The organism is Pseudomonas baetica, from assembly GCF_051216495.1.
Lineage (GTDB): Bacteria > Pseudomonadota > Gammaproteobacteria > Pseudomonadales > Pseudomonadaceae > Aquipseudomonas > Aquipseudomonas baetica_B.
The window spans coordinates 1-228,696 of sequence record NZ_JBPKAM010000001.1 but is presented as its reverse complement, the minus strand read 5'-3'; the positions used below and the strand labels follow the sequence as shown (position 1 = coordinate 228,696).

The following is a 228,696-nucleotide window of genomic DNA, read 5'->3' as shown; positions in this document are numbered from 1 at the left end:
GTGTCCCGGTCATTGGCAAAAGAGCCGGAACTCGACGTCGCTGCGGCCGTTCATGCGATCAAACGCATGAATGCTCTAGGTGTCACCGGGCTTCAGGATGCTCTCACCGCGCGGATGATGATGGACGCGATCAAGACTGTTGCTGATCGCGGACAATTGACCGCCTGGGTTGTCGGCTCCATGCCTGTACTGGAAGGAGGACCTCTTGCCACCGAACAGTGGGGAAAGGAGTTGTTTGAACTGCGCGACCATTACCGAAGCGAATACTTCCGTCCTGAATTCGGCAAGATCTTCCTCGATGGCGTGCCCACCACCCGTACTGCATCGATGTTGGAGCCTTATCTGCCGGATACTTTGCACGGCTGCTGCTTCCGCGGTGCGACCTTCCTGACAGTGCCACAGTTAGCGCGAGTAATAGCTGAATGCGAACAGGCTGATGTCAGCCTGAAGATCCATTGCACCGGTGATGGTTCGGTACGCGTAGCACTTGATGCCTTTGAAGTGGTGCGCACCTTCAACGGTGGCAATCGCCAGCATCAGATCGCCCATGCTGGTTACTTGCACGACAGTGACATCGCGCGCTTCAAAGAGCTGAACATCGTTGCTGATCTTTCGCCGATTCTCTGGTGCCCTGGGGTGATTGTTGACCAACTCAACGCGGTATTGCCCGAAGAGCGCGTCACGCGGTCTTATCCGAATCGGTCCATGGAGGAAGCCGGGGTTTTACTCGCTGTTGGCTCGGATTGGCCGGTGGTGCCTGATCCTAGCCCGTGGATCAGCCTGCAAGCCATCATCACTCGACGTGATCCAAGTGGAGCGTTCCCTGGAGAAATGTGGCCCGAGCAGGGGCTGGACCTGGCCACCGCGCTGCGTGCATATACGATCGGTCCAGCGACGGCGATGGGCCTGAACAAGGAAACCGGCTCGCTCGAAGCCGGTAAATCCGCAGATTTCATTGTGCTCGATCGTAACTTGTTCCAGACCCCGCTTGACCAATTGGCACAGACCCAAGTCCTGCAGACATATTTCGCCGGCAATCGGGTGTATGAGGCTCAAGTATGAACGATGTGGGCGATACCCGGCTGCCGGTCACACTTTTAACCGGATTTCTTGGCAGTGGAAAAACTACCACGCTGAATCGTTTGCTGGAATTGCCTGAGCTCGCCGACACGGCGGTAATCATTAATGAGTTTGGAGAAATTGGAATTGATCATCTCCTTGTCGAACAGGTGAGTGAGAACCTGCGATTGCTGCAGAGCGGATGCGTGTGCTGCACCGTTCGCGGGGATCTGGTTGACACATTGGTAGATCTGCACCGTCGGCTGGAGAACGGAGAACTTTCGTCATTTAGCCGTGTAGTCATTGAAACCACGGGGCTCGCGGATCCGGTACCGGTGTTGCAGACCTTTATGATCGATCCCGAGATCATTCAGCGTTATCGCCTCCAACAGGTTGTCACTACAGTGGATGCGGTTAATGGTGCAAGTACCCTTGATCGGCACGTTGAGGCTGTCGCGCAGGTAACTCTGGCGGATCGGTTGCTGTTGACAAAAACCGATCTGGCGTCTGATCAAGCTATTGCAGCACTGGAGGCCAGGTTGCGGGGCATAAATCCTGCGGCTGATTTCAAGCGGGTTATCAATGGGCATGTAGATGCGGCGGATGTACTAGGGCACGAAGACGGCACTACACGGCACGACGTGCTCGACGTTGACGCTTACATGGAGCAAGCCCAGAGGCGAGGCGGTGAGAGCTACCACGAAGGCAAGGTTCAGTCTCACTTCCTGATTCTGGATCAGCCAGTTGAACAGGAACGCCTCGCCTATTGGTTGGAACTCATTGCGTCGGTGAGGGGGGAAAGTCTGCTGCGAGTGAAGGGAATAGTGCAGGTGGCCGAACATCCTGATCAGCCCATGGTTGTTCATGGTGTACAGCAAATCTTCCATCCATTGAAACGGCTTTCAATGTGGCCATCGACGGATCGCCGCTCGCGAATCGTGCTCATCGTTCAAGAGATTGAATATGCTGAGATCGTTCGAACTTTCGAGAAGTTTGTCGGGGTGAGCCTTCCTGCATTTAAACCAATGTCCCAAGTCAAGCCTGATCGAGAGCGAAGTGTAACGGTATTTCATGGATAGGGCTGAGCAGGCCTGAAATATTTTAAAAAGAGGAGTCTTGTAACTGTGTGTTCACCATAGCCTCTGTGATGAATATAAATAATGAACTAGATACGTTTGTCTATTGATGTCTCGGCAGGTACTTTTCTGCAGAGAAAGTATCTGCCTCAAAGAAAAGTTGGGCTTCTTGATGATGGCCATTTGTATGGGCGTTGTTATTGTTCAAGGCTCAATGATATCGACTACCCAGGGAGTGGGGGTCGGTAGTGTGGGACTCATCGCTGCTTTGTGCGTAGCTTTCCTGCTGGTGCAGTTCAAAATCATGTCTTTTGCTGAGCTGTCTTTGATGTTTCCTAATGCAGGGGCGCTAGGCACCTATACTCAAAAACCTATCGGTCACGTTCCTGCAATCGTCGCGGGATTCGCAGATTTCGTAGTGACGGCGATGCTGGCGCTACCGGACGAGATGTTTCTTGTTGATGCAGTGATCGCCGAGCTCGCTCCCGGTGTTTTCCGGAAAGAGCTATCTCGTTGGCGATTCTGTTATCACTGACAGTGACCAACCTGGTGGGTGCTGATGTTTTTGCCAAAATGACAAAATCTCTTGGCATTTATTCTTGTTACTGTGTTGGTACTGCTAAGTCTATGTGCCTTGACAGAGATGGCGCAGCCAGTTCCGTCGATCATTAGCACAGCTGTGGAATGGAACTTTTCATCAAGACAAGACGGTGGCTTCCTGGGCCTTATCGTGCTTGCGATGTAGCTGATGGTAGGCTCAGAGTACATCCGCCCGACGATCAATGAGGTGCATAGACCAGAACGCAATATCCCGCGAGTAATGAGTTTGTCCCTATTGGCAATGCTGGTGATCTTTTTAGCCTTCGCAATCGGTGCCGGCCATTATTTGAGCGTAGAGACGTTGACCAATTCACCGTTCCCATACGCCGATTATGCAAGTGCCGTTTTTGGTAAGGGGGGGCTTTTGATTGCCGCAGTCATGGGCGTCACGGCGACTTGCAGTACGCTTAATACAGTACTGGTGGCAACACCCCGGATGTTGCAGGGAATGGCTGAAACGGTCAGGTATTTTCGCAGTTAAAGCTCAAGAACAAGCGCAACGATACCCCTTGGGGCGCTATTCTTTCATTTCGGGCATCGTCCTATTTAGACTCGCTGATTACGCTCGTCATCGCAGCCTCCACCAATTGGTTATTGGCCTATGTGGTCGCCCACATCAACGTCATTGTTCTGCGTCACGGTTATCCTGATTTTCATCGTCCGTACCGGGCACCTTTCTACCCCATGCTGCAAATCATTGGGGTCGTGGGTAGGGGGTATATCGTCCTACACAATTCCCCCTCACCGGATATGACTGCAATGGTCTACTAAATCACCGGAAGCATACTGTTACTCGTCAGTGCCATTGCCGCTGTGTGGGTTAAATGCTTCATGAAGCGAGGGCTATTTGAGGCTGATCTCATTTGATGAGTTAAAGGATCATATTATTTTTCGAGAGTTCTGCTGAAAGGTGTTGAACCTGTGACTCCGATGTGTGTACAAAAGAGGGGCGGGTTCATTCATATCCCGCGCGAAGCAATCCGTTGGCTCGTACCAAGAGTTCAGCGCGCAAAGATTCGACAAACTCGGGCGCAAAAAACAGTTGGATTTACATCGGAGAATGATTGATCGGCGAGGCCTACAGCGGCGGGTCCAGGTCCAATCCTCCAAGCGGAGCGGCGACACCGGTGCCGGTGCCTGCCGCAATTTGGCTCAAAGAGGGTCGATCGGCGTTAGTCGGCCTGCACTTGCTTCAATGATCTGCGCAGCGTCAAACAGGTCGCACTCGCGATAGCGTCGACCAAGCAATTGCACACCGCAGGGTAGCCCGTTCTCAATACCGACAGGGACAGACATGGCTGGAAAGCCCAGATTGGCGATCCCCATCATCGACCAGTTGGCTTTCATTACTCGACGCATGCTCTCGACATTTTCGATGTCGGCGTTCTGCGTGAATGCCTGTTCGGCAGAGACGGGAAGCAATACGACTGGATAGGTTTCCAGCAATGTTTGCAGTTGAGTTATCAGGCTTCCACGTCTTGCGTAGCCGTGCATGTAGTCGCTCAATGTGGGTTGAGTGCCCCACCAATCACCTGCAACTTTAAAGAAGTACTTTATCGCTGTTAACGCGCCTTGGTCTCCCGCTTGCTCCATGAGTGGAAGCATTTCACGAAACTCCTCTAACGCAAGCAAATACCAAAGGCGGTAGGCTTCCTCCAGGAAGGGCAGTTCGATTTCTTCGACGATATAGCCCGCGTCAGAGAGATAATCTGCTGCTCGGTCTAGCGCCGCAGAGACCTCCGGTGTGATTGTTACTTCAGCGGACTTACGCAGTAATCCAACTCGCTTCAAGCTCTGCGAGTGTTGTGTGTTGTAAGACAAAGGCAGCGATAACAAATCCTTTGGATCAAAACCACTCATAGCCGAAAGTGCGAGCCGCAGATCTGCGACGCTACGTGCAATGGGTCCGTCGGTCGCCATGACTTGCACACAAAAGGGCTGATCGAGATTTTTAGGGCCAAACCAACGAGGAACGCGTCCAACCGTCGGTCTGATTCCTGTCACGCCACAGCAGTAGGCGGGGTGCCGGATTGAGCCGCCAAGGTCGTTACCGATCGCAATTGGCATCATGCCGGCTGCAACGGCTGCAGCAGCACCGCCACTTGAACCGCCAGGAGTATGGCCTTTGTTCCAAGGATTCAGGGTGTCTCCATGCAAGTTGTTATTGGAGAACCAGCGTAGCGAGAAGGCGGGTACATTGCTTCGTGCGGTGAGTATGGCGCCGGCTTGACGCACCTTAGCAATTGATGGGGAGTCTTCGGTGGCGATGTTGCCAGCAAATAGAGTGACCCCGTTGGTAGTAGCGTGGCCACGCTGATCAATATTGACTTTGGTCGAAAGCGGAACGCCATGCAGCGGCCCAAGCACATCTCCGGAGGCAACGGCGCGATCGGCCTCATCTGCCGCAGCTAAAGCTTGTTCGTGATTGACCTCGGTGAAGGCGTTGATGATGGGGTTTATCGCGTCGATACGCTCAAGACAGCTCTCAACAACCTCACGGGACGATAGTTGTCGAGTTCTGATCCCCTTGGCCAGATCTACTGCGCTCCACGACCAAAGGGCGTTTGAGGTGTGCTGAGTATCGTTAGTCATCGATTCTACCTTTTGTGTGATCGAATGCGTCATGCCTGAATGTCGTCTGGCAGATGGTCGCGACTCACTACATCTCGGTGTAGTCGCCAGACACCATTGAGACGTTTCCAGGTAACCAGATAACGTCCCGCTACAGCCGTGACGCGCTGACCTTGGGGTGTTTGCGCAAATAATTCGAAAGCACCTATTTCTGTTGCCGCATGCTCATCGCCGTCGACATCCAGGGTTGTGAAGGCCCCACCTATGATTCCGTTGGCGAAAAGCCCTTCGAAGAATTCAGCAATGGCAGATTGGCCTACAAGAGTGGGTGCGCCATCAGGAAGAAAGCACGCATCGCTCGTGTACAGTGCGGCTACGTTCTGGCTGTTCTGACTAGCTACTGCAGTGGCTAATTCATGTTCGGCGTTCTGGATCTGCTCTTTAAGGTTCATAGTGTTCTCTCTATATCCATTAGTGGCCCAATGGCCTGCCTGGGTGAAAATTTTTCGCTAGAAAAATGGTTTGCTTAAACTTTTGGCATTTTTTAATGCTATATAGTTTTTACCTTTACTTAGAAATTTTGCGAAACGCGCACGCCGAAGGTATAAACTTCGGCGCGATTCCGTGCATCGAACTCTTTATAAATGTGCGCTGAGACAGGGGGTAATCCAGGTTTAAAGAAGACCGCCGCTGGACCTAGTGGCGAGACCGCTGCGCGGTTTCCGGTGGTTAGATGGGGAGCGTCATCGTCGCTAATTTGACGGTAATAGAAACCTCCCAGACCGACTGTCCAGGGGCCAATATGCTGTCCGACCGCAAATTCGTGGCGATATTCGACGCCATTTTTGTAATCATTGGCTTTATTTCGGCTGCTGACATCCACCTGAAAATTCGATGAGACTTCAAAGCCGCTATCTGTAATGTAGGTGGCGCTCAGCCCTGGTGAATAGGACCAGTGATTTTGGCCCGGTGACACCAGGCGTTTTTTATCGTAATCACCCGTGGGTGCGGTGATGGCAAAATAGGTGTTCACAAATAAACTGGGCGACAAGTTCCATTGAAGTATCAATGGAACAAAAAACGCGTCCGACATGCAAAACGCACTGGCTTCAAATTTTCTGGGACCGGCAGGCGTCTGAACCTTGAACTCGGCATCCATTTTGAATAAGGGTAAAAGTATGCCGAAACCGTAATTGGCACCAAGCAGGGTATGTTCCGTCATTCGTATGTAGAAGGGTACGATGCTTACCAAATCATGGTCGACATCGTTGTCGGCGCGCTTGCCTTGTTTGTCTTTGACTATCCTGGCGGAGTAGCAGCCAGTGCGTAGGCTTAGCGTTCCATTCGCGGTGGGCGAGGGGGGGATGCTGGCCCCGAAATCACTGACGTCGAAAGTCGTGCTCACCACGCCGTTCTCGACGGCCTCTGCCGATGTCCAGACACCCAGCGGGCTGAGCGTCAGCGTCATGGCTTGTCCTAGGAGGCTATTATTTTTTTTATTCAGGGGGAAGTCCTCATTCGGGGTGGTGAAGAGAGGACATGATGTGATGCGTCTTTTTTTTTATATATCCGATTTCAGCACAGATTCAGCATGCCAAGATTTGCGATGGGCGTTCGCCTGCATGGAGTGGTAATCGACGGAGAAACGAGGCATTTATCAGAAGCCCTGGCGCTCGTTCAGGTTGTTCATTAGGTTCCGTGTGAAAAGTCGCGCTCAGATACACCCGTCCATCGCTGATGTATCTGAGCCATTTCCTATCTAGCGAGGGTTGATGGGGGTTAAATAGCCCGCGCGAGCTTCGATGACTTCGGCGGCTTCGAGCAGATCTTCATCACGGAAGCGCCGACCTAGCAGTTGCACACTGCAGGGCAGGCCTCCTGCAACGCCGACCGGTACCGACATTGCCGGAAATCCCAAGTTCGCAATCGCCATCATCGACCAGTTGGCTTCGATTGCCCGGCGCATGCCGTTAATATTTGCGATGTCGAGGTCCTGTGGGAACGCCTGCTCGGCACTGACCGGCAAAAGCAGAATTGGATAGGTCTCTAAAAACGCTTGCAACTGCGCAATCAGGGTGCCGCGGCGCGCGTAACCGTGCATGAAGTCAGTCAGGCTCGGTTCGGCACCCCACCAGTCTTTAGCGACCTCGCAGGTATATTGCATGGACTGCAGAGCCCCTTGGTCACCTGATTGTTCGATCAGTGGGGTGACTTCCTGCAGCTCCCGCAAGGCCAGCAGATACCAGAGGCGGTACGCCTCTTCTAGAATGGGTAGCTCGACCGGTTCTACGCTGTAACCTGCATCGGCTAGATAGCGTTCAGCGTCCTTGAGCGCTGCTTCGATTGCCGCCGTAGGGCGTGTGCCTGTATTGCGCAACACGCCAACACGGATAGGCCGTTGGGCTGACTCGAGGGTATAAGGCAGCGGTAAGGACAGAGGGTCGCGAGGATCGAAACCGCTCATGACGGAGAGTGCTAGGCGCAGATCGCCAACACTGCGAGCGATTGGCCCATCCGTGGCCATGGTTTGTACGCAGAGCGGCTGATCCATGTTAGTTGGGCCGAATCGGCGAGGTATGCGTCCTACGGTTGGGCGAATACCCGTCACACCGCAACAATGTGAAGGATGACGAATCGAGCCGCCAATATCATTGCCAATGGCCAGTGGCATCATGCCGGTTGCCACCGCCGCGGCGGCACCGCCGCTCGAACCGCCAGGTGTGTAGTCCTTGTTCCAAGGGTTGAGGGTGACACCATGCAGCAGGTTGCTGGAGAACCATCGCATCGAGAATGCTGGCACATTACTGCGGGCGGTCAGTATCGCACCGGCCTGGCGCACACGAGCCACCGACGGTGAGTCCTCACTGGCGACATTGTTGGCGAACAAGGTCACCCCGTTGGTTGTTGCGCGGCCACGCTGATCGATGTTGACCTTAGTTGACAAGGGTACGCCGTGCAGTGGGCCGAGTGGTTCTCCTGCGGCCAGGGCGCGGTCGGCGGCATCTGCCGAAGCCAGCGCATCCTCGTGGTTGACTTCAGTAAAAGCGTTTATCTGCGGGTTGATCGCATCAATACGAGCCAGGCAGCTTTGCACTGCCTCACGGGAAGAGATTTTCCGTGTTCTGATTGCTTTGGCCAGGTCTACGGCGCTCCAGGCCCAAGGATCGTTGGATGAAAGAGGCGTATTCGTGTTGCCGGCTGATGTGTTTTTCATTCGGGGCGTACTCTCTACCAAAAAGATTGCTTATGCGTATGAGCGAATTGCTCGCTGTATTAACCATTCATACTGTCGCGGCTAATTACATCCAAGTGCAGTCACCACTGATTGTCGATTCGTTTCAAGTGACTCGATAGCGCGACACTGTTGCGGTCAAGCGTTTATCGTTTGCCGTTGGAGTTTGAAGATAAGGGCGACTTTTTAGTGTTAGAAACTTTGTGAGATGCGCACGGCGAAGGTATAACCTTCCCCACGATTCCGTGCATCGAACTCTTTATAAATGTGCGCTGAGACGGGGGGTAATCCAGGTTTGAAGAAGGCCACAGCTGGACCTAGTGCCGTGACCGCTGCGCGGTTTCCGGTTGTCAGATTAGGAGCGTTATCGTCACTAATCTGACGGTAGTAGAAACCGCCCAGACCGACCGTCCAGGGTCCCATGTGTTGCCCGACCGCAAATTCGTGGCGATATTCGACGCCATTTTTGTAATTGGTGGCTTGGTTTCGGCTGCTGAAGTCCACCTGAAAATTCGATGAAACCTCGAAGCCACTGTCGGTGATATAGGTAGCGCTCAGACCAGGTGAATAGACCCAGTGGTTAGTGCCCGGCGACACCAGACGTTTCTTGTCGTAATCACCCGTGGGTGCAGTGACACCAAAATAGCTATTGACGAAAAAGTTGGGTGATACATTCCATTGAAGTATCAATGGAATAAAAAACGTATCCGCCATGCGAAACGGATCGGCTTCAAGTTTCATGGGGCCGGCAGGTGTTTGAACCTTGAGTTCGGCATCCATTTTGAAGAAGGGTAAAACTATACCAAAGCCGTAATTGGCGCCAAACAGGGTATGTTCTGTCATCCGTATATAGGAAGCTGCGATGCTCAACAGATCAAGGTCGACATCATTGTCGGAGTGATTGCCTTGGTTGTCCTTCACGATCCTGGAGGAATAGAAGCCGGTGCGTAGGCTTAGCGTACCGTTCTCAGTGGGCGGCGGGGTGATACCGGCCCCAAAATCATAAACACCGAAGGTCGTGGTTGGGACACCGTTCTCGGTGGCTTCTGCTGACGTCCAAGCACCCAGCAGGCTGAGTGTGAGTGCCATGAAGTGTTTTCCGCAGTAATTATTTTTGTTGTTCAAGGAGGAGTCCTCATTCGAATTGACGAAGAGAGGACATGATGTGGCGCGTCTGTTTTTTTATATATCCGATTTCAGCACAGATTAACGACCCAAGGTTTTCGAAGGTCGTTCGCCGAACATGGAGTGATAATCGGCGGAGAAGCGCCCCATATGCCAGAAGCCCCAACGTTCCGCTACCGCTTGTATTGCCTGTGTCGTGTTGCTTTCTCGAAGTTCGCGCCGCACTGAATTCAGGCGTAAAGCTCGAAGATAAGCAACGGCATTGATGCCTAGGGCGTTCTGGAAGCAATACTGTAGCTTTCGTCGGCTTGCACCGATGCTGTTGCACAGATCAAGGATCGAGAAGGGTTCGTTCAGGTGGCTCATGGCGTATTCGCAGGCTCGATCGACTGTATGCTTGCGTGCTGTTGGCTTGAGTGAGAGTGTCTCATCGCTGGTGACCAGATCGATCAGGTGCATGATGACTGTGTCGCTGATGTCGCTGCGAATGGTTTTCTGCTGAAATTCATCGCCGCCTGGTGAGGCGTCTGCCAGTTCAGTGATCAACCATTTCAGCTCATGCCAAGCGGGCGTGCCGCCAGTTGGGTAACACTTGGGAAAATCGGTAATTCGAAAATTGCTACCCTGGCACTCAAGTGTGTGTTGTAGCGAGCCCTGATCGATCGCGACCAGAAGGATGTCGACAATTTCGGGGACCTTGAGTTCGGGCATGTTGTCGCTATGCGCCACCATCACATAGGGCTCGCAGATCTGATGTCCTGAGCAGTACACATTATCGTGTTTCCTCAGGGGGACGCAGAAGGCAATCGTACCTTCCGCCGCCGCGCCTTTCTTCTTCATAGCCTGATTAGAGCGGTCGCGGACCATCTGAATCTTGTCCGAACGAAACTCGTCGAGTTCGCCTTCGAAACGACCATGGCTCAACTGGTCATAGCTAAGGCGCCAGCCACTCAGACGATGAGCGTGCTCGTCGGGGTCGTAGGTCTGTATGCGGCTCAAGTAAGGTGGCTGTGCACTAGCCTTTTGGGCCTGGGTGTTGTTGTTCATGTTGCGGCACCATTGGATGATCGCTAATTACGAGGCAAGTTTTATTCCTCTCCCCGATACCTCTCTGAAATTGTGCCGAAAATGGATAGTGTGTTTTCGGTTCAATCAAGGTCGAGGAGCTAATCTGGTTAAAAGGGTTCACTGAGAGGTGCCTGCGGATCGTTCAGCCAATGTTGGTATTTGGTGAGCGGAAGGGCGAGATGGTGGTGTAGCTCTGAAAGATGAGATGTTGAGGTGGCACGATTAGCGCCCATGGCAGCCTCTGCGGTGCGCATTCGTGGGAGGTGGAGGGCTGGAAGCCCAGAAAGGTGCATGGGAGCTCAGTTGCAGGGTCTTCTGAAAGCTTCGTGTTCATGGGAAGCACTATTATGTGTCTTTCTGGTAAGTGTCGCCTTGAATTGGTGCGCCGCGTTTTTTGATTCCGGCTGCCGAAATCGTCTCGTGTCCTAGTATGGCGCGGAGCGCGAACGTAATATGACGCTGCTAAACACCTCATGGTCGATGGATTTCTCTTCTGGAAGGCATGGTTTCTTGGAAATATGCTGAAAACGGATATCGCTGTCGTCTGCTTGTGCTTTAGGATTCTGCCGATGATAGAGTTGAGGTGGATTAATTAAGTCGATCTGTGAGTTCTCACGAAAAAAGTGATTATTATTGATCGATATAAATAATTTTTCCTGCTGTCATTAAGCTTGGCTGTCTCATTCGAAAAACTTCAAGCTTATTCTAATTGTAGTTTGCTCGCTCGGTGTTGTTGCGAAATATCACTTATCCATGAAGTTGTGTCAAAATAAAAAAATAAACATGTTCGGTATGATGGTGTGTCGATCTCCATAGATGATGCTATAATTATTCGGACGTATGGGTGGCGATCATTGATGTCACCGGCAGATGAAAATGTGCTCTCTTATTTAGCCTCATGCTCACAAAAGTTTGAAAACTGCATTAGTGCGTATTGCGCTGCACTAGCTTTCTAAAAATATCGTATTTTCCGCGCTCTTTGAGTAGTGCCAATTTTGTGGCTACTCATTTGCGTGCTGCTCGAACAAGGATATAGCCCATGTCATGGTTTCTCAATGCTAAGCTTGCAACCAAGTTGTTGATCGCATTCTTTCTCTGTGCCCTGATAACTCTTATGGTCGGATTGCTTGGCAATCGCGGAATAACTCGGTTGTCGGCAAGCCTTGAGCACGTTTTTTCCCATAGCTTGGTTTCCGTGGTGAAGATCGCAGAGTCTCGCTCCGCTACGATTAGTCAGAATCGCGACCTGTATCTTATGTTGCTGTTGTTGGCCACTAACTCAAGCACAGCCGACAAGAGCATGATTTTAGATCGATTGAAACATACTCGAGCTGAAGCCGAACAGGCATTTGCCGGTTACAAAAAAACTGCCACCTCAGAGGAAGAGCGTAAGGCAATTGAGCAGGGGGAAAAGGAGTGGGCTGCATATCAGAGTAGTGTGGATCGCGTGCTGCTTCAGATTGAGCGTGGTGATCTCCAAGCCACGCGAGACATTATGCTCAATGAGGTCTTGCCTAGTTATGAGCGTATTTTGGCTGGTTTCGAAACCATGATCGGTTCCATCCACAGGCAAATCGGTGAAGGTTCTATCGCCGCGAAAGAGGATGCGGCAACGGCAAATTTTTTGCTTTACTCCGGAATCGTCATTGCTTTTTTTGCGGCTCTTGCTCTAGGCATGTTTATCACTCGCATCATCTCTCGCCCTATTGCTCTTGCTGTGTCCAGTGCGCAGCGGGTCGCCAATGGTGATTTGACGGAAACCATCCGTGTCACCCGTCGTGATGAAGCGGGTCAGTTATTGGGCGCCTTGGCCGCCATGCAGTCCAGTCTCAAGGGGACGATCCAGCACATTGCTGGGGCTTCTGGTCAGCTGGCTTACGCTGCTGATGAGCTGAGCGCGGTGACTGAGGAGAGTCGCGGCGGTCTTGCCCGGCAAAGCGATGAAATCCATCTGGTCGCGACGGCTGTGACCCAAATGACAGCAGCGGTTGAGGAAGTTGCCAGCAATGCAGTCTCTACCTCCAGCGCTTCTCAGGTCGCCAGCGAGGAGGCGCAGAAAGGTCGTGAGCAAGCCCAGAGTGCGATCGTTGCGATTAACAACATGACGGAAGAGTTAGATGCGTCGGCTGCTCAAGTCGAGAAGCTTGCGAAGAACACACGTGAAATCGGCAAAGTTCTCGATGTGATCCAGTCCATTGCCGAACAGACGAACCTGTTGGCCTTGAACGCTGCCATTGAGGCTGCTCGTGCTGGTGAGCTGGGCCGAGGTTTTGCTGTGGTTGCCGACGAGGTTCGAGCTCTCGCGCACCGCACTCAGGTATCCACCGGCGAGATCGAAAATATGATTGGTGCTGTGCGCGCTAGCGCGGATCAGTCCGTGCTAGCAATGACCAAGAGTCAGGGATTAGCCAGTAATACCCAGGATTTGGTTCAGGCTGCCGGTCGTATGCTCGAGAACATTGCGGATAGAGTTCGGGAAATCAACGACCGGAATATACAGATTGCAAGTGCGGCGGAAGAACAGACCCAGGTCGCTCGGGAGGTGGATCGCAGTCTGATCAAGATTCAAAATGCGTCAGCCGAATCTACCGCAGGTGCTGAAAAGAGCAATGCATCGAGTCAGGAGCTTTCCAAACTGGCCGTTTCCTTTAACCAGAGGGTGGCTCAATTTCGTCTGTGATTGCGCTACGACGATCAAACCAAGTCACTATTTTTGCACTGTTTCAGATACTCAATACTGGCATCCAGTCCCGGCTGTTCAAATAGAGAGCAGCCGGTCTTCTCGACAGTTTGACCAGCATGCTTTTAATTCGATACAGGAACACGCATCGAAGTCTTTAGGCCTCAGACGCGAAACTGCTGCATCGATCCTTGCTGATAGTTGGCCAGTTCATTGAGCTGGCGACTGACTTGGGCCGACTGCTCGGTTTGGCCCGACAACGATTCGGTCGCGTCGCGGATGGCCTCGACGTTGCGATTGATTTCGTCTGCAACGCTGCTTTGCTCTTCGGCGGCACTGGCGATCTGCAGATTTATTTCAGTGATTACGTCGACGCCCTCGCCAATGCGTTCCAGGGCGGCCACCGCCTGCTGCACATGGCTGACGTTTTCCAGCGCTAGGCCGTGGCTGCTCTGCATGGCCTGGGTCACATCGTGGGTGCCATTCTGCAGGTTGTCGATCACATGACGGATTTCCTCTACCGAAGCCTGTGTGCGGTGCGCCAGTCCGCGCACCTCGTCTGCTGCCACGGCAAAGCCGCGTCCGGCGTCACCGGCACGGGCAGCCTCGATGGCGGCGTTAAGGGCCAGCAGGTTGGTCTGCTCTGCGATGGAATGGATTACTTCCAGCACCGAGCCGATCTGCTCGCTGCTTTGCGCCAGGGTCTGGAACTGAGCCATGTGGCTTCGTTCATGTCATGTGCCTGGGTATGGATGGCGTTAGTGGTGCGGGTGATCACTTCCAGTCCTTCGCGGTTGACCTGGTTGGCATGACGTGCGGCATCGGCGGCCTGAGCCGCGCACTGGGCTGAAGCATTGGCTGTGGCAGACATCTCGTGCAGGGGGGTGGAAACTTGCTCGATCTCGCGGAGCTGCTGTTGCATGCCTTCGCTGGTCTGGCGGGCGATCAGTGTCGATTGGTCGGCAGTGTCACGAGCATCACTCACCGAACCCTGGACCTTGGCGATCACCGGTTGCAGCTTATCGAGGAAGCGATTGAAGGCGAGCGTCAGGCGGCCCAGCTCGTCGCGGCGGGTGTAGGTAAGGCTACGGGTGAGGTCACCTTAGCCTTCGGCGATGTCTTCCAGCATAGCGGCCAACCGCAGCAGCGGCCGGGTCACACCACGAGCTGCCAGCCAGATCAGTACGATACCGAGCAAGGCGGCGATCGACCCCAGACCGAACTCCAACGCTGAACGCCGTAGGCGCTCATCGTCCATCTGCTTCTTCAGGGCTTCAGCTGGCGCCTGCAGGATTTGCTGCGGTACACCCAGCAGCACTCCCCAGGGCTTGGCGCCGGGGAGGGGAGCGAGCGGCTCAGGCACGCTGATCTGCCTCTTGTCGATGAACGTGCGGGGCTCACTACGACCCAGGAAGTCGAGGATTTCGGTGGCTTGACCCGACCGCACTGCCTGCAGGTTTTTGTCAAGCTGGCTGGCGTCCTGGCTATGACCGGCGACCACCTTGGACGGGCTGATGATGCTGATACTTCCGTTTTCCTTGTACAGCTCGCGACCACCGGCCACGGCGTCCTGTTGCAGATTGTTGAGGCTGATGTCAAAACCGATCACTGCCACCACCATGCCCTTCTCGAGCAAGGGGAAGGCGATACTGGTGACCAGTTTTCGACTGCCTGAGGAATCGTCGAAGTAGGGCTCCAGTAGGTACAGCCTTGCGTTGTCACGTGGGCAAGTGAAGAAGGCGTTGAAGGGGGGCGCCGCTGGGGCCGGGAGAGGTATCGGCGAGCAGCTTCTCGTCGTCCGGCACCGTCTGTAGCTCACCCGGTTTAGACCGAGAAGCGTCCGGCGTCGTTGCTGCCAAGGTCGTTGCGGCCACGGAAACCGCTGTCTCGCCCGCCGAGGGTATCGGGCTGGAATACCAAGTATAGGCCTAGCAGATCGGGGCTCTGTTCCAAAGCCTTGCGCAATTCACTGGTCAGTTCGGCCCGCAGGGATTCTGCGTTCAGCTCACCATGGTTGGCACGCTCTCGCAGGTAGAGCAGGTGATTCGCCAAGCCCTGGCCGTATTCATGGGTGCGAGTGAAGCTGCGCTGGATCTGCAGTGCTTGTGCCTTGCTCTGGGACTGTAGAGTGAGGCGCGCCGCTTCGGCCAGCATGTGTGCACTAGCCTCCTTGATTCGCTCGTTACTGGTGCGGGTCTGGTTGAGCGATAAGCCGACGAGCAGGGCCACCACCAAGATCAGGCCGATGCTCGTCAGTAGGGTAATCTTGGTTTGGATGCTTTGGTTGAAAATTTTCATGGGGTAAGTCGCTTCGACAGAGAAGTGCACCATTAGCGCCAGCACTTTTTCAAGGCTGGCGCCCGGTCTTTTGATAGACCAGCTTTGAACATTGCGTTCTTGTTTGGGGGTGCGAAAGCGGGCTTTACCGTTTGGTTTTTTTGAGGCGAATTACTCCTCGCGTTTCACCACCAAAGTCAAAATGTCATAGCTGGCCACCAGTTCACCCAACTGGTTGATGACTTCCACATCCCACGCCACCACCCCTTGCGGGATGCCTTGCGGGCTTTTCTTGCCCTGGTCGATCTTGCGCTTGCAGGTCAGTCGCGCCTGGATGGTGTCGCCGATGCCCACCGGGTTGATGAAGCGCAGGGTGTCCAGGCCATAGTTGGCCAGTACCGGGCCGGGGGCTGGCGACACAAACAGGCCGGCCGCTGCCGACAACACGAAGTAACCGTGGGCGATGCGCTTGCCGAATTGCGATTCCTTGGCGGCGATGTCGTCGAAGTGCATGTAGAAGTGGTCGCCCGACAGGCAACCGAAGTTCACCAGATCCGCCTCGGTGACGGTGCGACGGTGAGTCAGCAACGACTCGCCGATCTGCAGGTCCTGGAAGTAGCGACGGAACGGATGAATCTCGGTTTCGATAACCTTGGCGCCGCGCACGTATTCGCCGGTGACTGCTGCCAGCATGGTCGGCGAACCTTGCACCGCCGCGCGTTGCAGGTAGTGTTTCACCGCACGCAAACCGCCGAGCTCTTCACCGCCGCCGGCACGGCCCGGGCCGCCGTGCTTGAGTTGTGGCAGTGGCGAGCCGTGGCCGGTGGATTCGCCGGCGCAGTGGCGGTCCAGCACCAGCAGTCGGCCGTGCAAGGCAGCTGCGACCGGAACGGCTTTGGCAGCAATTTGTGGATCCTTGGTCACCAGGCTGGCCACCAGGCTGCCTTTGCCGCGTGCGGCCAGGGCCAGTGCTTCGTCTAGATCGTCGTAGGCCATCAGGGTGCTGACCGGGCCGAAGGCTTCGATGTCGTGTGCACCACCTTCAGCGTGCGGGTCGCGAGCCTGCAACAGGGTCGGGGCGAAGAACGCGCCCTTGTCGACATTTGCACCACGCGGTTCGAAACCGTCACGGGCGCCGAACAGCACGTCGCTGCTCTGCAACAGCATTTCCAGACGCTCGGCCACGTCTTTCTGCTGGTCGTGGGACGCCAGCGCACCCATGCGCACGCCTTCCACCGACGGGTCGCCGACCACGACTTTGGCCAGGCGATCACGCAGGCGCGTGGCCACGGCATCGATGTGTTTGGCCGGCACGATGGCGCGGCGGATGGCGGTGCATTTCTGCCCGGCCTTGGTGGTCATTTCCCGGGCGACTTCCTTGATGAACAGCCCGAACTCTTCATCGTCCGGGGTCACGTCCGGGGCGAGGATCGCGCAGTTCAGCGAGTCGGCTTCGGCGGTGAACGGCACCGAGTTGCGGATCAGGTTCGGGTTGACTCGCAGCTTGGCCGCGGTGTCGGCGGAACCGGTGAAGGTCACCACGTCCTGGCCTTGCAGGCGGTCGAGCAGGTCGCCGGTGCCGCCGATGATCAGTTGCAGGCTGCCCGCTGGCAACAGGCCGGACTCGTCCATCAGGCGCACCACGGCTTCGGTCAGGTAGCTGGTGGCGCTGGCCGGTTTGACGATGCACGGCATGCCCGCGAGGAAGCTCGGGGCGAATTTTTCCAGCATGCCCCAGATCGGGAAGTTGAACGCATTAATATGCACTGCCACGCCACCGCGCGGCACCAGGATGTGGGTGCCGGCGAAGGAGCCCATTTTGCTCAGTTGCAGCGCAGGGCCTTCGTGGACGACGTTGCCCGACGGTAGTTCACGCGAGCCGAGGCTGGCGTAGGTGAACAGCGTGCTGTTGCCGCCTTCGATATCGATCCAGCTGTCGGCACGGGTCGCGCCGCTGTGGTGGGAAATCGCGTAGAGCTGTTCCTTGCGCTCGCTCAGGTACAGGGCCAGGGCCTTGAGACGCTGGGCACGTTGCTGGAAGTCCAGGGCCATCAGGCCGCTGACGCCTTGGCGGCGACCGTGTTCGATGGCCTCGGCGAAGTCCGGGCGCTCTTCATGGGTGTAAGCAATATCGTGTCCGTCGATAGCGCTGCGCAGGATTTGCGCGCCGTGTTGGCCGATCCAGCGACCGGCGATGAAACTTTGCAGGGTGGGGGCATGCAGTGCAGGTGAAGAGGGCATCACGATTGCTCCTGATTATGAAGGGTTGTGGCGCGACCGTGACCGCGCCCTTTCGGAATTACCAAAGCGCCACGGTGTAACCGACGATCAGCCGGTTCTCATCGAGGGCGGTAGTCAGGCCATTGCCGGAACGGAAGGTCACGTTGCGCCAGCGCAGGCTGACGTTCTTGAACACACCGCTCTGGATGACGTAGCTGATATCGGTGTCGCGCTCCCATTCGCGCCCGTTGTCGACGCTGCCCGCCTTGACGTGGCGGCCATCGGTGTAGCGGGTCATGAAGGTCAGGCCGGGAATGCCTTGCGCCGCGAAGTCATAGTCGTAACGCAGTTGCCAGGAATCCTCGCCGGCACGGGTAAAGGTGTTGAAAGTCACCAGGTTGACCACGTACGGATCACCGCCGTTGAGGAACGGAAAGGCGCTGTCGCCGGACAATTGCTGGTAGGCGGCACTGACCTTGTGGGCACCGTGGGACACCGTGAACATGCCGTTGAAATTACGGTTGTCGATGCGCCCGGCCCGCTCGGCGCCGTCACCGCGGCTGTCGAAATAACGCAGGTCGCTGCGCAGGTTGAAGCCATTGCCCAGCGGTTGCGTATGCACCAGTCCGGCGAATTGCTGGCGATAGATCTGGTCGAGCTTGCCGTAGTAGTAGCTCAGGTTCAGTTGTGGGCTGAACGTGTAGCTGCCGCCGCCGAAATCGAAGCTATCGCTGGTGGCGGTGCCGAAGCCGATATCATCGTTGCTGGAGGAGTCCCGCAGGTTGGCCTTGGTCAGGCGTCCGGCATTCACCGTCAGGCCGTCGATTTCCTGGCTGGTCAGCAAGCCACCTTCAAAGGTCGAACCCAACAGGCGTGTGTCGTTGTAAGTCGCCACTGGCAACAAGGGCTGCAGGGTGCCGAGTTTCAACACGCTTTTGGATACCCGCAATTTTCCGGTCAGGCCCAGCTCGCTGTACTCGTCGTCCGGCTCATGGCTCTGCGGGCCAAACGGCAGCAGCCCGGTGCCACGACGGTCGGGACTGGAGTCGAGCTTGATCCCCAGTTCGCCCAGTGCGTCGAGACCGAAACCGAAGGTGCCGTCGGTGAACCCGGACTCGATGCGCGCAGTGAATCCCTGGGCCCATTCTTCGGCCTTGGATTGCGGCGCGTTGTCCTGACGGAAGTCGCGGTTGATGTAGTGGTTGCGCATATCAATGCGGGCCTTGCTGTCGCCGATGAAGTCGGCCATGGCGCTGGGGGCGATCATGGGCAGACTCAATGCGGCGGCCAGCGAAAACAGTGATTTGCGGGGTACAGTACACGCGGGTGTCATTATTTTTTATTTCCTGCCATCAGATCGATCGTTGTTTAGTGTTTGCTGGCGCCGGTGGCACCGATGCCGGTCATTGAGCGGATGAACTGCGCCAGATAACGGCCACGCTCAAGGGCTGCACGGGGCGAGGTGTCGGTGACGGAAAACAGCCATGCACTCAAGAACGCCAGGCTCATGGAAAACAGCGCCGGGTTGGAGTACGGGAACAGCGCCTTGTCGTGATGCATCACGTTGACCCACACCGCCGGGCTCAGCACCAGCAACACAATCGCCGAGACCAGTCCGGACAGACTGCCGAGGACAGCGCCACGGGTGGTCAGGCCTTTCCAGTACATCGAGAGGAACAGCACCGGGAAATTCACCGATGCGGCGATGGCCAGCACCAGACCGGACAGGAACGCAATGTTCTGCGATTCGAACAGCAGGCCGAGGATGATCGCCAGCACACCGATGCACAGGGTGGCGATGCGCGACACGCGCATCTCCTGCTGTTCGCTGGCCTGGCCCTTGCGCATCACGCAGGCATACAGGTCGTGGGACACCGCCGAGGCGCCGGACAGCGCCAGCCCCGCGACCACCGCCAGAATGGTGGCGAAGGCCACCGCCGAGATGAAGCCGAGGAACAGGTTGCCGCCTACCGCGTGGGCCAGGTGCACGGCGACCATGTTGCCACCGCCGATAATCGCGCCGCTGGCGTCACGGAACGCCGGATCGGTGCCGACCATGACGATGGCGCCGAAGCCGACGATGATCAGCAGCAGGTAGAAGTAGCCGATGAAACCGGTGGCGTAGAACACGCTTTTACGCGCTTCCTTGGCATCGCTGACGGTGAAGAAACGCATCAGGATATGCGGCAGACCGGCGGTGCCGAACATCATGCCCAGCCCCAGGGAAATCGCGTCGATCGGGTTGGACAGCAAGCCGCCGGGGGCCATGATCGCGTTGCCTTTGGCATGCACGGCGGTGGCACCGGCAAACATCGCCTCAGTGCTGAAGCCGAAGTGCTTGAGCACCATGAACGCCATGAAACTGGTGCCGAACAGCAGCATCACCGCTTTGATGATCTGCACCCAGGTAGTGGCGAGCATGCCGCCGAAGGTTACGTAGAACACCATCAACACGCCGACCAGCATGACGGCGTAGAGGTAGTCGATGCCGAACAGCAATTCGATCAGCTTGCCGGCGCCGACCATCTGCGCCACCAGGTACATCAGGGCCACGGTCAGGGTGCCGAAGGCCGAGGTCAGGCGCACTGGCGTCTGTTCCAGGCGATAGGAAACCACGTCGGCGAAGGTGTACTTACCGAGGTTGCGCAAGCGTTCGGCGATCAGGAACAGGATGATCGGCCAGCCGGCCAATACGCCCAAGGCGTAGAGCAAACCGTCGTAGCCGTTGAGGAACATCATCGCGGAAATGCCGAGGAAGGACGCCGCCGAGATCATGTCGCCGGCAATCGCCAGGCCGTTCTGGAAGCCTGTCATGCCGCCGCCGGCGGTGTAGAAATCACTGGCCGAGCGGGTGCGAAGTGCCGCCCAGCGGGTCACGCCAAGGGTGAACAGCACGAACACCAGGAACATGCCGATGGCGTTCCAGTTCAGTGGGCGGGCTGCGCCGTCGGCGGCCATCGCAAAATCAGTGACAGCCGCCAGCGGCAGCAGGAACAACGCGAGAAGGCGGCTCATCGTGCGCACTCCTGCTTGAGTTTTTCATTCAGCGGGTCGATCACGTTGTTGGCGCGATAGACATAGAAACCGGTCAGCGCAAACGCCAGCCCGACGATGACGACACCCACCAGCATGCCCACGGTGGTCACGCCGCCGCTCAGGGATTGGCCGAGGGTAGAAGGGGAGAAAGCCACCAGCAGCACGAAGCCGAAATAGATCACCAGCATGGTCAGGCTCAGCGACCAGTACAGCTTCTGTTTGCGACGAACCAGCTGGATGAAGTCGGGGTGCTGGTGGATGAGTTCTACTTCCTGGGGTGTCATGACGCGCGCTCCTTTGTTGTTTTTGTTTTGGGTGAAACGGTGTATTCGGGTCGATCACCGCACCCTTGTGGGAGCGAGCTTGCTCGCGATGAGGGCATGACAGTCACTGGCTGTGCTGACTGACCCGACGCTATCGCGAGCAAGCTCGCTCCCACAGGTTTTGGTGTGAATCGGATATCAGAGCTGGTCGAAATCCAGCACCACCTTGTCGCTGATCGGGAAGGCCTGGCACGACAGCACATAGCCGGCGGCCACTTCGTAGTCTTCCAGGGCGTGGTTGCTGTCCATTTCCACTTCGCCTTCGATGACCTTGCACTTGCAGGTCGAGCACACGCCGGCCTTGCACGAGTAGGGCAGCTCCGCGCCTTGCTCGTTACCCGCATCGAGGATGCTCTGGCTGTTGCGCGGCAGGTCGAAGGCCAGGGCACGGCCGTCGCTGATCACGGTGATCTGGCTGACCGCCGCATCGACCTGGCGGGCGGCTTCGCGGGCGGCACGCTTTTGCTCGCTGCCGGCGGCGGCGAACAGTTCGAAATGGATTCGCTCAGGCCGCATGCCCTTGGCCTTGAGGCTGTCGCGCACGGTCTCGGTCATTTCCTGCGGGCCACAGATGAAGGCGGCGTCGAGGGCTTTGACGTCGAGCCAGCGGCTGAACAGCTGCTCGCATTTCTCGGCGTTGATCCGACCGTTGTACAGGTCGACATCCTGCTGCTCGCGGCTGAACACGAAAATCAGGTTCAGGCGCTGCAGGTAACGGTTCTTCAAGTCCTCAAGCTGTTCGCGGAACAGCGCACCGGAGCTGGAGCGGTTGCCGTACAGCAGAGTCACGCGGCTGTTGGGCTCGGTTTCCAGGGTGGTCTTGATGATCGACAGGATCGGCGTGATGCCGCTGCCCGCCGCCACAGCCAGGTAGTTGCCATGGCGCGCCGGGTCGAGCTCTACGCTGAAATGCCCGGCGGGCGGCATGACTTCCAGGCTGTGTCCGGCCTTCAATTGCTCGTTGGCAAACGCGGAGAAACGACCGCCGGCCACACGCTTGATCGCCACGCGCAGTTCACCGTCGTTGACCCCGGTGCAGATCGAGTACGAGCGGCGTACTTCTTCGCCGTCCAGTTGCGTGCGCATCACCAGGTGCTGGCCCTGGGTGAAGTGGAAGCTGTCTTGCAGGTCCTGCGGAATCTCGAAGGCGATGGACACCGCGTCACGGGTTTCGGCGCGCACGTCCTTGATGGTCAGGCTGTGAAATTTGCTCATTGTTGTTCTCCAGCTGGGACGGCCGATTCGCCGCTCAGATGCACTTGAAATAGTCGAACGGTTCCCGGCAATCGACGCAGCGGTACAGGGCCTTGCACGCAGTGGAACCGAATTCGCTGAGCACCTCGGTGTGGGCGCTGCCGCATTGCGGACAGACGATCAGCGGGCTTTCGCCGAGCAGGCTGCGTTTGCTGGTGCTGCCCTCGGGCGGTGCGATGCCGTAGGCACGCAGGCGTTCACGGCCGCTGTCGCTGATCCAGTCGGTGGTCCAGGCCGGGGTCAATTTGCGCTCCAGGTGCGGGGCGCTGAAACCGGCCTGTTCCAGGGCGGCACGGATGTCGCCCTCGATCACTTCGGTGGCGGGGCAGCCGGAGTAGGTCGGCGTAACCACCACATGAAGGTGGCCGGCCTGCCAGTCCAGATCCCGGACGATGCCCAGGTCGACCACGCTGACCACCGGCACTTCCGGGTCCATGACCTCTGCCAAAATCGCCCATGCGGCGGCCAGGTCGGTCGGTTGTGCCGGCCGGGCGCCGAGGTCGCTGGCGATCAGCTCACCAGGTTGCATCGGGGTACGCTCGTGGCAGGAACTGCATTTCGGCCAGCAGAATCCCTAAGTGTTCGGTGTGCAGGCCCTTGCGTGCATTCAGGTAGAAATAGCTCGGCGCGGCCGGCACGGGCAGGGTGGCGCTGGCGAAGATCTGCTCGACTTTGGCTTGCCACTGCGCAGCTACGGCGGCGATGTCCGGAGTGATACCGGCTGCGCACAGGCGCTGTTCGCTGTCATCGGCGGCGATCAGTTCCACGGTGAAGCGCCAGACCTCGGGGATCGCCGCGAGCATGCGCTTGTGGCTCTCCTCGGTGCCGTCACCCAGACGCTCGACCCACTCGCCGGAGCGGCGCAGGTGATAGGTCACTTCCTTCACCGCTTTGGCGGCGATCCCGGCGATGCGTTCATCGCTGGACTGGCTCAGGCCCTGCAACACCGGCAGGTGCCAGGCGTCATACAGGAACTGCTTGAGGATGGTCACCGCGTAATCGCCGTTGGGTTGTTCCACCAGCAGCAGGTTGCGGTAGGCGCGCTCGTCGCGGCGGAACGCCAGATGATCGGCATCGCGGCCGTCGTCCAGCAGTTCGGCGGCGTACTCCAGCCAGTTGCGCGCCTGGCCCACCAGGTCCAGGCCGACGTTCATCAGCGCCAGTTCTTCTTCCAGTGCCGGTGCCTTGCCGCACCACTGGCACAGGCGCTGGCCCTGGATCAGGGCGCTGTCACCGAGGCGCAGCAGGTATTCGATCAGATCAGTCTTGTTGTCCATGGTCGACCTCACATGTGCCCGACTTCGGCCGGCAGCTCGTAGAAGCTGGCGTGGCGGTAGACCTTGTCGTCCGACGGGTCGAACAGCGGGTCTTTCTCATCCGGCGACGAGGCGGTGATCAGTGCCGACGGCACCACCCACAGGCTCACGCCTTCGCTGCGGCGGGTATAGAGCTCGCGGGCGTTCTCGATGGCCATGGTGGTGTCGGCGGCGTGCACGCTGCCGACGTGCTTGTGGTTCAGGCCGTGCTTGCTGCGCACGAAGACTTCGAAGAGGGTCCACTCGGACATTTCAGTTACTCCACATCAGGTGGCCGGATCAGGCGGCGTTCTTGTTTTGTTTTTTGCGGGCGTGGGCGACGGCGGCTTCACGAACCCAGGCACCGTCTTCAATCGCCTTGCGGCGAGTGGCGACGCGTTCCTGGTTGCACGGGCCGTTGCCCTTGAGCACTTCGTAGAATTCGTTCCACTGGATCTCGCCGAAATCGTAGTGGCCGCGCTCGGCGTTCCACTTCAGGTCCGGATCGGGGCAGGTGCAGCCCAGCAGCTCCAGTTGCGGGATGGTCTGGTCGATGAAGCGCTGGCGCAGTTCGTCGTTGCTCTGGCGCTTGATTTTCCAGGCCATGGATTGCGCGCTGTTCGGCGAGTGTTCGTCGCTCGGGCCGAACATCATCAGCGACGGCCACCACAGGCGGTTGATCGCGTCCTGGACCATGTCTTTTTGCGCCTGATTGCCGTGGCGCATCATGGTCAGGAGGATTTCGTAGCCTTGGCGCTGGTGGAAGCTCTCTTCCTTGCAGATGCGGATCATCGCCCGTGAATACGGGCCGTAGGAGGTGCGCTGCAGCACCACCTGGTTGACGATCGCCGCGCCATCCACCAGCCAGCCCACCGCGCCCATGTCGGCCCAGTTCAGCGTCGGGTAATTGAAGATGCTCGAGTACTTGGCCTTGCCGCTGTGCAGCTTGTCGATCTCTTCATCGCGGTCGGCGCCCAGGGTTTCCATGGCGCTGTACAGGTACAGGCCGTGGCCGGCTTCGTCCTGGATCTTGGCCATCAGTTGCAGTTTGCGTTTGAGGCTTGGCGCGCGGGTGACCCAGTTGCCTTCGGGCAGCATGCCGACGATTTCGGAGTGGGCGTGCTGGGAAATCTGCCGGATCAGGGTCTGGCGGTAGGCATCTGGCATCCAGTTCTTGGCTTCGATCTTGATTTCTGAATCGATTTTTTCCTGGAAGGCGCGTTCCTGTTCGGACATTTCCGAGAGGTCTTTTATGCGCTTGACGCCGGTTTCTACGAGCTGTGCGTACATTTTTGGTCTCCCGCCTTGAATCTGTTCTGAGGCATGGAGAACTTTATAAGCGATACATAAATTAATATCAAACACAAAATGACGTGTCGTATTTGTTTTTTGTATCGCTTTGCGCCAAACGGTCTTTTTGCAGGCAAAAAAAACCCCGCCGAAGCGGGGCTGTAAGGTGCAGCAGTCATCCTTTTGGGCGATTGTCTATGACGTGACAGGCTTTGCCCTCTGAACGCTTGATCGAGTGGAAAGGCTGCAAAACGATCCGCGAACTGATCCCGATATACGTCTTGATGTGCTTGCTCAACTCGCCACAAATAGCCTTCTGCTGTTCGTCGCTCAGGTGCTGGTGCTCAGCCTTGAGTTCGACATGCACGTCAACGCTGTCCAGGTTGCCATTGCGATACAGGTGAATCTCGTAGGACTCTGCGAGCTGTTTTGTTTTCAGCACCTGTTCCTCGATTTGCGTCGGGAACACGTTGACCCCGCGGATGATCAGCATGTCATCGCTGCGCCCGGTGATCTTGTCGATGCGTCGCATGGGACGCGCGGTGCCCGGCAGCAGACGCGTCAGGTCGCGGGTGCGGTAGCGGATCATCGGCAGGGCTTCTTTGCTCAGGGAGGTGAACACCAGTTCACCCATCTGCCCGTCCGGCAGTACTTCGCCGGTCACCGGGTCGATGATTTCCGGGTAGAAGTGGTCTTCCCAGATGGTCGGGCCGTCCTTGGTTTCGGCGCATTCCATGGCCACGCCCGGGCCCATGATTTCCGAGAGGCCGTAGATGTCCAGGGCGGTGATGCCCATGCGTGCCTCAATGGCGCTGCGCAGTTCGGCGGTCCACGGTTCGGCACCGAAGATGCCCAGGCGCAGGGCCAGTTTGTGCGGGTCGATGCCCTGGCGCTCGATTTCGTCGGCGATGTTGAGCATGTAGGACGGCGTGACCATGATGATGTCCGGCTGGAAATCCTTGATCAGTTGCACTTGTTTTTCAGTCTGGCCGCCGGACATCGGGATCACCGTGCAGCCCAGGCGTTCGGCACCGTAATGCGCGCCGAGGCCGCCGGTGAACAGGCCGTAGCCGTAGGAAATGTGCACTTTGTCGCCACGACGGCCGCCAGCGGCGCGGATCGAGCGGGCCACCACATTGGCCCAGGTGTCGATGTCGTTCTGGGTGTAGCCGACCACGGTCGGTTTGCCGGTGGTGCCGCTGGATGCATGCAGGCGCACCACGTCGCTCATCGGTACGGCAAACATGCCGTAGGGGTAGTTGTCCCGCAGGTCGGACTTGGTGGTGAAAGGGAATTTCGCCAGGTCCTCGAGGGACTTGAGGTCATCGGGGTGCACGCCCAGTGCATCGAAGCGCTGACGGTACAGCGGCACGTTGTTGTAGGCGTGGTTCAGGCTCCAGCGCAGGCGCTCCAGCTGATGCTGGCGCAGTTCGTCGATGCTGGCGGTTTCCATTGGGTCCAGCTGTGGATTAGACACGGCTTTGGCAATTGGCATGTTCATGTGTTCACTCGAGTTGTTTTTGTGTTACAGCCCCTGCGCGCAGGGGCTTTGAGTGCATGCCCCAAGGATACCTCTCGGCTCCCCGGGAATCGCGATTCTTTAGTGGGATAGACGCTCGATGATCAGCGCGATCCCCTGGCCGACGCCGATGCACATGGTGCACAGGGCGTAACGGCCGTTACGTTCTTCCAGCTCATGCAGGGCGGTGGTGACCAGTCGCGCGCCGCTCATGCCCAGCGGATGGCCAAGGGCGATGGCGCCGCCGTTGGGGTTGACCCGTGGATCGGTGTCGCTCAGGCCCAGTTCGCGCAGCACCGCCAGACCTTGTGCGGCGAAGGCTTCGTTGAGCTCGATCACGTCCATGTCCGCCAGGCTCAGGTTGGCCTGTTCCAGCACCTTGCGCGTTGCCGGCACCGGGCCGATGCCCATGATCCGGGGTTCGACGCCGGCAGTGGCCATCGCCACGACCCGGCCGCGGGCGGTCAGGCCGTGGCGCTTGGCGACTTCCGGGCTGGCCAGCAACAGGGCGCAGGCACCGTCGTTGACCCCGGAGGCGTTGCCGGCGGTGACGCTGCCGCCTTCGCGGAACGGCGTCCCCAGTTTGGCAAGCTGCTCAAGGGTGGTGTCGCCGCGTGGATGTTCGTCGTGCTCGACCACCTTGGCCGGGCCTTTGCGCTGGGGGATCTCCACGGCGACGATCTCTTTGGCCAGGCGCCCGTTGGCCTGGGCAGCGGCAGCGCGTTGCTGGCTGCGCAGGGCGAAGGCGTCCTGGTCGGCCCGGGAGATGTTGAACTGTTCGGCGACGTTCTCTGCCGTTTCCGGCATGGAGTCGATTCCGTAGGCCTTTTTCATCAACGGATTGACGAAGCGCCAGCCGATGGTGGTATCGAAGATCTCGGCCGCACGGGAAAACGCCTGCTCGGCCTTGCCCATCACCAGTGGTGCGCGGGACATGGATTCAACGCCACCGACCAGCATCAACCCGGTTTCGCCGCTGCGAATCGCCCGGGCGGCGGTGCCTATGGCATCCAGGCCGGAGCCGCACAGGCGATTGAGGGTGGTGCCCGGCACGCTGACCGGCAACCCGGCCAGCAACGCCGACATGCGCGCGACGTTGCGGTTGTCTTCGCCGGCCTGGTTGGCGCAGCCGTAGATCACGTCGTCGACCGTGTTCCAGTCGACTTGCGGGTGGCGGCGCAGCAGTTCGCGCAACGGCACCGCGCCGAGGTCGTCGGCGCGCACGCCGCTCAGGACGCCAGCGTAACGGCCGATGGGGGTGCGTACCGCGTCGATGATCAGGGCGTCATTCATTCGGGTTCTCCTGCGTCAGCACCGGGCCGCGCACTTTGTAGGATTGGCCATGGAACAGGGCTATTAGATGGCCCACTTGGTTTTCAATACGTACGGCATAGTTGTCGGTGCGGCCGGAGGGGCTTTGCTCAATGCAGTCTGCTGTCAAGGTATCGCCCAGACGGGCCGGGGCGATGTAGTGGATGCTGCAACCGAGGATCACCGTGGCTTCGTTGTAACTGTTGCAGGCAAAGGCGAACGCCGCGTCGGCGAGGGTAAACAGGTAGCCGCCGTGGCTGGTACCGTGGTCCTGGAGCATGTCGGCGCGCACGGTCATGTCGACCCGGGCGCAACCGGGACCGGTGGACAGCAGGCGCATGCCCATGGCCTGGCTGGCGGTGTCGCGCTGGAACAACGCTTGCGCGCAGTCGCTGGCGAGGTTCATCGCTTCGCGGTTAGTCATGGAAGGTTCTCCCTTCGGCGACCCGGCGTCGCAGCAGCAGCGATGGGCGATAGCGTTCTTCGCCGTAGGCGGCTTGCAGGTTGTCCAGCACGGTCAGGATGTGGGGAAGACCGATGGTGTCGGCCCAGGCCAGCGGGCCCTGTGGATAATTGACCCCGGCGCGCATGGCCAGATCGATGTCGGCGGCCGAGGCCACGCCTTGCAGCAGGGCGTCGGCGGCTTCGTTGGCGAGCATCGCCACGGTGCGCAAGACCGCGAGGGCCGGGCTGTCGCTGAGCAGGCTGATCTTGAGGCCGGCCCGTTGCAGCAGGGCCACGCCCTGTTCGAGCGCCAGTGGATCAATGCCGTTCGAGTAGCTGATGGCGATGCGCTGGGCCTTGGCGTAATCGTGGACCAGATCCAGCAGTATCAGATTGCGCAACCCATCTTCCTGGGCACGCTGGCAGGCCATGCGGCCATCGCTCAAGGCCAGCACCGCGTCACCCACTCGCAGCAACCCGCGGCCGTCGCGCCGGATGACTTCGACACCTTGCTCGCTCAAGCGCTCCAGCAAACCCTGGGCGATGCCAAGGTCACCTTCGGCGATACAAGTCTCGACGCTCGCGCTGCTGCTGATTTCAGCGGCTTGCGGACGTTCGGCACCTTGGGTGTAGCTGTAGAAACCCTGGCCGCTTTTGCGCCCCAGACGCCCGCCGTCCACCAGTTCCTTCTGGATCAGCGACGGCAGGAAGCGGGTGTCCTGGTAATAGGCGTCAAACACCGAGCAGGTCACGGCGTAGTTGACGTCGTGGCCGATCAGGTCGGTCAGTTCGAACGCGCCCATGGCAAATCTGCCGGCTTCGCGCATCAGCGCATCCAGCGTCGGGCAATCGGCAGCGCCTTCCTGAAGCATCCGCAGGCTCTCGGCGTAGAACGGCCGGGCCACGCGGTTGACGATGAAACCCGGCGTGGAGCGGGTGTGCACCGGTTTTTTGCCCCAGGCCCTGGCAGTGTCGTACAGGCATTCAGCCAATGCCGGATCGCTGGCCAGGCCGGAGACGACTTCTACCAGCGCCATCACTGGCGCCGGGTTGAAGAAGTGCAGGCCAAGCAAGCGCTGCGGATGATCAAGCTGCGCGGCGATGCTGGTGATCGACAGCGACGAGGTGTTGCTGGCCAGGATGCAGTGCTCGCCGCAGATGCCTTCGAGCTGGCGAAACAGTGTGCGCTTGACCTCGAGGTTCTCGACGATGGCCTCGATGATCAGGTCGCGGTCGGCCAGGGCTTCGATGGCTTCCACCGCTTGCAGGTTGGCGATGGTGGCGCTGCGCGCTGCGGCGGACAGCTTGCCGTTTTCGACCCGTTTGCCCAGTTGCCGATCAATGCCTTCGATGGCCTGCGCCGCCGCGCCGGGGCGGTTGTCCAGCAGCAATACCGGATGACCGGCTTGTGCCGCCACCTGAGCGATACCGGCACCCATGGCCCCGGCGCCGATCACCGCGATGCGTGCAGTCGTATTCAGTGCGGTCATGTCTCAGCGTCCCTTGAAACTTGGGGTGCGTTTTTCCATGAAGGCGCCGACGCCTTCGCGGTAATCCTCGCTACGCCCGGCCAGGCGCTGCAGGTCGCGCTCCAGGTCCAGCTGCTCGTCGAAGCTGTTGCTCAGGCTGGCGTTCAGGCTGCGCTTGATCAGCGCCAGACCGTAGGTCGGTTGCGTGGCGAGGTGGCGGGCCAGTTTCAGCGCTTCATCGCGCAGCTCGGCGTCTTCCACGCAGCGGTAGATCAGGCCCCATTGCTCGGCCTGTTCGGCGCTCAGGCGATTGCCGAGCAGGGCCAGGGCCTTGGCGCGGGCCATGCCGACCAGGCGCGGCAAGGTCCAGGTGCCACCGGAATCCGGGATCAGGCCGATCTTGCAGAACGCCTGGATGAAGCTGGCCGAGCGCGCGGCCAATACCAGGTCGCAGGCCAGCGGAATGTTGGCGCCGGCACCGGCCGCCACGCCGTTGACCGCGCAGATCACCGGCAGCGGCAGGTCGCGCAACTGACGGATCAGCGGGTTGTAGAACTTCTCGATGGACTCGCCCAGATCCGGCACCGCGCTGCCCGGCGCGACGTTGCGGTCGCTCAGGTCCTGCCCGGCGCAGAAACCGCGACCCTCACCGGTCAGCAGCAGTACGCGCACGTCCGGGTTCTGCCGAATCTGTTTCAGCGCTTCCTTCACTTCGCCATGCATCTGGGTGTTGAAGCTGTTGAGCTGGTCCGGCCGGTTGAGGCTGAGCAGGGCGACGCCGGCCTCGATGGAAAACAGGATGTGTTCGAAGTTCATGGTCTTGGCGCTCTCTTGGAGGTCATTCGAGTTCGGATTTCTGTGGCCGCTTTATTGCCCAGTGAAAGTCGGGCTGCGCTTTTCCTGGAAGGCGGCAATGCCTTCATCGCGGTCGCGGGTGCCGGCCAGCACGGTGAAGGCGTGGCGCTCGAAGCGCAGGCCGCTGGCCAGGTCGGTGTCCATGGCCTTGAGCAGCGCTTCCTTGGCCAGGCGCACGGCCAGTGGCGCCTTGACCGCGATGCTGCGGGCGATGTGCAGGGCGCGGTCGACGGTAAATTCCGGTTGCGTCACTTCGCTGACCAGGCCGGCGCGTTGGGCCTGGCGGGCGTCGATCGGCTCGCCAGTCAGCACCATCTGCATGGCCATGGATTTGCCGACGGCGCGCAGCAGGCGTTGGGTGCCACCGGCGCCGGGCATGATCCCGAGGTTGATTTCCGGTTGGCCGAAGCGGGCGTCCTCGCCGGCAATGATGATGTCGGCATGCATGGCCAGTTCGCAGCCACCGCCGAGGGCGAAGCCGTTGACCGCGGCGATCAGCGGTTTGCTGAAGCGGGTGATGGTTTGCCACGACGCCTGGCGCGGATCGTCGAGGATGCCGACCAGGTTGCGCTCGGCCATTTCCTTGATGTCGGCGCCAGCGGCGAAGGCCTTGCGGCTGCCGGTGAGGACCACGGCGCGGGTGTCCGGGTCTGCTTGCGCGGCATTCAGTTCGTCGGCCAGTTCGCCCAGCAACTCGGTGGTCAGGGCGTTCAGGGCTTGCGGGCGTTGCAGGGTAATCAGGCGGACGCCGGGCTCGATCAGTTCGACGGCAAGGGTTAGAGGCATGGCGGATGCCCTCACGGTGCACGCTCGGCTTTAATGCCGGCTCATTTTTGGGGCGGCGCGGTAGGCCGGGCTACCCGAGTATACCTTCAATGCGATACAGAAATGCAACATTAAAATTTGTTTTATGTGTCTCAAGTGTCAGGGTGTTGTGGGGTATCCTTGGCCTATAAAAGTAAAATGCCGTCAATTTTTCTATGTTTAATGGTTTTTATGACCATTTTAGCGGCAGATATGGCAGGCATAAAAAGAGGAGTTAAAAGCGATACGGTTTTGTGTTGTTTATGGTGGTAAATAAAATGTGATACAAGGTATTCCCATGTCAGCATAGCTTTGCGCTATCTGCTCTTGGAGGAAACGCGCCATGACCTGCTACAGCCTCGATGGTCTGACCCCGGTGGTCGACCCCAGTGCCTATATTCATCCGTCAGCGGTGCTGATCGGTGACGTGATTGTTGGCCCCCATTGCTACATCGGGCCGCTGGCCAGTCTGCGCGGGGACTTTGGCCGGATTGTGCTGGAGGAGGGTGCCAACCTACAGGACACGTGCGTGATGCATGGTTTCCCGGACAGCGACACGGTGGTCGAGCGTAACGGCCATATCGGCCATGGCGCGGTATTGCATGGCTGCCGGATTGGCGCCGATGCTTTGGTGGGCATGAATGCCGTGGTAATGGACAATGCGCGCATCGGTCCTCGCTCATTTGTCTCCGCGGCGGCTTTTGTCAAAGCCGGATTTGAATGCCCGGAGCAGTCTCTGGTTATGGGTGCACCGGCCAGCGTCAAGCGCAGTCTCAGTGATGAGGAGGTATCGTGGAAGCAGGCGGGGACTCGCGAGTATCAGCAACTGGCCAAACGTTGTCTTGAGCAGATGCAGGTCTGCGAGCCGCTGAGTGAGCCGGAGCCTGATCGCCCACGCATCAGCGACAGAGGCTTACGGCCCAAGGGAACGGTGGCGCGATGAGCGGGCGGCGCAACAGCGCGATGGTCACGAGGCCCGCTCGCCGGGTATATTTCAGCCTTTTTCCTATCCGGTACGCCCATGTCGTCCCTTGCTCCGTTGAATACTCTTATCACACGCTTTCAGGAACAGACGCCGATCCGCGCCAGTTCATTGATCATCACCCTGTATGGGGATGCGATCGAACCGCACGGCGGTACAGTGTGGCTGGGCAGCCTTATCCAGTTGCTCGAACCCATAGGTATCAATGAAAGGCTGATCCGTACGTCGATTTTTCGACTGACCAAGGAAGGCTGGCTGACCGCCGAAAAAGTGGGTCGCCGTAGCTATTACAGCCTGACAGGTACAGGTCGGCGGCGTTTCGATAAGGCCTTCAAGCGGGTCTACAATTCAGCCGTACCGGCCTGGGACGGTTCCTGGTGCTTGGTGATGCTCTCGCAGCTGACGCAGGACAAGCGCAAGCAGGTGCGTGAAGAGCTGGAGTGGCAAGGTTTTGGTGCGATCTCGCCCACGGTATTGGCCTGTCCACGCAGCGATCGGGCCGATGTCAATGCGACCCTGATCGACCTTGGTGCCCAAGAAGAAACCATCGTCTTCGAAACTGCTGTCCAGGATGTGTTGGCCTCCAAGGCGCTGCGCCTGCAAGTGCGCGAGAGCTGGAGCATCGAAGAACTGGCGGCCCATTACAGCGAATTCATTCAGCTGTTCCGACCGCTCTGGCAAGCACTGCGCGAGCAAGAGAACTTGCAGCCGTCCGATTGTTTTCTGACTCGGGTTCTGCTTGTTCATGAATATCGTAAATTGCTGTTGCGCGACCCGCAGTTACCGGATGAGTTGTTACCCGGTGACTGGGAGGGTCGCGCAGCCCGACAGTTGTGCCGCAACATTTACCGATTGATCTTCGCCAAGGCGGAGGAGTGGTTGAACGGTGCGCTGGAGACTGCCGATGGCCCGTTACCGGATGTCGGCGAAAGTTTTTATCGCCGTTTTGGCGGGCTTAGATAGCCCGCTCTTGTTCGAGGAGAATCACTGTTCAGGAGATTCGAATCATCCCGATTTATTGGGGTGGCGTAGACAATAAAAATAACCCTGCGTGAGGCCTGACATGATGTATACAACTGCACATCGCCGTGATGGGTTTGATCAATGGATCCATCAGATCAATCAGATCTGTGGCGCTTTCAGCGCACAAGCACTGGGGGCTGAGTTCTCCGGCCAGATTCAGGAATACCAAAGCGGCGCGCTGAAACTCAGTTTTGTCGATGCCTACCAGGCTCGGCTCTATCGAACGTCGTTGGAGGTCGCCGCTGGCGAAGGAGGGAAATACTTTGCGGTATTCCAGCTCAAGGGCACAGCCGGTATGGCTCAAGGTGATAGTCGGGTTTTGCTGTCGGCCGGTGATATCACCCTGATCAACGCTTCACGCCCTAGTGACTTCATCTACAGTGAGAATTCCCGACAGTTATCGCTGATTCTGCCTTGCCGTTTGGTTGAGCATACCCTGCGTTTCAAACAGGTCAAATGCTGTCACCGGATTGCCGCGACATCACCTATTGCAATGCTTTCTCATCATCTGATACTGGATGTCACTCGCCAGAAAAACCTGAACCAGCAAGAAAGCGAGGCGACCCTGGAGGCCGTTGTAAGCTTGCTGCGGCCAGCGATAAGTCGTACAGACGACTGCAGTGATTTGCATGAGCGCATCTTCCGCAAGACCCTTGACTGCATTGACGATCATATCCGTTCGGAAGACCTCTGCCCTGAATGGTTGGCACAAAGAGTCGGTCTTTCGAAGCGTGGTCTTTATCGGATGTTTTCCAGGAGGGGTCTGGTGGTCGCTCGATACATCAAAAATCGCCGCCTGGATTTGTGTGCTGAATCCTTGCGCCAATCGGGGGCGGAGCAGAAGCTGTCGGACCTGGGTTACTCGTGGGGGGTTTCCAATTCGAGCTATTTCTCAACGGCGTTCAAAGCGCGTTTCGGGGTTTCTCCGGGGGAGTACCGCAAAAAGCATGCTTAACGCGAAAGGGCTTTAAAGAGCCTGTGTCAGGAATCTCCTTAAATTAATGCCAGTCAGTTAAGCTGACTGGCATTTTTTATTTTGATCGGATACTTCGGGGGCTTAACTCGATCAGAAGGGCTGAGCAATACCCCCCCCCTCCGCGCCTCAATCGAGTCGTAGGGTAGGGGTGATTTGTGGGGGGTATCAATGTTCGACGAGATGCATAAAAAAATCCGATGCCAGTACAGGCATCGGATGTTGCTTTCTTGCAGCCAAGGTCAAGCAAAAGGCTTAACGGATCAGCATTTGGTCGCCTTGTTTATTTAGGTTTATAGGTTAAGCGTTGGCGTCTCATCGAAAAAGTTCCACGGCTTCAACAGCACATGCACCCATTCGGTTGGCATGATCGGCCATTCTTCGGCACGGGCGATGTGGGTGGTGCCGGTGGTCAGCCAGACCACATCGTCGGTGTTCTCGATGGAGTGGTTGTCCTGGGTGAATTGCCCCAGGCCCGAATCCTTGTCCGAGCGGTTCGGGTATTTGCCTTCGGGGTATTTTTCCTCGGGGTTGTATTGCGTCACCCACAGTTGCTTGTCCATGAAGCTCAGGCGGTGGTACAGCCATTCGTCCTTGCCGAAGTTGGCACCCTTGGCCACCGGGTGTGTGCCGCCAGCGTATGGAATCAACTGATAGGAAACCGGGTTGCCGACTTTGTTTTCCTTGCTGAGGTTGGTCAGCAGGCGCACGGTCGACGGGTCGAATTTCTGCGCCGCCTGCTGCTCGTTGCCGACTACTTTGGTTTCGGTCTGCATGGTGCTGGTGCGCGGGCCGCCACGGTCGTTCGGTAGCACCACCGGGTTCACTTCCACCAGCGAGTTCTGCTCGCCGTCCACGTCCATATCGAGGCGGAAGTTGTAGATGTGCTGGTGCGTGGTGCCGACGATGTTGTGGTCTAGCAGGGTGCCGTAGCGGGTGTCTTCTTTGGCGGTGTCTTCGTGCATGGTTTTCGATTTCACGCCCTTGACCGCTTCGATGCCGGTGGCGCCGGCGTCGATACCGATGGTGCCGTTCTGCTGGAAGACCCAGTCGAAGATGTAGTCGTAGTTGCCCACGGTGCTGATCCAGCGCACCACCAGTTCACGACGCTCGGTGCTGAGGTTGGGCTGGCCCATTTCCTGGTGTTTGTATTCCGGGCCGGCGTAGCGCTCGAACACCGCCATGGCGCGCGGGATCGCGGTCGGTGCGCCGGTGTAGTCGGCGATGGTGGCGTCCAGCAGCACGGCGTTTTCCGGAGCGTCTTTGCCGCGGGCAATCGGTGAAGTCAGGGTGCCCATGCCGTAGTCGCCGGAGTCGAGGTAGGCCTTGAAGTACCAGCCGATATCCGGGTCGCCGTAAGGCACGATCATGCCGCCCAGCGAGCCTTCGTACATGATTTTGCGTTTCTTGCCTTTGTCGTCGTAGGTGACGGTGGACAGGATCGGACCGACCCGCGAATCGAGGCGAACGTGGAAATCCCAGTTCTGCCAGTGAATGCTGTTGCCGCTGATGGTGTAGTTCTTGCCCTCGGGCTCGGTGATTTCCAGCGGTTTGACCTCCACGCCCTTGCGTCCGCGCCCGTCATAGGGCGTCGGCTTCATCGGCACCGGGATCAGCGCTTCGTCTTCGATCTTGATCAGCTTCTTCTGTTCCAGATCGACAATCGCCACCAGCCCTTCAATCGGGTGCGCCCAGTAGTTGCCGTCATCGGTGTTGAGGTAGCTGACGATTTTCAGCAAACGCTTGTCCTGTGCCAGGCCGTCCTTGCCGTCGAAGTAACCGACGGTCAGCGGCGTGGCCACGACCTTTTTCACATCGTTGATGCCGCGCTTGGCCAGGGCCTGGGCGTATTCTGGGCTGGTCTCGACGGCCGATTGCACCGTGGCGAAGTCGTCCAGCAGCACCATGCCGTGGGCGCCTTCGATCGGCTTCCAGGACTTGAGTTGTTTGCTGTCGAAATCGACCAGCGCCTCGATCACGTGCTTGCCGTCGAGCACCACGATTGCGGCCTGGCGCGGCTGGGCGACGTTCTGCCCGGTCAAGGCGAAGTTCCACACCTGATCCTTGGGCGGCTCCTTGATCGAGACTTCGGTAAAGCGGAAACCGGGTTTGTAGTTTTCCGATTTCTTGACGATGTCCACGGCCGTGGTGATTTCGGCGGCGCTCAGGGGATTGAGCGGGTTAGGGCGGGTCTCGACGACGAAGGTCTTGTCCAGCCCGGACTGGAACACCTGGTTGATGAAGTCCGTGGACATGAACGCCGTGTGGTCCTTGAACACCACTGGCACTGTCAGCTCGATGCGCTTGCCGTTGAGCATCGCCACTTTGCTGTCGGGCTTGACCTTGAGATAGACCCCGTCCTTGGCGATGGTGAACAGGTTGGCGTAATCGTCCCATTTGACCGTGGCGCCAAACTCCTCAAGGGTCGATTGCAGAGGCACCATTTCTGCGGCTGCCCCGTGGGCGTTGGCAGTGGGCAGCCAGCAGGGCGACCCGAGCGTGCCCAGGGTGATGGCCAGTGCGAGTTGAGCAAGTGCTTTTCTTTTTGTTGATGCTCTTGGCGTGAACATTTCTGAATTCCTAGAGACGAGCAGAGGACAGGTGCGCATTGATTTTGCTACAGCGGATGGATGTCTTCTTTTGGTTTTTTGCCAGAAGCTTTTTGCTCAGTGCCTAAATCAGGTTTTCCTGATGGATAGATCGTTAAAGATGAGAATAGTCGGGGCTGAGCCAAGGTGAAGGTAGCTGGGGAGGTAACGGATCCACTCAGTGATACCGAATACTCTGGATTCAGATTGGCAGGGACAGAAACTTGTCTGGCACAGACGAAAAGTCAAAGACGCAATGACTGATTTAACCTATCGCTGAAAGCACTATTATTTTTATTGTGTCGCTGTTGACTAATGCAGCGTGCAGTTATTTCCAACAATCAGCGTGAGGTCAGGGTCATGAACCACGTCAATAGGATCGCGACACTAGACAGCGTCAACTCTTTCTTGAAGCGAAGCCATGGTTTGTACATCGACGGCGGTTGGGTTAGCGCCCAGTCCACCACTACGCTACCGATCTACGACCCTTCAACCGGCCTTCAGATCTCCTCTACCGCTGACGCAAATGAGTACGATGTGGAGCGCGCGGTGAAGTCGGCCCATAGCGCTTTTGTTTCTGGCGTGTGGTCGCGCCGTATACCGGCAGAGCGCGAACGTATTTTGCTGCGCTTCGCTGATTTGCTCGAACAACATGCTGAAGAACTGGCTCAGTTGGAAACCCTGGAGCAGGGCAAGTCGATTGCTGTTTCGCGGGGCTTTGAAGTGGGCTGCACATTAAACTGGATGCGCTATACCGCAGGGCTGGCCACCAAGATATCGGGGCGTACCCTGGACCTGTCGATCCCTGTTCCCGCCGGTGCGCGATATACCGCGTATACGCGCAAGGAACCTATTGGTGTGGTCGCCGGCATTGTTCCATGGAACTTTCCGCTGATGATTGGCATGTGGAAGGTGATGCCCGCTCTGGCAGCCGGTTGTTCGATTGTGATCAAACCCTCTGAGAGCACTCCTCTCACGTTAATGCGCATGGCCGAGCTGGCTACCGAAGCCGGCGTTCCGGCGGGGGTGTTCAATGTGGTGACCGGCAGCGGAAGCGTGTGCGGTAAAACGCTGACCACTCACCCACTGATCAGCAAAATCAGTTTTACCGGGTCGACCGCAACGGGTAAGGGGATCGCCCGTAGCGCGATCGACCGGCTGACCCGAATTACCCTTGAATTAGGTGGTAAGAATCCAGCCATCGTACTCAAGGACGCCGACCCGAAACAGGTGGTTGAAGGCTTGATGATGGCCAGTTTCCTGAATCAGGGTCAGGTGTGTGCCGCGAGTTCGCGCATTTACATAGAAGCCCCTCTTTTCGACCGGTTAGTGGGTGATTTCGAGTTGGCGGTCAAAGGCCTTTCGATTGGGCCGGGCATGGATCCGACCGCTCAGATCAATGCGCTTGCCTCTAAAGCGCATCAACAGAAAGTCGAGTCCTTCCTGGCAGAGGCCAGCACTCAACAGGCTGAGTTGATCAGTGGCGCAGTGGTGCCGAACGATAAAGGCTTTTACGTTTCACCTACGTTAGTCATCAATCCCGGCGATGGTCTTTCATTGACTCGCGACGAAGTCTTCGGTCCCGTAGTAACTCTGACGCGGGTAGTTGATGTCGAAGAGGCGCTAGCCAGGGCCAATGATACCGAGTACGGGCTCACGGCGAGTTTGTGGACCAGTAGTCTGTCGTCGGCAATGGATCTGACCCCGCGTATCGAGGCTGGCACAGTATGGGTCAACAGCCATACACTGATTGATGCGAATATGCCTTTTGGTGGTTTCAAACAATCTGGAAATGGGCGAGATTTCGGCGTCGATTGGCTCGATGCTTTCACTGAAACCAAATCTATTTGCATTCGACATTAATCGCTCATGACCGACGATTGGATCACAACTAGATTGTTATGAGCTTTCGATTATAGCTTTAGAGCCTGGTTGACCTGCCTGTCAGCGTCTAACCCTCGTCACCCAGCCGCCAGTACTCATACGGGCGGCTGGGGAAGCTTTAAATGTATTAATTATCAAAAAACTGCTTCTATTAGTTGGTGGGTAATATCAATTTTATCCTCGCCATGGCTTGTATTAGAAATGTTGAAGAACCTAAGAAAACTCTTCAGAAAATATGTCGCTTATGAGCATCTAGGGACGGACGCTGGACTGAGGTTGCAGTAAATGCAGAAACGAATAGTTAACCCGCTTCTAAAGTTTTCCGTAATTATTGGCGGCCTGCTTGCGATCCTCTGCTGTGAGTCCTTGCTGGCGGACACGGTCACACTTAGTGTCCCATTACCTGATCCACTCCCTCAGTTAAGGGTGTTGACGTTCCTTGTGGGGCTGCATTTGCTTGGCCTTTGCTTCGGTCTCGGTGGGGCGACGATGCTGGACCTCTGGATCCTGCGCTGGCTGCGCAGGGGGAGTCTGCCAGTTGAAGTAGGACGCACATTCCACTTCATTAGCGACGCAGTCGCCATTGGGCTAGTCCTCTTGTGGCTTTCCGGTCTTGGCTTCCTCGCACTCTATGTAATGGAGGCGCCGGACAAGCTTGAAAATCCCAAGCTCTGGGCGAAAGTGCTTGTAGTGAGTGTTCTAACTATCAATGGAATGATCATTCATGCGTTCGTATTGCCGGAGGTTCTGCGCGACTTGAGCCGCCCTCTTCTTTATGGGGTTTCCCGTAGTAGGGTCGCTATATTTCTCGTGTCAGGTGCTGTCTCCGGTGTGTCTTGGTACACAGCCTTCGCCTTTGGCATATTTCGAGAGCTGAACAATAGTGTCACGTTCACTCTGCTGATCATCATGTGGTTCACAGCAGCAGTAGCTGCATCGCTCGCAGTGGCTCTGCTCTGGTGGAAATTCTTCGGTATGGGCAGGAGAGCTTCCCTCGTTCAGTCCTCTGACTGAAGCGAGCGTAGTGATCGAAATAGTTAAAGCGTCGAGTACCTTTCCGATGGATAGCCAGCTGCTGACTGAGCGCAGTCGAGTGTTTCAAAACGCAGATCCCCGCACAGTCTCCGATTATGTGAACTTGCATGTCGGACAGCACCGCATCGGTCTGGCTAAAACCACCCACCCACTGGCCAGTCTTAACCATCGAAGATTTGCCGATCTTGATCTGTGCCGTATAAGTTATGGCGGGAGCGTGCGTGTTACTTCGCCTGCCCTGGAAAATATTTATCACCTTCAGGTACTGCTGAGCGGCAACTGCCTATGGCGAGGTCGCAATCGCGAGCACTATCTTTTGCCCGGCGAGTTGTTGCTGATCAACCCGGATGACGCGGTTGATCTGACCTATTCGCAGGATTGTGAGAAATTCATTCTCAAGATGCCGGTAAAACTCCTCGAGTCGGTATGTGATGAGCGGCGTTGGCTTCGCCCCGCCAGTGGCATACGTTTCTTGTGCAATCACTATCGTCTGAGCGAGCTAGAGGGCTTTCTCGGCTTGCTAGCGATGGTTTGCCAGGAATCGGAGGCCAGCGACCCGCAGCTATGGATTCAGGAACATTACACCCAGATTGTCGGTAGCAAGCTGCTGTCGCTTATGAAGACCAACGTAAGTCGCGAATGCCTGGGCTCCCCCATTGGCAGCCTTGAACGGATTCTTGATTACGTTGAGAGCAACCTGAAGCAGGAGTTGAGTGGTGAGGATTTAGCGGAGCGGGCACACATGAGTTTGCGCTCGCTCTATGCGCTGTTTGAGCGTCAATTGGGCATCACGCCCTTGCAGTACATCCGCCAGCGCAAGCTGGAACGTATCCATAACTGTCTAAGTGATTCGAGTTGCCAGGTGCGCAGCCTCACCGAAGTGGCACTGGATTACGGTTTCCTGCACCTCGGTCGCTTCTCAAAAAGCTACCTTTTGCAGTTCGGTGAACTTCCCTCCCAAACCCTTAAGCGCCGCTCCTGAGTACTTCTCTCATCCGTTCACTGCTCATGGCTCTAAGCTCTGTACGAAAAGCAATGTCGTAAACACCGCATAGTACAAGCCAGTGAGACCATCGCCGCATAACTTTTCACGAGCTTGTCGAAGTGCGTAACGATGCGGCGGTTCTCCTTCAGCCAGCCAAACATACGCTCGATGGTGTTGCGCTGCCGATACTTGGGGAGGTCAAGTTGTCTCGGTAAACCCGGCTTAGGTTTGCGCTTCATGCTGCACAGTGGGATGACCGGTTGCATCCGGTAGCGGTCGCAGTTACGACGCAGGGCTTCGGCGTCATAGCCCTTGTCGGCCAACAACCAACGGCAGCGTTTGCGGGGACGACCGCGCAAGCTTGGGATGTAAGCGCCATCCAGCAACGGTTGGGCATAGGCGATGTCGCTGGCTTACCCGCTCGACAGTAGAAAACTCAGCGGTGCGCCATTGGTGTCGCACAGCATGTGGATCTTCGTCGTCAGACCGCCCCGGCTACGTCCGAGCGCATGATCTTGCGGTTCTTCAGGCCCCCTTTTTCCCTGCACCAGAAGAGGCCCGGGTTGCGCGTACCGTTGTGGAGTCAATCATCCAGGTATCTAGATCGATTAACCCTTGCTCGTTCAACCTGATGTGAAGCCGCTTGAGCATCAGGTTGAATGCCCCTGCGATTACGCCAATCTCGAAACCGCTGATAGACCGTGGACTATGGGCCAAAGTACTCGGGCATATCGCGCCAGGCGGCTCCCGAGCAGGGCACCCAGAGTATGCCGTTGAGCATCACGCGATCATCTGCGCGAGGCCGGCCGTTTCGACGACTTTCCATAAAGAGATCAGCGACCAAATCCCAGGCCGCATCGGAGAGTGCCTACCGCTTTGCCATCCATGGATTCCTTTCCTTCGATGACTGCGAACTCTACCGAATCTCGGCGCCCAAGAGCCCTCTGTGAGATCTCAAGGAATGTCGTACAGAACCTAATGTAGGGAATCGAATTCTTTCCCCGGGCGCCCCCAAAATAGGGGGTACCCCAGTAGTTATTGCTCCGCCGGTTCTGGCCCTATCTGACGCGGTGCGACCAGGGCAGTTGCTCTGGCAGATTGCGATCATTGACTCTGCCCTCGATTTCAGAGCAGTAATCCTGAATCAAGGCACCCTCAGCCCAGTGTTTCTCGCTGTGCCAAAGTCGGCTAACGCCATGCGTTCATCAAGATTAACTTTGCATCATCGTTAGTCAATCTGAGCCCCAGAAACCAAAGTGTTTGCACGTGCACTTCGTGGTCGGCTTGTCTGCGATCTCCCTGCACCTTATTCGGCCCGCAAGGCCGCGCCGATATATTAACCAGCGCGCTTGGGGAATGGCTTCAGCAGGGGGGCTAGAAAACCTGGGGTCTCGAGCCCCGAACAAAGAACGATTACTCAAAGAGGCAGTAGCATGTCCCAATCGTTGCAACGTACCCTGATTTTCGGCGGTTCTGTTCTAACTCAGAACGAACGGCGTGAAACACATGAGGCCTTGGTCCTCGAAGGCGATACCGTGCTGGCCACTGGTTCGCTCGTAGATATGCGGGCACTAGCTGGTTCTTCGTCGAGGAAAATCGATGTTGATGGGGCCTGCGTGATGCCTGGGTTGATCGACAATCACCCGCACTTTCTGCATTTCGGCAGCTTCGATGTGTTGTGCGTCAAGCTGTACGATGCTCGCGACCACGACGACATTCGAACTCGCCTCCGCGAGCGTGCTGCTGTCACTCCGCGTGGCGAATGGATTGTCGCCACGCCGGTAGGCGAGCCGCACTATTTTATCCGCCGCTCCTGGCGCGATCTGCCTGAAGGCCGCCTACCTAACCGCTATGAACTGGACGCCGCTGCCCCGGATCACCCCGTTTGGATTCAGGCCTTCGCGCCGACATTGCCCAATGTCTGCGCCATGAATTCGAAGGCGCTACAGGTGCTAGGGTTTACGCGCGATCTGCCAGATTTCATCGACGATGTGTTCGTCGAAAAAGACGCGAACGGCGAACTGACGGGCATCTTCAGTGGCTACGTGACCAATTACTACAATAGCAGCCGATTCTGGCTGACGCGCGTGCTTGCGCAGGTGATGCGTCCGAGCGACGACCTCTGGTACCAGGGGGCGATGGCGGGGCAGTTATCAGCCGCGCAGCGAGGCATTACCGCCGCCTACGAGGGTCACGCGATGGAGCCGGAGCACATCTCCGCTTATCAACGCGCGCGGGATGAAGGAAGCCTGAACATGCGTGTCCTGGCGGCGCTGGAGATAGAGTCTGTCGCGTTCGATTTCGGCATGGGGCTGACCGACGATGGCCTTCGGGCCCGGTTTGCGCTGGCAGCGGGTTTGACACAGACCGTCGATCCGCTGTTTCGTGTCAACGGCATGACGCTCGGTGTCGGCGGGCCCGGCTGGACGGGCCACATGCCGACCGACCGCACCTACAGCGACCCCTTTGGGCGGCCAACGCGCGGACACTCGTTTATTTCAGGGGATATTGAGCGTGAAGCGATCGAATATTGCCTGCGCAATGATCTCCGCTTGAATCTCATGCCGACGAGCGGTCGCGATCATCGGCGGTTCCTCGAGAACCTCCAGCCATTCCTCGCCGACTGGAATGTAGGTGCAAGGGAATGGGTCATGCAGCACAACATTTTCATTGACGACGCCACGATCGAGCGCTTTGCCGAGCTGCAATTCCATTTTTCCGGCACCATGAGCTTCTGCTTCGGAAAGGGCGATATGTACCGGCAGCGCATGGGAGAGCAAGTACTCAAGGAACTCTCTCCCATCGGAAAGATCTTCGCTTCAGGCGCCAACATCGGTTTGGGCAGCGACTGGGGACCTGCAAGCGTATTCGAGCACCTGGCGCTCGCGGAGACACGCGAGTTTGCAGGCTCCGGATACCGGCACGACGGCCCGGGCTATTCCATCACTAGACAACAGGCGTTAGACGGTTGGACGACCAATAACGCCAAGTTGATGCAGTGGGCTGGTATTGGAGCGTTGAGACCTGGGTATAAGGCGGACTTGGTCATTGTCGATCAGAATCCGCTCACCTGCACCCTCGACGCGTTGTCCAAGACGCAAGTACTACGAACCGTGCTAGGTGGGAAGGATGTATTTGATACGAGCATTCTTCCTCGTCTAGACGAGGCCGAGCTGCCTCCTGAGCGCTTGCAATCCCTGAAGAGGTCCACGACTCTCCGCTCGGCGGATCACGAGTGCGGCCCGCACTGCAATCATCAGAAATAGATAGCTTCTCGGCGGCACCGCCATGCGAGGGATCCAGCTGGCAAGCTAGTTCGCAGCACGGTGTTGCCGCCGAGCTTTAGCAAGTAGTCAATGGACTTTCAGTTTACCGTCTTTTCCGGATACGCAAGGCGCATCCTTGCGGTAATGAGGAAATAGCTGCGAGTTTGGCAAACCACATTGATTGGTGCGGATGTATTAAGCTCGACGCGACGATGGCTAACTCATCCATACGAGTGCGCGGCTGACTGAAGGAGGGCTCATATGCATATATGCGGAGCGAAAGTTTACGTGGCTCTGCTTTATTCTGAAGTTTTATTGGATGCTCCGATCTGTGACGGGAGCTTTTGCTGCGGAAGGTGTGCGCCAGAAAATAGGGCCTTGGTCAAGGTCAAGATCGTTAGTGCCAAGCATGGTGGGCTCTGCAGGTAACGCTTTACTGCAATGTAGTTACTAGGGATGGTCTGAAGTAGCCACCGATATTTTGATACCCATCCCATTTGGGGTTGAAAAAAATCGGTGGCCTGCCAAAAATCAGGCTTTGGCTCTTCTTAATTCATTGTTTTTTCTTGAGCAGCGCCTTTTCTCCGCGCATTTCGCGCATCACAGGCGCACCTCTCCCGCAACCAGCAGCCGTTTTCGCATCATTCACAGGTTCGACAGGGCAAATAGCGTGGTCTGTTGCGCGGTGTTTTTCATCAGCCCGCGATAGCGCACTTTCGTATAGCCAAACAGACGCTTGATCACTCGAAACGGATGTTCAACCTTGGCCCGTACTTGGACCTTCGCGAATTCGATTTTGCGACACACCTGAGCGATCAAGCTCTTCTTGCCGTGGTTCTTATACGTGCTGGGCCGCGCGGCGATCGACCAGATCGTTTTGCGGTTCTGATGCTCAGGCCGTTTGTCCACGCCGGTGTAACCGGCATCACCAGAGACGCAAGTTTCTTTGCCGTGCGGCAATTGATCGACTTGAGTACGTCCGAGCGCATGATCTTGCGGTTCTTCAGGCCGCCTTTTTTCCCTGCACCAGAAGAGGCCCGTGTTGCGCGTACCGCTGTGGAGTCAATCATCCAGGTATCTAGATCCATTAACCCTTGCCAGTTCAACCTGATGTGAAGCCGCTTGAGCATCAGGTTGAATGCCCTGCGATTACGCCAATCTCGAAACCGCTGATAGACCGTGGACCATGGGCCAAAGTACTCGGGCATATCGCGCCAGGCGGCTCCCGAGCAGAGCACCCAGAGTATGCCGTTGAGCATCAGGCGATCATCTGCGCGAGGCCGCCCGTTTCGACGACTTTCCATAAAGAGATTGGCGACCAAATCCCAGGCCGCATCGGAGAGTTCATACCGCTTTGCCATCCATGGATTCCTTTCCGTCGATGACTGCGAACTCTACCGATTTTCAGCTCCCAACAGCCCTCAATGAGATTTCAAGGGATTTCGTACAGAACCTAGGGCATCTTTTAAGTCGAAACAAATTGATGCGGTTGCAGTTGCTATCTGCACAAAACGGATAGCGATCTGCAAAAAATGGATATTGCTGTGTGAGTTGTCTCCCTATTCTGCTCTGGCCCGTACAATAACAATGGAGGCCCTGGCCATGTCCCTGGGAATCGACTACCTGAATGCCATGCTTGAGGAAGACCAGGTAAAAGGCGTCTACCGCTGCAAACGGGAGATGTTCACTGATCCTGGGCTTTTCGAAATGGAGATGACGCACATCTTCGAGGGCAACTGGATCTACCTTGCCCACGAAAGCCAGATTCCGAACAAGAATGACTTCCTGACCACTACCATGGGGCGCCAGCCGATCTTCATCGCGCGCAACAAGGATGGTGAGCTGAATGCCTTTCTCAACGCCTGCAGTCACCGCGGCGCCATGCTTTGCCGGCACAAAAGCGGTAACCGTTCCAGTTATACCTGTCCATTTCACGGCTGGACCTTCAACAACAGCGGTAAGCTGCTCAAGGTCAAGGATCCGAGTGAGGCAGGGTATCCAGCCAGTTTCAACTGCGAGGGCTCTCACGACCTGACCAAAGTGGCTCGTTTCGAGTCCTATCGCGGCTTTCTGTTCGGTAGCCTGAATCCTGACGTGAAGTCGCTGGCAGATCATTTGGGTGAGTCGGCCAAGATTATCGACATGATTGTTGACCAGTCTCCTGAAGGGCTGGAGGTTCTACGTGGCTCAAGTTCCTATATCTACGAAGGTAACTGGAAGCTAACCGCTGAAAACGGTGCAGACGGCTACCATGTGAGCTCCGTTCACTGGAACTACGCCGCCACTCAGAATCAGCGTAAGCAGCGCGAGGCGGGCGAAGAGTTCAAGACCATGAGCGCTGGTAGCTGGGCCAAGCACGGCGGCGGATTCTACTCCTTCGACCATGGACATTTATTGCTCTGGACCCGCTGGGCCAACCCGGAAGATCGGCCGGCCTACGAGCGTCGGGATGAACTGGCCCGCGACTTTGGGCAAGCCCGTGCCGACTGGATGATCGAGAACTCGCGCAACCTCTGCCTCTACCCGAACGTGTATCTGATGGATCAATTCAGTTCGCAGATTCGCGTCGCCCGACCCATTTCCGTCGACAAGACCGAGATCACCATCTACTGCATAGCACCAAAAGGCGAGAGCGCCGAAGCTCGTACCAAGCGCATCCGTCAATACGAAGACTTCTTCAACGTCAGCGGTATGGCTACGCCCGATGATCTGGAAGAGTTTCGCTCTTGCCAGACCGGTTACGGTGCCGGACGTGGCTGGAATGACATGTCCCGTGGCGCTACCCATTGGGTGGAAGGCGCCGATGCGGCGGCCCAGGAAATTGATCTAAAGCCTCTGCTTTCCGGCGTGCGCACAGAAGACGAAGGCCTGTTCGTGCTGCAGCACAAGTACTGGCAAGAAACCATGCTCAAGGCGGTCTCAGCCGGGAAGCAATTGATTCCCGTGGAGGCCGTGCAATGAGTACCTATGAAATTGTGCGTGACTTTCTCTATCGCGAAGCGCGCCTTCTAGACGATGGCCAATGGGACGAATGGCTGGAGCTGTATGCTGCCGATGCCAGCTTCTGGATGCCGTCTTGGGATGACAACGACACGCTGACAGAGGATCCGCAAAGCGAAATTTCGCTCATCTGGTACGGGAATCGTGGAGGCTTGGAAGATCGCGTATTCCGTATCAAGACCGAACGATCGAGTGCGACGATGCCCGATACTCGTACTTCGCACAATCTTAGCAACATAGAGATCGTCGACGAGGAGGGGGGCTTTTGCCATGTGCGCTTCAACTGGCACACGCTGAGCTTTCGCTACAAGACCACCGACAGTTATTTCGGAACCAGTTTTTACACCTTGGACCTGCGCGGCGAACGGCCGTTGATCAAGGCTAAGAAAGTAGTCCTGAAAAACGATTACGTCCGTCAGGTCATCGACATCTACCACATTTGATCGACGCGGTGACGAGTCGCTGTCGGTACCTTCGGTTACCGAGACTCGTCATCCCGGGCGAGGTGCAATATGAGCTTCCAGATCGCGCTGACTTTTGAAGACGGGGTGACCCGTTTCATTGAGGCGGCCGGCCACGAAACCGTAGCCGATGCCGCTTATCGCCAGGGCATCAACATTCCTTTGGATTGCCGAGACGGTGCCTGTGGTACCTGTAAATGCTTCGCCGAAGCGGGTCGTTACGCGATGGGCGACAATTTCATCGAAGATGCGCTGAGCGAGGAAGAGCTCGCCCAAGGTTACGTTCTGACGTGCCAAATGCGTGCTGAAAGCGATTGTGTGGTGCGCGTGCCGGCGTCCTCTGAGGTATGCAAAACCCAGCAGGCAAGTTTTGAGGCGACTATCAGCGATATCAGGCAGTTGTCCGAGAGCACTATCGCACTGTCCATTAAAGGTGAGTCCCTGAGCAAGCTCGCTTTTTTGCCGGGCCAGTACGTCAACTTGCAGGTGCCGGGCAGTGACCAGGCCCGTGCCTATTCTTTCAGCTCACTGCAGAAGGACGGTGAGGTCAGCTTTCTGATCCGCAACGTGCCCGGCGGACTGATGAGCAGCTTCCTTACTGGATTCGCCAAGGCGGGTGACAGCATGTCTCTGGCAGGTCCGCTGGGCAGTTTCTATTTGCGGGAAATCAACCGGCCACTGCTGTTGCTGGCCGGAGGTACCGGGCTGGCACCTTTCACGGCCATGCTTGAGAAAGTTGCGAAGGAGGGTAGTCCGCACCCCCTGCATCTGATTTATGGCGTCACCAACGACTTTGACTTGGTCGAGCTCGATCGCCTGGAAGCCCTCGCCGCTCGGATCCCTAACTTCACGTTCAATGCCTGTGTGGCCAACCCACTAAGTCATTACCCGCGCAAAGGCTTTGTCACCCAGCACATCGAGCCCGGCCACCTGAACGAAGGTGACGTGGATGTATACCTTTGCGGTCCACCGCCGATGGTCGAGGCGGTCAGCCAATACATCCGCGAGCAGGGTATTACGCCCGCGAACTTCTATTACGAAAAGTTCGCGGCTGCTGCGGGCTGATCCCCCTCCCGAAGGGCTCTTGAATTCGAGGTTGCCATGAGTAACAGATTCAACAATAAGGTCGCGCTGGTCACTGGCGCGGCTCAAGGTATTGGTCGCAGCGTTTGCGAACGCTTAATCAATGAAGGTGCACGGGTTGTTGCCGTGGATCGTTCTGAACTGGTTCATGAACTGCAGCGAGAGGGCGTGCTGACATTGACGGCTGACCTGGAGCTATACGAGGACTGTGCGCGGGTGATGGCGGTCGCTGTAGAAACCTTCGACGGCCTGGACGTACTCATCAACAACGTCGGCGGCACTATCTGGGCCAAACCGTTCGAGCATTACGAGGTGGAGCAGATCGAGGCGGAAGTGCGCCGCTCACTGTTCCCCACGTTGTGGTGCTGCCATGCGGCACTGCCATATATGCTGCAGCAAGGAGGCGGCGCCATCGTCAACGTTTCTTCGATCGCCACGCGCGGTGTCAACCGCGTCCCCTATGGCGCAGCCAAAGGTGGGGTGAATGCCCTGACCGCCTGCCTGGCATTTGAAACCGCTAAACACGGGATTCGCATCAACGCCACCGCGCCCGGTGGCACGGAGGCGCCACCGCGACGCATCCCTCGCAATAGCGTGCAGCAAACCCCACAGGAAAAAGATTGGTACCAGGAGATCGTCGATCAGACAATCGAAAGCAGCTTGATGAAACGCTACGGAACGATCGATGAGCAGGTTGGGGCCATTCTTTTTCTGGCTTCCGACGATGCGTCCTACATCACCGGTGTGACCTTGCCAGTAGGCGGTGGCGATCTCGGCTGACCTGCTTGTTTCAGCCGATGCCGGTTCCGGCTGACATCGGCCAGCACCAACTGACGCAGTTTCAACGCTTAATCCGGCAGTGTCGCTGGTTTTGGTGGCGCTCACAGGTCAGTTCATGCCGGGCATGGCAGTGTTGCGCACGCAGGCGTCAGCCTGTTTCGTCGTGTTCCAGTGTCGTAAAAACGCTTGATCATTGTCCCCATCGCGGATCGGCAAACCGCTCCACTAAAAAATTAATGAGCACGCGAACCTTGGGGGCCAGGTGCTTTCGGCTGGGGTATACGGCGTATATTCCTAACTCTACAGATTTGTACTCAGACAGGACCTCTACCAGTTCTCCGTTGCGGATGTCTTCAGCGACCATGAAGCTGGGCTGCAACGAAACGCCCCCGCCCGCCAAGGTGATGCTTCGACAGGTGTCTCCGTTATTACATCGGATGATCGAGCGCGTACGCACGCTTTCACGGCCATTGGGTCCCTCAAAGACCCAGTCACTCCCACCAGAAAAGTGGGTATAAGCCACCACTCCATGCTTCGTCAGGTCGGCCAGCGTACGGATCGGTGCATGGCTGGCGAGATAGGAGGGCGAGGCACACAAGCACATCCGGGTGCTGGCCAGCCGACGCCCAACCAGCGATGAGTTCTCCATTCGCGCAATACGCACGGCCACATCGAATCCCTCCTCGACCAAATCAACGAGTCGGTCATTCAAACTGATGTCCAACTCGATTTTCGGATAGGCCCTCATGAAGTCAACCCAAACGGGCCCTAGGTGCAGAATTCCAAAACTGACAGGCGCATTTACTCGAAGCACCCCATTCGCCTCGGGTGCAACTGATGAAACGGACTCCTCCGCTTCCTCCATCATCGCCAGTATCTCCTTGGCCTGATTGTAGAACTGCCGCCCCTCTTCCGTGAGAGAAAGTCGGCGAGTCGTGCGGTGAAGTAACCGCGCCCCGAGGCGCTCTTCCAGGCAGCTCACATACCTCGAAATCGCCGCCTTCGACATCACTAAAGGTTCAGCTGCGCCTACAAAACTGCCCTTATCGACCACTGCGCAGAAAACCTGCATTTCAAGCGCTCTGTCCATGATCATCTCAGTAAATGGAACTATTTATCTCATTCAGCATTATTTATCTCAAATTTTCTACTTATAAACTGACCCCATCCAAATGAGTCAACCCAACTGAACGGGGGGTAGTTATGAAAGTCACCGTAATTGGTACCGGTAATATGGGGTCAGCTTTCGCCAAGCAGCTTTCCAACGCCGGCCACACTGTTCGAATCACTGGTCGCGATACTGAAAAAGCGAAGGCCCTGGCTGATCGGTTTCCAAACGTCAACGCATACACAGCATCCGAGGCGCTGGGGGACAGTGATGTAGTGATCGTTGCGACTGCTTACAGTGATGCGGCACAGGCGTTGCAAAGCTTGGGAGATCTGAGCGCGAAGGTGATCATCGACATCACCAATCCATTGAGCGCCGACTACATGTCCCTGACCATTGGTCACGTGACAAGTGCCAGTGAAGAAATCGCCAAGGCGGTACCTCGGGCCCATGTCGTGAAAGCCTTCAACACCCTGTTTGCTCAAGTGCTTGCAGATGGCCCTGACTTCTCCAACGAGCAGCGTGGATACGTATTTGTCGCTGGTGACAACGACCGAGCCAAACAGACCGCTATCTCGCTGGCACAGAGCATAGGGTGGAACACCTTGGACGCGGGCGGAATCGTCAACGCCCGATACCTGGAACCTCTGGCGGGCCTGAACATTTACCTGGGCTACGGTGCAGGACTGGGCACCTCCATCGCGCCTGCCTGGCTCAACAGGTAACTCACACCGGCGCAATCACCATGAATGCTTCATTTCCACTGCTGTTTGTGTCTCATGGGGCTCCGACGTTCGCCATCGAGCCAGGTATGGCTGGTAAACAACTGGCTGAACTCGGTCGTGAACTTTCACACCCTGATGCAATCGTGGTCATCTCGCCACACTGGATGACCAGGGGCGAGGTTCGCGTCACCGCGAGCACCGCCCCCAAGACCATTCATGATTTTGGCGGTTTCCCCCAGGCTCTATACGAGTTGAACTACCCCGCACCAGGCTCGCCAGAGCTGGCGCAGCACATCGTTGATGGGCTTGTCTCTGAGGGCTGGAGGGCACGGCTGGACACAAATCGAGGGCTCGACCACGGCGCATGGGTGCCGTTGATGCACCTCGCCCCACAAGCGAGCGTGCCGGTGGTGCAAGTGTCGATGCCTATGCCCATGGATACACACAGCGCCTTGAAATTTGGCGAGGCATTGAAGCCGTTACGTGCTCTGAACGTTTTGATAGTCGCCTCCGGATGCGTTACGCATAACTTGTATGAATTCCGAAGCACGTCCTCCCTTGATGCTGACTACGTAAGGAAATTTGCCAACTGGACGGCGCAGACGCTTCAGTCCGGGAGCACCGAACGACTGCTGGACTACCGACGCCTTGCCCCAGCCGCCGAGCGTGCTCATCCGACCGACGAGCATCTCCTGCCTTTGTTCATAGCACTCGGAGTGATCGGCAACGAATACGACGTGCGTGTTCTGAAGGGCGGTATTACTCATGGGGTGCTGGCGATGGACAGCTACCTCTTGAACTCGGCTCAATCCATATAAGGCATTCCCGATCATGCTGCATGAATCCAGTTTTTCAGAAGTGACACGAGATCCCGAGTCTGGCCTTCTCTTTCGAACGAGTCGCAACGCCTCGAGACCTAAAGCACGTTTGCTATTGCTCCACGGTGTCGGCTCCAACGAAGCCAATCTGGCAAGCCTGGCTGCATCGCTGCCCCAGGAGCTGGAGATTTTGTTGCTGCGTGGGCCGGTGCTGGCGGGAGCGCAAGGCTTCGCCTGGTATCAGGTCACCTTTACCGGTGATGGCCCAAGGTTTAATCAGGAACAGGCCGAGTCCAGTCGGCGGCTGTTGCGGCAGTTCATCGAAGGGTTGTCTGCGTTGCCGACCGTCATCGCAGGCTTCAGTCAAGGAGGAATCATGAGCGCCAGCCTCGGTATAACAGAGCCTGAATTGGTTGCGGGATTCGGTGTGCTGAGCGGAAGGATATTGCGAGAAATCGCTCCACAGATTGCCTCGCGAGATCGCCTCAGATCAATTTCTGCATTCATTGCCCACGGACATCGAGACAGTGTGCTGCCCATCGAGTGGGCAACGGAAGCCGATGAATGGCTCGACACAGTCGGCGTCGTACGTCAGACCCATTTCTACGACATGGCCCACGAGATTATCGCCGCTGAACTAGCTGATTTCTCTCAATGGCTGACAAAAACGCTGCTAACTGATAATTGAAAAAAGGAACTGCTCGATGATTGATTCACGTACCGCACCTTACGCTGCATTTGTCATGCGCCTGGCTCTCGGCATCATGTTCATTGCTCATGGCCTGACTAAAGTCTTCGTTTTCACCCCGGCAGGTACTGCCGGATTTTTCGAATCTATCGGTTTTCCCGGTTTCCTGGCGTATCCGGTCATAGCATTTGAAGTCATTGGAGGGTTGCTGCTGGTGCTAGGCGTATATGTACGCTGGGTGGCGGCGATAGCGGTGATCCAGTTGTTCGCTGCAGCGACGGTCCATTTTGGTAATGGTTGGAGCTTCACGAATGCCAATGGTGGTTGGGAATACCCGATCTATCTTTGCGTGACGGCTTTGGGGGTCGCATTGGTGGGGGAAGGTGCTTTCGCTGCTAAATCCTCAAAAATATAGATCTGTCTTCTCTCCTCAACAATGAAGCCTTGGAGCAATGCTCCAAGGCTTCATCGGATTTACTGTGATCATAAAAGTGCATGGGTAACTGCCGTATTCGGCAAGGCATCGAGTTACATAGCGGTACCTTTGTGTGTTGCTCAGCGAGCCTCATGTTGCTTGCGATAAGCCCCCGGCTGCACGCCGATCGCCTTGGCAAAGGCACGGGTGAACGCGGCGATCGATTGATAACCCACCGCAGCGCAGACCTGCTCAACAGTGTGGTTGCTCTTGAGCAATTGACAGGCATGGCGAATCCGCAGGGCCAGTAATACCTGACCAGGCGACATGCCAGCTAATTCGTTGAAACGCTTGAAGAACGCCGAGCGCGAGAGCCCGGTGCGGGCTGCCATGCTTTCTAGTGACCACGGCTGTTGCGGCTGTTCGATCAATTGATCCAGCAAAGACGCGAACACCGGATGCCTAGCCAAGGCCACCAAGCCTCCGAGGTTCTGGTTGTCTGCTACTTGCTGGCGCAACACGTAGAGAAACAGCAGGTGGCAAAGGCGCTCAAGCAGCGCAGAGGAGGGGGCCGGTACCCGTTGGCATTCCTGCAAAATTAGCTCGAACAACGCTCGAGCCGCACTCAAGGATGGATCGCCGGCCCGCAGGATAATCCAGTCCGGCAAGCCCTCGATGATCAACGACGATACTCCGGGCTTAAAGTAGAAGAAACCGCAGACCAGGCCGACGCCATCCTCGGCCTGGCTATCCAGTGCAGTCATGGTCATGCGCGGCAGCGCCAGAGCGGTGACGGCGTCTTCGGCGCTGGACAACCGGTAATCCAGATCCCGCAGCAAAAATAGTGCATCTCCGGCAGACAGGCGCAGAGACTGCTCATGGCCTTCAATATGCAACCAGCAATGCCCGTGCATGATCAGGTGGAAACTTGCGCGCGCCAGACCATGAGTACTGGCGTGCCAACCACCGCAATAACGACCGACATGAAACAGGCTCGCATCGAGCTCAAGGCTTTCTAATAACCAATCAACCAAGGGGCTGGACGAAATCATCTAATGGAAACACTCAGAAGCAAGTAAACGCTACTTTAGAATATGGATCGAAATTTTTATAACCAACAGACTTACCGGACACCCAACAGCAGGAGTCCAGCCTATGTCGCGCCTCACGTTACACACTTCGCAAAGTGCTCCTGAAGCGGCGAAACCTTTTCTGGAAAACGCTCAAAAAAACTCAGGATTCATCCCAAACCTGTTGGCGGTGCTGGCCAACGCGCCAGTAGCGCTGGAAGCCTACGTTACGGTATCGGCGCTCAATGGAAAAGCCGAACTCAGTTTTGCCGAGCGCGAAGTGGTGCAGCTGATTGCAGCAACCACGCACGGTTGTGATTTCTGTGTCGCAGGGCATACCTCGGTTGCAGTGAACAAGGCGAAGTTGCCCGATGAAGTGGTCAGCGCACTGCGTGAACGAGCGACCGTGCCCGAGGGGAAGCTTGAAGCCCTGGCAACCTTTGCGCGGGAGGTGATCGCTACTCGTGGCAATGTCAGCGATGCGATCTACAGCGCTTTCAAGGCTGCCGGCTACAGCGAGGGTCATGCGTTGGAAGTCATCCTCGGCGTGAGCCTGGCGACCTTGTGCAATTTCGCCAACGTGTTTGCCGACACCCCGCTCAATCCGGAGTTGGCCAAGTATCGTTGGCGATCGGGGCTATGACTCAACAGGGGCGATCCGTGCGCTGTAGCGCGGTCGAAGGGGCGTTAAAGTTAAAGGAGAAACCGAGATGCTCAACGAGGCATTGAGTCGATGGCTGGATACCCATGCCCAGGCGCTGGATCTGGGAGATTGCAATCCACAGCAGGTGCTGTCGCAACTAGCTGCCGCCAACGTATTGCGTATTGGCATCAGCCCTCGGCTTGGCGGCAGCGATGGCAGTATTGCCGATGCCGTGGAAGTGCTGGCTCAGGTCGCCGGCCATTCTCTGGCAGCGGCTTTTGTGTTCTGGGGGCAGCGGGCTTTCATCGAGTACGTTCTGCAAAGTCCCAACGCCGCTTTGCGCGAACGCCTATTGCCATCCTTGCTCAGTGGCGAGCTGGCGGGTGCGACCGGTTTGTCGAACGCGATGAAGTTTCTTTCCGGGATCGAGGCGTTGCAAGTGCGGGCCCGTCCCAGCGCCGATGGCTGGATATTGAGCGGACGACTGCATTGGGTAACCAATCTGCGTAAAAACGGTTTCGTGGTGGCAGCAGCCATTGAGCACGAGGAAGGCCGTTCGCCCTTTGTTCTGGCGATCCCGGATACGGCACCCGGGCTACAGCGCTCTGCCGATTTGCAGTTGATGGGCCTACAGTCGAGTAATACTGCGGCGCTCGATTTTGCCCAGGTAGATGTCGGTCATGAGTGGTTGCTGCATCAAGACGCTCGAGTATTTCTGCCGGCAGTGCGTCCGTCATTCCTGGGCCTGCAATGTGGCCTGGCGATCGGTTTGGCACGGCGGGCGTTGCTGGAGGTCGAGACGCATTTGCAGGATGGTCGCTCGATCCTGTTGGAACCGTTGCTGGAACAGCGTCAGCACTTGGAGCATACGGTTGGTGCGCTCAGGGCCGGTATGCTCGACGGGCGCTTTCTGACACAGCCTGCTGAGTTGTTCCGGTTGCGCATCGCCCTGGCTGAATCAGCTGCCGATGCCGTGCAGTTGGAGTTGCAGGCCAGTGGTGGAAAAGCTTATCTGAGCGAGTACGGGAGTAGTTTCGCCCGACGCTGGCGGGAGTCGGCGTTTGTGCCGATCGTCACTCCGAGCCTGGTGCAACTGCGCGCTGAACTGCAACGCCGCGGACGGGAAGCAGTGATATGAACGGCCCGGTGCTGAACGCCACGAATATCGGCTTTGGTTACCCGCGCACGCAAGGCTGGCAAACCGTTCTGGAAAAATTCGACCTGCAATTACAGCCCGGTGAGGTGGTGTCGATTCTCGGCCCCAGCGGCGTCGGCAAATCCAGCCTGTTGCGGGTGCTTGCTGGTTTGCAGGTGGCCCATCGTGGCAGCGTAAGTTTGCTCGGGGAGCAGTTAACCGGAGCTCACCCACGTGTCGCCGTGGCGTTCCAGGATCCAAGCCTGTTGCCATGGCTGACGCTGGAGAAAAATGTAGCTTTCGGCCTGGATTTCATTCGTCAGCCGCATCTGGACCCGAAGGAGCGCAAGGTCCGAATTGACCACGCCATCGCCGCCGTCGGACTTGAACACGCCAGGCAGCATTATCCGGCACAACTCTCTGGAGGCATGGCCCAGCGCACGGCAATTGCCCGGTGTCTAGCACGCCAGCCACAGGTTCTTTTGCTCGATGAGCCCTTCGGCGCGCTGGATGAGGTGACTCGTGCCGACATGCAACAACTGCTGCTCGATGTCATTACCGAACACGATACCGCGGCGGTGTTGATCACCCACGACATTGACGAAGCCCTGTTGCTCTCCGACCGGATTCTGCTACTGGGCAACAGCCCAGCGCGGATCCTCGACGAATGGCACATCCATCTGCCTCAGCCTCGTACCGAGCGGGTGGAAGAACTGGGCGCACTGCGTATCGATATTCTCAAAACCCTTCGGCGGGCGAGCCGCAATCTTCTTACCCAACACTTGCCTGAAACGTCGGAGACTGATTATGTGCCTGGACGACTTCACTCACACACGTCGTGACATCCTCAAACTCAGCGCTATGCTGACCGCCGCCGGTGCATTGCCGCTGCTCAACAGTCTGCAGGCGCGCGCCGCCTCTGAGCCTGACGCACCGGTGCGTATTGGCTATTTACCTATCACCGATGCTACGCCTTTGCTGGTGGCCCACAACAATGGCCTGTTCGAAGCCGAAGGCATCAAAGCCGAGCGTCCGGTGCTGTTGCGCAGCTGGGCGCAGGTGATCGAGGCATTCATTTCCGGGCAGGTCAACGTGATTCACCTGCTGACACCGATGACGGTGTGGGCCCGATATGGCAGTAAAGTCCCAGCCAAAGTTGTGGCTTGGAATCATGTTGGTGGTTCCGGGCTGACCGTGGCACCGGGTATTACGGAGGTCAAGCAACTGGGCGGGCAGTCTGTGGCGATTCCATTCTGGTACTCCATTCATAACGTGGTGGTACAGCAGCTGTTTCGCGATCACGGTCTTATACCGGTGAGTAAATCGGCCAGCGCCGCGGTGGCACTAAACGAGGTCAATCTGGTAGTGCTGCCGCCATCGGACATGCCACCGGCATTGGCCTCCAGGCGCATCGCCGGCTACATCGTGGCCGAGCCGTTCAATGCCCTGGCCGAAGAGCTCAAGGTCGGCCGAGTACAACGCTTCACCGGGGATATCTGGCGAAATCACGCCTGCTGCGTGGTGTTCATGCATGAACAGGATCTGAACAACCGCCCAGAGTGGTCGCAGAAGGTAGTCAATGCCATCGTCAAGGCTCAGTTGTGGACGCGTGACCATCGCGTCGAGGCGGCGAAGTTGCTGTCCAAGGACGGCGACAATCGCTATACGCCCCATGCCCAGCCGGTGCTGGATCGTGTACTGGCACCAGTCGCGACGGATCGTCAGCTGTACCTGGCCAGCGGTGCCATTCAGCATAGGCATTGGGACGAGCAGCGTATCGATTTCCAGCCATACCCGTTCCCGAGCTACACCGAAGAGCTGGTCAAGCGCCTCAAGGATACGTTGATCGAAGGAGACAAAGGTTTTCTCGTCAACCTGGACCCGCAGCATGCGGCTCGTGATCTGGTGGACGACCGCTTTGTACGCAACGCCATTGCCTCTGTCGGTGGTCTCAAGGCATTCGGTCTGCCGGAGAGCTTCGAGCGTAGCGAGGAGTTCAGTCTCTGATGGGCAAGCAGACCTTATCGATCCTGCATGGGGGGTTGGGCGTCTCAGGCCTGATTGGCCTACTGCTTCTATGGTGGCTGGGTGTGCATCTGTTTGGCAGTGCCGATGGGTTGGCCGTGCGCTTTTCTCCCGAGGCGACGTTGGTCAGCCTGGTGGAGCTGTTGGGGCGTCCTGAGTTCTACGAGCATGTATGGGTCAGCCTCAAACGCATTCTCGTGGGCTTGTTACTGGCCTTGCTGATTGGTGTGCCGTTGGGGCTGCTTGTCGGCAGTTACCGATATCTGGAGGCTGCGACCACACCGGCGTTTCAGTTTATGCGCATGATTTCGCCATTGTCCTGGATGCCGGTGGTCGTGATGTTGATGGGGGTAGGGGACCAGCCGATCTACTTTCTGCTGACCTTCGCCGCAATCTGGCCGATTTTACTCAACACAGTGGCAGGCGTACGCCAGCTCAACCCGCGCTGGCTGCAACTGAGTCGCAGCCTCAGCGCCACTCGTAGGGAAACTCTGCTCAAGGTCATCCTGCCGGGCGTGCTTGGTCATGTACTGACCGGCGTACGCTTGGCCATCGGTATTCTGTGGATCGTCCTGGTTCCGTGCGAAATGCTTGGAGTCAGCGCCGGGCTGGGCTACTTCATCCTCGATACCCGGGACCGCCTGGCTTATTCAGAACTGATGGCCATGGTGCTGCTGATCGGTGTGTTGGGGTTCGTTCTGGACGCGTTGGCTCGAGGGCTGCATCGGCGCTGGGCTCCGGCCTGACAGTCGGTGCCGTGACTTGAATATTGACTCTCTATCTGGGCGCCGCATGGTGGGTTTGAACGTCAGGCCTACCAGGCGACTGTTGCGGGAGCAACATAGGGGCAACATTTTGTTGATCGAAACGCGCAATGGTTTGTTTGTTTTATTAATTAAGCTGTTGATTTTTAACAAATAAATATTCTGGCATGGGGTGTGCCAAAGGTCATCTGCTTTTGCACTGCCAACTTCGAGGAACCCATGCCCACACCGTCATATCCGCCCACAACGATATCCGTCAGCCGGATGCCCACATCATTCGCGACGATGCCGAGGCTATCTCCGTTGCCCATCGCGTCGCCGCGCTATTACGTGAAGGGGCCTCCGATCGCGACCGCCGCCGTGAGGTGCCGGTGGAGGTGGTCGACGCCTTTTCCAACAGCGGACTCTGGGGCATCACGGTCCCACGCGAATATGGCGGCACCGAGGTGTCTTTCTCAACCCTGGCCCAAGTGATCGCTATCGTCTCGGCTGCTGACCCCTCGCTCGGTCAGATCCTGTAGAATCACTACTGTTTGTCGGAAGACATTCGCCTACAAGGTACTGAAGAGCAGAAGCGTTTCTTTTTCGACCTAGTGCTCAAGGGTAACCGCTTCGCCAACGCGCTCTCGGAAACTGGCAGCAAGAACGTAGCGGATACGGTTGGCGTTGCCCTATGTCGATGACCCCGAAGCACTGATTGCGCGTGCCAGGCAATTGGCAGATTGTGTGGAGCGGCTGCACTGAAGATGTGCGGGTCAGAAATGCCCGGACCAACGGACAGCGTTGCAGTTCACCGACGCTGAAAGACGCTCACTAGGTAAGGTGATGAGCCGCGGGCGTTGACGATCGGAGGAGGGGTGGGCAGTAGGGGGTGCCCTACAGATTTAATAATTATCCCTACTTGAAATAAGCATCTACCGATAGTTTGGGCCTCTTTTCATCTGCATAATGTCCCACCATTTTTACATCGATTTTCCGAGTGCGGAATCGTAGTTGTCCCGTTGAATGACTTTCACCCCACGGAACATAGAACTCCGTGAGGACAGTATAAATAACCTTGCCGCTACGTGGAGTCACCAAGGCCTCCCCGTAAGCAACAGTTTGGTGTGTATTGATAATGCTCTCTACGGAAGCGGATGCGTTAAACGCACGGATGGCGCAAACACCACTGTTCGGGGCTACCTTCGATCTGGTGTCCTGCGCCCTGGTACTACTCGATGATCGGGGGTGGATATTGAAGGTCAATACCGCTTTTACCGAGCTGTTCGGCTACCCCCCGGCGGATTTGTCAGGGGTTGCGTTTATCGAGCTGCTTCATCAGGCTGATCGCGTGGTCACCGAGGCGGTGAATGGTCACCTTTTGCCTCGGTGCTTCGTTGACCAGCCTGTTGAACTGTCCTATCGACACAAAGATGGCACTCTGCTGTGTGGTCGTAGCAAGGTGGCGACCGTGGGCGCATTTCTGCTGGTCGAGATCGTCCCGGTTGGAGCCCCTAAGAGCCTGGACGAATTTCTGGAGCAGGATCACTGGCTGCAACGGATCACCGAGACTGCTCCAGGCGTCATCGGTACCTTGCGCCTTGGCAGTGACGGCACGCTCTCCATGCCTTGGGTTACACCTGGCTACGAAAAATACTATGGCGTAAAGGTGCAGGAGCTGGAGCGCGATATCAGCATCCTGTTTGAACGCCTTCACCCTGACGATGTTGTACGGGTTCAAGAAACGATCGCCGAGTCGGCACGCTCCATGGCCCCCTGGCACTGTGAATACCGGGTACGTCATCCACAAAAGGGCGAAATCTGGCTTGAGGGGCGCGCCAGGCCGACGCTGGAGGCGGATGGTGCGATTGTCTGGTTCGGTTTCCTGCACGACATCAGCGAGCGCAAAGGCGTCGAACAGGCACTGCTCGAAAGCGAAGAGCGGTTCCGCCTCGCTTTCGAGTCCGCAGCCATCGGTATGGCGCTGCTGGCCCTCGATGGTCGCTGGTTGCGCGTCAATTCTTGCCTTTGTGAGATGTTCGGGCGCAGTGAGGAGCAATTGTTCCAAATCTCCAGCCGGTTACTGACCCATCCAGACGATCTCGCCAGAGAGCACGCTTACCGCCAACGTCTGATCAAGGGTGAGGTTCCCTACGTGCGCCTTGAAAAGCGCTACCGGCACCGCGATGGCCGATATCTTAGGGTGCAGCTTACCGCCAGCGCGATACGCGCCAAAGATGGTAGTCCCTTGTATTTTGTCGTCCAGATCGAAGACCTCAGCCGCCTTATCGAGGCCGAGGAGCGCGTTTCTCTGATGGATTTTGCCCTCAGTCATGTGCAGGAGGCTGCCTATTTGCTGGATGATCAGGCCCGCTTCCACTATGTCAACGATGAGGCTTGCCGACGCTTGGGGTACAGCAGAGAAGAGCTGCTGCGCATGACCGTCGCCGAAATAGATCTTGACTGGAGCAATGATCGACTGCGGGAATGTTGGTTCAGCACTTCAGAGCGTCCTCCCGAAATCATCGAGAGCCGCAACCGGACCAAGGCCGGCGTCATTTTTCCGGTCGAGATCAGCGTTTCTCATTTTGAGCTTGACGGTCAGCACTACAACCTGGCGCTCGCCCGTGACATCAGTGAGCGCAAGCGGTTGCAAGCGGCGCAGTGGGATACTGAAAGACGTTATCGGGAGGTTTTCGACAACTCATTGGAATGCCTCTATTTGTTGGAAGTGACTGAAGATCAACGCTTCCGATATATCGAGATCAACAACGCGTTCAAACGTTCTTCGGGGTTTCACCGTGATCAATTGATTGGTCGATACGTGGGCGAATCAAGCTCGGCGCAAACGGCACGCAAGATCCTGGATGCTCTCGAGCGCTGCCTGGCGAGCGGAGAAAGTATCGAATGGGAAGATGAGTTAGAGCTGCCTGCGGGAATGCTCGCGGTTCTCTCGACGTTCATTCCTGTTCGCGACGAACAGGGGAAAATCTACCGTATCGTCGGAATCAGCCGTGATATCACCGAACGCAAACAAATGGAAAACCGTTTGTTGGCCAGCGAGCAGGAGTTCCGCGCCTTGGTGGAAAACACTCCCGATGTCATTGCTCGCTTCGACCTGCAGAGCCGAATCTTGTATGCCAATCCCGCAGCGCAACGCATGTTCGGCTGTCCGCTGAGCTTTCTGCTGGGTAAAAAAACTTGCGAGGTGGCACCTGATTCGGATCAAGTGCGATTCTTTCAAAACAAGCTCGAATACATCATTCGTACCTGCAAAGTTACCGAGGAGGAGATATCCCTGGACGCTCCGGCTAAGCAGGACGCAGAAATTACCAGCTACCAGGTTCGCCTGGTACCGGAGCGTGATCAACATGAGGCACTTGTCAGTATTCTTGCGGTCGGGCGCAATGTCAGCGCTATGCGGGCGGCGGAGCAGCAATTGAAGGAGTCTCACGCGCAACTTCGCCAGCTATCTAGCTACCGCGAAACCACGCGGGAAGAAGAGCGCAAGCGCATCGCCCGGGAGATTCATGACGAACTTGGACAGCAACTGACCGCTCTACGTATGGGCATTTCGCTGTTGCGCCTGCAATTCGGCAGTGAACAACCGGCGCTGGTAGAGCGAGTCCAGGTGCTGATGGGGCGGATCGATGAAACAATCCAGGTGGTTCGCAATGTCGCCACCAGCCTGCGTCCCTCCGCACTAAATATGGGATTGATCTCGGCGCTCGAATGGCTGGTTTCCGAGTTTTCGCACAATGCGGGCATTGCCTGCCGCCTGAGAGCGCCATCGGCTCGATTGGAGCTCGACGACGAACGTGCCACAGCGGTTTTTCGAGTGATTCAGGAGTCCCTGACCAATGTCGCTCGTCATGCGCATGCGAGTCGGGTGGATATTCATCTGGAGTGCAGTGCCGAGCACGTCCTGATCGAAGTGCGGGACAACGGTAGGGGCTTCGACCCGAAGCAACTGTCCAAGGGCACGCTAGGTATGCTCGGCATGCGCGAGCGCGGACATATGCTCGGCGGAACGGTGATTGTAGACAGTACCCCTGGGCAAGGAGCGTGTGTGCGAGTGAGTATTCCCTTTCAGATAGACTCAGAGGTTCCATGATCCAATTGATGATCGCTGATGATCACGCCATCATGCGCGAAGGTCTGAAGCAGCTGTTTGTTCTGGCCGGGGACCTGCACGTTGTGGCTGAAGCGGAAAACGGCATCCTGCTGCTTGAACAACTACGCCAGGGAGGCATTGATCTGTTGCTCCTGGACATGAGCATGCCGGGCATCAGCGGCGACGATCTGGTTGCGCGTATACGCGCCCATTATCCGAAGCTGCCGATTCTGGTATTGAGCATGCACAATGAAGTGCAGATAGCACAGCGTGCACTCAAGTCGGGGGCCTCCGGTTATCTAACCAAGGACCGAGACCCCGAGACGCTGCTCGCGGCCATCCGCAGAGTAGCCGCTGGCGGGCGTTACATCGACGCCGCGCTGGCCGAACAAATGGCCTTCGCCGCCACGGGCCTGGGGCCAGGTAGCCCGCACGATGCGCTCACCGACCGGGAGCTTCAGGTCATGCGTCTGCTCGCCAGCGGCATGAGCGTCTCGCGGATTGCTACGGAATTAATCATCAGCCACAAGACAGTGAGCACCCATAAGGCTCGGCTGATGGAAAAGATGGGGTTCGTCAGCACGGCTGATATCGTCCGCTATGCGATGACGCAACAATTGCTCTGACCCGCAAATATCCGAGTGCATAGCGCCAGCAGTCACAAATCGCGGCTTCTCCTTACTCTGTCCGGTTCCCCTGCAGGGGTAACTTACGGTAGTTCCCGCGAAATGCAAACTCACTATAAGCGATCGGTGCCAGGTTAACGCAGCCGCGGATAACCATGCCCGTCAGATGTATCTGTCAGTCGCTCGTGTGAAGCGAAATTTCGCTTTACACGAGCGGTAAGGAAATACCTACCCAAAAAGCAGCGAAATCCGATGGCTGGCCGTTGTGTATGACCTGCATCATAAGTTGATGCCATTTTGACTCTAGCTTTTTTGGCGTTGGATTACCTGTATTGGCATTTGCCAGACAGGCCCAGTCACCGTATGGAGAATCACATTGAGCGTAACCATCGCCCAACCAAGGCCGTCCGCAGCAAGCGCGCCCGTAGCGTTCCTGGTGTTGACAGCGGTGGGCGCCATCTGCGTGCTGGGGGCTGGGGGACTGGGCATTCAGCCGTTCGGGTTCGCGGTTTTGCTCCTGATATCTGGCACGGCTGCGTCTCTCTACTACCACTCACGCAATCGTGCCCTGAATCACATCCAACAATCAGCCGGCGAAAACCTGCAAGTGGTTAGTGAGCCGGATAGTCAGTCCCTGTGCCGCTGTGGCCTGGCCCCCTTGTGCAGCGGCGTGTTGCCGATTTGGGCAGGCCAGATCGAAGTTGCCCGCAGCCATACTGAAGAAGCCATTTCCTCACTTGCCGCGCGCTTTGCCGATATATCCCAGCGAGTCGAGCGTGCCGTCTCGACCACGCAGGACAGCACTGCTGCAGATGACGGACTGGTGGCGCGGCTAGGCACCAGCCAGCACGAACTGGATGCCATCGTCGCCTCGCTACGTGCCGCTTTGGCTACCAAAGAGTTATCGCTGCATGAAGTGATGGAGCTCACCAGCCTTACAGAGCAACTGAAGACGATGGCCCTGGATGTTGGCAATTTTGCGAAGCAGACCAACCTGGTTGCACTCAATGCCGCCATTGAGGCAGCCTGTGCCGGCGAGGTCGGTCGTGGCTTCGCCGTGGTGGCAGATGAAATCCGTAAACTCTCTGAGCGAGACAGGGAGAGCAGTGACGACAATCTACAGACTCATCACTGGCACATTTCCCTGCGCCTGGGTCGTGACCTGCTGCGCAACGGCATGGATCCGCTGGCGTTCATTCGTTATCTGTCCACCCTGGGGCACATCTGCAACATTGTCACCCTCAGCGACAGCCTGCCATCAAGCGCCGAGATAGACCCTGAAAGCTGTTACCTTGGCTTCGAAATCGGCTTTCACAGCAATGCCGACCAGGCCACCATCGAGGGCATCTTTGAGTTCATTCGCGAAGACGGTCAGGTGCATATCCTCGCGCCGAACAGCAAGACCGATGAATATCGCAAGACCATTCAGGCGCTGCCGCAAGAAAGTCTGCGCATGGGTGAAATCTTCCTCTTACGCTGCGGTATTCACCCCCCCGAAGAACTGGGCGATTCGCTACCCAATCCTCCCACCGGGCCACAACAACAGCAGCCTACTGATCGGAGGCTGGTTGACCAGCCGCTCATTGACTTGCTGCCAATCGAAGAGGCGCTGAAAAAGCAGCTTGTCAAAGACAGCCGCAAGACGGAGAGCAGCCTGATCCGCGTCGATGCAAGTAAACTCGACCAACTGATCAACCTGATTGGCGAACTTATCATCGCCGGTGCCGGCGCCAATCTCGCCGCCCGGAACGCTGGCGCCAGTGATCTGGTGGAGGCCACGGCGGTTCTCGTGCGCCTGGTGGAAGAGGTCCGTGACTCAGCGCTGACCCTGCGTATGGTGCAAATCGGTTCTACGTTCAATCGCTTCCAGCGTGTGGTGCGCGACGTTGCCAAGGAGCTGGGCAAGGACATCCTCCTGGAAATCAGCGGCAGCGAGACTGAGCTGGACAAAACCGTGGTGGAGCGGATCGGTGAACCGCTCACTTATCTGGTGCGCAACGCCATGGACCATGGCATCGAGTCTCCCGAAGTGCGAGAGGCCCGGGGCAAACCAGCCCAAGGTCGATTGCGCCTGAACGCCTTCCATGATGCGGGCAGCATTGTGATCGAGGTCGCCGACGATGGCGGAGGCTTGAGCAAGGACAAGATTCTTCGTAAGGGCATTGAGCGCGGTTTGGTCAGTGAAGGGCAGAGCCTGGCTGAACAGGACATCTTCAACCTGATCTTCGAGCCTGGTTTTTCCACCGCCGATCAGGTCAGCAACCTTTCCGGTCGCGTCGTCGGAATGGATGTCGTCAAGCGCAACATAGCCGCTCTGCGCGGCAGCATCGGGTTGGAGAGTATCGAGGGCCGGGGTACCACTCTGCGCATCCGCCTGCCGCTGACCCTGGCGATCATCGACGGCTTCATGGTTGGCGTCGGCAGCGCCAGCTACGTGATCCCTCAGGGCATGGTGGTGGAGTGCTTCGAACTGCCCGCCAACGACGGGTCTGACTACCTCAATCTGCGCGGCGAGGTGCTGCCGTTTATCCGCCTGCGTGAGTTGTTCAACTACGTGGACACCGCGCCGCGTCGGGAAAACGTGGTGGTGGTGCAATTCGCTGGGCAACGCGCCGGCCTGGTGGTGGATCGCCTGCTAGGGGAGTTTCAGACCGTCATCCAGCCGCTGAGCAAGATTTTCAGCCAGATCGGCGGAGTCGGCGGCTTCACCATCCTCGGCAGCGGTGAGGTGGCGCTGATCTTGGACGTCCCTGGGCTCGTCGAACAGGTCGTCGACTCGAGACAGTAGACCATCGCTGACAGTCGGCGTTCGTAAATCACCATTGCTGCGCAACTCCCCCATTGATCCAACAATAGAGAACGCGACAAATGAGCATTGCTTCCAACATGAGGGGCGGCACTAAACTAGGTTTAGGGTACGTAGTCGTGCTCCTGATGATGCTGACGCTGGCCATTACCAGCATGGTACGCGGTTTAGCCAATGCCCTGAGCAGCGCCTCCGAGGAAGTCTCCGCAACCGCCCAGTCGATGAGCTAGGTCTCCAGTGAACAGGCCACCAGTGTCGAGGAGACTTCCGCCTCGGTCGAACAGATGTCCGACTCCATCGAGCAGAACACCGAAAACGCAGGTGTCACCGACAGTATGGCCGGCAACGCCTATCAGACCAATCTGCTTGCCCTCAACTCCTTCATGGCCCTCCGGTCAGCCGACACCGTCCTTCGATCGATGTGTTATTTCGCTCTATCGCCCGCGCAGCCGGCGGCAATGCTCTGGGCATCATCATGGCCGGCATGGGCGACGATGGCGTGCGCGGTCTGAAGGAAATGCGTGGGGCGGGCGCACAGACTCTGGCTCAGGACGAAGATAGTTGCGTGGTCTTCGGCATGCCCAAAGAGGCGCTCAAACTGGGTGCGGTGGAGCGTGTATTACCCCTTTGCGAAATCCCTGCAGCGATTGTCGCCAGCATGGCCGGAAGGGGTTGAATATGACCCTTTCTCCAGTCCCTCTATGCAATAACGAGTCTTGGCGGCGAAAACAGTGATTTCGAAAAACTGTTGTTATTGAGGCCAGCGAACCGTGATTTGCGGCCCGGTGACGTGTCTGGCGGCTAACAACCAGACACGTGCCAGAAACCTATGAACTTACCTTTTTCCCATAAGAGTCGCGCTTCAGATGAAAAGTCTTCGCAATATGCCTGTTACCCGTCGGCTATGGATAGTCCTCTTGCTCGCCATGACCATGCTCTTTGCAATCAGCCTGTTTTTATTGCGGCAGATCTACATAGAGGAGCACGAAGTAAAGGCAGGCAAGACTCGGCAGGTGGTTGAAGCCACGATGGGCGTCCTCAAGCATTTTCATGACTTGGAAAAGAGCGGTGTGCTGAGCCGTGAAGACGCACAGAAGCAAGCCCTCGCCGTGGTCCGATCATTGCGGTACGACGGGGATAACTATTTATGGATCAACAATCTCGAACCAAGGATGCTCATGCATCCAACCAATAGCCAGCTCAACGGGCAGGACCTTTCAGGCTTCAAAGATCCGGACGGAAAAGCTCTATTCGTCGACATAGTGGCAGTCGTAAAGAGCCAGGGTGGTGGCTTGGTGGCCTACAGCTCGCTTAAACCTGGCTCCAGCGAACCAGTTGAAAAGATCTCCTACGTTGAACTGTTCCAGCCTTGGGAGTGGGTACTCGGTTCAGGTACCTACTTTGATGACGTGGAGGCTGCGTTCCTCGCACAGCTTTGGAAAGCTGCCGGTGTGTTCCTGGCTATCGGTTTGTTAATGAGCGCTCTGGTGATACTGATCAGTAGAAGTATTACCAGGCCGTTGAATGAAGCGGTGCGAGCCATGGCTGATATAGCCAGCGGGGAAGGTGACCTGACGCGCCAACTGGACGCCCGGGGTCATGATGAGTTGGCTGCACTGGCGGGCTACTTCAACGACTTCACCGAGAAATTACGCCAGGTGATTGGTCAATCCTTGGAAGCCGCCAAGACGCTGGACCGGGCATCTGTTGCACTCGATGGCATCGCCAGCGAAAGCCAGGGGCACAGCGAGCAACAGTCACAGCAGATGGATCTGGTGGCCACTGCCATCAATGAGGTCACATATGCTGCCCAAGATGTGGCGAAGAATGCCGAGCAGGCTGCCAGTGAAGTACATAACGCCGATGAGCGAGCCCACCAGGGGCAAAGCAACATCAGCAATTGCTCGCGGCAGGTCGAGCAGTTGTCTGGGACCATCCAGCAAGCCGTGGAGGTCATTCAGACTCTAGCGCAGGAAAGTACAAGTATCGGCCGTGTCATCGAAGTGATTCGCGCCATCGCAGATCAGACCAATCTGCTCGCCCTCAATGCCGCCATCGAAGCGGCGCGGGCAGGGGAGCAAGGTCGTGGTTTTGCCGTTGTGGCGGATGAAGTGCGGATGTTGGCTCAGCGTACCCAACAGTCCACCGCAGAAATCCAGGGCATGATCGAGAACCTGCAACGTAACTCGGAGGCCGCCGTCAAGGTTATCGACGAGAGCAGCCAAGGCTCCCGGTTGACTATCGAACAAGCCAACCTGGCCAGCCTGAGCCTGGATCAAATCAGCCAGTCCTTGCGTAACCTGACAAGCCTGAATGCCTCCATCGCCAGCGCTACCCTGCAACAAACGCATGTGGTCGAGGACATCAATCTAAATATCACCCAAGCTGCAGGTCTCGCACAGGACAGCGCCCAGGCCTGTGAGCGAACCAGCGCAGCCAGCCAGAACTTGCGGCAATTGGCTGACCAGTTGAATCGGTTACTGGGGCAATTCCGGGTCTGAGCAACGCCCCGGTCTATCCACTGGCAAGCCGTTGCTGGTGTCGGAGACGGCATTGGCAACGTTTTGCTGAGGTCTCCTCGTGGTCGTTGCATGTAGGGCTTAGGTATTCCTCCTACTTAGCTGCGGCAATCTCTACTTCGAGTGAGCACTATGCTTGGCCCGCGCCATGATCGTATCTATCAGTCTGACTCTGTCCAGACGGCGCTCTTCACCTCCAGCTGGTTGGACAATAGTTGATTCGCATAAAACAGATCTGTTGTCATCTGTTGCGCTTCGATGACTTTTTCATCAACTGGCAATATCGGTGACGGCGGTCGATTGTCTACATAGCGCGGGATCACCGCTTCAGGCAGTCCCATGGATTTTGCCAGCACCTGCAGGCTTGTCTCCCGTTAGCTGCGAGTCAACGCTTCGGCCGCAGTGAGTTCATCGAGTAGGGCATGCAGGAAGGCACCATTGCACTGGGCATAATCGCGCCGAACGGTGTATATCGGGCCGGACAGACCCAGGCTTTCACCGTTGGCGAGTACGCGGGCACGACTCTGGCTCAGGGCTAGTGACGAGTAGGGTTCCCATATCGCCCAGGCATCGACACTGCCTTGCTCAAATGCAGCGCGGGTATCGGTGGGGGGGCAAGTAGTTCGGATGGATGTCTTTGTAGCTCAGGCCGGCCTTATTCAGCGCGCGCAGGATCAGGTTATGTGAGCTGGAGCCTTTCTGGAAGGCGACTTTCTTGTCTTTGAGGTCAGCGATGTCATGCAGAGGGCTATCAGCACGCACCAGAATAGTTTCCACCTGCGGCTTGGCCGGTTCCACGCCGATGTAAATCAAGTTGGTGCCGGCCGCTTGGCGGTGTCTCCAGTACTGGCATAAGGTGTCAGTAGGCGATACGGAGCGTCGCCTAGGGCCAAGACACTAGCAATCGCATCTGTGAACGGGCTCTAACAAATTTGCTTTCCTGAGCGCACGGGTGTGGTATCGATGCGCGATTCGTAGCACTCCCCACAGCATAGCGATGGCTATCGCCATCCAAGCGGCGATCATGCTGAAGATGGTCATCGCAAGACTCATGATCCTCTCTTCTGCTTCTCGTCCTATTGCTCTCCTAGGAAATGACCATGAGCCACCTCCGTGATTCAACTTATTGATCGAAAGATGAGGCAGGACGCTGAACCTAAATCAAAAACGCTGTTTTGGTGTGTTGTTAGGAGACTAACTGCATAGAGATTTACCATGTCTAAGCTCGCAGAATTCCGTCAGCTCGAAAAACATCTCGCCGAGCAACTCCAAGCTCTCAAAGACGACGCTGGCCTGAAAAGAGAAATCGAATTTGAAACGAAGCTGTGTGCATGGTTCGCCGAGTACAGTTACAGCCTGCCGATCGTGATCAACCTGCTTGATCCACAAGCGGGCCGTCGCGCTCCAGCCGTCGATTCCAAAGCCGGCACCCGTAAACCACGTCAGGTGAAGATTTACAAAAAACCTCAAACCGGCGAAGTCATTGAAACCAAGGGCGGCAACCACAAATCACTTAAAGAGTGGAAAGCAGAACGCGGCTCCGCGACTGTTGAGTCCTAGCTGACCAAGTGATCTTGGTTTGAGTACAAAGCGCCCTTCGAGGGCCCATGTTGATGAAGGTGATTAGCTAAACGATTTCTGGTAAGGCAGCTGAATGTCTTGTCGCTGACGAAGAAAAAGAGCATCTCTGGATCAGCTTACGCCTCACTCTGTTTCATCGCTTTGAATTTGCTAGTCATCTCAATTTTACTCTGTAACAAGGTTGATTTCCCTCATCAACTCTTCGAAGGCTGCGAGTATGAACTCAATCGTAGGCTCGTCGGTGAATCTGCCGTTCTGAATCTTTTGATTGACGTTAGGAATGACAATTTGGGGGCAGCAAACCACTTTGGACAGTGTGGCTGACAACGTTTCACGCAACTGAGCCTGGGCGCGTACCCCGCCGAGTAAGCCCGGTGAAGACGTCATTATCAGAACGGGCTTATTTTTTAGAGGTGAATTGAAGCCGGGACGAGAGGCCCAATCCAGTGCGTTTTTCAGAACTCCAGAAATGCCGTAGTTATACTCAGGTGAGCAGAGGATTAAGCCATCGGCGAGAGAGATCGCTTCCTTCAGAGCTGCCACTGAGGTCGGCAACGACTCCGTTTCGAGATCACTGTTGTACAGGGGGATGTCGTTCAACGGAAAGAGGCTCAGCTCTGCTTGATGAATCAATCGAGACGCAAGTGTCTCAAGTATCGCAGTGTTGTTTGACGCTGAACGCAAGCTGCCAGATATGCCGATTAAACGGAGAGTTGAAGTGCTCATAAAACTCCTTGAGCCAAGAGAGGGCGTGGCCCGGTAAGACTACAGCCCAAGTTCCTCTGGGTGCGATGCACCTATCATCACAAAAAGCGCCCTGGCAATTCGTTCGCTTTTATTGCGCCACGCGTGTCTAGTGCCGCTCTGAATAACGACATCGCCGGCCTTCACTAGGCGGCTCTCGCCATGATCCAATTCAAGCCACATTTCGCCTTCCAAAATGATTCCGTAATCGATTGTGGCAGTGGTGTGCATACCCGGATTTTCCGGCTCAAAGCTTTCAATCAAACCAGGCAGTGCAGCACCCAGTTCTTCATAGGCCCGGACACCATCGGCAGGATTCTGCATGACCGAGTCAGGTGGGAAATCAAATATGGCGAGACTGGTGCCTCCCAGTGGCGGAATTAGCGACGCGTAGTCAAGCGTGGGGTCGCTCCTTTGCTCAAGACAAACCGGATGTGCTGAAGTCGTCCACAGTTGGGCCATAGCGTGCCCAGGAATCGAGGCAAAGGATTGTGCTCGTGGAGCGTAATCATCAGAAATGAACACGGAGTTTCCATGTTCGTCATGACCGGTCACGATTCTTCTTATTTTCATTCTAAATTACTCCACTAATAGTCAAAAAGCGCAGGCGTACTGACAACCGAAAGGCAGCGAGGGGCGGCCTAAACCGCGCCGCTCGCCAGACTTAATCAAGGGCAGATGACGTAGTTGCTGAAGCCACCGTGGCGGTTTTCGATACCGGTAATTGCGTTGTTGACCTCTTCTAGTTTGAAAGCCGTGTTTTCAAAAAATGAGAGATCCAGCACCCCGGATTCGACCATGTCAGCCATGGCTTGTCCTTGCCCTGTGGTGAACCAGGCGGAGCCACTGATCTGGATGTCGTTGTCCATGATCCAGTGAAGGTCTATTGGAACTTCACCTGCAATGGCGCCGACGTTGACCAGGTGCCCACCGCGATGGAGAGATTTAAGTGCTTGGGTCAGGCTTTCGTGGGGGGCCCCTGGGCCCAAGGCATCAATAACGACATCGACGCCTTCGCCATGGGTGACTTCGAAGGCCCATTCATTGGTGGGAATCGTACCAAGGGTATGAATTTCAATCCGGCCTGGGGCCGCCAGGTCTTTCACCTTTTGGAACAGTTCCTGGTTTCTCGCAGTGCCGAGGATTTTACGCACACCCATCGCCAGCGCCAGGGCGACCGCACCCAAGCCAAGTGTGCCGCTGATCCCGTTAATTAACACCGTACTGCCGGGGCCCGCGTTAGCCTTGATCAAAGCCTTGTAGGCGGTGCCCAGATAGCCTAAGCGCGCTGCGGTTTCGAAACTGATGTTGTTCGGCAGTTTGACCAGACTGTATTGCGGGGCCGGGATGTACTCGCAAAGGCCGCCGTATGGGTAGTCTTCGAACATACGCGGGCTTTTCGGCGTGAAGCCAAAATAGCCGTTGAAGGTATAGGCGGTGCAGGCAATTGTGTTACCTGCACGGCAAGCTCGGCAGGAGCCGCAGTGTCGGCCCGGATTGACATACACCCGGTCGCCGACCTTGAAGTCGTAGACTTGAGCACCTACTGCTTCGACGACACCTGATGGATCGAGCCCGAAAATGGCAGGAAGTTTCGGCAGCGGATTTTGAGGGAACCACTTAACCCAATTAGTGAGAATGTTGTGCAGGTTTGGGACGATCCCACATGCTTTAACCTTGACCAGCACCTCGGTAGGGCGAATTTCGGGTACTGAAACTTGCTCGATGACCATGGGTTTACCGCCTTCGTACAGGCGTGCAGCGCGCATAGTTTTTACAGTCATGATGTTCTCCAACACATATTGTTTTTGTAGTGATGCGTAACCTTGGAGCAAGCTTTAAATCTTCGGTACTAGCGCAGTCCGTCTTCGCCCTTCACATCGGAGGCCGCTAGACCGCCCAATCGTGCATGTATCCGTCCGCCTGTAGCCATGGCTAGGCCAAAGGCAATTTCGCCACGGCGAGGGCCATCCCATACGGTCATCTCAGCGACGCCGAAATGGCTACGAACGTATGCAGCTTGGATATGCCCTAGTGGGATCATCACTCGACAGCCTGGGCCACCAATGGTCTTGGCCGCAGGGACGATCGCCTTCGGGTTGCCTAGCGCTTCGCGCATTGCCCAGCCACCCGCTTCGTGCCATACAGCGCCGTGCTCTAACTCGCCGTCTTCACCGACGATTGCGCCTTTGCCATAGGCCTGTACGTGTTTAGCCCCGCCCAGGGTGTGGATCAGTTGCTCCGACAGCTCTGCACCCAACGCTCGCAGTTCCTGCATAAACGGTAGCAAGTCTTCTACGTACTTACCTGCGTAAGGATTGGCAACCACAGCGGTGGCTACTGCAATCCGCAACGGGGCTGACAAACGAGGCCCGCCTTCGTGGAACACTTCTTCAACGTCCAGCTTGACCTTACGAACCATCACAAGCGACATGCGTAACCTCCAGAACCGAGAGCCTCAAGTGGCTAGCTATTTTTTTAAACCGGCCTTTTGCATTATGCATTTAATGATGTATGGTGCAAGAAGAACGTTTTTGTGCACAAAAATAGGAGGGGCAAGATGAAGCTGATTTCGTACCGTAAAGAAGGAGAAGCCCATTTCGGCGTCGTGTCCGGTGACGGAGTGGTTGAGCTGACCAACCGTTTCTCGGAGGTTCCGGATCTCGCGACTTTTCTGAGCAACCCATCCTTGCTCCAGGAGGCGCGCCAGATCCTAGAGGCTGTGCAGCCTGACTACCCATTTTCTAGCATCCAGTTGGATTCAGTAATTCCCAATCCTGGAAAGGTGATTTGCGTAGGCATTAACTATGTTGCTCACGCTGAAGAGGCGGGCCGAAAGGTCGGCGAGTTTCCAGTCATTTTTCAGCGCTTCGCAGAAACTCTTTTGCCCCACGGTGAGCCGTTGGTAAGGCCTCAAGTCTCAGATCAATTTGATTTTGAAGCCGAATTGGCGGTAGTGATCGGGAAAGGTGGTGCACACATTGATCCAGTGGATGCGATGGATCACGTTGCGGGCTACACCTGCTTCAACGATGCCAGCGTCCGCGATTGGCAATTTCATACGCACCAGTACGGTATGGGTAAGACCTTTAGAAAAACGGGTGCTCTGGGTCCTTGGCTCGTTCCGGCATCGGAAATTTCCGACTACCGAAAGCTGGTTGTGCGGGGGGTACTTAATGGCGAGCAACTGCAGGAAGGCAGCCTTTCGGAGCTGGCATTCGACATTCCTCATTTGATTTCGTATGTATCGAAAGCGCTTCCATGGAACCCAGGAGACATTCTGGCAACGGGTACTCCGAGTGGCATTGGTTTTAAGCGTAATCCTCCGATTTTTCTGAAGCCTGGTGATGTTTTTGAAGTGGTGATTACTGAGATTGGCACGCTGTCGAACGGCGTTATTGACGAAGCCTAAACGTTGTCCTCTACACAATCACAAAAAATGGAGGTTCCAAATGTCCGCATTACCTACAATTAACTTCACCCACTCCGGTGTGTTTTGCGCAGATCTCGATCTCATGGTCGATTTCTACTGCCGTACCTTGGGCTTCATCGTAAGTGATAAAGGCGTCGCCTCAACTGGTCATCGCCTGTTCTTCATGACTCAAAATCCTGAGTTGCATCATCAGGTTGTTCTCTTTGACGGCAAGCCTGTCGACCTTCCTTTCAATCCGATCAACCAGCTTTCATTTCTGCTGAATTCTCTGGATGACCTGAAGACGTACTACCAATTCGCCAAAAAAAGCGGCATTGAAGGGATTGCTCAGGTGGATCACGGCAACGCCTGGTCGATGTACTTCAAAGACCCTGAAGGCAACCCCATCGAAATGTATGTTGATGCGCCGTTCTACACCGCACAGCCTTGCAAGGAACCACTAGATCTCGAGTTACCGACGGAAGTCATCCTGGCCCAGACCGAAGCCATGTGTAAGCGACGCCCCGGTTTCCAGACGCGAGAGCAATGGATGGACTCCATTCGGGTGAAGATCGAAGAACAACGGGTTCGAATCGGTTAGTCGTGTAGGGAAGGGCCTTTGGGCCGCTCTTAATGCTGGATGCCGAGGTCTGGTGGGTGAGCTTGCGAAAGTCGGTTCATCTGCCAGATGTTGTGATAGATAAAAACAAAAAGCGGAGTAGACGATGGACTACGATGTCATCATTGTTGGAATGGGGCCCGTCGGTGCTCTGTGCGCGAATCTCGCCGGCATGTGGGGGCTGAATGCTCTCGTCGTGGACAAGTCCGAAACGGTGTACACCAATCCAAGGGCTATGGGTTTTGACCACGAGGTGATGCGCGTCTTCGGCAATATTGGCTTGGCCGATGACATTGCCGAATATGTTATGCCTTATCGTCCCTCTGAGTACCGCACTACCGGTTCTCAGCTGATCAAACGCATTGATGCCGCCAAGCCTCCATTTCCGTTGGGTTGGGCACCAAACTACGTATTCTCGCAGCCACCTGTAGAGCGTGCGCTGCGTAAAAGAATTTCGGGCTTCAAGTCTGTAACGGTAGAACTCGGCTCAGAGGTTTTATCGGCTGACTCCAAAGATGTACAAGCTGATGTTCGCATCCAAGCCAGGGATGGAACTGAGCGCACTGTGTCTGCAGACTATGTCTTGGCATGTGATGGGGGCACCAGCCCGATCCGAACCCGTCTAGGGTTAAAAATGGAGGATCTCGCATTCGATGAGCCGTGGCTTGTCGTCGACGTAATCCTGAATGAAGGGGCGGGTGAGCACCTGCCAAAGACAAATGTGCAGTTTTGCGAGCTGGCTAGACCTTGCACCTTTGTCGTAGGCCCGGGTCAACATCGGCGTTGGGAGTTCATGATCAATCCTGACGAACAACCGACGGAAATTTCCCAGCCCGAAGCGATTAAGAAACTGATTTCCCGCTGGTTGCCTGAGGGCGACTACCAGCTATGGCGAGCTTCTGCTTACCGATTCCATGCACTGATTTTGGAGCAGTGGAAGTCCGATCGAGTGTTCTTTCTAGGGGATGCCGCACACATGACGCCTCCATTCCTGGCTCAAGGCATGTGTCAGGGAATCCGCGATGCACTGAACCTGGTCTGGAAGCTCGCTCTGGTAAAAGGAGGTCTGGCAGCACCGGCCTTCCTGAATACCTACCAAACTGAACGGATTCCTCATGTTCGCCAAACCACTCTAGCAGCCAAAGAATTTGGTGTTGTGATCTGTGAGCGTGATAACGAGAGAGCAGCGATCCGGGATGCGCGATTGATTCAGCAGATGACGGAAAATCCGGGAGGTACGATCAGACAATCGCTGATTCCTGGGCTGTCGCGAGGCTTTGTCTCGCAAGGCGCTCCTGCCGGTGAGCTGTTTCCTCAGCCAATGGTCATCAACCATGCGGGTAAAAAAGCTCTGCTGGATGAATTTACCGGGCAATGCTTTCGAGTAGTGGTTGCGCCTGGATTCGACGCTAGCGCGTTACTGAGATGTCTGCGCAGCAGCCAATCCCTTAAAGGGCTGCCCATTCAGGTCGTGCGATTGGTCAGCCCTCAGCAGACTGTTGCTCGCACTGTTGATGATTATGAAGAGGTCGATAGCGTACTGACACAATGGCTTGAGTGTCGAGGCTGCAATGTGGTCATCGTGCGGCCGGATCACTACGTGTACGGTGGGGCAGTCACTGTCGCCTGGGCGATGGAACTGCTAGAGGGAATGGAGCTTGCCTTGTGGTGCAAGGAGCCTGAACAGGTTAGGCAGAGTAGTGGCGGAGCTTGCGACACGACAATCAGGTTTGCGCAGGCGTAAACCTACAAGGGGCTGTAGACCCTTCGCATCGCACTGTCCACGAAAGCAGTTGCGATGCGAAGATTTTTTTGGAACTTGAATTTGACGTGGAGCACATTGAGTGTCGTCCCGAATGGGGGGAGGGGGGCGACAGGTTATCGATTCAGCTATTGGAGCGTGGCTTGTTGGCGTTCGATAGCTTCGACAGTTCGGCCCAAAGTTCCTTGGATGTGATTGCGTAAGAGCGTCACCGCTTTGTCTGAATCGCGTGCAAGCGCAGCATTCATTAGCTCTTGATGCTCATTTCCCTTGTGCCTTGGAGTCTGCCGCTGCTTGGCTGAGAAGCGTCTGTAGCGCTCTGCTCTGTCGAACAGGGAGTCAACCATCTTCAACATCAACGGTGACGGGCAGGCCGCGAACAGCGCAAAGTGGAAAGCCTTATGCCGGATAGACCACTCATCATCGAGTACGAGCACACCGCTTCCAAGTTTTTTCTCAATCAGATTCAGGCGGTGAAATGCACCCAGCACATCGGCTTCCCAGGCATCGTCGCCATACTGGATGGCATCGCTTAGCGCTTCGCACTCGAGCAGGCAACGCAATCGCGTAATGTCGCGAAAGTCTGTCGTGGAAATCTGAGCAACCCTGAACCCCTTGTTATCGCTGGCTTCGACGACACCGTCCTGAGTCAGTCGATTGAGGGCTTCTCGAATAGGGGAGCTACTGAGTCCATACGTTTTAGACAGTTCGGCCACTTTGAGTTTTTCGCCCGGGGCCAGCTCGCAACAAACAATAGCCTTTTTCATCTTCGTCAACGCGACATCGATCAGCGGACTGCCGGGGGAGGTGATCATGGTCGGAGTCATCCTAAAATTTGCACTAAATCGATTTTATGCGCAAAACCTTCTTTGGTGCAAAGGATGAGTGTCAAAATTACTCATAATTTTTAACGAGCCGCAAGCAGAAAATCGTTGACCATTCTTTCAGCGGCTTTGATTCGCCGTGCGCCCTATAACTGCTAGCTGTACCCCTTCCAGATTCGCCTCTCTTGGTGCTTTTAACGCTCCCCGTCCTTTAAGCCCCCCCCCCCAACCGCCCCTATTCGCATTTCCCCCGTATCGATGCATGGAACTGCTTGCGCTCAAGAATCTCCTTGACATTAAATTTGCCCAGGATTACGTTTTGTGCACAAAGTGATTTGTAGTGCAGTAAATGTATTTTTACGCACGAATTCTTCATGCATAGGGTGACCACAAACCATAGGCTCAAGAGGTGCGTGATGAAAACGAAGCGGGTACTCGAGTTGGCTGACGCCGAATTGATGCTCGTGGCCTCCATGGAAAAAGCCACCCGGGAAAACTGGAAGGTTTCCATGGCTGTGGTTGATGAGGCGGGCTGCCTCATGACGTTCAGAAAGCTTGATGGCGCATCCGTCTCGTCTGTCCAAACGGCCATTGAAAAAGCCCGCAGTGCAGCTGTCACAGGCCGACCGACGAAGTTTTTTGAGGACATGGTCGCCGAAGGCCGATCTGGCGCTTCGATGATCCATGGGGTCTTCCCCATCGAAGGCGGGCTTCCGATCGTTGTCGAGGAGGATGTCGTAGGAGGGTTCGCTGTTAGTGGTCTGAAGTCTCACCTGGATATCGTCGTTGTGGAGGCCGGGTTGCAAGCGCTGGCAGCCCATCAGGTACGGCAGGTGGGTCAGGAAGAAGCCTAGAACGTCACGCAGTACGTAGATGTATTCGCAGCTGAGGCTGCGAGTTGATGACCTTTTACAAAAACAAAAAAAACAGGAACATCTTCATGAAAATAGCTAACCAGCGGCTCTGCCCGTTGCCGGTTTCAAGCATCGCCTGTGCAGTCAGCGCAATGGTGCTGTTGAGTCTTTCTACTCAATCGCAAGCCTTCCAGATCGATACTGGTAACCCCGATCTTTCGGCGACTTGGGACAACACGATCAAGTACAGCAATGCATGGCGTGTGAACAAGCTTGATCACAAGGTTGCGGTCGGCCCTGGCACTTCCAACAGCAATCCCAACCTGGATGACGGCGACCGAAACTTTGATCGTGGGCTCATATCAAATCGCCTGGATCTCTTGTCCGAGTTCGACATCAAGTACAAAGATGTTGGTGCCCGTCTCAGTGCGGCCTCCTGGTACGACAATGTCTACAGTCATGACAACGATAACGACTCACCGGGTACCGCCAACTCGGTGAGCGTCGATCATGATCAGTTCACCAGCGACACGCGTCGGATCCACGAAACAAACACTGAAATCCTTGATGCCTTCGTCTATGGCTCGAAGGAAATCGGCAGTACTTCGTTGTCTGGCAGATTGGGGCAGTTCACCCAAATTTACGGCGAAAGCCTTTTCTTCGGTGCCAACGGTATTGCAAATGCGCAATCCACCGTTGACTTGGTGAAGCTGCAGTCAGTACCTAGTTCCCAGTTCAAAGAGATTCTGATGCCAACAAAGCAGATCTCGGGCAACTGGCAGTTGAGCGATACGGCCAGTATCGGTGCCTATTACCAATTCGAGTGGAACAAAACTCGTCTTCCAGCCGCGGGGAGCTACTTCAGCGGTTCGGACTTTGTCGGCGAAGGAGGCGAACGTGTATTTTTCCCCACTGGTGCGCTACTTCACGGCAAGGACATTGATGCCAAAGACTCAGGCCAGTTTGGCGCTCAGCTGAAATTCGCTATCGAGGACTGGGAGTTCGGTCTATACGCGGCTAAGTATCACGAAAAAACTCCGGTGTTTTACTTCCGACCAGCAGCACTGGTGCCTGGAGCAGATGACACTTTCGTCAACGTTTATCCCGAGGACATCAAGGTCTTTGGCGCAAGTTTCAGTACCTTGGTCGGCGAAGCGAACATTGCGGGTGAGACTTCAATCCGGGTCGATACACCGTTGGCAGGCGTTGGTGGCACCATCATTACCGGCCTGAATTCTGACAACGATTCCAATCCGGCTTATCCCATTGGTCGCTCGTGGCATGCCCAAGTGTCGATGGTCAACGTCTACGGCGGATCAGCACTCTGGGACGGTGCTTCATTTGTCGGTGAGCTTGCGTTCAACCGCCGGCTGAGCGTGACCAAAAATGCCGATCAACTGGATCCCAACACAACGCGTGACGCCTTCGCGCTGCGGTTCACCTTTGAGCCTCAGTACTTCCAGGTCTTTCCCGGGATCGACATTCAAGCCCCAGTCACCATTGGCTACAACCCGTCCGGGCGTTCTTCAGTCACACCTCAGGCATTTGGCCCGGAGCATGGCGGTGACCTAACCCTGGGTCTTAAGGCGGATTACAAGAAGCAATGGTACGCCTCGCTTAGCTACACCAATTTCTTTGGTGAGGCGGGGCCTGTTATCAACTCCTCCAACTCGTTCACCTACCAGCAAAACATGAAAGACAGAGATTTCGTGGCGTTCTCGATCCAGCGAACTTTTTAAGTAAAGAACAGGCGGCCCTGATAATGACAAAAATTAAACTGCTACTGCTTTCCACCCTGTCTATCTCAATGTGCGCCAGCACCGCATTCGCGGCAGTGAGCCCTGAAGAGGCGGCGAAGCTCAAGACCACATTGACCCCCATGGGCGCCGAAAAAGCAGGCAACGCTGATGGCTCCATCCCTGCTTGGACAGGCGGGTTGACGAAGGAAGTGGCAGGGGCAAAATTGGGCGATATGCCGGCCGATCCATTCCCTGGCGAGAAGCCGGCGCTGCAGATAACTGCCAAAAACGCTGGGCAATACGCGGACAAGTTGAGCGAAGGCACGAAAGCCTTGCTAGCCAAATATCCCGACACCTTCCATTTGGATATTTACCCGACCCACCGCACTGCCGCAGCACCGGATAGCGTTTATCAGAGCACGTTCGCCAACGCGACCCGCTGCAAAACGACCAGCAACGGTTTGTCAGTGGAGGGTTGCTACGGCGGCATCCCATTCCCCATCCCAAAAACCGGTAATGAGGTCATCTGGAATTTTCTGCTGCGCGTAGAGGCAGAATCCATCCAGATGGGGTATGCCAACGTCATTGGTAATGCTGACGGAACCAGGACGCTAGCAAGCCGTGGCGTCGAAAATTGGCAATACCCGTATTACTACAAAGACGGCAGTGCTGATAAATGGTCGGGACAATATGCGCTGTTGCGCTTTTTGACCAACGAGCCACCGTTTAAAGCGGGTGAGTCGCTTGTGACGCATGACAGTATCAATGTGCAGGAACCACGAGAGGCTTGGCAGTATCTGGTAGGCCAACGCCGAGTGCGTCGTGCACCCACTGTCGGCTATGACACACCCGATTTTGTAGCGTCGGGTGCTAACTACTTTGATGAAGTGCATGGCTTCATCGGCCATCCGGATCGCTATGACTGGAAGCTCGTTGGGAAAAAAGAAATGTACATCCCGTACAACGACAACAAGTTCAACGCGGAAAAACGAGACGACGCTTTCGTGGCTAACCACCTCAATCCAGACAAGGTGCGTTGGGAACTCCATCGTGTTTGGGAGCTTGAGGCCACTGTTGCACCGGGCAAGCGCCATGCAGTACCTAAGCGCAAATTCTTCATCGATGAAGACAGTTGGACGGTCTCGCTGGTGGATGGTTACGACGCCGAGGGCAAACTGTGGCGCGTCTCCCAGGTGCTTCCATTCGTTGTCCCTTCGATCCCAGCAGTGGTAGTAAAACCGGTGGTGATCTACAACCTGCAAGCCAAGACTTACAGCGTCGTGCAAAGCCTCAATGGTGAAACCTATAGCGTCATTCCGCGCAAGCCCGAGAACTTCTTTACCGGTAACTCGGTAGCGTCAGGGTCAGTGCGCTGAGCCTCGAAACAGCTTATTCACACTTGGGTTCCTTGGACGCTGGGTCACTGACGCGGCGTCCACCGAGCCGCATTCTCGAGGCTCGCAAATGCGTAATCAAACACTAAGGTTTATCGCTGGTCATCCGCTCAAGGCACTGCTGTTGAGCGCGTCGGTCGTGGCTGCGTTCCTGAGCACTTCAGCATCCGCACAAAACGATGGCTTGCCAATGCAGCCATCGATCATCAGTTCAATGGCGGCTCAATCGGTCATGCTCAGCGTTGCGCGAGCGGGGCACCGCTTGGTAGCAGTGGGCGAACGCGGGTTCATCATTGTCTCCGATGACAATGGCGCTAGCTGGTCACAAGTTGGTTCCCCTGTCAGCGTGACGCTGGTCAAAGTTCGGTTTATCGACGATGTCGAAGGATGGGCCGTCGGGCATGCCGGGGTCGTCTTACACACCCGAGATGGCGGACTGAGTTGGAACAAGCAGCTGGATGGCGTCCAAGCGGCCGAAATCGAATTACAGGAAGCCAAGCAGGCCACTGAAGGTTCCGACGACGGTGAAAAGGCGCAAGAGCGTTTAACTCAAGCACAGCAACTCGTGGACGATGGCCCCGACAAACCGCTGCTCGATGTTCTCTTCCTGGACGCCAAAAACGGACTGGTGGTGGGTGCTTACGGTCTGGCGTTTGTCACCCATGATGGCGGGTTCAGTTGGCAATCGATCCGTTCTCGTATCGATAACCCAAACGGATTGCATCTCTACAGCATCGAACGGGTGGGAGGGGATCTCTTCATTGCCGGCGAACAGGGCACTCTGTTGCGTTCAAGCGACGAGGGAAAAACCTTCGAGCCGCTGACGTCACCTTACGAGGGAACGACCTTCGGGCTCCAGGCGACAAACAGCAGTTCCATTTTGGCATTTGGGCTTCGCGGCAAAGCATTTGAGTCCAAGGATCGCGGCGATACTTGGCAGTCCCTCGACACCTTGCAGCCCGTCACATTGACCAGTGGGTTGCGTCTTGCCGATGGATCGGTGCTGCTTACCGATGAGTCGGGAAGAGTGTTGCGCTTCTCGGGTGGCAATACCAAAGCGGTTGTCCTTCAGATTGCTCAACCCAGTTATTTCACAGGCATGGCACAAGCCGCGAACGGCAACCTGATCATCAGTAGTGCACGCGGCATGCTTTCGTCCGCAGTTGCAGTGGACTTGCCGGAGCACGATCAATGAATAGCTATACTCGTTCTGCGGAGCAACACACCATCCCTCAGCCGGATGCTTTCGACCCTTCCTCTGGCACCTTGGTTGAACGGCTTCTATTCAATCATCGCAGCATCATTTTGGGCATTTGCGTGTTGCTCAGTCTGATACTGGGCTATCAGGCACTGAGCCTGAAGCTTAATGCCGCCTTCGAAAAAATGATTCCGACAGATCACCCTTATGTGCAGAACTACCTGAAAAACCGGGGCCAGTTGGGGGAGGGTGGAAACACCTTGAGGATTGCGGTCGAGGCCAAACAGGGCAGTATTTTTGATGCTGCATACCTCGAGACGGTCAAAAAAATCAATGATGAGGTGTTTCTACTCCCCGGCGTCGACCGCTCATACATGAAATCCCTGTGGACTCCGGCAACCCGTTGGATCGGCGTGACTGAGGAGGGTTTCGATGGTGGGCCAGTCATACCTGACGATTACGATGGTTCTGCCAAGAGTCTTGATCAGGTTCGGCAGAACGTTGATCGGTCTGGCGAAGTAGGTCGGCTCGTAGCCTCCAATTTCAAATCCAGCATCGTACTGTTGCCTCTTCAGGACATCACATCGGACGACGGCAAACCTCTGGACTACAACGCGCTTTCCGGCCAGCTCGAACAGATCCGGGCCAAGTACGAAACCGACAACATCAAAATCCACATCACTGGCTTTGCCAAAGTGGTGGGTGATCTGATTAACGGCATGCGGCAGATGCAGCTGTTCTTCGCCGCGACATTGGTGATTTGCGGCATCGTGTTGTTCTGGTACACCCGTTGCGTGCGCAGCACATTGTTGGTGTTGCTGTGTTCGATGATCGCGGTTATCTGGTTACTGGGATTACTGCCAACCCTGGGCTTTGATCTCGATCCTTACTCGATCCTCGTCCCGTTCCTGGTGTTTGCGATCGGGTTGAGTCATGGCGCCCAGAAAATGAACGGCATCATGCAGGACATCGGGCGTGGAGCCGACAAACTCGTGGCGGCACGCTTCACCTTTCGCCGGTTGTTTCTAACCGGGCTGATGGCGCTGGTGGCGGACGCCGTAGGTTTCGCTGTGCTGATGATCATCAAGATTCCGGTCATCCAGGATCTGGCTATCGCAGCGACGATCGGCGTGCTGACGTTGATTTTCACCAACCTGATTCTGTTGCCGATTCTGTTGTCGTACACCGGGGTCAGCAAAGCGGCGGCGCAACGTGAAGCGGCGAACGACAAGTTCTCGCAGTTGGACGCTCACCACACCCGCCATCCATTTTGGGCTTTTCTGGATCGCTTCACTGAGCGCAAATGGGCAAGTGGTGCAATCCTTATAGCTGTGATGCTGGGGGCAGCCGGTTTTGCCGTCAGCCTGCATGTGAAGATCGGTGACCTGAATCCGGGGGCGCCAGAACTGCGTCTGGAATCGCGTTACAACAGCGACAACCGTTTTATGGTCAGCAACTTTTCCGCCAGCAGCGACAAGTATGTGGTGATGGTGAAAACGCCGCAGTATTTCTGCGCCAACTACCAGACACTGGTATCTGTCGATGCACTGGAAGCGCAGCTTCAGCAGTTACCGGGAGTCGTGTCCACGACATCATTGGCGGCGCTGAGCAAGCAGGCAGCAGCGGGCATGAATGAAGGCAGCATGACCTGGTACGAGATACCACGTAACCAGGGATTATTGAATGCAATCATCACCCGGGCGCCACGAGAGCTGTTCAACCAGAATTGCGATCTGCTGACGGTGTATGTCTACCTCAAGGATCACAAGGCGGACACACTCACCAGTGTGGTTCAAACAGTCGAGCAGTTCGCGACAAGCCACAACACCGACAAGATCCAGTTCCTCAATGCTGCGGGTAACGCCGGCATCGAAGCGGCCACCAATATCGTGGTGAAGCGTTCGAACGTGCAGATGCTGTTCATGGTGTACGCAGCCGTCATCGCCCTGTGTTTCATTACCTTCAGATCCTGGCGAGCGGTGGTGTGCACGGTACTGCCGCTGATGCTGACGTCGATTTTGTGTGAGGCCTTGATGGTGGGACTGAACATCGGCGTCAAGGTCGCGACGCTGCCCGTGATCGCCTTGGGTGTGGGTATTGGTGTGGACTACGCGTTGTACATCCTCAGCGTAACACTCACCAATTTGCGAAATGGCTCAAGCCTGTCGAATGCTTACTACCTGGCCCTGCTTTCCACGGGGAAGGTGGTGGTGATGACCGGGATCACGCTGGGCATTGCCGTCCTCACCTGGGTGCTGTCACCTATCAAGTTCCAAGCTGACATGGGGATCTTGCTCGGGTTCATGTTCATCTGGAACATGGTGGGCGCGTTGGTACTAGTTCCGGCACTGGCGCACTTTCTGCTCAAGCCAAAATCTTTTCCTGTAACAGCGTAATTTCCAAGCACGAGTGCGGATTTGGTGGTGCTGAATCCGCTTTTCGTGGTGCAACTCAAACATAATGGCTTGATTTATTGAATGATCAAATATGCAGCGAATCTCACCTTGCTCTTCACCGAATGGTCTTTCGAGGATCGATTTAGCGCCGCGCGGGACGCTGGTTTTGAGGCCGTTGAGTTCAGTTTTCCTCGTGACATGGTGGCAGCGAAAATAGCAGGGGCTTTACGTCGCACAGGCCTTCAACAGGTATTGGCAACAGTGCCACTACGACCTGGTAGTAAGGGGCTAGCTGCTCAGTCCGGAAAGGCTGGGGACTTCCGTGAGGATTTTAACTTGGGACTTGAATATGCCGTCGAAGGAGGAAGCCCACTGCTTCACGTGCTATCTGGAGTGGTTGAGCAGAAAAATTACGCTGTATCGGGTAGTCAATTTGTCGACAACATGAACTGGGCCATCGAGGAGGCTGCCCGCCATGACGTAAAGGTTGTGATTGAAGCCATCAATCAAATTTCAGTGCCTGGGTATTTTATTCGAACATTGGCGGGGGCCGTCAGCTGGACGCAAAGAATTGAAGGGCTAGGCCTGATTCTGGATCTTTATCATGCTGCGATGGAGCGGCTGGATCCTCTTGCTTGCCTCGATCTCCTTCTTCCTCAAACCGACCATTTACAGATTGCTGGCTACCCAGGGCGACATGAGCCTAATATTGGTAATTTGAACCTGCCCGGAGTTCTTGATTCGATAAATTCACATTCTTATAAGGGGTGGGTTGGGTGTGAGTATCAACCTGCTATCGGCACACTCGAAGGTATAAGTTGGCTTGATCATTTGTTTTCGAGTTAAGAAGCCAGTAGCGCGGGTTGTTGGTAGAAGTGTGAGCATTCATCCGCAACAGAGAGTTTGGTTGACTGTGCTGTTCCTCAGTGACTTGGGAATACAACGATGAGCGCCAACCGCTACGCGCTTTGCTTGCTGAGTACGGCTACAGCTTGAAGGATGTGATCAATTTGCTGGATCCGCAGGGGATTCGGTAAATTTGGTCTGAACTCAAAAGGCCCTTTCTGGGCCTTTCTTGTTGGGTGTGATGAGGTGAGGTGGACTCAGGAGTTTCCTCAGATAAGATCCAAGTCCTTTCGCTAAATCGGAGTAATGGGCGATGTCCTTCAGCGCAGATCAGATTACTGAGTATCAAGCCTTTGCCGAGTAGCTAAGCACGCTAAAATTGCTCACTTTCATCAAGCTCGGCATCTACATCGAGCAGTTTAGTTTTGTGCTCCCAACGTCATTCAATTAAGGCAACGGCGCGGACAAAACCCGCAGAGGCATGTCGAATTTTGTAGGGGAAGCACGAAACCCAGAAACCTGATGCTGGGAGTTGTTCGAGGTTGGCCAGCTTTTCCATTTGACCGTAGCCGATGTCACGCCCGGCCTTATGCCCTTCCCAAATGATCGAAGCGTCACCCGACTTGGCGAATCTCTCCCTGGTGTATTTGAAGGGGGCATCCCAGCTCCAGGCGTCAGTGCCCACCACCCGCACCCCTCGTTCTAGTAGATACATCGTCGCTTCACGTCCCATCCCTACGCCAGCATCGAGGTAGCCCGGCTGCCCAAACAGACTTCCGGCTCTTGTGTTAATTAGGACGATTTCCAAAGGACTCAATTCGTGATTGATACGCTGGAACTCAGCCTCCAACTCCGCAGCGGTTACCACGTATCCATCGGGCAAGTGTCTGAAGTCGAGCTTTACGCCTGGCTGTAGGCACCACTCTAGCGGCAGCTCATCGATACCGAATGCCGGCTTCCCACCATCCGTAGTGGATGCATAGTGCCAAGGTGCATCCATGTGAGTTCCACTGTGCGTAGTGATACTGAGTCGCTCAGCTGCCCATGACTCATTCCCAGGCAGGTCTTCTTTGCGCAGGCCCGGGAACATGGCTGCCATTTCGGGCCAGCCCTCCTGATGATCCATGTAGTCGATCTTGGGCAGAAGAGGCGGCGGATCTGTGTAGGGATTGTTGTCCAGACAGACCGACAAATCGAGCATGCGACATTTACTGAGATTCATGGGCAGCAGCTCCTGCTCTGGGTGTTGTCGATAGGTTCAGGCTTGGCGATTTGCTTAGCGCGTTGCGAAGCAGTGCAGCGGCGGAACCATCATGACGAAAACCCTTTGCACGAGCTCGCGGGGTTCGAAGTGGCGGCAGGCATCCGAACAAACTTTCCAGCTGTGGATCAGGTTTGAATTCGATTTTTTCACCGCTAGCTTTGCCGAAGCGTACTGCAAGAGCCTCGAGGACTTGGGCTATGGAGAGCTGCAATACTGGTAGCTGCCAGAGTCGATCTTCCCCCAGATTACTGAGCTCTGCGGCATTTAGTAGGTTCTCCACACAACAACGAGCCGACATCCACCACGCAGTTGCTTCTGGTGAAACTGGGCATACATACGAATCACCTGCAGCGAACGCATGTAATAGGTCGCTCATGAAGGCCGACTTCAAACCATTTGGTTCGCGTGGCCGGGCGACAATGCCGGGGAGTCGCAGAATCCTACCGTCAACTTCACCTCGGCGTGCCAAGTCCTCGATGGCAATCTCGATCATGCGCTTGTGTGCTGCGTAGGAAAGCTGAGGGTGCGTAGCCTGCGTTTCATCCATTCGTGTAGGAAGTTCCCCCCCGTATACGGCAACACTGCTGGCATAGACTAGGACTGGAGGGCGGTCGTGATTACGCAGTTGATGCAGTAGCTCTAGGCTAGCTTGCAAATTAACTTGATAGCCCAGTTCATAATTTTTCTCTGCAGCACCACCAGGGATGCTTACGAGGTGGAAAACCACATCGATACCGTCAGCCATTACCCGACGCAACAGTGCCGGGTCGGTAATGCTGCCGCAGTGGCGACGTATGCGACTGTCTTCTGGTAGGTCATCCAGATTCTGGTCGAGCAGCAGAAGTGCTTCGATCTTTCGCTCGCGAATCTCACCTTGCTTTAACAGCTGTGCTACCAGTTCACGACCAACAAATCCATTGGCGCCGCTGACCATCACTCGCATGGCCAACCTCCTTGCACTACACGCTGATCGATTGCGCCAAATAGCACCTCATCATTGAGCGCTCTGACCTCCATTTGTACCCTATCACCGAAGCGCATGAATCCCGTGCGAGGAGCCCCCTCAGCGATTGTCTCGATGGCTCGGCGCTCCGCAATGCAGGCTGACCCGACGGAACGGTCGGCATTTGAAACTGTGCCTGAGCCGATCACCGTGCCGGCACTTAGTTTGCGGGTTAGCGCAGCATGGGCAATTAGCTGATGAAAGCCAAAGTGCATGGCCCCTCCGTGCGGATGGCCGAACCACTCGCCATTCCACTCTACTTTCAACGGGAGGTTCACACGGCCGTCACGCCAGGCTTCCCCCAGTTCGTCTGGGGTCACCGCTACTGGGGCAAAACTGGTGGAGGGTTTAGCTTGGAGAAAGCCAAAGCCGGTCTTCATTTCGCGTGGCGCCAAGGCGCGCAGGCTGACATCGTTTAATTGCAACACCAGGCGAACATGTTGTAGTGCTTTCTCGGCGGGACAGCCCATCGGGACAGCGTCTAGTAATACAGCGAATTCCCCTTCGAAATCGATCCCATGAGCCTCGCTGGGCAGGGGGATATCTTCGCGTGGGCCTAAGAAGTCATCGCCGGCACCTTGGTAGATCAGCGGAATATGCTCAATGCCTTCGATGGGTTCCAAGTTGAAGGCTTTCTGCATCAGCGAACCATGGCTTAGGAAGCAGGATCCGTCCAACCATTGTCGTGCACGCGGTAGCGGGGCCATCAACTGATCAAAGGACAGATCGAAACTTCCATCGAGCTCACCGTCATTCAAACGACGATAAAGATCTACCAAGCCTGGTTGCGCGGTCTCCCAGTTATCCAACGCATCCTGCATTGTGTCGGAGATCCCGCTGGCATCTACGGCATTCTTTAGATCGCGCGAAACTACAAGCAAGCGTCCGTCAGGGGTTCCGTCATTGAGCGTGGCGAGCTTCATGGTAGGAGCTCCTTCAGATCCGGAGCGTAGCGACCGTCGAGGAGGATGAAAACCATCCTTGCCATTTGATCAGTGCGGTTGCTCCAAGCATGGTTGGTGCCTCGCTGTACCACGATGTCGCCCTGCTTGAGTTGAACCTCTTCTTCGTCGACCACTAACCAAATCTCACCCTCCGTGACGATGCCATAATCCAGTGTCTCGGTACGATGCATGAGTTTGTGTTTAGAGTCGGCCTTGCCAGTACTTGCATGGCTTTGGCCGATCTCTGCGAATGCAGCTGCTGCGTCCTCTGGACTGACTTGGTTCTGCACGCTATCCGGCGGGATATCCACCACTCGGATCACACTACCCAGCGGCCCGGGGCTAAGTTGCAGTGGTTGGGCCGTTGGGTCATCAGCGTTGTCCAGTGGCGCAGGGGTGGTTGCGCTGTTCCATACCTCGTAGAAGACGGTACCGGGAATTGCTTTGAGCGGGAAATTGTTCTGGGTGGCGCCGCAGCTAGCGATTACGGCATGACCCTGGGCATCGTGCCCGGTAACAACGCGTTTAAAGCCAGGAAGTTTTTGCATAACGTCTCCTTTAGTTTCCATCACCGATGGTGGTACCACCATCGACGATAATGTTCTGACCACTGATGAATGCACCGCCTGGCGCGGCAAGTAAAAGTGCCAAGGCGGCTACTTCTTCCGGGCGCCCGACGCGGCGCAATGGGGTGAGCGCAAGGCGGCGTTGCATCACTTCGGGGTTATCCGTTAGTGAGCGTGCAAATTCGGTTTGAATCACTCCGGGGCTGATTGCATTGACGCGAATGTTCTTAGGGCCCCACTCGACGGCGAGATTACGAGCGAGTTGTGCAAGGCCTGCCTTGGATATCCCGTAAAGCCCCAAGGCTTTGTTTCCACGTACACCTGCAATGCTCGACATTAGAACGACGCTGCCACCCCCATGCTCGGCCATAGCAGGAAGCAAGTGGTTGGTAAGCCAGACGCTACTGCGCAGATTGACGGTCAGCGTCAGATCCCAATCAGCATCGCTGGCGGTTGCGATCGAACCAAAGTGGGGAGCCACGCCGGCGTTGCATATCAAAATATCGATATGCCCCAACAGCGCCAGAGCCTGCTTTGCTAGCTCAAGTACATCTGACTGATGACGCAAATCAGCAGCCAAAGGAAAGGCTTCGATGCCTGAGTCGAGCAGTTTGTCCGCTGTAAGCTTGATCTCTTCAATGTCTTCGCTGCTAATAATTAACTTGGCGCCTGCACGCCCCAGCTCCCAAGCAACGGCGAGCCCGATTCCTCGAGTTGCCCCAGTTATTAACGCTGTCTTTCCGGCGAGTGAAAACAATTCGCTCATGCTGCACCTGTTTGCGTTTTGTAAAAGCTGCGGCCGTGATTAACATCTTCCAGGGTGGATGGCTCCGAGTTCGGAACCTCCTGTTCTTCCACCGCGCGTTGTGGGAGTAGGAAGTAAGCCAGTGCTGGCAGTAGCACGAGGGCGCCGACCATGTTCCAAACGAACATGAAGGCAAGTAGTACACCCATGTCTGCCTGGAACTTGATTGGAGAGAAGATCCACGTGCCCACGCCGATAGCGAGAGTCACACCAGTCAACATGACCACCTTGCCGGTGAAGAGAAGCGCTTGGTAATAGGCCCTCGACAAGGTTGCGCCTTGGCGGAGCTGGGCTAGCACGATGCTCATAACGTACAACGCATAGTCGACGCCGATGCCTACACCAAGGGCGATGACGGGCAGGGTGGCGACCTTGACGCCCATTCCCAGGGCGACCATCAACGCCTCACAAAGAATGGATGTGAGCATGAGAGGAAGTACCGCGCAGAGCACAGCTCTCCATGATCGGAAAGTCACAAGGCAAAGCAGGATGACAGCTCCGTACACCCACCACAGCATGTCGTGGTTCGCTTGTTTCACGACGATGTTGGTCGCCGCTTCAATGCCGGCACTACCGGCGGCTAGAAGGAATGTGGCTTCTTCAGAGGAGTTGCTCTTGGCAAAGCTTTCAACGTTCTCGACCACGTTTGTGAGCGTGTCAGCCTTGTGGTCTTTGAGGTAGGCATAGAGCGTCAGTAGGCTGCAGTCATCGTTGTACAATCCGCGTGGTGCACCCGCGGTCACCATGTTCAAGGTCGCCTGGTTGTTTACCAATTCGTACCACTTGGGGTTACCCTCGGAGAGACCGACCAACACCCGGCGATTCAACAAGGCTAGAGAGTTTGTCGAATCGACACCGTCAAGTCCGCGAAGCTGCCAATCCAAGTCGTCAACTCGCTTCAGCGTGCTGTACGCTGAGCACTCACCGGCGCGAGTCTTCACCATCACAGCGAATACGTCGCTGCTTGCGCCGTAGTGCTGTGTTATGAACCCATTGTCACGGTTGTAACGAGAGTCGGGGCGAAGCTCTGGAGCGCCAGCATCAAGATCGCCAACCTTGAGCTTCAGGCTTACTGCGTAGCCGCCGCAGGCCATGAGTGCCGCTACGATTACGCATACCGTTGCCCAACGCTTGCGAGTGAAGACATCTAGAAAACGCCATACAACATGCTTCTCTTCGCCACACATCTCGGCTTCCTCACCGCGGAGACTGCGCCGAGCCGCTTTTGGGCTAACGCCAATGTAGGAGAGGAGTACTGGGAGAAGGATTAAGTTTGTGAAGATGAGGACGGCTACTCCGAGACTAGCGATTACTGCCAGATCCTGGATCACCTGAATCTTGATGATCATCAGAACCGCGAACCCCACCGCGTCACACAGTAATGCTGTAAGACCGGCCAGGAACAATCGGCGGAATGTAAACCTCGCAGCCACAAGACGGTGCATCCCGCGCCCCATGTCCTGCATGATGCCATTCATTTTTTGTGCGCCATGGCTCATGCCTATAGCGAACACCAGAAACGGCACCAGAACCGAATACGGGTCGAGCTCATACCCGAGCAGTGGCAATAAGCCCAACTGCCAAATCACTGCGACCAAAGAGCAGGTCACCACCAGGAAGGTGCTTCTTACGCAACGGGTGTACCAATAGAGTACTGCCGCGGTGATCAGGATTGCAGCGGCGAAGAACATCAGAATCTGTTTGAGACCATCGATGAGATCTCCGACTACTTTCGCAAAACCGGTGATGTGGATCTCAACACCTTGTGCTTGGTACTTGGTACGAAGCTTTTCTATCTCATGAGCGAAGACTGTGTAGTCCAACAGCTGACCATCGGGAGTTCGCTCCAGCAGCGGCACGTACACAATGCTAGAGCCTTGGTCGAAAGCCACCAGCTGCCCGATCTCGTTGGAGCGCTCAATGTTACGCTTGAGGGATTCCAGACTCGCAATGCCGCCGTCGTAGCCATCGGGAATCACCGGGCCGCCTTCCAGCCCTTCCTCGGTGACACCAGTCCAGCGAGTAGATGGCGTCCACAGCGACTTCATTGCTGCACGGTCAACCCCCGGAAGCAGATACACCTCATCGCTAAGTTGCTGGAGAGTGTGCAAATAATTTTTGTCATAGATGCTTCCCTCCGGGTTCACTACCGCAATCCGCACAGCATTCCCAAGGCCAGCCAGTTCCTGGCGATGCTCTAAGTAGTTGACGATGTATGGATGCTCACGCGGGATCATTTTCTCGAAGCTGGCATTGAGCGTCACGTTTGTTGCTTGCCATGCCAGCAGAATTGTCGCGACCAGGCAAAGTAGAACAACCAAGGCACGATGGTTAAACAGAGCACGCTCTAGTACAGAGCCAGAAGTGCTGTCGAAATCGTCGAGACTGCCGGTAGACGGAGTAGGGGAGGTCTTTACGTGCATGGCTCAGTCCGCGATTTTGGAGGAGGAAGAAGGCGCTAACCGCCGAGCGCCGGCCATACCAACGGCGACCAAGGCGCCGTCAGATGTCTCACTAACAGAGGTCAAAGGAAGTCCTTCGGATACGGCGATTGGCTGGAAGCTCAGATCTGTAAGTCCGCTTCGTAGGAGCATGCCGGCCTGGTTGACCAGCAACAGGTTTTGACCAGCGATACGAATTGCATTGAGGGAAGCAGGAATGGGGTTATCGACGGACTGGAAGCTGATGCCACCGTCATCAGAGGAGAACAGCTTGCCTCTCAGACCACCGACCAGAATCCTCTTGTTGGGAAGAATTGCAGCGGCAAAATAACTGCCTTCGTAGGGCCCCTTAAGGGGTTCGAACTTGAGACCGTTATCGATGGATCGCAGCAGCAAACCTTGCTCACCGGCAATGATGATCTCATTACCGTTGCGAGCCATCGCATAGAGATGGAGTCCTCGCGGATTTGGAAGATCAGCCATCCAAGACTGCCAGGTAGTGCCTCCGTCCTGAGTCATCAGAGCAAGGCCGTAAGCCCCAAGGGCAACGCCGTGTTTTGCATCAACGAAGTTAACCACCAGCAAAGGCTTGTCGGCACCGTCGGCCGACAGCCTTTGCGCTGCAGCGATTCGACTTGAATTCCCAGAGTATTCGGCTGCTTTCAACTCAATGGCAGCCGCTTGCTTTCCATCCAACTGCAATTGCCAGTTTTCCCCGCCATCGCTGCTATGCAGCACGACACCGGAGTGACCCACAGCCCAGCCATTCTTGGAGTCAACGAATTGCACGCTGGTCAACGTTGTGCTGACGGGACTGGCAGACTGTCGCCAATGTTGGCCGCCATCATCGGATAGCAGCACAACACCGCGTTCGCCGACTGCAACCAGCCGCGAACCGGCTTGATTGACGTCTAGGAGCACTGCATGCAGTGCTTGATACCCGAGTACCGCCTTCTGGGAAAGGACATCTACGGTATCTGCTGCCCAGACTGGCAGCAACGAGCAGCCTGCGGCCATTAGCAAGCCGGAGAGTATCTTTTTCATCGCACACAACCTTTTTGTTCTTATTTGAAGCAGGCGGGACTTACGCCCCGCCAAGATCACCGAACGCCTTCACCCGCCATCGCGTCGGCGGTAAATACCGAGTCCTTGTAGGGCGGCACAATGCGGTACTGCTCGTTTTTCCCCGCAAAAACATCGCCGACGAACCATGCGCCGGAGAGCAAGTCGTAAAAGCCGGTAGTCACTGACGCAGTGCCTGGGAGGTCGGGCAGAGCAACTGGCGAAGTCCACAACACTTTTGCGAGCTGTCCCCTGGCGTCGTAGCGATCACCAAGAACGGCAGTCCAAGTGTCTTCGTCGAGGTAATAGGTACTCTTCGGCATAACGTGTCGAGCACCGTTCTTCAGGGTGGCTTCAACTACCCAAACACGGTGTAGCTCCCAACGCACAGCGTCGGATTTCATATGGTGCTCGTCGAAGAGTGCTTCGGGGCTGGAGGCGGTAAATACCCGGTTCGAGTTGTACGGGATGTACAGCTCTTTCTTGCCAACCAGCTTCCAGTCGAAGCGGTCAATGCGGCCAGTAAACACATTGACCTCGTCGAAACTCATCACCCCTGCGGTTGCAGGAGTCGGGGTGTCGCAGCAGGCGTTAGGAAGGCGGCGCACTCGGCGCTGACCAGGGAGGTACGTCCAGGCAGTGGTATTATCGGCGTTTATGTTCTCTAGACCCGTGATTGCCTCGCCAGCGCGCAATGGTGGGCCGTCGTTTGTCATCCGGATTGACCAAAATACGCCCTTGTCACTGCTGAAGCCGGGAAGGTACCAAGGCATTTGCAGATCTGCCCGGGAGTCGTTCGTCAGAACATGCTTTCCGTCCGCTGTGGTGAGGTACTGAGAGAAATTGGCGTGCCACGAAGCTCCGCGCCAACGCAGCAGGTGGTTCCAGATAGCTTCTTCACCATTCTGGGGGATCGGGAACGGAATACCGCCAGCAGCGCCTGCAGGCATGAGCCCGGCAGGGCCGTTCACCAGTTTACCGCCGGTGGCATTCGCGAAAGTAGCATCGTAAATGGACTGAGGAGCAGCAGCACTGCGACGAGTTTGGTACACCACGACTTTGTAGCTGTCTGGGTACTTTTTCAGCATGGCTTGGGTGCCAGCCGACAACTTATCGGCGTACTGAGCCATGTTCTGGGCAGTAATGGTCACCTGCGCGTGGTCGGCTGCGAATGGATCGCTGCGCTTACCGCCGTCCTTGTATGATGGATCGGCTTGGGTGAGACCGCCTTTCCACTCGGGAATACTACCGTCGGCATTTCCGGCGCGTTGTGCACCAAACGGAGTCAGCGTCGACTTCAATTTGGCCGCTTCATCGGCGGAGACTGCGGCCATTGTTCCGTGAGCAAAAAACAGCGAGGCACTCAAGGCAGTGAGCAGGGATACAAATTTCTTGTTGTGTTTCATCGAATGTTCCTCGATCAGAAGGTGCGGCCGACAGTGAAGGCGATGAAGTCGCGGTCTTTGAGCGACTGTTCGAAGGTGTAGTGATTGTTGGCATCCAGGAAGGTGTTTTCCGGGCCGTAGAAGTGCGTGTACGTCAGACCCAGATTCCAGGTGTTCAGATAGTTACCTTTAAGACCGATGTTCATGTCACCCCCGTGATCAGCACCAAAACCGGTTCCCAGCGCTTCGGAGGCGCCGTTGGTGTAGCTCGCTCCGATGGGCACAGACAAATCCAGGCCCGGTAGGAACTGGCGATACATTGGTTCGTAAACAAGTCGGAGACTGGTCGCGTCGCGGTCTGCGTTCGGGTCGATGGCATCACTGTTTTTGCTGACACTCATGACTCTGTTCCACGCAATCTCACCGAGGAAGTTGGCTTCCGGTGCGATGAAATTTGGTTCGAGACTGGAAAGCCAGGAGATGTTTGCGTGCAATGTTCGCCCCGTCGCATACAGAGGATCATTGTCGTTGTTGATCGCCTCGCCTGGCGCGAGCGTATGCTGGTTGGTGGAAGCCAAAGGCTGGTTCCAGCGAGTGGAGAGCTCGCCAGCAATGTTGTAGTTGCCTAATGTGGTGGAGAAGCTCGCGCCAAGAGACTCGATACCTTCCGGATAGACCCAGTAGTACTCGCCGGCTTTACCCGACTGAGGGTTCAGATTAGCGAAGTCTGGACGCACGTTTAGCTGAGGGTTCTTATCATGGAAGCGAATGGCATAGACGCCCCAGTCCACCGACTCTGTACGCCAGCGAAGTTGAACACCGCCTTGCCCCGAGTCCTTCGCCTCCTTGTCATTGCCATGAAAGAAAGCCAGCGGTTGGGCACCCGGAAATAACGGTGCACCAATGAACAAGCGCTCGTTACCATCGCCGAAGCTGTCGGAGCTTGAGAAGTAGCTACCAGCGGCTGGGAGGCGGTTGGCTTCCCATTCGAACTGGTAATACGCGCCGATGGATACATCTGGCGTCAGTTGGAGCTGGCCAGAGATCTGTTGGACTGGACGGATCAGTTCCTTGAACTGGGTGTTGGGTACCGACAAAGCCTTAACTACATCAATTGGCGCCATGCCGCCGGCGATACCATTCATGCCGTAAAAGAGACTTTCGCCCCACTGCATTGCGTATTGACCGACCCGTCCCGAAGCTTGCATTTCGCCGATTTCGGTCTTACCGAAAATGAAGGCATCCAGGAGCTCACCCTTACGACCATGAAGGGTACGGGTATCATGGGTGAACTCGTCGTAGGCGACCGAGTAGCTATTGGCGCGGGTCGGATCATTATTGTCGGTGCCGCGGTTGTAGACGTCGTCATACCATGTGGCTCCGCTCACGCGAGCACCGACGTTTTGGTACGTGATATCCATTTCAGAGAGCAGATCCAGGCGATTGGAGATAAGGCCTTTGTCGAAGTTGCGATCGCCGTCATCTTGGTTCAGCGCTGTTTGGCCTTCGATCAGCTTGTCGCTCTGATCTTTTGTACGCCATGCCGCACTGTATTTCAGGGCGTTATCCCAGCGTACTCGAAGGTCAGGGTTCCCCGTATCGAATTCAAATGCGCGAGCATCAGGCAGCCCTGCAGTGATTGCTAGTACAGAAATAGCGAATGCCAGAGGCTTGAGTGGCGGCAACGGCCGCGTGGGTGCGCGCTTGCGAGACAGCATTTAAGTCACCTCATTATTGTTTTTGTATGTCAGTGTTGGCTGCGAACGGGTGCGCCACAGGTTTGGCGCACCGCCGCGATATCAGATGGGGCGTGCAGTAACCTCCAGCATTTGCTTGACCAGGGCTATGCGGTCGAACTCGCGGTCTTTCTGCATTTCTTTTTCGCCAGCGAACAAAGACTTCTCGCTGATGAACTTGCAGCGCCCGAATCGACGACCCATGAAGCGCTGCAGCTGTTCAGCTAGAGTTCCGCCGGAGGTGAGTTCCTCGCTCAGAACGATGGCGTCCTCAATCGCCATGCCAGCACCTTGGCCGAGGTGTGGAGTAGTGGCGTGTGCTGCATCGCCTATAAGGAGAACGCGAACGCGAAACCAAGGCTCATCGACGAACACGGCCTCAAGCGGCTTGTAAACAACTCGCGAGTTGTCAGTGATCTGCTCACGCAATTTCTCGATCAAACCTCCAAAGCCGGAGAGGCGCTTGCGAAGCTCCTCTGCCAGGATGCCCTCATCCATCCAGGGATTGCCCGGTTCGTGGGAGGTGGTAAAGAGATACATCAGGTCATCGGCTAATGGGACGAGGCCTGCATTGCCGGAAGGGCCTTGGTAGTTGGCGAGATGATCGATTTCAGGTGTGCGAGGAAAGTTGTAACGCCACACGGATTGCCCGGTAAAGCGAGGTTGGTATTTGTCGCCGAACAACAGGCTACGAACCTTGGAGTACAGACCATCAGCACCAACAACCAGCGAGTAACGAGATCTGCTTCCATCGCTTAAAAGCACATCAACGCCATCCGAGTCCTGATCAAAACTTTCAATAGAGGCGCCTAGGCGAATGTGGGTACCAAGTTCGATAGCAGTTTCGCTGAGTACCTTGTGGAGAGCGCGACGGGAGATGCCAACGTTGGCTGGATAATTTGGCCCGGCAAGGCGCTGACCTGGAATTCGAGCCAGAGGCACACCATCGGTGTTGTAAATGCCGACATCTTCAAATGCGTATGCGGCGTCAAGGTAGGCATCGAGCAGGCCAAGCTTCGCCATTTCGCGAACGACGTTACTTTGCTGGATGATGCCAACACCGTAGACAGTCCATTCGGTTTTGAGCTCGACCAGGTCGACCTCAATCCCTTTACGACGCAATGCGATAGCAGTACACAGACCACCTATACCACCACCAACAATCAGCACTTTTGCAATATTCATGAAATTACTCACGTGTTGTTCTTGTTCTCCGCATCCTGAGTTGATGCGGCCGTTATTCGTGCTTGGGTCGAGTTTCCCGAGCGCAGAGGGATTTGACTAATCGAGTCCTCGGATGCGACCTATCGCGCCGCGAGATACCTCAATTGGTTGGCCAAAGTTATCTATGCAGAGGAGAAGCAAACCCTCCTCGCATCGAAATTTAAGAGCTGTTAACGATTGCCCTAGGCAGGGGCCGAATACGCACTCACCGGTCTCCGGCATGAATTGCGCGCCATGTGCGTAGCAGATGACTCGCTGCCCATTAGCAGATAGAAATCGATCCTTTCTGTATTCCAGAGGCACATCGAGGTGAGGGCAGCTATTGCTGTAAATCCGCACCTCCCCCCGATGCAACAGAGCGAACACGGTGTCGCCGCCTGACTTAAAGGGATCAAAGCCGCGCGCGTGGCCTTCTTTGAGTTGATCGAGAGGGCATAGCGCTACGCTACGATCCACGACTTAGCCCTGCTTCGGCGGTGGGCTGCCCGGAGCCCATTTTTCGCGAGAGGTGAAGAGGAACAACTGCGAATTGTCTGCGGACATCGGAGCCTGACGAGCCGCCCAAGCGTCATCGTGCTTGTCCATGTCGGCGTCGTATTCGATGTGACAACCCAGAGGGCTGTTGAAATACCAGAACCAATTGGAACCGAACAGGTGGCGACCAGGGCCCCAGAAGCTCGTCCATCCCTTCTGTTGAAAGCGGGTACCCGCGAGAAGGACTTCTGTGCCACTGCCCATGTGAAAGGTGAAGTGCTCGCAGCCTTTCATGTGAGGAGGGGTCTGAATCATGAATAGGCAGTGATGGTCATCCATGCCATTTGTTCGCATGAAGGGGCCGACACCAACGAAGCTATCTGTGGTGATGAAGCCCAGTCGATCTCGGTAGAAAGCTTCACCTTTTGCTACGTCAGGGACGAAGTAAACGACGTGTGAGAGTGTCCGTGGGCGGGCATCCATCTCAGGCGTAATACCCAGTTGGTTTACCGGGCGTTGTGGCGCGCTGCCTGGGGCATTGGTTAGGTCTGCTGGAGCATTGAATTGGCGACGCCAAGAGACCTGAAAGGCAATAGCGAAACCAAGGTCATCTACTGTATGCAGAGTGCCGTTCGCGTCGCGACGCACTTCGCGATCCCGGCTCAACTCATCCTCGATGGCAGCGAGATCAGAGGAGTTTTCTACCCCATAGATCGTTTCACGCAGTGAAGGCGCCGGGCCCATTGCTTCAGGAAGATCTGGATCCTCGGGACGACGGATGATGATGGCTGATCCGTCCAAGGCCTCAAAGTGGCCTCCGTCGGCGTCCAGGTGTACTGCGGTTAGTCCGTAATCACGAAGGCAATCAGCGCAGGCTTGAAGGTCATCGACGCCAAATACCAAGGCATCAAGGCCAAGAATGTTCATGGCTACCACTCCATTGAAATTATGATCCGACCGAAAGGCCGGTGGTGGTGTCTCTGCGGTAGGCATGCCGCATGACTGGAGTGGAGAGTGCTGTCGGAGTTAGTTGCTGACTAATCGCGACGTGGGATGCCTGCCATCTGAAAACTCAATACATAGCTTGAGAGCCAGCTAGCTCGGGACTATTCGATAACGAGGTTGTAGGTTCTCTTGACGTATCGAGATTGTCGGAAGAAGGTATCTCAAAAATAACTACAATATCGGAGATGCATCGTTATGCGATTTCATCACTTGGATCTGAATCTTCTGGTAGCTCTGGACGTGCTGCTGGAAGAGCAGAATATTACGCGTGCTGCTGAACGCCTTCACATGACCCAGTCCGCTACGAGTGGTGTACTCGGGAGGCTCCGTAAGTACTTTGAGGACGACCTACTCGTGCAGGTAGGTCGGTCAATGCAACCCACTCCCTATGCCCTTGAGTTGGCAAAGCCTGTACGTGAGGTGCTACTGACGATCCGGTCTTCCATCACAGCGAAACCCGTTTTTGATCCGGCATCCAGCAAGCGGCATTTCCGCTTGGTCACGTCGGACTATCTAATCAGCGTGCTGTTTGCTCAGGTGATTCAGCATATACACCAGGAGGCTCCGGGGATCACATTTGAGATGCACCCACCCGGGGAGCAAGCGGTGGAGATGACTCTACGAGGTGAGATTGACCTGATGTTTGTGCCAGAGCGCTATCTCATTGAAGGGCACCCATCTCAATTGCTTTTTGAGGAAGAGCACGTTTGCGTTGTTTGGAGTGGTAACACTGCGGTCGGCGAGGTGCTGACGCTGGAGCAGTACATGGAAATGGGGCATATCTCCGTCGGATTTGGTCGTTCGCGCCAACTCAGCATTGAAGATTGGTTTATGAATCAATATGGCTTCAAACGTCGACTTGAGGTCATCACCAATGACTTCAACACGCTGCCGCAGCTGCTGGTGGGCACGCACCGAGTTGCCACTATGCACCGCAGGCTGGCCGAGCTGTACTCGCGTTACCTGCCGCTTCGCATCCTTCCGCCCCCCGTCAAAATTCCAGTGATGAAGGAGATTATGCAGTGGCACCGCAGCATGGATGGTGATCCCATGCATCGCTGGCTGAGAGAGACAGTTCGAGATTTTATTCAGGCGCTCGACCAAGCCGGTGAGCAAACGAAGGAGACCGTGACGCTCCGTTGAGTCACCATCATTCACGCCCTATCTTTGCACGCGTAATCCGAAAGGAACGCGCGGAGTCTAGCTTCGGCAAATCAAACGATTTGCAGACTTTCCGGATATTGCATCGCGTTTCGTGATACCTCGCATCCTCACTCGCGATTAGCCAAAGTTGAGCTCTCTGAATAACGTCCTGCTCTGATCGTGCCCGACTTGCCTACAGTTTTCGGGTTCGCCTTACGACTGAAAAAGGACAACAAGAAAAATGTTTCGTTATTTCCCCACTAATTACGTATGGAATCTGTCGGTGGATCTCGCCATCGAGATGGGTGCTCGCATGGGCGAGATCGAAGAAATGTGTGCGCCTCTACAGGAGGCCGCTAAACAGCCCGATGCGGCTGGCAGCGCGGCCTTTCGCGAGACGTGGTCAAAGATGGCTGACAAGCTCTGTGGACTCGCAGAGGAAGACGAGGTCGCTGGTCGTTTGCTATCCGCAGGCGAGAAGTACAACCGTGCCGCCACCTATTATCTGACGTGTGAACGCCTGCAGGCACATGGTGCACTTGGTCGGCAGGCGCTGTATCAACGTTTCCTGGAAACGTTCGCGCGTGGCATTGCACTGTCCAATGAAAACTGTGAGCGCGTCGAGATCCCTTATGAGGGCAAATTTATCTCCGGCCTCTATGTTCGCGCAGAAGAAGTCGAGGGCCCGGCGCCGCTGTTGCTTCAGGTTAATGGCTTGGATTCGACCAAAGAAATGAAATACCGCGTCGGCTTGCCAAATTGGCTGGCCAAACGTGGCGTGTCCTCACTGATTATCGACCAGCCTGGTACTGGTGAGGCGCTGCGCCTGCATGACCTCACCGCCCGCTATGACAGCGAACACTGGGCCAGTCGAGTCGTCGACTGGTTGGAAACGCGTTCTGAAGTTGATCCAAAGCGCATCGGTATGGAGGGCGTGTCCTTGGGTGGCTACTACTGTCCACGCGCCGTGGCTTTTGAACCACGTTTCGCCTGTGGCGTTGTCTGGGGTGCCAACCACGACTGGCGTGATGTGCAGAAACGACGGCTGGAGAAGGAGGGTAGCTTACCGGTACCTCATTACTGGACGCATGTCTGCTGGGTGTGGGGGGCGAAGGACACCGATGACTTCATGAAAATTTCGGAAAGTGTTCATTTAGACGGCGTTCTTGATCGCATTAAAGTACCTTTCCTCGTGACCCACGGACAAAAGGATTCTCAGATCCCCCTCAAGTGGGCTCACCGCACGTTTGAGCAATTAGTAAATAGCCCGAAACGCGAGTTGAAGGTCTTTACCGAGCGAGAGGGTGGTGTGCAGCACTCAAGCTTCGACAACAGCATTAACGCTGGTCAGTACATTGCCGACTGGGTGGCCGAAACCCTGGGTGGGCGTACTGCGTGAAACAAGGCTCTGCCTGCGCTAGGCGCAGGCAGAGCCACCTGGCTCACCAGATTTTAATGGTGTAGTCGACGTTTACCCGCGTTTCGTTGTCACTTCTGAACGTTGACGCAACGCCTTGTTGATTTCGGCAGAAAGCCTCTCTTAACCGAGTGCTAACTGGCTGTTGACTCCTCTATAGGGCTCCGCAGCTGTTGGCGATGTCGGGCAGTTCGGAACAGATCTTGCGGGTCAATGACGAATTTCTTCAGCGCGCCTGCGTCGAACTCACCGTAACCTTTCCAAGCTGCTTGCCTTGCGGATCCTGTATCTTCGGATAGGGGATGCTCTGCAATTCGACCTTACCTTGGCCGAGATAAACCACACCACGATTTCCAGACATACGTTCTCCATCTATGCGCCTTTAGCGCGCTTGTGAGATGTGCTGAATAGAGGCTGTTTTGGTCGCCTCCAGGTTAACCATCAAGAAGCTTGGCGAAGTTTTTCGATAATCTTTCGCGCACGGTTTGCGCCCACGTCCACATGGATGTCTACCATTGGTTTAGGGCCGAACTCGAGCATGTTCTTGTACTGGGCTTCGATGACGACCTTATCCTCATCAAAAGTTATGACCGTCTGTTCCACGACCTTCGCCTTGGTTTCTTCAAGGTTGCTTTTGGGGTTGGTCGCCATAGTCCAGAAGTAGTGGGCGGAGGTTTCAGTTTCAGGGGTTACGCCGTGGAATCCACGCATATGGAATCCGCCACGGTGCGGATCATCGAGTGACTCGCTGCCGGCGTCGGTTGCACCTGTCCAGATTCGGAGGTGTGTAACGTGGAACTCGATTTCTTGCCAGCGATCGACCTTGCCCTGGAATGGGTAGGCCGCGGTATAGGTGGGAGGCGGTACCGAATCGGGCATATGACGTGTCACCTTCACGGTGGTCTCGTCACTATCTACACGCATTTGAGCGTTCATGTGGATGCTCGCGTTACCACCGATAGTGCGAAGGTGGACGTAGCCCAAATGGCTCAGGTCAAGCAGGTTGTCATGGATGAGCTGGTACGGCGCGTCGTAGTGATAGACGTCCCCTTCGAAGAGATACTCGCCGTTACTGTGGATGTCGTATGCCGGAGGCTCGCAGGTGGGCTCTTGGTTATCCGCGTTGCCGAACCAGATCCAGATTATCTGATCGCGCTCACGGACGTGATACGCAGGCACTTTGGCTTTTGAAGGAATTTTTGCCTGCCCAGGCACTTCCACGCATTGGCCCTCGCCGTTGAACAACAGGCCGTGGTAACCACAGCGCACGCCTTGTTCTTCTAATGTGCCATGAGATAGAGGCAGGGCTCGATGGCAGCAGCGATCTTCCAGGGCTGCTGGCTTACCATCCATTGTGCGAAACAGCACAATGGGCTTTCCGAGCAAGGTTCTGCCTACAGGTTTGTCTTTGAGTTCCCAGGCAAAACCTGAGACGTACCACTGATTCAACGGAAACTTCGGTAGCTCTGCAGGAGCACCAACCTCATACGCGAGCGATTGAGCTTGCGATGTACTCATAGCGATCTCCAACTATCAGGTTTGTTCTTATTAGGGGGTCACAGATCCAGCACAAGACGTGGACTGCGTGAGCGGGAACAGCATGGGGTGAAGCTATCGTTTCGTGCGTGCTCTGCGGCGTTCATGAACTGATCTCGATGATCAGGTTCACCTGCCAGTACTCGCGTGACACAGGCCCCGCAGATGCCTTGTTCGCAGGAGCTTTCGATTTCCACATCGTGTTCAAGCAAAACTTCGAGAGCGGACTTCTGCGCTGGAACTTCAATCACACGACCTGATCGGGAAAGCTCAATTTCAAAGGGCTGATCCCCCTCATGAACCTGTGATGGAGCAGCAAAGTCCTCTCGATGGATGTGCTGGTCACTCCAACCAGAAGCCTTCGCGGTAGATTGAATGTGTGACATAAAGCCTGACGGGCCGCACACGTATAGTTGGTCGCCGTCCGCTGGGTGCGCGAGGATCCGAGCTGCATCTAAGCGTTGTTCGACTGGGCCATTGTCGACATGAACGTGCACATAGTTTGCAAAGGGGGCTTCTTTCAGGAGCCCAATGAACGCCAGCCGTTCAATCGATCGACCGCAGTAGTGAAGCTCAAAGTGCTTTTCCGCTGCGACTAGGGTGTGGGCCATCGCAAGAATCGGAGTGATGCCGATGCCACCGGCAAATAAGACATAGCGCTTACCTGTGAGATCTAGATCGAACAGGTTGCGAGGGTTCCCTATTGAGAGTTTTGAGCCCTCCGCAACATCGACATGCATACCCCTGGATCCTCCCCGAGACGCTGGCTCGTTGAGTACAGCAATGAGATATCGGCCACGCTCATGAGGGGCGTTACACAGTGAGTACTGCCGAGTAAAACCAGGGGCAACCTGTACGTCGACATGCGACCCCGCAGTGAAAGCAGGAAGTTGTCCGCCCTTAGCAGGCATCAGTTCGAAGCTGCAGACACCTTCAGCTTCAGAGATTTTGCGAGATACATAAACTTCGAGCATGAGCGTAACCCCACCGCGAGTGTGCAGTGTTTGAAGGCAAAAGGACGTTAAGCCGGCTTTACCGACTGAGTGAGGTAAGCGTGGAGATCAAGAAGGAGGAGATAGGAGAAGGCAAGTCATCGCACGGGCACCTCTGAGTTTTTATTGTTGTACTGCGCGCTTATGATGCGGACGCAGGATCGTTGTGAGATTCTTATCCTAAGCATTTTAGTTGCGGTGTCAACTAATTCAATCGACGTTCAGGAACCGCTCGTCATGACCGAATCATCCCCCCTCAATCTGGATCGCTACGTTCCTGCGTTACTCACATTCCTGACCAACAAAATGGCGAGCGGTGCGTCAGCTTGCTATCGCAAGCATTTTGGGATTGGCATCGTTGAATGGCGGGTGCTTTCAATGCTTGCTGTTGAAGACCACATCAGTGCTAACCGGATGGTTCAGGTCATAGGCCTAGACAAAAGCGCCGTCAGTCGAGCACTGAAGGTGTTAGAGCAGGATGGGTATGTGTCGACTGAGGTCGATGTGGAGGATGCTCGTCGATACACCGTCTCACTTACACCCGCTGGGCGTAAGTTGCATGACCAAGTGCTGGTGACAGCGATTGAGAGGGAAAGGCTGCTTCTGGCTGCTCTGAACGACGATGAGATCGAAACGCTCATTGGCTTTTTGCATCGCATGAGTGCTCAGTTAGAGGCTGTGAATGCAGTGGAACCGGACGTCCAAGCATAGGCTGGAGATGCCTGCCCACTCACTTCATAGGCGTCGTTATGCCGGCGTGTCTGATATCGACATCTGCGCCGCCACCTGTGCACCTAACGTCGGACTATTGGTTTCCTTGCTCTATGCCCTCGTCATCCAATTCGGCGATGCCGTGATCAAGTACCTGATGAAGTAGATCGACCCAAGACTTGAGCAGGTTAGCGAAGTCATCCTTTCATCACGCACATTCCGCTGGATTCATCGCCACTCCACCGGTGGCCTTTGGCTGCGCGCGTTGTTGATCCTGCTGCACTGGATGAGCAAGTGCGCCCAGATTATCGTGCAGCCCGATACCTGATAGCGCTAAATGCGATTGGCGAGAAGGCTGGCGCACTCGTTAGCGTATGTGCGCTTGTCATAATAATAAATAAGGCTGCCATATGAAGCGCTTGTCACCATTGTCTCTTTCCCCGTCTGTCTCCATCCTTTCTGCACTAAATGCCATAGACACTCCGACCATGCTGATCTGCCTTTGCGCTCGCGGGGCTTGATATGAGCAAAATTAGAAATCTATCGGCCAACCTCTCCGTAGGGGCAAAGCTGTGGGTCGGCTTTGGACTTGTTTTATTTCTCACTGCTAGCGTCGCAGTGACAGCGTTCAGCTCCATCGCCACCTTGCAGCACCACAGCGAACGTTTACGCGGTGACCTGCAAGTTCAGGCGCAGGTTCTGCAAGCACGCATTGCTGAAAAAGACTTCGCTCTAGGTCTTGATGAGCGTGCAGCCGAACAGGTGCGTCTGACTGTCGAGCAACTTCAAGAGGCACTGTCCGGCGACACCAATTCCGCTCGTCAGGAGATGGCCTCAGCAGCGCAGGCCTACCTCCGGCAATTTGAGCAGTACGTAAAGTCGCTACGCGAGTTGCACGACGCCCGCGGGAGTATGCAGTGCATGGCGCGTGTCGCTGCGGAAAGCTTCAACGCGGTATTCCTTGATCAACTCGATGAGCTCAGTGCAGGTGTTGACGGGCAGGGGAGGCTTGCGACAGACCAGTTCGCCTTGCTAGAGCAGAGTGCTGCATTGCGTGACAAATTGGCACAGATGCGGGACAGCGAACTGTCATACAGCCTAGATAATGACCAAAGTCGCCGTGCCGATTGGGAAATGGGGATGAGCGATGTGCTCTCGACTATCGATACCCTATCGCTAAGAGTAGGGGATGACGGGCAGGCATCACTTAAGAGTGCGCGTGAGGCTCTGAAGGACTACCGTCTGGCATTTGCTCAGTTCGCCATCAATCGAGACCTGATCGCCCAATCCACGGCCAGTATGGAGCACCAAAGCGAGCATCTTGGAGAGTTACTAGCGGCTTTGGAACAAGAGCAAGCCAGCGCAATTTCCCAAAGCGGAAGTAGTGCCAATCGTCAGCTTGGTGTCATCACTTTGTTGGCCTTGAGTCTGGGCATCGGCTCCAGCCTACTAATTCGACAGACAATTTTGCGCCCGCTGCGAGAGGCAGTGACCTGGGCTCGGCGTATCGCCGATGGTGATCTTTCTGGCCCTCGCCAAAGCACTGTGCGCAAAGATGAGCTAGGACTGCTACTGCACTCTTTCGGTGACATGCTTGACAGCTTACGTGGCTTGGTAAGACGCATCAGTCAGGGTGTCGACCAACTGAACGGAACGACCGGTAACCTTGCCACGGTGATCTCTCATACCAATTCAGGAGTTGAGCAGCAACGCAGGGAAACCGAAGTTGCGGTGTCTTCTATGCAGCAGATGAGTTCTAGGGCGCGAGAAGTTGCGCGAAACACTTTCGAAGCAAACGATGCGGTGCTGAAGGCCAACGAACAGGCGCGGGACGGAAACCTGTTAGTGCAACGAGCAGCCGACAGAGCTGGATTCCTGACCCAGGAGATGAACGGGTGTTCTCAGGTAATGCACGAATTGCTAGGCGAATGCTCGGCAGTTAGCGTGGTGCTGGATGTCATTAAGTCAGTGGCCGTGCAGACCAATTTGCTCGCTCTGAATGCGTCTATCGAAGCCGCGCGTGCTGGCGAGCACGGTCGTGGTTTTGCTGTGGTCGCCGATGAAGTACGGGGACTAGCGCAGCGGACTCAGGCTTCTACTGATGAGATTAAGTCGCTCATCGATCGGCTATGCAGTGCCGCACAACAGGCGGCGACGCGCTTGCAGGAAAACCGTCTATTGACTGACGAGTCCGCAAAGCTTGCGGGAGAGGCATCTACCGCATTGCAGAGTATTACCCAGGCTGTGGCCACTATCGAGCGAATGAATCAGCAGATCGCCACAGCGACTGAACAGCAGAGCATAGTGGCTGAGGATGTCAATCACAGCATGACTAAGGTACGCGCTGTGGCAGAAGAATGCTCACAGCAGAATCTCTCGCTGCAGGCATCGAACGCGGAGCTACAGCAGGTCAGCGGCGCGCTAAATGTGGCGGTCGGGCATTTTCAGACTTGAGCTCTGGGGTTGTTGTCAGATGATACTTGGCACCCCTGTTAAATTGATGCGGCTAACAAGCACCAAAGCACCCTCCAGTATCGCTTGCTCGCCATTGATGAGATGTCAGTCGTTTGTAGGGCTGCGGGCGGGGGGAATTAACGACCATGTGCCGATCCCGTCGCATTTTTTGCCGTTCAAAGAAATTCCTTTCGGATGTCGATACTCGACCGTTCGCCAATATTCCGGTAGTTCTCCGTGAGCCACGCCTCGGCCTCGCGGCGTCCGTTGTCGCGCAGTCCGCAAAGGAAGTCCCAGTCCGCGTTGTACTTGCTGGATACGCTGAGCGCGCACATCGCCTCGTCAGATTTGATGGAGTGGATCAGCATCTCCTTCATCTCGTTGCGATCGACCTTGCCTTGTTGGATGAGGTCGGTGACAAAAGCGATGGTACGCAGCTCACGCATCAGCGACGAATTGAAGCTGATTTCACTGATGCGATTAAGGATGTCAGCAGCTGAAATGGGCACGCCCGGGCGGACAAGCGGATTGATATGGACAATCACAACATCGCGAGTATTACAGTGGTATATCAATGGGAAAATGGCCGGGTTTCCCATATAGCCGCCATCCCAGTAATGCTGCCCATCGATTGTGACCGCCTGGAACAATGTCGGCACACAGGCCGATGCGAGTACCGCTTCGGCGCAAACCTCCTCTCCCGTGAAAATGCGTATTTTCCCGGTTTCGACATTGGTTGCGCATAGATACAGGTGGAACGGACATTGGCTCCGCAGGGCTGCAAAATTTATCTGTTTGTCCAGCACATCCCGCAATGGGCTCAAGTTGCGGCTATTGAACTGGTAAGGCGAGAATATTCGAAGTGCCATGTCCGCGAAGGTATACATGGGTGAATAGTCCAGTCCGAAGCTGTGCGTCCCTTTCAACCATGGCATCCAACGCAATGGGTTATAGCGTTCAGCTGACTGTGAGACGGCATGCCAGAAGTTGTGCAGTGCCTCACGTGCACCGACCTCTCCACCTTGCAGCATTCCAAAGGCCAATACAGCGGCATTCATCGCGCCAGCACTGGTTGCACTTACCCCTTCAATGGTAAGCCTGCCGTCCTCAAGTAATCGATCAAGAACCCCCCAAGTGAATGCACCATGCATACCGCCGCCCTGCAAAGCTAGCGTGATTGATTTTCGTTGATCGCTAGCTCGGGGATTATCGTTCTGCATGGTCATTCTAGATCTCCTCGTCGATGCTGAGCCTCCATTCAGCGCTAAGGGACATTGATCGTTTACTCACTGCTTGATACCCATGCATCGAGCAGCGCCTTGGCTTGTAGCAAATCAACGCTGTCGAAGCCTTCGGTGAAAAAGCTGTAAATGTCGGCCAGCATTTGCCTGGCCGCCTCCTTGTCTCGTGTTGCCCATAGTTGAGCAAGGCTCACTGTGGCGCGTAGCTCGAGTGACTTTGCCCCTTGTTGTCGAGCGATTGAGATCGCCTTGTGAAAGCATGCTTCCGCTTCTTGCCGCACATAAGAATCCAGTCGGTCTTCTCCCGGACATTGCAGGGTAAGAGCGCCCTTGAGGCGGTACAGCTCTGCTTCGTAAAAGTGCTCGCCTGTTCTGTTCACCATAGCTAGAGCGTCGGTCACGGCATCCAATCCTGCCTGCGGTTGCCCGGCGCGCCTGTGCGCTGCGGCTAGCAGGGCCAGAAAATAAGAACATCCAAGCTCTGCTCCGGCTGCGCGGTAAGCGGCAATACCTTGGGTTATCTGAGCGATGCCTTCGTCAATGTTTCCCTGCTCGGCGCGAGCCCAACCTTGAAGAATATTCCCCCTTGCCAAATACAACGGAAATCCTTGCTCTAGAGAAAGCTTGATGGCGGCATCTGCACACTCTTCGGCGAGTCGTACGTCGTACCGAAACTGTCCCAGTATCGACGTAGCGGACAAGGTGAAGGCCAGGCTAAATGGGTGGGAAATCTTCTTGGCCAGGGCAAGGGCATCCTGGCTGCGTATGCTTGCCTGATTGGGAAAACCCAAGTACCAAAGGCTCCAGGCCGAAAATGACAGGGAGTAACCCGGATCCATGCCGTACGTAATGGAATGTGTGCGATGGCGATCAGGGTCGTAGAGGGCACGTGCCCGTTCCTGATGGTCATGGGCGTTTTTGAGATCACCCTGGAAAAGCAATGTCTGCCCAAGTGCCGCATGGGCTTCCACGAGCAAGTCCGGATCCTGCGCGGTTTGCGCAATACTGAGCAATCGTTCAGCCAGTTCGCATGCGGTTGAGTATTGCGTACGCAACGTGTAGTAACTCCACAGCCCCAGCAGCGCAGAGAAAAGCGAGTCGTCGCCTACTTGCGCGCATAGCGCCAGAGCACGGGTGTAGGTGGCCGCCACCTCGGGCGCACCATAGCCGCGCACGGCCATCAAGGCTGGCCCCAGGGCGAGTAGCAACGTCAGTTCCTGATGTGCACGCGTGGGCGTGTCGGGCAAATGTTCGAGCAATTCCAGTGCCGCGCCGAGATGACGCATTGCATCGAGATGGGCGGAATGCTGGAGGGCCTGTTGCCCGGTACGGTGCAGGTATTCCACGGCCTTCGGGACATTGCCGCTCAGCTTGTAGTGATGCGCCAGTTCGCTGCAGTAATCCGTGATGCGAGTGGGGAACAGTGCCTCGATGGCCTGCGCTGTGCGCTCATGCAGCGCGCTACGCCGCTCCGTGAGTAGCGAGTGGCCCGCGACCTCCTGGGTCAGCGCATGCTTGAACGAATACTCCACCTCCGGAAAGGCGGGCCGCTGGTAAATGAACTCCGCAGCCTCCAGTCGGGCGAGCAGATTACACAACTTGTCGTCTGTCTGAGCATCCTGCCCATCACAGATGCACCGGATCAGACTGAACGGAAACTCTTTGCCGATAACGGCGAGGGTCTGCAACAACTCCTTCTCCGCTACGGGGAGCCGGTCGATACGGGCAGCGAGTACACCCTGCACTGTAGTGGGGATATGCAGCGCAGCTGGAGTTTGCTCGATCCGATACTGACCGGCTTCACCCAGCAGCAATTTCTCCTCGATCAGAGTTTGCACCACTTCCTCCATGAAGAACGGGTTGCCCTCCGTCTTATCCAGGATGAGCTGTTTGAGGGGGATGAGGGTAGGATCGTCCCCAAGCTGGGTCGCGAGCATTGCCTGTGCTTCGACCGGGCCCAGCGGTTCGAGCCGCAGTTGGCTGCAATGACCCGCACGTATCCACACAGGCTGATACTCGGGCCGGTAGTTCACGAGGAGCAGGATTGGGGAACTCGCCAAGTGGTCGGTCAAGTACACGAGGAATGCTTCGGTCTCGCAGTCCAGCCATTGCAAATCCTCGAACAGCAGCTCGATCGGTTGATTGCGGCTCTCACGTGCCAGTAGTTGAGTGATCGCGTCGAAGGTGCGAACGCGCCGGATCTGAGGATCCATTTCCGCGAGTGCTGAACTGTGTTCGCCGATACCCAGCAGGTAGAGCAGATAGGGCACGAGATCCTCGAAGCCTCGCTCGAGCGTAAGGGTCTTGCCCATGACCTTTTCCCGGCATCGCCGCTCGTCATCCTGGACGGTGATCTGAAAATAATTGTTCAGAAGCTCGATGAGTGGGAAATAGGCAAAGGCTTTGCCGTGCGACACCGAGAATGTCTCCAGCACCAGACAGCCGCACCGCGAGCGTTCCTTGAACTCATGAAACAGCCGTGACTTCCCGACTCCGGCCTCGCCTACCACCGCGACGACCTTACTGTGGCCCGCTTTGGACTGCTCGAGCGCCTGATGCAGGTGGTCGAGCTCGACCTGGCGGCCGACGAACCTGGCCAGCCCGCGATGTGCCGACAGTTGCAGGCGTGTGCGCAGCGCGCCGAGACCCTGCACCTCGTACACGACAAGGGGCTCGGGAATGCCTTTGACCTGGGCGGCCCCCAGAGCCTTGAATTCGAAATAACCCTCCGCCAGCTTGTAGGTGGGCTCGCTTACCAGGATCGACGAGGGTGCAGCGATGCTCTCCATCCGGGAGGCAATGTGGATCGTGTTCCCGACCGGATCGTAATCGGTGTGCAAATTGTCCGTGCGGATCGAACGCACGACGACCTCTCCGGTATGGATACCGACGCGGATTTGCAGCGGAATGCCTTTCTCCAGGCGAATGCGGTCGCCATGTCGGTGTATCGCCTGCTGCATGCGCAGTGCCGCATACAGCGCCCGCTGCGGATGATCCTCATGGGCGATGGGGGCTCCGAACAGCGCGAGTATGCCATCACCCAGTGTCTTGGCCACGTAGCCTTCGTAGTGGTGGACGGCTTCCATCATCAGCGAGACGACTGGCTCGATCAGGCGGTGGGCCTCCTCCGGATCGAGGTCGTGGATCAACGCCGTGGAACCGGCCATGTCGGCAAACAGTGCCGTGACGGTCTTACGCTCACCGGCGGTCTCACCCCGGGCTTCCATGGCCGCCTGTTCGGCGCGGATGCGCTCGGCAAGGTGGTGGGGCGTGTAATGAATGGGATCTGGAGAGGGCTCTGAAACAGGCTTAGCGTGCGGTGATAGCGCAGCAGGCGCATCGGTCAGCGGCGCGCCGCATTCACTGCAAAATTTGGCGGACAGGCCCGCCTCGTGACCACAGCGCGGACAGCTGCGAGACAACCTTACGCCGCACGCTTCACAGAAGCTGGCCTCGGAGGGACTCTCGAATCCGCAGTTTGCGCAGCGCATACGATCTCTTCCCTTTTGCAGGCGTTCAAGAAGACCAGTCAAAAGACGGGAAGCGTGACATCAAACCGGCGAAGGACAAGCTGAAGTCATTGGGCCGGTATGTTTGGGCAGCCTTTTAACCCTCTGTATCAAAGATAGTTTGTATCGTGGTATCGAGAAGTAAAATTCGCTTACTGGAAGAGGGAAGGTCGAAGGTGGGCTAGGCATGGGTCGATCAATGATTTCAACCCGAGTCGCACCTTACCGAGTAAATATTAGGGTTTCATGGTCATCGGAGGAGAGAAGCGCCGCTTGTGGCAGGCGCTGATAGATCGAGAGGGTGGTCGCACGCTCTGTACCGGCGGCTTGGTAAGGTGATATTTCTACCTCAACACCTTGCCCATGGAGCGACCCTAGGAAAGTACGGTAGATCCTTTTGAGCTCTACCGGTGAAGCATTGTTAACGAACTTGAGTTAGAAGGTTTTCGAATAGAAATTCGATAGCCAACTTAGGTAATAGTCGGGCGATATTGGAATCTCTCTGGTAGCCATCAGAAGCCACAAACGTCACTCCAATCCATGCTGCCGCTTCCAGTCGCCCGGATAAACGACATATCCAAACAATGCATAGCCCCCATAAACCAACTCAGTTCCTTCAGGAACCCAGAGCATTTGCCCCGGTTCCACACGATAAAGTTCGTCATTGGCCTTGAGTTCAAAGCATCCTTCAATAACGAAGATCACCTCGTCATACAATAGCGTCCAGGCAACCTCGGCTCCTTCCCAGCGCGCGAAGCCAACGCCCATGTTTGGAGAGATTTCATTGCTCAGGGCGCGTGCAACAGAAGCCTTACCGGGGGGGCCTCCTCGGTGAACAAAGTCGAGGTCACGGTGGTCGACCAATCGCACTGGCCCATTCCCGGAGACACGCTTCACAGTTCGCTCCTGCTGTTCCAGGCTGCCATACGTATACGAGTGCGCACCCCTAACCCCAGAAATGGTTCAGGCGGGTTACGGGACGGCATGCCAGTTACCGATTTGATGTCCTGGAGGTGCTTAGAGTCCGAACCGACAGCCATTTCCGCTAGCAGGGTTCCCGATATTGTGCCCCAGGCAGCCCCCACACCATTATCACAGGCTGTGGCATAGACGCCCGTTTCGAGTTGGCCAAAGAAGTTGGTGAAGTTACGCGAGATCGCGTACACACCACCCCAAGTGTGAGTGAACGGAACGTTAGCGAGTTGGGGATAACGAGCCAGCAGGGCAGTGCGATGTCCTTCGCGAATCTCTTGGCGTGTTGAGTCGCTGACGCTTTTGCCATAACGCGGGACATGTTTGTAGGTATTGCGGATGATAAGACGGCGGTCTTGAGTCATGCGCACGGTGGTGCCGGCATGGTCTGCCGGAGTCAATCCCCAGTCTGCTTGAATACCGATAGCATCCATCTCAGCCTGAGTTAACGGGCGAGTCCAGCTGGCGAAGGTCATCACCGGCAGCAGGCGACTGCGCAAATAACCAAACTCTTGGGTGAAGATGCTGGTACCCAACAATAAGCTTGGAGTACGTATCTGCCCATCGGCACCTTGCAGCACCCATTGGCCTTTGCTATCACGCTGCAGTCCCTGAATAGGTGACTGTTCGAGCAGTTCGACATTGTTGGGCAGTGAGTCGGCCAGACCGCGCACCAATGCCGCCGGTTGCATCAGGTAGCAGCCTGGCGTAAAGACCGCGCGGCTGTAGTGGCGTGTGCCGATTACCTTTGCGAGCTCATCGCGATCAACACTTCGAAATGGCTCGCCCAACTCAGTCATCAGGCGTTCAAAATGCTCCAGATAAGCTAATCCACGAGGGCCGACGGCGCCCTGGAATTTGCCGGCATGAGACCACTGGCAGTCGATCTGATGTTGAGTGACCAATCTCTGTAATTGAGCGATGGCGGCACGGTTCAGCCCTAACAGACGCTGCTTGTGAGCCGGATCCGGATGTTCCAATGCCATCTTATGTGGCAGGTCGATAACGAAACCAGAATTGCGCCCCGAGGCACCGTAGCCCACACGCTGGGCGTCGACTAGTACGATGCGCGCATCGGGCTTTTGTTCGGCCAAACGTCTGGCTGCTGCAAGTCCAGCAAAACCAGCGCCAATTACGGCGTAGTCTGCTTGCTGTTTACCGCTTAGGCGTTTTGCAGCAGCGGGTGGAGGCAAAGCGGCATACCAACCGCAGTCATGATCATCGTGTGGCAGGTGAATTGCGCGAGTGTTCATATTGTTTTTCTCAGGCCACGTTTGATTGAGAGGGCTGACAGTTCTGAAGCCAGGTGCTGCGCTGTTGTTGCGCTTGGCGACCGAGTAATGCAAAACCACGCAGGGTGCCAGCGTCGTCGTGAAACGCTGCGCTGAGCCCGTCGACCGTTGCTTCAATACGCCATTGACCAGCGCAGTCAGTAGGCGCCGCTAGCAAGCACAATGGGGCCGCCGGCGTCTTCACCGTAACTGGCATTAGCGGATACCGCACGATTGTCGGTTGTCCCAGCAGCGTGCGCGCCAAGGCTTCGATGCCTTGGTTGATCGGCGCCAGATAAGGCATCAACTGACCGTCGATTTCTATGCAGTCTCCCAGTGCATAAATGCCTGGTGTTGAAGTCTCTAGATACTCATCGACCTTAATACCGCGGCCACATTCCAGACCGCAGGCGAGTGCCAATTCTTGGTTAGGTCGCAAACCTATAGCTGACAGCACCAGGTCGGCTTGATGTTGTTCACCGTTGGCGAGTGTCAGCTCGAATCCATCGGTGCTCCGCTCAATTCGCTGCAAGGTAGTTTGCAGGTTCCAACGCACTCCTAGACCACTGAGTGCTTGCTGCAGATGAAGCCCTGCAGGTTCGGGTAACAAGCGCTCCATGGGCCAAGCACCCAAGCCGATGACTTGCACCTCGAAACCGCTGCTGGCCAAATCATTGGCAAATTCGCAGCCAATAAGACCATCGCCGAGAATAGCGATACGACGCATACCATCCAATTGCGTACGGAAGGCTTGATAATCAGACAGGTTGTTGACGCTTACCAATGCTTCCGCGCAGCCTTCGATCGGTACGCGAATTGGTGCCGCGCCACTGGCTAGGACTAGCTGGCCATAGGTCATTTCACCAAGGTTGGTATGCAACCGTCGGGCTTGGGAATCGATGCGTTCAACCTGACAATGCGGGTACACCCGTATGCCTAGTCGTTGTTCCACTGCTAATGGGCTCTCACTTGCCAGAGCAGTCGCGCTTCGACCTTGAGCCAATGCAATAGAGAGTGCAGGCTTGGAGTAGACATGTCCGGATTCGCGAGTCAGTACACGGATCTCCAGATTCGGGTCTTGCTTGCGCAAAGCCTGAGCCAGGCCATAGCCGGCATGGCCGCTGCCGATGATTACTACTGGGCCAGCAGGACGCGTTGCTTGCGCTGGCATTGAAACCGGCGCGATGGTAGCAACTGCCGCGGCTAGAGGTGCGATGGTGGCTACTGCAGCAACTGCGGCGGCGGTCACTGGCTCGGTGATCTCGATCATCTCAAAATCACTCTTGCCAACCTTACATTCGGGGCACAACCAGTCTCCCGGTACATCTTCCCAGCGAGTACCAGCAGCGATTCCGTCGTCAGGCCAACCTAGTGCTTCGTCATAGATCAGCCCGCAAATGATGCATAGCCACTTCTTCATGATTTCGACCCTCACTCGCCCTGGATTCGCAATGCAAGGTTCTTGGTGCGCACATAGCTGTACAGCGCTTCCTGACCTTTCTCGCGACCGTAACCGGATAGACCAACCCCGCCGAAAGGCGTCTCAATGCCACCGGCATACCACTCATTTACGAACACTTGACCCGCGCGCAGTCGTCGAGAGCAGCGCAGGGCGCGATTCAGATTTTGGGTGAAGACGCCCGCTACTAGGCCGAAGTCGGTTCCGTTAGCCAGGTTAATGGCCTCTTCCTCGGTATCGAATGGGAGGATCGCCAACACCGGGCCGAATACCTCACTCTGAGCGATGTCCATGTCCGCAGTAACATCGCAGAACACAGTTGGCTGCATGAAATTACCAGCCAAACTCGAAACCGCTTCTCCCCCTGCAACTACTCGCGCGCCTTCCTGTTGTGCGCGTTGGCACATAGCCTGAATACCTTGAAGTTGACCCGCTGAAATTACCGGGGTCAGTTCGGCATTCTCCGAACCAGGGCCAATTTGTAGGCTGCGCGCTAGGGCGCCGACTTGATCAACCACTTCGTTGTAGATCGAGCGCTCTACCAGCAGGCGGGACATTGCGGAACAGACTTGTCCAGCATTGAAGAAGATACCGTTACGCACGCTAGCTAGAAGTTGCTCACGGTCGGCATCGGCGAATACTAGCGCCGCTGACTTACCGCCCAATTCCATAACGCTTGGAACCGCATTCTCTGCTGCGGCGCGCAGAATACTCTGGCCGGTCGGTACGGAGCCGGTGAAGACAATCTGATCGACGCTCTTATTCGCAGCCAGAAAAGCGCCAACCTCGCGACCACGTCCGCACAGCAGATTGACCGCGCCCTTTGGTAAGCCGGCGCGTTCGATTGCTTGCATCAGGACACAGAGACCTAAAGGCGAGAGCTCTGGTGACTTAATTACGACCGAGTTACCAGCGGCTAATGCTGGTGCCAGAGAACGAGCGCAGATCGACACTGGGAAGTTCCAAGGCACGATCTGTAAAGAGACGCCCATCGGCTCATAGATAGTGAAGTCCATGTAGCCATTGCCTAGCGGTACTGAGATACCTTCAATCTTGTCGGCCATGCCGGCGTAGTATTCGAAATAGCGTGCGGCTTCCGTGAATTCGTCCCGTGCATCGCGAAGGGTTTTACCGTTCTCCGCGCAAAGAATTTGAGCTCCTTCATCGGCGACCAAACGAATCTGCCGGGCGATCTCTAGTAGCCAAGTTACACGCTGGGCAGGACGCACCCTGGTCAGCTCAGCACTGTCAGCGCAACGTCGCGCTGACTGCAGGGCACGTTCGGCGTCAGCGACACTGGCTTGGGCCATAGTCGCTACCGGTTGATTATTAGCGGGATTGAGGATAGTCAGGTGTTGGTCGTTATCGACCCACTGCCCATCGATATAGTTAAGCCAGTGTTGAATGCTCATCGGGAAATCCTCGGCTTAAGCCTTCTCGTTGCTGTTGAGCAACTGGCGTGCGGCCCACTTGTGGAAGTAGTGAGTCGGTAAATCCATTTCTGGTGAGAAGGCTCCGCCGTTGTAACCAGGCGAGCTGCGGCCTTTTTGCATTCCTTCAACAGAAGCAATGTCTTCGGCGAACACCACTCGCCAGGATTCCATGACAGCCTTTCGAGCGGCTTCGTAATGCGGGCTGAGAGCCTCGTCGCCTACGAAGAACAAGCGCAGATGTTCAATCGTCTTACCCGGAGCAACCGGCTCAAGCATCATCGCGAAGGCGTGGTCGGCCTGGATACCCAGCAGTACGTTAGGGAAGAACGACACATACTCGGCGTTGCGCATGCGATCAGCCGGCCAGGACGGGAAAGTCGGCAGGTGGGTGCCGGCTACGTCCGACAGGTTGTAGGCAAGGCTACCTTGACCAGCGAACTGGTCGAAAATGATGTTGTAGTGGTCTTCCAGGCGGGAATAGCTGTTAAGGCTTGGGTGAATCCATGGCAGGTGATAGGCCTCACAGTAGTTCTCTACCGCGAGTTTCCAGTTGCAATTGACTTCGATCGACATCTTGCCACCGTCGGATTCGCGGCGCATCAGATCCATACCATCGTGTCCAAGGAACTGCACCCAACGTTCGGTCAACGGGGCCAGCGCCTCTTCCAGTGGCGGGGCATCTCCGGAAAGATTGATAAACACCATGTCCATCCAGATTGCACTGCGCAGTGGCTTAAGACCGTGCTTCTCGCATGCGAAGCGCTCGTCCTTGTGTTGGTTGATGCCGCCAACGTGAGGAGTGCCGCGCAGAGCGCCATTAAGGTCGTAAGTCCAAGAATGGTATGGGCAACGAATCATCCCTTGAATAGTGCCGGCTTCTTGTACCAGCTTGACTCCGCGGTGGCTGCAGACGTTATGGAACACCTGAACCTGGCCTTCGCGGTTGCGCATAATCAAGAGCGGCAGCCCCATGAAATCCACAGGTTTGACGTACGCGTTCGTTGGCAGATCAGTAGCAAAACCGATGCATGCCCAATTGCGGCCCAGAACTTGGTCTCTGTCCAATTCGAAGAAAGGTTGCTCGGTATAGAAATCGTTAGTCAGACCATGGGCCTGCTCGATAGGAGCAAGAACAGCTTCCAGGCTTTTTACAGGGATGAGGTTGGCGATGCCCATTATTTTTGTCTCCAGATCGCACGGTTGATCGGCCTTAAACGGCCTTTGGCTGGAGTAATTGTTTAGGGCAGGACAGATCCCGACAAACCATTTTTCTTCCTGGATTGATGAGAAAAAGTCAGTCATGAATTTACGTGACATCCTCCATTGTTTTGCACTTTTTGAAAGTCTATGCATGCGCTTTTCTCATCAATTAATGAGATTAAATGGTTTGTTGAGTTTAGGTTCCGTCGCTCATTGTTAATCGCGCAATCCTCGGGTTGCGGACAATCAAATCCCATACGGCGCTGCACTACAAAAACAAGGGAGATAGCCGATGCGTGCTACAAGTGGCCTATTCAAAGGCCTCAATCCAACCGTAACCGTTGTTTCGGTTGCAATAGTTATGGCCTTCGTTCTGCTTTGTGCCTTGAAAGGTGATCAGGCTGCCGCGGTGTTCAAGACGGCCTCCGATGCCATCCTCGAAAATTTCAAATGGTTTTATCTGGCCGTGGTGAGTGGTTTGCTCGGTGTACTGTTGATACTTGCGTTCAGCCGTTTCGGCACCCTTAAGCTGGGCCGTGAGAACGATAAGCCGGAATTCAGTTTCGGGGCGTGGATATCCATGCTTTTCAGTGCTGGCATGGGTATCGGACTCATTTTTTGGTCGGTCGCCGAACCAGTACTTCACTATGCAAGCAACCCGTTCAGCCCTGGGCTAACCAACGAAGCTGCAACCGTAGCTATGCGCCTGACGCTTTTCCATTGGGGCCTTCATCCTTGGGCCATATTCACCACAATTGGCCTTAGTCTCGCGTATTTCGCCTATTGCAAAGGCTTACCGCTGGCACTGCGTTCCGTTCTTTACCCGTTGATAGGCAACCGCATCTATGGGCCGATTGGCCATACAGTCGATATCCTAGGTGTGGCAATCACCGCGTTCGGAGTTTCCCAATCGTTGGGTCTGGGTGTCGTACAAATCAATACTGGTCTAAACCAAGTATTCCAAGTGCCGGTGAATATCGGTCTTCAGTTGAGCATTATCGCTTTGGTGACGATGATCGCTGCCGTCTCGTTAGTAGCCGGACTTTCAAAGGGTATGAAGCGACTGTCCACGCTGAACATGTGGATTTCCTTTGGGCTGATGCTGGTGGTGCTCTGGCTAGGGCCGACCCGTTACATCCTCAATTTCTTTTTTGAAGCCACAGGTGACTATGCCCAGCACATCGTTGGCTTAAGCTTTTGGACGGATACGCAGGCCGATACACAATGGCAGAACAGCTGGACTGCCTTTTACTGGCCGTGGTGGATGACCTGGGGGCCTTTCGTTGGTCTGTTCATCGCGCGTATCTCCCGTGGTCGTACCATCCGCGAACTTATCGTTGGTGCTCTGGTTGTACCTACATTGGTGACGATACTGTGGATGTCAGTATTTGGCGGTTCGGCACTGAAGGATGAGCAACAAGCCCGCCAGGCACACGCTCAACTGCCAGTAGCCGAGCAAACGGAAGCAGCACCTTTCAAAGGCGGAGTCGTGCTCCAGTCTACTCAGAAAGAAACCACTTCAGCCATGTTCACCTTGCTTGAGCGTCTCGATGGGCCAGTCGTGGGTGGGATACTGTGTGTCATCGTCTGCCTGTTGCTATCGGTGCATTTCATTACCGCTGCGGATGCCGGAACTCAGGTGTTATGCATGCTCAATTCCGTAGGCTGCACCAATCCGCCTAATTGGATTCGCGTGCTTTGGTGTTTCCTGGAGGGAGCGATCGCTGCAGGACTATTGCTAGCCGGCGGACTGATCGCGATCCAGATGGCGAGCATCATCATCGGTCTGCCCATTGCCTTTTTCCTGCTCATTACCGGTTACAGTCTTGTGCGGAGCCTGCGGGTCGATACGATGACCACCGCTAAAGGCCAAGTCATGGGCCCGACCGTAAATGACCCGATCGTCGATCCTTACGGAGTCAAACAGGGTAATTTTCCAGCAATGATGTCTTCCCATGAGCTCGCATAAAACTCCCCAATGAGATGAGCCGCGCTGGCGGCTCACGACAATCATCGAATGCGACACGCCATCGATGGAAAAGTCTCAATGGTGTTTAGTGGCTGTCCTTAGCCCGTCCTCATCATGCGTTAACCGTTTCCGCTAAATGGGCCATCAACCATTCGCGGAAACGGCTAACGCTTTGTCTGTTCGGAGCTCTGCCTTGGGGTTCAAGTAGGAAAAACTGAGCATCAGTCATCAACGTGGCTTGTGTAGGCCGCACGAGTTCGCCGGTCTGCAGATAATTGCCGAGCAGGCTAGACCAGGCCAACGCAATGCCTTGGCCTGCTAGCGCTGATTGGATCAGCATGGAGTAGCTGTTTATATCAATGCGCCGTCTAGGTTCCGGTGCCACATGCCCCAGGCGCTCGAACCATTCCTTCCATCCGATCCAATCGCGTCGCGGATCCTCTAGCCATAGCCAAGTGCAGGAGCCGAGTTGATCAAGGTCACTAATCTGTGGGTGTTGAGCTAGGAAGGAGGGACTGCAAACCGGAAAAATTTCCCCGCTGAACAGCGGAGTTACCTTCATGTTCTGCGGCGGGGTACTGCAATAGTAAAGTGCGAGATCGCAGTCCAGTCGCGAAAAGTCTTCGACTTTGTCGTTGGTAATGATGCGTAGATCGATTTCTTCGTTCTGACGTTGGAATTCCGATACAAGCGGAAGTAGCCACAACGATGCCATTGCCGTGGTGGTGATAACAGTTACTTGCTGAGCTCCTCGCCAGTGGCGAACACCAGCGGTAGCGTGGACGATTTGCTGCAAAGTGGCACGAACGCTTTCGTAGTACTGACTGCCAGTGGTGGTCAGATTGATTTCACGGGTCGAGCGCACAAAAAGCGGGGTGCCCAAGTAGTCTTCAAGTACGCGTATCTGGCGGCTGATCGCACCTTGAGTGACGTTCAGTTCACGTGCTGCCAGGGTAAAGCTCAAGTGGCGAGCAGCGGCCTCGAACGCCACGAGACTGTTCAGTGGCGGCAGGGGTTGCAGTTTCATCAGGTTCGGTCACTGTATTATATGTTTTATGTAGCGTTCAGAGATTGTGCAGAAGGCAGTGAGCAGTAGCTACTTTTTTAGAGGTCTAGTGCTAGTTCTTCGACGCTCGGTATAGATCTTCGTCACAGGTACGGGCTTAAGGTCTGGCACTGGTCACGCAATTCATAGCATCTGTCCACTCGCGTTCATTGAGTATTCACATTTCGACGTTTTTATGCGCTTTCATGACTCGTATTCATTTGACTTGCCTCAATGCATTCGAACAGACGCATGCTGCGACATTGATCCTGGTAGCAATGAGTCAGGCGTATTTTTACTGCCTTTTGACCGAGCGTTGGAGGCAAGCGATTGGCTGCCAATCCGCAGCAAAAATTTCATAATGAGGCGCGTGGCTATGACTCTAGCCTGCAGCAAAAGTTTTTTAGTCGAATTCTGTGTTGGGTTTAAGGGGGAATGCCGGTGACGATGAGTGGGGAACACGCAAAAGGAAATATGTACGGTTTTGGCGCCATTCTCCTTTGGAGTGCAATGCCTCCGCTTATTCGTTTAGTTAGCGAAGATATCGGCCCATTGATCGGTGCAGCTTTAATGTTTTCGGCCGCAAGCGTGCTGATGATTTTGCTAAACGGATGGACGCCGCTAAAGAAATTCCCTTGTTCGTATCTAATTGTGGGTGGAATCCTGTTTGTCAGCTATGAAGTGGGTCTCGCTTTGGCGCTAGGTTTCGCACAAGACCGGAAACAAGCCATCGAGGTAGGGTTGGTCAATTATTTATGGCCATGTTTTACCCTGCTTCTGGCGGTCTTGTTAGGGCAGCGTAATGCTAATTTTTTTCTGCTAGTCCCCGGTCTGCTGATCTCGCTGTTCGGGGTTGGCTGGATATTGAGTGAGGGGCGCGGACTTTCTATTGAGTTAATAATGGCCAATGCAGCAGTTAACCCATTGAGTTATGGCTTGGCATTAGTGGGGGCGGTTATATGGGCAGTGTACTGCTGTGTGGTAAAGCGCATTTCCAAAGGAGCGGATGCGACAGCTTTATTTTTTATCGCTACAAGTCTAGCTCTGTGGGTAAAATATTTACTCGGCGATTACAGCGTCGTAAGCATAAAGCCACTGGCATTAGTGGAGTTGGTGAGTGCCGCTACGATAATGGCGCTAGGCTACATGGGATGGAATAAAGGACTATCGACTGGCAATTTGCTTTTTCTGGCAGCGGTCTCTTACCTAGCCCCCGTTTTTTCTTCGTTGATGAGTACAATAATTCTAAGCACCGCATTGCAAATGTACTTTTGGCAGGGAGCATCCTTAGTAACGTTCGGGTCACTGTTTTGCTGGTGGGCGACACGACGTTGAAAATGTCGTGTGATAATTTTTTTTTTTAGGCATGACTTAAAGTTTAACAGAGTTGTCAGGTTAACAGTTTTTACCATGCCTGGCGGGATAGCTCGAAGTGCTTAGGTATCAATTTTACGATTGAGTCCTCCTCGTGCTTTTCTATGGCTTCTATAAACATATCATGGTGTTCTGCTGCCAGTTTGCGTCGGGCGTCCATTTCGGAGGTCTCAAGACGATAAAAATTATGGCTCATTCGCACATCATCAATCAGCAAGCGTTCATAGCTAGGTTGCAAATAATGGTTGTCTGACATTTGACCGATTATAGAATGGAATCGATGTTCTTCGACAATTAATCCATACACGTCCCTTGTTGATAAGGCTTTCCGGAACCGTTGCTGTGCTTGTTTCAAGTCTTGAATTTGTGCAGGCAATACATTCCGAATCGCAAGTCGACCTATCGCCGAGTAAATCATTGGAGCAACCGAGATCAGGTCACTTATCGTCGAGGGTTTCAGAGGCTTTACGCGAGCGCCACGTCTTTCCTCAATCTCAATGTAACCTTCTCCAGCGAGTAGTCTGAGAACTTCTCGAGTCGGTGTACGTGAAATATGGTACTGCTCACTGAGTGAAAACTCGTCCAGGGAATGGGCTTGGTCGAACTCCATGGTGAGGATTTTTTGTTTTAACTCTATATAAAGAGCGTATTTTTCGTTTTGCACTTATGATCTCAACATGCTCTAGTAAAACTTTTTTTAGGTCGGTGTGTAAAGGCATCTGGAAGTCGTCGCGGATAATAAAGTGCGGGGAGATGGCGGTTCTCCCCACGACCTCAAAGCTTTTATAGATCAACCACCAAATCTGAAGTTGGTTTGCTACAACAGAGCAAGCGAAGGCCCTTGTCTATTTCACGCTGCCTAATTCCCCCGTTATGATTCATCTCAACTGTACCTTTTAAAAGAGCTGTTTTGCATGTTCCGCAAACTCCTTGGGTGCAGGAAGAGGGCACGATTGCACCAGCTTTTTTCGCAGCAGCAAGCACCGTCTGACTACCCGACATGCTGAAAGTCTTTCCCGAGCGCGCTAGCGTCACAGTAAATACGTCCTGCTGATCTAGCGAAGGTATTTGCTCGATCAGTGGTTCTTCATTCAATACCGAAATATCGAAGCTTTCCTGATGATAATGCTCGAAATCAAATTCTCCTTCCTTAAGCAGTGACTTCACCGCATCCATGTAACCTTGCGGGCCACATGTGAAAATTTCTCGTTCCTTAAAGTCGGGAACCTGTTGATGTAACAGTGGTAAATTTAGTCTTCCGATCGGTTGCTGCCATCCCGTGGTATCACCGTGTCCTTCGCAAATGCTGATGACTCGTAAACCAGGCATGCTGGCTTGCATGTTCAGCAATTCCTCATGGAAAATAATATCTACAGGAGTTCGTGCACTATGTATGAAGACAATGTCGAGATTTGCTGCCATGTCGTAGACAGCTCGGGTCATTGACATCAAAGGTGTTACACCAGAACCAGCGGACAGATACAACAATTTTTTTGCAGGGTGGCCTACGGGAGTAAAACTTCCCGTGGGGCCAGAAGCTCGTAGGGTATCTCCGGGATTAAGATTGTCGTGCAGCCAGTTTGACACAGCCCCACCGGGTACGCGTTTTACCGTAATGGAGAACGCGAAAGGCCGGGTAGGGGATGACGACACGGTGTAACACCGAGCTACGGTCTGCTCCGCAATGATTGGTGAAATGGTTATGAACTGACCTGGCTCGAAACTGAGCGCGCTGAAGTCAGCGCACCTAAAGATGAACGTCTTTACGTCATGCGTTTCCTGTCGTACCGCGCAACATTGCAATGTTTTCTGTTCACCGCTATTCCACTGTGAGCCAAACGTGCCCCAAGTCTCTGCATCGGTAAAACGCTCAACGGCACCAGCGGTAACGGGCAGCGATAACTTTTCATAAGTAGTCATGTTCATGCCTCACACGCCATGCGCGGCCAAGCGCGCGGCATACCAGCGAGAGAACTGGTCTACATAGGATTCGGTGAACTCGGAGAATGGCCCAGGCGTATAACCAGGATCTTGAGTACCGCTATAGGTGATTCCAACCAAGTTGGCATCTTGCATATTTGTTGCGGCCCATACCACGGTCAGGTTATCAACTTGATAGTCGACGCCCTCGATAGCGTCTGCGTGTACGAGCCACTTAGTACGAACCAATGTTTTATCGGGAGCCAACGGGATGATGTATGACACTACAGCATGGTCACTCATGATGTGTGTCCACGAGTTATGCGTCCAAAGGTGCATATCACCCAAATCACGTCGCGTGAGGTTGCCAAACAGACGTGAGCAAGCGACACGAGTATCTAGTGTTTGAGATTCGCCATTTCCCGCAATTACCAATCTCTGAGAGCGAAATTGAGTTACTGCATCTTCGCTCAAATGCTCGATTGCGTCACAGATATAGCCTTCACTCTCCCAGTTTTTTTTGGTTTCGTCATTGCGGAGATGATATTCCTTAAGCGCCTGAAGGGAGTCTTCACCGAGGCCATCCGTGCAAAATCCGAAATCCTCAGGTAAGAAAGACGCGGTCAGTTCAGGATGAGTGCCGGCGCAATGATAACATTCGCGGTTGTTCTCCATTACCAATTTCCAATTGCCGTTCTCGATAATCTCCGATTCGTGGGCAATTTTCGAATTGCAGATATCGTATTGAGCAAAGCGTGGTGTCATAATCTGATCAAGATATGAAATGTCTTGTGGTGGCACTTCGCCTAAACATACAAAAACATGTGTGCCAACAACCTTTGTATGTACCGGGATCAAGCTTTTGCACTTAGGGTCAAAGTTCTGTCCCATGTGCGCCGCATGTTTAAGGCTTCCATCTAAATCATAAGTCCATTGATGATACGGGCAAACCAACATGCCTACCGTCGATTTGCCTGCCTGTTTCAAACGAGCCCCGCGATGACGGCATACATTACGAAAGGCCTGCACTTGCTCGTCTTCATCACGCACTAAGAGGATTGAAGACTTTCCGATATCGATTGTAGATACGTCACCAGGCTCGGGAATGTCGGATGTAACTCCGACTAGGATCCAGTGTTTTGTGAAAAAAATATCTACGTCGGTCTCAAAAATATCCTGCCGACCAAACAATTCGCCCGGCATACCATGTCCTGGGGTGCGATCGGCAAGAAGTTCGCGATGCGTTTTCACAGCTGTAATAGTCATCATCGGTCTCGCTCAAACTAATAGTCTATAAGTGGCGGCAGATTCTGTATCAAAGTAGGTCGTCATTTTTTCAATCCGCTCGCGATCGCATTGCTTGGCGAAGTGCGAACAAGCGGTATTGAATTCGTGCCAACATCTCAATGCTTTAGCTGGCTGTCTTCTCGCAGCCAATCAATAAGCGTATACGTCAAAGGTTTTGGTTCTCGACCATTTGGAATTACCATGTAATAAGCCTCTTTTGGCTTAACAGCGTATGGGGTTATTCTTACAAGGTCACCACTGTTGAGAAGGTGTGAGACCATTCGGCCCCAACCTAATGCAATTCCATGTCCTAAAGTTGCAGCTTGAATCGTATCGTTATAAGAGCTGCAGCGAAGAATATTAGTCAGTTTGGGGCGCGTATCTCCTAGTTCTCGGCACCAGCTATTCCAGGTTAGCCAACCGTCAAGAGTTGCGTCTGAGTCAATGAGCTCCATGCGCGAAAAATCAACTATCGATGTCGGGGCTGGGTTTGCTGCTAGCCAACAGGGTGAGCAGACAGGGAATACCTCCTCATCGAATAAAAAAATTGAGTTTCCATCGTCCCATTTCCCGTTGCCATACCGAATTACTAAATCGACGTCATCGCGATGGAAGTCCGGGGTCAGCATCTGCGTAAATAATCGCAATTTTAATTTAGGTTCAATTGCACGCAACATGCTCAATCTTGGAAGAATTCTAAACTGAGAGAATGCTGAAGTGCATGCAAGAACGATTTCTTGTTCTTGGTCATAAATTCCCTCAGCGATTTTGTCGTATACGCTTGCCATTCGATGGATAGATGCTGCTACCGCCGAATGAAGGATACAACCCTCGCTAGTCAACTTGATCGCGCGATGAAGGCGATGAAACAGTTTCGTCTCTAGGGTGTCCTCTAGTAACTTAACTTGTTTACTCACCGCCGCTTGCGTCACTCCCAATTCTTGAGCCGCCAACGTAAAGCTGCTGAGCCTTGCCACCGCTTCGAACTCAAGCAAAGCGTTCATGGAAGGTATTAGCCGTCGATAGCCTTTAACTGTTTTATTTATTTCGCTGGGTTGCATATGCACGCTCCAGGGCTCATATCGAATTTGCAGCAGTAAGCTTGCGTTGCGACGCCGACTTCGGCATCGCTGGCCTAATTATGCAACCGAGGACTCTTCCAGTGCTCCGAGTGGAACAGGTGGTGATACGTTATGTCCGAGTAATGCCCGATACAGTTCGCCATCACCCAAGACGCCAAGAACAGCGTGGCTCTCATCTTGTACAATCAGTGGGTGTCCAGTTTCGTAGCGGATCTGAAGTGCATCTCTCATGCTAGTGTCTGGCGATATCAAAGTTACTTGCCGACGCAAGGTCTCGATACCTTTTGTTGGATTCCATGCTTGCGGCTCCACAGCGATAGCACCGCGTCGAATACTTTCTAAGCGACGGGATTGTCCTACTACCATCCAGAGGTTTTGAGTGGTATCCAAGCAATATTCATCACGAGCGAAAACGCATTGGCCCAGTTCGGTCATCAAGCTCTTTGCACACAGCACATTCAATGGATTGGTATGAGCGACGAAATTGCGTACGTAGTCATCGGCCGGATTTAGCACAATCTCTTCGGGCTTGCTGTATTGAATAATTTTGCCGTCTTTCATGATGGCAATTCGCGTGCCCAGTTTAAGTGCTTCGTCCAGGTCATGACTAACGAACACGATTGTCTTATGCAGCTTGCGTTGCAGATCAAGCAGCTCGTCTTGAAGACCTTGTCGAATTAGCGGATCGAGGGCAGAGAAGGGCTCATCCATCAACAGAATATCTGCATCCATCGCTAATGCGCGAGCTAGACCTACGCGTTGTTGCATACCCCCCGATAGCTCATCCGGCCTCTTGTTGCGCCATTGTGTCAAACCCACCAGTTCAAGCTTTTCATCGACCAGCTTACGTCGTTCAGCCTCCGGGCGATTTTGCATTTCCAAGCCGAAGCTGATGTTCTCGCGAACTGTGAGCCAAGGCATAAGGGCGAATTTTTGGAACACCATGGCGATACGCTTGGTGCGCATCATTTTCAGCTCTGCCGGGGTGCAAGACGCAATGTTGATTTGCGAACCTTCATGCTCGACGAACAGCTTGCCGCGGCTTACGGTGTTGAGGCCGTTAATACAGCGCAACAAACTTGATTTTCCTGAGCCCGATAGGCCCATAAGCACGCAGATTTCACCTTTATTGATTTCCAGGTTTGCCTTTTCCACGCCCACAACCAGGCCTGTTTTTTTAAGGATCTCAGGGCGCGAAAGGCCTTGATCCAGCAATTCAAGAGCGTGTTTCGGGCGATTGGAGAAGATGACGTCGACATCTTCAAAACGGATGATGCTCATACGTCACCTCTTTTCATGGTTACTCGTTGCTTGCAGATGCGATCGAGCGTGATAGCTAAGAGCACGATGGATAGGCCTGCTTCGAAGCCCAGTGCTATGTCGGCAGTGTTCAACGCGTTTACTACAGGTTTGCCGAGGCCGTCTGCACCAACCAGGGCAGCGATCACCACCATCGACAGTGACAACATGATGCACTGAGTGATGCCAGCAGCGATGCTAGGCATGGCGTGAGGCAGTTCAATACGGGACAACAGTTGGCGACGTGAGCAGCCAAAGGCCTTTCCAGCATCCATCAACTCTTCTGGAACATCACAGATCCCCAGGTAGGTCAGACGTATTGGTGCGGCAATGGCAAATACCACTGTGGAAATCAATCCCGGAACTACCCCCAGACCGAAAAGGGTTAGGGTTGGAATCAGATAAACAAAGGTGGGCACAGTTTGCATTAGATCGAGTATCGGTCTTAGGGCCGCATAGAACCAGGGGCGATGTGCCGCGACGATGCCTAAAGGGACACCGATGATTACGCATACAAGAGTGGCGAATGAAACTTGAGCAAGAGTCTCCATCGTTTCTTGCCAATAGCCAAGATTAAATATCAATAAAAATGAGGCGGCAACAAAGATTGTGAGGCTGATCTTGCGTTGGATGTAATAAGCCAATGAAGCAAAAATAACTATCAAGGCTAAGGGGTTGAACCATAGAAGGCCTTGAGTGAAAGCAGTTATGATTCCAGACAGCGACGAAGATATGAAGTCAAATACTCCTGCACCATGCTGAGTTAACATATCGACAAACTGGGCGATGTGTTCACCCAAAGGAAGCTTTTCTTGTGTAATCCACATATCACTAATCCGCTTAATGGAAGAAATGACTCACGAACACGATCGTCCGGGGGGCTAGGAAAATACAGTCGCTCCTATTACTCGGCTTGTTCGAGAATTCAGTTGTCGCTATGGGACGCCTAGCTACCTGGCGGTAATTAGTCTTTGATTTGATATGATCATCTTCTGCCTCTTTTCAAACGGTTGATTTTTAATTTGCTTGGGTAACAGGCAGCACGAGGCGGCCCCGCGATGAATTCGCGATAGCAGTTATCAATGTTTGGGCAGTCGATGAATAACAGGTGGAAGGCTTAACAAAGCTAATAGCCCCGGCATTCTTTGACCGGATGTTAAGCGACTTCAGGAGAGGTCTAATCTTGTTCATTATGGCGGCTCGCTTTTGTTGTAGTTGGGAGTCCTTGCCTGAGGTGGATATTTATATAAAATCGCCGAGCCGACAAACTATTTTATCTCAATAGCTTATGATAATTTGTAATAAACTGGCTCGACTGACTGATTTGGGCTTCTTGAAACCTGCACATAGCCGTTTCAGGCTGCGTATTACAGGAGAAGCTTGCATTAGCTTAAAAAGGTTCAATCACGCAGGAAGCTGTCATCGAAAGGGTATCGCGTTAGCAATTCATAGCCGTCATCGGTTACTAGCAACTGGTTCTCCAGCTTGATTCCATCGCGCCCACCCACTTCACCAATATAGGCCTCCACACACAAAGCCATGCCTGCTTGCAGCTCGCCTTCGTATCCATAAGATTTGACGTCTTCCGGGTAGCGGATACATGGGTACTCATCACACAATCCGACGCCATGGAACATTACCCCGTAACGCTGGGCGCGGCACGATTCGGGCAGTCGATGAGCCTTGGCGGTCAGCTCAGTGAAGCGCACGCCTGGTTTGATAAGGTCGCTATTTCGGGTGATATGCTCGTGAGCAATTCGATAAAGGCGCTTCTGCTCGGCGGTTGGCTCAACGCCCCCGCAGATCCAACTGCGTGACATGTCTACGCACATCCCGTAAGTGCCGATCAGATCAGTGTCGAACGATAACAGGTCGCCGTCGCTCAATACCCGTGGGCCGGACTCCTGATACCAAGGGTTGGTGCGCGGGCCGGAGCTGAGAATGCGCGTCTCGATCCATTCCCCGCCACGGCGGATGTTGCCAGAGTGCAGAACAGACCAAATGTCATTTTCAGTGGCGCCGGCTCGCAGAGCTTGATGCATTTCGGCCACGGACGCCTCGCACGATGCCACTGCGCAGCGCATAGCCTTGATCTCTTCGGGGCCTTTGATCACTCGGGCCAATTCAGTGATCTCCTGGCCGCTGCAGATATTTACATCCAGGGCATCGAGAGCACGGACTCCTGCGACTTCGATGCGGTCAATCGCAAGGCGACGATTGGTTCCGGCATGTTGGCGCAAGAGATCATCAATCTGGGCAGCGAAATGTCGAGCGTGCTCATCCGTGCGCTCACCGGTTTCGAAATAAAAGAAAGACGCACCGCTGCGTAGCTCGCTGACCAGCGGTAAATGCGCAGATAGGTGATCACAACCATGGAAATCCCACAGCACCATGTATCCGCTGGCTGCAATGAAACACGCCCTCGCCGGATTGTGGGAAGTCCATAGCTGCATATTTGTAGAGTCAGTGGCGTAGCGAATATTCAGTGGGTCGAATAGAAGAATGCCGGCCAAATCGCGAGAGATCAGTTGTGCGCAAATGCGCTGCAGACGATATTCGCGCATGGAGGGTAGGTGTGGCGGCTGTAATCCTATTTGCGCCCATTCAGCGAAAGCTAGGGGCGTGGGGCCTATCTCTACGCGGTCATTATCCTCGATGGTTCCATCGGCCTTTAGCTGGGAAGCTCGCCGCCTGGCGGGGTCAATGCGCCGTGTGTTGGAAGGGATCGAATAAGGTGAAATTGTCATTAACGTAGTCCTTTTTTATTATGGCGAACAGCCGAGCTCTACTCGTTGGAAGTTTGATTGGTCGCTTGTTTGTAGTGGACTCTATAAATTATCGGCATACAGAAACATGCCGCTGTTTGAGTCTTGGCGTTAGTGTGACTTAGAAGGTGCTGCGTGCATGCGCCAAGCTATTACAATATGACGGTGTGTTTTCTCATGGTGTTAATGGTAATGGGGGAGTGTTTTTCTCATTCTGATGCAAAGCAGGCACTGTTGTCGCTACGATAGCGCTGGGCGAGTCAATGCAATCGCTTGTGGTTGGAATGTGGTTATGTTGCTTGTTTTTGAGAGTGGTTGTGGGCCAATAGTCCGGGCGCAAGGAAATCTGCACCTGGCGCTGGCGATAATAAGGACTTAACGTGAAAATTATCCCGTTCTCTTCAGGGTGGTGAGATCCTTGCGAAAGGACGTCTGACTTATGTTCCATGATGGTGATCCACTTTTTAAGTTGCTTATTTCCACCTCAAGGAAAGTATTTATATAGCTTATGCTTTTCTAGCAAGTCATTTTATCTCATTACTATATGAGATTTATTCATTAATTGCCTTTGCTTGTTCCATGAGCCACTCCCGAAACCGTCTGACAACGTACTGATTGCCGTCCCGTCCGGGGTGTTCCAAAAGACAAAACTTTGCATCCGTTTGCAGAACATTGTCGACCGGTTTGACCAAGGCACCAGTTTCTAGATGATCTCCAACCAGATGCGACCACGCTAAGGCTATACCCTGTCCTATCAGAGCCGATTGAATCAGCATCGAATAGTTATTGATGTTCACTCGGTGCCGCGGTGCTCGAGTTTCATAGCCCAATCGGTCAAACCATTCTGGCCAACCGATCCAGTCGGTTTGAGGATCATCCAACCATAGCCATGTCGCAGTATCGAGTTGATCAATGTTCCGTATTTGAGGGTGTCTTTCCAGGTAGTCTCTGCTGCAAACTGGAAAGACCTCTTCTGAAAACAATGGTGTAACGATCATATCCGACGGCGCGGTGCGGCAGTAATACAGTGCAATATCGCAATCGAGGCGAGAATAGTCCTTGACGCGATCATAGGCCACGATTCGAAGGTCGACGTCTTCGTTCATACGTTGAAAATCTGCAACCTTTGGAAGCAGCCAGAATGAGGCCATGGCTGAACTGGTCATGACTGTGATTTGACGCCCAGATTGCCAGCGTCGAATTTCTTCGGTGCCTTTAGCAATCTCCTGCAGCATCAAATGTACAGTCCCGTAATACCGCCGACCCACTGGATTCAGGCTGACTTCACGGGTACTTCTTTCGAACAAGCTTTCGCCAAGGTAATCCTCTAGCAGCCTTATCTGCCGGCTAATGGCCCCCTGGGTTACGTTCAGTTCTTTTGCGGCGCCAGTGAAGCTCAAATGGCGAGCTACAGCCTCGAAAACGACCAAGCTATTGAGAGGTGGCAACGGCTGGATTTTCATGATGCTTGATCTCAAGGCGCCGAGGCGGGAAGTCAACCAAATGTACTCAGGTGTACATTTATAGGACATGAGAGTACAGTAAAACTACAAAAAATTGAAGAAGGTGAAACGACATGTCCCAGATCGGGAAGGGGCGTAATAAGGCTCAGGATACAGGATGGCGCGGGTCGCCTGAGGGGTGGCTAGAAGCCGCTTACGACGTTTTAAAGGAGTCGGGCATCGATGCCGTTCGGGTTATGCCGCTAGCCAAGCGTCTTGGTCTATCACGAACCAGTTTCTACTGGTTCTTCGAAGATCGGGAGCAGTTGCTTGCTGCCTTACTTTCACGTTGGCGCGAAACCAATACCGGTGGGTTGATTCGACAATGCGAAAGCTATGCGGAGAGTATTTCCGAGGCGATCCTTAATGTCTTTGAATGCTGGCTCAATCCACAACTATTCGACTCGCAATTCGAGTTCGCAATCCGTAGCTGGGCGCTTCAGTCAAATGAGGTTGCTGCAGAGGTCTCTATCGTTGACGAGCAACGAATGAGTGCTCTAGCCAGCATGTTCAAGCGCTTCGGCTACGACAGCAATGGCGCTGATGCGCGGGCCCGAACGATTTATCTTACTCAAATCGGCTACATCACTATGAACACGAGTGAGTTGATCACCGTGCGTTTCGCACGCATCCCTCATTACGTCAGTATTTTTACCGGGAAGGTGCCTAAGCAGCGTGAGCTGGATCGTTTCTACGGGAAGTTCGGTTATGCCGAAACGGAACCTGGGACTTTCGTCCCTTTGACGGACACCTTCGAGGAGGCGGCTGCCAATGATCAGTGAAACGATAGGTATCATTGGCGGAACGGGTTGGTTAGGTGGATCGATCGCAAAGGCGGTGTTGGCGAATGCATTGTTACCAGCTGAGAATTTGGTCATTTCGAACCGATCAGGTGACCATCCCTTGGCACAACATGGCGCTTGCCTGGTCACGGATAACCAGGAATTAGTGGATCGCAGCGATCTGGTGATAATTGCGGTTCGACCTGAGCACTTCGCCAGCCTCAATATCAATGCTACTGGCAAAACAATCGTATCCCTGATGGCCGGGATTCCGGCACAGACTATTGTTGCGCAGACCTCGGCTTCGGCTGTCGTACGGGCGATGCCAAACGCCGCGGTAGAAATCGAACAGTCTTTTACGCCTTGGTATTGTTTTGGGGAGCTTGATGCGACCCTGAAGAGCCTCGTGCAGCGTTTGTTCGAGTGTGTGGGCACAGCTGCTGAGGTTCAGGAAGAGGGCTTCATTGATTATCTATCGGCGCTCTCCGGCACCGGCCCTGCCTTTCCCGCTTTACTGATGACCGCACTTGCGCACCAGGCGATTATTGCCGGCATACCTTCTGATATAGCGCAACTTGCCGCAAAAAATGTTGTTGTTCATAGCAGCCAGCTTCTGGCCACGCGCGACGCTCAGGAAATGATTGATGCCTTGGTTGGATACCGGGGTGTGACGGCAGCCGCTTTGCAGTCGATGACTCTTGGTCATTTTGAGGAGCAGATTGGTAGAGCTCTGCAAAAGGGAGCTTCTGTTGCTCGGAAAGGGCTTCAATCTTAATAGACCGAAGCCCCCTCCCTTAAGAGGGCTTCGGTGAGCCTATTTACACCGCTTTAAAGCAGTAAACGGCCAGTTTGTTTCCATCCGCATCACGAGCGTAAGCAGCATAGGCATTTTCTGCCCAGCCACGAGGGCCTGGTTGGCCTTCACAAACGCCGCCATTCGCCAGCGCTACTTCGTGGAAAGCTTGAACTGCAGCTCGGTTAGGCGCTTCGAAGCTAACGGTGACACCGTTGCCGACAGTGGCCGGATTGCCGTTAGCAGGTTTAAGTACAAAGAACGAAGGCTTATCGACGCCCCAGATGGATCCGGCTTCGCCGAGATCCGCTACGCGATTGAGGCCGATCTCCTTCAAAACAACGTCATAGAACGCACGTGCTTTTTGCAAATCATTGGTGCCGACGGTTACATGAGTAAAAACGGACATCGTTGTTTCCTTTCTGTTGGTGGTGATTGTTTGCTCAGGTCTGAGAGCTGATGGATCTCAGAAATGGATGACGGTGCGAATGCTTTGCCCGGAATGCATCAGATCGAATGCTTCGTTGATTTCTTCCAGAGGCATGTTGTGGGTGATAAATGTTTCCAGTGGGATCTCTCCGCGGCTGGCTTTATCGACATAGCTAGGAAGTTCCGTGCGGCCCTTCACGCCGCCAAAGGCGCTGCCGCGCCACACACGGCCCGTGACCAGTTGGAAAGGGCGAGTGCTGATTTCTTGTCCCGCGCCGGCAACGCCAATGATGATCGACTCCCCCCAACCCTTGTGGCAGCACTCCAGTGCCGCACGCATCAGCTGTACGTTGCCGACGCACTCGAAGGAGTAATCCACACCGCCCTCGGTGAGATCGACGATGACGTCCTGGATAGGCTTGTCATGCTCTTTCGGATTTATGAAGTCCGTCGCGCCCAACGACATTGCAACGTCGCGTTTAGCGGGATTGATATCGACTGCGATAATGCGGCCTGCATTGGCCATCTTTGCGCCAATGATGGCGGCCAGACCAATACCCCCTAGCCCAAAGATCGCGACGCTAGCACCAGCTTCTACCTTGGCGGTATTGAGTACGGCACCAATACCGGTGGTCACTCCGCAACCGAGCAGGCAAACCTGATCCAGAGGCGCATCCTTAGGAATCTTCGCCAGAGAAATTTCAGGCAGTACGGTGTATTCGGAGAAGGTCGAGCAACCCATGTAATGGAAAAGCGGTTTGCCCTCATAGGAAAAACGTGAGGTGCCGTCCGGCATCAAGCCTTTGCCCTGGGTTGCCCTAACTGCTTGGCAAAGATTGGTCTTTCCGGAAAGGCAGAACTTGCATTGCCGGCATTCCGAGGTATAGAGCGGAATCACATGATCTCCAACTTGCAGGGAGGTCACTCCCTCACCAATTGCTTCTACTACACCACCACCTTCGTGCCCCAACACGCTGGGGAAAATACCCTCAGGATCGCTTCCCGAAAGTGTGAAAGCATCTGTATGGCAGACGCCAGTGGCGACGATACGAACTCGTACTTCCCCAGCCTTGGGTGGGGCTACATCGATGGTGACTAACTGCAACGGTTCATTGGGGGCGAACGCGACAGCAGCCCTTGACTTCAAGGTCTGTGCTGACATGGAAGAGCCTCATACTAAGTGTGAAAAATGCCCCTGAGCTATGAGTTCAGAGGCATGGTTTTAGATATCTTTCAGTAGTCGCAAAGCATCGTAGATGGCGGCATGAGTGTTGCGCGCTGAGACGGCATCCCCAATTCGGAATAGCTGAAAACGGCCTTCAGGGTTAGTAACAATAGTTTGGACTTTTCCAGCGATAAGGTTGTGCTGCTCAACCGCGCCGCCATTGCTCGAATGGGGTCGCAGATCGAAGTACAAATCGTCCAAAGGAATGGTGCCGTGGTTGATAACGACCTGATCAACCGTTCTCTGCTTGTGTACAGCGCCGTAATCACTGCCGAAGCTGGCAATCAACTTACCGTCGCGCTTTTCTACGGACTCCACTCGATACGTGACAGTAAAGGTAACGTCCAGGTCTTGCAGGCTGCGCATGTAAGGAACCAGGTTCATCGCCATCACCTCCGGCGAAAACGACCGATCAGGTGTAACGATCTCGACCTTGGCTCCACTGTTGGCGATGACTTCTGCAGCCTGCAATGCCGCGTGGTCGCCAGCGTCATCAAAAATCAGCACATTCTTTCCAGGCTTGACGTCGCCAGAGATGATGTCCCAAGTCGATACCACCAGTTCATTGCCCTGTTTGAGCACCTCGGTGTGAGGCAAGCCACCAGTGGCAACAATCACAACATCCGGATCTTCAGCCAGTACCGTTTCAGCCTCAGCCCAAGTGTTGAAATTGAACTTCACACCTAGGCGTTCGCATTGCACCATGCGCCAATCGATGATGCTGATCATTTCACGACGACGCTCACTAAGAGACGTCAACCGGATCTGCCCGCCAGGTTGGTCAGCAGCTTCGAACACTGTTACGTCGTGGCCGCGCTCACCGGCGACGCGTGCCGCCTCCAGGCCCGCCGGGCCGGTTCCGATCACTACCACCTTACGTTTGGTTAGCGCTTTAGGTATTTCGTGGGGCATGGTGGTTTCACGCCCAGTCGCAGCGTTATGGATGCAATAAGCGGCACCACCCTGATATATGCGATCCAGACAGTAGTTTGCCCCTACGCACGGACGGATCTCTTCCTCACGTTTTTCTATGATCTTGCGCACAATGTGCGGATCGGTCATGTGAGCACGAGTCATACCGACCATGTCGATCTTGCCGGAGGCGATGGCGTGGCGCGCGGTTGCGACGTCGGGAATCTTAGCCGCATGGAACGTTGGGAAACCTGTCGCTGCGCGAATTTCGCCAGCGAAATCCAAATGGGGTGAGTTTCGCATCCCTTGAATTGGGATCACGTCAGTCAGGCCTGCATCGGTGTCGATGTGCCCGCGCACCACGTTAAGAAAGTCAACCAAGCCGCTATCTTTGAGCATGTGCGAAATAGCAATGCCTTCCTGCGCCCCGAATCCCCCGGGCAGATCTTCGTCTCCCGTGTACCGCACTCCTAGAAGGAAATCCTCACCGCATTGCTTGCGGATGCCTCTCAAGATATCGAACGTAAAACGTAAACGATTTTCCAGGGAGCCGCCGTATGGGCCTTCCAGTTCGTTGGTCAACGGTGACCAGAACTGATCCATCAAATGTCCGTAGGCCTGAAGTTCCAAACCATCGAGACCCGCAGCTTTCATGCGTTCGGCGGCATCAACGTAATCTTTGATGATGCGCTCGACGTCCCATTCTTCCATCTTCTTAGGGAAGGCCCGGTGCGATGCTTCGCGGCGGTGAGATGGCGATACCACTGGCAGCCAGTCGGCTTTATCCCAACGGGTACGGCGGCCCAAGTGAGTCAGCTGAATCATCACGGCAGCGCCGTGTTCATGACACTCGTCGGTCAGATCCTTCATCCATCCAACCACTTCGTCCTTGTAAGCCAACACGTTGTTGAACACCGGCGGACTATCGCGCGATACCGAGGCGGAACCGGCGGTCATGGTCAATGCCACACCAGCCTTGGCGCGTTCGACGTGGTAGGCCCGATACAGCTCTTTGGGCATGCCGTCGACCGGATATGCCGGTTCGTGCGAGGTGGTCATGATGCGATTACGTAGTGTCAGGTTTTTGATCTTATAGGGTTGCAGCAAGGGATCGCTGGACATGTGTTGCGCTCCTGGAACAGAACATCAGGCTTGGTTTGACACAACGGTATGTCGAATGTTCACGTGTGTCAACGATTAGGACATAGGTGTACATTTTTCTTGCGTGACCAAAAAAGCAGGGATAACATCCAGACGAAACAGCGAATGGTTTGGCTGGTTCGCGTCAGTTATGCATTGATCCAGGAGTACCCGGGAGGACTATGAAAGTGCTCGTAGCTGTAAAACGCGCCATCGACCCGAACGTGAAGGTTCGCGTGAAAACTGATGGTTCGGACGTAGATCTGAACGGCGTAAAGATGTCCTTGAATCCGTTCTGCGAAATCGCAGTGGAGGAGGCGATTCGCCTCAAGGAAAAAGGAGTTGTGTCAGAGGTGGTGGTGGTTTCCGTCGGTACTTCTGCTGCTCAAGAGCAGTTGCGTACGGCGTTGGCTCTTGGTGCAGATCGAGCTCTTCTAGTCGAGACCAGCACGCTTCTTGAGCCGCTAAATGTTGCTAAGTACCTGAGCAAGGTTATCGATCAAGAGAAACCGCAACTGATCCTTTTTGGAAAGCAGGCCATTGACCAGGAGAACAATCAGACCGGGCAAATGGTTGCGCAGCTGATTGGTAGTGGTCAGGCCACCTTTGCCTCTGCGATCAGCTATGCCGATGGCAACTGGTTAGTCGAACGGGAGGTCGATGGTGGCAGCCAGACTGTGGAGCTTTCAGTGCCAGCAGTCGTTACCTGCGATTTACGTCTCAACGAACCGCGCTACGCATCATTGCCGAACATTATGAAAGCCAAGAAGAAGCCGCTTGAGATTCTTGCCGCTGACGGCCTGGGTGCAAGTGTGAAAGAGCACACTCGATTGCTAGAGGTTGCACCACCACCAGTTCGTAAAGCAGGCATCAAAGTCGGCTCGGTATCCGAACTCGTGGAAAAACTGAAAAACGTATCGGGGGTGATTTGATGCGCACACTGGTTATAGCCGAGCACGCAGCCGGACAGCTTACGGCGGGTACCTTAAGTGCTATCACTGCCGCTACAGAGTTGGGCCTAGAAACTGACCTGCTGGTTATTGGCGGGCAGGATGCTGTCGCAGCGGCGGAACAAGCTGCGTTTATCCAAGGAGTGCGTCGGACACTGCTAGCCCAAGGAGCAATGTTCGAGAAGATATTGCCTGAAAATGTTCAGCCACTGATTTCCTCAGTGGTGGCTGAGGGTTATACGCACGTACTCGCTGATGCAAGCAGTTTGGGCCGTAGTGTATTGCCACGGGTCGCGGCGAGCTTGGATGTAGGAATGCTTTCGGACGTCAGCAAAATTGTATCCGTGGATACCTTCCAGCGACCCATTTATGCAGGCAATGCTATCGCCACATTTCAATCTCTTGACCCCGTTAAATTACTCACTATTCGCTCATCGGCTTTCGCTCAGGCAACGTCACAGCAGAATCGTGGTGATGTCACCGCTGTCGATGGCGGAAAAATCGCTACGAATGTTCGCTTTGTAGGCGAACAGCTAACGATTAGCGAAAGGCCTGAATTATCGAGCGCTCGTGTAGTGGTTTCTGGTGGGCGCGGAATGCAAAGCAAAGAAAATTTTGCGTTGGTTGAGCGTGTAGCAGACAAGCTTGGCGGAGCCGTAGGTGCATCGCGTGCAGCAGTGGATTCTGGGTTTGCACCCAACGACCTGCAAGTCGGACAGACGGGGAAAATCGTCGCGCCGGAGTTGTATATCGCCGTTGGCATAAGCGGAGCCATTCAACACTTAGCAGGTATGAGTGGTTCAAAGGTAATCGTTGCGATTAACCAGGACGCAGAGGCCCCAATCGCCCAAGTGGCAGACTACATGTTGGTTGCGGATCTCTTTGAGGCATTGCCGGCGCTCGAAAAAGAGCTGTGAATGGCGCCTGGCGTGACGAGCATCAATACTTATTTTAACAGCCTGATGATAGCTAGGTGATCCCGTGCAGCGCGACCAAATGGAGTTCGATGTAGTGATTGTGGGTGGTGGGCCGGCAGGTCTGGCAACCGCTTGCCATCTCAAACAACTGGCCGCCGCATCCAGTCGTGACCTTAGCGTGTGCGTAGTCGAGAAAGGCTCGGAGATCGGAGCCCATATCCTGTCGGGCGCAATATTCGAGACCCGAGCACTCGACGAGCTATTCCCTGATTGGGAGGCTAAAGGAGCGCCCGTACACACCAAAGTTCTTCGGGATGATATCTACTGGCTCTCCGGGCCAGAAAGCTCTCGAAAAGTCCCTGGTTGGATGGCACCTAAGACGCTCCATAATGAAGGCAACTACATCATCTCGTTAGGCAACTTATGCCGGTGGCTTGGGGAGCAAGCTGAGGCTTTGGATGTGGAAATCTATCCAGGCTTCGCGGCCAGCGATTTGATCCTGGAACAAGGCGTTGTCAAAGGAATCATTACTGGTGACATGGGTGTAGGTCGAAACGGTGAGGAGCGCGCAGGATACTTCACGCCAGGTATGGAGCTACGTGCGCGTTACACGGTACTGGCGGAGGGATGTCGTGGTCATCTGGGCAAGCGCGCGATCGAGCATTTCGCCTTAGATAAGGATTCCGATCCTCAGCATTATGCGATTGGTCTCAAGGAGATATGGGATGTGGATCCCTCGATCCATGAAGAAGGCCTGGTTGTGCACGCGACAGGATGGCCATTGGACGACAACAACCCAGGAGGCTCATTCCTGTATCACACAGCAAATAATCAGGTTGTTGTTGGGCTGATTGTAGATCTTTGCTACGAGAATCCACATCTATCTCCCTTCGAGGAATTTCAACGTTACAAGCATCATCCCATCATCCAGCGTTACCTCAAGGATGGGAAAAGAGTCGGTTACGGCGCACGGGCAATAGCCAAAGGCGGGCACAACTCACTCCCTAAAATGGCATTTCCTGGAGGGGTGTTAGTGGGGTGCGATGCCGGCACGCTCAATTTTGCCAAAATCAAAGGCACTCATTCCGCAATGAAGTCCGGGATGCTAGCCGCGCAAGCGATATTCAAAGCAGTGGATTCAGATCCTACGTCTGAACAACCGTTAAATAACTACGACTCGCTGTTTTCCAGTAGTTGGCTCGGAGAAGAGCTGGAGCGAAGTAGAAATTTTGGCCCAGCTATGCACAAATTCGGATCGGTGCTCGGAGGGGCTTTCAATTTCATTGATCAGAATATGTTCAAAGGGCGTTTGCCATTTACGCTGCGAGATAAAGTTCGTGATCATGAGAAAATGAAACCTGTTACCGATTCTCCATCACGGTTGTATCCTAAACCTGATGGCGTGATAAGTTTCGACCGCTTGTCATCGGTATTCCTATCTAATACATATCATGAGGAAAATCAGCCGCCTCATCTGAAGTTGGCTGTTGCCAGTGTCCCTATATCGATAAATTTACCAATTTATGATGAGCCCGCACAACGGTACTGTCCCGCCGGAGTGTATGAAATTATAGAGGTTGAAGGGGGCGGCAAGACATTGCAGATTAATGCGCAAAACTGTATTCATTGTAAAACTTGCGATATTAAGGATCCGACTCAAAATATTACGTGGGTTCCGCCAGAGGGCGGAGGAGGGCCGAATTATCCGAATATGTGAAAATGCTATTTTTCACATAACTAAAACTCATGCATGTATAATATTAATTCCCTTGTGATAGTAATGGTAATTTGCTCTCATGTTGAGGAAGGTTGATTCTTCTGCTGCCCTGCCAATAACCATTAATACAGTACGCGGAGATGCACCATGATTAGTCGTTCGTTTTCCAGTAAACCTCTTGTCGGTTGGCTTGCAGGTTTGGCGATGGCCTCCTGCAGTTTGATTGCTCAAGCCGAAGAACCCGCGCCTATCCGTATTGGGTGGGTAAATTGGTCGGATACGGAAATCGCTGTAAAGCTGGCAGACACAGCACTGCGAGACCACCTGAAGCAACCGGTTAAATTGGTTTTGGCCGATATTGGTATTCAGTTCCAAGCGTTGGCTAATGGCAATATCGACCTGATCCCGATGGTCTGGCTGCCGAGCACTCACAAGTCCTTCTATGATAAATACAAAGACAAACTTGAAGACCTCGGTGTGCTGTATGAAGGTCGGATCGGCATGGCGGTGCCTACTTCCATCCCTACCAGTGAGATCGCCAGTGTCGAAGATCTTAATAAACCAGATGTGAGGGAAAAACTCGGCGGCAAAATTCTGACTTCCGAAGTGGGTAACGGTCAATATAAGCTTACGGAAAAGGCCATTAAAGAATACAAGCTAGATGGCTATAAGATGGTCGCCTCTTCAGAATCTGGAATGTTGAGCGAGTTGGATCGCAACCTGAAGCGTGACAAATGGTCTTTGATCAACGCATGGAGCCCACACTGGATGTTTTCCAAGTGGTCGCTTCGCTATTTGGATGATCCGAAGCAAATTTTCGGTGGTGCTGAGCAAATCCACGCGGTTGCTCGCAAGGGTTTTAGCGCTGAGCATCCCGACGTTGCTCTATTCTTCGCCAACTTCAAAATTCCTCAATCTGACCTTGAGAAACTGATGGCTTCTGCGCGTGATAGCTCGGCAGACAAGGTAGTTGCAGAATACTACGCAGCCAACAAACCTCACTTTGTGGCAATGTTTGGCGCAAATACTGCATCCACAACAGCGGGTCAGTAATAGCTTAAGCTGTTCGGTAGCTACTCCGCAGCCTGGTGTCCTTGAAGGAAAACTAAGGGCCCAGGCAGCATGGAATAAACCGTATAGGCGAAATCCTTTGAAAACAGCAACCGATCATCGCTTTACAATCGAGGAAGCTGTTTCCTGGGTGAAGCATCTCTGCGAATCAAAGGGTTGTTCGCAGGCAGTAGCCGATTCGCTTGCCAGAGCAGTGGTCGCTGCACAAGGGCGCGTTAACGACGCTGTGGGTTTTCGTCACTTAGCTGATTATTTGTCCGGATTCTCGTCTGGTCGAATTGATCCGCGAGCTGAACCAAGAATTTCTTCCTCTAGCTCAATAATCTTCAGATCAGATGCCCGAGGGGGGATCGCGCAACTAGGCGTAGATCGGTGTTTTGACTCGTTATGTTACTCCGCACACGAAAATGGAATGGCTGTGTTGAGTCAGTTCAATAGCTTTACGAGTGGTGAGTTAGGCGATTACACCATTCGCCTGGCCAAGGCCGGGCTGATTGCTTTGGCAGTCGCGAATGGCCCAGCGCTCGTCGCAGTTCCCGATGCTAAGGGCAAGACCTATTCTACCAATCCGCTGTCATTTGCAGCACCGACGGCGGACGGTATACCCCTAATGTTTGACCAAGCGAGTAGCGCAACTGCATTTGTAAATATCGCCCATGCCGCGTCGACGGGTAGCGACATCCCTGATGGATGGGCTGTGGATCAGCATGGGAATGCAACACGCAACGCTTTGGAGGCTTTAGGTGGTGCGCTTCTTCCTTTTGGTGGTTACCGCGGAGCTAATTTGATACTCATGGTTGAGGTCTTGGCTGCAGGTCTAACAGGCGCTAACTGGTCTATTGACTCACCGGCTTTCCACCAAGGCTCTCAGACACCAGGTTGCGGTCTACTGATTCTAGCTATCGCACCGAATTTTTTTTCATCAGGATTCGAGAGCCGGCTAGCAAGTCAATTGGCTCGATTGACTGAAATGGGAGTCCATAGGCCAGGATTGGAGCGCCAACACTCATCGATTGATTCGAAAAACGGTGGGATCAGACTTCCTTTGGATTTGCTAGAACAGTTAAGCAGTATGTAATCTGCTTTAGAACTACTGCCAGCGGTCATAACGACATGATTTTGAAAAGGTAGAAAGCAATGACCGACAATGCTAACGTTCTATCAGCGGATCATGAAGTATCTTTGAGTGGGCAGCTACTTCTACAAGCTCTTCATGAGATTTTATTAAATGGTATAGCTGTTTCTGACATGGCGCTGGCCTCGGCAGATGTGTGTGCTAAGTCCCTGATTTCGGCGCAGTGGAGAACCTTAAAGACATTGAAGGATTCAGAAAAGCTACCTGAGTCTCTGACACCTCACTTAGCTCAGGCCCTTAACCTTGCGCCAAGGATAAATGAACATTTTGGGTGTGTGTTAGATTCGTTAGGCATTATTTTGCCTCATGCTAATTGGATGAAACGTGAAGCCAAGCCTGGCCAGGAGAATACGTTTGTAGAGATGCATCGCCATGCGATTATCACTGGTGCAGGAGGGATGTTTGAGTGCGAAACTTTAACATTAGGTATGGCGCTAATGGCGCCTTTTACCAGTTATCCATTTCATCATCACCCGCCAGCTGAGTTCTATCTTGTCCTATCGCAGGGCGAGTGGTTTAGAGAAGATATCGGTTGGTGGAGCCCAGGGGCAGGTGGGTTGGTATTCAACCCTCCATCATCCCTCCATGCAATGAGATCAACAGATACTCCACTTCTTGCTCTGTGGGGGTTGATTCATTAGCTGCACGGTAAGCCATATAGCTTTACCGGACAGTAGCATTGAGCGAGTGGCGCAGTGAAGTATGTTTGGAGAGCACAAATATGTCGACTACAACTCTTGGAATCAAATTGGATGCAGGAACTAGGGCGAGACTAAAAACAGTATCCACAAGTCTGGATCGCTCATCCCATTGGTTCATGAAGAAAGCCATTTTAGAGTTGATTGAGAAGGTCGAGGCTGGGGCAGGAATTGAAGATATAGTAGATATAGATCTTCTGGAAAAGGATTCGTTGCGTCATAGCATCGCGCTACGACTTAGGCAAGACAGGTGCTTCTGAGAGTTTAGTTTGGTTGCCATCGACGTTTCATGGACGGCAGCCTTGGCTTATATCTGATGGTATGGCTAAATCAGTATTTGGTGTTTGACTTATCGTTCGAGAAGATAAAAGTGCCGTTTAATATTCGTGTTGATCAGGTCTAAACATCATGCATTCCCAAAGGCAAGACTTGCACAATGAGTTACATGCGCGACCATCATTGTACTTCGATGAGCCCGCTCATGTTTTTCATCTAGCCTTTTTGGGAGAAGAAAAAGAGTGCAATTCGCTATTGGAGAGACTTTCACCTGTGGCTATTGATGCGGGTGCCGCTCAGGGCATCGTTGTCGTCAATGGCCATCCGCTGAAATGGGAGCGCCACGCTGAGTTTTTCACTCTCACGCAGGTCGTTACCTCAGCCACCAACGAGCTTTATTGGGCTTCATTACCCAAAGAGCTTGAAGACCTAGCCCAGCCCCACTTATCACTACTCATCAACTCAGTTCAGATAATTGTGCGATCTGAGGAGTCTTGGAAAGGCGATATTTCCAGTTACGGTTTCAAAGACCCTAGCGGATCGTGCATCGGTGGTTCAGATGCAATTGTTTGGAGCGATTTTAAACTGTGCCCCGAAGGTACAAATAGATTTCTTTTCATTAACAAAGGATTAAATGCTTACCGTCAAGGGAGAATGATTCGACGACTGCTCGAAATTGAGACTTATCGCATGATGGCTTCTCTCGCGTTGCCAACCGCTAAAGAACTCGGCAATCAGCTCACCACATTTGAAAGAACACTGGTACGTCTTTCAGAGCTCAATACGAGTCTAGATGCAACGAGTGCAAAAAATCTGCTTGCTGACATTGCTTCGTTATCAGCTCAGGTTGTTAGTCTCAAGGCCAAAACCCGTCACCGTTTCAGCGCGACCCAAGCATATGCACAGCTAATTTTTGAGCGACTGGGAGAACTGAGAGAGAGTCATGTTGGTGGTTGTCAGAGGCTTGGTGTCTTCATTGAAAGGCGCTTCAAACCTACGGTCAGGTACTGCGCTGTCACCGAGCAACGTTTGGATCAATTGGCAAAGAGTGTGGTCAACCTGGGCGATCTGCTGCAGGCGCGTGTGCAAGTTGAGATGGAAGAGCAAAACTCGGAAATTCTTAAGAGCCTCAACTCACGCGCCGATGCGCAAGTAAAAATCCAGAGAGCCGTCGAAGGGCTTTCAATTATTGCCATAACCTACTACCTGTTGAGCCTACTTAAGCTTTGCTACTCCGCGCTGCACGTACTGGGTATAGAAATTTCAGAGCGCAAAGCCATGTTGACCATGGCTCCGATCGCTTTTGGAATACTGCTGTTGATTGTGACCAGAATTAAGAAAGCCAAAGAACACTAACGCAGACGATCAGACTTTTTTCATTTTTCAGATTTTCGTGGGTTAGGGGATGGTCAAATGCTTTTTTCGATGCCGCGGGAAGCCGGCAAAAGCTGCTTAATTGAAGTGTCCTAAGTATTCGAGAGTCGGCGTGCTTTCTTGATTCTGCAGTTTTTGGCCGGATGACGTTTGCCGCATGTCACCACAAATCGATTTGCGTCGACGCTGATGAAATGGCTGAGCCCTGCTGTGGCTAGGAGGCGAAACGGAATCTGGTAATTACAAAACTCTAATGAGTCGAAAGCGGGGCACGGCTCCGACTGTCGAATCCTGGCTGGCCAAGTGTAGTGGTCTAATGAAACCGGACACCCATTTAGGCGAGAATGCTCGCCAGATAGAGGTGTCTGATGACCAAGCAACGTCGTTCTTTTTCCGCTGAATTCAAACGCGAGGCCGCAGTCCGCGAGTTGATCGAGGTCTAATGGCTCTTCAAGGTTAGACTCCATCAGCATGATGATTTCTCGGATGGGCGCGGTCACCTTTACGTCTCGGGTTGCTACGTTGATAGGCCTGTTCGTATTCAGTGAACACCCTGACACTTGGACAGTAGTGGGGGCGTGCATGGTGATTGCCGGTGGTATGTATGCGATCAGGGCGAAAGGATAGGGAATAGCAATTCCAAGAAAGTGGTGAGGATCGTCCTGTCCGAGGTCTTATTTGAAAGCGAGCCATCCCTGGCTCACCACCCAATAAAAACTAGAACTTGAAGCGTCCAATCAAGCCCTTGAGCTGTCCGGAAATATCCGTCAAACGCCCCGAACCGGTCTGCGCCGAGTGAGCAAATTCCTCGACCAACTGCGCATCGGTATGGATCTGCGTGATGTGCCGGTTGATGTCTTCGGCCACTTGATGCTGTTCCTCTGCGGCCTTGGCGATCTGAGTGTTCTGGTCGCGAATCGAGTCCACCGAGGTGCGGATCTTGTCGAAGCTGTCACGAGCCTGCTGGATGCGCTCAACACTGGTCTGCGACACCTGCAGGCTGCTTTGCATCTGTTGGGTCACTTCCTGGGTGCGCCGCGCGAGGTTGCCGAGCAGATTGTCGATTTCGCCGGTGGAGTCGGCCGTACGCCGTGCCAGGGCTCGTACCTCATCGGCAACCACTGCAAACCCGCGACCCTGATCACCGGCGCGCGCAGCTTCGATGGCGGCGTTGAGGGCCAACAGGTTGGTCTGTTCGGCAATCGAGCGAATGGTGTCCAGGATAGTGTTGATGTTCTTGCTATCCTGTTCCAGCGTTTGCATGGTCTGGGTCGACTGTTGCAGGTCTTCGCTCAGTTTCAGCACGCTGCCCGTAGCTTCGCCGATGTGATGCTGCCCGTCGTGCACATCGCGGTAGCCCGCGTCCGCGCTGGAGACGGCCTGACTGCAAGAGCGGGCCACTTCGTTGGCGGTGGCGACCATTTCGTTGAACGCGGTGCTCACCAACTCCACCGCCTGACGCTGCCGCCCCGCAGCTTCGTTCATGTTCTGGGCGACTTCGCTGGTGTCGGCCGCCACATTTTGAAGGTCGGAAGACGCGTTGCCGATGCGTTGCACAAGTTGAGCGATCATGTTCAGGAACTGGTTGAACCAGCTTGCCAGGGTGGCCGTTTCGTCTTTGCCCTGCACAGTGAGCTGACGGGTGAGGTCGCCTTCACCTTCGGCGATTTCCTGCAGACCATTTGCAACGCCACGAATCGGCCGCACAATCATGCTGGCGAAGCTGGCGCCCACGATGGCGAAGACCACTGCCAGCGCGGCAGCAATAGCGGCGATCAACCAGGTCAGACTTGAGGCCTCGGCCATCGCTTCGTCGCGTTTGATCAGGCCGATGAAGCGCCAGCCGAGCCCCTTGGAAGTGACCACGTTGGCCATGTAGGGCACACCGTCGATCTCGATCTGGGTCACGCCATCGCTGCTTTTGGCCAATTCGGCATAGTTAGGGCCAAGGTCGGCCAGGGGCTTGAAGTTGTGCTTGGCATCGGAGGGGTCAACCAGGACATTGCCATTGGCTTCGACCAGCATCAGGTAGCCGCTATCGCCCAGCTTGATATTTTTGAGAAGTTCGGTCATTTGCTTGAGCGACACGTCCAGGCCAACGACGCCCACCAGTTTCCCGCTGGTGTCGGTGACGGTGTGTACGGTGCCGATTAGGGATACATCGTCCGGCGCCCAGTAGTAGGCATCTGTGCGGACGGTGGTGCCTGGTGCGGCCATGGCGGCCTTGTACCATGGACGCACACGCGGATCATAGTTGGCCATTTTCGGATCGTCAGGCCAACTGGCGTAGCCGCCGTCATTCATTCCCAAGGAAATATAGGCGGTGGTCGGATGGCTCTTGGCGAATCTGTCGAAGATCTCAAGAAGCTGTTGATTGATCTCAGGGAGCGGTGTTTGTGCGGCGTCAGTGCCGGCGTAACTTTTCAAACCTTTCGCCGTGATGACTCGTGGGTCCTTGGCGAAGAATTCGACGTTCTGACTGATGCCGTCGAAGAATTGCTTCGTGCCATTGTCGATCTGGCGAATTTCACGGCCGCTGCTATCCAAGAAGTTGGCTTGTGCAGCATCTCGCAGGTTCAACACGACGAGCACCGCCACTAGGATGACCGGCAGGCAGGCGATGGCCGCGAACGCCCATATCAGTTTCTGTTTGATATTCATGACTTCTCCCGCAGGTATTCATAAGTGTTGGAACGGCGGAAACACTAGTGGTGAGCGTTGCGTGTTTTGGAAGGGGAAAGCGCCCATGCCTAGCTACAGCATATCGACCAAAGTGGTATGTACTTTAGGTCGGTCGGCTATCAACGGCGGTTGATCGGGTTGCGGCGGGGCGACTGCGTACAACGTAGCTAATCTGGAAGATAGTGCCGAGAAATACTCGTTGGCGAATGATCAATCACGGTGAAATAACTAACGTCCGATCCTGAAGGATGCGCATGCTTTGTCCTTCAGCTTGCCTGGCGTCCGCATCGACGCCATCGGGCTAGCCACCGAGTCTGTGGATATGCACGCAGGTACCGAGACGGCGTTGGGCAGAGTAATTGCGATGTTCGGTGCGGCGAAGCCGAGCGGTGCTTATCTCTTCGCAAATCGCCGTGCCAACCGGATGAAGATTCTTGTGCACGACGGTGTAGGTATCTGGCTTGCAGCGCGACGACTGAATCAAGGCAAATTCCACTGGCCTGGCATCCATCGCCGATCGGAAGTCGTATTCGATAACGAGCAACTTCAGGCCTTGGTACAGGGGCTGCTTTGGCTGCGGGGCGGCGCGAGTGGCTCGATCTCGGTGCTGTAGCACTTGCCATTAGCCCATCGGTTTATCGCCGCTGATTGCCTGCTCTGCCACAATCAGCGGCATGACTTCCGTGCCCAACCTCGACCATATGACACCGTAATAACTGCATGCTCCTGCCGAACAGGCCATGTATCTGCTATCCCAGATCTACTCGACGGGCCAGAAGATCCACCGCCTCGAAACGGTCAACGAACACCGATCACTCATGCAATGAGATCAACGGATGCTCCACTTCTGGCGCTGTGGGGGTTGATTTATTTGTGCCTATTATAAAGAGGCTGGGGCAAACGAGACCGGATAGTGGTCCAAATCGGTCTGGGTTGAGTGCACGAATCGCGCAGTGGGTCAACTCGCGTTTCATCTTCACTCGAACCTGTTATTCGAGCGACTAGACTGAAGCTTTCGCCAATAACCAGTCTTGAAGCGCCTGTACTTTAGCCTGCCCATCACATTCCGGCCGGTACACGGCGAAATAGGCCAACGCCAGCGAACCACTGCCCTCACCGAAAGACGACGGAACTAGTTCGATATCCATATTGAGGGTCAGGGCATACTTTCGCCTGACACTATCCGCGGTCTGTAGACGTTGGACGGAGCGAGTGCCAAAAGCAGCTGCCTCGAACCGCGCAGTCACCACTCGTTGCGATGGTTGTATTGCAGTTGCGATTGCGCCCAATGCGGGTGCGGCTGTTATCTATTCGGAACGCGTCCTCGATGCCCATGCGGCGCTTTAATCCCAATAAACACATCCTTACTCCAACGATCGCTTTGTGTCATATACCCGAGGCAGGAGTGGTATGCGGTAGTTTCGCACGCACGGAACTGCGGGGGATGAGGGCCTATAGCTGATGAAACGACAGAAGATGGACGATCTGTGTCCAGGCGCAGCTACTTCCATGAGCGCGAATAATCCTCTCGAAGCGACGCCAGTTGCTTGCCCAGATTTACAAGACTCTGTGTCTTTGCTGTGCTAAACCGGCTTACCGGTCGAAGTCACGTTGCTGTATCTCTAAAGCCACTTACAAGGAATGATCATGAGCCTCTACGGCCACTACGATTCGCAGAACATCTTTGCGCTTATCCTTCGCGGCGAAGCGCCTTCCTACAAAATTTACGAAGATGCCGATGTGTTGGCCTTTCTGGATGTTTTTCCTCAATCTCTTGGTCACATCCTTGTTATTCCAAAAGAGTGCCAGGCTCGAAATATTCTTGATGTCGAGCCTGCAGTCCTTGGAACGATGATGTCTGCTGTGCAGCAACTTACGCGCGTCGTCCTGGACGAGCTCAAGCCGGACGGCGTGCAGATTGTACAGTTCAATGGTGCTGCGGCTGGGCAAACGGTCTACCACATACACATACACGTCATTCCTCGCTGGGATGGCGAGGGGCTTGGTGTGCATGCGAAGGATAGGGCCGATCCTGCTGAGCTCGAAACGCTGCAAGCGCGTTTGGTCGAGCGCATCCATTCAAACCGGCTTGCTTCGCCGAGGCTTGAGCGATGCTGACTGCTTCATTCGAACCGTTAGTTGCGAGCGCGCCACATCGGGACATTCACTGACCAGCTTTCTCTGGTCGCCCCATCGCAACAAGGATGAATGCGTATCCATTTTCGCGACCGGGCGATCTACATGGCCTCCTTGAGGATTTCTGACATCGTTTTTTGCCCAGCATCCGTTGCAGTTCATGGCTCTGCTTTAGTGCATCGCTCAGTTCAGACGCAGGCATCACCGCTTCACCGGCATTGACCGCAGACAGGCCGCCGTCCTGATACAGCTTGCGCTACAGGAACAGCTGGTTGGCATTGATGCCGTTACGCTACGCCGAGCCGCCATCCAAACGCTTTACCCTGGTTCAAGACTCTCGCCAACCATGGCCAGCTTTTGCTCTGGGCTCTAGCGGCGGGGCTGTTTCTGGTCACCCATTGAGCTTGGCCGAATCCTCCAGGCTGTAAATTGCAGCCGCCCGTTCTCCGCCGACATCAGAACCGGCAAATAGGTAATTTTCCATCACACTAATCTATGGATAGCCAGTAGACCTACAAGCGAGAGAGGGCTTCCGAGCGATGAAGGTAATAGGCTGGAGAATAAGAAAAAATGCACGTTAGTATTAGCTATTATGATACTGCGATTGCGAATGCTGAAATACTAATGATGAAGCAATAGACTCATTTCGTGCCCGGCGCCCGCGCCGGATTCAACAACTATAAAAAGTAAGTGGAGACACGAATGAGCAAGCAAGTATCGTTCGAAGACCTCCCGCTGACCCGCTTCCATATTCGGACGGTGTTCAGTGGCACTGGAGGCCAATTCAGTGATGGCTTCGTGCTTGGGATTATCGGCATTGCCGTCAGCATGGCGGCGGGCCCATTGCAACTCACTGCGCTATGGATGGGGCTGCTTGGCGCCGCGTCATTGGCCGGTCTTTTCCTAGGCAGCTTAATTGCCGGTCCCCTCGCAGACAAATACGGGCGGAGGACAATCTTCGCTTGGGACATGCTGCTATTCGCCACCATTTCGGCATCCCAGTTTTTTGTCACCTCAGCGGAGCAATTGCTGGTGCTGCGCTTACTGTTGGGCCTGGTACTTGGCTTCGACTACGTGGTTAGCAAGTCGTTGGTCACGGAATTCGCCCCGCGTCGCTATCGTGGCCGCCTGCTAAGCATACTCGCAGCCGCTTGGGCCGCCGGCTACGTCGCAGCCTACCTGGTGGGCTTTGCTGTTCGTGATATTGGCCCAGATGCTTGGCGCATCATGTTGGCTCTCAGCGGCCTTCCTGCTTTGCTGATTTTACCGTTGCGCATGGGCGTACCTGAGTCTCCTATTTGGTTGATGGCCCGTGGACGCACCAAGGAAGCCATGGACATCGTACGCAGTAAGTTCGGGCCGAACGTCAGCTTGCCGGAACCAGTAAGTACACCGGAGAAAAAAGGCGGCAATTGGGCGCAGCTGTTGAGCAAGCGCTGGCGGAAAAATACTCTGGTTGGGTGTGTTTTCTACACCTGCCAAGTCATTCCCTTCTTTGCGCTGGGCACCTTCTCTCCAAAGGTTTTGGAGGCACTCAATGTTCAAGATAAGTTCGTCGGTGGCTTGGTCTACAACGTCCTACTCATGCTGGGTGCCATCCTCGGACTGTTGTGTATCGACCGAATTTCCCGTCGCGCGTTTCTCGTCGGCACCTTCTACCTGAGTGCTTTGGGTCTTGGCGTACTTGCCTATGCGGGCTTTGGCCCTGTGGGAACCATCCTGGCCTTCGGCTTCTTTGCTTGCGTGCTGGCGGCTGCCGTTAACCTGGAGTTCGTCTACCCACCGGAACTCTTTCCGACTCACCTGCGAGCTTCCGGCATTGGTCTGGCCGTGGCTTCAAGTCGGTTCGGTTCCGCCATTGCGACCTTCTTGCTCCCCATCGCGGTGCAAAACCTCGGCATCCAAACGGCCCTGGGCGTCTGCGTCGGCGTGTTGATATTCGGCGGTGTGTTTTGCCACCTGTTCGCCCCGGAAACCAGCAAGGAAGATCTCTCTGGTGTAACGCCTGATGGCTCTGATGCTGGACTGGCTCCTGCATTCGCAGCATCGGTAGCCACGCGACAGGGGAAATGACGGCCGCTAAGGCTATGGCCGACAATCAACTCTTTCCTACTTGAGAGCGAGCAGAGAGCAATGTCAGCGAACAAACTCATCGACATGTATGCGGTTCAGGTTTTCATCGCCGTTGCCGAGGAAGGCAGCATGTCGGGTGCGGCCACACGCATGGGCATCTCGCAATCTGGTGTCTCTCAGATGATCAGGCAGTTAGAGGAAGAACTTGGGGTGATCCTGGTGGATCGGTCAACTCGTCCTCTAGCCCTTACCACTTTCGGGGTTGCATTGCGTAATCGTGGCTCCGTGTTGAGCGAGGAGATTTCCCATCTCAAGGCTCAGGTGGTGGATGCAGGGCGAGGAGTAAAACCTGATCTGCGGATTGGCCTTGTTGATTCGTTCGCCGCGACCTGCGGTTCGGTTTTCACCAAGCGGCTTCTTGGGAAGGTCGCACAGTTATCGATTCGTACGGGCTTGAGTCCGCAGCAGGGTGAGGCCTTGTTACGTCGAGACCTGGATCTGATCGTGACCAGCGATCCGCTCATGGATGCCAATGACGTGATTCGCTATCGACTGTTCTCGGAAAAGTATTTCGTCATCACCCCAAAGGATTCACGCAAGAACATCACGAGCATTGAAGACATACGAGCGATGGCCAATGTCCTGCCAGTGGTTCGTTTCAACCGTGGTTCACAGGTGGGGCTGCAGATCGAGCGTCATCTTCGCAGCTTGAATATCCGAGTACCCAACCGGTTGGAGTTGGACAACGCCGATGCCCTGACCTCGATGGTTGCGGAGGGTATCGGCTGGGCTGTTACGAGCCCTATGTGTTTTCTCCAGGCATCTGCGTGGGCGGACAAGGTGAACGTACACCTGACCCCTGAGCTTGGGCTCGAAAGGTCGCTGTACTTGGTAGCCAGAAGAGATGAATACAGTGCCTTTTTCGCGGATGCCTGCGAATCAGCACGCGAGGTGTTTCTCAACTCATTCCTGCCACGGCTGCAGTCCATGGACAGCGGGGTTGAGACATTAATAAATTCTGATGAGGGAAGTACTCTTGAATACTTTTGAGCGCAAAGAACACAGACAAGAACGTGACTATGTTGGTGACGTCCAGATCGCAGCTGACAAACTCTACGGTGTGAACTCGGTGCGAGGCTTCGATAACCTCACCGTTTCATCGCTCACAGTTGCTCACTACACCGAGTTCCGTAATGCGTTCGCCCAATGTAAGTGGGCGGCAGCCCTGGCGAATCTGGATAGCGGTGTATTAGATAGCGTGAAATGCGATGCCATCGTGCAGGCGTGCAAGGACGTCATTGACGGCCAATGTGATGACTCGCTGATTGTCGATCTGCTGGAAGGTTCGGGGGGTACCTCGACCAACATGAACTTCAATGAAGTCATTGCCAACCGTGCCCAGCAGGTGTTGGGGCATGCCGCAGGCTCCTACGAAATCATTCATCCGAACGACCACGTCAATATTTCGCAGTCGACTAACGACGTTTATCCCGCTGCGATGAAAATCGCTACTTACGCAATGTTCGGCCCTCTGATAACTGAGGTCGAAAAGCTCGCCCAGCAGTTTGATCAGAAGGCCGAGCAGTTTGCGGATGTCCTGCACTTGGGACGCACCTGCCTGCAGGATGCTCAGCCCATGCGTCTCGGTCAGTTGTTTTCAGGGTACGCTTCCCTTACTCATCGCCTGGCAACCGAACTGACAAACGTGCGTGACAAATTGCGTACGCTCCCGCTCGGCGGGACAGCTATTGGTACTGGTTTTGGTGCTCCTGCCGCATACAGGGCATTTGCTTTCAAACACCTGGAGCGAATCACCGGGGTCGAGTATCAGGCGCCGTCAAACCCTTTCGACGCTATGCAGAATATGGACGTGTTCTCTCGGATTTCCGCAGAGTTACGCACATGCTCCGCTTCGTTGGGGAAAATTGCTTCTGACCTGACCGTGCTGTCTTCCGGCCCTGTTGGTGGTGTAGGCGAGCTGAAATTGCCAGAAGCTCAGGCCGGTTCGTCGATTATGCCGGGCAAAGTCAATCCAGTATTGCCTATGTCGATGATTCAGCTGAGTTTCGCGGTTATCGGGAACGATGTGGCGGTAGCGCAAGCGGTGCAGTACGGCCAACTGGAAATCAACCATTTCGAGCCAGTGGTGGCCTCTCGGGTGTTTGACAGCATTACGCTGCTGACCAACGGGATCCAGCGTTTCCGTGAAAAGTGCATTGCCGGGATTACTGCCGATGTAGCGCGCAACGAGCAGCATCTGACGGAGTCGATGGCTGTTGCTACAGCCTTGGTGCCGAAGCTCGGTTACGCGCAGGTTAGTAAACTTGCCCGTCAATCGGTGGTGGAAGGTCGTTCACTGCTGGCAATCCTGGAAGAATCCAAGATTCTGTCTCGGGCAGAGGCCATGACGGCTATCGACAAGGCGTCGTATCCCGTTTTCGATAACTGATTCAGTAGGCCAAGCGGCCAGATTCAAATGGCCGCTTGAGTTCTCGTTCGCGAACTCGCATAAGCGCGTCCTAAACCAATCTGCCGCGGATGCTCGGCATTCAGCCGCAAACAAACAGCATCTGCTTCCGCCCTGACCTTGAACACACCATGCTTGCTAGCTGAGCCTCCCTCTACGAGATCAACGACCCTGTATTGTTTACTGCCATCGTGCAGTCTGGTGGTCTCGATCACCTTGAATCTTGGTTGCATGGTGCGTTCCCTGCTAAAGAATGGTGTTCTAGGAGTACCGATATGACTCCATGAATTCAACAATTATGCAGGACTCAGCTGCGACAATTTATGACAGCGCGTCGTGCCTCTCTTTTCCCCGATCGCTACCAGCGTGGCACAGACGATCAGCAGTAACTGAACCTCGCGCACCCGTATGCCGAGGGATGCTGCCGAGTCGGTGCCGAAGGTAGCATCACGGATTCCTATTAATCCTATTTGGAAGTCGGCGACGGCGGGGTATCGCTGGGTTCGTTCGAACGACACTCCTGCTCGAGGGGACTGTGCCCTTTGAGTCCAATGCCTGTTTCGCTCTCCAGGTGCACATCAGGTGATGAGCAGACCAGTTCAAGTACGTAGGGGGCCATTCCTGCGCCAGCCATGTGATTCGCCCACGCGAATACTTCTGCCGGCCCGATCACGTCGAGCGCGTCCACCGGTGGCAGGCCCAATATGACAAACCGCTTCTGCCTGGCGTCTGCAAGCGGGGCGACTGGATTCGTGAGTTTTGCCATTGGAAGTGCGTCCGCGTATCCGAAGACAGGAAAAATATCTCGGCAGAAGTCACCCTTGCTTGGCAAATGAACTTCCCTCCATCCGCTGAACGGTCATCCACACGCGTTGACAGTAGGAGCATGTGCTCGTAAATTAAATCACATGGGGGCATATGCTCTTATATGAATTTTCCAGGGGCATTTGCTCCAGCTAATCGAGAGAGCCAAGATCATGAGCGCAGCTGAAATTCTTGTAAGTGGTGCAACGGGGCGTACCGGTGGGGCTACCATCGATGAGCTGCTCAAATTGGGTAAACGTGTCCGCGCATATGTACGCAAGGACGATGAGCGAGCCGCGGCTCTAAGGGCGCGTGGTGTTGAAATTGCCATCGGCGACTTCACCAATATCGATGACATTCGTGCGGCGATGGAAGGCATCCGTTCGGCCTATTTCCTGTATCCGCTGGCATCGGGAATCATCGAAGGTGCAGCGTATTTTGCCCAGGCCGCAAAAGAGGCTGGGGTAGAGGCCATCGTGAACATGTCGCAGATTTCCGCGCGGCGGGAGTCCAAGAGTCATCTGGCACAGGATCACTGGATCTCTGAGCGCGTCTTCGACTGGTCGGGCGTACCGACAACGCACCTGCGCCCCACATTCTTCGCGGACTGGCTCGCGTACCCTCACTTCGCCAAGGAGATTTGGGCCAACAAAAAAATCGAATTCCCCTTTGCGAATGGTCGTCACGCTCCCATTGCTACCGACGACCAAGGACGCGTGATCGCTCACATCCTGGCCAACCCGGCGGGGCACGAGGGTAAAATTTACAGCCTTCACGGCCCTGTCGAGATGAATCACACCGAAATCGCGGCGGCCATGAGCGAGGTGCTGGGGGCGAAAATCGAGTACACCCCGACATCAATCGAAGAGTTCGAGCGTAAGATGACGCAGGAGTACAAGTTCCCGGCCGCCTTGACACAACATTTGGTTGAAGTCGCGCAGGACTACCAAGAGGGAGTCTTTGCAGGTGTGAATGACGTCGTGGAGAGGATCACCGGCACGGCTGCGCTGACCGTGCAGGCGTTTATCGAAAAGTACCGGGATGTCTATGCGTAACCAACCCGCTGGGTACTTGAAATAATCATCAGTAGTAACGAGGAAATATGCAGATGTTGCCGGTTAGCCAACCGTTAGGGATCGACCAGTGCAATTGTTCCGCGATCAGGAAGGCGAGCCGGCAGATCACTCGCTTTTACGATGCGCAGCTTGAGCCGTCAGGTCTTCGAATTACCCAGTACCTCACATTGGCAGCGCTCTATGAAATGGAGACTGCCGCGATCAATACGCTTGCTGAGCGTCTCGACATCGAGCGCACGGCAATGGGGAAAATGGCGGGTTTCCTGGAGAAAGGGGGATTGATCTCAATCAGTCCCTCACCCTCCGATGGTAGAAGTCGCCTCGCAGCGCTGACCGAGGAGGGCAGGAGACTGTTCCAAAAAACCGCTCCTCTCTGGCAGGAAGCCCAGCGTCAGTTCGAGCAATTGAATGGCACTGAAAACGTGGCATCGCTTCGGAAGGATTTGGCCCAAGTGAAAGTCGGTGATGTGAGTGGGATACCTGATGAGTGAATTGCTTCTGGGCGCCTCGAGATCCAGCTTCTACGCCGTGCAAGCAACAAGGCGCCCATCCAGCTTACAGAGACAGTGAGCTGAATTTGATACCGATCACCTGAGTACCGAGCGCTATCCAGTTTAGGCATCCCCTCGGATCGAGAGCTTCAGGATCGATGCCCCCCGGAACTTTGGACGACAGAGTTTGCTTCAAAGTGCGAATCCCCTCATCCGCCGGGGCCTCACTTCCCCCCCCCGTTTCAATTGCGTCATAGGCTTGGTGAACTACGTCTATCGGGCTCGCCTTGTCGACGTACCTAGCGAGAAGCGAAGGAGGCTATTAGGTTACCAAAGTCGAGCTTGTTTACTCCGGCGCCATAAGCGCCGCGAGCGTCATGTTGATGAACTCTTCGTTCCTGCTGATGACCTCCAGTGCACCCCGAACGTTCTGTGCAATGTCAGCTGTTCCTCGCTGTTCAACCCAAAGCGCAAGCTCCATAATGGCGGCCTCAAGGACGAGTTGATTTTGGTTGATCTTAAAAAGTGAGGAAGGGAGCAGGTCTGTATTCGAAATAGTGATTCCTCCGTGGAGGAGGGCAGTGTATGGACGTGCGGTAAGTTATCAGATGGAAAGCGGCTGGAAAAACGACGGATCAGGTACAGACTATAAAAAACAATGGTGATCCCATGAGCTGTCTTATTTGTGCAGGCGTCGCTGAACGCATTCAGTGCCTTGGCCCGTGGGAGGAGAGATATTGTCCGGCCTGTGGTCGCTATCGAGTTTCAGATGCACTTGTGTTGACGCTGATGGAGCAGGGGCAGATTTTCGATGTGAGCAAAACAAGGATTTGGCTTGCCAGTAAGCGCAAGGAAGAGGCTATTCCATCCATTGAGATACACGAGGCACTACTGGTGCCGTGAATTGGTTTCTATCTGAGCGAGATAGATGTCCCTGGCGCGCTTCGCTTTTAATGGTCGCAGCGAACCAAAGCGCATATCGCCGCCTACTAGCACGGCGCAAATCCAGCTACTCAACAGGCCTCTCCGACGTGCTGGAAGGATCACACCGGTGCCATCAATACCGCGAGCGACATATAGATGAACTCTTCGTTCCTATTGATAGTCTCCAGTGCGCCGCGCACGTTGTCGGCAGCGTCACCTGATCTGCGTTGCTCAACCCAATTTGTGAGCTCCATGATGGCAGCCTCAAGGTCGAACTGATTTCGGTTGATCTTGAAAAGCAGGGAAGGGAGAAGGTCTGAATTTGTCATCGCGATTCCTCCATGAAAGAGGTCAGCGTAGCAAAAGTCCTGGAAGGCCTGGCACGGCCCCGCGACCATTGAGTCTTGGCTGACCAAGTGATCTTGGATTGAGTACAAAGCGGCCTTGCTTACCTGAGCTGCAGGTTACATAGCACATGCAGGGCGGACACCTGATGCACCTGCTCGACTGAGGCCCTTTTTTCCGGCGCCTGTCTCTTCCATCCGCTCACCAACACCCACCTACAGCCCCGCGTATGCTCTCCGGGACAATAGGCGAGCGGGCGCGCCAGCTGGAAGTAAACCGTCCCCTTCTGACGGGATGACACACGCGTTACTTATCGTCGCCATACCAGTATTGGGCCGTCACACCGCCGTCCATGAGGAAGTCACTGCCGGTGATGAACGTCCCTTCAGGCCCCATGAGCAGGGCAGCTACAGCACCCACCTCAGACATTTGCCATTGCAGCAACCAGCTAAATGACGATCACATGTCACTCATGTAGAAAGCCCTGCGCCAGGCTGGGCTTCGGTGGGCCGGTCTCCTCACACCTGCGGAGGCCAGTTATGTGATTCACCTTGGCATTCCTTGCACCAGGCGTAGAGCGCGTCGTACATGATCAGACCGTGTGCCAGCATTTCATGGTCGTCGGCAAAGCGCCGCGATAACCCTAGCGAAATCGCATACAGCCCGGCCGATTGCGGAGTCAGATCCAGGCGAGAGGTATCAGCACCACGTAAGATCCTGGCCAGGTGCTGCAGGGCAGGCTCACTGAGTTGGTACTTTTTCAGGAACGCATCGAAGCTGCATAGCTCGCCCTCATGGGTCAGTTCTACGCCGGGAATGTCGTAGGGCGCAGCGTCTTTCTCCGCCGCAACCCGCAGCACATCACCGCTGGGTACGTATAGAAATTCGGGCTGTGGATCGATGAAACGGGCGATTAACCAAGGACAGGCGATCCGGTCAATCTTGGGTCGTTCACGGGTAACCCACCTCATCAGACACCTCCTGCCTGGCTCGGCAGGCAGCGTGATCTGGCGAGCCCGATGCCCGCCAGAAATTGCCAATCAACGGGGGCTCTCTAGCGCAGCAGATGCACTGCCAAGCCGACGAGCGCACAGGCCATCAACACCTGGATGACACCCCGCTTGAAGCGAAACAAGGCAATCGCGGCGGCAATCGCGATCAACGCTGAAGGCCAGTCGAGGTTACCGCTGAAGCCCTTTGGCCACAGCACGTGATAGCCGAAGAAACACGCCAGATTGAGGATCACGCCAACCACGGCGGCGGTAATGGCGGTCAGTGGTGCAGTGAACTTGAGTTCGTTGTGGGTCGACTCCACCAGTGGGCCACCCGCGAGGATGAACAGGAACGAGGGCAGGAAGGTGAACCAGGTCACCAGGGAGGCGGCTACAGCCCCTGCCAGAAATACCTGGTCGGCCCCGAACACATGCGAGACATAGGCCCCGACAAAACCGACGAAGGCCACCACCATGATCAGTGGCCCTGGTGTGGTTTCGCCCAGCGCCAGGCCGTCGATCATCTGTGTAGGAGTTAGCCAGCCATAGTGGCCGACCGCGCCTTGGTAGACATACGGGAGCACAGCGTAGGCTCCACCAAAGGTCAGCAGCGCCGCCTTGGTAAAGAACCAGCCCATTTGGGTCAAGGTGCCTTCCCATCCAAAAGCCACAGTCAAAATGCCCATCGGCAATGTCCATAGCCCGACGCCGATCAGTGCCAGCATTGCCAGTCTCAACCAACTGAACCGGGCATGTTCCGGGGACGGTGTGTCATCATCAATCAAGGCCGGGCCGAAGGATTTTTTCGCCGCGCTGTGGCCACCGACCCTGAACTTTTCCGGTGCCAGTCGCCCGCCGACATAACCGATCAATGCAGCCCCCAGCACAATCAACGGGAACGGCACATTGAACGCGAAGATGGCGGTGAATGACGCCGCCGCTATCGCCCACAGCCAATTATTTTTCAACGCCCGAGAGCCGATCCGATGGGCCGCCTGCACCACGATGGCCGTCACGGCGGGCTTGATCCCATAGAAGAGGCCGGCCACTACGGGCACTTCGCCGAAGGCGATATACATCCACGACAGGGCGATCAGGATGAACAATGAGGGCAGCACAAACAGTGCCCCCGCAATCACGCCTCCCCAGGTACGATGCATCAGCCAGCCGATGTAGGTTGCCAACTGCTGGGCCTCAGGCCCAGGCAGCAACATGCAGTAGTTGAGGGCGTGCAGAAAGCGCCGCTCGGAGATCCAGCGTCGCCGCTCTACCAACTCCTGGTGCATGATCGAAATTTGCCCTGCAGGCCCACCGAAGCTGATGAAGCCTAACTTCAGCCAAAACCAGAACGCCTCACGCAAACTGATCGCTTCGGGCCTCGACAGCTCTTCTTCAATCCTTGGTGCCAAACCCTTATTCATTGGGTTGTTCCTCTTTCACAAACCCGGCGAGCAGGCCGTCGAAGATGGCGCTCGCAGCGGTCAGCAGGTGGTCGTCATGGAGAATGGTTTCACGTAGCCCTGCGAGTACGCGCTCGATGCCGGCAGCCTCCACCGGTTGAATGCCTCCGACATCGAGGTAATGCACCAAAGCCGCAATGCGGTTCAGACCAGACTCTTGAAGCTCAAAACTGGCTTGCAAAGTTTCGAAACTCACGCGGTTGCCGACATGACTGAACGCCGCTTCATCGAAGTCGAAACCCAACGCATCGGCCGGACAGTCCTGTGGCGTCTCCAGCCAGAGGATTTGAGCGTCAGGGTCGATGAAACGGCGGATTAACCAGGCACAGGCCAGGCGGTCAACCCAGGGACGCTTGCGGGTTGCCCAGACACGCCCCTGATAATCGCCACGGTTGAGTACCGTTATAGGTTGGTTGCGGCTGTGTGGCTCGTCCGAAGTCAGGGCTCTGCTGACGGCAATCTCAAGTTCCTGCAAGGCTGCGTCATTCTGCTGCTTCGGTTTGCCTGGGAAGTAATCGATGTTGGTCAGCTGCTCGTAGGTTTTACGCAGTTTGCGAACCTGTTTCGTGATGGCCAAGGCGTTTTCAGGATTGAGCTGCCCGCGGCATTCTTCGATCTCCGTGTGTAGCTTGCTGTAGTCATCGCTGCGGTCGAACAACTCGACAAAACGCTCACCATCAGGATCGACGACGGGCAGGATAAATGCGGTGCCATTGATGGCCAGAATGTCGCGCTCGACAGACGCCAGTATTTCACGACAGACACCGATATCAGGCAACAGATAGGCACCATCACGCAGAACTGCCGCACCAGCCGATCTCAATGCACGCCAGGCGCGCATGCGTTCGGTGGCATTGGCGGTGGGCAAGCCAAGAATCAGGGTTAGCCAGATTTTCATGTAGAGTTCGCTATAATTTTGTAGCAATAGCTACATTGCCATTTTTTGTGGTGTTTGGAAAGCCGTCTTTCAGTAGCAAAGTTTTTTGCGAGGCTAGATGAATGAGAGCTGATGCGAGTGTTCGAATCACTCCGTCCCGACCATATAATTCAAGAGGCTGTGAGAGTTTATCTCGCGTGGAAAGAAGATCTTTTGCCACACTGTGGATGTGCAAAAGTTGACAGACGGTGAAGTGTTCACCGCTGAGTCATTGGTCTTGAATCGATGAAAACCTGCGCGGTTGAGCGCTCGGTTGAAATGATCTGGCTCTGTTTAGACTGATTATTTCTTTCGATTATTTATATAGCTGTCGAGTGCATATCCATAACCAGAAAATCGATGCTGTGTTTTTGAGGGCGTCTGTTATCAAATCCGGATTATTGCAATAGCAGATATTTTGCTGCCGTTCACTTCATAAAAGATGCTTTAGCATTAGTTCCCGCTGTTTGATCGTCATCTTGTTGCGGTTAGACCATTGTTTAGAATCCGCCCCATCAGCTTTGTCCAACTATCCATCCTTCACGGAACAACACAATGATGAACGCTATGCAGATGCAAATGCCGATGAACGCCAATATGCCGATGATGGGCATGCCGATGATGATGGCGACCATGACCTGCGACATGATGGACGACGGCATGATGTGCAAGATGATGCCGGCCGCTGGCATGGACATGGCGATGTTCAAGAACAGCGCTGAAATGATGCAGATGATGATGAGCTGCGGCATGCCAATGATGATGCACTGCGGCAACATGAGCATGATGTGCATGTCCCAGGCGAGCATGGCGATGCCAATGATGAGCATGATGATGCCAATGCCGATGATGGGTATGCCGATGCCGTCTATGAAGTGCGTGATGGAATGCACCCTGATGTCCGATTGCATGATGTACAAAATCATGCCGATGGCTGGCATGAACATGGACATGATGAAAGACTGCTGCGCCCTGATGATGAAAATGATGAACGATTGCAGCATGCCGATGATGATGAGCTGCAACGGCATGCCGCTGATGTGCTGTACCTGCTGATCCGTCGCGACGGTCATTGAAAAAGCCCGGCAGAGGGTTAACCCTGCCGGGCTTTTTCATGCCTGCTTTTCAGTCCAGGCGTTCGGGGTAAGTCACCACCAGATAGGCTACCGCTTCACTGTCGGCGGGGTTGCGATAACGGTGAGGCTGGTCGGCGTAGAACAGGATCGAGTCTCCCGTGGACAGCAAATAGCGTTTGTCGTTGACGCTGATTTCCAGCACGCCCTGGGACACCACCAGATTCTCCTGAACCCCCGGACCATGTCCCTCGGACTGGTCTTCACCCAGGGGGCTCAGGCGCAGTTCGTAAAACTCCGATTGGCGCGCCACATCGAAGGGGAACAGGGCACGGCTGATAAAAGCGCCACTGGCGCTCACCAGGCGTTTGCTCTGGCTGGCCGACAGCACCGCCACACCTTCGAATGTCCGGTGCTCGAGAAACGCCGCCACCGAAACCTTCAAGCCCTTGGCGATTTTACACAGCACCTTGATCGACGGCACGCTGCGTCCGGATTCGATCTGCGCCAACATCGCCCGACTCACACCGCACTGACGGGCGAGGGCGTCGAGGGATAGATGTCGCTTGCTCCGCAGGCGTTGCAGGTTCTGCGCGACCCGCTCACAGATCGGGTCTTCTTCCAGGGATTCCAGGTTATTCAAATCCAGTACCGGTTCGTCGGCGCTCGCCAAAAAACGCGAGGGTTGCTGCACGTTCACGCGTGACGCGTCTCGGTCGCCTTGGCCGCTTGCACCCATTGAAAGGGCTGCAAACCTGCGTTGCATGCGTACACCTCCCACATCGCCCGTGCTCGTTGTTGAGCCTGTTTGCGTTTGCGGTAGCTGGCGAAGTCGATGAGATTGTCAGTCTGATTCATGGGGCACTTCACTGTGGTGATGAATGACGGGATGAGCTGAGAGTACGTGGATTTATTTATAACGATAAATACTTATTTTGTATTTATTAATTCTTTTTAGTTCTTTTAAAGGGGCGCGATCCCGTCCATCGAGCACTACAAGACTGCGCTCCTCGACGCCATCCACGTTGCTTGCAACACCCCCCTGTCTGCAAGTCAACCGCCTTGGCGAAGGTGCGGGTGAAAGCGGCGTTCGACTGATAATCCACGGCCGTGCAGACCTGCTCCGCGGTGTGGTTGCTCTTGATCAATTGACAGCCATGCCGCGTCCGCAGGGCTTGTATCACCAGGCGACCGAGGTGCCGATTGTCTGCCTCTTGTTGGCGCAGCACGTAGAGATACAGCGGATGGCTCAAGCGCTCCGGCAGTGCCAAAGACGGGGCGGCACTCGCTCACACTCAACTAGAAAAAGGCTCGGGCCGCACTCAGGGACGGATCGCCCGCACGAAGGATGATCCAGTCCGGCAACCCCTTGATGGCTTCTTTGAAGAAGCCGGCGCTGGTGCGGGCAGTTGAAGCAGGCTCATCAGTGCCCTTGACCGCTTTTGATCAACTCATAGGCCCGACACACTAATGGATTCACGGTGTTGGGCCGTATCCACAAGTAATAGGTCACATCTGGCAAGCGTGGCAGGCCATCGTTTTCGCCGAGCACGCGCATGTCCGGCCCGAGCATCTCCATGCTTCGGGGCGTGACGCCCAGGCCTGCCCGCGTTGCGGCCTTGATGCCGATCAGGTTCGATGCCAGGTACGCCTGGCGCGAGGGAATGTTGGCGCGTTCCAGGGCCTCCAGCGCATAGTGGCGATAGATGCTGGGTTCGTCCGGTGTATGAATATATTGGGCCGAGCAAATCCACCACACCGGAGAGGTGCGCAAGGCAAAGCCTTCAAGCGTCGGGTCGGCGGGCGTGGAAATCACCATATCGATCTTGCCCCGGTGCAGATCGTCCATCAGGAGCGGACCGCGGCCGACATCGATCTCCAGGCGCAAACGAGGGCCGAGCGGGTGATGTGGCTGAGCATCGGCGGCAGGATGGTGTCGGCGATGTCATGGGGCGAGCCGATGCGCAACACACAGCTCAAGCTGCTCTCACGCAGGGAGTTGAGGGCGTCATCGTTAAGCGAAAGCACTTGCCGCGCATGACGCAGAAGCTGCAGGCCCGCTTCGGTGAGGCGCTGGAGAAGATCACAAACAGCGTCGTCACCATCAACGAGCGCAATCTGGTGATCGCTTCGACGTCCGAAGAGCAGGCCCAGGTCGTCCGTGAGGTGGACCGTAATCTGCTGAACATCCAGGACCTCTTAACTCAGACCGCTGCTGGTGCCAGCCAGACCAGCGCTTCCAGTCAAGAGTTTTCGCGGCTAGCCGTCTCCTTCAATACCTTGGTAACGCAGTTCAAGCTTTAAGGCTCTATATGACTGCTTTTGGTTTAGTTAAGAGCATCGGGCGCCTGATAGAAAGTCATCGCGAGCAGGCTCGCTCCCACAGTAGATCGATGCAGGAAACAGATTTTATGGTTAATTGCTGCCTGTCGAGAAGGGCTGTACCTATGGTCATGAAGCGCGTAACCAAGAGATATCGCGGGTGATCTTCGACCTGTCATGGGAGCGAAAGGTGGCTAATGCAGGCTTCCCAGTAAGGCAGTCGCCATTGCGACCGGTTACTAATTTGACCTGGATTAATTCGGGCTTGCCTGGGCAACGATCTAATCAGTTATTAAGGAGGCGAAAGCGGTTTTGGCATCGTTGGTTTACCAGGGATCGAGAGCGTGTTGAACGCCTCGATCTTCTCCGACTCCAGCTTCTTTAAAATCGTCTCCCTCGCAACGTTCTTGTCAATTGACTTGCCCGTGTTGTCGAAGGTGATCTGCTTGATCCGCAACTCCCTCAGGCAGCCCCAGAAGATTGTTAATCAGGAATGAACGACGGGCATTCCGAGGTAAGCTTTCTACCCATTGGGCTGGCTTTAAAGGTGGCAAGTTCACAGGCGAGCCGCAGCATAAGTTCGACTTTTTCAGCACGCATCCCCTTGCTTCCGACTTCCACCAGATGAAGAGCTAACATTTCGGTGACATCGTGACCCCGGCTTAGGGCCCATGGCTTCGAATTTGCCGCGTTGATTTTTTCGGCCTCTTCCAGTAGGTCATCTACGTAATGTTTGTAGTTCGTCCAGTAGGGGAGCTGAGCTTCGAATGACTTCTGATTGACAACGAACTGTTTTGCATCAAAAAAAGGTTCGATATCAAAGCTATTAAGAATGCTCAATGAGAGCTTGTTTTTTTTGCCCAGAACAATATCCGCTGCACGAAGCGACCCGAAATAACGCGATGCAGTTTCTAGCTTGCGCTTGATTTCTGGAGCAGACGCGGGGTCAATTCCATGGTTGATCAACAATTTTTCCAGCGCGCCATTGTTAACCAGAAATGCTTCAAGATCGTTGTATTCGACAAGCGACTTGTTTGCACAGTAAGCATTGTAGATAAATCGTGGGTCATCAATCAGTGGGGTGCCCGATATTTCGTCAAAGTCGACATCGGCAAAAAAGTAGAGAAACTGCTGGTCGCTATACGGCGGCTGTTTTGATGCGTGATACACTTTCTCTACCAAGGTTTTGCCATCTAATCCGTCGAAACGTATCTTGGATCCTGGCTGTCTCCACTGTTGTAGGAAATACATGTCTGTCTTTCCTTCCACAACAATGGTTTGCTCCCCCTTGGATTTGTATAGCATCTTGGCTGTATTCAACAGATTTGTCGGGTTGCACTGAATAGCACGTAGTCGGCTCATTCTGTTCCCATCCTTAGGATTATTTGTTGTAGAGCTCGGCCAGTTCCACTGTGTCATCCCAGCGGTGCCCAATCACCATAGGTGAGTGAGTAGCAACTACCGATGTGAATCCATTGATCTGACGGATGCTTTCAAGTATATCGAGGAACTTCTCCTGCCACTCTGGATGGAAGGAAATCTCAGGCTCATCAATCAATACGAGCGAACCGGGTTCAGTTTTAAAGACGAGCTTGCCTAATATCACTATCAGATGCTGTTCTCCGGACGACAACGACGCCAATGCCAAGGGCTCCTTTCTCCCATCCTTCGCTCGTATCAAAATCCCAACATCAGCGGAGGGCGACGCCGTCGTGAAGGCAAACAACGAGTTAATTGAAGTCGTGAAAACCTCAAGCTTGTTGGCAACAGCCGCAAGCTCTGAGAACTTCTCATTGATGTCATCCAGGTACGTTTTGAGGATTACCCTCGTAGCGGGGTCGCTGATTTCAGTCTGGTTACTAAGGCGTGTACCGGAACTATCGTTGGGCAGTAATCCAAGCCATTTATAACGTGACTCATGGTCTTGAACAGCTGCGATCAGCTCTTTGATTGTTTCTTCACTAGGTGGTACTGAGTCCTTGAGCGAATCGATAATCCGCGCCGGAAAACTTGTCTCTTTTTCTCGGCCAATTTTGAACTGATTTCGAATGGTTTCCTTGATTAGCTCGGCAATATCTCTAGTGATTGAACCGACCATTGATGAGTGAGTAGGGGAGCTTTCTCCCTCTTTGAGTCGGTTAGTCGGGATTGAGTATACCGACAGCTTCGAGCAAAGCTCATCAACCCATTCCACTGAGCGAAACCTATGACGGATATTGCTGTTGGAACCGTAGCGCGCTAATACCTCGTGGCGATTAAGCACCTCGCCTGAGGTGTTATGCTTCCAAGTGGAGAAGCCAACTCTGGTGAGGAATCTCAACTCGCGCTCAATGAAATAGATACTTTCATCAATATTGTCCTCAAAGGGGTCGCCAATTTTGGCGAATTTATTCCCGTAAGAGAGCGAAACCATTTGTTTGCTTTTGTCTTCGAAGCTTTTGTAAATGGTTAAAGGCGGGCCATCTGAAAAGGTGAATTCAATGCGCGAGTAATTTTCTCGGATGAAGAAGTAATAATCACCTGAGGCCAGGCTCTGCAAGATGCGTAAAAGTGTTGATTTACCGTAGCCGTTGGGCGCAGTAATGATAGTGAGGCCGCTGGGAGGGTCTAAGTCAATTTCGTAGTTGAATCGACCAAACAAGCCTTCAGTTTCGAATTTAACGATGCGCATCAAGATTCCTTTCGATTCTTCCTGCGGGGTTATTCATGCAGTCTGCAGAATGTTGGCAAAAAGCCATGATGGTATTGATTATAGCCTCATCGATGGTGCTGAGAATACGGCTTGGCTTTCCGGTGAAGCGTTATTTTCAGACTCCAGAAATTGACATCATCGTCATTTCTGACGATGATTGGTGGATGAACTATCCAGGCGGAAAGGGCAAGTGCTACCAGCGCTTGATCAATCTGATGCCAGCGCATCAGGTCTACATCGAGACCCACCTCGGCGCTGGGGCAGTGATGCGTCACAAGAAACCGGCGAGTCGGAGCATTGGCGTCGACATTGATCCGGCCGTGCACGCGCTTTGGCAACAGCCTCAGTTGAAAGAACGATGCGAGTTCGTCCAGGCGGATGCCCTACAATTTCTCCAAGCCTATCCCTTTACGGGCCAGGAGTTGATCTACGCAGATCCTCCCTACCTTTCAGAAACCCGGCAAAGGTCGAAGGTTTACCGCTTCGAATATGACATAGCTGGCCACGTTGAGCTCCTCACGGCCCTCAAACTCCTGCCTTGCATGGTGATGATTTCTGGGTATCGAAGCGATCTGTATGGGCAGGAACTAGAAGGATGGCGTCTCGTTTCGTTTGACGCCAAAACGCATTCCAGTATGCGAGAGGAGTGCGTCTGGATGAATTTCCCCGCTCCCGAAAAGCTTCATGACACTTGTTTTTGGGGGCATACCTACAGAGAGCGGCAGACCATCGCTCGGCGACAGGCGCGACTGCGGCAAAAAATTGCGCTAATGAACCCAATTGAGCGGAATGACCTTATTCAATGGATGAACGAAACGTATGGAAGGGAGTGAAGATATGACCATGCAGACGGGCTTTGTGATCCTCGATTCAGTGGTACACAGACGCCACTTCCCGGCTCCGGACACAGAGGTACTACCCGGGTTGAGCTGGGGCGCCATTGAATCCTTTCCCTCTCCCGCGTATTGGGCATACCAAGCTTGGGCAGACGAAATTCAACCCCATCCTATAAATTACAAGCTTGGGTCAACGCTGCGGGAGGAGGTAGGTGCCTGCTTGCTTGGTGGTCACGGAATCCCTGCTAGTGTAGGGCTTGCGGCCTTTGCACACCTGAAAGAGTTGGAGGTGTTTTCCACAGCACTGCTAACTGAGGCTGAGTTGTTCAACTGTTTATCCGAACCACTGCAGGTCAATGGAAAAATGATCCGCTATCGCTTCGCAAAGCAGAAAGCCCGGTATCTTCACGCAGCACTCAAGGCTCTGCAATCTAAAGACATTCCGATGCAGTCAGGGCAGGCTTTGCGCAATTGGCTACTCGCCATACCTGGCATCGGATTTAAAACCGCATCTTGGATCGCACGAAATTGGCTGGATGCTGATGACGTGGCCATTCTTGATATACACATTCTCAGAGCAGGAGCGTTGGGTGGTTTCTTTTCCACTGGCCTATCTGTTGAGCGACATTACCTGCAGCTGGAACAAGAGTTTTTAACCTTCAGCCGAGCGCTGTCAGTCAAGGCCTCGGCTCTCGATGCGTTGATGTGGTATCAGATGATGTCGGCATCGCATGTCGTCCATGATCTCTTGGACAGGGCAAAGCTCAGAGCGGCTTGAGCCTTTCACTCCTCTGCAGTGGTGGGGCCGCCGATCATCGCAATCCCCACTCCACTTAGCCTACCAGATGGGCAAAGCTCACCAGCCCAAGGTTCCCCGGTGATGCCTAATGGGCAAAAATGCAGGCCAAAAGCTTCCGCTGCAATCGACATTGTTCCCAGCAACACTCCCGCATCACGCCACACTAGGCTCGCAGCGTGGTGATATTTGGCTGCACTTTTACCGGGCTCTGCTATCAAAGCGATGCGTATTGCAGAAGCAGATTCGTTGACTTCTAGGCATTGGGTGAGCATCGGCTGCAACGCGTCTGAAGACCCTGTCACCTGGACAAGCGCATGTACTTGTCCGTCGTACCGGTACCAATCTTCGAAAACAGGCAATTTAATCAGTATGTGTATGGGATGGATGGCTCCTGCGGAGGGGGTTTGGCGCTGCTCAAGCGTTGGGCCGAAACCTGACGGCTCCGACGCTTGAGTTCCAGCGGTATGCCATAGGAATGAGCCTAGTGTCTCTGGAGAAATGGAGCTGAAAGCTCGCCGGCTTCGACGCCGGGTCAGAACATCAAAGACCGAAAGTAACTGTGACGATGGAGGTACATTTCCGCGAGGCTCCGCAAAGAACAAATGCTCTCCATTGGGCCAGGCGAAAGGCTCGTAAAACTCAGGGCTCTCCCGGGGTATCGGGCTAGGGAACTTTATCCAATTCATGATCCAACTCTTTCCAGACCTCAAAGTACTTGTTGCAGCCCCTGCAGTTCCCACAGAGCACATTAGATTTGTGACAACTGTGAGCCCAGGACAGGTAGTTAAACGGCACCCCGGAGGTTCGAACCAACTCAGCTGTGGAAAGCATGATGGCTGGTGCTTCGACCTTCAGCCCTCCTTCCTGGATTGCCAACAGGTCACTGATAGCCTCGATAAATTCCGGCGTACCATCTTTATGAGAGCCGTCGGAGCTCACAGTCCCGAGATAAAGCACTTTCGCCCCAAGGCCGATGGCTTTCATTGCTGCCAGCGTGATCAGCATCTGGTTTCTGTATGGCCACCAGTCCGATGCTGGAGCATGCGCATCGGCATTTGCCCCGGCCATGTCTCCTGACCCGAGCGAGCTGCAGTCGATCGAAACAATGTGATGCTCAATGTTTAGATGCTTGCAGATTGTGCGTGATGCTGCGACCTCTGCTTCTGCAGCGAGTTGACCGTAGTTCAACGTAATGGCCAGCTCAGGGCGTTTCCACCAAGCGAGCGCGAGTGAGTCCATGCCGCCTGATAAGAGTAGGGCGCGCTTCATACCGCTACAGCCTCCCAAGAAGTTTGGTAGATCGCCGTCACAAAATCATTGCTGATCAGGCAGTGGGTGCCCTCCATCATTTTTTTGTCTTCTTCGGACTCGTTCTCAACGTACATAATGACCGGCTTGCCGAGCGCACGAGCGTAGCCAATTTCGAAGATAGTACCGGCGTCTAAACCGTCGCCGATCACGAACATCAACTCGCATTCGAGAATGGCATCTACATCCTTCTGAACGACCTCTGCCGCAGGGCCATGACCGACGTCGTGGTAGGGCGAAAACACCCTTAGCCCCATGTTCATAAAAGCGTTGCGAGCTTCTTCCACCAGCCACAATTGAGACAAGGTGAAGAATGGCCCTGCCAGGTAGATTTTTGGGCGCTTGCCGTTCCGGAAATCACTGGAGATGATCAACGGCGTCGGTTGGAAATCCTGCAGCCTTTTTTGCGTGCCGAACCCTTGATGCAGGCAGTAGAACGCCGTTGCTCGTGACGCGTTAAGTGCGGCATCGTGAGGGGGGAGGTCAAGCTCCAGCCAGTTATAGGCGAAGTGAGCGACGAAGTTGTCACCTGATCCAATTTTGAACACGCGTTGGGTGGCGTATGCTGGCACTGTCGAAAACTGCCCGTCTGCGTAAACTAGCGCGCCGAGAGGGCCTCTCTTGATAACAACCACCTCCGCCTTTTCAATTTCAGCCAAGGCGGCGGCAAGTCTTTCCACGTTAGGTTCACGGCTCCCATACAGTGCCTCGGCTTCCTCGTGATTGAGAATGAGAGCGAGGTGAGTGGCGGTTGAGCCATTTGCGGAGAAACTTTTGGGATTGGTGGAGCTTTGAGGATCGTAGACTGCATAGTCGGCGTTTACGACCGCATCACCTTCGATCATGCCAAATCGGACGATCCAGTCACCTTGAACCTGCAGTGCAGGTTTGCCCGCCCACGGTTTGTGAATCGATGGCGTGGACAGTCCATGGGTGTAGGAAAAAACCACAGACTGTTCGATCGGCTCTAACTCGATATTGAATCCTTCAAGCGCTGCGCGCTGACTGATGACTATCCCAGTGTCTTTATCTGCGTACGCGCGTAGATTCACCTGGGCACCCATCCTCGCCAGGGCTGTGGCTGCACGTCCACCGGAACCATAGACTTCAACCCAACGAGGTGACATACAACGCTCTTGGTACACGCCGCCAACTACAGTAATCATCTCTGCTTCCTTGCCTTAGGGTAGATAGGGGTAGATGCGAACTCGGATTTCGCCACCGCTCTTATCCGTAACCTGAGCGAGATATATGACCCCTTCGCTTAGGCAGCGCTGGAGCAATTGAATATCAGGAGATGCAACACCGCCCGCAAGCTTTCCTCGCCAGAGTACCTGCACGATGTTGAAGCCATTGAGGGGACTGATGACTACCTCCAAGACATCGCCGATCTGAATTTGATCGACCACATCTTCCTTCGGAGAAGAAAGCTGCGTGAACAACTCTAGTTTCTCGCAGACGGGATTTGCAGGAGTCGCCTTACCGTAGAATCGGGTTCCGGAGCCAGACATGAAACGTTCCTTGTGGTGTCGGTAAAGGCGTAGCCGACCTCTACCCTGAGCAGCTAATGCGATGATGACATATGGCTATCAATCTACCACGCCATGTCAGGGATTGGCACAAGGGCATTGTGGAAAAATCTCGATAAGGACAGTGACCGAGTAACCCGTGTTGCCCTTGGCCTCATGGTTGTCAGTGACGATGATCCTTAAGTTGTAGCAACCGGCACTGGTGGGTACCTGAAGAATCAGGCGCCGGAATACCCATCGCTGGCGCTGCGTCGCGGTTGGGAAGGCACAGTGCTGCTGCGGGTGCATGTGCTGGCCAGCGGCAAACCCGGTGAGATCCAGATCCAAAAGCAGTGGTCGTGATCAACTCGACGCCGCCGCGCTGGCTGCAGTGAAGCTCTGGAGCTTCGTCCCGGCCAAGCAGGGCGATGTCGCCCAGGACGGCTGGGTCAGCGTGCCCATCGACTTCAAAATCAAGTAACTCAACCTGTTGAAACACACCGCGGGCCACCTGACAAAAAGCGCATCGCTAGAACCGATGTAATGCCTTGTTGGAGAGCCTGACCATGAACCTGATTGCATCCCCCTTCGAATCCATTGAGCACGCCGTCATCTGGCTGTTGATTGTCTTCTCTGTCACGACCTGGGGCCAGGCCCTGCTCAAGGGCGTGCAGTTCACCCGCTTGAAGGCCCAGGACCACAAATTCCATAAACACTTCTGGACCGCTTCCAGTCTCGATTCCGCCGCTGAGTTGGCCCTTAGCCAACCGGGCGCCGCCGCTCGCGTCGCCCTGGCCGGTTACATCGCGATCCGGGTGCCAGAGGACGCGCATTCCGCCGACTTGAGCCAGGCAATCAATCACCAGGACGGCCTTGAGCGCGCCTTGCGTCAGCAAATTGTGCGTGAACGTCGTTCGTTGGAAAGCGGCCTGGCGATCTTCGCCAGTAAGCGAAAGCTGTTCCATCAGTGATTCGCCATATTCTGCAATCTGGCGAGGCATCAAAATCGCGATTTCGCTAGGAGAAACGCCCTTGACCGTGATCCAGTGATGGACGAGGTTTGCCAGGGCCTGAGCTTCATCTGTGGAGCTCCGAAAATGGCTGGCCACAATTTCCCCACCGTTGCCTTCAATGAACTCATCCGGCATCACGGCAGACGCATCTATTTCCCGGATGACATCGTTCTGCATGCGTAGCAGGCTTGGCCGCGATCGGAAATTTCGGAAGAGTCTTAGTTGGCGCGCTTCAAAATCGTCAGCATTTAGGTTTTGAAGATGCCATCCAGTACTCCTACCCACCCCATAATCGTTTGTTTGGTGTCGCCGACGGCTGTCAGTATGACCGGTGTGTCGAGGAACAGCAGCTTGATCAGCTCGTATTCAGCACCATCAGTGTATGGCGGACGCGAATCCAGGTGAGCTATAGCAGCGCGGAAACGAATACTTTCAGGACTAACTCCAACCGATTGGCGAGACAGAAGCGCAGCGCGTAATTGGGACAGCTGCAGCGCAAAAGTCGCCTTGATCGCTTCTACCTGATGATCGTACTCCGCTTCTGTAATGAACCGGGCGTCGTAAAGCGCTTGCAGGTAGCTCGTGGCGTAGCGTGCATCCTTGTGCGCTTGCTCGACGGTTTCGGCCGTGCCGATCGCGTCGATGCTCTCTGTCTGTTGTGTGTTCATTTGATCGTATCTGAGACCAATCCCTAGAGTCTCAGCCTGACAAGAACTCCGGAGCTTCCAGACGTGTGTTTTGTTAATGACGCCAACGTGAAAAAACCGCTAATGCCATCGCGCAATCGTGCCGATAAATAAAACATTCTTCCTTCTTTTCCTGGAGCAACCTTATGCGCCTACGCACCTTGACCATCGCACCTCGAATAGCGACTTGTTTTGGACTTTTTTGCCTATTGGTTATCCTGTTGGGGCTGGCCAGCTTATGGCAGGCAGCTCAACTAAACCAGGCAGAGCAATACGTCGAAAAAAAAATACTTCCTAGTGTGACTAAGTTAGCTATCACTGCGCTTTCATTTAACGAAATTCGCACCAGTAACGCTCGATTGCGCAATCCGCTTGAGCCTGCGACGCGCAAGGATGCGGCTTTGAAGACGGTGTCGACCGCTAAAGAAACCATAGATAAGGCTACTAGCCAATTGGATGACCTGATGTCAACCCGCGAAGAGCAGGCAGCTTTCGATGCTTTGAGCGTTGCAATGAGACGGTTTTGGCAAGCACAGGAGGCAGTTTTGGACCTGATCAAGGGTAACCAGATCGAAGCGTCGATCACACTGAGCAATCAGCAACTGAGCCCTGCTGCGGATGAGATCAACCTAGCGATAAAAAATTTACGAGACCTAAATGAGGCAAATGCTGCACGCGCAGGTGAAAACGCCGCTCTAGTCTATAGCCAAACGCTCCAATTGGTGTCTCTGTTCGTCATCATTGGCGTGGTTGCAACGATCTTGATAGCTTGGCGCTTTACTCTGAGTGTCACCACCCCTATCAAACAGTCGGTTGCCATCGCCCAGAGGATTGCTAAAAATGATTTGAATGAGGAGATTGTCTACGAAGGTTCGGACGAGCCCGCTCAGCTCATTGCAACGTTGGGTCAGATGCAGCATAACCTTCGCGAGATTGTCGGTCAGATCGCCCAATCGTCTCATCAACTTGCCGCAGCTGGCGAAGAGGTTCAGGCCGTCACTGACGATGCCGCTCGTGGTTTGCAACAGCAAAACAGCGAGGTTGAAATGGCCGCCACTGCCGTTACTCAAATGAGTGCTGCTGTAGACGAAGTGGCGGCCAACGCTGTTCGTGCGTCGGATGCTGCTCAAACTACTAAATCAGCTACTGAAAAAGGAAGAGCGCGGGTTGATCAGACCATTGGCGCAGTTAGTGACATGCTGGACCGAGTCCGAAGCTCATCGACGGAGATTCTAACGTTGGCGACCCACGCTGCTAGCATTGGCGAGATCCTGGAAGTGATTCGATCCATTGCAGACCAAACCAACTTGCTGGCCTTAAACGCCGCCATTGAGGCTGCCCGAGCTGGGGACGCTGGTCGCGGATTTGCAGTTGTCGCCGATGAAGTCAGGGCTTTGGCACTTAGAACTCAGCAGTCGACACAGGAAATTGATCATATGATCGGCAGCATTCAGCATGGTAGTCGAGGCGCTGTCTCCTCCATGGAGCAAACAACTCAGCAAGCGGTTGTGACGATGGAGTGCGCACATGCGGCCGGAGAAGCATTACAGGAGATTGCCGAATTGGTAGCGTTGATTAACGATAGCAATGTGCTAATCGCAACTGCCTCGGAAGAACAGGCGCAGGTCGCTCGAGAGGTAGATGCCAATCTTGTTCGAATTCGCGAGGTGTCGAATCAGAGCGCGGAAGGTGCTACACAAACCTCGGCAGCAACTGCAGAGCTTGCTCTATTGGCCATGCAATTGAATGATGTGGTTGCGCGGTTCAAGGTCTGAGAATAGCAACGATGCTCTGTCACCTAATATTAACGCCTCCGACTCGGTTAATTAAGCTCAGCAGATCCCAGTGCATCGAAACAGACATGCTATACAGGTATGGTGCGAGGCCGATGAGCCAGTTAACGGCGAGTTTCTGTAATAGCTGTTGTCGCTGGGCTAAATTACATCAACCTGACGGGTAATTAGGTCAGGGAGCAAGGCCGCAGACCGGAGAGAGGGAAGTTACGGCTGCTGTGGCTGCCCGAAAAGCCTTAGCGTACGATTTTCTCCGAATTCTGCGGGCTTCCCTTCCAGCCATAGGTCACGTGCTCCGGTGGCTCTTTTTCCCCAAAGGGGACATGGAAGTCTGAGCGTCGGATTCGTCTTAAATTGGGTTCAAATGCAACATCCGACAGAGCACCTGCAGGGCTGCAGTCTTTCCAGCACCATTGGAGCCCAAAAGGTACGTCACGTCCTCGAAAGAGATCTCCATCATGGCCGGGCCAAAGGACTGAAAATTGCTCACCTGCAGACTGCTCAGCTTCCGTTCTGGTTTACTTTTGAGCTCACCTCCACGGAGTCTGAACAGGCGTGGCGGATAAATTCCTGGGGCCGATTCGCTTGGCCAGGAGGTGTCGCCCAGCAGAGGGAGCATACGTCAGGTCTGAGCAGTCGATTATCGGGTGCCAGCATTTTGCTTGCCATGACCATCGGGGGCTTCAATTTCGATGGTATGGAAAGGGATGGTTGGTTTCAGATTGCTGCAGAGGAGTCCACACGTTAAATGCAAGCCGGCGTTGTCGATGGCTGCAATGCGGGGTTTTGTTACGGCGAGACTTGGCTCAGCAGGAGGCGCCTTTTCCGGAAAGCATCATTCTAGGTTTAGCGCTTCTTCTTGTCCGTTTGTTGTTTTTTGGAAAACTCAGCTGCTGCACCGCTTTCAATAAAGTGGAAGGGTTACTTGATTTGAATACGAGGGAGGGAGCAGGTTCACCTAGAGCGCATTCCTCAGGACAGCCCCCTCGGTCAACGACGATCGATTGGCCGAACAGGACATTGGTGCATCGGCAGGGAAGCTTGAAGGGAAGGGGACGCATCAGCAGGCAAACCCGTGACTGAGCCTTTCGAGCTCTGCCTTCACGAGTTCGTATCCTGATTGACTGTGAGCCGTTTGCAACCGTGAGCATTCATTAGTCCCTACGATGGGCTGATTCAGCCAATGATCGGCTTTCTCTTTGTTGCCAAATATCTGCTCGGCTTGTCGTCGGATCAGCTCAACGTAATTCATTTTCTGGCTCTCGGGAGAATCGCCGGCGTCTGCTCGGTTTTAGTTAGCGGTCGAGGTTGACGCTGGGGCCTTAGCGCAATATTCGCGAAACGCCTTGATGCCGCGTTTGATGATCAATATTGGCTTAATCATGTAGCGATAGCTGACGAACATGTTGAGCGCGAGCCAGCCCAACTGATAGGTCGATCCGTGAAAGCTTCGGTGGTTGACGCTGTTCTCCCAGAAACCGTAGGCAACGAAGATAGTAAAGATGGCGACCGTCAGAGGCAGGATACTGAGCCTTCCCAAGGACACTGCGATGAAGGGGATGGTGACAACTGAGCGGACGGGTTCATTGTCGAGCTGAATGGCCCAGATCCGATTGACATTGTCTTTGCCTGGCTGGTAAGTCGCTCGGATTCGGTTGCCCGCCTTTACATGAGCATCGAGAACGTCTGGGATTTCGAGTTTTTCGTGCTTCGTGTCGTCAATTTTCCAGTAGTGGTAGCTGATCATGTCGCTGCCAAAACCTCGCGATTTCTCGTCAAGTCGGCCGTCTACGATTTGCATTTCCTTCATATAGATTCCCCAGTCCTCGTGTTTTGATTGATGCCAAAATGGCATTATTTCACCGAGATACTAAGGAACTCTTAGTATGTTGTCCAACGAAATCTAAGAATCTCTTAGCCTTTTACGGCGAGAGAAATGACCATTTTCAGTAAGCGTTTAAAGCAGGCACGGAAGGCTATGGGTATCAGTCAGGAGCAGCTAGGAATTGAGGCTGGGCTCGAACCAGCATCAGCGTCGGCTCGCATGAACCAGTACGAAAAGGGCGTTCATGAACCTGGAGTACAAACCGTGCAACAAATCGCTGGTGTACTGGGGTTGCCGCTTGCTTATTTCTACTGTGAAGACGATGACTCTGCGCGTCTACTCAAAGGGTTTCATGCATTGAAAAAAGCAGATCGGAAAAAGGCGATAGAGTTTGTTGAGGGGCTGGATTCCTAGCGCTGACCGCCTAGTGAACTCGACATCTGATGGTGGGTGTTTGGAGGACCTGTTTGGACTCAAAGCCGGTAGGTGATGAGCTCTTCAGTCAGTCGGCAGATCTCGTAGGCTGCATGCGAATCCGGGGCAACATCTTGCACTGAACGGTGAAGTGTCATTGATCTCTGCGGGCAGCAAGAATGCAGCTGATAGGCGGCCATTCAGCAAACGCCCAGTACAACAACAATTGAAAAGTTTAATGCTCGCCGTCTTGGTGAGTTCCGCCGGAGTCCTTGAGCCCACAGCGCACGATGTCTTATCTTCCTCTGGGCGCGCTTTGCTAGCGAGATCTGTTCTCGCTCAACTCATATGAAGCTCCTTGAAGAGCTTCGGTAAGCGCAGTTCTATTCTGCTGGGTCTTCGGTGCGTACTTGCTCACGATTCCGGAGAGGAGACTTTCGCATAAAGTCGCGAAACATCATGTTGAACGAATCAAAGCCTGGCCAATAATTTTTATTGTCCTCATCGTCGTAGTCATAGCGTAATGCGAGCGCTTGCTCTTGGTAGCTCAAAACTGGCCAAATAAGGTTGAATCGCTCTCGCCAATTCTCCGCCCGCACTAGACTGCAAGCAGTTTCCCAGTCCAGCGACGCCATGTTCTTCAAGGCGTGGGATACATTGCTTTCATGCGTAATTTCTTCCCACTCATCTACAAGGGAACGCAATTTGTCGAACACGTATAATATCCAACCGATAGTCTGGAATCTGCATTCGCGAACTGATTGTGGCACTTCACCTAAGTTATTGAAAACCACAAAGGCCATCTTAGTATTTTCTAAATGCTCAACGTGGATGCTGTAAGGTTCCATTACATAGCCCTTTTGGTTGTTATGTGAATAGGCTAGCATGACAAATTTTTATCTTGCAAGAGACTTTTGCTTGACAGGTTTTAAGTGTTATATATACAAGTGACGATTTTAAAACAATTGACGCGTTATCGAGCAGTTTGTTGAGGGGCGGCGGATTGAGTTATCGCGGATAAACTTTATTTTTACATGAGTGATAAAAATGCCCTATGAGCTAGAAAATCGTTTGGTAATAGGCGTGGCCTCCAGCGCCGTGTTTGATCTGTTGGCATCGGACGCGGTGTTTCAGAGCCAGGGAGAGGATGAGTACCGCAAGTTTCAGCAAGAAATCCTCCACGTCCCGCTTCCTAATGGGATAGCGTTCCCCTTCATCAAGCGTTTACTGTCAGTGAATGACCTGAGCGTCGATCATTCGGACCCACTCGTCGAGGTAATATTTCTTTCGCGGAATGATCCCGACACCGGGCTGCGCGTACTGAAGACTATCGAGCACTACGGACTGGGAATGACAAGGGCGATTTTCATGCAGGGAAAATCCGCGTACGAGTACATCCCTGCACTGAATATTGCGCTGTTTTTGTCGGGTGACAAAAAAGACGTGGAAGCGGCCATCAAAGCCGGGCACCCGGCTGGCCAAGTTCTCGACTCAAAATTCGAAGACGACGAAGCTGACAAAACCCTGCGCATCGCATTCGACTTTGACGGCGTACTCGCCGGCGATCAATCTGAATCGATCATGCAGGCCCTGGGCTGACAGAGTTTCATGCCCATGAAGTGAAGAACGTCATGCAGCCCCATAACCCTGGGCCGCTGAAGGAATTCATGGTGCGGATATCCAAGATCCAGTCGGTCGAGGAGAAGTACAAAAAGCTCAATCCTGAATACGAAAACCGCATTCGTATCTCGATCGTTGCGGCCCGCAATGCTCCGTCTCACGAGCGTGCAATGAATACGCTCAAGAGTTGGGGCGTCATGGCCAATGATGCTTTCTTCCTGGGTGGCATCGAGAAAGGCAAAATGTTGGGCGTTAGTTTCGGTTGGTAGTAAAGGTAAACAAAAAAGCCGCTCACCCCTTCAACCTCTCGAAACCTTTCTAGCTGCCTAAAGCCCGCGTGGTATAGGGGCTTTGGAGAGAATGGACTTGTTTCGTAACTCCATTTTAGCACGCGCAGCCCCTCAAAGTTAAACCACCCCTTAAACCCAGTAAAACGGGGCCTTCGACAGGTTTACGTTTTGCTCAAATTGCTTCCCTTCAGCCCGTCGAGTTTGCAACCAAGGTGGCCCACAACGCACCCGCCTACAGTCAATTATCATCGATTTTTATCAATCTCGACTGATTGCATAGGTACACGCAATTCCATGGGTACACGAAAGGGTGCCCACGGCAGTAGCTCTGACATTCGAATTAACACTGTTAAGAGTCCTGACTGTGAGTCCTCTGATCGACGCGGCCTTGGAGCCTCCCTAAGCGTCTGCAAGAACTCGGGTGGGCATTGGGATGCGGTGATGGGACGGATGCGCTCACTCGACCACTACCGCGGCTCCAGACGCCTTCGGGGATGAGGCGAGTCGTGTAGAGAGAGGTGAAACTGGCATTGGTCAAGCAGATGGTGCACCTGCGGAGCCGCTTACTGCACACATATTGGAATTTGACCTATACGGGGCTCGGTGTCGGATCGCACGTCCAGCAGGTGGTCAGCAAGTGGAAGGCTTCGGATCAACCTGGCGAGCAAAATGTGGGCATGGGCTTGTGGTGGTCATGCACAAGGATGGATATAGTCCGGCCTATTCGCGCAGGCAGGACGGTCTGGAGGCTGTCAGAGCATGGCTTACCTCGCCCTGGCTTGTGCGCAGAGCGGGGTGAATGAGCACGAGATCGAACAAGCTTGCGCCCCAGTCTAAGAGATGTGAAATCAGCCGAGGAGTGGAGCCTAGCCACATGGAGAAGTACACGTTTATTGATCGGTATTTTCACAGCCAGCGCGAGCTGTTGGACATCAGGCATTCTGAAGAGCGGGACATCAACACGCTATTTACCTACCTGAATAACCTCCACTCTACGGCTGATAAGCTACTTGAGCTATTCAACTGCAGCATCAAAGCTGCTCCAGAATTCAAAATGCTCCGGATTATCAGAAACTATTTTCACCATGTCGGCGACGTTGACGAAATTCGCCTTCATGTAAAGGTCGAGGAAAATGTTTTCGTTAGCCATTCGCAACACCTTCTAATACCACTCGAAGTGCTTGCAAGAAGCGTGAAATCATTTATCGATAACACGATACCTAACGAAAAAAAAATTACAAAGCTAAGTTGCAATTCGTGCAGAAGGATATGAGTGATATTGCTGAGATCTTCGACTACGCCACTACTCTTATGCAGGATCTTGAACTGTTCTGCCACAAGCCGAGCCTCAGGCTTGACGGAAAGGTCTACGAACTCGGATTCGATATGTACAAGTTTGTTTTCAATGTTACGAATATTATTGCAGACAAATGTCGGGAACTCCCGGAGCTCCACGAAAAGAAGGTGATTCAGGAGCTCGATTGGTCTTGTCGTGCTGAAAACAACATAGGCAAGCACGACGTTTTTTGCAGCCCTTCCAACGTACCAATCACCACCACCGAAGGCTTTGTTTATGCTAAAGAAATAAGCCTTGTAGGATAAATTGGTGCATGATTGAGTGGCTTAATGTGAAGGGCGTGAAGGTGTGAGGGCTTAGGCGCTAATCACCACGGGCAACATAGGTAGGCACATACTTAACGCGCGGGGAGTGGCCAGCAGCATTAAAGAGCCTCAAACAAACACTGAAGCGCCGTTCTTCACGGCGCCCCAGTTATCCTAATTTCGGCCCGTAGTCGTCATCAGTCTTCTTGTTCGGCTTCGAGGATGTGGACTGAATCCGGTTTTTTCGATGATTAGGGCTGCTGTTGTGACGCTCTTCCCAATACTCGCGTGCCGTGGCAGCGCCTGAGTTGAGCGTCTTCATGATTTCATAAAACCTTTCCTTGTCGCCGTTTTTGACCCATTCTGCGTAACCCACCTGGTCGAGATGTTTTTCAAGCTGGTCTAATTCATTGCTTTGGCGAATAAGTTCACGCACTTCGGTAGCTGTTTCTCTGATTTCTTCAATATATTCAGAAGCGGTACCAGCAGCCGATTTTTTCGCATTGGTTCGTTTCTTCGAGTTCGAAGAGATGACGGTACCACCTGGGATGCGGAGTTTTATTTCCATTTGTTTTGGCCCTGCACGTAGCTTGCAATTCCAACCTCGTTAGCATAATCATGCACGGCGAGTTGAGCTTCTGTCAAAAAGTCAAGAAATCTTTCCTGCGCGCCACGACTATTTCGAATTGGCATATCACAATCAATTTTGATGATGCATGGACGGATTTTGTCCCTTGATCCTTGGATTATCTGTTCGCCATACCGGTTAGCGCTGCACACCTTGTCCTTGGGGTACGATGGAATACATACCATCCAGTTCATCGCAGGCCAAGCATTTTCCATCAGCGGCTCCTTGTGTGGCTCGACGGTCGCTAACGCCTCTTTTTGGCTCCAGGCGGTTCCCGCGTAGGAACCCTTCAAGGGCACGGTTGCGTACCGATCAGGATCGCCTGAGTCATAGCCATGATCGAAGACAAAGGTGACGTCCGAGGTGGAGTAGCCAATCTGAGCGCCTAATGCGACCCTCAATCGATAGCGTGAGACTTTCGTGGTGAACCTGCGTCCCTTTTCGTTGAGGATCTGCTCAAGGATAGCGTGGATGTCCTTCGCACCCTTGCTCAACGCGTTCGGAGCGTGAATGAGTTCGTTACCGACGTCTTTCAAAGCTTTGACCTTGGCCTTGTCTACCTCAGCATAGACGTCCTCGGCAGACACATCGAAATCCAGGAGATCCAGTGTGGTCGGAAGCGCGACGGTCGCCATTGAGCCAGCCGCCCGGGTATGGATCTCACCTGACCCATTAACAACTGTATTAGCGATGGATAACAGCCAATGCATCTTATCCTTCGGGGCAGGGCTTTCCAGGCTGAACGCCACGGTGGTGGCGTCGGCTTGCTTGAGTCTTTCTTCATCGAACGCCCAGGCCGGTAGGTTCGATACGAGTCCCCCATCGAGGAATTTCCCATAGACCTTCTCAACGCCCGTCGGCGTATGGCGAAGGAAGTTGAATTTCCAGTGCCTGAAAATGATGGGAAGGCAGATAGAGGCTGCCACCGCGTCTGCTACGCTCACCCGAGGCGTGCGACTGTACGAAAAGTGCTCAAGTCTCTCGGAGCTTTTGTTTGTAGCGATAATTTTTAGGGGGATGCAGCCGGCATTGTGCATATCGCGAAAAGTGATGTTCTTGTTTTTGTGGGTTTTGCCGTTTTCCTTGAGTTTGAAGGCGATCGCAGCGTCTATGAAATTCCGGACTTTGTGCACCGTAGTAAGGCCGACCAGTGCCCAGATCATGAAAACGATTACCCCAATCCCGGTGAACACCAAAGGCCAAAACGGCATGGGCCAGGTTAAATAAAAAAACCAGGATAGCAAGGCTGCGATGATGGCTCGCGTGAACCAGTTGTCCATCGTTGCCAGGTCTGAGTCGTCGGGCCAAGGCGAAAAGATCTTCGACGCTTTGCCAAGTCGTACGACAGACTTGATCGTAAACCAACCCCGGCGTGTAAATAGATGCGTCGGTTTCGAATAATTTAGCTGACCCTTTTCTTTGCCGAAGAGCTTGCTTGTAAAAAAGTGCTTTTTGCCGTCAGGGTCGACGAGTTCCTTGGAGTTGAAGCCTGCAGCGATCAGCGCGGCGACCATTGAGCCTGCGGAGGTGCCCGATACTGCCCGGATGTCGAAATTGAGCGCTTCCAGAGCAGCGATGCCGCCAATATGGACGATGCCCTTGGCACCGCCACCCTGAAGCGCTAGGAACACAGGCGATTTTGGAAGCGGCTCGTGAGTGCCTACCTTCTCGAACACCTCGTCGTTTGCGCCGCCCGAGGTGGTGGGGGCTTTGCGCTTTTCAACAGCATCTTCCGTTGAGCTTGTCATGTTTGACTTACCAGGTCTGGTTGGTAGATGGGCGCAGATTCACTGCCCTGCACATCACATTGCCTAGGGCGTGCGCGCTGAACGCGCAGAGCTCGAAGGTTGGTCAGGAGGGTGCAAAGCCGCTTACGTGACGTTGGCAACGTTCGAGCGGTCTGGTGGTGTGTTTCGGCAGGGGCGAATACTATCACGGAATGGCCGTTTGACATCATTGGTGCAGCCATGCGTGGCGCGCTCCATCACTAGCCCGAGCCGCAGCCCTACACCTAGCCTACTTAGAGATGGCGCAAGAGCAGATGCCCTGGATGCTCGCTTCGCTCGAAGCTCAAAACGTCGGGGTAGCCATCTACACCAACGACCTTGATCGATCCAGAGGCTGGAGAGTGCATACAGACCAAGGTGCAGGTGGTGAGCCCAGGTGAGGGGACTGCTTCGTGGGACGTATGCCGTTCGATCCGGTAGCTATCGCCTGCCAGCATCCGTGATGGTTCGTTCTCCGAAAGGTCAACACGAGTCGATGTCTTCCTCAGCAAGTTAGTTGTCTGCGTTAGGTGCCTGTCCCCGTGGTACTGCGCTTCATACAGCGGCCAAGCGCCTGTCTCTACTTCGTTCACCGTGTACTGCAGGTTGGTCGAGGTGCCGAGCAGAATTCGACTATCAACGTGTTTGTCATGGGTATGCACGCGACCAGGCATGCCATAGCCGTCTGCTCGATCACTAGGCCAAAGATGCAGTCGCCATTCCTCGTCCTCTTGGCGCTTCAGAAACAACACAAAAAATCCGTGGGGATGCATTAGTCATGTGGGGTTCTGTTCTGCTATCCACCGTTTCAGGGCTTTGAGCAGAGCGGCGCGATCGCAGCAGAGGAAATGCTCGCGGGAGAGGCGTTCATTAAGCTCAGCGTGCATACGGGGCCGGGGAGCTTGTGGCTTTCGCTGCAGCAGCTTGGCTTTCCGGCGAGACCAGGTCACCGAACATGGTCGAGAGAATTGCACACGGGTGAGGATCGGGCAGGGCTGGTACGGTAATTTCTTCTGCTTCATTCTTGATCCAGTTGAACTCGGTCAGTAGTCCCAAAATCCTTGTGCTTGCGGGTGTGGCAATACGCGTAATCTTTCGGGTCTTCGCGGGTGACCATGATCTCATCCGCGGTACCCTCTATTCGGAACGTGGATAGGCGGCTGCTCAGGTGCAGTTCTGCCTGGATGAAAGGACGATTGAGATTTACGGCTTGGGCAAGAGCAATGATCGTCGCAAGCACCTCGTGCTCAACGTACTCTCTGCTCCATAGATAGTGGTCAAAGGACGCTGACTTCCGAAATTCGGCGTATCGTCGGCAAACCTCAGTATCCCTGAAATCCAGCAAAATAACGTCCAGGCGAATGGGCTGCCGACGTGCTTTACGAGGGTGGGCAGCGCTTTGGCGCGGAAATGCCGGCCTGTACGCACGTAGATTCGGTAATCGTGCGCGCCGCCGGCCAGCCGGCGCAGGTTCTCATCAATGTCCTGAGGCAGGATCAGTGTCTCGGCGCGCGCCAATCGTGGGTCTGTGAAATAGGACAGGTAAAGCGTTGAAATAATGGCGAAGGCGCCACTGGCGACGATGGAAATGAAGTAGTTGTTGAAGGCTTCCCACAGAGCCTGATCCTTCCCGTAGTAGGCGATCAGCATGATGAGGACACCACACGCCGCGATCACGAGCGTGCTGGCGACGAGGAAAGAACGACGCTGATAGCGTGAGCTGAAAATTCCAGAGAGTGACACGGTGTGCTTTGATCCAAAGGTAGAGTGCCGAATTCTGTGTACCAATTGGACTCTGCGCAAGCATGAGATGATTGCCCTGATAGCTGAACACTGGAGGGAGGCGTAAGCCTTTGTAGAGCCCACCCTGACACGAAGACAAGGAGCAACACATTGTCAGCTCAAAACCAACCAACAGAACCCGAAAACCAAATCGACCAAAGTGGCTCAATCGAGAAGCCTAAAAAGGCCTTCGTGCTTACCGACAAGATGCGGCGTCAGATAGAGGAGTCGGAAAAAGAGCACCGCCGTTACAAGCGTAGGGAGAAGCGGTTTGAGTTCAGCTGGATTTCCTGGTTTTGCGATGAGTTCCCGAATGAAGAGGTTTACAGGCCTCCCCTGGTTGAGCGACGCAACACGCGCCAAGAAATGGCGTATCACCGGTTCCGACAAATGACGAGCTGGTCGTTTTGGTCGCGGATGAAGTCTGGCACCGGTATCAAGCTCGCAGCGGTGGGGGGCCTGGTTGCCGCATTCCTTCAGGCAGCTCCCGAGTTGAAAGGTGCTGCGGCTGCGGTGGGGCCCTTGAGCTGGTTGCTGGTCGGCGGGGGCTTTTACTTGTTAGCGGTAATCTGGTTCGAGTGGAGATGTCCGGTTCTGCTAAAGCGCACGCTTGCTGGGAAGGATGAGTACCTTGGCATTGAAGGGCGGCGCTGGCTGCTCGCGCTCGTTGAGGATGAGCTGCGACGCTGGTGGAACATTAAACCCTATGACCTGGATGTGGGCAGAATTAAGCCAGAGTCCAATACACACCAGCTTGCAGTTGCAATCACTCAGCATGGTGACATTCCAGCCTACGGTGGCTTTGGTGAATTCGCATCCGCACGAATCGAGTATGCACTTTGTGAGTACGCCCAGCTGACATCGACAGCGATTTGGCGAGAGGATTTCAAGCCGAACGAGTTCGAAGAATTCAAGCCGGTACATCGATTTTGCCCACGTAATACGCCTCTGCGTAGCCTCCACTTGAGCATCATGAATGGAAGTGAGGTGAAAATGGCTAAGGTGGGCAAGGAGGGCGATTTGGTGGTGCGCTGGCTTAACAGCCCGCTGGATTTTCAGTCGCGGCTACCAACCCCTCGAAATCTGATGGTTTCGGCGCATGCAGAAGGCCTCATCTACCTGTTCCGCACCGACGCTTCTGCGCTAACGTTCACTCGTATTGTGGCGCAATGGCAAAACACAATGCTCCCCTTGTGCCGGCTCACTCTCATCAGCCTGTTCCTAGCGAGTGGCGGCTGCTTCGCCTGGTTTGTCTTCCTGCAGCTGAAAATACTGGTACCCCTACTTACTTGAGTTGCTGATCGGCGAACCCGCAGGGCGGCTGCAGAGACGAACGCCCACCTCCAAACCAAGCGGCAGGTAGTGGGCCTGCCGCATCACACTCCCAAGCAAGAACCTAATTCAGGCTTGAGGGGAGGTTGGGGTGGACGGTTTGGCAGGCTCCGCCTCACCAGCCCGAGTCTGTCCACTTCGTGTTTTATCAATGCCCCAAACCGCCTTCGCGACCTCCTCAATTTTCGCCACGAACTTGTCGACGTTGAAGCCGGCTATGAAGGCCAGTGCGAAAAATCCAATTTCGCTTGCTCCGGCGTTCGCGGTCGACTCCAGTACCAATAGACCTGCTTTCAGGAAGAGGTAGCTCACTGCACCGGCGATTGTGCTGGTGATGGGGCGGATGAAATACCAGACGTGCCAGTCCGGATCCCAGCGCTTGTGAACGCACTTGTTGAGATAGATCGCGCGGAAGCAGTACAGGGCTCCGCCAACGTAGGCGATCGCGCCACACATCAAAGGCACTCTCAGCGGCCTGTAGGGTTCAGAAAGCCAACCCAGAGCCATCGCACCAATGGAGTAGGTCGCGAAGACCAGAAGGGCCAGCAGATAGATGATGATGAGGATCGTCAGATCCCTCTTTGGCTTGGCTGGAGTGGCTTCATTCATCTACTGCTGACACCTTGTGAGCGTTCTCAATCCGAAGCATCACGATTTGCTGATGCTCACTGACCGGGTCGTCTGGCTTCAAATTCAGGTTCAGCCGGCGGTTTAGGTAATACAGTTGTGCCTTGCGAGCCCTAAGCCGAGCTTCGCCATTCACCATCTGGTAATCGTGCTCGATCGCTTTTCGCTTTTGAGGCGGGTAGCTCGGATTCGGGCCGATGACCACATCGATGAAGGTCTCCCATTCAACGTCCTCTGGCACCTCTGAAGGAGGGGCGAATGAAGCTTTCAGGGCATTGATGCGACCTAGAACAAAATCCTTGAAGGCCTCTGACTTGAAGCAGAAGGCGCGGGTGTGCCAACGGAAGCCGTCATGGGCAAACGATATGGGGAAGATCGTTCGAACGGCTGGCTCATCGAAGTTGGTCATTGATCGATAGTCGACGTCCACGGCCTCGCCTACTTGGAGCGCCCTGATCAGCTTGATCAAGATCTGCTGATCAACCTGCCTCGTGGGGGACGGCAGGCTTGCAACTGGGGGTGCCCAACCGATGAAGCTATCCGTGGGGGCAATATTGCCAATGCCGCGCTGCAGTAATTCATTCAGATAGTGCCCTGGATCTGGGTTGGTCAGGACGGGTTTGAAGTCAGGGCCTGCCACGTACGCTTTCAGCGTTCGGTCATAGGCCATATTTTCAGGGGCGAGCTCCTGATAAGTCGCGAAATCCAGTGACGCTTGGGGAACAGAAATTCCAAAAAAGCTCGTCAGGTCTGAGCGATTGAGTTTTCTCTCCCACAGCAGCCGAAAGTCAATGAATTCAAGGCGGCGCTCCTGGCCCCAACGTCCGGTACGGGTAGCGGTAGCAGTCATCTGAAATCAGCCTGGTCGGTAATGGGTATAAAAAATATTCGAATAGTATATAGACGGGTTGTGTTTCTATACGTATCTTACCTTAGCTGTAGCGTTTCTCAAAGATGGCGCAGTGCCCGGGGAGGGATATATGGTTGCCAAGGTGACGTTTTTCCAAGTAGGTACCGGTGACATGACGTTGATTCGGCTGGCCGATACGTCTGTCACCACCATTCTGATTGACTCGCGGATCCGCCAGGCAGCGGACAACCCGGACGATGATACTCCTGACGTGGGCAGGGCACTGCGGGAGCGGCTGCAGTGGGATGCAAAGGATCGTCCATTCGTCAACGCCTTCCTGCTGAGTCACCCAGACCAAGACCATTGCGCCGGTCTGAGAAATCACTTCTGGCTTGGCGATCCTGCGGATTACCCTGACGACGGCAAGGATCGTTGGGAGAGGCGGATTTTGATCCGTGAAATGTGGTCGTCGCCTCTGGTATTCCGTCGGAGCTCGAAGAACCACATCCTCTGCGACGACGCGAAAGCTTTCGATAAAGAAGCGCGGCGGCGAGTAACCTACTGGCGAAATTATGGGATCGCAGGTGATGGGAACCGAATTCGCATCATGGGCGAAGACAACCAAGGGAAGACTGACGACCTTGGCCCAATCCTGGTTAAAGCCGGTCAGACTTTCAGCCAGATCGCGGGTGAAAACCTTCCGCAGTTTTTCACCTCGCACCTGCTTGCACCGGCACCGCATGAAGATGATGCGGTTCTGGAAGAAAAGCTGACGAAAAACGAGTCGAGCGTGATCATGAATATTCAGATCTCGCCATATGCTCACTCGCAAACCAAAACCAAATTCCTTGTCGGCGGTGACGCTGAAGTATTGATCTGGGAGCGGATGTGGAGTCATTACGAGTCCACGCCCGAGGTGCTTGAATATGATCTGCTCCTGGCTCCGCACCACTGCTCCTGGCACACGCTTTCGTGGGACAGCTGGTCGGGCAAGGGTGAGGGCGCCAAGGTTAGCCGGGATGCCCGTCAGGCCCTGAGTCAGGCGCGCAATGGGGCAACGATTGTTTCCAGCAGTACTGAGATTCTCGACGACGATTGCGATCCACCCTGCATCCGGGCGAAGCGGGAGTATCAGGACATCCTGAACGAAGTAGATGGCTGGTTCTCTTGCACGGGGGATCTCGGTGAGAAGGCTTGCATGGACTTCGAGGTCGGGTCGGATGGTAAGGTCAAACTGCTGGCCGTTGCTGCAGCGCTTGCCGGAGCGGTACCGAGTTCCGTGGCGGCGTCGATTCCGCCCCGCGCGGGCAAATGCGAATGATCGATTACTACGAACTCGGTGAGGCGTGGGCCGGGTCAGGGGAGGATCACCTCTATTCCCAGACCCAGGCACTGCTCAAAGCCTTGCGGGCTTGTCCCTACACCGATGTTCGAGAAATCAGGAAGGACACGCCAGGGAAGGGAAGCAGCGAATACATCGTCATTGATGCCGGAGACGGTACAGTGGATTCGGGCAATCTCGCCGGAATCAGGCGACGCGAGCGATTGGCGGTCGGTGTAAATTCTGACTACCGGGTGCCGGTGGTGGTCTACGCGCTGCGCAAAGACTTCCCTGTACTGTCGCACCAGCATCCACCGTCCCCGGGCGGGGCTAGGGTGTTTTGTCTGTACGACCGCATTTGGTCGACGGTCGAGCGAACCTGGACGCCGGAGCGTTTCATCGCTCGAATTTTCTGGTGGCTGCGAGAGTCTGCGCTGTTGAAGTTGCACAGGGATGATCAGCCGCTTGAGCAACTTTTTTACCTGAGCCCTTACCAGCTCATCCTGCCTTCCAACTATACCGACTACGCAAAGTCAGATAGCAACACGTTGACCGTCTGCAAAGTGGATGTAGGTGATTCGATCATCTTGAGGGCCGATCCCACTCAGCCGGGCGACCAGTCGAAGATGGTCAGGATGGTCTCAATGGTGGTAAATCCCGTGGGATCGCCAACATTGGCTAGTTATCCCGAGACCTTGGGTGATCTGCACGATCAACTCGTCTGCTGGGGCAGCGACCTCTATGAGTCACTTCATGCGACCGTTTATGACGCGGTTGAAGGCGGTGTTTCTGCTGCGCCCGCCCAAGGCCAAGGTATCCTCATCACTGTCTGGATTCCGCGCGTACGCGACGGTGAGGCTGAACGCTTTGACGTAGCTGGGTACATGCTGGACGTCTCTCTGTTTGACCTCGCAACGGCCCTGGATATGTTGGGGCCGCCCGATTCGAAAGGATTGAGTCACCGTAGCGTAGTCATCGGGGGAACTGTCGGTACTGCCTGGCGAATGATTCCGCTCTTGTCGGTAGAGGTTCGGACGGCTCTCACAGCCAAAGTCGCTCGTGATCTATCGGGCACCCCTGAGGAGAACAGTGACATCCAAGGCGTCCTGGCCGGGGTAGGGGCCTTAGGTAGCGTGTTGGCTGATCTATGGGTTCGCCAAGGCTGGGGGCGGTGGACTTTCATAGACCCTGATCGGGTGCTGCCTCACAATCTATGCCGCCATGTGGCGTTCGATTCATTCGTTGGCCTGCCGAAGGTCAACGTCGTGAGGGATCTGGCTGCCGCGACCTTTCCGAACTGGGATCCACCCAAGGCAATTGCCAAAGGCATACTTGAGGATACCGAGGAGATCGCCTCGTCATTGAGAGCTGCGCAAATCGTGGTGGATGTGACGACCACGTTGGAGGTACCACGTGAGCTCGCCCATAGGCCGGAAGCTCCCCGTACCGTGAGCTTGTTCGTTACACCTTCAGGGCTCTCAAGTGTGATGATTCTCGAAGATCAGGACAGGCTTCAGCGCGTCGATGGTCTGGAGGGGCAGTACTACCGAGCGATACTGGAAAACGATTGGGGTCATGAGCACTTGGCCCAGCCTCTGGGGGATCGCTGGGTGGGTGGTGGCTGCCGTGACATTTCGGTAAGGATGTCGGGTGAGTCTATTCATGGTCATGCCGGAATCCTTTCCAGGCAGCTTCGGCAGTCGGTGGCCAAGCCGCAGGCCAGGATTTGTGTCTGGGAATCAGATGACCAATCCGGATCAGTTACAGCTCATGAGGTCGAAATCGCGCAGGTACATACCGCGCAATCATCTGGCTGGACGGTGAAGTACGACGAGTCACTGGTTCAGAAATTGTGCGCCGCTCGGCAGAAGGCCCTGCCGAACGAAACGGGTGGCGCGATCCTCGGCGTCACGGATTTGAAAACGAAGACGATCGTCATTGTTGATGTTCTGCCGGCGCCGCCAGACAGCGAGGCCAGTACGAGCCATTTCATCAGAGGGCAAGAAGGTCAGGCAGAAGCGCTGGAAGCGGTACATAAGCGTACTGCTGGCATGGTGGATTATGTGGGCGAATGGCATTCGCATCCCGATGGGTGCCCAGCTCGCCCGAGTGAGCTTGACGAGAATTTGTTGAGTACCCTGCATCGCCAGATGAGCGTTGAAGGATTGCCAGCGCTCATGGTGATCGCTGCCAAAGGTGCAGTAGGGATATTTGTGCGTTGATTCAAGCGGCGCGCTTTGACTTTGGGTGACCGAAAGTCAGAAATCAACCATTTGACGTGAATGTGCGATTACTCGTAAAAATATCAAGTTGCATATTTATTTGTCTTTTTGCAATCGCTGTTTTAGCCCAAGGAAGTAGCAATAATGAGCTATGAGGTCGATTTCTTACCCGTGGGAGAAGGCTCTGGCGACGCAATCGTTATCCGCTACGGTGACGACGTTAACGGTTATTACCTTCATGTAGTCGATGGGGGTCGCACTGAAACGGCTGAAACCATCATCACGCACATCAATGCGTTTTATCCGGGATATCGCATCAATCACATGGTGCTTTCGCACGCTGATGATGATCATGCGACTGGGCTTATTGGTGTGATGGAGAATATCGAGGTTGAAAATCTTTGGATGAACAGGCCGTGGCTGTATGCCGATCAGATTCTTCATCACTTCCACGGCAACTTCACCCTGCAAGGGCTGATCGACAACATCAAGGAGAGGCACCCGTATCTGGTAGAACTGGAAAGGCTTGCCATCAAAAAGGGGACTCACATCCACGAGGTGTTTCAAGGTGCGCGAATCGGGGTGTTTACCGTGCTTGCACCAACAAGAGAACGGTATGTCAACTCGATCCCCGATTTTGGCAAGACACCCGATAGGTACACCGCCGAAGTGGCAGATTCACGAGAGTTCGGCTTGCTGCGGTCTTTAGTCGAAGGTGCAAAGAGGGTGCTGGAAAACTGGGACATCGAAACGCTCGCGAGCAACACCGAGACGTCCGCGTCCAATGAAAGTTGCGTCGTGCAGTACGCCGTACTCGAAGACAAGGGCGTTCTACTTACCGCTGACGTTGGCCCCATCGGATTGGCGGAGGCAGCCGACTATGGGGCTCAGCTTGGCTTGAAAAGGCCCAGGTTCGTACAAGTGCCCCATCATGGAAGCAGGCATAACGTTACGCCTTCAGTTTTGGACATGTGGCTTGGCCCCAAGCAACCACCAGGCACAGTGGTCGGTACCGCTTTTTGCTCGGTCGGGTCAAACAAGCACGACTACCCGCGAGCGCAGGTGAAGAACGCTTTCATGCGAAGGGGCTTCAAGGTTTACTCCACCCGCACGAAGTGGATTTGCCACTACAAGGGCTCCGGTCATCCCGATGCTGTTCCGGCAGTTGCGGAAGAGTTTGCAAACGAAGTGGAGGGCCGCTGATGGAGATTTTTAAGTTCTTCGACGCCTATTCTATTCGCGCAAGGCTATTTCCAGCCATCATTGCAGCGGCACCGGCACTCGCTGCTCTGACGCTCTTGATCTCGTGGAAGACGTTCGGACTTTCGAACATGATTGCGTCGCTGGGGCTACTCGTTATGCTGTTTGCTATCGCGGACTTTTCGCGTGCTCGCGGCCGCAAAATCGAATCCAAGATATACGAAGAGCAAGGCGGCATTCCATCGATCACCATGTTTCGTCGGAACGACCAGACCATCGATGGAGGCTCAAAAGAGCGATATCGAGAATTTATCGCTGGCAAGCTGAAAGTGGCGATTCCCAGTCCTGAAGAAGAGCGCGAAAATCAAGACGCTGCAGACTTGTTTTACGGTCAATGCGGTGTGTGGCTTCGCCAAAATACTCGCAACACGAAAGTCTTTCCGATCCTATTCGGAGAGAACGTCACATATGGTTTTCGCCGAAACCTGCTCGGTGTCAAGAATTTTGCATTGTTGCTTAATGTCTTTGTTGTAGCAATTTGCACGCTTACCCTTTGGCGTATGTCATGGGATATTAGCGCCCCACTGGGCAGCAAAACTACAGTAGTTTTAATTGTAGCGGCGGCACACGCTGCCTACATGATCCTGGCGGTAAATCGCAATGCTGTCTGTGACGCCTCGCGAGCTTATGGCCGAGAGCTCATACTTAGCTGCGAGACTTTCCTAACACAGCCGAAGAGCCCTGCCAGGAAGACTTCCGCACGAAAGAGCGTATTAAAGACAGAGAGCACACCCCCGCCGCCTGGGCAACCGTAATCGAAGACTTCTATCTGGCATGTTCGACGGGTTGCTGATCAGAATGTCGATATACAGAAATAATCGTGTACCGTGAACAGCGCCGATTTGGCCGAAAGAGCCTAACGTGAGTGGCTGCTTCAGTCGTTTTCTGCCGGTCATGGTGACAAAGCACGCTGATCAAATTCGATGCAATCGTTGGTCAGAACGAATGCAACCGGGTGATCAAGTGGAGTGCGATTTTGCGGCCCGAACTCATGGGCGGCGTGCAGGCGATTTTCGATGCAACTGAAGCTCCCTTAATGCCTTAGGCTACACGCGCGATTCGTGTGAAACCTGTGGCGATGTAATGCAGGCCGTTCTAACGAGAAGGACGGTATGGCCTAGATGGGGTAAGTAGTGAACCGCCAGAGGGTTCCGGCGGCTTCATGAGCCCGATACGCTATCTACGATCTCCCAACGCTACCGGTTTCAACCCCAATCTATCTGTGGAATGAAGACATTGGTCGTTTTTTTTGAGCGGGAGGCTATAGCAGTAGCAGTTTAAGCACTGATGCATTGCACAGGCCCAGCCTTTTTGGTGCTTGGGTACCAAATCCAACCCTTGCTGCCTTTCTCGGTAAAGTGAGCGAACACCATCACATAGTTGGTCACGGTTTGTTTGAAAATGGTTTGATACTTGATTCTTAGCCTCAGGCCAACCTGCTGTGTTGCCGGTTGCATTCCTTGGATTTCTGGCGGCATATGCTCTAGAGACTCAAGAAAGCCGGCATTCTTTGCAATCACGTCAATTGGTTCCGGCGAGGCATCATACAAACAGTAGTCGTCATTCTTGGCGCCCAACAAATTAGCCAGCTGTGCGACTGAGATAAAAGGGAAGTCCAAGATGGATTTGGCTGGGATGGTGATTCCGTTCGAGTCGGCCACCAAGTAGTAATTGCTTTTTTTCACAGGAATAACCGAAGCTTTCGTTAAAGGGGTTCCTTTTTTATCGTTTACCAAGTCAATTAGAACATCCTGAGCCGGGATTTCGGATTGGTTTTCCAAGGAGGCAGTCAAAAAATTGGCTGCGTCGTCGTCTCTAAAGCTGAGAATACTCACATCTTTGACGGAAACCTTTGTTGGGTGAGTAGCAATCAAATACGCATCCTGGGGTGACGAACCGTAGGCTTTTGAGTTTTCAATGACGGTTTTTGGCTTGTTGTTAATGGGCAGTAGCCGGTCAATTAACAGCTCGAGAACGTCCTTGCGGCAGTTGTTTGCTTCTTTGATGCTATCGAGCACCTGATTTCGAAGTACGCCAACGAAGGAGTCCTGCGAATAGTCGGCTGCGAGCGAAGCGCTCCCATCACCCAACTTTTTAACGAGGGCGCCCAATTTTACCTCAACTGAGCCCTTGATTTTTGCTTCATGGCTGGAGCCAGTTGTTTGCGCCTCATTACAAAAATCTTTGGCAGTCTCTCGGATTAATTTGAGTGCCTCTGACTGTTGGAGGATGGTGGATTCAGCATTCGCGGAGGAGACGGTCATTGCGACGAGCAATGCAACAGCGGATTGGATACGTTTCATAAATTTACACCTGCATCGAATGAAGGTGCGTCGTTCCTTAGGCTAAATTGAATGTGGGCGAATGCCCACTATAAAAACCTGTACCGATCAATGCGTATGAGTCTGCGTGGTACAAGGTGGTTATAAAGAATAACGGTTCGGAATTTTGGAACTTGAGCGTTTCTGAAAAATATTTTTTCCGATTTGGGGTGAATTTGAGAGCTCAGCCATACAGCGTGTACGAAACCCTGAATTTCCTGTAAGCATCATCATTCCAATGCGTTCGAGCCCAAATGGGAGGAGCATAGGTGCCCCCCAAGCAGGCTCACTGTGACTTCACAGTTGGATAGTAAATCCGGCTGATTCGAATGCCCTAGGGGTACTTGTTTATAATCCTAGAAAATGCCTGTCGGAGTGGCCTCCCTTTGATTGAGCTCGCTCCATAAAATCAAAATATATTCTTCATTGAGTAATGACTCATAATTTTTCCTATCCGCATTATCTCTTACACTCTCAATCTTAGTAGTGGGGAAATGATTGAGCTTCCTGGCCTTGTGACCCAAAAAAGGCATTCTGTTCTTTCATTTAAAATACTTGGAAAAATATGAAAGCAAGAGCTTGTCGTGGAAAAAATACAGCCGCTTTGCAGTCAAGCTCTTGCTTGCGTATATCTCCGTCTTGATCAAGCGCCAGAGCTGCTGGAGTCATTCCCTAAAGCATCGGAGTTAGGTTCGGTCGATATAGAAACCGAGATCGATCCGAGTGGTTTGTACTGGGTACCTCGGAGCTCCCAAGATTCCTGGGCTCTTTTTAGTGCATTGCACAATATGCCGATTGGCTGGCGGATGAACCTGCTTGTGAGGTGGCGAATGCCGTCACTCTGACGGCTACATTAGATGAGGAGCGGATGAAGCGGTGTGTTGACTACCACAGGCAGAGAAGCATGTTCACGAATCGTTTGGTCGATCGATAGGCAGCTGCGCCCCAAGCGAGTGAAGTAATCCGGGAGTTAACCTTGGCTGAAGACATAGGGCTGCAACACAGGCCATTCAACCGGGAAAGGAGGGTACTGGCCAGAAGTAACAGGGAGTGAGTCGCCAGGGGGGGGCATCAACGGCTTCCTGAGCCCGGTACTTTAGGTACCCTCTCCCATTGCTGCTGGCTTCAGACGATCTTTTTTGAACTGTGGCGTATCTTCCGCCAGATTCAGGAGGTCAGCCAGGCAGGCCTTTCGGACATTCTGCATCATCTGGTAGCTGTCAATGATCTCTCCACCCAGCATCTCCAAAAGATGCTCAAACAGTCGGTAGTGATGATGTTGTTGATCCAGATTCTGCCACTCGCTCATGAAATCCCGAGGCAGTGCCGGTGATGAGGATATCGCCTGAGGGATGAAGAAGGGGCAGAATAATTCGGCGGTCACATCAAGCCCATCAGTGCTTGCGGTGGCGGCAAAGTCCATGCACATGAGGCGTGGGCGGTGCAATAGCTGCACCGGAGCGTGGAGTGCATCACTGTCGATAAAATCTTTGAGTGCCCAATTGTCAAAGCTGCTGCTGAACTCCCCGGGTAATAGGTAAATATCAGGGCGGAAGTTTTTTAGAAAACCGTCGATGTTTGCTTTGAGGCGATCCCCTGTGTTCTCGCGGGGAAGGAAAGAATCGTGGGTTACGCTATTGGCAACGTCTACGATCACGATCTCACCTGCTGACGGTCGATAGGCGAGAATCTCGTCCGGACTGAGCGCAGGGCAGTTAATCCTAAGTGCTTCCAAGCGGTGAATGATATTTTCTGAGTATCGCCTGGTTTCGGGGTACTCAGCGAAGAGGAATGTGGTTTTCAGGCGAAGCGATTTTGCTATCGCAGCAAGATACATGGCGACGGTTGTCTTACCGACTCCACCTTTCAGATTGGCGATCGCAATGATCAGCCCTTCTTTGGGTAGCTGAACTCGGGGCTCATCATCCGTCAACAGCTTAGATCGCACCATTTCCGCAATCCAACCCATGAGAAATGGGTCAACTGGCCGCGTACCATTCAACCAGCGGCTGATTGTCTCAGGTGCGGTGCGCTTCCCATCCTCTCGCAGGGCGCTGACTTTTTCAGCCAGTGCTACCCCACTGAGATTTAGGTACTTCATTGCGCGTTTTAAGAGCAGCGCATTCATCATTTATTGACCTTCGATCATTTTTTTAAGTTGATTTATTGATCGTAGGTCAATAGCATGGTCCATGCAATGAAAATTGTCCGGGTGATTTGTCTGGTAGGCGAGGTTGATGATGGCAGCACAGAGTTGCAGCACGTTAACCGATGCTTGAAACACAGGCCGGTCGCGCGGCAAAGAAAATGTTGGGATGCTCAGAAAGGCCAAGCCAGATTTTTATCTGGGATCGAAGCCATGGTCGAGATCTTCGCTGAGAATGCAAAGTTGGAAGGCCGAAGGTGCGGGGATTTTTATTTGTAAACTATTCGGTCATAAGCTGAGATTTGCGGCTCTTGGTTGCTTGCCAGCTTTTTGACCTTCGCCATATGTTGGCGTGTTGGAGCAGAGCATCAGATGTTACCTGTCGAACTGGCTTTGCAGAGCATGCGTCGTTAGGCGCATATTTTTAAAACCATATCTACTTGCCTGAGCGGTTCGCCGCAAGCATGCCTATCCTGCTGCTCTGCAGGAGTTACGGCTGCACTTGGAGTTTAGATGAGCTTTTTTACGGACGAAGAGCAAGGGTCACTAACGATAAAAAGAATGATTCTTCATGTCGTTGGTACCAAGGCTTTCCAAGCCATGCCAGAGCGCGCATTGGAAGAGCAAGGTTTTTTCGTTGGCAAGATTCTGGATACGGCGGCAGCGCCGGTGTTCATGTTCAAGGGCTTTTCCACCACACGGCGCGAGATCGAGGCAATCGCTAATGGCGACACCACCTTTGAGCGGGGAGCGCAGAGTCTTGCCTTGAGCTTCAACACCCAACACGTCATCAGCAGTGCTGACGGGGTGTTGTGCATGTTCGAGCTGGAGGTAAAGGATCCTGATGTGAAGATCTACAGCTTGATCAAATATGACTACAAACTTGCGCTAGAGCAGGACGATGCCGCACCAGCGAACGCGCTACGGCGAATCGTCAACGCGCTGGTTGATGACAAAAAAGCCATTCAGAAAACTGCATTGATACGTGTTGTCAGTGGGGTGGCTAACCAAGAGGTTTCGGCCACCGATCGCACCAAGCAGGGGCCGGATATCGCAGATTATTTTGCCGACTTCCTTTCGGTCGCCAGGGCGGTTTCTGATACTGAGCTAAGCGAAATCACGCGCAAATTGATCAGGGCGACTTTGCAGGCTTGCAAAAAGGATCTTCCAAACGAGGATGTGTCGAAGGCTGTCAAGAAGGCGCAGGCATCACTTGGCTCGCGCAGTAAGATTGACGAAGACGCCATCGTCGAAGCGGTATTGGTTGCTGCTGGGCATCCTGAAGATGAAAAGGTCGCCAATCGGCTTGAGCGTGAGACGCGTAAGCGGGTGAGAACAAGCAAGGTGCACGAGCTTAGTTTCAAACCGGATCGCAGAATTCTCAAGCAGCCCTACATGCGCAAGATTATGACCGTGGAGGGGGTGACTATCCTATTCCCTGACAGGGTCGAAAATCCTAATGTGCGGGTGATAGAGCTGAAAGGCGATAAAAGGCAAATCATCGTGGAGACTGACATGGTCACGGAGGACAGTGTTGTTGCACCTAAGCCTGGCCAACCTACTTAATGACTTGGCTCGAAAAGGGCTCGCGCTGATCTCAGAGGGCCCATCGAGCCTTATCGTGTCAAATCTGTCGTCCAGTGCGACCCTCACGGTTGCGCGGGCCGCCTCCGACGCTTCGTGGCCCGTCAGCATTGTTGACGGTCATGGTAGTGAGTACGATTTTGATGAAGTTCATGAGGATTTCGGGCCGTTCCGTATCCAGCTTGAGAAAGTATTGCCGCCAGCGCAAGAGCAGGTTGATGACCTGTTTTTGGTCACGGAAGTTGGATTCAGTAGCTATTTGCAGAAGGGGCACTCGGCCGCCCGCTGGCGTTTGCTTGGTTTAAAACAGGCCTTCATTTCGCGAGCCAGGGTGTATTGCGGGTGGGATGATGCTCTGATGTTCGAGGTAGCGCCGGCAACCAAAGCACCCAGGTTATTGGTGAAGGAGTCTGCCACTGTTCGAACGGTACCTGACGATGTTCGGCACTGGTTACTTGCGGAGGGCCAAGGCTTAGTCGAAGACAATTCTTATCAACAGATATGGGCAACGCATGCGTTCAATGTGTTGAGCCGTTGCGTGGCCAACGAAATAGACTCGACGGGCAATACGCTGACGTTCAAAGGGCCACCGAAACTTAACCTGACCTTTGCGCAATCCTTTGAGGCAGGAGAGTCCGAAAGCGTTGGTTTGGAGGATTTTCAGGTTATTCAGGAAGCAGCTGGTTGGGTTTTTGATAACGCCAGGGAAGCAGAGGTGAAACATATTCTGCTTTCAGCAGAGATCGCGCGGTCAGGAAGGTCAGACGGAGAGGTCGCGGAATATTTTCGCGAACATCTAGCCGCTGCGCTCGAATGCGCAAAAATCGCCTATCAAATGGCAGTGTCCGAGATCACAAAGGACACCCTCAAGTCGCTGGGAGATCTACGTAAGGCCGTGACTGAAGAAGCCTCCAAAGCCACCGATGCGACCAGGCAAGCAGTCGCTGCGATCGCTACGGCGTTAACAGTAGGCTTGGGGTTGATAGCCGCTCGACTAACAGTCCAGATCAATCCCTATCTCATTACGGTCGTTATGATTGTGGCTTTTGGCTACACAGCGATGAATGTATTCTCTGGCTGGAAGTTCATCAAAATTCAACAAGCCCTGCGTGCAGAATGGCAATCGAAGCTGTACCGTTTTCTCTCGACAGCTGAATTCAAAAAAATGGTGGAAAAACCAATAGGGGATGCTGAGGGCATCTTTCGTCGAGTAAGTATCGTAGGTCTATCGATCCTTGCCATGTCGGCGGTTGGGGTCGTTGTATTCGCCTTCACTCACGGTGAGCCGGCGATAGTGGGTCAAAAAGACTCTCCGGGCGAACCTGCCGATCAGCAGCGAAGAGTCGCTCCACCGGGAGTGCCTAAAACTCAGCACCATGGCTCCGAAATCGAGCGCAATCATGAGAAATGGCTAACTGTTGACCCGCTTATCACTGTCTCTATTGATCCAGCTTCGTTTGGTCACTTGTTGTCTAGGCGATAGCTCTCGGTGCCTCAAGCTGGCTCGGCCCCGATGGAAAAAGCAGCTTCAGATGTTTATCCGCCAAGACAAGAGAGTAATATGGATATAGCGTACTACCGCGAGGCTTCTTGCAAGCTATGTGGGTGGGCGAGGCGCCGGTGGGTATCCCGCCACAACGCTGGAATGTCGATAAATAGTGGGCGATGGGCCACCTTCCCTTCCGAGAACTAAAAAGTTTTGATGTCTCAGATCCAAATATTGCCCTTGACGAACTCGCGACTCATTTAAAGCGTAAATTCACCGATATTCATACAATCACCCCACGACGTTTTGAGGGGCTTGTCGCTGAGATTTTCAGAAGTCTTGGCTGGCAGACCAGGTTGACTAAGCAATCTGCGGATGGAGGAGTCGATATTTACCTTTTGAGCATGCTACAGGTCGGCAAGCGATTGTGGAGTGCAAACGCTATAAAGGCACTGTTGGGATCGGCGTCGTGGACAGGCTTCTTGGTGTACAACTCGTCTTGGGTGTGAATTCTGCTTATCTTGCGACAACCTCCAAGTTCTCCAAATCCGCTAAGGATCGACTTAATTCAACAAACATCGGCAAACATGGCTTTGAGCTGAATCTAATGGATGCTGAGGATCTGCTGCGGGAGCTCGACGCATTCAATACAGAGCTACCGTCACTCCATTTACGCAAAACTTTCAAGAATGTGCCTTAACACAGAGAAACGGTCTTTCAACCGCCTCTCTGTGAGCCACGACATTTTGCGGCGTGGGAAGGAGGGCAGACGTTCTATTTCCTTCCCAGCAGCCGTGTCAGAGGTATCCCAGAAACAGGGTAATTGCCCGGGAAGCGACCATCAGTAATGTCCCGGCAATCAGTGCTGCGCAGTAAGTAGGTCTGACACGCAGTGCTACCCCACGCCGTTTATGTTCCTCACGCATCCGACGAATTTGCCAGCGTTGGATGTAGGGGGTCAGCGGGGCCAAGATCCCCAGCACGTTGAACGACGTCGCAATAACCCCCAGTTTAAAATCAAGCCCGATCGGGCCTTGGTGTGCACTGGTGGAATAGAAAATTTCTGACGCATTGAGTCCCGCGATGATCGTCATCAAGGCGAGCACGAACCAAAGCAATCCCAGAATTGGTTTGGATGCAAAGGCAGGGTATTTCCAAGGGTTTAACGTTTGTACAGGCATGATTTCTCCGAGAGAGGCATGGGTGTGGTTACTGCCTGCCTATCTTGAACGCTCCCTGTGGGGCCGCAAGCCAAACTGAGGGCTGGTTTTTCCGTGCCTAATTTGCGCTGGGCTTCGTTCAGGCACACCTGAGTTTTCTTGGGCAAAACTCTGTCAGATTTGCGGCTGAAAGAAAAAGTCTGGATTCAAAACGTATTCAGACTTTATTTCGAAGCATTGCACTTTGGTGGCAAAGAACAAGCTTGAAAGCCAGCACCATGCCACGAGAAGGGCGTCTCAACGGCGGCTGCTATTCCTGATGAGGATGCGTGCAGGGCTGCATAAGAACCTGATGCACTCCATGCGAGCTTTATGCTTACTTGAGTTTGCTTTTCAGCATTTCGAACATTGCATTTTTCGCCCGAGCGACGAACTCATCTTCGGTTTCGGACTTTTGGGGCAGGCCAATCTCTGATTCAAGCTCGCCCAGAAACTCATTATCAGTAATGAAGTTTGCAGCACCGTCAGCGAATTGGGAGGCCTTTGTTGCCCCCAGGCTTGTGCCAAGAATCGCGACGGATGCCATTTTCACTTCAGCGCGAGTAGTGACTGCAAGTGTTTCAGCGCTTTTGGGGGCGAAGGTGTTATTTCCGTGCACGATATCAGTCAGTGATTTCATTGAGCTGCCTCTGCATTTGCCCTGAAAAATTCGCGGAATACCTTGTCCATCAGATCGACAAAAGCCTGGCAAATTTCATCTTTCTGTTCTTGCGAAAGCGATGACCAGATTTGAGAAATGAAGCTGTAGAGTTTGAGCAGAATATCGAGCATATGACGCTCCCTGTAGTGCTGGTTTCTGACCCTTCTGCATCGGCCAACGCCCTGCAAGCTTGAGCAAGAGTCGGGTCGACGCCGTGGGCATATTAAGCGTGCGCTGGCATCTGTGACCGAAACAGGCCTGGAAATGCGCGGCCCCTAAACGCTATGACGTCAAGCCAACGGTCTTCAACTTTCGTGTTTGCCTAGATGGCATTCGGCCATCATTTTTTGTTAATCTTACGGAAAATAGGTTGCTGCTGATGCATTCAGATTGGACAGCCTTAAATGGGCGACTAGTTCTGCTGTTTCGGCTGTTTTTCTTAGGGATAAGGCATGGAAACGAAAGAAAATCTGGAGCAGGGATTCCGGACGGCGCTCGGTGGCTTCAACGAGCTGCAAAACAAGTTCTTGAACGAGGCGCTGGATCAGTACTACGAGTTGATCAAACAATCGATCAGCACCGACGCCGGCGTCATCACTAAACAGTCGCTGGACATCCAGCAAGGCTTCGCCGTTGAAGCCCACCACACTGGCTCCTACAACATCGAAGCCGCAGGCAAGGGGGTCAATAATCACCGGGCGACGATGGACGTTGGCCGGCGAAATGACCCCGTCACCGACATTCGCATCAACACGCCTGATCAAAATATCTCATCTGCCTTTGCGCAGTACCATCGCCTTCATGCGGAGCTTCAACCTTTGCTGAAAGCTGCCAATGTCGCGAAAGGAGGGTGCCTTAGCAGCAGAAATTAATGGCGAGGGAAGAAAGATTCCTTGGCAAAAATTGAGAGAGGCTCGGCACACGATAGGCAGTGATCTGTGGGGTCTAGGAACACCGCCGACCATTTGCCGCCGACAATAGTGAAACAGCTCGTGCGGCCTTGATCACCACCTGGTTTGACTGGAGGACGTTTCCGACAAAGGTAGCTTCTGACCAGGGTAGGGGGAGGGGTCAGGATTCCAGATGACGCTGTAGGCATCGAAACAGGGCCAAAAATTATCGTAGTAACGAAAATCCATGATTCTCGCCACTTCACGTTCGCTTTCTCCGATGATGTCCCACACGTATTCAAAACGATCCCTGAGAGTCGTCAGTGCGAGCAATCGGGTTGCTTGATCAGGCAAAAGCCCAGCCACACGCTCGAGCGCTTCCTGATCATACCCGGAGTTCAAAAGCCCATCATATCGGTCAACTAGACGCTGAGCATGGTCAAATATACCCAAGAGCCAACCGATACGTTGGAATTGGGATATTTTGACCGACCGGAATTCCTCGCTTGGGCCCGTTATTTTTACGGAGACTAAGGTTTCTCTTTCAAGGTGGCTTACATTGATGCAATAGGACATGACGTTCTTCCTTTTTTGTTTTTTATATAATTGGAATAATAATCCATGAACCAGATTTACTTTGCAAGTGAAAATTAATTGTCAATTTGGCAACTAAAAATATGACGCGGTAGTGTTGTGTGGTCGTGTGGCTTTAACTAAATGAATGTTGTCCGACGTTGGCCGCGATATTGGAATCACTCGCATGAGTAAGTTCCTAGTTCATAAGCTCAGCGTCCTGCAGCGCAGATTTTGGTATTCACGTCATGTGTTCACAGCTGAACGTCTGTTTCTTCAAAACTTCCGCGCTCATCGCCTATAGCTTCAAGTCCTCATGCGACGGCGGATAATTTAGAGGCTCAAGCACGTTGGCTGTCGTTAGGTACTCATTGGATTGGGGCACCCAAGCGCATACGTCGCCTGTGTCCAAGCATGCGCCGTAGCGTTCGTTCAGCGGTCCGACTTTACGCTCGCTCTATTGGAGCGGCTCGTCGACGAAGGATGTGCAGATGATTCTCTCCTTGCGTTGAGGCTCGAGCACGATTTGGGGGTATGAATATTTAGTCTCGCGGTGCCGCTGCTCGTGCGTATCCTTGGCAATTTCATGCTGAAGCTATTATAAAGACCGAAATGTCGCCAAAAGCGTCGAAAGTATCTTTGTTGGTGCTTAAAATTTTTCACTAAGCATCTATTTATCCATTTTGTTACAAGCCGACAATAACCCTTGAAATACTTTGGATCCATCGGCCATGATAATGGCACTTCAACATGTCAAGGAGTCAGTGATGTCGTCTGCAGCAATCAAGATCCAAGAGTCGACTCAGTCGACGATCCGCCAAAGTCTGGCAAAAGGGCAGAGCACCAACCCAGCCATCCAGCGCCTGCGTTCGCGCGTGTTGACTGAGTCGGACGTCAGCCAGGTCATCACCAGTTACGATCGCATGCACCACCGCCACAATCGTTCGTGAGTCGCCTGCATGGACGCTGCTAAGTTCTCGTCGTTTTTGGTAAAAGTGGCATCGCGGTGCAACCTCGATTGCGATTATTGTTACGTCTACCACCACGCGGATCAGAGTTGGCGCTCCATGCCTAAATTTCTCTCTGCCGAACATCGCGAGGCATTCGCCCGCCAGCTCGCGGAGTATGTGATTCAGAGTGACCTGAAGCACTGCACAGTCATTCTGCATGGTGGCGAGCCCTTGCTGGCAGGAGCCCAAACACTTGCAAACTTTGCGGGCCTTCTTCGCCAAACCTGTTCCATTCCTGTGGATGTCAGCCTGCAAACAAATGGCTTGCTATTGACCGACGAGGCCCTGGATATCCTTGCCAAGGCTGACGTCGGTGTTTCCCTCAGCCTTGATGGGCCAAAGTCCGCAAACGACAAGCACCGCTTGACCCGGAAAGGGCGCTCCAGCTTTGCGCAGACGGAGCAGGCGCTCACGCGCCTGCAGCAGTATCCGTCGATCTTTGCGGGCGTCATTGCGGTGGTAGACGCTTCGACCAGTGCGTCCGAGCTGTTTGAATATTTCGATCAGTTCAATATTCCACGCTTGGATTTTCTGTTACCGGACGCTCATTGGCTTCGCCCACCTCCGGGACGGAACCAAGACCCTGGGCTGTACGAAAATTGGCTGGTCAATGCGTTTGATGTCTGGTTCGACCAGTATGCTCATATCCCCCTGAGAACGTTTGAAGCCTTGCTCGATGTCTGTGCAGGGCTGCCTTCTGGCACCGATGCATTTGGTTTTGGCGATGTGAGTTTGTTATCGATTGAAACGGATGGTAGCTATCACGATCTTGACGTTTTAAAGGTGACGCAGGATGGAGCAACCAAGCTCAATGGAACCGTGTCTGACACGTCCATTATCGAGGTGGCGCGTTCGCCCTCCATCGAGCAGCATCGACGCCATCTGCGCAAAGACGGTCTGTCAGAGACTTGTCAGTCGTGTGCAATCGTAGATATCTGTGGCGGCGGCTCACTCCCTCACCGCTTCGGCGAGAATGGCTTCGCTAATCCTACGGTCTACTGTAGCGAGATGAAGCGCCTGGTCTCGCATATCAGCAATCGTTTAGAGGAACATCTTTCCAGCGAAGCGCCTGGGGAGGTTCTGGAGCCTCTCCCCGACACGTTCGAGCTGTCTCGCTTCGAGCTGGCAGAGACATCTGAGCCGCATTTGAGCTGGCTTTGTGTCGGTGCAAGGGATGACGCGGTGCAACGTCTTCATGAGGCGTTGGACTTGTTCCCAAAAGACAGTCGGGCAGCGCAACTTAAATCGATGCATGACGTCACCTTCGAACATGTGGCGCTCCATCCTGGTGCCATTGCATGGTCAAGTGCGGCAGTAGCTCAGAACCGTGGGCATGCTTTGTTGGCGGTGGATGGTCAGGCCATTACAGTCAGTCCGGCCTACCTGGATATGCTGATTGCAGTTGCTGGCCAGAAAACGGATAGCGTTGAACTCGATGTTGGCCGCGATGACCTCTGGCTGAGGGCTCCGTTCGGTGAGGCTATTATCTTTGAAAGCGATGAACTTGCGGACGCCGGACGGACGCTTGTCGAACGAGCCATGGATATTGTCAAGGCCTGGCGTCCAGAACTTGCGGCTGAGATTTTTACGGCGTGCAGAGCTGTCCAATTCGTTCGCGACCCCACCGCGGATCCTCGCAAGATCGTGTCATTCAGTGACAACTCCGTTCCCGGGGCACTCTACGTGTCGATTTCTCAGGGTGAGGGGTTGATTGACCCTTACGACCTCGCAGACTCACTGATCCATGAACATCGTCACCAGAAACTTTACCTGTTGGAGAGATCCGCGCCGACCGTGGAGCGTACATCCGTCCAAGTCGTTTCCCCATGGAGAGAAGACCTGCGTCCACCATCGGGACTGCTCCATGCAGTTTTCGTTTTTGTAGAGCTCAGACGTTTTTGGATGTATGTACGTGATCACGGGCCAGTAAGCCTTAACTCGCGTGCGGTTAATCAGATTGCTGATACCGATCTGCACTTGAAGCAGGCGTTTGCCACACTGAAGGAATGCCCGTTGACGCAGATGGGTCTGAGCCTTGTTGACGTATTGAGCCGTGCCGCCAAGGAAGGGACAGAATCCTATGAGTTCGCCGATCACCATCCCGCTGTACCGACTGTCGCTTGATCCGCAGCAAAGACACGCTCAGCTTCGAGACTATTTCTGCGACAAGGATGCGGTTGCCAGTCAGGTCGACGACCTATGGGCATTGACGCTGGGTTGGTCGGATGACCCATATCGTTATGTCGACCCCCGGCTCAATGAGGGCCTTTCGTGGTGGGGCGGTGATCTTCGCTATCAGGATATGTCGGTGGCTCGTAAGCGAAACGGTCGAGTGCTGTTATCGCTGAATGATACTTGGACACTCGAGAGTTGGAGTGAGTGGCTGGCTAAGAACCCGTATCATGCGGACATCACTGTGCTCCATGTGGATGATCATAAGGATCTGGGAGCACCCCGACTTTTCGAACGCCCTGAAGGCTGGTTCGATCCCATCGAAGAGCAAGCCATGAATCTTCATCAGCCCAACACCGTGACGAGTGCGATCATGAGTGGCGCGTTGGGAATGGGGAGTTTCTTGACGCCCTTCCTTCATTACGCCCCCACCACTGATGTACGTCACCTTTGCCAAGGCCCCAAATGCACCGGGACGGTCGATTCAGCGATCAAGCTGGAGTCATTCGCAGATACGCTGCTCAGTCCCTCTGAGCACCGTCCTGGGATCTCGCTGATCCCTGACGGAAAAGGGGTAGGTCGAGGGCGATATCGGTTCACCGATGACCTGGAAGATTGGCTTGAGGGGCTTGAAGGGAATAAGTGCGCCATCCTGCTTCACATTGACATGGATTACTTCTGCAACCGGTACGACGGAGACAGTGATTCTGTCGAACATCCAGGCCCTTTGAACGGCCCGTTGCCAGACGTGTTGAATCGAATCGACGAGCTCACCCACGCATTACATCGGCACAGCCTGGTGAATCGTCTCGCGGACATCGTAATAGCTTTTTCTCCAGGCTTCTTTCCGGCGGAGTTTTGGGCTCAAAGTTGCGATCGCCTCCTTTTCGGCTTGGGAGAGTCACCATGGCTCGATCGTTGAGTAGTTCGAGGCCAAAAGCAGCAAAGCGGCAGACACTCAAACCTGCGGCAGTAAAAGCCAAGTCAAAGTTGGGTCCAGTTGCCGCAGACGCTATCGAGTTGGTCGCAACCCCAGGGTCGCGTGAGCGAGGAGGTGGGCCAGGAGGAGAGGCTTGGATCATATTGGCAGATGGCAAGCGGGCAGGTAGCGCTTACATCAACATGGTCGATGATTCGATCCGAGGTCGTCATCCATCCTTTCACGTATTTCTGAACAGGCCCAGCCAGGGCAGGCAGATCGGTCGCATGGCCTATCAGCGTTGCTGTGCGCTCAGCCAATACGATGTCGTCTATGCTCATATGCGCAAATCCAATACCGCATCGCGCAAGGCGGCTGAGCATGCGGGCTTTATCGACGCGACTGCTCCTGAGGATTCTCAGCTTGTGTTGGTTTGGCGTAGGCAGTCCTCTGGGACGGCCGATGAGCAGTCGGTTAGTGCTGGGAGCGAGTGTATAGACGGTGAAAATGAAATCCCATCGCAGGTGCTTGACGGCAGTCACCACGAGGTTGAACTGCCCACGGATCTGGCTAACGACATAGTCGAGAGTCCTATGAGTTCGATCGAGTTAGATTTTGACGAGAAAAATGATGACGTACTCATTTGGAATGGGCAGGTGGTCATGTCGCGTACCGAAGAGGAGTATTTCAAGGCCCTGTTTCTGCGACTTGCTTACCTCAAACCGACTACCGTGCTGGAAATTGGTTTCGGGCTAGGCATCTCGGCCAGCCTCATTCAGGAGCATATGAAACCTGCCCGGCACGATATTTTTGAGATCGAGAAGGCCGTCTATAAAGACCTGGAGCGTTTTTCTGAGGCAAATCCGTCTGTGCACCCGCACTGCGGAGATTGGAAACAGTCCACTATCGATCAACAATACGACTTCATATTTTTTGACCCGTTTGATTACTCACCGAACGAGCAGGGTGCTGAGGAGGATCGTGCCGATACCGCTGGGCGCATGAAGCTTCTCCTGAATCCTAGCGGTGTTCTTTGTCACCCACATTTTGGCGATGGCGATGTACCTGATCTGCCAGGTTTCACAACAGTCATCGTCGAACGCCTCAAGGTTTCGCCTATCAGAATGGCCGATGAAACGTTCTGCGAAGATGTGGCCATTGTTTTTCATCAGCCGGTAGGCAGTGAACAACGTTTAGAGTTTCGGATTAACGGGTTATGAGGTAAGCGAAGGTCGCCCAAGCGTTGTCGTTAGCAGCAGCGTGTTCACGTTGACTCAGTGGCCGCTGTCGGGTGTGACTGGAGGTGGGGAGTTTGGCTTCGTTGAGCTTGCTGCATAGCGGTTAAGATTTTTTGATGCCGCGAGTGGTGATCTCCCTATGACACCCATCACGCTCAACGATGTAGGCTGAGATCCAGCATCGCCGGGACTAAATTCACGGTGGGAAGAGGGGGCTTGTAGTTGTCAATGATCGGCTCAAGTTGACGAAGGATTTTATCCCCGTTTAGCTCTTCCTCGCTCAACACCGTTTTGTAGAGAGCATCGAAACCCGTTGTAGCAACGGTGTATCGTCCTTGTCCTGATCGGCTCATGTCTCCGAACATTGCAAGGGCAGCCAAGTAACATTTCCCGCCAACCCTTAGGGCAAGCGGCGTCAGGCATGCAGCTTCGAACGGCTCGTGTGCCTCGTCGAACCTAAAGGTGAGATTTGCCCCAAGGCTCTGGTATGTGTTTGTTCATCCGTACGCCGCATATCTAACTGGTGCGCCTTGAGGGAGGCAGCATGGAAGGTGCTGGGACTAGCAATATGGATTGCTAGAAATGGGCTTGAATATTCACGAGCTATGGAGTCGACCGGTACATGCACTTTTTTAAAGCGCCATGCATAACAACGTGCACCAGACGGAAGCGGCACAATGGACTTTCGCCTCCAAAAGCTCAAGCGTCTCAATTTGCACCTGTGGCAATTGGCTTTCTCGGGAAGTCTACTCACCCTCACTGAAACTCACCTGGATCGCCGTCGCCGTGACAACCATCTCCAGCTCGAGAGCCTGGACTTGCACACAGAATGAAGTCTCTCTGCTGCCGAATGGCACAAAGGCTGCAAGGCTCACATCAGATTCACCTGCAACGTGCTCCTCAGGACAGCCCCCTCGGTCAACGACGATCGATTGGCCGAGCAGGACATGAGTAACATGGGAGCATCAGGCAGGAAAGTCTGGTGTTAACACTGTAAAAGAACAGGCAAAGACGCCTGGAACCGAAGGGTTTCAGGTGTTTTTTTTTGGCTTTTTTAACCGTAACGGGTTTCGGGGGCGTGTATGAAAACAGCCGCACAATTGCTGAAACTGAAGGTCATGCAAAACCAGCAAGTACATAGCATCGCACCGGATCAGATGGTGCTTGAAGCGCTGAAGATGATGGCTGAAAAGAATGTGGGGGCTCTACCCGTGATAGAAGAGGGGCGGGTGGTTGGCGTTATCAGCGAACGCGACTATGCGCGCAAGGTCGTTCTGCAGGGCCGCTCTTCGGTCGGTACGCCGGTCAGGGCCATCATGAGCGCGCCCGTCGTGACGGCAGACAGTCGGCAGAGCATCGAGCGTTGCATGGTGGTCATGACCGACAGTCATCTGCGCCACTTACCGGTGGTGGAGGGTGATCAACTGATCGGCCTCTTGTCGATTGGTGATCTGGTGAAAGAAGCCATCGTCGAGCAGGCCGACCTGATCCGGCAACTGGAACACTATATCCGTGGGCACTGAAGCGACCAGGGGTAGGGCGGATGCCGGGCTCACAGGCACATTAAGTTTTCCAGTGTGCTACCCCTCGGGCGGGTATTAATCAGGGAGCAATTGGTATGGCCAAGTTAAGTACGACACGACGTATCGCCATTGGTTTTGCAATTGCACCATAGGTGCTGACAGGCCTGACGTTTTATGCGTTGCACGATTTGGCAACGCTTAAAGAGCAGGCAATGGTGATCGTCAAACAGGACTGGCCGAAAATTGATCCGATCCTGGCCATTGCCACCGGTGTGCGGGACAACGGCAGGAACACCAGGGATTTGCTGATCGACAAAGAGAATCAGCAAGCGCAGCAGGCCATCGATGCCACTAAAAAACGCATCAGCCAGGCATTTGAGACGCTTGAGCCGTTGTTCGATTCAGCGGATGGCAAGGCCGCCTATGTTGCCCTGAAAAAGAATCGCGAGGCTTACGTCTCCGCGTTCACCCAGTTGCAGGTGTTGATCAGGCAAGGCGCTTTTGATGCCGCGATAGCGCAGTTGAAACAGCACGTCATCCCCGCCGAACAGCAGGTTTATAAAAGCCTGGATGCCCTGATGACGCTGCAAGGGCAGATCTTTGCCGATCGTGAAAGGTCGGCACAGGCCCTGTACAACGATGCGCGACTGAACATGTTGGGGTTGCTTGTGTTCTGCCTGGCCTCGGTCATCGCCGCTGCGGTCATCGTAACGCGTAGTGTCACCCGACCTTTGGGTGGAGAGCCCGATGATGCTGCCCGGGTATTCGCGCTGTTCAGTGGCCAAAACAACCCTGTTGATGTCCTATGCAAATGCCTTCTGGAAGTGGCTTGCGCGTGGGACTCAGTTGTCGGTGCTGAGAGTCTTCCAGCCGTAAAGTGGCGCGATTTCACGCTCACTGCTCTGGAGAGGGTCGTCGAGGATGGCACCGCCGCCAACGGACTAGCCGCGTTGAGGTTTTAGCACGATCTTGGCGTTTAGTATGTGGGGCAATGAGTGTGAGCGGTGGCCTGTTTGCAAGCTCTTAAGGGCGCACTACGGTACCTAGAGCCCCATTTTCTACTCACGCCTAGATTTACAACCCTCACTGGATGGCGGTGGCTCAAAATCCAGACGGTTAGTACTGTTAGTCGATTTCGTGCTCGGATAGGGTAGTTGCGACGGTGCGAGGTATTTGATTACAAACCCAAATCCATTTCGAGTTTCGCAACCACCAGGTGTTCAGGTAGCCACTCTGCAGGACACCAATCCAATGCTGCTAAGGTGAGCGTATGCCATATCGTTAGCTGGATGCGCAGTGCGTTATATTCCTCATGTACAAACATGGCCTTGTAAGGCTTCAGTACCTGTTTCAAAACCAGCATGACCCCGCGAGGGTAGCGTCCACGACCCCTTCTGTCCGCTATGGGGATATATCGAAAGCAATCGTGGGGTTGAAAGTGTTTCTCCTTGACTACTTTTGCCAATCTCGCCCGAAGCGCCTTCTTGCTCATCCGAGACGCTAATGTCCACCAAATGAATTCGACGTCCGTGAGCTCCCAGCCGTCAGGCGGATAGTCCTCGTAGTCATCGTATTCGGCAAATGGCAGAGGGCGGTTCGGGCGCGGCCATGGGCGGGCAGGTTGGCCAGGAGTGAGGTGGCTCGGGGGGGTGTTGGTCATGTGCGGCTTTGGTGTCAAACAGTAGGGGGAGTACTAAAACTGATGCGGTCGAGGAGGGCAACCAGATTCTGTGAAAATAATGACTAATCAGATTCTAGCCTTCGTCTAAGCAGTCATGCTTCTGCTTCGCGTGTGCAGAGGTAGACCTGGCTATCAAAGGTTGGTGGCCAGCCCAGCGTTATTGGGTGCTGATGATGCTGGAAAACTTCGCCTTCGTATTCGACATCGAATTGTCCTGATGGCTCCCAGCAGCGTTGCAGGGGGTTGCTGAGAGTGGCTTAGGGGAGGCAGGCATCAAGAATCTAGCGAGGGCCTAAGGATGATTCCAAGCATCGAAAGTCGCCGTGCCATATATCTCAGATATTCGAGAAGCGGAAATCTGTGAGTTTCCTATGAACAGTTCATCAGCATCGCTCGGCTCAAGCGGTGGTTCTCAGTCAGCTTACGCTCGGGGCGGAGTCGTGGGCGCAATTGCCCTGAAATTCTGCAACCGTAAGAGCAGAGGCTAATTTTCGCTTACTATCTGTTGATCACGCAAACTGGCATGGAGCTTCAAAGTAGTGGAAGAAGACCTCATCAGCGATTTTGGGTATTGTCCCGCTCCTCAGTCTTCTCAGTCTCCTCGTCGGGTGAAGTTCTTCGTTGATATGCCTATCGAGATGTACCTGCAGCCTCACGTTGTCAGTGACATTTTGATTGAAGGGGCCTTTAAGCAGGACTTTACCTACCAGGTGACGGACTCAATCTGGTCATTGGCGGGCTCTCACCTCTGCGAGATGCACTTGATGGAGGTGTTCCAGGAAGCCATCGCGGGACTCGAAATTCAGTTTCTGTTCAAGCGGTATCCGCATTTATACCACAGGCCCACCATGGCATTCGCGGCGTTTGATGGCAAAAACAACCCCGTTGAAGTTCTATGTAAATGTCTTCTTGAGGCGGCCTATGCTTGGGAGCCAGCGGCCGTTGCTGGGCCCCCTCCAGTCGTAAAGTGGAGTGACTTCACGCTCGCTCTGTTGGAGAGGCTCGTCGACGATGGCCACGCTGACGATGAGCTTCTCGCGTTGAGGCTACAGCATGATTTGGGTGTCTAGTATTGTGCTTTCTCATGCAGGTTTGAGAGTAAACGTTCCCCTCAGGGTTTAGGCTTGGGGCAACCCTTCAATAGTCTGATGTTTTCATCAGTCCCAGTGGGTTAGACGAGACTGCCTTCCAACATAGCGGTGAATCCAAGCGATTTGCCTATTCCACAGGCCGGGTATCGCGATCAGGCAGGCAATACATGATTTCAGCGGTCGTTTTTGACGTATTTGGCACTGTGCTAAATCTCAAACATAAGCTCCACCCCTTTAAGCAATTACTGAAGGAGGGAAGTGTTTCCGGGCGCCATCCCAGTTCAGAAGATGTTCGATTGCTCATGACTAACCCTTGGAGCCTCGCCGAGGCGGCAGATCATCTCGGTATCACCATTTCCCCGCGCCGACTTCAGGTCATCCAGGGTGATCTGGAGCGTGAACTTGTATCCATCAGTCCATTTGCGGATGGGCTCGAAGCCATAGCGATGCTCCGCGCGGAAGGGGTGCGTGTGGGGATTTGTTCGAACCTCTGCGAGCCTTATGGGGAAGCGGTGCTCTATAAGCTACCTGGTTTGGACGGTCACGCTTTCAGCTACCAGGTTGGAGCGATGAAGCCTGATGTCGAAATCTATCAAACTATCTGTGGTTCCCTTGGTGTCGCCTCAGGCCATCTTTTCGAGGACGGTTTTGAGCAGATTGCGATGGTGGGTGACTCTCCCAAATGTGACAGGGATGGACCTAGGGCGGCAGGCATGCTCGGTTTTCATTTAGATCGAAGTGGAAGTGGGGCGATTCGAGACCTCGTGCAGTTCGCACAACTGGTCATTGAGTCGAGGGAGCAGTGACCCGCAAAATCGAGCCGATAACATATTCACGACGACGTAAAGAATTGCTGGCTATCAGCTACTCGGTAGCTTCTTCAGTTCTTCTGCAACTGCGCATGCTCTGAGTGATCAAAAAACTCAGGCTTAGGTCAGTCGACCTGCTGGCAGTTCAAAGATCCTCCTGTCGCTACGTTTCTATGACTTCATTATAAGTTGCGGCCGAGGAGGGCTCCCCACAGAGATCGCCACTCTGAACTCAAATGGTTCGTCGTAAGGTGCGAGCTTTGATACCCAGTTGACGACTTCGTCGTTCCAGCCAGAATCGCAAAAATCGATACTGGGCCAATAGTTGTGGAATTCGTCGTAATCCAGATTCGTTGCAGCGGCCCGCTCTTCGCCACCAACAATGCACCAGGCAGCATACATGCGGATTTTCCAGTTTGGAGCCGACAGCAGGTGTACTGGATCGTAGTAGTCGAAACCTAACGCATCAACTTCGACACCAAAACCTAAAATGGCTCCAATCGTATTTGCAGCGTTAGAGTCATCTCCAACTATTGCATCCGCCCATCCACACAGATGCCCAAGTGCTTGGAATCTACTGAGCTTCCTACTTTCTTTCTTCTCTACCGTGCGGGTACAAATCCGAGCGTCGTTGGGGACTTGGACCGCGTGCAGGTTGCATTTCTCTTGGGGCATGAAGGGTGTCCTTTTTTGTTATTGTTTTTTTCAGCATGCCGATGGAGCAATCCACAGTTCAAGCCCTTCCACGATTATGGCTCTGACTTTTAGCTCTGCCGGGGATCCGTGTGAAACAGCGGCCCTTGAGGTCTACCACGCTGCTCGTAAGCCATGCCCAATGCGTTGATCACCAAGTCCGAGTCCGTTTTGAGCGCCTAGCCCAGCTTTGCTCTGCGGAGTAACTCCGTTGCGCGCTTGCTGGAGTTGGTTAACCCAGCGACGCAACACGGACTCGATCACCCCAAGCGAAAGACTGGCGTCGATATGGCTATAGCCCTGATCGAGCACGAGGCCTGTGGCCTCGCGTTTGAGTTCAGCGGAAAAAGAACGACGTTGCTTGGTCATCGGGCAACTCTATCTGGCGAGCATTCTCGCCTAGATGTATAGATCCGGCCTGCAGTATCTACGACAAGAAATCTCATACATTCCGGGCGGAGTGACTGAAAGCTGCATGCAGTCCAAGCAAAGGCGTTGGAAGCAAGAACCTTTTTTCGGGGGTAAATCCTGTGGCGGATACAGAGTCAGCGGTGTCGCCGCCCCTGTTTTCTTGGGGGGCTAATATGTAGTCACGAGCCGATGATGCTTGGCGCGAAGCGGTGCTGCTCGTAAGTGAGGCGCTTGGAGTGGTGACGATTGAGGGCGGCTAGGACGGCCTTTAACCAGTTGTGGCAGTCCGAAAATCTCAATGGCGGTCAGCGGGCTCGCGGAAAAATGCGCCCGGGGTGTGAGGGGAGCCAAGTGTGCAACTGGCTTTTTCCGAGGCACAAAGCATGCAACAGTGTGCAACAGTGTGCATCCAGCTCAGTTGCATTCTATGAGGGTGGGGGCTTGTTGCGGAAGCAAACGTCTGGAAGGCCCGCCTTTCAAGGAAATTACAGGCATAAAAAAAGGACTTAAAAATCGCTAAGTCCTTGATTTATAAGGGTCTGTGGCGGAAGGCCAGGGATTCGAACCCTGGGTGCGGGATTAGCGCACGCTGGTTTTCAAGACCAGAGCTTTAAACCACTCAGCCAACCTTCCGAAGGGGTGTTGCTAGGGGAGATATAACGCTGCAAGTGTGCAACTGGAGAGTACCTTAGATAAGAACTCATGGACCTGTTACAGTCGACGGTTTTCAAGACCGTTGCCTTAAACCACTCGGCCACACCTCCGTTGTTGTTGCGGGCGCCATAATACCTGAATGAAACACACTGTCAAACTCTCTGCATAGCTTGTTACAGAGCGTCTGTTATGATCTTTGCGACTGAACGTTACAAACCAACAGGAGTGTCGCCATGCGCGAACAGGATTACGCAGTTAATAACAGCTTGCAGGCTGAGCAGCTAGAGGTTAGCCGCGTCCTGCGAAACACATACGGCTTGCTCGCTCTAACCCTCGCATTCAGCGGTTTGACCGCCTATGTTGCCCAGCAGATGCGTGTCGGCTACCCGAACATTTTCGTGGTGCTGATCGGGTTCTACGGCCTGTTCTTCCTCACCAACAAACTCCGTGACTCCGCCTGGGGCCTGGTGTCGGCATTTGCCCTGACCGGTTTCATGGGTTTCCTGCTCGGCCCGATCCTCAACCGTTACCTGGGCATGCAGGGCGGCGCTGAAGTGGTCAGCTCGGCCTTCGCGATGACGGCACTGGTGTTCGGCGGTCTGTCGGCCTACGTGCTGATCACCCGCAAGGACATGAGCTTCCTCGGTGGTTTCATTACCGCGGGCTTCTTTGTCCTGCTCGGCGCGACGCTGGCCAGCTTCTTCTTCCAGATCAGCGGCCTGCAACTGGCAATCAGCGCAGGTTTCGTGCTGTTTTCCTCGGTGTGCATCCTGTTCCAGACCAGCGCCATCATTCACGGCGGCGAGCGTAACTACATCATGGCGACCATCAGCCTGTATGTATCGATCTACAACCTGTTCGTCAGCCTGTTGCAGCTGTTCGGCATCATGGGGCGCGATGACTGATCGTCAGCCTTGAAATGAAAAACCCGCTTCGGCGGGTTTTTTCATGCCTGCGATTTGTTGGCGCGGCTAAGCCATCGGCGGCAATCGCCGTTTGACCGGGGTTTTCTTGACGATCGCGGTATTGGTTTCAGCGTGGGTGTTGAGGCGGTCGAGCAGGGTGTCCAGCTGCTCCATCGAACGTACATGCAGGCGTGCGATGAAACAGTCATCGCCGGTCACCTTGTCGCATTCGGTGAATTCGGGAATGGCCATGATTTGCCGTTCCACCTCCTGTAATTGGCCTGGCAGCGGGCGAACACGCACGATGGCCTGGAGCTGATAGCCGAAGCACTTCGGGTCGATTTCGACGGTATAGCCCTTGAGCACGCCACGCTCCTCCAGGCGACGCAGGCGCTCGGCAACGCTGGGCGAGGACAGGCCGCTGAGGTTCGCCAGGGCCTTGAGCGAGCGCCGCGAGTCTTCCATCAAGGCGGTGATCAGCACTTGGTCGATGTCGTCGGTCATGGCGAAAACCTCTATTAGGTAATTACTCGAAATTGCCTTGATAAAAAAGGCATATTCCGAGTTTAGCCTGATTTTTGCGCTGGAGAAGCCCTGTCTCCGATGGGCATACTTTGCCCACTCACAGAGGAGTCTGAAGATGGACAAGACCATACGCCGCGGCTCGTTCGAAATGACCGCCGCCATGCTGATCTCCGGGACTATTGGCTGGTTTGTGCTGGTGTCCGGGCAGCCGGTGCTGGACGTGGTGTTCTGGCGCTGCCTGTTCGGTGCAGGCACCTTGCTGCTGATTTGCGCCGCATTCGGCTTCCTGCGCCCCGGTATTCTGACCCGCACAACGTTCCTGTTGGCCGTGCTCAGCGGTGTGGCGATTGTCGGTAACTGGGTGCTGCTGTTCGCGTCCTACTCCCGCGCTTCGATTGCCATCGGTACCGCCGTCTACAACGTGCAGCCCTTCATGCTGGTGGGGCTGGCGGCGGTGTTCCTCAATGAGAAAGTCACGGTGCAGAAACTGGCCTGGCTGGGCGTTTCGTTCCTCGGGATGCTGGCGATTGTCAGTGCCCACGGAGGGCAGGGCGAGAGCGGAAATCAATACCTGATTGGCATCGTGCTGGCATTGGGTGCGGCGTTCCTCTACGCGATTGCCGCGTTGATCATCAAGCGCCTGACCGGTACGCCGCCGCATCTGATTGCGCTGATTCAGGTCAGCACCGGCGTGCTGTTGCTTGCACCCTTCGCGCATTTTTCGGCGTTGCCGCAAGCGCCAAGCGCCTGGGCCAGCCTGGTCACGCTGGGTATCGTGCACACCGGCGTCATGTATGTGCTGTTGTATGGCGCTATCCAGAAGCTGCCGACTGTGTTGATCGGGGCTCTGTCGTTCATCTATCCGATCGCAGCGATTTTCGTCGACTGGTTCGCCTTCGGCCACCGCCTGGAACTGCTGCAATGGATAGGTGTAGCCGCGATTTTGCTGGCCGCTGCCGGGATGCAACAAGGGTGGACCCTGAAGTTTCGGCGGACGGTGACACCGTAACCCGGATAGAGGTATCAGATGTTCCAGTGTGGCGCGGTGTTGGCCAGTCGCTGGCGCATCTGGCCAATGTTGCCCGCCAGCTGTTGAGTCAATAAGCGGTAACCGTCCAACGCGTTGTAGACCGGCACATCGAGGCTGACGACAGGCAATGCCATCGGCCGACTCAGTCGCTGGGTGGCGCCGGACTTCAGCGCCCGCGCCATGCCGATCAGCTGCACCCGTATCAGACGGTGCTCTGCCTTCATTGCCGATTGCAGGTTAGCCATGGCATCAGGGTTACTGGCGTCCGGCCGGGTATTGCCAAGGATCTCCAGGGTGCTGACACACAGGCGCAGGTGGCGCTGAATGGCATCGAGTTCGGTCATTGAAATCTTCACCTCCTTGGATACCGAAGGCATCAATGAACGCAGTTGCACCATCACCGCATTGAGGCGACCCATCAGCATGAGATGTTCGTCGGCAGTGACGGGTTGCCCGTTGATAATGCGCCCGTAGACTGATGCGCAGTCGCGCAACGCATCGGCCAGGTTGTAACGCCAGGAATAGACGGCGTAGAGCGGCAGGGCGAAGGAAAAGGCCAGGGCCAGCGCAATGCCAATGAGGATGTCCACCCCGCGCCACAGCCCGTCTGTGACCGGATTGTCGCCATGGCCGGCGACGATAAATACGGTAATGGCGGCCAGCAGTGCGGTGTAGCCGCCTTTGCCAATGGCGTGATACGAGAAGAAACCGCAAATCACCGCCATGGCGAAATAAGTCAGCCACGGCATACCGAGCCATGCTTGCTGCGCCACCAACACCAAACCGATGGCCGCGCCGACCAGGGTTCCAATGGCCCGTTCAGCGGCTTTCTTGCCAATATTGCCGTGGTGCTGCAAGCCGCCGATTACCACCAGCATCGTCACCGACGCCCATTCGCCGTGGGGCAAATGAATGCCGGTGGTCAGCAGGATGGTCGCCAGCAACCCCAGTGATACGCGTACTGCGTGAATCACCCGGGCATGGCGATAGCGCTGGTACGGATCCAGCAGTGGACGCAATATCCGCCGCATCAGCGGCGGTAATCGATGGGTGCTCAGGCCGGGCTCCTCAGAAGATGTAGTCGGTGGTCAGGAAGCTCGAACTGCGATTGCTGATGATCTCGCTGATCAGATCCTTGTTGGTCTCCTGGAATTTGGTCGCCACCAGCGTGCGGATCGAAAACACCCGCAAGGCGTCATGCACCGACAAGGTGCCCTCGGCGGAATTTTTGCGGCCATTGAACGGGTAGGTGTCCGGACCACGCTGGCATTGGGCGTTGAGGTTGATGCGACCGACCTGGTTGGCGAAAGTGTCCACCAGCCGTCCGACCGCCACCGGGTTGGTGCCGAAGAGGCTCAATTGCTGGCCGAAATCCGACTCCAGGACGTAGTCGATCACTGTGTCCAGATGGCGGTACGGCACGATCGGCACCACCGGGCCGAACTGTTCTTCCTGGTAAACACGCATCTGTGGGGTCACCGGGTACAGGACAGCCGGGTAGAAGAACGACGCGCGCGCCTCGCCGCCATGGGGGTTGACCACCTTCGCGCCTTTGCCGACCGCATCGGCCACCAGCGCGTGCAGGTAATCGACCTTGCCCGATTCCGGTAGGGGCGTCAGGGCCACGCCGCTGTCCCAGGGCATGCCGGGTTTGAGCGTGGCCAGTTTGGCGTTGAACTTCTCGATGAAGGCGTCGACCACGTCTTCGTGGACAAACAGGATCTTCAATGCGGTGCAACGTTGGCCGTTGAACGACAGGGAACCGGTGAGCGCTTCGGTGACAGCGTTATCCAGATCCACCTCAGGCAGGACGATGCCGGGGTTTTTCGCATCCAGGCCCAGCGCTGCGCGCAGGCGGTGAGGGCGCGGGTGCAGTTTCTTCAGGTCGCTGGCGGCCTTGTTGGTGCCGATGAACGCAAAGATATCGATCTTGCCGCTGGCCATCAGTGCGCTGACGGTTTCGCGTCCGCTGCCGTAGATCACGTTGATCACCCCGGCCGGGAAGCTGTCGCGGAAGGCCTCCAGCAGCGGGCGAATCAACAGCACGCCAAGTTTGGCCGGCTTGAACACCACGGTATTGCCCATGATCAGCGCCGGGATCAACGTGGTGAAGGTTTCGTTCAACGGATAGTTATAGGGGCCCATGCACAACGCCACGCCCATTGGCACGCGTCGGATCTGGCCGAGGGTGTCCTGCTCCAGTTCGAAGCGGCTGGAGCGGCGGTCGAGTTCTTTCAAGGCGTCAATGGTGTCGACGATGTAATCGCAGGTGCGATCGAACTCTTTTTCCGAATCCTTGAGGTTTTTACCGATTTCCCACATCAGCAGCTTGACCACTGCCTCGCGCTGATCGCGCATGTGCTTGAGAAAGGTTTCGACATGATGAATACGTTCGGCAACGCGCATGGTTGGCCACAAACCCTGGCCGCGGTCGTAGGCACGCACGGCGGCGTCGAGGGCGGTCAATGCGGTGTCGGCATCCAGCAGCGGTGTGCTGCCGAGGATGACTTGTTCATCGCCTGCCGTGCCGCTCAGATACACCGGGCTGCGTACGGTGGCGAGGGCGCCGGGCCAGGTTTTCAGGACGCCGTCGACCAGGTATTCACGCTGTTCGATCTGGCCGTCGAGGCGGTATTGTTTCGGGATGCTGCCGGCCTCGGGAAACAGGTTGCCCAGGAAGTCTTCTGTGCTCATGTCGCTACCTCATAAGAGTTGTCCGCCACAAACCTGTAGGAGCGAGCATGCTCGCGATGGTCGTCAACGATGACGCGGGCTGTCTGGTTTCCCGCGTTGCCTGGGCCTCCATCGCGAGCATGCTCGCTCCTACAGGGGGCGGGGGCGCAATATTTGTAGGTTTCCCGATGGTCATCGAGCGGTAATGGGCAGAGTAGAGGGGTTGAGGGTCTGGATCTTGTGTCTCTAGCGTAGACCGCAATCTTTGACCTCGCCGCACACAACCGCCGATCCCGGAGTTAAACTTCGCGTTCTTTCTGAAGGAGTTCACATGAGTCACTACCAGCCGGGCATTCTCGCCACCCCCGTTCCGCCTCAAGCCCGTCATATGTTCTTCGCCCTCGAATCCGTTGCCGAACTGCCGGCCGCGCTCGACAAGCTGACGCAACTGGTGGATGGCACCTCGGCTGTGGCGGGTTTCGGTGAATCGCTGGTCAAGGCCTTGGGCGCCAATATCGAAGGGCTGCGTACCTTCCCGGCATTGACGGGCGTAGGCGTGAATAACCCTTCGACGCAACACGCGCTGTGGTGTTGGCTGCACGGTACCGACCGTGGCGAATTGCTCAATCGCAGCAACGCACTGGCCGCCGCGCTGACCCCGGCCCTGCGCCTGGTGCAAGTGACCGAAGGTTTCCGCCATCGCGACGGCCATGACCTGACCGGCTACGAAGACGGCACCGAGAACCCCCGCGACGAAGCCGCAGCAGCTGCCGCGCTGGTGGGTGAGGGCGCCGAAGGCATGGTCGGCGGCAGCTTCGCCGCGATCCAGCAGTGGCAGCATGACCTCAAGCGTTTCCACGCGATGCCATCCCACGAAACCGACGACATCATGGGCCGTCGCCTGAGCGACAACGAAGAACTCGACGACGCCCCGATCTCCGCCCACGTCAAGCGCACCGCCCAGGAAAGCTTCGCGCCCGAGGCGTTCATCGTCCGTCGTTCGATGCCATGGATCGAAGACGACCGTGCCGGCTTGATGTTCCTCGCCTTCGGCTTCTCCCTCGATGCCTTCGAAGTGCAGCTGCGGCGCATGAGCGGCCTGGAGGACGGCGTCACCGATGGCTTGTACCGCATCAGCCGGCCGATCACCGGCGGCTACTACTGGTGTCCGCCGCTGAAAGACGGTCGACTGGACTTGCGTGCCCTGAACATCCGCTGACTATCGGAGAAGTCCATGAACGTGGTGCGTTGGGGCTTGATCGGTTGCGGCAGCGTGGCCGAGCGCAAGAGCGGACCGGCCTTCTACAAGGCGCCTGGCTCGGCACTGGTTGCAGTCATGGGGCGGCGCCTGGACGCGGTCAGCGACTATGCCGTGCGTCATGGCATCGCCCGGGTCTACACCGATGTCGATGCCTTGATCAACGATCCTGATATCGACGCGGTGTACATCGCCACGCCCCCCGACAGTCATCACGCGTATGCCTTGAAAGTGGCCGCGGCAGGCAAGCATTGCTGCGTCGAAAAACCGATGTCGCTGAATGCCGGGCAAAGCCGGGCAATGCAAAAGGCTTTTGCCGATGCCGGACTGCACTTGTTCGTGTCCTACTATCGACGTTCGTTGCCGCGCTTCCAGCAGGTGCGGCAGTGGCTGGAGGAAGGGCGGATCGGCGAAGTCCGGCACCTGACCTGGACGCTAACCAAAGCCCCGTCCCCCGTCGATCTTGGTGGTGCGGATAACTGGCGTACCGATCCGTCGATTGCCGGCGGCGGTTACTTCGCCGATCTCGCCAGTCATGGTTTCGACCTGTTCCAGTATCTGTTGGGCGATATCGTCGAAGTCGCCGGGTTCACCGCACGACAGGCCGGTTTGTATGCCGCCGAAGACGCCGTCAGCGCCAGTTGGCGGTTTGCTGGCGGGGCGCTAGGGATGGGGTGCTGGAATTTTGTCTCCGACCGTCGCGACGACCGGGTCGAGGTGATTGGCAGCAAGGGGCGGATTAGGTTTTCGGTGTTTGACGAGCAGCCGGTCGAGTTGCATGCCGATGAACAGCTCAGCCTGACCATCGCCCATCATGAGCACATCCAGTGGCATCACGTATTGGGCATGAACGCTCATATTCGCGGCGAAGCGCGGCATCCTGCGGTGGCGGAAGAGGCGTTGAAGACCGATTGGGTGATGGACCAAATCCTCAAACGTCATTAAAACATCACTACCTGCCGCAACCCTGTAGGAGCGAGCTTGCTCGCGATAAACCTGAGAGCACCGCGGGGCATCAGGTGTCCAGCGTTATCGTTAACGACCATCGCGAGCAAGCTCGCTCCTACAGGGTATTGCGCTGCGCATCTAACCTTATGCCCAAACAATATTTCTCAGGCCCTTTGTTAGAACTTTAAGATCACGTCATAACTCGTTATGACAAGTGATCCCAGATGACCGATAACGTTCTCTCTTTAAGTAGCGTCCCGCTGCACACCCAGCTACGTGACGTGCTGCGCGCCCGCATCCTCGACGGCCAATACCCGCAAGACAGCCAGATGCCTTCCGAAAGCGAACTCGGCGCATTGTTCAAGGTCAGCCGCATCACCGTGCGCCAGGCCCTCGGCGATCTGCAAAAGGAAGGGCTGATCTTCAAGATCCACGGCAAGGGGACCTTCGTCGCCAAGCCCAAGACCTTCCAGAACGTCAGCACCCTGCAAGGCTTGGCCGAGTCCATGACCGGTCGCGGTTATGAGGTGATCAACCGCCTGCGCAGTTTCAAGTTCATCGCTGCCGATAAGCTGGTCGCCGAGCGTTTGCAGGTGGCCGAAGGCGAGACCGTGGCGCAGATCAAGCGAGTGCGTTTGATCAACCGCGAGCCGATTTCGCTGGAAATCACCTACCTGCCCAAGGCCATCGGCGAGCGTCTGGAGAAGGCCGACCTGGTGACCCGCGACATTTTCCTGATCCTGGAAAACGACTGCGGCCTGGCCCTCGGACACGCCGACCTGGCCATTGACGCGGTGCTGGCCGACAGCGACCTGACCCAGGCGTTGAACGTCGAAGCCGGCTCGCCGATCATGCGCATCGAGCGTCTGACCCATGACGCCGCTGGCCAGCCGCTGGACTTCGAGCACCTTTACTACCGTGGCGATGCCTTCCAGTACCGCCTGCGGATCGACCGGCAAAAAGGGGAGCAGGCATGACTCGAGCCACGTTGGAGCAGGAATACGACATCGTCGTGATCGGCGGCGGCACCGCCGGTCCCATGGCGGCGATCAAGGCCAAGGAACGCAACCGCGATCTGCGGGTGTTGTTGATTGACAAGGCCAACGTCAAGCGCAGCGGCGCGATCAGCATGGGCATGGACGGCCTGAACAACGCAATCATTCCCGGACACTCCACGCCCGAGCAGTACACCAAGGAAATCACCATCGCCAACGACGGCATCGTCAACCAGGCCGCGGTGTATGCCTACGCCACCCACAGCTTCGAAACGATCGAGCAACTGGACCGTTGGGGCGTGAAGTTCGAGAAGGACGAGACCGGTGATTACGCGGTGAAGAAGGTCCATCACATGGGCGCCTATGTGCTGCCGATGCCGGAAGGGCATGACATCAAGAAAGTCCTGTACCGCCAGTTGAAGCGGGCGCGGGTCAGCATCACCAATCGCCTGGTCTGCACCCGGTTGCTCAAGGACGAAGAGGGCGCGGTCAATGGTGTGATGGGCTTCGATTGCCGCACCGCCGATTTCCATGTGATCAAGGCCAAGGCCGTGATCCTTGCCTGCGGCGCCGCCGGGCGTCTGGGCCTGCCGTCCTCGGGTTATCTGATGGGTACTTACGAAAATCCGACCAATGCCGGCGACGGCTACGCCATGGCCTATCACGCCGGCGCTGAGCTGGCGAACCTGGAATGCTTCCAGATCAACCCGCTGATCAAGGATTACAACGGCCCGGCCTGCGCCTACGTCACCGGCCCCCTGGGCGGCTACACCGCCAACAACAAGGGCGAGCGCTTCATCGAGTGCGACTACTGGAGCGGGCAGATGATGTGGGAGTTCCACCAGGAACTGGAGAGCGGTAACGGTCCGGTGTTCCTCAAGCTCGATCACCTGGCCGAGGAAACCATCCAGAACATCGAGGAGATCCTGCACAGCAACGAACGCCCCAGTCGCGGCCAGTTCCACGCCAATCGCGGCACCGATTACCGCACGCAGATGGTCGAGATGCACATCTCCGAGATCGGTTTTTGCAGCGGGCACTCGGCGTCCGGGGTGTGGGTCAACGAGCGTGCGGAGACGTCGGTCAAGGGTTTGTACTCGGCCGGTGACATGGCGGCGGTGCCGCACAACTACATGCTCGGCGCGTTTACCTACGGCTGGTTTGCCGGAACCAACGCAGCGGATTTTGTCGTTGGGCGCGGGTTTTCCGCGCTGGATATCGAACAGATTGAAACCGAAAAACAACGGGTCTACGCACCGTTGGACCGCGAACACGGCCTGCCACCGGCCCAGGTCGAATACAAGCTGCGGCGCTTCGTTAACGACTACCTGCAACCGCCGAAAGTGACGAAGAAGATGCAGATCGGCCTGCAACGCTTCAGCGATATCCAGCACGACCTCGATCAAATCAAGGCCCACAACGCCCACGAACTGATGCGCGCCATGGAAGTCAGCATGATCCGCGACTGCGCGGAAATGGCGGCCCGCGCTTCGTTGTTCCGCGCTGAAAGTCGCTGGGGGCTGTACCACTACCGGGTTGACCACCCACAGCGCAACGACAGCGACTGGTTCTGTCATTGCCACCTGAAGAAGGACGAAAACGGTCAGATGAGCAGCTTCAAGAAAGCTGTCGAGCCTTACATCATTCCGCTGGATGCCGAAGAAATGCAGGCCTACGACCGGCTGCGTGTCGGCGCCTTTGCGGCCTGAGCCCTACCCACGGAGAGACCGCGAAATGGCCTATCAACCCCAGGAAATCTTCTTCCGTTCCAACGCACCGGTCACGGTCGACGAGGATCTCTGCATCGCCCACAAAGGCTGCACCGTGTGCGTCGACGTCTGCCCGATGGACCTGCTGGCCATAAATCCGGCCACGCAAAAGGCCTACATGGCGTTCGATGAATGCTGGTACTGCATGCCCTGTGAAAAGGACTGCCCGACGGGGGCGGTGAAAGTCGATATCCCTTATTTGCTGCGTTGACTGACAGGACGCTATCGGTGGCAAGACAAACCCCACCAGGATTTCTCGTGGGAGGGAGGGTTCCCCACAACCAACAAAACCATGGGAGGCTGTTTTCCCTTGACG

Annotated in this window: 192 protein-coding genes, 1 tRNA gene and 30 pseudogenes (1 of these 223 only partly in view); 107 read left to right on the top strand and 116 right to left on the bottom strand. The window is 54.7% G+C overall.

The window, feature by feature from the left end:
- The 4 genes from ACSFE6_RS01115 to ACSFE6_RS01100 all read left to right on the top strand — a co-directional run.
- A protein-coding gene (locus ACSFE6_RS01115; protein ID WP_435425902.1) for an amidohydrolase crosses the window boundary here: on the top strand, positions 1-1,062 show its 3' portion. It extends 600 nt beyond the left edge of the window; the window shows 1,062 of its 1,662 coding nt (coding positions 601-1,662); its start codon lies off the left edge, out of view; its stop codon occupies positions 1,060-1,062.
- On the top strand, positions 1,059-2,138 hold the full coding sequence (locus ACSFE6_RS01110; RefSeq protein ID WP_435425901.1) for a CobW family GTP-binding protein: 1,080 nt from the start codon (positions 1,059-1,061) through the stop codon (positions 2,136-2,138). Before ACSFE6_RS01115 ends, ACSFE6_RS01110 begins: the two co-directional genes overlap by 4 nt.
- Before the next feature lie 106 nt (positions 2,139-2,244).
- Positions 2,245-2,670 (top strand): hypothetical protein, encoded by a 426-nt coding sequence (locus ACSFE6_RS01105; RefSeq protein WP_435425900.1) that lies wholly within the window; start codon positions 2,245-2,247, stop codon positions 2,668-2,670.
- A 213-nt stretch (positions 2,671-2,883) separates the two neighbouring features.
- On the top strand, positions 2,884-3,216 hold the full coding sequence (locus tag ACSFE6_RS01100; RefSeq protein WP_435425899.1) for an amino acid permease: 333 nt from the start codon (positions 2,884-2,886) through the stop codon (positions 3,214-3,216).
- A 671-nt stretch (positions 3,217-3,887) separates the two neighbouring features.
- Here ACSFE6_RS01100 and ACSFE6_RS01095 read toward each other — a convergent pair.
- The 6 genes from ACSFE6_RS01095 to ACSFE6_RS01070 form a co-directional block, all read right to left on the bottom strand.
- Complete coding sequence (locus ACSFE6_RS01095) at positions 3,888-5,327, bottom strand: amidase family protein (protein ID WP_435425898.1); 1,440 nt, start codon at positions 5,325-5,327, stop codon at positions 3,888-3,890.
- A 29-nt stretch (positions 5,328-5,356) separates the two neighbouring features.
- On the bottom strand, positions 5,357-5,758 hold the full coding sequence (locus tag ACSFE6_RS01090; RefSeq protein WP_435425897.1) for a YybH family protein: 402 nt from the start codon (positions 5,756-5,758) through the stop codon (positions 5,357-5,359).
- A 119-nt stretch (positions 5,759-5,877) separates the two neighbouring features.
- Positions 5,878-6,774 (bottom strand): SphA family protein, encoded by an 897-nt coding sequence (locus ACSFE6_RS01085; RefSeq protein WP_435425896.1) that lies wholly within the window; start codon positions 6,772-6,774, stop codon positions 5,878-5,880.
- A gap of 291 nt (positions 6,775-7,065) precedes the next feature.
- Positions 7,066-8,520, bottom strand: coding sequence for an amidase (locus ACSFE6_RS01080; RefSeq protein ID WP_435425895.1), 1,455 nt, complete (start codon positions 8,518-8,520; stop codon positions 7,066-7,068).
- A 210-nt stretch (positions 8,521-8,730) separates the two neighbouring features.
- On the bottom strand, positions 8,731-9,627 hold the full coding sequence (locus ACSFE6_RS01075; RefSeq protein WP_435426021.1) for a SphA family protein: 897 nt from the start codon (positions 9,625-9,627) through the stop codon (positions 8,731-8,733).
- Positions 9,628-9,744: 117 nt separating this feature from the next.
- A complete protein-coding gene (locus ACSFE6_RS01070) occupies positions 9,745-10,710 on the bottom strand; it encodes a helix-turn-helix domain-containing protein (protein WP_435425894.1) in 966 nt (321 codons plus the stop codon).
- A gap of 1,060 nt (positions 10,711-11,770) precedes the next feature.
- Between ACSFE6_RS01070 and ACSFE6_RS01065 the strand changes: the two are divergent.
- Together ACSFE6_RS01065 and ACSFE6_RS01060 are read left to right on the top strand one after the other, a co-directional pair.
- Positions 11,771-12,553, top strand: a pseudogene (locus ACSFE6_RS01065) (MCP four helix bundle domain-containing protein); the annotation flags it as partial.
- Positions 12,548-13,411, top strand: coding sequence for a methyl-accepting chemotaxis protein (locus tag ACSFE6_RS01060; RefSeq protein ID WP_435426020.1), 864 nt, complete (start codon positions 12,548-12,550; stop codon positions 13,409-13,411). The pseudogene ACSFE6_RS01065 and the gene ACSFE6_RS01060, both read left to right, overlap by 6 nt.
- 164 nt (positions 13,412-13,575) lie before the next feature.
- On the opposite strand, the pseudogene ACSFE6_RS01055 reads toward ACSFE6_RS01060, so the two are convergent.
- From ACSFE6_RS01055 to paaF, 20 genes and pseudogenes are all read right to left on the bottom strand, one after another.
- Positions 13,576-14,070: pseudogene (locus tag ACSFE6_RS01055) on the bottom strand (methyl-accepting chemotaxis protein); the annotation flags it as partial.
- Positions 14,070-14,420, bottom strand: coding sequence for a hypothetical protein (locus tag ACSFE6_RS01050; RefSeq protein WP_435425893.1), 351 nt, complete (start codon positions 14,418-14,420; stop codon positions 14,070-14,072). The gene ACSFE6_RS01050 and the pseudogene ACSFE6_RS01055, both read right to left, overlap by 1 nt.
- A 93-nt stretch (positions 14,421-14,513) precedes the next feature.
- Positions 14,514-15,032, bottom strand: coding sequence for a hypothetical protein (locus ACSFE6_RS01045; RefSeq protein WP_435426029.1), 519 nt, complete (start codon positions 15,030-15,032; stop codon positions 14,514-14,516).
- Positions 15,033-15,041: 9 nt separating this feature from the next.
- Positions 15,042-15,230: pseudogene (locus tag ACSFE6_RS01040) on the bottom strand (hypothetical protein); the annotation flags it as partial.
- Between the two features lie 5 nt (positions 15,231-15,235).
- The gene (locus tag ACSFE6_RS01035; protein WP_435425892.1) at positions 15,236-15,709 is read right to left on the bottom strand and encodes a hypothetical protein; all 474 of its coding nucleotides are present in this window, start codon (positions 15,707-15,709) and stop codon (positions 15,236-15,238) included.
- 150 nt (positions 15,710-15,859) lie between these two features.
- Entirely contained in the window at positions 15,860-17,929 is a 2,070-nt protein-coding gene (paaZ, locus tag ACSFE6_RS01030; protein ID WP_435425891.1) for a phenylacetic acid degradation bifunctional protein PaaZ, read from the bottom strand.
- A gap of 58 nt (positions 17,930-17,987) precedes the next feature.
- Positions 17,988-19,241 (bottom strand): OprD family porin, encoded by a 1,254-nt coding sequence (locus tag ACSFE6_RS01025; RefSeq protein WP_435425890.1) that lies wholly within the window; start codon positions 19,239-19,241, stop codon positions 17,988-17,990.
- Between the two features lie 35 nt (positions 19,242-19,276).
- The gene (locus tag ACSFE6_RS01020) at positions 19,277-20,923 is read right to left on the bottom strand and encodes a cation acetate symporter (protein ID WP_435425889.1); all 1,647 of its coding nucleotides are present in this window, start codon (positions 20,921-20,923) and stop codon (positions 19,277-19,279) included.
- Positions 20,920-21,228 (bottom strand): DUF485 domain-containing protein, encoded by a 309-nt coding sequence (locus ACSFE6_RS01015; RefSeq protein ID WP_435425888.1) that lies wholly within the window; start codon positions 21,226-21,228, stop codon positions 20,920-20,922. Before ACSFE6_RS01015 ends, ACSFE6_RS01020 begins: the two co-directional genes overlap by 4 nt.
- 177 nt (positions 21,229-21,405) lie before the next feature.
- Positions 21,406-22,482 (bottom strand): 1,2-phenylacetyl-CoA epoxidase subunit PaaE, encoded by a 1,077-nt coding sequence (paaE, locus tag ACSFE6_RS01010; protein WP_435425887.1) that lies wholly within the window; start codon positions 22,480-22,482, stop codon positions 21,406-21,408.
- 34 nt (positions 22,483-22,516) lie between these two features.
- Complete coding sequence (paaD, locus tag ACSFE6_RS01005; protein WP_435425886.1) at positions 22,517-23,050, bottom strand: 1,2-phenylacetyl-CoA epoxidase subunit PaaD; 534 nt, start codon at positions 23,048-23,050, stop codon at positions 22,517-22,519.
- The gene (gene paaC, locus ACSFE6_RS01000; RefSeq protein ID WP_435425885.1) at positions 23,037-23,798 is read right to left on the bottom strand and encodes a 1,2-phenylacetyl-CoA epoxidase subunit PaaC; all 762 of its coding nucleotides are present in this window, start codon (positions 23,796-23,798) and stop codon (positions 23,037-23,039) included. The genes paaD and paaC overlap by 14 nt, the downstream gene beginning before the upstream one ends.
- Before the next feature lie 8 nt (positions 23,799-23,806).
- Positions 23,807-24,088 carry a 1,2-phenylacetyl-CoA epoxidase subunit PaaB gene (gene paaB, locus ACSFE6_RS00995; RefSeq protein WP_007943393.1) on the bottom strand — a complete coding sequence of 94 codons (282 nt, stop codon included), beginning with the start codon at positions 24,086-24,088 and terminating at the stop codon, positions 23,807-23,809.
- 28 nt (positions 24,089-24,116) lie between these two features.
- Positions 24,117-25,106, bottom strand: a complete 990-nt coding sequence (gene paaA / locus ACSFE6_RS00990) for a 1,2-phenylacetyl-CoA epoxidase subunit PaaA (protein WP_435425884.1) — start codon at positions 25,104-25,106, stop codon at positions 24,117-24,119.
- Between the two features lie 175 nt (positions 25,107-25,281).
- Positions 25,282-26,607 carry a phenylacetate--CoA ligase PaaK gene (gene paaK, locus ACSFE6_RS00985; protein WP_435425883.1) on the bottom strand — a complete coding sequence of 442 codons (1,326 nt, stop codon included), beginning with the start codon at positions 26,605-26,607 and terminating at the stop codon, positions 25,282-25,284.
- A 99-nt stretch (positions 26,608-26,706) separates the two neighbouring features.
- Entirely contained in the window at positions 26,707-27,918 is a 1,212-nt protein-coding gene (gene pcaF, locus ACSFE6_RS00980) for a 3-oxoadipyl-CoA thiolase (RefSeq protein WP_435425882.1), read from the bottom strand.
- On the bottom strand, positions 27,911-28,360 hold the full coding sequence (gene paaI / locus ACSFE6_RS00975; protein WP_435425881.1) for a hydroxyphenylacetyl-CoA thioesterase PaaI: 450 nt from the start codon (positions 28,358-28,360) through the stop codon (positions 27,911-27,913). Before paaI ends, pcaF begins: the two co-directional genes overlap by 8 nt.
- The gene (paaH, locus tag ACSFE6_RS00970; RefSeq protein ID WP_435425880.1) at positions 28,353-29,870 is read right to left on the bottom strand and encodes a 3-hydroxyacyl-CoA dehydrogenase PaaH; all 1,518 of its coding nucleotides are present in this window, start codon (positions 29,868-29,870) and stop codon (positions 28,353-28,355) included. Before paaH ends, paaI begins: the two co-directional genes overlap by 8 nt.
- A 3-nt stretch (positions 29,871-29,873) precedes the next feature.
- A complete protein-coding gene (gene paaG, locus ACSFE6_RS00965) occupies positions 29,874-30,665 on the bottom strand; it encodes a 2-(1,2-epoxy-1,2-dihydrophenyl)acetyl-CoA isomerase PaaG (RefSeq protein WP_435425879.1) in 792 nt (263 codons plus the stop codon).
- Between the two features lie 51 nt (positions 30,666-30,716).
- The gene (paaF, locus tag ACSFE6_RS00960; RefSeq protein WP_085718962.1) at positions 30,717-31,490 is read right to left on the bottom strand and encodes a 2,3-dehydroadipyl-CoA hydratase PaaF; all 774 of its coding nucleotides are present in this window, start codon (positions 31,488-31,490) and stop codon (positions 30,717-30,719) included.
- Positions 31,491-31,851: 361 nt separating this feature from the next.
- Here paaF and paaY point away from each other — a divergent pair, with 361 nt between their 5' ends.
- The 3 genes from paaY (at position 31,852) to feaR (ending at position 34,468) form a co-directional block, all read left to right on the top strand.
- Positions 31,852-32,451: a phenylacetic acid degradation protein PaaY gene (paaY, locus tag ACSFE6_RS00955; RefSeq protein WP_435425878.1), complete on the top strand. Its 600-nt coding sequence runs from the start codon at positions 31,852-31,854 to the stop codon at positions 32,449-32,451.
- 78 nt (positions 32,452-32,529) lie between these two features.
- A complete protein-coding gene (gene paaX, locus ACSFE6_RS00950; RefSeq protein WP_435425877.1) occupies positions 32,530-33,453 on the top strand; it encodes a phenylacetic acid degradation operon negative regulatory protein PaaX in 924 nt (307 codons plus the stop codon).
- A 100-nt stretch (positions 33,454-33,553) separates the two neighbouring features.
- Complete coding sequence (feaR, locus tag ACSFE6_RS00945) at positions 33,554-34,468, top strand: transcriptional regulator FeaR (RefSeq protein ID WP_435425876.1); 915 nt, start codon at positions 33,554-33,556, stop codon at positions 34,466-34,468.
- A gap of 311 nt (positions 34,469-34,779) precedes the next feature.
- Here the strand turns inward: feaR and tynA are convergent, their stop codons facing one another.
- Positions 34,780-37,056, bottom strand: coding sequence for a primary-amine oxidase (gene tynA / locus ACSFE6_RS00940; protein WP_435425875.1), 2,277 nt, complete (start codon positions 37,054-37,056; stop codon positions 34,780-34,782).
- Between the two features lie 378 nt (positions 37,057-37,434).
- Here tynA and ACSFE6_RS00935 point away from each other — a divergent pair, with 378 nt between their 5' ends.
- The 3 genes from ACSFE6_RS00935 (at position 37,435) to ACSFE6_RS00925 (ending at position 40,975) form a co-directional block, all read left to right on the top strand.
- The gene (locus ACSFE6_RS00935) at positions 37,435-38,937 is read left to right on the top strand and encodes an aldehyde dehydrogenase family protein (RefSeq protein ID WP_435425874.1); all 1,503 of its coding nucleotides are present in this window, start codon (positions 37,435-37,437) and stop codon (positions 38,935-38,937) included.
- Between the two features lie 306 nt (positions 38,938-39,243).
- Positions 39,244-39,972 carry a hypothetical protein gene (locus ACSFE6_RS00930; protein WP_435425873.1) on the top strand — a complete coding sequence of 243 codons (729 nt, stop codon included), beginning with the start codon at positions 39,244-39,246 and terminating at the stop codon, positions 39,970-39,972.
- A 46-nt stretch (positions 39,973-40,018) separates the two neighbouring features.
- A complete protein-coding gene (locus tag ACSFE6_RS00925) occupies positions 40,019-40,975 on the top strand; it encodes an AraC family transcriptional regulator (RefSeq protein WP_435425872.1) in 957 nt (318 codons plus the stop codon).
- Positions 40,976-41,007: 32 nt separating this feature from the next.
- On the opposite strand, the pseudogene ACSFE6_RS00920 reads toward ACSFE6_RS00925, so the two are convergent.
- Positions 41,008-41,804: pseudogene (locus ACSFE6_RS00920) on the bottom strand (IS5 family transposase).
- A 607-nt stretch (positions 41,805-42,411) separates the two neighbouring features.
- On the opposite strand from ACSFE6_RS00920, the gene ACSFE6_RS00915 reads away from it, so the two are divergent.
- The gene (locus tag ACSFE6_RS00915) at positions 42,412-44,244 is read left to right on the top strand and encodes an amidohydrolase (protein ID WP_435425871.1); all 1,833 of its coding nucleotides are present in this window, start codon (positions 42,412-42,414) and stop codon (positions 44,242-44,244) included.
- Positions 44,245-44,889: 645 nt separating this feature from the next.
- Here the strand turns inward: ACSFE6_RS00915 and ACSFE6_RS00910 are convergent.
- A pseudogene (locus ACSFE6_RS00910) lies at positions 44,890-45,605 on the bottom strand (IS5 family transposase).
- 241 nt (positions 45,606-45,846) lie between these two features.
- Here ACSFE6_RS00910 and benA point away from each other — a divergent pair.
- The 5 genes and pseudogenes from benA to ACSFE6_RS00885 all read left to right on the top strand — a co-directional run.
- The gene (gene benA, locus ACSFE6_RS00905) at positions 45,847-47,205 is read left to right on the top strand and encodes a benzoate 1,2-dioxygenase large subunit (RefSeq protein ID WP_435425870.1); all 1,359 of its coding nucleotides are present in this window, start codon (positions 45,847-45,849) and stop codon (positions 47,203-47,205) included.
- Positions 47,202-47,687 (top strand): benzoate 1,2-dioxygenase small subunit, encoded by a 486-nt coding sequence (gene benB / locus ACSFE6_RS00900; protein WP_435425869.1) that lies wholly within the window; start codon positions 47,202-47,204, stop codon positions 47,685-47,687. The genes benA and benB overlap by 4 nt, the downstream gene beginning before the upstream one ends.
- Positions 47,688-47,756: 69 nt before the next feature.
- Positions 47,757-48,770 carry a benzoate 1,2-dioxygenase electron transfer component BenC gene (gene benC, locus ACSFE6_RS00895; protein ID WP_435425868.1) on the top strand — a complete coding sequence of 338 codons (1,014 nt, stop codon included), beginning with the start codon at positions 47,757-47,759 and terminating at the stop codon, positions 48,768-48,770.
- A 36-nt stretch (positions 48,771-48,806) separates the two neighbouring features.
- Positions 48,807-49,568, top strand: a complete 762-nt coding sequence (locus ACSFE6_RS00890) for a 1,6-dihydroxycyclohexa-2,4-diene-1-carboxylate dehydrogenase (protein WP_435425867.1) — start codon at positions 48,807-48,809, stop codon at positions 49,566-49,568.
- A 61-nt stretch (positions 49,569-49,629) separates the two neighbouring features.
- Positions 49,630-49,707, top strand: a pseudogene (locus ACSFE6_RS00885) (hypothetical protein); the annotation flags it as partial.
- A gap of 51 nt (positions 49,708-49,758) precedes the next feature.
- On the opposite strand, the gene ACSFE6_RS00880 reads toward ACSFE6_RS00885, so the two are convergent.
- Positions 49,759-50,658: a LysR family transcriptional regulator gene (locus ACSFE6_RS00880; RefSeq protein ID WP_435425866.1), complete on the bottom strand. Its 900-nt coding sequence runs from the start codon at positions 50,656-50,658 to the stop codon at positions 49,759-49,761.
- Between the two features lie 113 nt (positions 50,659-50,771).
- On the opposite strand from ACSFE6_RS00880, the gene ACSFE6_RS00875 reads away from it, so the two are divergent.
- The 4 genes from ACSFE6_RS00875 to ACSFE6_RS00860 are packed head-to-tail and all read left to right on the top strand — an operon-like array spanning position 50,772 to position 53,322.
- Positions 50,772-51,401 carry an NADPH-dependent F420 reductase gene (locus ACSFE6_RS00875; RefSeq protein WP_435425865.1) on the top strand — a complete coding sequence of 210 codons (630 nt, stop codon included), beginning with the start codon at positions 50,772-50,774 and terminating at the stop codon, positions 51,399-51,401.
- A 20-nt stretch (positions 51,402-51,421) separates the two neighbouring features.
- The gene (locus ACSFE6_RS00870) at positions 51,422-52,219 is read left to right on the top strand and encodes a DODA-type extradiol aromatic ring-opening family dioxygenase (RefSeq protein ID WP_435425864.1); all 798 of its coding nucleotides are present in this window, start codon (positions 51,422-51,424) and stop codon (positions 52,217-52,219) included.
- A gap of 13 nt (positions 52,220-52,232) precedes the next feature.
- The gene (locus ACSFE6_RS00865) at positions 52,233-52,907 is read left to right on the top strand and encodes an alpha/beta hydrolase (protein WP_435425863.1); all 675 of its coding nucleotides are present in this window, start codon (positions 52,233-52,235) and stop codon (positions 52,905-52,907) included.
- Positions 52,908-52,923: 16 nt separating this feature from the next.
- Positions 52,924-53,322 carry a DoxX family protein gene (locus tag ACSFE6_RS00860; protein WP_435425862.1) on the top strand — a complete coding sequence of 133 codons (399 nt, stop codon included), beginning with the start codon at positions 52,924-52,926 and terminating at the stop codon, positions 53,320-53,322.
- A gap of 140 nt (positions 53,323-53,462) precedes the next feature.
- Here the strand turns inward: ACSFE6_RS00860 and ACSFE6_RS00855 are convergent, their stop codons facing one another.
- Positions 53,463-54,374 carry a cupin domain-containing protein gene (locus ACSFE6_RS00855; protein WP_435425861.1) on the bottom strand — a complete coding sequence of 304 codons (912 nt, stop codon included), beginning with the start codon at positions 54,372-54,374 and terminating at the stop codon, positions 53,463-53,465.
- 103 nt (positions 54,375-54,477) lie between these two features.
- On the opposite strand from ACSFE6_RS00855, the gene ACSFE6_RS00850 reads away from it, so the two are divergent.
- The 13 genes and pseudogenes from ACSFE6_RS00850 to ACSFE6_RS00790 all read left to right on the top strand — a co-directional run bounded on the left by ACSFE6_RS00850 (position 54,478) and on the right by ACSFE6_RS00790 (position 68,985).
- The gene (locus ACSFE6_RS00850) at positions 54,478-55,035 is read left to right on the top strand and encodes a carboxymuconolactone decarboxylase family protein (protein ID WP_435425860.1); all 558 of its coding nucleotides are present in this window, start codon (positions 54,478-54,480) and stop codon (positions 55,033-55,035) included.
- Positions 55,036-55,102: 67 nt separating this feature from the next.
- Positions 55,103-56,173: an acyl-CoA dehydrogenase family protein gene (locus ACSFE6_RS00845; RefSeq protein ID WP_435425859.1), complete on the top strand. Its 1,071-nt coding sequence runs from the start codon at positions 55,103-55,105 to the stop codon at positions 56,171-56,173.
- Positions 56,170-57,012, top strand: coding sequence for an ABC transporter ATP-binding protein (locus tag ACSFE6_RS00840; RefSeq protein ID WP_435425858.1), 843 nt, complete (start codon positions 56,170-56,172; stop codon positions 57,010-57,012). Before ACSFE6_RS00845 ends, ACSFE6_RS00840 begins: the two co-directional genes overlap by 4 nt.
- Positions 56,978-58,177 (top strand): ABC transporter substrate-binding protein, encoded by a 1,200-nt coding sequence (locus ACSFE6_RS00835; RefSeq protein ID WP_435425857.1) that lies wholly within the window; start codon positions 56,978-56,980, stop codon positions 58,175-58,177. The genes ACSFE6_RS00840 and ACSFE6_RS00835 overlap by 35 nt, the downstream gene beginning before the upstream one ends.
- Positions 58,177-58,941, top strand: a complete 765-nt coding sequence (locus tag ACSFE6_RS00830; protein ID WP_435425856.1) for an ABC transporter permease — start codon at positions 58,177-58,179, stop codon at positions 58,939-58,941. The genes ACSFE6_RS00835 and ACSFE6_RS00830 overlap by 1 nt, the downstream gene beginning before the upstream one ends.
- A 251-nt stretch (positions 58,942-59,192) precedes the next feature.
- Positions 59,193-59,615, top strand: a pseudogene (locus ACSFE6_RS00825) (acyl-CoA dehydrogenase family protein); the annotation flags it as partial.
- A gap of 461 nt (positions 59,616-60,076) precedes the next feature.
- On the top strand, positions 60,077-63,052 hold the full coding sequence (locus tag ACSFE6_RS00820) for a PAS domain S-box protein (protein ID WP_435425855.1): 2,976 nt from the start codon (positions 60,077-60,079) through the stop codon (positions 63,050-63,052).
- Positions 63,049-63,678 carry a response regulator gene (locus tag ACSFE6_RS00815; RefSeq protein ID WP_435425854.1) on the top strand — a complete coding sequence of 210 codons (630 nt, stop codon included), beginning with the start codon at positions 63,049-63,051 and terminating at the stop codon, positions 63,676-63,678. The genes ACSFE6_RS00820 and ACSFE6_RS00815 overlap by 4 nt, the downstream gene beginning before the upstream one ends.
- Before the next feature lie 919 nt (positions 63,679-64,597).
- Positions 64,598-64,786: pseudogene (locus tag ACSFE6_RS00810) on the top strand (methyl-accepting chemotaxis protein); the annotation flags it as partial.
- A 69-nt stretch (positions 64,787-64,855) separates the two neighbouring features.
- On the top strand, positions 64,856-66,466 hold the full coding sequence (locus ACSFE6_RS00805; protein WP_435426019.1) for a chemotaxis protein CheA: 1,611 nt from the start codon (positions 64,856-64,858) through the stop codon (positions 66,464-66,466).
- A 164-nt stretch (positions 66,467-66,630) separates the two neighbouring features.
- Positions 66,631-66,864, top strand: a pseudogene (locus ACSFE6_RS00800) (methyl-accepting chemotaxis protein); the annotation flags it as partial.
- 2 nt (positions 66,865-66,866) lie between these two features.
- A pseudogene (locus ACSFE6_RS00795) lies at positions 66,867-67,160 on the top strand (chemotaxis protein CheB); the annotation flags it as partial.
- Between the two features lie 190 nt (positions 67,161-67,350).
- A complete protein-coding gene (locus ACSFE6_RS00790) occupies positions 67,351-68,985 on the top strand; it encodes a methyl-accepting chemotaxis protein (RefSeq protein ID WP_435425853.1) in 1,635 nt (544 codons plus the stop codon).
- A gap of 179 nt (positions 68,986-69,164) precedes the next feature.
- Here ACSFE6_RS00790 and ACSFE6_RS00785 read toward each other — a convergent pair.
- A pseudogene (locus ACSFE6_RS00785) lies at positions 69,165-69,834 on the bottom strand (aliphatic sulfonate ABC transporter substrate-binding protein); the annotation flags it as partial.
- A gap of 384 nt (positions 69,835-70,218) precedes the next feature.
- Here ACSFE6_RS00785 and ACSFE6_RS00780 point away from each other — a divergent pair.
- Positions 70,219-70,563, top strand: a complete 345-nt coding sequence (locus tag ACSFE6_RS00780; protein ID WP_435425852.1) for a histone-like nucleoid-structuring protein, MvaT/MvaU family — start codon at positions 70,219-70,221, stop codon at positions 70,561-70,563.
- A 186-nt stretch (positions 70,564-70,749) separates the two neighbouring features.
- On the opposite strand, the gene ACSFE6_RS00775 is transcribed toward ACSFE6_RS00780, so the two are convergent.
- From ACSFE6_RS00775 to ACSFE6_RS00760, 4 genes are all read right to left on the bottom strand, one after another.
- Entirely contained in the window at positions 70,750-71,310 is a 561-nt protein-coding gene (locus ACSFE6_RS00775) for an NADPH-dependent FMN reductase (RefSeq protein ID WP_435425851.1), read from the bottom strand.
- A gap of 39 nt (positions 71,311-71,349) precedes the next feature.
- On the bottom strand, positions 71,350-71,901 hold the full coding sequence (locus ACSFE6_RS00770; protein ID WP_435425850.1) for a cupin domain-containing protein: 552 nt from the start codon (positions 71,899-71,901) through the stop codon (positions 71,350-71,352).
- 95 nt (positions 71,902-71,996) lie between these two features.
- Positions 71,997-73,112: an alcohol dehydrogenase catalytic domain-containing protein gene (locus ACSFE6_RS00765; RefSeq protein ID WP_435425849.1), complete on the bottom strand. Its 1,116-nt coding sequence runs from the start codon at positions 73,110-73,112 to the stop codon at positions 71,997-71,999.
- Positions 73,113-73,180: 68 nt separating this feature from the next.
- Positions 73,181-73,762, bottom strand: coding sequence for an amino acid synthesis family protein (locus ACSFE6_RS00760; RefSeq protein ID WP_218534761.1), 582 nt, complete (start codon positions 73,760-73,762; stop codon positions 73,181-73,183).
- 126 nt (positions 73,763-73,888) lie between these two features.
- Between ACSFE6_RS00760 and ACSFE6_RS00755 the strand changes: the two genes are divergently transcribed.
- From ACSFE6_RS00755 to ACSFE6_RS00745, 3 genes are all read left to right on the top strand, one after another.
- Complete coding sequence (locus tag ACSFE6_RS00755) at positions 73,889-74,740, top strand: fumarylacetoacetate hydrolase family protein (RefSeq protein WP_435425848.1); 852 nt, start codon at positions 73,889-73,891, stop codon at positions 74,738-74,740.
- A gap of 40 nt (positions 74,741-74,780) precedes the next feature.
- A complete protein-coding gene (locus ACSFE6_RS00750) occupies positions 74,781-75,341 on the top strand; it encodes a VOC family protein (protein WP_435425847.1) in 561 nt (186 codons plus the stop codon).
- 124 nt (positions 75,342-75,465) lie between these two features.
- The gene (locus ACSFE6_RS00745; RefSeq protein ID WP_435425846.1) at positions 75,466-77,103 is read left to right on the top strand and encodes a bifunctional 3-(3-hydroxy-phenyl)propionate/3-hydroxycinnamic acid hydroxylase; all 1,638 of its coding nucleotides are present in this window, start codon (positions 75,466-75,468) and stop codon (positions 77,101-77,103) included.
- A gap of 146 nt (positions 77,104-77,249) precedes the next feature.
- On the opposite strand, the gene ACSFE6_RS00740 is transcribed toward ACSFE6_RS00745, so the two are convergent.
- Positions 77,250-77,936, bottom strand: a complete 687-nt coding sequence (locus ACSFE6_RS00740; RefSeq protein WP_435425845.1) for a GntR family transcriptional regulator — start codon at positions 77,934-77,936, stop codon at positions 77,250-77,252.
- Between the two features lie 425 nt (positions 77,937-78,361).
- Between ACSFE6_RS00740 and ACSFE6_RS00735 the strand changes: the two genes are divergently transcribed.
- From ACSFE6_RS00735 to ACSFE6_RS00705, 7 genes and pseudogenes are all read left to right on the top strand, one after another.
- Positions 78,362-78,799 (top strand): GlcG/HbpS family heme-binding protein, encoded by a 438-nt coding sequence (locus ACSFE6_RS00735; protein ID WP_435425844.1) that lies wholly within the window; start codon positions 78,362-78,364, stop codon positions 78,797-78,799.
- 86 nt (positions 78,800-78,885) lie between these two features.
- Positions 78,886-80,538: a DUF1302 domain-containing protein gene (locus ACSFE6_RS00730; RefSeq protein ID WP_435425843.1), complete on the top strand. Its 1,653-nt coding sequence runs from the start codon at positions 78,886-78,888 to the stop codon at positions 80,536-80,538.
- A gap of 23 nt (positions 80,539-80,561) precedes the next feature.
- Complete coding sequence (locus tag ACSFE6_RS00725) at positions 80,562-81,914, top strand: DUF1329 domain-containing protein (RefSeq protein ID WP_435425842.1); 1,353 nt, start codon at positions 80,562-80,564, stop codon at positions 81,912-81,914.
- A gap of 88 nt (positions 81,915-82,002) precedes the next feature.
- Positions 82,003-83,127 carry a WD40/YVTN/BNR-like repeat-containing protein gene (locus tag ACSFE6_RS00720; protein WP_435425841.1) on the top strand — a complete coding sequence of 375 codons (1,125 nt, stop codon included), beginning with the start codon at positions 82,003-82,005 and terminating at the stop codon, positions 83,125-83,127.
- Positions 83,124-85,526, top strand: coding sequence for an efflux RND transporter permease subunit (locus ACSFE6_RS00715; RefSeq protein ID WP_435425840.1), 2,403 nt, complete (start codon positions 83,124-83,126; stop codon positions 85,524-85,526). The genes ACSFE6_RS00720 and ACSFE6_RS00715 overlap by 4 nt, the downstream gene beginning before the upstream one ends.
- 81 nt (positions 85,527-85,607) lie before the next feature.
- Positions 85,608-86,372, top strand: coding sequence for a hydroxypyruvate isomerase family protein (locus ACSFE6_RS00710; RefSeq protein WP_435425839.1), 765 nt, complete (start codon positions 85,608-85,610; stop codon positions 86,370-86,372).
- Between the two features lie 113 nt (positions 86,373-86,485).
- A pseudogene (locus tag ACSFE6_RS00705) lies at positions 86,486-86,560 on the top strand (transcriptional regulator); the annotation flags it as partial.
- Between the two features lie 251 nt (positions 86,561-86,811).
- Here the strand turns inward: ACSFE6_RS00705 and ACSFE6_RS00700 are convergent.
- The 12 genes from ACSFE6_RS00700 to ACSFE6_RS00645 form a co-directional block, all read right to left on the bottom strand.
- Positions 86,812-87,594 (bottom strand): cyclase family protein, encoded by a 783-nt coding sequence (locus ACSFE6_RS00700; protein ID WP_435425838.1) that lies wholly within the window; start codon positions 87,592-87,594, stop codon positions 86,812-86,814.
- Positions 87,581-88,579 (bottom strand): NAD-dependent epimerase/dehydratase family protein, encoded by a 999-nt coding sequence (locus tag ACSFE6_RS00695; protein ID WP_435425837.1) that lies wholly within the window; start codon positions 88,577-88,579, stop codon positions 87,581-87,583. Before ACSFE6_RS00695 ends, ACSFE6_RS00700 begins: the two co-directional genes overlap by 14 nt.
- Positions 88,570-89,562, bottom strand: a complete 993-nt coding sequence (locus ACSFE6_RS00690; RefSeq protein ID WP_435425836.1) for a fumarylacetoacetate hydrolase family protein — start codon at positions 89,560-89,562, stop codon at positions 88,570-88,572. Before ACSFE6_RS00690 ends, ACSFE6_RS00695 begins: the two co-directional genes overlap by 10 nt.
- Positions 89,559-90,131, bottom strand: a complete 573-nt coding sequence (locus ACSFE6_RS00685) for a cupin domain-containing protein (RefSeq protein ID WP_435425835.1) — start codon at positions 90,129-90,131, stop codon at positions 89,559-89,561. Before ACSFE6_RS00685 ends, ACSFE6_RS00690 begins: the two co-directional genes overlap by 4 nt.
- A gap of 10 nt (positions 90,132-90,141) precedes the next feature.
- Positions 90,142-90,915 (bottom strand): SDR family NAD(P)-dependent oxidoreductase, encoded by a 774-nt coding sequence (locus ACSFE6_RS00680; protein WP_435425834.1) that lies wholly within the window; start codon positions 90,913-90,915, stop codon positions 90,142-90,144.
- The gene (locus ACSFE6_RS00675; protein ID WP_435425833.1) at positions 90,912-93,377 is read right to left on the bottom strand and encodes an efflux RND transporter permease subunit; all 2,466 of its coding nucleotides are present in this window, start codon (positions 93,375-93,377) and stop codon (positions 90,912-90,914) included. The genes ACSFE6_RS00680 and ACSFE6_RS00675 overlap by 4 nt, the downstream gene beginning before the upstream one ends.
- Before the next feature lie 3 nt (positions 93,378-93,380).
- Positions 93,381-94,439 carry a WD40/YVTN/BNR-like repeat-containing protein gene (locus ACSFE6_RS00670; protein WP_435425832.1) on the bottom strand — a complete coding sequence of 353 codons (1,059 nt, stop codon included), beginning with the start codon at positions 94,437-94,439 and terminating at the stop codon, positions 93,381-93,383.
- A 56-nt stretch (positions 94,440-94,495) separates the two neighbouring features.
- Positions 94,496-95,863: a DUF1329 domain-containing protein gene (locus ACSFE6_RS00665; RefSeq protein WP_435425831.1), complete on the bottom strand. Its 1,368-nt coding sequence runs from the start codon at positions 95,861-95,863 to the stop codon at positions 94,496-94,498.
- 14 nt (positions 95,864-95,877) lie between these two features.
- Positions 95,878-97,560, bottom strand: coding sequence for a DUF1302 domain-containing protein (locus ACSFE6_RS00660; protein ID WP_435425830.1), 1,683 nt, complete (start codon positions 97,558-97,560; stop codon positions 95,878-95,880).
- 81 nt (positions 97,561-97,641) lie between these two features.
- Positions 97,642-98,763 carry an FAD-dependent oxidoreductase gene (locus ACSFE6_RS00655; protein WP_435425829.1) on the bottom strand — a complete coding sequence of 374 codons (1,122 nt, stop codon included), beginning with the start codon at positions 98,761-98,763 and terminating at the stop codon, positions 97,642-97,644.
- A gap of 96 nt (positions 98,764-98,859) precedes the next feature.
- Positions 98,860-99,258, bottom strand: a complete 399-nt coding sequence (locus ACSFE6_RS00650; RefSeq protein ID WP_435425828.1) for a Rieske (2Fe-2S) protein — start codon at positions 99,256-99,258, stop codon at positions 98,860-98,862.
- 3 nt (positions 99,259-99,261) lie between these two features.
- Positions 99,262-100,203, bottom strand: a complete 942-nt coding sequence (locus ACSFE6_RS00645) for a VOC family protein (RefSeq protein WP_435425827.1) — start codon at positions 100,201-100,203, stop codon at positions 99,262-99,264.
- Between the two features lie 273 nt (positions 100,204-100,476).
- Between ACSFE6_RS00645 and ACSFE6_RS00640 the strand changes: the two genes are divergently transcribed.
- Both ACSFE6_RS00640 and ACSFE6_RS00635 read left to right on the top strand, forming a co-directional pair.
- Positions 100,477-101,424, top strand: coding sequence for a LysR family transcriptional regulator (locus tag ACSFE6_RS00640; protein ID WP_435425826.1), 948 nt, complete (start codon positions 100,477-100,479; stop codon positions 101,422-101,424).
- Positions 101,425-101,665: 241 nt separating this feature from the next.
- Positions 101,666-102,823, top strand: coding sequence for an alpha/beta hydrolase family protein (locus ACSFE6_RS00635; protein ID WP_435425825.1), 1,158 nt, complete (start codon positions 101,666-101,668; stop codon positions 102,821-102,823).
- 280 nt (positions 102,824-103,103) lie between these two features.
- Here ACSFE6_RS00635 and ACSFE6_RS00630 read toward each other — a convergent pair.
- The 3 genes and pseudogenes from ACSFE6_RS00630 to ACSFE6_RS00620 form a co-directional block, all read right to left on the bottom strand.
- Positions 103,104-103,202 (bottom strand): annotated as a pseudogene (locus ACSFE6_RS00630) (hypothetical protein); the annotation flags it as partial.
- An 80-nt stretch (positions 103,203-103,282) separates the two neighbouring features.
- On the bottom strand, positions 103,283-104,359 hold the full coding sequence (locus tag ACSFE6_RS00625) for a Rieske 2Fe-2S domain-containing protein (RefSeq protein ID WP_435425824.1): 1,077 nt from the start codon (positions 104,357-104,359) through the stop codon (positions 103,283-103,285).
- 38 nt (positions 104,360-104,397) lie between these two features.
- Positions 104,398-105,117 (bottom strand): PDR/VanB family oxidoreductase, encoded by a 720-nt coding sequence (locus ACSFE6_RS00620; RefSeq protein ID WP_435425823.1) that lies wholly within the window; start codon positions 105,115-105,117, stop codon positions 104,398-104,400.
- A gap of 489 nt (positions 105,118-105,606) precedes the next feature.
- Between ACSFE6_RS00620 and ACSFE6_RS00615 the strand changes: the two genes are divergently transcribed.
- The 4 genes and pseudogenes from ACSFE6_RS00615 (at position 105,607) to ACSFE6_RS00600 (ending at position 108,534) form a co-directional block, all read left to right on the top strand.
- A complete protein-coding gene (locus ACSFE6_RS00615) occupies positions 105,607-106,080 on the top strand; it encodes a MarR family winged helix-turn-helix transcriptional regulator (RefSeq protein WP_435425822.1) in 474 nt (157 codons plus the stop codon).
- A gap of 7 nt (positions 106,081-106,087) precedes the next feature.
- Entirely contained in the window at positions 106,088-106,246 is a 159-nt protein-coding gene (locus ACSFE6_RS00610) for a hypothetical protein (protein WP_435425821.1), read from the top strand.
- Positions 106,247-106,602: 356 nt separating this feature from the next.
- Positions 106,603-107,676 (top strand): annotated as a pseudogene (locus tag ACSFE6_RS00605) (HAMP domain-containing protein); the annotation flags it as partial.
- Positions 107,671-108,534, top strand: coding sequence for a methyl-accepting chemotaxis protein (locus ACSFE6_RS00600; RefSeq protein WP_435426018.1), 864 nt, complete (start codon positions 107,671-107,673; stop codon positions 108,532-108,534). The pseudogene ACSFE6_RS00605 and the gene ACSFE6_RS00600, both read left to right, overlap by 6 nt.
- Positions 108,535-108,710: 176 nt before the next feature.
- Here ACSFE6_RS00600 and ACSFE6_RS00595 read toward each other — a convergent pair whose 3' ends face one another.
- The 8 genes and pseudogenes from ACSFE6_RS00595 to ACSFE6_RS00560 form a co-directional block, all read right to left on the bottom strand.
- The gene (locus tag ACSFE6_RS00595) at positions 108,711-109,760 is read right to left on the bottom strand and encodes a patatin-like phospholipase family protein (protein WP_435425820.1); all 1,050 of its coding nucleotides are present in this window, start codon (positions 109,758-109,760) and stop codon (positions 108,711-108,713) included.
- Positions 109,761-109,816: 56 nt separating this feature from the next.
- Positions 109,817-113,266 carry an adenylate/guanylate cyclase domain-containing protein gene (locus tag ACSFE6_RS00590; RefSeq protein WP_435425819.1) on the bottom strand — a complete coding sequence of 1,150 codons (3,450 nt, stop codon included), beginning with the start codon at positions 113,264-113,266 and terminating at the stop codon, positions 109,817-109,819.
- Between the two features lie 546 nt (positions 113,267-113,812).
- Positions 113,813-114,181: an ethanolamine utilization protein EutQ gene (locus ACSFE6_RS00585; protein WP_435425818.1), complete on the bottom strand. Its 369-nt coding sequence runs from the start codon at positions 114,179-114,181 to the stop codon at positions 113,813-113,815.
- Positions 114,178-115,509, bottom strand: a complete 1,332-nt coding sequence (locus ACSFE6_RS00580; RefSeq protein WP_435425817.1) for an NAD(P)/FAD-dependent oxidoreductase — start codon at positions 115,507-115,509, stop codon at positions 114,178-114,180. Before ACSFE6_RS00580 ends, ACSFE6_RS00585 begins: the two co-directional genes overlap by 4 nt.
- 10 nt (positions 115,510-115,519) lie before the next feature.
- Positions 115,520-116,698, bottom strand: coding sequence for an FAD-dependent oxidoreductase (locus ACSFE6_RS00575; RefSeq protein ID WP_435426017.1), 1,179 nt, complete (start codon positions 116,696-116,698; stop codon positions 115,520-115,522).
- An 87-nt stretch (positions 116,699-116,785) separates the two neighbouring features.
- Positions 116,786-116,947: pseudogene (locus tag ACSFE6_RS00570) on the bottom strand (rubredoxin); the annotation flags it as partial.
- An 11-nt stretch (positions 116,948-116,958) separates the two neighbouring features.
- On the bottom strand, positions 116,959-118,398 hold the full coding sequence (locus ACSFE6_RS00565; RefSeq protein WP_413704858.1) for an aldehyde dehydrogenase family protein: 1,440 nt from the start codon (positions 118,396-118,398) through the stop codon (positions 116,959-116,961).
- A gap of 15 nt (positions 118,399-118,413) precedes the next feature.
- A complete protein-coding gene (locus tag ACSFE6_RS00560) occupies positions 118,414-119,595 on the bottom strand; it encodes an aromatic ring-hydroxylating oxygenase subunit alpha (RefSeq protein WP_413705477.1) in 1,182 nt (393 codons plus the stop codon).
- 316 nt (positions 119,596-119,911) lie between these two features.
- Here ACSFE6_RS00560 and ACSFE6_RS00555 point away from each other — a divergent pair, with 316 nt between their 5' ends.
- Positions 119,912-121,588, top strand: a complete 1,677-nt coding sequence (locus tag ACSFE6_RS00555) for a BCCT family transporter (RefSeq protein ID WP_435425816.1) — start codon at positions 119,912-119,914, stop codon at positions 121,586-121,588.
- Between the two features lie 112 nt (positions 121,589-121,700).
- On the opposite strand, the gene ACSFE6_RS00550 is transcribed toward ACSFE6_RS00555, so the two are convergent.
- Positions 121,701-122,615: a LysR substrate-binding domain-containing protein gene (locus ACSFE6_RS00550; protein WP_413704856.1), complete on the bottom strand. Its 915-nt coding sequence runs from the start codon at positions 122,613-122,615 to the stop codon at positions 121,701-121,703.
- 453 nt (positions 122,616-123,068) lie between these two features.
- Between ACSFE6_RS00550 and yddG the strand changes: the two genes are divergently transcribed.
- A complete protein-coding gene (yddG, locus tag ACSFE6_RS00545) occupies positions 123,069-123,968 on the top strand; it encodes an aromatic amino acid DMT transporter YddG (protein WP_435425815.1) in 900 nt (299 codons plus the stop codon).
- Positions 123,969-124,038: 70 nt separating this feature from the next.
- On the opposite strand, the gene ACSFE6_RS00540 is transcribed toward yddG, so the two are convergent.
- The 8 genes from ACSFE6_RS00540 to ACSFE6_RS00505 all read right to left on the bottom strand — a co-directional run bounded on the left by ACSFE6_RS00540 (position 124,039) and on the right by ACSFE6_RS00505 (position 133,823).
- Positions 124,039-124,671: a GntR family transcriptional regulator gene (locus ACSFE6_RS00540; protein WP_435425814.1), complete on the bottom strand. Its 633-nt coding sequence runs from the start codon at positions 124,669-124,671 to the stop codon at positions 124,039-124,041.
- A 119-nt stretch (positions 124,672-124,790) separates the two neighbouring features.
- Positions 124,791-125,927 (bottom strand): FAD-binding oxidoreductase, encoded by a 1,137-nt coding sequence (locus ACSFE6_RS00535; protein WP_435426016.1) that lies wholly within the window; start codon positions 125,925-125,927, stop codon positions 124,791-124,793.
- Between the two features lie 9 nt (positions 125,928-125,936).
- Complete coding sequence (locus tag ACSFE6_RS00530; RefSeq protein ID WP_413705475.1) at positions 125,937-127,193, bottom strand: aromatic ring-hydroxylating oxygenase subunit alpha; 1,257 nt, start codon at positions 127,191-127,193, stop codon at positions 125,937-125,939.
- 137 nt (positions 127,194-127,330) lie between these two features.
- Entirely contained in the window at positions 127,331-128,275 is a 945-nt protein-coding gene (locus tag ACSFE6_RS00525) for a LysR substrate-binding domain-containing protein (RefSeq protein ID WP_435425813.1), read from the bottom strand.
- Between the two features lie 78 nt (positions 128,276-128,353).
- Positions 128,354-129,577: a choline ABC transporter ATP-binding protein gene (gene choV / locus ACSFE6_RS00520; protein WP_435425812.1), complete on the bottom strand. Its 1,224-nt coding sequence runs from the start codon at positions 129,575-129,577 to the stop codon at positions 128,354-128,356.
- Positions 129,574-130,422: a choline ABC transporter permease subunit gene (gene choW / locus ACSFE6_RS00515; RefSeq protein WP_413704851.1), complete on the bottom strand. Its 849-nt coding sequence runs from the start codon at positions 130,420-130,422 to the stop codon at positions 129,574-129,576. Before choW ends, choV begins: the two co-directional genes overlap by 4 nt.
- Positions 130,423-130,995: 573 nt before the next feature.
- Positions 130,996-132,342, bottom strand: a complete 1,347-nt coding sequence (gene dddP / locus ACSFE6_RS00510) for a dimethylsulfonioproprionate lyase DddP (RefSeq protein WP_435425811.1) — start codon at positions 132,340-132,342, stop codon at positions 130,996-130,998.
- A 569-nt stretch (positions 132,343-132,911) separates the two neighbouring features.
- Complete coding sequence (locus ACSFE6_RS00505; protein WP_413704848.1) at positions 132,912-133,823, bottom strand: LysR substrate-binding domain-containing protein; 912 nt, start codon at positions 133,821-133,823, stop codon at positions 132,912-132,914.
- Between the two features lie 113 nt (positions 133,824-133,936).
- Here ACSFE6_RS00505 and ACSFE6_RS00500 point away from each other — a divergent pair, with 113 nt between their 5' ends.
- Both ACSFE6_RS00500 and ACSFE6_RS00495 read left to right on the top strand, forming a co-directional pair.
- On the top strand, positions 133,937-134,644 hold the full coding sequence (locus ACSFE6_RS00500) for a TetR/AcrR family transcriptional regulator (RefSeq protein WP_413704847.1): 708 nt from the start codon (positions 133,937-133,939) through the stop codon (positions 134,642-134,644).
- Positions 134,634-135,419 (top strand): pyrroline-5-carboxylate reductase family protein, encoded by a 786-nt coding sequence (locus tag ACSFE6_RS00495; RefSeq protein WP_413704846.1) that lies wholly within the window; start codon positions 134,634-134,636, stop codon positions 135,417-135,419. Before ACSFE6_RS00500 ends, ACSFE6_RS00495 begins: the two co-directional genes overlap by 11 nt.
- Before the next feature lie 43 nt (positions 135,420-135,462).
- On the opposite strand, the gene ACSFE6_RS00490 is transcribed toward ACSFE6_RS00495, so the two are convergent.
- The 3 genes from ACSFE6_RS00490 to ACSFE6_RS00480 are packed head-to-tail and all read right to left on the bottom strand — an operon-like array spanning position 135,463 to position 139,125.
- Positions 135,463-135,846 (bottom strand): VOC family protein, encoded by a 384-nt coding sequence (locus ACSFE6_RS00490; RefSeq protein WP_413704845.1) that lies wholly within the window; start codon positions 135,844-135,846, stop codon positions 135,463-135,465.
- Positions 135,847-135,903: 57 nt separating this feature from the next.
- Positions 135,904-137,028: an S-(hydroxymethyl)glutathione dehydrogenase/class III alcohol dehydrogenase gene (locus tag ACSFE6_RS00485; RefSeq protein ID WP_435425810.1), complete on the bottom strand. Its 1,125-nt coding sequence runs from the start codon at positions 137,026-137,028 to the stop codon at positions 135,904-135,906.
- A 60-nt stretch (positions 137,029-137,088) separates the two neighbouring features.
- A complete protein-coding gene (locus ACSFE6_RS00480) occupies positions 137,089-139,125 on the bottom strand; it encodes an FAD-dependent oxidoreductase (protein WP_435425809.1) in 2,037 nt (678 codons plus the stop codon).
- A gap of 200 nt (positions 139,126-139,325) precedes the next feature.
- Here ACSFE6_RS00480 and ACSFE6_RS00475 point away from each other — a divergent pair, with 200 nt between their 5' ends.
- From ACSFE6_RS00475 to ACSFE6_RS00445, 7 genes are all read left to right on the top strand, one after another.
- Positions 139,326-140,075, top strand: coding sequence for an electron transfer flavoprotein subunit beta/FixA family protein (locus tag ACSFE6_RS00475; RefSeq protein ID WP_435425808.1), 750 nt, complete (start codon positions 139,326-139,328; stop codon positions 140,073-140,075).
- Complete coding sequence (locus ACSFE6_RS00470) at positions 140,075-141,010, top strand: electron transfer flavoprotein subunit alpha/FixB family protein (protein ID WP_435425807.1); 936 nt, start codon at positions 140,075-140,077, stop codon at positions 141,008-141,010. Before ACSFE6_RS00475 ends, ACSFE6_RS00470 begins: the two co-directional genes overlap by 1 nt.
- 64 nt (positions 141,011-141,074) lie before the next feature.
- On the top strand, positions 141,075-142,727 hold the full coding sequence (locus ACSFE6_RS00465) for an electron transfer flavoprotein-ubiquinone oxidoreductase (RefSeq protein ID WP_435425806.1): 1,653 nt from the start codon (positions 141,075-141,077) through the stop codon (positions 142,725-142,727).
- A gap of 147 nt (positions 142,728-142,874) precedes the next feature.
- Positions 142,875-143,780, top strand: coding sequence for a glycine betaine ABC transporter substrate-binding protein (locus tag ACSFE6_RS00460; protein ID WP_435425805.1), 906 nt, complete (start codon positions 142,875-142,877; stop codon positions 143,778-143,780).
- Positions 143,698-144,876, top strand: a complete 1,179-nt coding sequence (locus ACSFE6_RS00455) for an Ldh family oxidoreductase (protein WP_435425804.1) — start codon at positions 143,698-143,700, stop codon at positions 144,874-144,876. Before ACSFE6_RS00460 ends, ACSFE6_RS00455 begins: the two co-directional genes overlap by 83 nt.
- A gap of 59 nt (positions 144,877-144,935) precedes the next feature.
- Positions 144,936-145,574, top strand: a complete 639-nt coding sequence (locus ACSFE6_RS00450; protein ID WP_435425803.1) for a dimethylsulfonioproprionate lyase family protein — start codon at positions 144,936-144,938, stop codon at positions 145,572-145,574.
- Positions 145,575-146,039: 465 nt separating this feature from the next.
- Positions 146,040-147,263, top strand: a complete 1,224-nt coding sequence (locus tag ACSFE6_RS00445; protein WP_435425802.1) for a DUF3422 domain-containing protein — start codon at positions 146,040-146,042, stop codon at positions 147,261-147,263.
- A 735-nt stretch (positions 147,264-147,998) separates the two neighbouring features.
- Here ACSFE6_RS00445 and ACSFE6_RS00440 read toward each other — a convergent pair.
- Both ACSFE6_RS00440 and ACSFE6_RS00435 read right to left on the bottom strand, forming a co-directional pair.
- Positions 147,999-148,535, bottom strand: a pseudogene (locus ACSFE6_RS00440) (methyl-accepting chemotaxis protein); the annotation flags it as partial.
- Positions 148,536-148,859: 324 nt separating this feature from the next.
- Positions 148,860-149,942: pseudogene (locus ACSFE6_RS00435) on the bottom strand (HAMP domain-containing protein); the annotation flags it as partial.
- A 280-nt stretch (positions 149,943-150,222) separates the two neighbouring features.
- Between ACSFE6_RS00435 and tnpB the strand changes: the two are divergent.
- From tnpB to ACSFE6_RS00420, 3 genes and pseudogenes are all read left to right on the top strand, one after another.
- Positions 150,223-150,576 carry an IS66 family insertion sequence element accessory protein TnpB gene (gene tnpB / locus ACSFE6_RS00430; protein WP_435425801.1) on the top strand — a complete coding sequence of 118 codons (354 nt, stop codon included), beginning with the start codon at positions 150,223-150,225 and terminating at the stop codon, positions 150,574-150,576.
- Between the two features lie 626 nt (positions 150,577-151,202).
- Positions 151,203-151,310: pseudogene (locus ACSFE6_RS00425) on the top strand (carboxymuconolactone decarboxylase family protein); the annotation flags it as partial.
- A 300-nt stretch (positions 151,311-151,610) separates the two neighbouring features.
- A complete protein-coding gene (locus tag ACSFE6_RS00420) occupies positions 151,611-152,081 on the top strand; it encodes an HIT family protein (protein ID WP_435425800.1) in 471 nt (156 codons plus the stop codon).
- 147 nt (positions 152,082-152,228) lie between these two features.
- On the opposite strand, the pseudogene ACSFE6_RS00415 reads toward ACSFE6_RS00420, so the two are convergent.
- Positions 152,229-152,447 (bottom strand): annotated as a pseudogene (locus tag ACSFE6_RS00415) (transposase); the annotation flags it as partial.
- Between the two features lie 354 nt (positions 152,448-152,801).
- Between ACSFE6_RS00415 and ACSFE6_RS00410 the strand changes: the two are divergent.
- The 3 genes from ACSFE6_RS00410 to ACSFE6_RS00400 are packed head-to-tail and all read left to right on the top strand — an operon-like array spanning position 152,802 to position 156,621.
- The gene (locus ACSFE6_RS00410; protein WP_435425799.1) at positions 152,802-154,172 is read left to right on the top strand and encodes an MFS transporter; all 1,371 of its coding nucleotides are present in this window, start codon (positions 152,802-152,804) and stop codon (positions 154,170-154,172) included.
- Between the two features lie 60 nt (positions 154,173-154,232).
- Positions 154,233-155,222: a LysR family transcriptional regulator gene (locus tag ACSFE6_RS00405; protein WP_435425798.1), complete on the top strand. Its 990-nt coding sequence runs from the start codon at positions 154,233-154,235 to the stop codon at positions 155,220-155,222.
- Positions 155,209-156,621, top strand: coding sequence for an aspartate ammonia-lyase (locus ACSFE6_RS00400; protein WP_435425797.1), 1,413 nt, complete (start codon positions 155,209-155,211; stop codon positions 156,619-156,621). The genes ACSFE6_RS00405 and ACSFE6_RS00400 overlap by 14 nt, the downstream gene beginning before the upstream one ends.
- A 23-nt stretch (positions 156,622-156,644) precedes the next feature.
- Here the strand turns inward: ACSFE6_RS00400 and ACSFE6_RS00395 are convergent, their stop codons facing one another.
- Complete coding sequence (locus ACSFE6_RS00395) at positions 156,645-156,872, bottom strand: hypothetical protein (protein ID WP_435425796.1); 228 nt, start codon at positions 156,870-156,872, stop codon at positions 156,645-156,647.
- A 744-nt stretch (positions 156,873-157,616) separates the two neighbouring features.
- Here ACSFE6_RS00395 and ACSFE6_RS00390 point away from each other — a divergent pair.
- Both ACSFE6_RS00390 and ACSFE6_RS00385 read left to right on the top strand, forming a co-directional pair.
- The gene (locus tag ACSFE6_RS00390; protein ID WP_435425795.1) at positions 157,617-158,498 is read left to right on the top strand and encodes an NmrA family NAD(P)-binding protein; all 882 of its coding nucleotides are present in this window, start codon (positions 157,617-157,619) and stop codon (positions 158,496-158,498) included.
- 47 nt (positions 158,499-158,545) lie between these two features.
- Positions 158,546-159,010: a MarR family winged helix-turn-helix transcriptional regulator gene (locus ACSFE6_RS00385; RefSeq protein ID WP_435425794.1), complete on the top strand. Its 465-nt coding sequence runs from the start codon at positions 158,546-158,548 to the stop codon at positions 159,008-159,010.
- Between the two features lie 346 nt (positions 159,011-159,356).
- Here ACSFE6_RS00385 and ACSFE6_RS00380 read toward each other — a convergent pair whose 3' ends face one another.
- Entirely contained in the window at positions 159,357-159,566 is a 210-nt protein-coding gene (locus ACSFE6_RS00380) for a hypothetical protein (protein WP_435426015.1), read from the bottom strand.
- A 113-nt stretch (positions 159,567-159,679) separates the two neighbouring features.
- On the opposite strand from ACSFE6_RS00380, the gene ACSFE6_RS00375 reads away from it, so the two are divergent.
- Positions 159,680-159,913, top strand: coding sequence for a hypothetical protein (locus ACSFE6_RS00375; protein ID WP_435425793.1), 234 nt, complete (start codon positions 159,680-159,682; stop codon positions 159,911-159,913).
- 140 nt (positions 159,914-160,053) lie between these two features.
- Here ACSFE6_RS00375 and ACSFE6_RS00370 read toward each other — a convergent pair whose 3' ends face one another.
- From ACSFE6_RS00370 to ACSFE6_RS00350, 5 genes and pseudogenes are all read right to left on the bottom strand, one after another.
- The gene (locus ACSFE6_RS00370; protein WP_435425792.1) at positions 160,054-160,263 is read right to left on the bottom strand and encodes a hypothetical protein; all 210 of its coding nucleotides are present in this window, start codon (positions 160,261-160,263) and stop codon (positions 160,054-160,056) included.
- A gap of 322 nt (positions 160,264-160,585) precedes the next feature.
- Positions 160,586-160,702, bottom strand: a pseudogene (locus ACSFE6_RS00365) (SDR family oxidoreductase); the annotation flags it as partial.
- A gap of 95 nt (positions 160,703-160,797) precedes the next feature.
- Positions 160,798-161,250, bottom strand: a complete 453-nt coding sequence (locus ACSFE6_RS00360; protein WP_435425791.1) for a chromate resistance protein ChrB domain-containing protein — start codon at positions 161,248-161,250, stop codon at positions 160,798-160,800.
- Between the two features lie 83 nt (positions 161,251-161,333).
- Positions 161,334-162,692 (bottom strand): chromate efflux transporter, encoded by a 1,359-nt coding sequence (chrA, locus tag ACSFE6_RS00355; protein WP_435425790.1) that lies wholly within the window; start codon positions 162,690-162,692, stop codon positions 161,334-161,336.
- On the bottom strand, positions 162,685-163,629 hold the full coding sequence (locus tag ACSFE6_RS00350; protein WP_435425789.1) for a chromate resistance protein ChrB domain-containing protein: 945 nt from the start codon (positions 163,627-163,629) through the stop codon (positions 162,685-162,687). The genes chrA and ACSFE6_RS00350 overlap by 8 nt, the downstream gene beginning before the upstream one ends.
- A 573-nt stretch (positions 163,630-164,202) precedes the next feature.
- On the opposite strand from ACSFE6_RS00350, the gene ACSFE6_RS00345 reads away from it, so the two are divergent.
- Complete coding sequence (locus ACSFE6_RS00345) at positions 164,203-164,703, top strand: hypothetical protein (protein ID WP_435425788.1); 501 nt, start codon at positions 164,203-164,205, stop codon at positions 164,701-164,703.
- A gap of 69 nt (positions 164,704-164,772) precedes the next feature.
- Here ACSFE6_RS00345 and ACSFE6_RS00340 read toward each other — a convergent pair whose 3' ends face one another.
- From ACSFE6_RS00340 to ACSFE6_RS00325, 4 genes and pseudogenes are all read right to left on the bottom strand, one after another.
- Complete coding sequence (locus ACSFE6_RS00340) at positions 164,773-165,420, bottom strand: helix-turn-helix domain-containing protein (RefSeq protein ID WP_435425787.1); 648 nt, start codon at positions 165,418-165,420, stop codon at positions 164,773-164,775.
- Positions 165,417-165,578, bottom strand: a complete 162-nt coding sequence (locus ACSFE6_RS00335) for a hypothetical protein (RefSeq protein ID WP_435425786.1) — start codon at positions 165,576-165,578, stop codon at positions 165,417-165,419. Before ACSFE6_RS00335 ends, ACSFE6_RS00340 begins: the two co-directional genes overlap by 4 nt.
- Before the next feature lie 86 nt (positions 165,579-165,664).
- A pseudogene (locus tag ACSFE6_RS00330) lies at positions 165,665-166,094 on the bottom strand (hypothetical protein); the annotation flags it as partial.
- Positions 166,095-166,143: 49 nt separating this feature from the next.
- Positions 166,144-166,796: pseudogene (locus ACSFE6_RS00325) on the bottom strand (LysR substrate-binding domain-containing protein); the annotation flags it as partial.
- Between ACSFE6_RS00325 and ACSFE6_RS00320 the strand changes: the two are divergent.
- A pseudogene (locus tag ACSFE6_RS00320) lies at positions 166,755-167,024 on the top strand (methyl-accepting chemotaxis protein); the annotation flags it as partial. The pseudogenes ACSFE6_RS00325 and ACSFE6_RS00320 overlap by 42 nt on opposite strands.
- A 501-nt stretch (positions 167,025-167,525) precedes the next feature.
- Here ACSFE6_RS00320 and ACSFE6_RS00315 read toward each other — a convergent pair.
- Positions 167,526-168,404 carry a hypothetical protein gene (locus ACSFE6_RS00315; protein ID WP_435425785.1) on the bottom strand — a complete coding sequence of 293 codons (879 nt, stop codon included), beginning with the start codon at positions 168,402-168,404 and terminating at the stop codon, positions 167,526-167,528.
- A gap of 19 nt (positions 168,405-168,423) precedes the next feature.
- The gene (locus ACSFE6_RS00310; RefSeq protein WP_435425784.1) at positions 168,424-169,713 is read right to left on the bottom strand and encodes an AAA family ATPase; all 1,290 of its coding nucleotides are present in this window, start codon (positions 169,711-169,713) and stop codon (positions 168,424-168,426) included.
- 35 nt (positions 169,714-169,748) lie between these two features.
- On the opposite strand from ACSFE6_RS00310, the gene ACSFE6_RS00305 reads away from it, so the two are divergent.
- On the top strand, positions 169,749-170,567 hold the full coding sequence (locus ACSFE6_RS00305; RefSeq protein WP_435425783.1) for a DNA adenine methylase: 819 nt from the start codon (positions 169,749-169,751) through the stop codon (positions 170,565-170,567).
- A 4-nt stretch (positions 170,568-170,571) separates the two neighbouring features.
- Entirely contained in the window at positions 170,572-171,348 is a 777-nt protein-coding gene (locus tag ACSFE6_RS00300) for an 8-oxoguanine DNA glycosylase (RefSeq protein WP_435425782.1), read from the top strand.
- A 5-nt stretch (positions 171,349-171,353) separates the two neighbouring features.
- Here the strand turns inward: ACSFE6_RS00300 and ACSFE6_RS00295 are convergent, their stop codons facing one another.
- Genes ACSFE6_RS00295 through ACSFE6_RS00280 form a run of 4 tightly spaced genes read right to left on the bottom strand, consistent with a single transcriptional unit; the run spans position 171,354 to position 174,188 of the window.
- Entirely contained in the window at positions 171,354-172,055 is a 702-nt protein-coding gene (locus ACSFE6_RS00295) for a nitroreductase family protein (RefSeq protein WP_435425781.1), read from the bottom strand.
- Positions 172,033-172,638, bottom strand: a complete 606-nt coding sequence (locus tag ACSFE6_RS00290; protein ID WP_435425780.1) for a 7-cyano-7-deazaguanine synthase — start codon at positions 172,636-172,638, stop codon at positions 172,033-172,035. Before ACSFE6_RS00290 ends, ACSFE6_RS00295 begins: the two co-directional genes overlap by 23 nt.
- Positions 172,635-173,843: a PfkB family carbohydrate kinase gene (locus tag ACSFE6_RS00285; protein WP_435425779.1), complete on the bottom strand. Its 1,209-nt coding sequence runs from the start codon at positions 173,841-173,843 to the stop codon at positions 172,635-172,637. Before ACSFE6_RS00285 ends, ACSFE6_RS00290 begins: the two co-directional genes overlap by 4 nt.
- Before the next feature lie 15 nt (positions 173,844-173,858).
- A complete protein-coding gene (locus ACSFE6_RS00280) occupies positions 173,859-174,188 on the bottom strand; it encodes a hypothetical protein (RefSeq protein ID WP_435425778.1) in 330 nt (109 codons plus the stop codon).
- Between the two features lie 210 nt (positions 174,189-174,398).
- Between ACSFE6_RS00280 and ACSFE6_RS00275 the strand changes: the two are divergent.
- Together ACSFE6_RS00275 and ACSFE6_RS00270 are read left to right on the top strand one after the other, a co-directional pair.
- Positions 174,399-174,666: pseudogene (locus tag ACSFE6_RS00275) on the top strand (energy transducer TonB); the annotation flags it as partial.
- Between the two features lie 85 nt (positions 174,667-174,751).
- Positions 174,752-175,132 (top strand): annotated as a pseudogene (locus ACSFE6_RS00270) (MotA/TolQ/ExbB proton channel family protein); the annotation flags it as partial.
- A gap of 314 nt (positions 175,133-175,446) precedes the next feature.
- Here the strand turns inward: ACSFE6_RS00270 and ACSFE6_RS00265 are convergent.
- Entirely contained in the window at positions 175,447-175,866 is a 420-nt protein-coding gene (locus ACSFE6_RS00265; RefSeq protein ID WP_435425777.1) for a hypothetical protein, read from the bottom strand.
- A 164-nt stretch (positions 175,867-176,030) separates the two neighbouring features.
- On the opposite strand from ACSFE6_RS00265, the gene ACSFE6_RS00260 reads away from it, so the two are divergent.
- Positions 176,031-177,659, top strand: coding sequence for a methyl-accepting chemotaxis protein (locus ACSFE6_RS00260; protein ID WP_435425776.1), 1,629 nt, complete (start codon positions 176,031-176,033; stop codon positions 177,657-177,659).
- Positions 177,660-178,737: 1,078 nt separating this feature from the next.
- Here ACSFE6_RS00260 and ACSFE6_RS00255 read toward each other — a convergent pair.
- A complete protein-coding gene (locus tag ACSFE6_RS00255; RefSeq protein WP_435425775.1) occupies positions 178,738-178,929 on the bottom strand; it encodes an antitoxin Xre/MbcA/ParS toxin-binding domain-containing protein in 192 nt (63 codons plus the stop codon).
- Between the two features lie 39 nt (positions 178,930-178,968).
- Entirely contained in the window at positions 178,969-179,487 is a 519-nt protein-coding gene (locus ACSFE6_RS00250; protein WP_435425774.1) for a hypothetical protein, read from the bottom strand.
- Between the two features lie 126 nt (positions 179,488-179,613).
- Between ACSFE6_RS00250 and ACSFE6_RS00245 the strand changes: the two genes are divergently transcribed.
- Positions 179,614-179,916, top strand: coding sequence for a helix-turn-helix domain-containing protein (locus ACSFE6_RS00245; protein WP_435425773.1), 303 nt, complete (start codon positions 179,614-179,616; stop codon positions 179,914-179,916).
- A 383-nt stretch (positions 179,917-180,299) separates the two neighbouring features.
- On the opposite strand, the gene ACSFE6_RS00240 is transcribed toward ACSFE6_RS00245, so the two are convergent.
- The gene (locus ACSFE6_RS00240) at positions 180,300-180,764 is read right to left on the bottom strand and encodes a hypothetical protein (RefSeq protein ID WP_435425772.1); all 465 of its coding nucleotides are present in this window, start codon (positions 180,762-180,764) and stop codon (positions 180,300-180,302) included.
- Between the two features lie 199 nt (positions 180,765-180,963).
- Here ACSFE6_RS00240 and ACSFE6_RS00235 point away from each other — a divergent pair.
- Positions 180,964-181,790 (top strand): annotated as a pseudogene (locus ACSFE6_RS00235) (5'-nucleotidase); the annotation flags it as partial.
- Positions 181,791-182,841: 1,051 nt separating this feature from the next.
- Here ACSFE6_RS00235 and ACSFE6_RS00230 read toward each other — a convergent pair.
- The gene (locus tag ACSFE6_RS00230; protein WP_435425771.1) at positions 182,842-182,976 is read right to left on the bottom strand and encodes a hypothetical protein; all 135 of its coding nucleotides are present in this window, start codon (positions 182,974-182,976) and stop codon (positions 182,842-182,844) included.
- Between the two features lie 119 nt (positions 182,977-183,095).
- Here ACSFE6_RS00230 and ACSFE6_RS00225 point away from each other — a divergent pair, with 119 nt between their 5' ends.
- Complete coding sequence (locus ACSFE6_RS00225; RefSeq protein WP_435425770.1) at positions 183,096-183,428, top strand: hypothetical protein; 333 nt, start codon at positions 183,096-183,098, stop codon at positions 183,426-183,428.
- A gap of 169 nt (positions 183,429-183,597) precedes the next feature.
- Here ACSFE6_RS00225 and ACSFE6_RS00220 read toward each other — a convergent pair whose 3' ends face one another.
- From ACSFE6_RS00220 to ACSFE6_RS00210, 3 genes are all read right to left on the bottom strand, one after another.
- Positions 183,598-183,996 carry a hypothetical protein gene (locus ACSFE6_RS00220; protein ID WP_435425769.1) on the bottom strand — a complete coding sequence of 133 codons (399 nt, stop codon included), beginning with the start codon at positions 183,994-183,996 and terminating at the stop codon, positions 183,598-183,600.
- A complete protein-coding gene (locus ACSFE6_RS00215) occupies positions 183,987-185,804 on the bottom strand; it encodes a patatin-like phospholipase family protein (RefSeq protein ID WP_435425768.1) in 1,818 nt (605 codons plus the stop codon). Before ACSFE6_RS00215 ends, ACSFE6_RS00220 begins: the two co-directional genes overlap by 10 nt.
- Before the next feature lie 1,221 nt (positions 185,805-187,025).
- Positions 187,026-187,472, bottom strand: coding sequence for a hypothetical protein (locus ACSFE6_RS00210; RefSeq protein WP_435425767.1), 447 nt, complete (start codon positions 187,470-187,472; stop codon positions 187,026-187,028).
- 243 nt (positions 187,473-187,715) lie between these two features.
- Between ACSFE6_RS00210 and ACSFE6_RS00205 the strand changes: the two genes are divergently transcribed.
- A complete protein-coding gene (locus tag ACSFE6_RS00205) occupies positions 187,716-188,897 on the top strand; it encodes a hypothetical protein (protein WP_435425766.1) in 1,182 nt (393 codons plus the stop codon).
- A gap of 108 nt (positions 188,898-189,005) precedes the next feature.
- Here the strand turns inward: ACSFE6_RS00205 and ACSFE6_RS00200 are convergent, their stop codons facing one another.
- Positions 189,006-189,545 (bottom strand): hypothetical protein, encoded by a 540-nt coding sequence (locus ACSFE6_RS00200; RefSeq protein WP_435425765.1) that lies wholly within the window; start codon positions 189,543-189,545, stop codon positions 189,006-189,008.
- Positions 189,538-190,413 (bottom strand): WYL domain-containing protein, encoded by an 876-nt coding sequence (locus ACSFE6_RS00195; RefSeq protein WP_435425764.1) that lies wholly within the window; start codon positions 190,411-190,413, stop codon positions 189,538-189,540. The genes ACSFE6_RS00200 and ACSFE6_RS00195 overlap by 8 nt, the downstream gene beginning before the upstream one ends.
- 130 nt (positions 190,414-190,543) lie before the next feature.
- On the opposite strand from ACSFE6_RS00195, the gene ACSFE6_RS00190 reads away from it, so the two are divergent.
- From ACSFE6_RS00190 to ACSFE6_RS00175, 4 genes are all read left to right on the top strand, one after another.
- A complete protein-coding gene (locus ACSFE6_RS00190; RefSeq protein WP_435425763.1) occupies positions 190,544-191,734 on the top strand; it encodes a metallohydrolase in 1,191 nt (396 codons plus the stop codon).
- Positions 191,731-193,956, top strand: a complete 2,226-nt coding sequence (locus ACSFE6_RS00185) for a Mov34/MPN/PAD-1 family protein (protein ID WP_435425762.1) — start codon at positions 191,731-191,733, stop codon at positions 193,954-193,956. Before ACSFE6_RS00190 ends, ACSFE6_RS00185 begins: the two co-directional genes overlap by 4 nt.
- A 144-nt stretch (positions 193,957-194,100) precedes the next feature.
- Positions 194,101-195,159: a ComEC/Rec2 family competence protein gene (locus ACSFE6_RS00180; protein ID WP_435425761.1), complete on the top strand. Its 1,059-nt coding sequence runs from the start codon at positions 194,101-194,103 to the stop codon at positions 195,157-195,159.
- On the top strand, positions 195,159-195,971 hold the full coding sequence (locus ACSFE6_RS00175) for a hypothetical protein (protein WP_435425760.1): 813 nt from the start codon (positions 195,159-195,161) through the stop codon (positions 195,969-195,971). The genes ACSFE6_RS00180 and ACSFE6_RS00175 overlap by 1 nt, the downstream gene beginning before the upstream one ends.
- A 522-nt stretch (positions 195,972-196,493) precedes the next feature.
- Here the strand turns inward: ACSFE6_RS00175 and ACSFE6_RS00170 are convergent.
- A complete protein-coding gene (locus tag ACSFE6_RS00170; RefSeq protein WP_435425759.1) occupies positions 196,494-197,519 on the bottom strand; it encodes a hypothetical protein in 1,026 nt (341 codons plus the stop codon).
- 1,114 nt (positions 197,520-198,633) lie between these two features.
- On the bottom strand, positions 198,634-199,665 hold the full coding sequence (locus ACSFE6_RS00165; RefSeq protein WP_435425758.1) for a ParA family protein: 1,032 nt from the start codon (positions 199,663-199,665) through the stop codon (positions 198,634-198,636).
- Between the two features lie 531 nt (positions 199,666-200,196).
- On the opposite strand from ACSFE6_RS00165, the gene ACSFE6_RS00160 reads away from it, so the two are divergent.
- The 4 genes and pseudogenes from ACSFE6_RS00160 to ACSFE6_RS00145 all read left to right on the top strand — a co-directional run bounded on the left by ACSFE6_RS00160 (position 200,197) and on the right by ACSFE6_RS00145 (position 203,453).
- On the top strand, positions 200,197-201,249 hold the full coding sequence (locus tag ACSFE6_RS00160) for a nucleoid-associated protein (protein WP_435425757.1): 1,053 nt from the start codon (positions 200,197-200,199) through the stop codon (positions 201,247-201,249).
- Positions 201,250-201,304: 55 nt separating this feature from the next.
- Positions 201,305-202,750, top strand: coding sequence for a hypothetical protein (locus tag ACSFE6_RS00155; protein ID WP_435425756.1), 1,446 nt, complete (start codon positions 201,305-201,307; stop codon positions 202,748-202,750).
- A gap of 182 nt (positions 202,751-202,932) precedes the next feature.
- Positions 202,933-203,139, top strand: a pseudogene (locus ACSFE6_RS00150) (restriction endonuclease); the annotation flags it as partial.
- Entirely contained in the window at positions 203,121-203,453 is a 333-nt protein-coding gene (locus ACSFE6_RS00145; protein WP_435426014.1) for a restriction endonuclease, read from the top strand. The pseudogene ACSFE6_RS00150 and the gene ACSFE6_RS00145, both read left to right, overlap by 19 nt.
- A gap of 97 nt (positions 203,454-203,550) precedes the next feature.
- Here the strand turns inward: ACSFE6_RS00145 and ACSFE6_RS00140 are convergent, their stop codons facing one another.
- The 3 genes from ACSFE6_RS00140 to ACSFE6_RS00130 all read right to left on the bottom strand — a co-directional run bounded on the left by ACSFE6_RS00140 (position 203,551) and on the right by ACSFE6_RS00130 (position 204,744).
- Positions 203,551-203,934: a hypothetical protein gene (locus tag ACSFE6_RS00140; RefSeq protein ID WP_435425755.1), complete on the bottom strand. Its 384-nt coding sequence runs from the start codon at positions 203,932-203,934 to the stop codon at positions 203,551-203,553.
- Positions 203,935-204,289: 355 nt separating this feature from the next.
- On the bottom strand, positions 204,290-204,592 hold the full coding sequence (locus ACSFE6_RS00135) for a hypothetical protein (RefSeq protein ID WP_435425754.1): 303 nt from the start codon (positions 204,590-204,592) through the stop codon (positions 204,290-204,292).
- Entirely contained in the window at positions 204,589-204,744 is a 156-nt protein-coding gene (locus tag ACSFE6_RS00130) for a hypothetical protein (RefSeq protein ID WP_435425753.1), read from the bottom strand. Before ACSFE6_RS00130 ends, ACSFE6_RS00135 begins: the two co-directional genes overlap by 4 nt.
- A gap of 321 nt (positions 204,745-205,065) precedes the next feature.
- Between ACSFE6_RS00130 and ACSFE6_RS00125 the strand changes: the two genes are divergently transcribed.
- Positions 205,066-205,485, top strand: coding sequence for a hypothetical protein (locus tag ACSFE6_RS00125; protein ID WP_435425752.1), 420 nt, complete (start codon positions 205,066-205,068; stop codon positions 205,483-205,485).
- A gap of 132 nt (positions 205,486-205,617) precedes the next feature.
- On the opposite strand, the gene ACSFE6_RS00120 is transcribed toward ACSFE6_RS00125, so the two are convergent.
- On the bottom strand, positions 205,618-206,079 hold the full coding sequence (locus ACSFE6_RS00120; RefSeq protein ID WP_435425751.1) for a hypothetical protein: 462 nt from the start codon (positions 206,077-206,079) through the stop codon (positions 205,618-205,620).
- Between the two features lie 764 nt (positions 206,080-206,843).
- On the opposite strand from ACSFE6_RS00120, the gene yhhA reads away from it, so the two are divergent.
- From yhhA to ACSFE6_RS00100, 4 genes are read left to right on the top strand one after another with little or no spacing between them, the layout of a single operon-like run.
- Positions 206,844-207,026, top strand: coding sequence for a YhhA family cyclophane-containing RiPP (yhhA, locus tag ACSFE6_RS00115; protein ID WP_435425750.1), 183 nt, complete (start codon positions 206,844-206,846; stop codon positions 207,024-207,026).
- Positions 207,027-207,035: 9 nt separating this feature from the next.
- Positions 207,036-209,210, top strand: coding sequence for a cyclophane-forming radical SAM/SPASM peptide maturase YhhB (gene yhhB, locus ACSFE6_RS00110; RefSeq protein ID WP_435425749.1), 2,175 nt, complete (start codon positions 207,036-207,038; stop codon positions 209,208-209,210).
- On the top strand, positions 209,167-210,180 hold the full coding sequence (locus tag ACSFE6_RS00105) for a hypothetical protein (protein ID WP_435425748.1): 1,014 nt from the start codon (positions 209,167-209,169) through the stop codon (positions 210,178-210,180). The genes yhhB and ACSFE6_RS00105 overlap by 44 nt, the downstream gene beginning before the upstream one ends.
- A complete protein-coding gene (locus ACSFE6_RS00100; protein ID WP_435425747.1) occupies positions 210,165-211,397 on the top strand; it encodes a hypothetical protein in 1,233 nt (410 codons plus the stop codon). Before ACSFE6_RS00105 ends, ACSFE6_RS00100 begins: the two co-directional genes overlap by 16 nt.
- A 173-nt stretch (positions 211,398-211,570) precedes the next feature.
- On the opposite strand, the gene ACSFE6_RS00095 is transcribed toward ACSFE6_RS00100, so the two are convergent.
- Entirely contained in the window at positions 211,571-211,795 is a 225-nt protein-coding gene (locus ACSFE6_RS00095; protein WP_435425746.1) for a hypothetical protein, read from the bottom strand.
- 702 nt (positions 211,796-212,497) lie between these two features.
- On the opposite strand from ACSFE6_RS00095, the gene ACSFE6_RS00090 reads away from it, so the two are divergent.
- The 4 genes and pseudogenes from ACSFE6_RS00090 (at position 212,498) to ACSFE6_RS00075 (ending at position 216,516) form a co-directional block, all read left to right on the top strand.
- Positions 212,498-212,938 (top strand): CBS domain-containing protein, encoded by a 441-nt coding sequence (locus ACSFE6_RS00090; protein ID WP_435425745.1) that lies wholly within the window; start codon positions 212,498-212,500, stop codon positions 212,936-212,938.
- Between the two features lie 152 nt (positions 212,939-213,090).
- Positions 213,091-213,702, top strand: a pseudogene (locus ACSFE6_RS00085) (MCP four helix bundle domain-containing protein); the annotation flags it as partial.
- Between the two features lie 1,456 nt (positions 213,703-215,158).
- Positions 215,159-215,689: a hypothetical protein gene (locus tag ACSFE6_RS00080; RefSeq protein ID WP_435425744.1), complete on the top strand. Its 531-nt coding sequence runs from the start codon at positions 215,159-215,161 to the stop codon at positions 215,687-215,689.
- Between the two features lie 188 nt (positions 215,690-215,877).
- Complete coding sequence (locus ACSFE6_RS00075) at positions 215,878-216,516, top strand: HAD family hydrolase (protein ID WP_435425743.1); 639 nt, start codon at positions 215,878-215,880, stop codon at positions 216,514-216,516.
- A gap of 174 nt (positions 216,517-216,690) precedes the next feature.
- Here the strand turns inward: ACSFE6_RS00075 and ACSFE6_RS00070 are convergent, their stop codons facing one another.
- The 3 genes and pseudogenes from ACSFE6_RS00070 to ACSFE6_RS00060 all read right to left on the bottom strand — a co-directional run bounded on the left by ACSFE6_RS00070 (position 216,691) and on the right by ACSFE6_RS00060 (position 218,256).
- Positions 216,691-217,194, bottom strand: coding sequence for a hypothetical protein (locus ACSFE6_RS00070; RefSeq protein ID WP_435425742.1), 504 nt, complete (start codon positions 217,192-217,194; stop codon positions 216,691-216,693).
- Positions 217,195-217,398: 204 nt separating this feature from the next.
- Positions 217,399-217,581: pseudogene (locus ACSFE6_RS00065) on the bottom strand (transposase); the annotation flags it as partial.
- Positions 217,582-218,165: 584 nt separating this feature from the next.
- A tRNA-Ser gene (locus tag ACSFE6_RS00060) sits at positions 218,166-218,256 on the bottom strand.
- A gap of 254 nt (positions 218,257-218,510) precedes the next feature.
- Here ACSFE6_RS00060 and ACSFE6_RS00055 point away from each other — a divergent pair.
- On the top strand, positions 218,511-219,182 hold the full coding sequence (locus ACSFE6_RS00055) for a Bax inhibitor-1/YccA family protein (RefSeq protein ID WP_435425741.1): 672 nt from the start codon (positions 218,511-218,513) through the stop codon (positions 219,180-219,182).
- A gap of 66 nt (positions 219,183-219,248) precedes the next feature.
- Here ACSFE6_RS00055 and ACSFE6_RS00050 read toward each other — a convergent pair whose 3' ends face one another.
- On the bottom strand, positions 219,249-219,686 hold the full coding sequence (locus tag ACSFE6_RS00050) for an Lrp/AsnC family transcriptional regulator (protein WP_435425740.1): 438 nt from the start codon (positions 219,684-219,686) through the stop codon (positions 219,249-219,251).
- Positions 219,687-219,822: 136 nt separating this feature from the next.
- Here ACSFE6_RS00050 and ACSFE6_RS00045 point away from each other — a divergent pair, with 136 nt between their 5' ends.
- The gene (locus tag ACSFE6_RS00045; protein ID WP_435425739.1) at positions 219,823-220,716 is read left to right on the top strand and encodes a DMT family transporter; all 894 of its coding nucleotides are present in this window, start codon (positions 219,823-219,825) and stop codon (positions 220,714-220,716) included.
- 14 nt (positions 220,717-220,730) lie between these two features.
- Here the strand turns inward: ACSFE6_RS00045 and ACSFE6_RS00040 are convergent, their stop codons facing one another.
- Positions 220,731-221,771, bottom strand: a complete 1,041-nt coding sequence (locus tag ACSFE6_RS00040) for an FUSC family protein (protein WP_435426013.1) — start codon at positions 221,769-221,771, stop codon at positions 220,731-220,733.
- A 34-nt stretch (positions 221,772-221,805) separates the two neighbouring features.
- Positions 221,806-223,431, bottom strand: a complete 1,626-nt coding sequence (locus ACSFE6_RS00035) for an NADP-dependent glyceraldehyde-3-phosphate dehydrogenase (RefSeq protein WP_435425738.1) — start codon at positions 223,429-223,431, stop codon at positions 221,806-221,808.
- Positions 223,432-223,741: 310 nt separating this feature from the next.
- Between ACSFE6_RS00035 and ACSFE6_RS00030 the strand changes: the two genes are divergently transcribed.
- Both ACSFE6_RS00030 and ACSFE6_RS00025 read left to right on the top strand, forming a co-directional pair.
- A complete protein-coding gene (locus ACSFE6_RS00030; RefSeq protein WP_435425737.1) occupies positions 223,742-224,629 on the top strand; it encodes a Dyp-type peroxidase in 888 nt (295 codons plus the stop codon).
- A gap of 15 nt (positions 224,630-224,644) precedes the next feature.
- Complete coding sequence (locus ACSFE6_RS00025; protein ID WP_435425736.1) at positions 224,645-225,613, top strand: Gfo/Idh/MocA family protein; 969 nt, start codon at positions 224,645-224,647, stop codon at positions 225,611-225,613.
- Positions 225,614-225,636: 23 nt separating this feature from the next.
- Here ACSFE6_RS00025 and ACSFE6_RS00020 read toward each other — a convergent pair.
- A pseudogene (locus ACSFE6_RS00020) lies at positions 225,637-225,714 on the bottom strand (outer membrane lipoprotein carrier protein LolA); the annotation flags it as partial.
- A gap of 126 nt (positions 225,715-225,840) precedes the next feature.
- On the opposite strand from ACSFE6_RS00020, the gene ACSFE6_RS00015 reads away from it, so the two are divergent.
- The 3 genes from ACSFE6_RS00015 to ACSFE6_RS00005 are packed head-to-tail and all read left to right on the top strand — an operon-like array spanning position 225,841 to position 228,591.
- Positions 225,841-226,593 carry a GntR family transcriptional regulator gene (locus ACSFE6_RS00015; protein ID WP_435425735.1) on the top strand — a complete coding sequence of 251 codons (753 nt, stop codon included), beginning with the start codon at positions 225,841-225,843 and terminating at the stop codon, positions 226,591-226,593.
- Positions 226,590-228,320 (top strand): fumarate reductase/succinate dehydrogenase flavoprotein subunit, encoded by a 1,731-nt coding sequence (locus tag ACSFE6_RS00010; protein ID WP_435425734.1) that lies wholly within the window; start codon positions 226,590-226,592, stop codon positions 228,318-228,320. The genes ACSFE6_RS00015 and ACSFE6_RS00010 overlap by 4 nt, the downstream gene beginning before the upstream one ends.
- Positions 228,321-228,345: 25 nt before the next feature.
- Positions 228,346-228,591 (top strand): 4Fe-4S dicluster domain-containing protein, encoded by a 246-nt coding sequence (locus ACSFE6_RS00005; protein ID WP_008060065.1) that lies wholly within the window; start codon positions 228,346-228,348, stop codon positions 228,589-228,591.
- Positions 228,592-228,696: the final 105 nt, after the last annotated feature.

Excerpts from the sequence above, each read along its gene's own strand:
- ACSFE6_RS01110 (WP_435425901.1), top strand. The coding sequence starts at position 1,059 with ATGAACGATGTGGGCGATACCCGGCTGCCGGTCACACTTTTAACCGGA.
- ACSFE6_RS01105 (WP_435425900.1), top strand. The coding sequence starts at position 2,245 with ATGTCTCGGCAGGTACTTTTCTGCAGAGAAAGTATCTGCCTCAAAGAA.
- ACSFE6_RS01100 (WP_435425899.1), top strand. The coding sequence starts at position 2,884 with ATGGTAGGCTCAGAGTACATCCGCCCGACGATCAATGAGGTGCATAGA.
- ACSFE6_RS01095 (WP_435425898.1), bottom strand. The coding sequence starts at position 5,327 with ATGACTAACGATACTCAGCACACCTCAAACGCCCTTTGGTCGTGGAGC.
- ACSFE6_RS01090 (WP_435425897.1), bottom strand. The coding sequence starts at position 5,758 with ATGAACCTTAAAGAGCAGATCCAGAACGCCGAACATGAATTAGCCACT.
- ACSFE6_RS01085 (WP_435425896.1), bottom strand. The coding sequence starts at position 6,774 with ATGACGCTGACGCTCAGCCCGCTGGGTGTCTGGACATCGGCAGAGGCC.
- ACSFE6_RS01080 (WP_435425895.1), bottom strand. The coding sequence starts at position 8,520 with ATGAAAAACACATCAGCCGGCAACACGAATACGCCTCTTTCATCCAAC.
- ACSFE6_RS01075 (WP_435426021.1), bottom strand. The coding sequence starts at position 9,627 with ATGGCACTCACACTCAGCCTGCTGGGTGCTTGGACGTCAGCAGAAGCC.
- ACSFE6_RS01070 (WP_435425894.1), bottom strand. The coding sequence starts at position 10,710 with ATGAACAACAACACCCAGGCCCAAAAGGCTAGTGCACAGCCACCTTAC.
- ACSFE6_RS01060 (WP_435426020.1), top strand. The coding sequence starts at position 12,548 with ATGCAGTCCAGTCTCAAGGGGACGATCCAGCACATTGCTGGGGCTTCT.
- ACSFE6_RS01045 (WP_435426029.1), bottom strand. The coding sequence starts at position 15,032 with ATGGTGGTGGCAGTGATCGGTTTTGACATCAGCCTCAACAATCTGCAA.
- ACSFE6_RS01035 (WP_435425892.1), bottom strand. The coding sequence starts at position 15,709 with ATGAAAATTTTCAACCAAAGCATCCAAACCAAGATTACCCTACTGACG.
- paaZ (WP_435425891.1), bottom strand. The coding sequence starts at position 17,929 with ATGCCCTCTTCACCTGCACTGCATGCCCCCACCCTGCAAAGTTTCATC.
- ACSFE6_RS01025 (WP_435425890.1), bottom strand. The coding sequence starts at position 19,241 with ATGACACCCGCGTGTACTGTACCCCGCAAATCACTGTTTTCGCTGGCC.
- ACSFE6_RS01020 (WP_435425889.1), bottom strand. The coding sequence starts at position 20,923 with ATGAGCCGCCTTCTCGCGTTGTTCCTGCTGCCGCTGGCGGCTGTCACT.
- ACSFE6_RS01015 (WP_435425888.1), bottom strand. The coding sequence starts at position 21,228 with ATGACACCCCAGGAAGTAGAACTCATCCACCAGCACCCCGACTTCATC.
- paaE (WP_435425887.1), bottom strand. The coding sequence starts at position 22,482 with ATGAGCAAATTTCACAGCCTGACCATCAAGGACGTGCGCGCCGAAACC.
- paaD (WP_435425886.1), bottom strand. The coding sequence starts at position 23,050 with ATGCAACCTGGTGAGCTGATCGCCAGCGACCTCGGCGCCCGGCCGGCA.
- paaC (WP_435425885.1), bottom strand. The coding sequence starts at position 23,798 with ATGGACAACAAGACTGATCTGATCGAATACCTGCTGCGCCTCGGTGAC.
- paaB (WP_007943393.1), bottom strand. The coding sequence starts at position 24,088 with ATGTCCGAGTGGACCCTCTTCGAAGTCTTCGTGCGCAGCAAGCACGGC.
- paaA (WP_435425884.1), bottom strand. The coding sequence starts at position 25,106 with ATGTACGCACAGCTCGTAGAAACCGGCGTCAAGCGCATAAAAGACCTC.
- paaK (WP_435425883.1), bottom strand. The coding sequence starts at position 26,607 with ATGAACATGCCAATTGCCAAAGCCGTGTCTAATCCACAGCTGGACCCA.
- pcaF (WP_435425882.1), bottom strand. The coding sequence starts at position 27,918 with ATGAATGACGCCCTGATCATCGACGCGGTACGCACCCCCATCGGCCGT.
- paaI (WP_435425881.1), bottom strand. The coding sequence starts at position 28,360 with ATGACTAACCGCGAAGCGATGAACCTCGCCAGCGACTGCGCGCAAGCG.
- paaH (WP_435425880.1), bottom strand. The coding sequence starts at position 29,870 with ATGACCGCACTGAATACGACTGCACGCATCGCGGTGATCGGCGCCGGG.
- paaG (WP_435425879.1), bottom strand. The coding sequence starts at position 30,665 with ATGAACTTCGAACACATCCTGTTTTCCATCGAGGCCGGCGTCGCCCTG.
- paaF (WP_085718962.1), bottom strand. The coding sequence starts at position 31,490 with ATGCCTCTAACCCTTGCCGTCGAACTGATCGAGCCCGGCGTCCGCCTG.
- paaY (WP_435425878.1), top strand. The coding sequence starts at position 31,852 with ATGACCTGCTACAGCCTCGATGGTCTGACCCCGGTGGTCGACCCCAGT.
- paaX (WP_435425877.1), top strand. The coding sequence starts at position 32,530 with ATGTCGTCCCTTGCTCCGTTGAATACTCTTATCACACGCTTTCAGGAA.
- feaR (WP_435425876.1), top strand. The coding sequence starts at position 33,554 with ATGATGTATACAACTGCACATCGCCGTGATGGGTTTGATCAATGGATC.
- tynA (WP_435425875.1), bottom strand. The coding sequence starts at position 37,056 with ATGTTCACGCCAAGAGCATCAACAAAAAGAAAAGCACTTGCTCAACTC.
- ACSFE6_RS00935 (WP_435425874.1), top strand. The coding sequence starts at position 37,435 with ATGAACCACGTCAATAGGATCGCGACACTAGACAGCGTCAACTCTTTC.
- ACSFE6_RS00930 (WP_435425873.1), top strand. The coding sequence starts at position 39,244 with ATGCAGAAACGAATAGTTAACCCGCTTCTAAAGTTTTCCGTAATTATT.
- ACSFE6_RS00925 (WP_435425872.1), top strand. The coding sequence starts at position 40,019 with ATGGATAGCCAGCTGCTGACTGAGCGCAGTCGAGTGTTTCAAAACGCA.
- ACSFE6_RS00915 (WP_435425871.1), top strand. The coding sequence starts at position 42,412 with ATGTCCCAATCGTTGCAACGTACCCTGATTTTCGGCGGTTCTGTTCTA.
- benA (WP_435425870.1), top strand. The coding sequence starts at position 45,847 with ATGTCCCTGGGAATCGACTACCTGAATGCCATGCTTGAGGAAGACCAG.
- benB (WP_435425869.1), top strand. The coding sequence starts at position 47,202 with ATGAGTACCTATGAAATTGTGCGTGACTTTCTCTATCGCGAAGCGCGC.
- benC (WP_435425868.1), top strand. The coding sequence starts at position 47,757 with ATGAGCTTCCAGATCGCGCTGACTTTTGAAGACGGGGTGACCCGTTTC.
- ACSFE6_RS00890 (WP_435425867.1), top strand. The coding sequence starts at position 48,807 with ATGAGTAACAGATTCAACAATAAGGTCGCGCTGGTCACTGGCGCGGCT.
- ACSFE6_RS00880 (WP_435425866.1), bottom strand. The coding sequence starts at position 50,658 with ATGGACAGAGCGCTTGAAATGCAGGTTTTCTGCGCAGTGGTCGATAAG.
- ACSFE6_RS00875 (WP_435425865.1), top strand. The coding sequence starts at position 50,772 with ATGAAAGTCACCGTAATTGGTACCGGTAATATGGGGTCAGCTTTCGCC.
- ACSFE6_RS00870 (WP_435425864.1), top strand. The coding sequence starts at position 51,422 with ATGAATGCTTCATTTCCACTGCTGTTTGTGTCTCATGGGGCTCCGACG.
- ACSFE6_RS00865 (WP_435425863.1), top strand. The coding sequence starts at position 52,233 with ATGCTGCATGAATCCAGTTTTTCAGAAGTGACACGAGATCCCGAGTCT.
- ACSFE6_RS00860 (WP_435425862.1), top strand. The coding sequence starts at position 52,924 with ATGATTGATTCACGTACCGCACCTTACGCTGCATTTGTCATGCGCCTG.
- ACSFE6_RS00855 (WP_435425861.1), bottom strand. The coding sequence starts at position 54,374 with ATGATTTCGTCCAGCCCCTTGGTTGATTGGTTATTAGAAAGCCTTGAG.
- ACSFE6_RS00850 (WP_435425860.1), top strand. The coding sequence starts at position 54,478 with ATGTCGCGCCTCACGTTACACACTTCGCAAAGTGCTCCTGAAGCGGCG.
- ACSFE6_RS00845 (WP_435425859.1), top strand. The coding sequence starts at position 55,103 with ATGCTCAACGAGGCATTGAGTCGATGGCTGGATACCCATGCCCAGGCG.
- ACSFE6_RS00840 (WP_435425858.1), top strand. The coding sequence starts at position 56,170 with ATGAACGGCCCGGTGCTGAACGCCACGAATATCGGCTTTGGTTACCCG.
- ACSFE6_RS00835 (WP_435425857.1), top strand. The coding sequence starts at position 56,978 with ATGTGCCTGGACGACTTCACTCACACACGTCGTGACATCCTCAAACTC.
- ACSFE6_RS00830 (WP_435425856.1), top strand. The coding sequence starts at position 58,177 with ATGGGCAAGCAGACCTTATCGATCCTGCATGGGGGGTTGGGCGTCTCA.
- ACSFE6_RS00820 (WP_435425855.1), top strand. The coding sequence starts at position 60,077 with ATGCTCTCTACGGAAGCGGATGCGTTAAACGCACGGATGGCGCAAACA.
- ACSFE6_RS00815 (WP_435425854.1), top strand. The coding sequence starts at position 63,049 with ATGATCCAATTGATGATCGCTGATGATCACGCCATCATGCGCGAAGGT.
- ACSFE6_RS00805 (WP_435426019.1), top strand. The coding sequence starts at position 64,856 with ATGGATCCGCTGGCGTTCATTCGTTATCTGTCCACCCTGGGGCACATC.
- ACSFE6_RS00790 (WP_435425853.1), top strand. The coding sequence starts at position 67,351 with ATGAAAAGTCTTCGCAATATGCCTGTTACCCGTCGGCTATGGATAGTC.
- ACSFE6_RS00780 (WP_435425852.1), top strand. The coding sequence starts at position 70,219 with ATGTCTAAGCTCGCAGAATTCCGTCAGCTCGAAAAACATCTCGCCGAG.
- ACSFE6_RS00775 (WP_435425851.1), bottom strand. The coding sequence starts at position 71,310 with ATGAGCACTTCAACTCTCCGTTTAATCGGCATATCTGGCAGCTTGCGT.
- ACSFE6_RS00770 (WP_435425850.1), bottom strand. The coding sequence starts at position 71,901 with ATGAAAATAAGAAGAATCGTGACCGGTCATGACGAACATGGAAACTCC.
- ACSFE6_RS00765 (WP_435425849.1), bottom strand. The coding sequence starts at position 73,112 with ATGACTGTAAAAACTATGCGCGCTGCACGCCTGTACGAAGGCGGTAAA.
- ACSFE6_RS00760 (WP_218534761.1), bottom strand. The coding sequence starts at position 73,762 with ATGTCGCTTGTGATGGTTCGTAAGGTCAAGCTGGACGTTGAAGAAGTG.
- ACSFE6_RS00755 (WP_435425848.1), top strand. The coding sequence starts at position 73,889 with ATGAAGCTGATTTCGTACCGTAAAGAAGGAGAAGCCCATTTCGGCGTC.
- ACSFE6_RS00750 (WP_435425847.1), top strand. The coding sequence starts at position 74,781 with ATGTCCGCATTACCTACAATTAACTTCACCCACTCCGGTGTGTTTTGC.
- ACSFE6_RS00745 (WP_435425846.1), top strand. The coding sequence starts at position 75,466 with ATGGACTACGATGTCATCATTGTTGGAATGGGGCCCGTCGGTGCTCTG.
- ACSFE6_RS00740 (WP_435425845.1), bottom strand. The coding sequence starts at position 77,936 with ATGATCACCTCCCCCGGCAGTCCGCTGATCGATGTCGCGTTGACGAAG.
- ACSFE6_RS00735 (WP_435425844.1), top strand. The coding sequence starts at position 78,362 with ATGAAAACGAAGCGGGTACTCGAGTTGGCTGACGCCGAATTGATGCTC.
- ACSFE6_RS00730 (WP_435425843.1), top strand. The coding sequence starts at position 78,886 with ATGAAAATAGCTAACCAGCGGCTCTGCCCGTTGCCGGTTTCAAGCATC.
- ACSFE6_RS00725 (WP_435425842.1), top strand. The coding sequence starts at position 80,562 with ATGACAAAAATTAAACTGCTACTGCTTTCCACCCTGTCTATCTCAATG.
- ACSFE6_RS00720 (WP_435425841.1), top strand. The coding sequence starts at position 82,003 with ATGCGTAATCAAACACTAAGGTTTATCGCTGGTCATCCGCTCAAGGCA.
- ACSFE6_RS00715 (WP_435425840.1), top strand. The coding sequence starts at position 83,124 with ATGAATAGCTATACTCGTTCTGCGGAGCAACACACCATCCCTCAGCCG.
- ACSFE6_RS00710 (WP_435425839.1), top strand. The coding sequence starts at position 85,608 with ATGATCAAATATGCAGCGAATCTCACCTTGCTCTTCACCGAATGGTCT.
- ACSFE6_RS00700 (WP_435425838.1), bottom strand. The coding sequence starts at position 87,594 with ATGAATCTCAGTAAATGTCGCATGCTCGATTTGTCGGTCTGTCTGGAC.
- ACSFE6_RS00695 (WP_435425837.1), bottom strand. The coding sequence starts at position 88,579 with ATGCGAGTGATGGTCAGCGGCGCCAATGGATTTGTTGGTCGTGAACTG.
- ACSFE6_RS00690 (WP_435425836.1), bottom strand. The coding sequence starts at position 89,562 with ATGAAGCTCGCCACGCTCAATGACGGAACCCCTGACGGACGCTTGCTT.
- ACSFE6_RS00685 (WP_435425835.1), bottom strand. The coding sequence starts at position 90,131 with ATGCAAAAACTTCCTGGCTTTAAACGCGTTGTTACCGGGCACGATGCC.
- ACSFE6_RS00680 (WP_435425834.1), bottom strand. The coding sequence starts at position 90,915 with ATGAGCGAATTGTTTTCACTCGCCGGAAAGACAGCGTTAATAACTGGG.
- ACSFE6_RS00675 (WP_435425833.1), bottom strand. The coding sequence starts at position 93,377 with ATGCACGTAAAGACCTCCCCTACTCCGTCTACCGGCAGTCTCGACGAT.
- ACSFE6_RS00670 (WP_435425832.1), bottom strand. The coding sequence starts at position 94,439 with ATGAAAAAGATACTCTCCGGCTTGCTAATGGCCGCAGGCTGCTCGTTG.
- ACSFE6_RS00665 (WP_435425831.1), bottom strand. The coding sequence starts at position 95,863 with ATGAAACACAACAAGAAATTTGTATCCCTGCTCACTGCCTTGAGTGCC.
- ACSFE6_RS00660 (WP_435425830.1), bottom strand. The coding sequence starts at position 97,560 with ATGCTGTCTCGCAAGCGCGCACCCACGCGGCCGTTGCCGCCACTCAAG.
- ACSFE6_RS00655 (WP_435425829.1), bottom strand. The coding sequence starts at position 98,763 with ATGAATATTGCAAAAGTGCTGATTGTTGGTGGTGGTATAGGTGGTCTG.
- ACSFE6_RS00645 (WP_435425827.1), bottom strand. The coding sequence starts at position 100,203 with ATGAACATTCTTGGCCTTGATGCCTTGGTATTTGGCGTCGATGACCTT.
- ACSFE6_RS00640 (WP_435425826.1), top strand. The coding sequence starts at position 100,477 with ATGCGATTTCATCACTTGGATCTGAATCTTCTGGTAGCTCTGGACGTG.
- ACSFE6_RS00635 (WP_435425825.1), top strand. The coding sequence starts at position 101,666 with ATGTTTCGTTATTTCCCCACTAATTACGTATGGAATCTGTCGGTGGAT.
- ACSFE6_RS00625 (WP_435425824.1), bottom strand. The coding sequence starts at position 104,359 with ATGAGTACATCGCAAGCTCAATCGCTCGCGTATGAGGTTGGTGCTCCT.
- ACSFE6_RS00620 (WP_435425823.1), bottom strand. The coding sequence starts at position 105,117 with ATGCATGTCGATGTTGCGGAGGGCTCAAAACTCTCAATAGGGAACCCT.
- ACSFE6_RS00615 (WP_435425822.1), top strand. The coding sequence starts at position 105,607 with ATGACCGAATCATCCCCCCTCAATCTGGATCGCTACGTTCCTGCGTTA.
- ACSFE6_RS00610 (WP_435425821.1), top strand. The coding sequence starts at position 106,088 with ATGCCTGCCCACTCACTTCATAGGCGTCGTTATGCCGGCGTGTCTGAT.
- ACSFE6_RS00600 (WP_435426018.1), top strand. The coding sequence starts at position 107,671 with ATGCTTGACAGCTTACGTGGCTTGGTAAGACGCATCAGTCAGGGTGTC.
- ACSFE6_RS00595 (WP_435425820.1), bottom strand. The coding sequence starts at position 109,760 with ATGACCATGCAGAACGATAATCCCCGAGCTAGCGATCAACGAAAATCA.
- ACSFE6_RS00590 (WP_435425819.1), bottom strand. The coding sequence starts at position 113,266 with ATGCGCTGCGCAAACTGCGGATTCGAGAGTCCCTCCGAGGCCAGCTTC.
- ACSFE6_RS00580 (WP_435425817.1), bottom strand. The coding sequence starts at position 115,509 with ATGAACACTCGCGCAATTCACCTGCCACACGATGATCATGACTGCGGT.
- ACSFE6_RS00575 (WP_435426017.1), bottom strand. The coding sequence starts at position 116,698 with ATGCCAGCGCAAGCAACGCGTCCTGCTGGCCCAGTAGTAATCATCGGC.
- ACSFE6_RS00565 (WP_413704858.1), bottom strand. The coding sequence starts at position 118,398 with ATGAGCATTCAACACTGGCTTAACTATATCGATGGGCAGTGGGTCGAT.
- ACSFE6_RS00560 (WP_413705477.1), bottom strand. The coding sequence starts at position 119,595 with ATGGGCATCGCCAACCTCATCCCTGTAAAAAGCCTGGAAGCTGTTCTT.
- ACSFE6_RS00555 (WP_435425816.1), top strand. The coding sequence starts at position 119,912 with ATGCGTGCTACAAGTGGCCTATTCAAAGGCCTCAATCCAACCGTAACC.
- ACSFE6_RS00550 (WP_413704856.1), bottom strand. The coding sequence starts at position 122,615 with ATGAAACTGCAACCCCTGCCGCCACTGAACAGTCTCGTGGCGTTCGAG.
- yddG (WP_435425815.1), top strand. The coding sequence starts at position 123,069 with ATGCCGGTGACGATGAGTGGGGAACACGCAAAAGGAAATATGTACGGT.
- ACSFE6_RS00535 (WP_435426016.1), bottom strand. The coding sequence starts at position 125,927 with ATGACTACTTATGAAAAGTTATCGCTGCCCGTTACCGCTGGTGCCGTT.
- ACSFE6_RS00530 (WP_413705475.1), bottom strand. The coding sequence starts at position 127,193 with ATGACTATTACAGCTGTGAAAACGCATCGCGAACTTCTTGCCGATCGC.
- ACSFE6_RS00525 (WP_435425813.1), bottom strand. The coding sequence starts at position 128,275 with ATGCAACCCAGCGAAATAAATAAAACAGTTAAAGGCTATCGACGGCTA.
- choV (WP_435425812.1), bottom strand. The coding sequence starts at position 129,577 with ATGAGCATCATCCGTTTTGAAGATGTCGACGTCATCTTCTCCAATCGC.
- choW (WP_413704851.1), bottom strand. The coding sequence starts at position 130,422 with ATGTGGATTACACAAGAAAAGCTTCCTTTGGGTGAACACATCGCCCAG.
- dddP (WP_435425811.1), bottom strand. The coding sequence starts at position 132,342 with ATGACAATTTCACCTTATTCGATCCCTTCCAACACACGGCGCATTGAC.
- ACSFE6_RS00505 (WP_413704848.1), bottom strand. The coding sequence starts at position 133,823 with ATGAAAATCCAGCCGTTGCCACCTCTCAATAGCTTGGTCGTTTTCGAG.
- ACSFE6_RS00500 (WP_413704847.1), top strand. The coding sequence starts at position 133,937 with ATGTCCCAGATCGGGAAGGGGCGTAATAAGGCTCAGGATACAGGATGG.
- ACSFE6_RS00495 (WP_413704846.1), top strand. The coding sequence starts at position 134,634 with ATGATCAGTGAAACGATAGGTATCATTGGCGGAACGGGTTGGTTAGGT.
- ACSFE6_RS00490 (WP_413704845.1), bottom strand. The coding sequence starts at position 135,846 with ATGTCCGTTTTTACTCATGTAACCGTCGGCACCAATGATTTGCAAAAA.
- ACSFE6_RS00485 (WP_435425810.1), bottom strand. The coding sequence starts at position 137,028 with ATGTCAGCACAGACCTTGAAGTCAAGGGCTGCTGTCGCGTTCGCCCCC.
- ACSFE6_RS00480 (WP_435425809.1), bottom strand. The coding sequence starts at position 139,125 with ATGTCCAGCGATCCCTTGCTGCAACCCTATAAGATCAAAAACCTGACA.
- ACSFE6_RS00475 (WP_435425808.1), top strand. The coding sequence starts at position 139,326 with ATGAAAGTGCTCGTAGCTGTAAAACGCGCCATCGACCCGAACGTGAAG.
- ACSFE6_RS00470 (WP_435425807.1), top strand. The coding sequence starts at position 140,075 with ATGCGCACACTGGTTATAGCCGAGCACGCAGCCGGACAGCTTACGGCG.
- ACSFE6_RS00460 (WP_435425805.1), top strand. The coding sequence starts at position 142,875 with ATGATTAGTCGTTCGTTTTCCAGTAAACCTCTTGTCGGTTGGCTTGCA.
- ACSFE6_RS00450 (WP_435425803.1), top strand. The coding sequence starts at position 144,936 with ATGACCGACAATGCTAACGTTCTATCAGCGGATCATGAAGTATCTTTG.
- ACSFE6_RS00445 (WP_435425802.1), top strand. The coding sequence starts at position 146,040 with ATGCATTCCCAAAGGCAAGACTTGCACAATGAGTTACATGCGCGACCA.
- ACSFE6_RS00420 (WP_435425800.1), top strand. The coding sequence starts at position 151,611 with ATGAGCCTCTACGGCCACTACGATTCGCAGAACATCTTTGCGCTTATC.
- ACSFE6_RS00410 (WP_435425799.1), top strand. The coding sequence starts at position 152,802 with ATGAGCAAGCAAGTATCGTTCGAAGACCTCCCGCTGACCCGCTTCCAT.
- ACSFE6_RS00405 (WP_435425798.1), top strand. The coding sequence starts at position 154,233 with ATGTCAGCGAACAAACTCATCGACATGTATGCGGTTCAGGTTTTCATC.
- ACSFE6_RS00395 (WP_435425796.1), bottom strand. The coding sequence starts at position 156,872 with ATGCAACCAAGATTCAAGGTGATCGAGACCACCAGACTGCACGATGGC.
- ACSFE6_RS00390 (WP_435425795.1), top strand. The coding sequence starts at position 157,617 with ATGAGCGCAGCTGAAATTCTTGTAAGTGGTGCAACGGGGCGTACCGGT.
- ACSFE6_RS00385 (WP_435425794.1), top strand. The coding sequence starts at position 158,546 with ATGCAGATGTTGCCGGTTAGCCAACCGTTAGGGATCGACCAGTGCAAT.
- ACSFE6_RS00375 (WP_435425793.1), top strand. The coding sequence starts at position 159,680 with ATGAGCTGTCTTATTTGTGCAGGCGTCGCTGAACGCATTCAGTGCCTT.
- ACSFE6_RS00370 (WP_435425792.1), bottom strand. The coding sequence starts at position 160,263 with ATGACAAATTCAGACCTTCTCCCTTCCCTGCTTTTCAAGATCAACCGA.
- ACSFE6_RS00360 (WP_435425791.1), bottom strand. The coding sequence starts at position 161,250 with ATGAGGTGGGTTACCCGTGAACGACCCAAGATTGACCGGATCGCCTGT.
- chrA (WP_435425790.1), bottom strand. The coding sequence starts at position 162,692 with ATGAATAAGGGTTTGGCACCAAGGATTGAAGAAGAGCTGTCGAGGCCC.
- ACSFE6_RS00350 (WP_435425789.1), bottom strand. The coding sequence starts at position 163,629 with ATGAAAATCTGGCTAACCCTGATTCTTGGCTTGCCCACCGCCAATGCC.
- ACSFE6_RS00345 (WP_435425788.1), top strand. The coding sequence starts at position 164,203 with ATGATGAACGCTATGCAGATGCAAATGCCGATGAACGCCAATATGCCG.
- ACSFE6_RS00335 (WP_435425786.1), bottom strand. The coding sequence starts at position 165,578 with ATGAATCAGACTGACAATCTCATCGACTTCGCCAGCTACCGCAAACGC.
- ACSFE6_RS00315 (WP_435425785.1), bottom strand. The coding sequence starts at position 168,404 with ATGAGCCGACTACGTGCTATTCAGTGCAACCCGACAAATCTGTTGAAT.
- ACSFE6_RS00310 (WP_435425784.1), bottom strand. The coding sequence starts at position 169,713 with ATGCGCATCGTTAAATTCGAAACTGAAGGCTTGTTTGGTCGATTCAAC.
- ACSFE6_RS00305 (WP_435425783.1), top strand. The coding sequence starts at position 169,749 with ATGCAGTCTGCAGAATGTTGGCAAAAAGCCATGATGGTATTGATTATA.
- ACSFE6_RS00300 (WP_435425782.1), top strand. The coding sequence starts at position 170,572 with ATGACCATGCAGACGGGCTTTGTGATCCTCGATTCAGTGGTACACAGA.
- ACSFE6_RS00295 (WP_435425781.1), bottom strand. The coding sequence starts at position 172,055 with ATGAATTGGATAAAGTTCCCTAGCCCGATACCCCGGGAGAGCCCTGAG.
- ACSFE6_RS00290 (WP_435425780.1), bottom strand. The coding sequence starts at position 172,638 with ATGAAGCGCGCCCTACTCTTATCAGGCGGCATGGACTCACTCGCGCTC.
- ACSFE6_RS00285 (WP_435425779.1), bottom strand. The coding sequence starts at position 173,843 with ATGATTACTGTAGTTGGCGGCGTGTACCAAGAGCGTTGTATGTCACCT.
- ACSFE6_RS00280 (WP_435425778.1), bottom strand. The coding sequence starts at position 174,188 with ATGTCTGGCTCCGGAACCCGATTCTACGGTAAGGCGACTCCTGCAAAT.
- ACSFE6_RS00265 (WP_435425777.1), bottom strand. The coding sequence starts at position 175,866 with ATGAACACACAACAGACAGAGAGCATCGACGCGATCGGCACGGCCGAA.
- ACSFE6_RS00260 (WP_435425776.1), top strand. The coding sequence starts at position 176,031 with ATGCGCCTACGCACCTTGACCATCGCACCTCGAATAGCGACTTGTTTT.
- ACSFE6_RS00255 (WP_435425775.1), bottom strand. The coding sequence starts at position 178,929 with ATGAATTACGTTGAGCTGATCCGACGACAAGCCGAGCAGATATTTGGC.
- ACSFE6_RS00250 (WP_435425774.1), bottom strand. The coding sequence starts at position 179,487 with ATGAAGGAAATGCAAATCGTAGACGGCCGACTTGACGAGAAATCGCGA.
- ACSFE6_RS00245 (WP_435425773.1), top strand. The coding sequence starts at position 179,614 with ATGACCATTTTCAGTAAGCGTTTAAAGCAGGCACGGAAGGCTATGGGT.
- ACSFE6_RS00240 (WP_435425772.1), bottom strand. The coding sequence starts at position 180,764 with ATGGAACCTTACAGCATCCACGTTGAGCATTTAGAAAATACTAAGATG.
- ACSFE6_RS00230 (WP_435425771.1), bottom strand. The coding sequence starts at position 182,976 with ATGGCTAACGAAAACATTTTCCTCGACCTTTACATGAAGGCGAATTTC.
- ACSFE6_RS00225 (WP_435425770.1), top strand. The coding sequence starts at position 183,096 with ATGAGTGATATTGCTGAGATCTTCGACTACGCCACTACTCTTATGCAG.
- ACSFE6_RS00220 (WP_435425769.1), bottom strand. The coding sequence starts at position 183,996 with ATGGAAATAAAACTCCGCATCCCAGGTGGTACCGTCATCTCTTCGAAC.
- ACSFE6_RS00215 (WP_435425768.1), bottom strand. The coding sequence starts at position 185,804 with ATGACAAGCTCAACGGAAGATGCTGTTGAAAAGCGCAAAGCCCCCACC.
- ACSFE6_RS00210 (WP_435425767.1), bottom strand. The coding sequence starts at position 187,472 with ATGCTGATCGCCTACTACGGGAAGGATCAGGCTCTGTGGGAAGCCTTC.
- ACSFE6_RS00200 (WP_435425765.1), bottom strand. The coding sequence starts at position 189,545 with ATGAATGAAGCCACTCCAGCCAAGCCAAAGAGGGATCTGACGATCCTC.
- ACSFE6_RS00195 (WP_435425764.1), bottom strand. The coding sequence starts at position 190,413 with ATGACTGCTACCGCTACCCGTACCGGACGTTGGGGCCAGGAGCGCCGC.
- ACSFE6_RS00190 (WP_435425763.1), top strand. The coding sequence starts at position 190,544 with ATGGTTGCCAAGGTGACGTTTTTCCAAGTAGGTACCGGTGACATGACG.
- ACSFE6_RS00185 (WP_435425762.1), top strand. The coding sequence starts at position 191,731 with ATGATCGATTACTACGAACTCGGTGAGGCGTGGGCCGGGTCAGGGGAG.
- ACSFE6_RS00180 (WP_435425761.1), top strand. The coding sequence starts at position 194,101 with ATGAGCTATGAGGTCGATTTCTTACCCGTGGGAGAAGGCTCTGGCGAC.
- ACSFE6_RS00175 (WP_435425760.1), top strand. The coding sequence starts at position 195,159 with ATGGAGATTTTTAAGTTCTTCGACGCCTATTCTATTCGCGCAAGGCTA.
- ACSFE6_RS00170 (WP_435425759.1), bottom strand. The coding sequence starts at position 197,519 with ATGAAACGTATCCAATCCGCTGTTGCATTGCTCGTCGCAATGACCGTC.
- ACSFE6_RS00165 (WP_435425758.1), bottom strand. The coding sequence starts at position 199,665 with ATGAATGCGCTGCTCTTAAAACGCGCAATGAAGTACCTAAATCTCAGT.
- ACSFE6_RS00160 (WP_435425757.1), top strand. The coding sequence starts at position 200,197 with ATGAGCTTTTTTACGGACGAAGAGCAAGGGTCACTAACGATAAAAAGA.
- ACSFE6_RS00140 (WP_435425755.1), bottom strand. The coding sequence starts at position 203,934 with ATGCCTGTACAAACGTTAAACCCTTGGAAATACCCTGCCTTTGCATCC.
- ACSFE6_RS00135 (WP_435425754.1), bottom strand. The coding sequence starts at position 204,592 with ATGAAATCACTGACTGATATCGTGCACGGAAATAACACCTTCGCCCCC.
- ACSFE6_RS00130 (WP_435425753.1), bottom strand. The coding sequence starts at position 204,744 with ATGCTCGATATTCTGCTCAAACTCTACAGCTTCATTTCTCAAATCTGG.
- ACSFE6_RS00125 (WP_435425752.1), top strand. The coding sequence starts at position 205,066 with ATGGAAACGAAAGAAAATCTGGAGCAGGGATTCCGGACGGCGCTCGGT.
- ACSFE6_RS00120 (WP_435425751.1), bottom strand. The coding sequence starts at position 206,079 with ATGTCCTATTGCATCAATGTAAGCCACCTTGAAAGAGAAACCTTAGTC.
- yhhA (WP_435425750.1), top strand. The coding sequence starts at position 206,844 with ATGTCGTCTGCAGCAATCAAGATCCAAGAGTCGACTCAGTCGACGATC.
- yhhB (WP_435425749.1), top strand. The coding sequence starts at position 207,036 with ATGGACGCTGCTAAGTTCTCGTCGTTTTTGGTAAAAGTGGCATCGCGG.
- ACSFE6_RS00105 (WP_435425748.1), top strand. The coding sequence starts at position 209,167 with ATGAGTTCGCCGATCACCATCCCGCTGTACCGACTGTCGCTTGATCCG.
- ACSFE6_RS00100 (WP_435425747.1), top strand. The coding sequence starts at position 210,165 with ATGGCTCGATCGTTGAGTAGTTCGAGGCCAAAAGCAGCAAAGCGGCAG.
- ACSFE6_RS00090 (WP_435425745.1), top strand. The coding sequence starts at position 212,498 with ATGAAAACAGCCGCACAATTGCTGAAACTGAAGGTCATGCAAAACCAG.
- ACSFE6_RS00075 (WP_435425743.1), top strand. The coding sequence starts at position 215,878 with ATGATTTCAGCGGTCGTTTTTGACGTATTTGGCACTGTGCTAAATCTC.
- ACSFE6_RS00070 (WP_435425742.1), bottom strand. The coding sequence starts at position 217,194 with ATGCCCCAAGAGAAATGCAACCTGCACGCGGTCCAAGTCCCCAACGAC.
- ACSFE6_RS00055 (WP_435425741.1), top strand. The coding sequence starts at position 218,511 with ATGCGCGAACAGGATTACGCAGTTAATAACAGCTTGCAGGCTGAGCAG.
- ACSFE6_RS00050 (WP_435425740.1), bottom strand. The coding sequence starts at position 219,686 with ATGACCGACGACATCGACCAAGTGCTGATCACCGCCTTGATGGAAGAC.
- ACSFE6_RS00045 (WP_435425739.1), top strand. The coding sequence starts at position 219,823 with ATGGACAAGACCATACGCCGCGGCTCGTTCGAAATGACCGCCGCCATG.
- ACSFE6_RS00035 (WP_435425738.1), bottom strand. The coding sequence starts at position 223,431 with ATGAGCACAGAAGACTTCCTGGGCAACCTGTTTCCCGAGGCCGGCAGC.
- ACSFE6_RS00030 (WP_435425737.1), top strand. The coding sequence starts at position 223,742 with ATGAGTCACTACCAGCCGGGCATTCTCGCCACCCCCGTTCCGCCTCAA.
- ACSFE6_RS00025 (WP_435425736.1), top strand. The coding sequence starts at position 224,645 with ATGAACGTGGTGCGTTGGGGCTTGATCGGTTGCGGCAGCGTGGCCGAG.
- ACSFE6_RS00015 (WP_435425735.1), top strand. The coding sequence starts at position 225,841 with ATGACCGATAACGTTCTCTCTTTAAGTAGCGTCCCGCTGCACACCCAG.
- ACSFE6_RS00010 (WP_435425734.1), top strand. The coding sequence starts at position 226,590 with ATGACTCGAGCCACGTTGGAGCAGGAATACGACATCGTCGTGATCGGC.
- ACSFE6_RS00005 (WP_008060065.1), top strand. The coding sequence starts at position 228,346 with ATGGCCTATCAACCCCAGGAAATCTTCTTCCGTTCCAACGCACCGGTC.